The sequence below is a fragment of the Streptomyces sp. LaPpAH-108 genome, from assembly GCF_000373625.1.
In the GTDB taxonomy this organism is placed as follows: domain Bacteria; phylum Actinomycetota; class Actinomycetes; order Streptomycetales; family Streptomycetaceae; genus Streptomyces.
On the sequence record NZ_KB891995.1, the window covers coordinates 170,871 to 399,760 of the forward strand.

Here is a 228,890-nt window from a genome sequence, read left to right on the forward strand (position 1 = left end):
AGAGTTCCTCGAAGTTCTCGTACAGGAACGACTCCTTGTGGTGCGCCAGGCACCAGGCCGCCATGATCGAGCCGCCGCGCGAGACGATGCCGGTCTTGCGGTTCGCCGTCAGCGGGACGTACGGCAGCCGCACGCCCGCGTGGACCGTCATGTAGTCCACGCCCTGCTCGGCCTGTTCGATCACGGTGTCCTTGTAGATCTCCCAGGTCAGCTCCTCGGCCTTGCCGTCCACCTTCTCCAGCGCCTGATAGAGCGGCACCGTCCCGATGGGCACGGGGGAGTTGCGCAGCACCCACTCGCGCGTGGTGTGGATGTTGCGGCCGGTGGAGAGGTCCATGACGGTGTCGGCGCCCCAGCGGGTCGCCCAGGTCATCTTCTCCACCTCCTCCTCGATGGAGGACGTGACGGCGGAGTTGCCGATGTTGGCGTTGACCTTCACCAGGAACCGCTTGCCGATGATCATCGGCTCGGTCTCGGGGTGGTTGACGTTGGCGGGCAGCACCGCGCGACCGGCGGCGATCTCCTCGCGGACCACCTCCGGAGAAACGTTCTCGCGGAGGGCCACGAACTCCATCTCAGGCGTGATCTCGCCCCGTGCCGCGTACGCGAGCTGGGTGACCGCGCCGCCGTCACGGCTCCGGCGCGGCAGCCGGGGGCGGCCGGGGAAGACCGCGTCCAGGTTGCGCAGGCCCCCACGCGGCGAGGTGTGCTTGATGCCGTCGTCCTCGGGCCGGACGGGGCGCCCGGCGTACTCCGCGGTGTCGCCCCGGGCGACGATCCAGTTCTCGCGCAGCGGGATCAGGCCCCGGCGGACATCGGTGGGGACGGCGGGGTCGGTGTACGGACCCGACGTGTCGTAGAGCGTGACCGACCGTCCGTTGGTCAGGTGCACCTGACGGACCGGCACGTGCACATCGGGGCGCGAGCCCGCGAGGTACGCCTTGTGCCAGCCGTTGGACTTCCCGGCCTCCGCGTCCGGCGACTCGTGCGTCGCGTTCTGCGTGGAGGCAGGCGTGCGTGCGTCCTTGTTGGTCATGAGACCTACTCCCTACGCCGGCATTACCCGGTAACAGGTTCGGCGGTCGACGCAGCGATGTCCGTCCGCAGATGGTCCGGTGAAACGAGGTTCCACGTGAAACATCGCGAAGACGGAGGTCAGCGCCCTCTCAGCCCGGTGCTCCGAGCTCCCGCGTGTGCAAAGGTGCCTCCACGCTAGCGCCCCTTCTGACGGGAAGAACAGTGGGCCTCGGTCGTTCTTGCAATGATCGGACGGTGACCACGACACATCAGCCTCCCTATCCACCGCCCGGCCCGCCCCATCGGCACGGCCCCGGACAGGGCGGTGGCCCCGGCCGAGGGGGCGGACAGGGTTCCGGCGGTGGCCCCGGCGACGCCCACGGACACCACCCCGGCTCCGGCGGCGACAAGGAACCGGACCACGGGCACGGCCCGCACGGTCACAGCAGCCACGGCCACACGCACAGCCATGGCCCCGCGGCCCCGGTGTCGCGGCATCTGCGCAAGCTCATCGCGGCGATCCTCATCCCGTTCACGGCCGCCGTCGTGGTCGGGCTCGTGGTGCTCTGGCCCGGCGGCGCCCCGCCGCACCAGCGCTCCGGGGTGGGCTTCGACCGCCAGACCCAGCAGGCCACGGTCACCCGGGTCGTGCCGGTGAACTGCAAGTCCGTGAACGCCTCGGGAGGTTCGTCCCTCGGTGACAACGCCTCCTCGGGAGCGGGCGCGGCGGCCCAGGAGGAGAAGGGCACCTGCAAGAAGGCGACGGTCCGGGTCGACTCCGGCAAGGACCGGGGCCGGACCTTCACCGAGATCGTCCAGCCCGACCAGACACGGCAGTTGCACCAGGGCGAGCAGGTCGTGGTCGCCTATGAGCCCTCGGCACCCAAGGACCTGCAGTACTCGGTCACCGATGTGAACCGGCAGTTCCCGATGGCGCTGCTCGCCGGGATCTTCGCGGTCGCCGTCGTGGTGGTGGGGCGGCTGCGCGGCGTCATGGCGCTGGTCGCGCTGGCCGTCAGCTTCCTGGTGCTGACCCTGTTCATCTTGCCCGCGATACTCCAGGGTTCGAATCCCCTCCTGGTGGCCGTGGTCGGATCGAGCGCCATCATGCTGATCGCGCTCTACATGTGCCACGGGCTGTCCGCCCGTACGTCGGTCGCGGTGCTCGGCACGCTGGTCTCGCTGATGCTGATCGGCTTCCTCGGCTCGCAGTTCATCGGCTGGGCCGCGCTCACCGGCAACACGGACGACAGCACGGGGCTGATCCACGGCCTCTATCCGTCGATCGACATGAGCGGCCTTCTGCTGGCGGGCGTCATCATCGGTTCGCTCGGTGTGCTGGACGACGTCACGGTGACCCAGACCTCGGCTGTCTGGGAGCTGCACGAGGCCAACCCCACGATGGGCTGGCGGGGTCTGTACCGGGCGGGCATCCGCATCGGCCGCGACCACATCGCCTCCGTGGTCAACACCCTCGTCCTCGCCTACGCGGGCGCCGCGCTCCCCCTGCTGCTGCTCTTCTCGATCGCGCAGAGCAGCGTGAGCACCGTGGCCACCAGCGAGCTGGTGGCGGAGGAGATCGTGCGCACCCTGGTCGGCTCCATCGGTCTGGTCGCCTCGGTGCCGGTCACCACGGCCCTCGCCGCCCTGGTGGTCTCGGCCGACCGGCCCGAGCCGGGCAACCCGGCCCCAGCGGCCGTGGCGGCAGCGGCACGCGGCGGCCGGGGACGACGCCGGAGGCGCTGAGCGGGTGGGACACGGAGTGGGAGCCGGCCGTCGGGACGTGGAGACCACGGAAACGCCAACGGGCCGTACGAGCCCCGCAGAAGCGTTTCTGCAAGGTTCGTACGGCCCGGCCGTACGAACGGCCCCTCGTTTTCCGTCGTTTCAGCCGGCGCTCTGCTCCTCGGCCAGGATGCGGTCCAGCGCCTCGTCGAGGTGGGCGTCGAAATCGGCCAGCGCCCCCTCCTGACCGAGCGGGACCAGCTTGTCCGTACGGTCCAGGAAGGCCACGAGCGGCGGCGCGGAGGAACGGAACAGCGCCTGGTCGCTGCCGACCTGAAGCCGGATCAGCACCTCGCCCAGCACCTCGGAGTCGACGGGCGCGATGTGCACATCGCCCTCACCGCACGGCCGGCCGACCCCGTCGATCATCAGCTCCCGCCCGAAGGCCCAGGTCACCGGGGCATCGCCGGGCAGATGGAAGGTGAGCCGCACCGCATAGGGATCGCTCGTCTCGTAGCGCAACTCCACCGGAATGCGGAAGGAGAGCTCCTCCGAGACGAGAAAGCTCATCATGACCTCTGCCTGTACGGACTCGCGCATCGCCTACCCCGTCGTATGACATCGACTGGCTGGGATTAATCCCCGGACCATGCCCAAATCTAGCTGAAAGTACACAACAGATCACAAGGAGTGAGTTTTCAGATGCTGATAGAAAGCGCGAACGCCCCGAGGTGACGTCCGATCTCGGCCTGCAGCCGCTGTGTCGCGGGCATCAGCCGGTCGGCCTGGTGGGCGGGCAGTGAGATCGCGATCGTAGCCGCCGTGGTACCCATCGTGAGGGGAATCGCCGCGCAAACCGCCCCCAGGGCGTATTCCTGACGCTCCACCACCGGTTCCATGCGTCCGACCCGGGCCAGCCGCCGCAGCAGGGCGCCGTTGTCCCGCACCGTGTACGGCGTGATCGACCGCACCGGGTAGCGGGCCAGGTGGGAGCGGCGGGTCTCCTCGTCCAGCTGCGAGAGCAGGCACTGCCCGATCGCGTGCGCGTGCGCGGTCTCGCGGAAGTCGGCCCACTCCTCGACCGCCGGTGCCTCCCGCGACTCGGCGACGCACTGCACCTCGATCTCGCCGTCCCGGTACATCGCGTAGTAGACCGGCACACCGATGGAATCGCGCCATTGCTCCAGGGTGCCCGCCACGGTGCTGCGACGTTTCTGCTGTGCCGCGCTCGCGCTCAGCCGGTCCGCCGCCTCCCCCAGGAAGAACAGCCCCTTCTCCCGGCGCAGATAGCCCTCGTACACCAGGGTGCGCAGCAGGTGGTACGCCGTGGGCAGGGCGATGCCGGTCTCCCGGGCGAGCTGCTTGGCCGGGGCGCCGTACTCGTGGGCCGCGACCGTCTCCAGCAGCCGCATCGCGCGCTGGACGGACCCGATGAGGGTCGCGGAGTGCTTGTCCCGGGCGACCGGGCCGTTCGGCCGCTGCAGCGGGGGAGCGCAGGAGCGGGGCGACGCGGGCGGTGCGTGGCGCCCTTGCGGGGCGGTGTCGACCATGGCCAAGGGGTGACTCCCGAAGCGCGAGGAGGGGGGCGGCCCGTGCTCGGTGGACACGGGCGAGGAGGCGTGTCACCCGTGGGGTTCGGGGCCCCACGAGAGTTCCGGACTTTAACCGTCCATCACCGCGCGTGGACGGTACGCCGGAAAACTTCCCTCCCCCGAGGGAACCGGTGATCCGTGTTACCGCCCACCGGCTCCCGTGTCCGTCACCAGTCGCTGCGCGACGAGGAGTTGGACATAAACTTCCGCACCACGTAGATCAGTCCGCCGACCAGGGCGACGAAGAGCAGGACCTTGAACAGCAGACCGATCAGGAAGCCGACGACGGTCGCTATCAGGCCGCCGAAGACGACCAGCGCGATGACCGGCACCGCGACCCACTTCACCCACCACGGCAGCCCCGCGAAGATCTCTCGCATTGCCCTCGTCCTTTGCGTTCGCAGTAATCGATGTCCCACCCTCGATGCTAGGGCCGCGAGAGGCCCCGGCGGGGGCCGCGCACCCCTTGTCCTCCCCTGAACCTCCCCCTAGGGAACCCTGAGACCGACCCTCACGCCTCAGGCGGAGAGAACACCACCAGGACCCTCAGATCCTCACTGATGTGGTGGAACTTGTGGGCCACACCGGCCGGTACGTAGATCACGCTGCCCCGCGCGACCTCGGTGGTCTCCAGGCCCACCGTGATCGACGCCCGCCCGCTGACCACGAAGTAGACCTCGTCCTGGCCGTGCGGCTGCTGCGGGTCGTGGGCGCCCGCGTCCAGGCCGTACAGCCCCACCGACATGTTCCGCTCCCGCAGGAACTGGAGGTAGGCGCCGTCGTTCGCGGCGCGCTCCGCCTCCAGGTCGTCCAGCCGGAATGCCTTCATCGCCGCCATCGCCCTTGCCCCGCCCCTCACCATTGACCCCGTCTGCCACGATCAGACACATGAAGAATTTCGTAGTCAAGACGCTCGCCAACGCCGCCGCGCTCGCGGTCGCCGTGTGGCTGCTCGACAAGATCACCCTCACCGGTGACAGCACGGGCAAGAAGATCGGCACCCTGATCGTGGTCGCGCTGATCTTCGGCCTGGTCAACTTCCTGGTGAAGCCGATCGTGAAGGTCCTCACCTTCCCGCTCTTCATCCTGACGCTCGGCCTGATCACCCTGATCGTCAACGCGCTGATGCTGCTGCTCACCTCCTGGGTGTGCGGGCAGCTCGACCTGAGCTTCCACGTGGACGGCTTCTGGACCGCCGTGCTCGGCGGCCTGATCATCTCCGTCGTCTCCTGGGCGCTGAACCTCGTCCTGCCCGACGAGGACTGAGCACGCCATGACCTACCGCGTCTGTTTCGTCTGCACCGGCAACATCTGCCGCTCCCCGATGGCCGCCTCGGTGCTCCGCGCGCGCGTCGCGGAGGCCGGGCTCGGAGACCTGATCGAGGTGGACAGCGCCGGCACCGGCGGCTGGCACGAGGGCGACGACGCCGACCCGCGCGCCGTCTCCGTCCTCGACGAGCACGGCTACGGCACCGTGCACACCGCCCGGCAGTTCCAGCCGTCGTGGTTCGCCCCGCTCGACCTCGTGATCGCCCTCGACACCGGCCATCTCAAAGCCCTGCGCCGCCTCGCACCGACCGAGGAGGACGCGCGCAAGGTACGTCTGCTGCGCTCCTACGACCCGGCGGCGGGCGACGACCTCGATGTGCCCGACCCGTACTACGGGGGCCGGGACGGCTTCGAGGAGTGCCTTGAGATGGTGGAACGGGCGAGCGACGGACTGCTCGCCGCCGTACGCGCACACCTGGAGGAAGGCCCCGCATGAGCGACGCCACCGCACACCCGGACCGCACCGGCGACGGCACGCGCGCGGTACGGGCCGGGCTGCCCGAGCCGGTCAAGCACGAACCCACCCTGCCCGGACCGGTGTTCGCCGCGCACTTCCATCTGCCGGGCGAGGTCACGGGACCGTACGCGTACGGCCGTGACGACAATCCGACCTGGACGCTCCTGGAACGCGCCATCGGTGAGCTGGAGGCGCCCGGCCGGGACGACGTGGAGACGCTGGTCTTCGCCTCCGGCATGGCCGCGATCTCCGCCGTGCTCTTCTCCCAGCTGCGCTCCGGCGACGTGGTCGTGCTGCCCTCCGACGGCTACCAGGTCTTCCCCCTGGTCCGCGAGCAGCTGGAGGCGTACGGCATCGAAGTGCGCACCGCGCCCACCGGCGGGGACGCCCAGCTGGAGGTCCTGGACGGCGCGCGGCTGCTGTGGATCGAGTCGCCGTCCAACCCGGGACTCGACGTCTGCGACATCCGGCGGCTGGTCGACGCCGCCCATGAGCGCGGCGCCCTGGTGGCCGTCGACAACACCCTCGCCACGCCGGTCGGGCAGCGTCCGCTGGAGCTGGGCGCCGACTTCTCGGTGGCCAGCGGCACCAAGCAGCTGACCGGCCATGGGGACGTCCTGCTGGGCTACGTGGCCGGGCGGGACGGCGAGGCGATGGCCGCCGTGCGCCGCTGGCGCAAGATCGTCGGGGCGATCGCGGGGCCCATGGAGGCGTGGCTCGCGCACCGCTCGATCGCCACGCTGGCGCTGCGCGCCGACCGGCAGAACGCCACCGCGCTCCTGCTGGCCGAGGCGCTGCGCAAGCACCCGGACGTCGCCGGTCTGCGGTATCCGGGGCTGCCTGACGACCCGGCGCATCCGATCGCCGCCCGGCAGATGCGCCGCTACGGCTGCGTGGTCTCCTTCACGCTGCCCACGCGTGCGCGGGCCGAGCGGTTCCTCGCGGCGCTCCGCCTGGTCGAGGACGCGACGAGCTTCGGCGGGGTGCGCTCCACCGCGGAGCGGCGCGGGCGCTGGGGCGGCGACGCGGTCCCGGAGGGCTTCGTCCGGATGTCCGTCGGCGCCGAGGACCCGGAGGACCTGGTGGCGGACGTGCTGCGCGCACTGGACGAGTCCGCGGACTGAGAACGGCGCGGTCGCGGTCCGAGCCTGCGCGCGGTCGCGGTCCGAGCCTCCCCCCTCGTGGCTCGGACCGCCTCGGTTCCGCGCGCGAAGAACCGTGCGGACAAGGCTAGTTGACTCTGCGTCAGTGTCCAATCACGGTAACGACAGAGACCTATCGACTTATTTATAGTTGGGTCCTGCCCGGGGGCCGGAGAAGGCAGGGAAGGGAAGGACCCGCCATGGATCTGGCCTTGCTGCGTACCTTCGTCACCGTGCACCGGGCCGGTTCCTTCACCCGGGCCGCCGCACTCCTCGGCCTGTCGCAGCCGGCCGTGACCTCCCAGATCCGCACGCTGGAGCGCCAGCTCGGCCGCCCGCTCTTCCTGCGGCAGGCGCGCGGGGTGACGCCCACGACCATCGGCGACGAACTCGCGCACAAGGCGGCACCGCACCTCGACGCCCTGGTGGAGATCACCGAGAGCGGCCTGGACGAGGAGTCCGCGCTGCGCACTCTGCATCTGGCCGGGCCTCCGGAGTTCACCGCCGAGCGCGCGCTGCCCGCCCTCACCGAACTCGCGGCCCGTGACGGCCAGGGCTTCGCGCTCCGCGCCTCCTTCGGCACGGCGGAGGACACCCTGGAGGGCCTGGCCGCGGGCCACCACGACCTGGCCATCAGCACGGCCCGGCCGCGCGGCGCCCTGCTGACCGCGAGCCCGCTGTGCGACGAGGAACATGTACTGGTCGCCGCACCGCGCTGGGCGGAACGGATCGGGGCGCTGCCGCTCGACGGTGGTGCGCCCGCTCTGGAGAACCTGCCCGTCGTGGAGGTGCACGAGTCGCTGCCCTTCGTCTCGCGCTACTGGGCCTCCGTCTTCGACTCGTGTCCGGCTGTCGCGGGCACGGTGATCGTCCCCGATCTGCGGGCGGTGCTGGCCTGTGCGAGCGCCGGGGCCGGGCTGGCCGTGCTGCCCCGCTATCTGTGCGGCCCGGCGCTGGACCGCGAGGAGATCGTCCTGCTGCACGATCCGCTGGTCCCGCCCCTGCGCATCTACTTCCTGGTGGTGCGCACCGGCTCGCTCGCCCTGCCCCATGTGGCGCGGGCGCACGAGTGGCTTCAGCGGGCGGCCACGCGGTGGTCCTGAGCCTCTGTGCGACAGGGGTCACACCGCGTGCCCCGGGTGTGGCTCCTCGCGATGTTTCACGTGGAACAAGCCGGGCCACATTTCTCCCATGACCGTCCGACCCGTGGTCAAGCGCACCGCCCGAGCCGTTCTCCTGGACGGTGACGACCTGATCCTGATCAAGCGCACCAAACCCGGAGTCGATCCCTACTGGGTCACTCCCGGTGGCGGGGTCGAGCCCGCCGACCCGACCGTCGTGGACGCCCTGCACCGCGAGGTGTACGAGGAACTCGGCGCCAAGATCACCGACGTGGTCCCCTGCTTCGTGGACACCGTGGAGCACATCGGTGAGGACGGCGGCGCGACCGGAGTGAAGGTGCAGCACTTCTTCGTCTGCCGCCTGGAGTCCATGGACACCTCCCTGCGCCACGGCCCCGAAGTCGAGGCACCGGCCGGTGAGTACGAGATCGTCCGCATCCCGTTCACCCGGGTCGGCATCGCCTCCGTGCATCTGGTCCCGTTGTCCCTGCGCCACTACCTGGACGGCAACATCGAGGGCGTACGCGCCATGCACGCGCCCGACCTCGGCTAGCCGCTCAGAAGCCGACGCCGAGCATGTCCTCCACCGGGTCGTGCCGTATGCGGACGTCCGGGACGCCGAGGGCACGGAGGGCGGCGACTGCGCTGCGGATCATGCCGGGCGGTCCCGCGAGGTAGGCGTCATAGCCGTGCCAGGGTCCGCCCGCCCGGACGGCGTCGGGCAGCCGGCGGCGGTCCTGCCAGTCGATGACGGGCCGCACCGAGATCCATGGATGGCTCGCCCGGAGCCGCAGCAGCGTGTCCATGTCGTACAGATCGCGGTCGGCGCGGGCGCCGTAGAACACGTCGACGGGGCGGCGCGCACCGTGTCCGGCGATCTCCTCGACCAGGGCCTTGATGGGAGCGATGCCGGTGCCGCCGCCCAGGCAGAGCAGGCCGCCGTCGCCGGTGTGGTCGACGGTCATCGAGCCGACCGGCGGGCCGAGGCGTACGGCGTCTCCGGGGCGGGCGCGATGCACCAGCGCGTTGGACACCCAGCCCGCCGGGACGGCCCGCACATGGAAGGTGAGCAGGCCGTCGGCGCGGGGCGCGGAGGCGAAGGAGTAGTGCCGCCAGACGCGAGGCCACCAGGGCGTCTCGACGCTCGTGTACTGCCCCGCGCGGAAGGGGTAGGGCTGGTCGGGGCGCAGGGTGAGGACCGCGACGTCCGGGGTCCTCAGATCGTGCGCGACGATCTCGGCTCCCCACCAGGGCGGGGCGTCGAGCGCGTCCTTCGCGGCGGCGGAGATCATCACCTGGGAGAGGGTGGCGTAGACGCGTGACCAGGCCGCCTCGGTCTGCGGGGTCCAGGTCCGGACGGCATACGCGCTCAGGGCGCCGATGAGGCAGGCGCCCACGGCGGGGTAATGGGCGTCCACCGTCCCGTACTTGCGGTGCCCACGGCCCAGGTTGCGCAGATAGCCGACGAGGACGGGTGGGTCGTCGATGTGCTCGGCGGCGGTGAGCAGCGCCCGCAGCAGGCGGTCCCGCTGGGTGTCCATCGCGGGCGGGAACAGCGGGCGCAGCTCGGGATGGCGGACGAAGAGGAGCGCGTAGAAGTACGAGGTGACCTTGTCGGCGACGGGTGCGATCTCGGCCAGCGTGCGGCGGACGAGGAGCGCGTCCGGGGATGCCTCCGGGGCGGGTTCCGCTGGTCGGCGCCCCTGCTCGTCGCCCGGTGTCCCGTTCTCCCCCGACGTGAAGGCCGGAGCGTCCATGGTGTGCCCTCGCCTCGAACATCCACGGTCGGCGGACGCTCTCCCGACAGGGAAGCGTGCCTGTCCCCGGCGGGGCGGACCGACCCACAGCACTCGTTCCGCAGCCTTCCACCGGGCTCGGACACCGCGACGGTGTACCCGAAAAAGCGGTTCTTCGGACTCTTCGTCCGGTTAGGCTGTTCGTTCCTCAAGTGGCGGACAGAGCAATGGATTTGATCCGCTACCGCCCAAGGGTCCGTGTTTCACGTGAAACAGTCATACGCCTCGGTCGCTCGGACGCGTGAGGGCCGACGAGGCTTTCCCTAAACCGGTGGACGCTGCCCGCCTGATCCGACACCCTGACCTGCGTGCCGACGCCTCCTCTCGCCACTCTGCCCATCCGCTGCCTGACCCTGCGCGACCTGACCGCGTGCGCCGACCTCTCCGAGAACCGGCAGTGGCCGCGCGAGGAACACAAGTGGGGCCTGCTGCTGACCGCTGGGCGGGGATACGGCATCGACGACCCCGAGGGCGGTCTCGTGGCCGCCTGTGTCGTCACCGAGTACGGCCCGGAGGGACGCCCGGATCTCGGTGCCCTCGGGATGGTCCTGGTGGCCGAGCGTCATGCCCGCCGAGGCGTGGGGCGGCGCCTGCTGCGGCACGTGGTGGCAGCCGCAGGCGCCACACCGCTGACCCTGCACGCCACGCCCATGGGCCGACCGCTCTACGAGGAGCTGGGCTTCAAGGTCGTGGGGCACGCCGACATGTTCAGGGGCGACTTCGTCCCGTCCGGGGCGCCGGAGCCGGTGCCGACCCGCGCCGCGACCGCCGAGGACCTTCCCGCGATCCTCCGGCTCGACGCGGAGGTGTTCGGCACCGACCGCACCCCGCTCATCGCCCGTCTGCCCGCCTTCGCCGACCAGCTGCGCGTGGCGGAGGAGGCGGGACGGATCACGGGCTACGCCGCCGCCTGGCCCAACATGGACACGCATGTGGTGGGGCCGCTGATCGCCCGCGACACGGAGACGGCGAAGGCCCTCGTCACCTCGCTCGCGGCCCGCACCGAGCGCCCGTTGCGCACCGACATCGACATGCGCCACGAGGAACTGCGCACCTGGCTCATGGCACGGGGTCTGGAGCACGTGGCCGTCAACGCCGTCATGACCTGTGGGATCGCCGATCTGCCGGGGGACTGGACGCGGCGGTTCGCCCCGCTGACGGTGGCGGCGGGCTGAACACACGACGTGTGCGGGCCCCGGCTGTCTCCAGCCGGGGCCCGCACACGTCACGACGTGACGGCTTCGTCAGGCGTCGAGCGCGCGCACGGCCTCGGTCGCGAAGCCGTGGTCCTGGTCGGGGGCACCGCCGCCGACGCCGATGGCGCCGATGAGGCGGCCGTCGCGGTGGACCGGGATGCCACCGGCGATGAACAGCAGGGGGCGGTCGAGCGCGGTGGGCAGCGTGTGGAAGAGGGCGCCGGGCTGCACGGCGTCGACCAGGTCGGCGGTGGCCGCGTTCAGCTGGAGCGCCGTGTAGGCCTTGCGGGTGCTGGTCTCGCCGGAGATCAGCACGGCCCGGTCGTCCCGGCGGAAGGCGAGCAGGTGGCCGCCCGCGTCCAGCACGGTGACGCTGACCGTGACCCCGGCGGCCTCGGCGGCCTTCCGCGCCGCCGCGATGAGCAGTTCGGCGTCCTCGGTGGTGAGCGGGGTGATGGTGGTGGTGCTCATGGTGGGGGTTCTCCTTGGATCTTTCTGAGGTGCTGCCGTGCGGTCCGGAGACGGTGCGATGACTCCAGCTCGGACGGCGGTCAGGGGGTCGGGAAGGGGCGGGCTCAGTGGTGCACGGCCGCCCGCTGCGCGACAGCCGCGTCGGGAGCGGCAACGGTGCCGGTCGTGCCGTCACGGCGCTCCAGGGCGGCCGACAGGAAGGCGAGGACCAGTGCGGCGGCGGCGAGGGCGGCGCCCACCCAGTTCGGGGCGGTGTAGCCGAAGCCGGCCGCGATGACCATGCCGCCGAGCCAGGCGGAGAGCGCGTTGCCCAGGTTGAAGGCGCCGATGTTCACGGCGGAGGCCAGGGTCGGAGCGCCGTGCGCCTGGTCGAGCACGCGCTTCTGCAGGGGCGGGACGGTCGCGAAGCCCAGGGCGCCGATCAGGGCGATGGTCACGGCGGCGGCGATCTTGTTGTGCGCGGTCAGCGTGAACAGCGCGAGGACCACGGCCAGGACGCCCAGCGAGACGTACAGCATCGGCATCAGGGCGCGGTCGGCGAACTTGCCGCCGACCAGGTTGCCGCCGACCATGCCGAGGCCGAACAGGACCAGCAGCCAGGTCACCGAGCCGTCGGCGAAACCGGCGACGTGGGTCATCATCGGGGCGATGTAGGTGACGGCCGCGAAGACTCCGCCGAAGCCGAGGACGGTCATCGCCATGGCGAGCAGGACCTGGGTGTTCTTGAAGGCGGCCAGCTCATGGCGCAGACGCACGCCCTCGGGGCGCGGCATCTCGGGCACCAGCCGGGCGACACCGGCGAGGCCGACCACGCCCAGCGCGGCCACGATGCCGAAGGTCACCCGCCAGCCGGCGTGCTGGCCGACGAGCGTGCCCAGCGGCACCCCGACCACGTTCGCGACGGTGAGGCCGGTGAACATCATCGAGATGGCGCCGGCCTTCTTGTCCGGGGCCACCAGGTCGGCGGCGACGACCGAGCCGATGCCGAAGAAGGCACCGTGGGCGAGGGACGCCACCACGCGCCCGGCGAGCATGAGCCCGAACACCGGGGCCACGGCGGAGAGCAGGTTCCCGGCGATGAACAGGCCCATGAGGATCATCAGCATCCGCTTGCGCGAGACCTTGGTGCCGAGGACGGTCATCAGCGGGGCGCCGATCACCACGCCGAGGGCGTAGCCGGTCACGAGCAGGCCCGCCGTGGGGATGGAGACCCCGAAGTCGCCCGCGACCTGGGGCAGCAAGCCCATGATCACGAACTCGGTCGTCCCGATTCCGAAGGCCCCGATCGCGAGGGCCAGAAGCGCGAGAGGCATGAGGGGGGGTACACCTTCCCAGACGATTGCAGGAGCGCTTTGCGCGCTTCAACAATAATTGCAGGCGCGGGTTAAATGCAATCGCTGGATATTGCGGGTGATGCTCTACCCTGGAACCCGGCCGCTCGGGACGGAGGAGAACGCCCATGACCGCGACGGACCCCGCACTCACCGCCCTGGCTCAGAGCTGGTGCGCGCTGTCGCTGCTGCACGGGAGGATCGAGGCGCACATCGAGCGCGCCCTCCAGGCGCGGCACGAGCTGAGCGTGCGCGAGTACTCCCTGCTCGACGTGCTCAGCCGCCAGCACGACGGCGAGGGCGGCCATCTCCAGATGAAGCAGGTGGCCGACGCGGTCGTGCTCAGCCAGAGCGCCACCACGCGCCTGGTGACCCGCCTGGAGGACCGGGGCCTACTGGAGCGCTATCTGTGCCCCACCGACCGCCGGGGCATCTACACGAACGTCACCGAAGCGGGCCTGGCCCTGCTGGAGCAGGCGCGTCCCACCAACGACGCCGCCCTGCGCGAGGCGCTGGACGCAGCCGCCCTGAAGCCCGAACTGGCGCCCCTGGTCAAGGCGGTGGAGTCCCTGCACGCGCCCGCCTAGGGTCAGGGATCATGGAACAGACGGACATACGGCGGGCCGGACCGGACGACATCCCGGCGATCGTCGCCCTGCTGGCCGACGACCCCCTCGGCGCCCAGCGCGAATCCCCCGACGATCTGACGCCCTACTACGCCGCGTTCGCGCGCCTGGACGGCGACCCGAACCAGCACCTGGTCGTCGCCGTCCTGGACGGACGCGTGATCGGCACCCTGCACCTCACGGTCATCCCCGGGCTCTCCCGCAAGGGCGCGGCACGGGCGCTCATCGAGGCCGTCCGTGTCCACGCGGACCAGCGCGGCAGCGGACTGGGCAGCGAACTCATCCGCTGGGCCGTCGAGCGGGCCCGTGAACTCGACTGCACCCTGGTGCAGCTGACCTCCGACAAGACCCGCACCGACGCGCACCGCTTCTACGAGCGCCTCGGGTTCACGGCCTCGCACGAGGGCTTCAAGCTGAGCCTCTGAGCGCCCGCGTACCGCGGAGTCCTCCTCACACGGCGATTGGGCCCTGTTTCACGTGAAACAGGGCCGAATCCCTCAACTGCCGTCGCGTCTAAGCCTGCTCGCTCCCCCGCCAGCCGCGCGAATCCACACCACCCGGCACCGGCGCCTCCGGGTCGTACGGCTGCCGGGTGAACACGAACGAGCCCACGTCGAGATGGCTCGGCGTCCCGTCCGGACGCCGTACGGCGCGCAGCACCTCACCGGCGTAGTAGCCCTCCAGGCCGGTCCAGGTACCGTCGCCGTTCGGGCGGAACCGCGCACGGCGGCCGGTCCCCGAGAGCGGGCCGAGCACGAGTCCGTCGGCGGACACCCGCAGGCCGAAGGCATGTGTCCCCCAGTACCACTGCCCGGCCAACTCAAGGACTTCCGGATCGACTTCGGGCAGCGGGCGCCAGGGCTCCGGGATGCGCGGTTCGGCCTCGGCGACGATGCGGACGAGATCGGCGCCCACCGCACCGACCAGCGGGCCGCTCGTGGCGTTGGCCAGCACGACCGCCGCGACGTCGTCGTCCACGCTGATGACGAGGTTCGCCACGAAGCCCGGGAGCGAGCCGGAGTGGCCGACGAGGAGCCTGCCGTCCCGGTGCTGGAGCTGCATCCCGAGGCCGTAGGCGGAGCCGTCCGCCAGCTCCGCGGGCTCGGCGGGTGCGGCGGGCGTCCGCATCTCCCGGACCGACTCCGCGCTCAGCACCCGGTCGTCCCCCTCGGCCAGGAAGACGGCGAACCGGGCGAGGTCGCCGGTGGTCGACCAGAGCTGTCCGGCCGGTGCCATCCGGCCCAGGTCCTCCAGCGGCTCGGGCAGCAGCGCGTCCGCCCAGGGATGCACCGCCCAGCCGCCCGCGTGCGGGGCTTGGGGCTGGACGGTGGTGCGGTGCAGGCCGAGCGGTTCGAGGATCTCCTCGCGCAGCACCTGCTCCCAGGGGGCGCCGCGCAACTCCTCCACCAGCGCGCCGAGCAGGGTGTAGCCGGGGTTGGAGTAGTGGAAGCGCCGGCCGACCGGGTGCGGCGAGGGGTGCTCGCCGAGCACGTCGCTCAGCTCGGGACGCAGCGAGCCCGGCGTCCGCTCCCACCAGGGCCCGGGTGACTCGGCCGCCAACCCCGCGGTGTGGGCGAGTAGTTCGGCGACGGTGGCCTCCCCGGCGCCGGTGCCCGGCAGATGCTTCTCCAGCGGGTCGCCGAGGTCCAGCAGCCCCTCGTCCCGCAGCCGCATCACCAGGACGGCGGTGAACGTCTTGGTGAGGGAGCCGATCCGGTACTGCACGTCCCCGTCCGGCTCGTGCCCCTCCACCGAGGACCGCGCCCCCTGCCACACGACCCGGCCGCCCCGCACCACCGCGGCCACCAGCGACGGCGCCCGCCCCTCGGTCTGCGCGACGGCGATCCGGTGCAACAGCGCCCGTCGCGTTCCCGGCAGCAGTTCTTCATGAGATGTCGTCATGCGCCCAGTCCATCCGCTGAAGGGCGGCACGTCGAGTTCTTTGATCCGGTCCCGCTCGGCGGGCCGCGCGTCATCTGGAGACGCGGGCCTCGATGCCGTCGAGCAGGAAGTCGAGGCCGAGCCGGAAGGTGGCGTCGGCGTCCAGGTGGGCGGCATCGCGCACCACCGTGGCCAGGGCGGGGAACCGGCCGGTGGCGAAGGTCCGGCGCAGATAGGGCCCGAGCGCGGCCTGCCAGTGCTTCTCGTCCATGCCGCTGGCCCGCTCGGCCCGCCGCTCGGCGATCTCACGGCGCACGGCGCCGATGACGTACGCGTTAACCGAGGCGACCACCGGCATGGCGGCGTCCACGCCGAGGTCGCCCAGCGCGGCCACCACGGTCTCCCCGTTGGCCAGCGCGTGCGGCCCGAGCTGCGGTCGTCCGCCGAGCAGATCGGCGAGCCATTCGTGCTCGTGAGCGGTCTGCCGGGTGGTTTCGGCGAGGGAGCGCAGCATGGCCCGCCAGTCGTCTCCGACCGGACGGATCTCGGCGTACATCGCGTCGACCATCAGGTCGAGCAGCTCCTCCTTGCTGTCGATGTAGCCGTACAGCCGCATCGGGCCGACGCCCAGTACGGCGGCGACCTTGCGCAGCGACACCGCCTCCAGGCCGTCCGCGTCGGCCAGCTGGATCGCCGCCCGCACGATCCGTTCCCGGCTCAGCGGGGTCGGAACGGGTCGATTCGGCGGCTCCGGCCGCTCCCACACCAACATGCCGCCAACATTACAACGCATCGAGCGATACAGTGTATCGATCAGTACGGTGTATCGAAGGGGAGGCAACCATGACCATCGCCATCGTCGGAGCCGGGCTCGGCGGCCTGGCGCTCGCCCGTGTGCTGCACGTGAACGGCATGGAATCCGTAGTGTACGAACGGGAAGCGTCACGCGCCGCGCGCGGTCAGGGCGGCATGCTCGACATCCACTCGGGCCAGCGGGCGCTGCGCGAGGCCGGTCTGATCGACGGGTTCCACGCGATCGCCCGTGGCGAGGGCCAGGACATGCGGCTCCTCGAACCGGACGGCACCCTGCTGCTCCAGGAGGACACGCCCGACGACGCCCCGCTCGACCGTCCCGAGGTCGACCGCGCCGATCTGCGCGACCTGCTGCTGGATTCCCTCCCCGAGGGCATGGTGCGCTGGGGGCACGCGGTCACCTCCGCCGACGACGGCCTGCTGCGCTTCGCCGACGGCGGCAGCGCGCCGTACGACCTGCTGGTCGGCGCGGACGGTGCGCGGTCCCGGGTCCGTCCGCTGCTCACCGACACCCGCCCGGTGCACATCGGCCAGAACGTCGTCGAGATCGGCATCCCCGACATCGACCGCACCCACCCCGACCTCGCGGCGATGGTGGGACGCGGCAACTACTGGGTGCTCGGCGACGGGGTGTCCCTGGCCGCACAGCGCAACGGCGACGGCCGGGTCCGCATCGGCATCAGCTTCTACCACACCGGCGAGGACTGGTTCGCCACCAGCGGCATCCCGTTCGACGACCCGGCCGCCGCCCGGGCGCGGCTGATCGACCTGCTCCCCGGCTGGGACGCACGGTTCACCGCGCTGATCGCGGCCTGCGACGACATGGTCGTGCCGCGGTCGATCACCATGCTCCCGGTGGGCCTTACCTGGCCGTCGGCACCGGACGTCACCCTGATCGGCGACGCCGCGCACCTGATGCCACCGACCGGAGAAGGCGCCAACATGGCCCTGCTCGACGGCGCCCTGCTCGCTCTCGCCCTCGCCGCACACCCGGACGACTACCCCGCCGCAGTCAAGGAGTACGAACACGAGATGTTCGACCGCACCGGCGCCATCGCCCGACAGTGCGCACGCATCCACGCCATGCTGATGTCGCCCGACGCGGCTCAACAGATGCTGGCGTTCTTCCAACCGAGCTGACGGAACCACCGCCGTGACCAGCGCGGGGAACCAGCCTGTGTAGGTTCTCGCTTTCGATGTCATGTGCCGACGCTGTGACCTTGACATCCCTCTTCAGTCTCAGGCGATGTCGGCCGACGGCTGTCTCAGATCGGTGTCATTTCCTCAGATTGTCCAGCAGACTGCACCGCCTGTCCGCATACCCGGCCTGGGTGCACCACCACGTACGGAGATACGTGCACCAGCGGCTCATGCCACGGTTCGGTCCTCGTGCATGGTGATCTGCTGGCCGGGCTGGACGTGCGTCCAGTGGGAGGGAGTGAGGGGCACAAGGCGAACCGTGGCTCGCCCACCAGGCTCCAGCATGGGCATGTTCTCAACCCAGAGCCCAGCGATGCTGACCGCACGTCCGCCGGTGGGTGAGAGGCGTCCGATGTCCCACATGGGCCGCAGAACACCGCCGCCGGAGATTGGCGTCGTGCGTCGCGCCTCGGCAGCAGGGCGGAGCGTCAGATCCGCCCGGATCACACCGTTGCGGATCTCGGAGCATCGCCAATGGCACCACGTCGCGCTCCGCTCCAGCTGGAGCTCCTCAGCCGCTTCGGCGAGTTGCTCCCAGAACGCCAGAGGGAGCGAGCGAGCGTCCCCGAGCTCCTCCAGCAGGACCAGGGCGATCTCCCACTCGTCGTGGACGAGGTAGTCCCAGATGTCTCGCACCGTGATGTCGTTCTCGGTGGCGGCCTCTTCCGGAACCAGCAGGGAAGCTGCTTCGAGCAACTCAAGGACGTCCATGCGCTCATTGTCGACCACATGAAAGTGCTGCCCGGTCTGAATTGTCAGACCCTGCGCTTAGAGTGCGGCGAGAAGGGGCCGGTCCCGAGGCCGCCAGCACCGGAAAACGGCAGCCTCCCTGGTCTGCTCGGGGGTGGTTTCGACCCAACCGGCGTCCAGGCATCGTTAAGAGCCACGAGTGCAGCCTGTCAGCCCGGCCCCTTTGAGTACCTAATCGGAGTCAGTATCGAGCGACCCGGTGCATCGCACCCGCCCCGGGTACATTCACCGCGATCGGAGAGCATCGTGAAGAACAGCCCGTTGTGGCGAGTGGTTGACAACCAGAGTGGTACCCAGTCCATCGTCAGCACGCCCTCCGAGGCGGTCGCGTTCGTCAACAGCCGGTTCGACACCGATGACGACGACGAGCCGTTCAGCATCACCGAGGTCGGCCCTCTCCTTCCGAAGCCGCTCGGGATCATCACCGCATGGGCCGCCAAGAAGGACGGCGAGCGAACCGACGGGCGTACTGCCCCGATCACCATCAGGCCGGTTGTGACGGACAACGCCAGCGAGTGCGATGACGTCGTGCTCTGGGGCGACGTGTACGTCTCCTGGGACCACGACATGTACACCGTCGAGGAGCCGGACGGCTCCGAGTACAGCGAGGCTTACAGCGCAGCCGAGTTGAGCGCGATCCTCGACGAGTACGCCGACGACTACGAGTACGCGCCTGAAGGGCCCGACAGCCACAGGTGGCCGAAACCGGAAGAGTTGATCACCTACGGCGCCCAGGAGTGTGCCAAGCGGTTCGGGCACCTCGACGACGACGCCCTGCTGTGGCTCGCTGCCACCCGCATCACGCTCGCCGTGTGGCGCAACACACCCGTCGAGAACTGGCATGCCGGTATGAGTCCGCTCCACGACGGCACGATGATGCGGATCAACGTGGCAACCACCCGACTCGTGCGCTCGATGCTGTCGTTCGACCATGTCGACTGGATCGCTGTCGGTCTCGCGATCGTCAACCCGTCTCGGGTTCTACCGACAGGGCAGTCCGTGCTCGAGCTCGGGCTGTCCTGCCACAACGCTGACGACCCGGCGCATGAGGTTGATCCGCGAGAAGAACTCGCGGAGATGGCACAGGTCGCGATCTCATGGGGGCGAAGCTACTGCCTTCGCGAGAAGGAGTTCGGCCTGCGAACCCTGATCGAATCCTTCTGCGCGTTCGACAACGGCTGGTTCGGAGCTCCGAGTTGGGGGCGCGTCGTCGATCGGTTCCTTACGGCTGTCGACGACCGGGAGAATGCGCACTGGCACATACACCGGGACAAGCCTTGGTTCGACGAGTGGTTCACCAACCGGCCGGCCGACATTGCGGACACCACGGAATTTCGTCGGCTGCTCCTTGCCGGGCCCGACCTGCTGTCCGAGGAGGCCGCCGAATGGTGCGTGGATGGTGCCATCGGCTACGTCTGCCAGGACGACCACGCGAACGACTGCTGGCGGTGCGGTATCCCACTGGCAACGGAGTCCCCCAACGAGTGAACGTGGGCACCAGCATAGAAAAGCATCAATCCACTGACCGCGCTCTTTCCCGCCTACTCGGCGGCCTCCCCTGCTTGGGGAGCCAGTCGCGGCTCCACTGACTGGAGATGTGCGGGTGCTTCTGACGGATCTGTGGCAGCAACGCTGGCCCGGCTGGCCGGTCGGTCACAAGCTCCGTGAGCCCTACAGGAATGTCTGGGTCCGCTTCCACAGTCCGTCGGGTCTTTGTCATCAGCATCACCGGCCTGCCGGTTTCTTGATAACCACGGCTTCCACGACACGGAGGTCGAGCAGGTCGCCGGATCTCCGGGATCATGACGCCATGCAACTCCGATACTTCAATCAGACCGGATGGACCGCCATCTTCAATGGCACTGAGACCGAGATCGGTCGCATGGTGCGTGTGGAGGGATGGGATCCCGCAACCGGGGCAGCCTTGGTGGTCGACCCGCAGCGAGGGGCATTGCGCCAGGTCACGGACTACGTGGACTTCTCCCACTTGGAGCGGGCCGATCAGGTCGTTGCCGCGATACCCGGTGGGGGATGGCGGGCACACTGGACGGATGAAGGGCCGGGTGGATCACCTCTCACGGAGCAGGTGCTGGCCTGGTTGATCACTTCGCAGGGCCGGGCGACTGCCATCACGGTCGATGCTCAGGGGCATGTGGAGGACGCCGACAGCGCCGACGCCTTCATACCGCCGGGTGAGGAGCTTCAGTGACGGCGTCGATGCCGCAACAGGCGGGCCCGGCGTCTGAGGGTCGGGCTTCTGATGCCGCCTGGGAGGCTCCCTACTACCGGGTTCGGGCCGCCGGCTTCCAGGGGCTCTTCCTCGTGGAACCGGACGAGGCGATCGAGGAGGTCTGCAACGTCGATGCCGAGGTTCATCTTGCCGACGTCGCGCTGGAGTTCCACGATCTTCGCTCTCGCCGAGGTGGATCGGCTCATGCGGAGCTGGGAGGCGAGCGGAGAGGCGGTCTCCGGGCAGTGCTTCTTCTGCGCGGACGGGCTGATCGTGCGGAATCCCGGCATCGGCAGCATGGTGCGCGTGATTGCCGGGCTGGTGGCATCAGGCGAGTTCGACGGGGTGGTTCGGCGCATTGCCGACCCTGAATGATCATGCTGTGTCTCAGGGCATCGTGTTGTCCTGCATCTTTCGAATGGCCTTGAGCACCTTCTTCCCCAGGGGAGTGAGCGTCATGGGCCTTCTGCGTTCCGCCCGGATCAGGAGTGGTCCACCGAGTTCTCGTTCGATCCGGTTGATCTGTGCGACGAGGGTGAAGGTGTTGAGACCGAGGGCTGCTGCCGCCGCGCTGAGGCTGGGGTGGGCGGACGCGGCGGCGAATCGGCTCAGGCGTTCGTCGGTGCCTCGGCCGGTGAGCGCGGGCCGGAGGATGCGCGATGCTCGGTCGGCCTCGTCGGCGGCTCGGAGTGCCTGGTTGTGGCTGGCGCTTCCGCGTGGTCGCAGGGGGATGCTGTGGGTCTTGGCCCAGCGCGCCATGTTCGAAGTGCTCATGCCCTTCTCGCGTGCGAGGTCGGGGAGTGTGCGATGGCAGCCATCGTCGGATGGTGCGATCGGTGACTCCGAGTTCCGCAGCCTTCGCCGCATAGCGTGCCTCCAGCGTCAGCGTCGGCGTGTACGGATCCTGCGGTTCGCCTTCACTCGCGACTTCAGCAGTGCCGGACCGATATCCGGTGAGAAGCTCCCGAACGTGCTCGGCCCGCTCCAGGAGCTGCCGCCTGTCGTCCTCGTCCAACTGCCCCAGCAGCACCTAGGCGATTTCCTCGGCATCGTCCGAGGACGGTCCAGATCCCTCGGGATAAGGGTGGCTCGGTCGGAGAACAACAGTTCCCGCAAAGACAGCCGCAGGATCCTGCCGTGGTGGTCCTTGAGGACGACCTCGTTGCCAGCCGTGGTGGCGGCCATCTCGACCACCTCGACGGTCTCCCGTCGTAGCGGAAGTGTGTACCGACGCCAACCCGCGCCCCTGCCCTGCTCACGCCGCCCTCCTCAGCATGTGCGCCGGGCTGAACGGTCGGTCGAGATCAATCGTGAACTCTTGTGTCCACAGCAAGTGATAGATCGCGGCCTGGACTTGCTCCTCCGGATATTCGGGAAAGCTGCCCGCAGCACGACGCAAGGAGACTCCGTCGAGCTGAGCGCTTCGGAGCTCGTCGACGAGCTCACGACCGAACAGCCAGTCCCTGGGGTAGCCCGACAGGAACCGGACGTCCTCCAGCTCAACCGAAGGTGGATCGCTCCAGACCTCGTACCTCCAACCACGAACCTCCACAGCCTCACGGGTCCAGTCGAATGTGAAAGCCACCTCCGACTTGGACAACCGATGCAGTGGCTTCACATCCACGACCACGGGCCCGTCGTCGGTAACCAGGAGGTAGTCCGGGATGTGCTTGCGGACAACGCCGTCCACCTCGGCCTTGAGCAGAAAGGGCTGGGTCACGATGGAACGGACGGACGGCTCGAAATCAGCGAAGAGGAGCCGCGCCAGTTCAGGCGCGACTCGTAGATGATGTGGTCGCACGTCGTGGCGGACCAGTAAGTACCCGAATAGTGCCGCTGACCCCCATACCAGCGGAAGGTCCGCCAGGGTGCCGCTGCCGCAAGCCCGTCGACCGATGACGCGGTCTACTCCCGGTTCTCGACCAGGCCGCCGTTCGCGTTCCGCAGGCTCACGGTGATCGATGCCGCGCTCAGCCCTGCCACCATGAGTCATCCCCGGATCGTCGGCAGCCTCCTCTGCGAACGCTACGTTCGCATCCGCGCGAGGCGTCCACGCCGGACCTGAAGCAAGGCCACCCGAACGAGTGATGGGATTGGCCGCGATTCTCAATCCCGTGTCAGATCGGTCAGTCACATGACATAGCGACTGAGAAAATGACACGGGATTTGAGAACCTACAACCTGACCGGTCAGGTCTGGGCCATGTCCACGAAGCGGGAGTAGTGGCCCTGGAAGGCGACCGTGATCGTGGCGGTGGGGCCGTTTCGGTGCTTGGCGACGATCAGGTCGGCCTCGCCCGCGCGGGGGGACTCCTTCTCGTAGGCGTCCTCGCGGTGGAGCAGGATGACCATGTCCGCGTCCTGCTCGATGGAGCCCGACTCACGCAGGTCGGAGACCATCGGCTTCTTGTCGGTGCGCTGCTCGGGGCCACGGTTCAGCTGGGACAGCGCGATCACCGGGATCTCCAGCTCCTTCGCGAGGAGCTTGAGGTTACGGGACATGTCCGAGACCTCCTGCTGACGGCTCTCGGCGCGCTTGGAGCCGCCGGACTGCATCAGCTGGAGATAGTCGATGACGACCAGCTTCAGGTCGTTGCGCTGCTTCAGACGGCGGCACTTGGCGCGGATCTCCATCATCGACAGGTTCGGGGAGTCGTCGATGTAGAGCGGGGCGGCCGAGACGTCCGGCATCCGGCGGGCCAGCCGGGTCCAGTCCTCGTCGGTCATCGTGCCGGAGCGCATGTGGTGCAGGGCGACGCGCGCCTCGGCGGACAGCAGACGCATCGCGATCTCGTTGCGGCCCATTTCGAGCGAGAAGACCACGCTCGGCAGGTTGTGCTTGATCGAGGCGGCCCGTGCGAAGTCCAGCGCCAGGGTGGACTTACCCATGGCGGGACGCGCGGCGATGACGATCATCTGACCCGGGTGCAGGCCGTTGGTCAGGGAGTCGAAGTCCGTGAACCCGGTGGGCACACCGGTCATCTCGCCGCTGCGCGAGCCGATCGCCTCGATCTCGTCGAGGGCGCCCTCCATGATGTCGCCGAGCGGCAGATAGTCCTCGCTGGTGCGCTGCTCGGTGACGGCGTAGATCTCGGCCTGGGCGCTGTTGACGATCTCGTCCACGTCGCCGTCGGCCGCGTATCCCATCTGCGTGATGCGCGTACCCGCCTCCACCAGGCGGCGCAGCACCGCGCGCTCGTGGACGATCTCGGCGTAGTACTCGGCGTTCGCCGCCGTCGGCACGGTCTGGACGAGGGTGTGCAGATACGCCGCACCGCCGACCTTGTTGATCTCGCCGCGCTTGGTGAGTTCGGCCGCGATCGTGATCGGGTCGGCCGGCTCGCCCTTCGCGTAGATGTCGAGGATCGCCTGGTAGATCGTCTCGTGCGCGGGCTTGTAGAAGTCGTGGCCCTTGAGGATCTCGACCACGTCGGCGATGGCTTCCTTGGACAGCAGCATGCCGCCGAGGACGGACTGCTCGGCGTCCAGGTCCTGGGGCGGCACCCGCTCGAAGGAGGAACCTCCACCGTCCCAGTCACCGCTGTCCCGGCCGCGGTCGTGCTGCTCACCGCGGCCCCGGCCGGTCTCGCCACGACGGCGGGAGGCGGGCAGACGATCGCTGGGTCCGCTGTCGGCCCACGGATCGTCCAAGGGCTCGGAAATGCTCAACCGAGCCACCTCCTCCCGTCCGCACAGCGGACCTCGCCACGCCTCTTTTGTACGGCACGGCACTGACAAAATGAGAGGCCCGGCTCCGGGTCCGGCGCGTCGGTGCACGACGTTTTCCAGGGCCGGGGCAGGGAGCGGGCGCCGGACCACGGTAGGCCCCTCGGCACCTTCAGCCAATCTGGTTATCCACAGGCCATGTGGACGACGGCCCAGATGCTGTGGAGAACTCCCCGAAACCTGTGCACGACCCGGTGGACAGCCCTGTGAACAAGACCTCGATTCCCCGAGCAGGACCATCCTGACCTGCATCTTTGTCGTCCACTGGCTGTGCAGAAGAAAAAACTCCCCAGCCGGACCAAGATCACCTCGAACAACGCGCGAACGTACGCGATCCAAGACCGAGAGTAAGGGTCGCAAGGCAATTGCATCGCTTACCTGTGGACGGATACATTGACGCCCATGACACAGGCTCCAGCGATCCCCCCGACCACGCGCCGACGGCACGACCGAGAGATCATCGCCCTCGCGGTCCCGGCCTTCGGCGCGCTCGTCGCCGAGCCTCTGTTCGTCATGGCCGACAGCGCGATCGTCGGCCACCTCGGCACGGCCCAGCTCGCCGGTCTCGGCGTCGCGACCGCGCTCCTCACCACCGCCGTGAGCGTCTTCGTCTTCCTCGCCTACGCCACCACGGCCGCCGTCTCCCGCCGTGTCGGCGCCGGTGATCTCCCGGCGGCCCTGCGCCAGGGCATGGACGGCATCTGGCTGGCCCTGCTCATCGGCGTGGCGGTCATCGCGGTGGTCCTGCCCCTGGCGCCGGACATCGTGCGCCTCTTCGGCGCCTCCGCGACGGCGGCGCCGTACGCCACCACCTATCTGCGCATCTCCACCCTGGGCATCCCGGCCATGCTCACGGTGCTGGCCGCCACCGGTGTGCTGCGCGGTCTGCAGAACACCAGGACCCCGCTGTACGTCGCCGTCGGCGGCTTCGTCGCCAACGCCGTGCTCAACGCGCTGCTCGTCTACCCGGCCGGGCTCGGGATCGCGGGCTCGGCCTGGGGCACGGTCATCGCCCAGTGGGGCATGGCCGCCGTCTATCTCCTCGTCGTCGTGCGCGGGGCACGGCGGCACAAGGCGTCGCTGCGGCCCGACCTCGCCGGTATCAGGGCATCGGCCCAGGCGGGCGTTCCGCTGCTGGTCCGCACACTGTCCCTGCGGGCGATCCTCATGATCGTCACGGCGATGGCGGCCCGCCTCGGCGACGCGGACATCGCCGCCCACCAGATCGTCCTGTCCCTGTGGAGCCTGCTGGCCTTCGCGCTGGACGCGATCGCGATCGCCGGGCAGGCGATCATCGGCCGGTACCTCGGTGCCGCCGACGCCCCGGGCGCACGTGAGGCCTGTCGCCGCATGGTGCAGTGGGGCATCGCGGCCGGAGTCGTCCTCGGGGTGCTCGTCGTGGCCGCCCGACCGCTGTTCCTGCCGCTGTTCACCGGTGATTCCGTGGTGCGGGACGTGGCGCTGCCCGCCCTTCTGGTGGTGGCGCTCTCCCAGCCGATCTGCGGGATCGTCTTCGTTCTGGACGGCGTCCTGATGGGCGCGGGCGACGGACCCTATCTGGCCTGGGCGATGGTGATCACCCTGGCCGTGTTCACGCCGGTGGCGCTCCTCGTCCCGGTGCTGGGCGGCGGGCTCACCGCGCTGTGGGCGGCCATGACCCTGATGATGACGGTCCGCCTGCTCACCCTGTGGCTGCGGGCCCGCTCGGGCAAGTGGATCGTGACGGGCGCGAGCCGCTGACGCGGTGCCCGGCTCCGGTACCCGGCTCCGGTACCCAGCGCCGAGGCGTCGGGCCGCCGTTGTCCCGGTTTCACGTGAAACATGCCGCACCGACACCCGACCCATAGGCCACCGACGCTCCATCGCGTCCGGCGCCGCACGCGAAGAGGGGCCGCCCAGTGGGACGGCCCCTCTCTCAGCTGTTCAGCTGCGCACGGCGTCAGGCCGCGACAACCTCGACGCTGACCGTGGCGGAAACCTCGGGGTGCAGACGCACCGAGGTCTCGTGGGAGCCCAGGGTCTTGATCGGGGCGGACAGCTCGACACGGCGCTTGTCGACCTCGGGGCCACCGGAAGCCTTGATCGCGGAAGCGACGTCGGCCGGGGTGACGGAACCGAAGAGACGACCGGCGTCGCCGGAGCGAACGGCCAGACGGACCTTCACACCCTCGAGCTGGGCCTTGATCTGGTTGGCCTGCTCGATGGTCTGGATCTCGTGGATCTTGCGGGCGCGGCGGATCTGCGCCACGTCCTGCTCGCCGCCCTTGGTCCAGCGGATAGCGAACTTCCGCGGGATCAGGTAGTTGCGGGCGTAACCGTCCTTGACGTCGACGACATCGCCGGCGGCACCGAGGCCAGAGACCTCGTGGGTGAGGATGATCTTCATGTGTCGGTCACCCTTCCCTTATCGCGCGGTGGACGTGTAGGGCAGCAGCGCCATCTCACGGCTGTTCTTCACGGCCGTGGCGACGTCACGCTGGTGCTGCGTGCAGTTGCCGGTCACGCGGCGGGCACGGATCTTGCCGCGGTCGGAAATGAACTTCCGCAGCATGTTCGTGTCCTTGTAGTCCACGTACGTGACCTTGTCCTTGCAGAAAGCGCAGACCTTCTTCTTAGGCTTGCGCACAGGCGGCTTCGCCATGGTGTTTCTCCTGTGTGATCAAGAAGTGGGGATGCGAGCCCTTAGAAGGGGGGCTCGTCCGAGTAGCCGCCACCGCCGCCGGAGCCACCGGAGCCGCCGCCCCAGCCGCCGCCACCCTGGTTGCCACCGGCGGGAGCGCCGGAAGCCCACGGGTCGTCGGCAGGAGCGCCGCCCTGGTTGCCGCCGGAGCCACCGCCCCAGCCGCCGCCACCGCCGCCGCTGTATCCGCCCTGGCCGCCGCGTGCGCCGCCGCCACCGCCGCCGGAGGTCTTGGTGACCTTCGCCGTCGCGTTGCGCAGGCTCGGGCCGACCTCCTCGACGTCCAGCTCGTAGACCGTGCGCTTGACGCCCTCACGGTCCTCGTAGGACCGCTGCTTCAGCCGGCCCTGCACGATGACGCGCATGCCGCGCTGGAGCGACTCCGCGACGTTCTCCGCCGCCTGACGCCAGACCGAGCAGGTCAGGAACAGGCTCTCGCCGTCCTTCCACTCATTGGTCTGCCGGTCGAAGGTGCGGGGAGTGGACGCGACGCGGAACTTCGCGACCGCCGCACCGGACTGGGTGAAGCGCAGCTCGGGGTCGTCGACAAGATTGCCGACGACCGTGATGACGGTCTCGCCTGCCATGGGGGAACCTCTCGGCGGGATTGCTTCTCTGGCTGCTTGGTTGCTACTCGAATCCCGAGATCAGCTGAGCCGAGGGCTCAGTGCATCTCGGGGCGGAGGACCTTGGTCCGGAGGACCGACTCGTTCAGGTTCATCTGGCGGTCGAGCTCCTTGACGACCGCAGGCTCGGCCTGCAGGTCGATGACCGAGTAGATGCCCTCGGGCTTCTTCTTGATCTCGTACGACAGACGACGACGGCCCCAGGTGTCGACCTTCTCCACCTTGCCGCCGCCATCGCGGACGACAGAGAGGAAGTTCTCGATCAGCGGGGAGACCGAACGCTCCTCGAGATCGGGGTCGAGGATGACCATCACCTCGTAGTGACGCATGTGGAACCCACCTCCTTTGGACTCAGCGGCCACGGTCGTTCCGTGGCAGGAGGGTCGTGATGCGTGCGCAACGGTATCGGCCGCCACTGACAGTCGGAGGCTTCCAAGGAAGTTCCGCGCAGTGACCTGGAAAGGTGCGGGCAGACACCGGTGCAGACGTTACAGAGTACCCGCACACCGGCTTCCGGTTGAAATCAGGCCGTGGGGGCAGCCAATCTGTACACATCGGGTGTGTAAGGCGCTACAGTGCGCCGCCGCTATCCGCAGGAGGTGCCCCCATGGCACAGGCATCGTTCCCGAACATCGCCGGCTCCCTCTTCGCCACCGACGGCAAGCCCCATCCGGTTCAGGACACCCTGACCGTGGCGACGCTGGTCCTCGGACTGCTCTCCTTCATCACGTCCTTCTTCCCCGGCCTCCACCTGCTCGCCTCCTGGGCCGGCCTGGTCGGGCTCGTCGGCGGCGCGTACGGGCAGTGGATCTCGGTGACCACGCGCGAGCGTTTCGGCCTGGTCCTGGGCCTCGGTGCCTCCGGCATCGGCTTCCTGATCGGCATGGCCAACGGCGGCCTGTTCGGCGGTGTGATCGGCGGCTGACCCACCCGTCACCCCGCGCACAGCACTCCTTCACCTCATCCACGAAGACACCCGGGGGCACCTTCCCGGCCACCGGCCGGGAAGAAGGTGCCGTACGCCCCAGTCGGGGCGCTCGCACCGGGCAGTAGGCTTCGCGCGAGAGCCGGAGCCCCTGTACCCATGGGGACACACCAGCCCGAGGAGCGCCCCGACATGAGCCTGACCCTGAGGACCATCAGCCGCGAGCAGCATCTGGCGTATATCCAGAGCCTGCCGGCGGCGAGCCACATGCAGGTCCCGGCATGGGCAGATGTGAAGGCCGAGTGGCGTTCGGAGAGCCTGGGCTGGTTCGACGAGCGCACCGGCGAGATGGTCGGCGCCGGGCTGATCCTCTACCGCCAGCTGCCCAAGATCAAGCGCTACCTCGCCTACCTCCCCGAGGGTCCGGTCATCAACTGGTTCGCGCCGAACCTGGAGGACTGGCTCCAGCCGATGCTGGCCCACCTCAAGCACCAGGGCGCGTTCTCCGTGAAGATGGGCCCGCCGGTGATCATCCGCCGCTGGAACGCGGAGACCATCAAGAAGGGCATCCAGAGCCCGGACGTGAAGCGCCTGCGCGACATGGAGGCCGACTTCATCGAGCCGCGCGCCTTCGAGGTGTCCGACAAGCTGCGCCGCATGGGCTGGCAGCAGGGCGAGGACGGCGGCGCCGGCTTCGGCGACGTGCAGCCCCGCTACGTCTTCCAGGTGCCGCTGGCCAACCGCTCCCTGGAAGAGGTCCACAAGAACTTCAACCAGCTGTGGCGCCGCAACATCAAGAAGGCCGAGAAGGCTGGTGTCGAGGTCGTCCAGGGCGGCTACCAGGACCTGGCGGAGTGGCAGCGGCTGTACGAGATCACCGCCGTGCGCGACCACTTCCGGCCGCGCCCGCTGTCGTACTTCCAGCGCATGTGGACGGCCCTCAACACCGAGGACCCCAACCGCATGCGGCTGTACTTCGCCCGCCACAACGGCGTTAACCTGTCGGCGGCGACCATGCTGATCGTCGGCGGCCACGTCTGGTACTCCTACGGCGCCTCCGACAACATCGGCCGCGAGGTCCGCCCCTCCAACGCCATGCAGTGGCGCATGCTGCGCGACGCCTACGCGCTCGGCGGCACCGTCTACGACCTGCGCGGCATCTCCGACTCCCTGGACGAGACGGACCACCTGTTCGGCCTGATCCAGTTCAAGGTCGGCACGGGCGGTCAGGCCGCCGAGTACCTGGGCGAGTGGGACTTCCCGCTGAACAAGCTGCTCCACAAGGCGCTCGACATCTACATGTCGCGCCGCTGAGCAGCGAACCTTTGATTCCATAGGCCTCGGGCGGCCCGCACCGGCCGCCCGGCTCCACCCCTTGATCCACCCCAGCCACGAGAAAGGTTCCGGTCCGGCCATGGCGCTCACGCTCTACGTCGACACCGCGCGCTGGCGGGCGCACCACAAGCACGTGCAGGAGCAGTTCCCGGGGCTCGTCCCGGTCTGCAAGGGCAACGGCTACGGCTTCGGGCACGAACGGCTGGCGGAGGAGGCCACCCGGCTGGGCTCCGACATGCTGGCCGTCGGCACCACGTACGAGGCCGCGCGCATCAAGGACTGGTTCAGCGGCGACCTGCTCGTGCTGACGCCGTACCGGCGCGGCGAGGAGCCGGTGCCGCTGCCGGACCGCGTGGTGCGCTCGGTGTCGTCGGTCGACGGGGTGTACGGCCTCGTGGGCGCCCGTGTCGTCATCGAGGTGATGTCCTCGATGAAGCGGCACGGCATCAGCGAGCAGGACCTGCCGCAGCTGCACCAGGCCATAGAGAACGTCCGCCTGGAGGGCTTCGCCATCCACCTCCCGCTGGACCGCACCGACGGCACGGACGCGGTCGACGAGGTCATCGGCTGGCTGGACCGGCTGCGCGCGGCCCGGCTGCCGCTGCACACCATGTTCGTCAGCCACCTCAAGGCCGACGAACTCGCCCGGCTCCAGCAGCGGTTCCCGCAGACCCGGTTCCGCGCGCGCATCGGCACCCGGCTGTGGCTGGGGGACCACGACGCCACGGAGTACCGCGGTGCCGTCCTGGACGTCACGCGCGTGGCCAAGGGCGACCGCTTCGGCTACCGGCAGCAGAAGGCGGCCTCCGACGGCTATCTGGTGGTCGTGGCGGGCGGCACGTCGCACGGAGTGGGACTGGAGGCCCCGAAGGCGCTGCACGGCGTCATGCCGCGCGCCAAGGGCGTCGCACGGGCCGGTCTCGCCACGGTGAACCGGAACCTGGCCCCGTTCGTCTGGAGCGGCAAGCAGCGGTGGTTCGCCGAGCCGCCGCACATGCAGGTGTCGATCCTGTTCGTGCCGTCGGACGCCCCCGAGCCGAAGGTCGGCGACGAACTGGTGGCCCATCTGCGGCACACCACCACGCAGTTCGACCGGATCCTCGACCGCTAGAGGCGCGAGACGGAAACGGAAAGGCCGTGTACGAGCAGCTCGTACACGGCCTTTCTCCTGCCCGGAGTCCCGCTCGGGGCCTGGGCGCGCCCGGCTCAGGACGTGGGCTCGCCCCGCACTCCCCACTCCATCCGAAGCATCTCGGCGGGTTCGGCGGGCCTCCGGTCGTGGGCCGCGCCGCCCAGGACGAACACGTCCGGCGCGCCGTCGAGGACCCCGCCCGAGGGGTCGTCGTCCCCGGCCCGGCGCACCACGTCCCGCTCCGGCAGCAGGATGTCCCGGACGATCACGGCGCACAGGTACAGCGTGCCCAGCAGATGCAGGGCGATCGCCCACTGGTAGCCGTGCGTGGGCAGGCCCTTGTGGGCGTCTCCGCTGGTCGTGTACGCGAGGTACATCCAGATGCCGAGGAAGTACGCCACCTCGCCCGCCTGCCAGATCAGGAAGTCCCGCCACTTGGGCCGGGCCAGCACGGCCAGCGGCACCAGCCAGAGGACGTACTGCGGGGAGTAGACCTTGTTGGTGAGGATGAAGGCGGCCACCATCAGGAAGGCCAGCTGGGCGAAGCGCGGGCGGCGCGGGGCGAGGAACGCCAGCGCCGCGATCCCGAGGAAGGCGAGCACGACCAGCGCGCTGGCCGCCGTGTTCACGAAGTCGATGCTGGGCGGGCTGCTGGAGTTCTGCGCCCAGATCAGCCAGAACGAGCCGAAGTCGACGCCCCGGTCGTGGCTGAACGTGTAGAACTTCGACCAGCCCGGGAAGGCGAACAGCATCACCGGCAGGTTCACCACGAGCCACGCGACCACGGCCCCGGCCACCGCCTGGAAGAACGGCCGCCACTTGCCCGCCCGCCAGCACAGCACGAGCAGCGGCCCGAGCAGGAAGACCGGGTAGAGCTTGGCGGCCGTGGCGAGCCCGAGGAGCACACCGAAGGCGACGGGGCGGCTCCGCGACCACATCAGCATCGCGGCGGCCGTCAGGGCCACCGCCAGCAGGTCCCAGTTGATGGTGGCGGTCAGGGCGAAGGCGGGCGCCAGGGCGACCAGCAGACCGTCCCAGGGGCGTCGGCGGTGCGTACGGGTCACGCACACGGCGATGACCGCGGCGCAGACCATCAGCATCCCGGCGTTGGCGAACCAGTACCACTGCTCCTGCTGCTGGATGCCGCCGCTGCCCGGCGTGAGCCAGGCGGCGACCTCCATGAACACACCGGTCAGGACCGGGTATTCGAGGTACTCCATGTCGCCCGGGAGCCTGTCGAAGTACGGCACGAGCCCATCGGCGAAGCCGCGCCCCTGATAGAGGTGCGGGATGTCCGAATAGCAGGCGTGCGTGTACTGCGAGCTGGCCCCGAAGAACCAGGCACCGTCGTAACAGGGCGCCTTCTGGACGAGGCCGAGGGCGAACATGCCGATCGCCACCAGGGCGATGACCCGGACCGGTGTCCACCAGGACGTTCCGAGCAGGGCGCGCCGCCCGACCGGGCCACCGATCAGCTCACTGCCGACCGCGGCGATCTCGTCCTCCCGGGTCGGTCGTACCGTCTCCGGCTCGGCCACGCGCACGGGCGTCGTTTCAGCACTGGGCATGGGGCACATCCTGCCGTATGCGTATGCGGCGGGGCCGCCCCCACACAGGATGCCGTCCGGAGCGGACGTGCCCGCACATTCCCGCCGCGAGGAGTGGAGCCGTGAGGACGGGAAACGTGAGGGTACGGCTGCGCTCGTGAACGGCTCGTGAACGACCGACCTGCCCGGTAAAACCGGAAATCCTGGCGGGATTACGCCAGGGATTTCACTCCCTTTAGCCTATACGTGCAAATTATTAATCTTGCAGGCCCGTTAATTCGACCCTTAAGTTTGGGCCCGCCACAACGGGAGTGGGGGCGGCAGACCGGCCGAGGGGGAGGACATGCACAATCGGGTGTACGCCGATGAAATGGACCTGAAAATCCTCCGTCTGATGCGGCAGGGCCTGTCGGACCAGGCGATTGCCCAGCATGTGGCACTGGGCCACCGAACCGTCCAGCGCCGCGTGAACAGGCTCATGGAGCAGCTGGACGCCCGCGGTCGATTCACCCTCGGAATTCGCGTCAGCGAACTGGGATTGCTGGACGAAGCCGCCTGACACTCTCACCGTCCACACCCCGGCCGCCTCCTTCGGGTGCGCTTTCAGGGTGAGGCGGATTTCTCAGATGCGACCACTACGGAGGAAATATGAAAAAGAGTCTTCCCGCTAAGGTGTCCATACTTGTCGGCGCTGCTCTGACCGCCGTTCTGATCCCGATGGCGGGCAGCTCCTACGCCGCCTCGTCGTGTTCCGGCACGGGATGTGACTACAAGGGCCCCGTGACCTACGGCTGTGACGGCGACGGCGTCACGAAGAAGACGGTCTCCGACGGCATCATGAAGGCGGAGCTGCGCTGGTCCGCGAAGTGCTCGGCGGGATGGGTCCGCGGCAGCGACCCGTACCCGAACGACAACTACTGGAGCCACTACGCGGTGATCGAGAAGCACAGCTCGGAGAGCGGTCAGCCGCTGATCAGCTCGCAGACCGTGACCATCCCCGACGGTGGCTCGGACTGGTCCAACATGCTCGGCGGATCGAACTACTACTACCGCGTCTGCCTCCGTGACGGCGGCACGGGTGAAGTCGTGTGCAGCGGCTACTGGTAGAAAAACCCTCGGTACGCGAACGGGCCCCCGGAGATCTCTCCGGGGGCCCGTTCTTTTTCTCACCGATCCGTTGCCGCCGTCATCGAAACGGCGTCCCTTCTCGGGTCAGCCGTTCTGGTCACCACCGCCGAAGAAGCCTCCGTTGCCATTTCCTCTGGTGGTACCCGTCGTTTCCGAGAGAGTCGGACTCGGATCGGTTCCTCCGGGTCCGCCGTCGGTGCCTCCGTTGTCGGTGCCACCGCCGTTGCCGTTACCGCCGTTCTCGTTGCCACCGTCGCGGCAGCCGAAGAAGCCACAGGTGATGGTGGCCGACGGCGACGGCTCCAGCTCGGACTCGGTCGGCGACGGGCTCGGCGACGGGCTCTCGGTCGGGGTCTGTGTGACCGAGGGAGTGGGCGTGGGGCTCGGCTCGGCGTTGAGCGCCTTGCCGATCGGGACCGGGGTCGGGAACTTCTCGGCCGGCTGGCCCTTCAGCGCCTCGATCATGTAGTCGTGCCAGATCTCGGCGGGGAACGAGGCGCCGTGGATCTTCGCCTGGCCGCCGGTCCCGTACATCTTCAGGAACTTGCGGTCCTTGGGCTTCGCCTGGTCGTCCATCCGGAACATGCTGATCGCGGTGGACAGCTGGGGGGTGTACCCGACGAACCAGGCCGACTTGTTGAAGTCGGTGGTACCGGTCTTGCCGGCCACCTCGCGGCCCGGGAGCTGAGCGGCGGTACCGGTGCCCTTGTCGACGACGGTCTTCAGGACGTCGGTGACGTTGTCGGCCACCTCGGGGTCGAAAGCGTCCTTGGACTTGCCCTTGTGCTTGTAGAGGACCCCGTCCTTGCCGCTGACCTGAGACACCGAGTACGGGTCGCGCTGGGTGCCGCTGGCCGCGAAGGTCGCGTAGGCGCCGGCCATACGAATCGCGCTGGGGTCGGAGGTTCCGATGGAGAAGGACGGGAAGCTGGAGCTGGCCAGGCTGTTCTCAAGGACGCCCGCGTCCAGGGCGCTTTCCTTCACCTTGTCCAGACCGACGTCCATGCCCAGCTGGACGAAGGCGGAGTTCACGGAGAACTGCATGGCGTAGCGCAGGTCGATCTTGTAGTCGGGGGGGTTCCCCTCCGACTTGTCGCCGTCGTTGGTCTGGAGCCACTCCTTGCCCTTCCTGTCCGTCCAGACCTGCCCGCGGTAGTCGCGGATCTTGAGCTTGTTCTGTCCGCTGTACAGGCTCTTCGTCGAGGCGACGGTGCGTGCGTCCTGCGGTTGATTCTCAGGACCGTCCGGGTTCCGCACACCCCACTTCATCGCCGCCGCCAGCACGAACGGCTTGAACGTCGAGCCCACCTGGGCACCGGTGGCGTCCGCGTTGTTGGTGAAGTGCTTGGTCCAGTCCTCGCCGCCGTAAATGGCCCTGATAGCACCGGTCTTGGGCTCCACCGACGCCCCACCGAACTGGACGTACTTGTCGGTGGCCGGACGCTCCTTGGGCTTGATGTTCTCCTTGCGGACATCCGCGACGGCCTTCTCGAGCTGCTTGACCTTGTTCTTGTCGAAGGTCGTCCGGATCGTGTAGCCGCCCTTTTGAAGGTCGTCCGCGGTGATGTGCGTCTCGGCCTTGTGGGAGATCAGGTAGCCCTTGGCCAGGTCGACCAGATAGCCGATCTGCCCGCTCAGCTGACCGTTCGCGTGCGGGCTCTGGACCTTGGGGAGCTTCGTGTACTTGCTCCGCTCGGCCGCGCTCAGATGGTGGTACTCGACCATCTTGTCGAGCGTGTCCTGCATCTGCCGCGTGGCCCTGATGGTGTTGGCGGCCGAGGTGGCGGACGGGTCGATCGAGACCGCGCCCGCGGGGTCGTAGTACGTGGCGCCCTTGAGCATCGCCGCGAGGAACGCGCACTCGCCCGGATCGAGCTTGCTGGCGTCCTTGTTGAAGTACGCCCGGGAGGCGGCCTGGATTCCGTAGGCTCCGCGACCGAAGTACGCGGAGTTCAGGTAACCGGCCATGACCTCCGGCTTGGGGACCTTGGCGCCCACCTTGACGGCGACCAGGATCTCCTTGAACTTGCGGGAGATCGTCTGCGACTGGTCGTCCAGCATGGCGTTCTTGACGTACTGCTGGGTGATGGTGGAGCCACCCTGCGTCTGACCGCCCCGGGCCATGTTGAGGAAGGCGCGCGCGATGCCCTTGGGGTCGACACCGCTGTCGGTCTCGAAGGTCTTGTTCTCCTGGGAGATCACGGCATACCGCATCTCCTCGGGGATCTGGGCGTAGTTGAGGTTCTGCCGGTTGATCTCGCCACCGGTCGCGACCATCACGGAGCCGTCGGCCCACTCGAAGACGTTGTTCTGCGCCTTGGCGGTCTTCGCGATGTCCGGGATACCGACCATCGCGTAACCGATGCCCGCCACAGCCACCATGCTGCCGAAGCCGACCACGCAGGCGGTCGCGACGACCTTCCACGACGGCAGCCAGCGCTGCCAGCCGTCCTTGCCCGCGCGCGGGTAGTCGATGAATTTCGGGGAGGCGGGGGCGGCGGCACGGCCGCGGCCGCGCCCCGAACCCGCGTTGTCGGGACCTCGGCGGCGGCCTCCGCCGCCTCTCTGGGCCGCGCGGCGCGCCTCGGCACGGCTGCCGTAGGCAGGCTCGTCACCGTAGGAGTCGGCGGAGGGCCCGGCGGCGTCTCTCGGGGCCGCTCGGCGGCCGGAGGACGGGCCGGGCTGGCCGCGTCGGGCCGCGGCACGTCCGCCTCCCTGCGGCGGCGGTTTGCGACGGTGCTCGCTCATCGAACGATTACTCCTCGGGCAGGCGCACCCGTGCGCGCCTGGAAACAGCGGCTGGTTTCCGGTCCCCCCGAAGTACGGATGCGGTCGTTGCTGCATTCACCCGTACTGCACCGGGGACCACGACGCCCCACAAACGCCCCTTGGTTCCCGGTGGTGTGCATGGCGCACAGACTACGCACCGCCAAAACCTTCCGAGCCCTGAAGTTCACCCCAAATCAGGCAACTTGCCGCGTACGAATCAGTGATGTGATCCCGTTCACCATCTGCCCTCTTGTCCCATACCGGAGGCCGTTCTATCGTCGGGATGTATCGAGTCGATACATCAGCGCGAGATAAACACGCTGTGTGCCGAGAGGAGGCGCTCATGAGCCGGCGTTCCGGCATCCTTGAGTTCGCCGTACTCGGGCTGTTGCGCGAGTCTCCGATGCACGGCTACGAACTGCGCAAACGACTCAATACGTCCCTGGGCGTGTTCCGTGCCTTCAGCTACGGAACGCTGTACCCCTGCCTCAAGACGCTGGTCACGAACGGCTGGTTGATCGAGGAACCGGGCAACACCCGCGAAGACGCTCTGGCGGCTCCCCTCACCGGGCGCCGCGCGAAGATCGTCTACCGGCTGACGGCCGAAGGTAAGGAGCACTTCGAGGAGTTGCTCTCGCAGACCGGGCCGGACGCGTACGAGGACGAGCACTTCGCCGCGCGGTTCGCCTTCTTCGGGCAGACCTCGCGCGATGTGCGGATGCGCGTGCTGGAGGGCCGGCGCAGCCGCCTGGAGGAGCGTCTGGAGAAGATGCGCGCCTCCCTGGCACGCACGCGGGAGCGGCTCGACGACTACACGCTTGAGCTCCAGCGCCACGGAATGGAGTCCGTGGAGCGCGAGGTGCGCTGGCTGAACGAGCTCATCGAAAGCGAGCGGGCCGGGCGCGACCTGAAGAGGTCGGAGTCCGGGGAGTCCGCTCAGCAGGACACCACCACTGGATCGGCGGGCGGCCTGCCCCGTCCCAGGGATCTCCCGGGGACGGATACGCCCGACGACACCGCCACGTGAGGGCCCGCTCGGGGCCTCACTCGTACACACAGGGAGCAACCGGAATGGGTTCGGTTCGCGTAGCCGTCGTCGGTGTGGGCAACTGCGCCGCGTCGCTGGTGCAGGGAGTCGAGTACTACAAGGACGCCGACGCGGCGGCCAAGGTACCCGGCCTGATGCACGTGCAGTTCGGTGACTACCACGTGCGGGACATCGAGTTCGTCGCCGCGTTCGACGTGGACGCCAAGAAGGTCGGCCTCGACCTGTCGGACGCCATCGGCGCCTCCGAGAACAACACCATCAAGATCTGCGACGTGCCCACCACCGGTGTCACCGTCCAGCGCGGCCACACCCTCGACGGCCTCGGCAAGTACTACCGCGAGACCATCGAGGAGTCGGACGCCGAGCCGGTCGACGTCGTCCAGATCCTGAAGGACAAGCAGGTCGACGTCCTGGTCTGCTACCTCCCCGTGGGCTCCGAGGACGCCGCGAAGTTCTACGCCCAGTGCGCCATCGACGCCAAGGTCGCCTTCGTCAACGCCCTCCCCGTCTTCATCGCGGGCACCAAGGAGTGGGCGGACAAGTTCACCGAGGCGGGCGTCCCGATCGTCGGTGACGACATCAAGTCCCAGGTCGGCGCCACCATCACGCACCGCGTCATGGCGAAGCTGTTCGAGGACCGCGGTGTGATCCTGGACCGCACGATGCAGCTGAACGTCGGCGGCAACATGGACTTCAAGAACATGCTCGAGCGCGAGCGCCTGGAGTCCAAGAAGATCTCCAAGACGCAGGCCGTCACCTCCCAGATCCCCGACCGGGACCTCGGCGAGAAGAACGTCCACATCGGCCCGTCCGACTACGTGGCCTGGCTGGACGACCGCAAGTGGGCCTACGTCCGCCTCGAGGGCCGCGCCTTCGGTGACGTCCCACTGAACCTGGAGTACAAGCTCGAGGTCTGGGACTCCCCGAACTCGGCCGGTGTCATCATCGACGCCCTGCGCGCCGCGAAGATCGCCAAGGACCGCGGCATCGGCGGCCCGATCCTCTCCGCGTCCTCCTACTTCATGAAGTCCCCGCCGGTCCAGTACTTCGACGACGAGGCCCGCGAGAACGTCGAGAAGTTCATCCGCGGCGACGTCGAGCGCTAAAGGCGTTCCGCTCGCACGCGAAAGCTCCTGCCAGGGCGAGGAAGGTCCCCGGGGTCGTCTCCCGGGGACCTTCCGCATATGTGAGGCTGTCCCCCATGCCCGTCGCCCACGATCTGCACCGGTTGCTGCGGGTCCGGGACTTCCGGCGCCTGCTCGGTATCCGGCTGCTCTCCCAGGGCGCCGACGGTGTCTACCAGGTCGCCCTCGCCACCTACGTCGTCTTCTCGCCCGAACGGCAGACCTCGGCCGCGGCGATCGCCTCGGCGATGGCGGTGCTGCTGCTCCCGTACTCCCTGGTCGGGCCCTTCGCCGGGGTCCTGCTGGACCGCTGGCGACGCCGCCAGGTGTTCGTGTACGGCAACGCGTTGCGCGCTCTTCTGGCCGCCGCCACCGCCGTGCTGATGGTCACTCAGGCGCCCAGCTGGCTCTTCTACGCCTCGGCGCTGTGCGTCACGGCCGTGAACCGGTTCGTCCTCGCGGGCCTGTCCGCCGCGCTGCCGCGCGTGGTGGACGCCGACCGTCTGGTGCTGGCCAACTCGCTCTCCCCGACCGCCGGGACGCTCGCCGCGACGGCGGGCGGCGGACTCGCCTTCGTCATCCGTCTGGCGGGGCCGGACTCCGACGCCACCGTCGTCCTGACGGGCGCGGTCCTCTATCTCGGCGCGGGACTCACCGCCCTGAGCCTGGCGCCCGACCGGCTCGGCCCCGACCGGGCGCCGGTCCACCCCCGGCTGCGCGCGGCGCTCGCGGACACCGTGCGCGACCTGTTCGCGGCCGTCCGGTACCTCTCCGCTCCAGCCCGCCGGGACGCGGCCTGGGCGCTCACGTCGATGACCCTGATGCGCTTCTGCTACGGCGCGCTGCTCGTCCTGCTGCTCATGCTGTGCCGGTACGGCCTCGGCGCGACCCCACGGGAGGGCCTCGGCCTGCTCGGACTGGCGCTGGCGCTGTCGGGCGCGGGTTTCTTCGCGGCGGCCGTGATCACTCCCTGGGCGGCGGGACGGCTCGGCCCGGGACGCTGGATCGCGGTGTGCGCGGGCGGCGCCGCGGTGCTGGAGCCGTCGCTCGGTCTCCCTTTCGCCGCCGTCCCGCTGATGATCGCGGCCTTCGTGCTGGGCCTGACCACCCAGGGCGCCAAGATCGCCACGGACACGATCGTGCAGGCGTCCATCGAGGACGGCTTCCGGGGCCGGGTCTTCTCGGTCTACGACGTCCTCTTCAACATCGCCTTCGTCGGAGCCGCCGCGGTCGCGGCCCTGATCCTCCCAGCGGACGGACGCTCCCCGGCACTCGTGGTCATCGTCGCCTGCCTCTACGGCGCGGTCGCCGTGACGATGTACCGCGCCCCCTGGGGTCTGGACAGCGCGAAGGGCGGTGTTTCACGTGAAACACCGCCCCTGCGTTGAGCCTTGGAACCGCGTTTCACGTGAAACACGGCGCCGTGGCCCGCCTCAGTTCTGTCCGGCCCACCACTCCTTGAGGGACGCCACCGCCGCCTCGTGCTCCATCGGACCGTTCTCCAGCCGCAGCTCCAACAGGAACTTGTACGCCTGGCCGATGACGGGGCCCGGTCCGACGCCCAGGATCTCCATGATCTGGTTGCCGTCGAGGTCCGGGCGGATCGCGTCCAGCTCCTCCTGCTCCTGGAGCTGGGCGATGCGCTCCTCCAGGCCGTCGTAGGCCCGGGACAGCGCGGCGGCCCTGCGCTTGTTCCGCGTGGTGCAGTCGGAGCGGGTCAGCTTGTGCAGGCGTTCCAGCAGCGGGCCCGCGTCACGGACGTAGCGGCGCACGGCCGAGTCCGTCCATTCGCCGGTGCCGTAGCCATGGAAGCGCAGGTGCAGCTCGACGAGCTGGGAGACGTCCTTGATCAGCTCGTTCGAGTACTTCAGGGCCGTCATGCGCTTCTTGGTCATCTTCGCGCCGACCACCTCGTGGTGGTGGAAGGAGACCCGGCCGTCCTTCTCGAAGCGGCGCGTGCGCGGCTTGCCGATGTCGTGCAGCAGGGCGGCCAGCCGCAGCGTGAGGTCGGGGCCGTTCTCCTCCAGCGCGATCGCCTGCTCCAGCACGATCAGCGTGTGGTCGTAGACGTCCTTGTGGCGGTGGTGCTCGTCACGCTCCAGGCGCAGCGCCGGAAGCTCGGGCAGGACGTACTCGGCGAGGCCCGTGTCGACCAGGAGGGTCAGGCCCTTGCGCGGGTGGGCCGAGAGGATCAGCTTGTTCAGCTCGTCCCGGACCCGCTCGGCCGAGACGATCTCGATGCGTCCGGCCATCTCCGTCATCGCGGTGATCACACCGGGGTCCACCTCGAAGTCCAGCTGCGCGGCGAACCTGGCCGCCCGCATCATGCGCAGCGGGTCGTCCGAGAACGACTCCTCGGGCATGCCGGGGGTACGCAGCACGCGGGCCGCGAGGTCCTCCAGGCCGCCGTGCGGGTCGATGAACTCCTTCTCCGGCAGCGCGACGGCCATCGCGTTCACCGTGAAGTCGCGGCGGACGAGGTCCTCCTCGATGGAGTCGCCGTACGACACCTCGGGCTTGCGCGAGGTGCGGTCGTACGCCTCCGACCGGTAGGTGGTGATCTCGATCTGGAAGCGCCGGTCGGTGTCGCCGACCCGGGCGTCCTTCTGCGCGCCGACCGTGCCGAACGCGATCCCGACCTCCCATACGGCGTCCGCCCAGGGCCGGACGATCCGCAGGACGTCCTCGGGGCGCGCGTCGGTGGTGAAGTCCAGGTCGTTCCCGAGCCGGCCGAGCAGCGCGTCACGGACCGAGCCGCCCACCAGGGCGAGCGAGTACCCGGCCTCCTTGAAACGGCGGGCCAGGTCGTCGGCGACGGGAGCCACCCGCAGCAGCTCGCTCACCGCGCGCTGCTGCACCTGGCTCAGGGCAGCGGGAGTGTCTTCGTTGGGGTTCGGCACAACAGAAAAGGGTACGTGGCCCGGCCGACCGGCCGCGCCTCCTTAACCGGCGCCGACGCCGTCCGGCATACCCGCACAAGGAGCGGTTCTTGCGGCGTACGCCACTGCTGCCCTCGATAGTGGATATAGGGGACAGGCCGTCGCCGTACCCGATCTTGGGGAGCGGTCCGCGGCACTTCCCCTCAGCGGGCATCGTTACCATGCGGGGACGCACATTCCGACGACCACTGACGACGAGAGACGGGTTAGCGCGTGGCCGAGGCGGCAGACTTCCAGGGGACCAGTGCCTCACCTGCCCGCCGGTGGCTCCGGCGCACCGGGGCACTGCTCGTCGGCGCGCCGCTGGTGGCCGGGCTGCTCCAGCTCTCCGCCGCGTCGCCCGCGCAGGCCGCGCCGTCGGACTCGGTCTCCGTCGCACTGGACTCGCTCAGCCCCAGCGCGCCGACGGACGGCGACACGGTGACCGTGTCCGGCACCGTCACCAACAACGGCAAGCAGACCGTGACCGGCGCCCATGTCGGCGTGCGGGTGGGTCCGCTGCTGAACACGCGCTCGGCGGTCGACGCGATCGCCCGGAATCCGCACTCCCTGCAGGGCGGCACCGGGACCGAGGTCGGCGGCAAGTACACGGAGAAGTTCCCCAAGCTCATCCCGGGGATCGCCGAGCACTTCAGCATCTCCGTCCCGGTGGACAAGCTCGACCTCGGGGGCGACGGCGTCTACACGTTCGGGGTGGCCGTGTCCGGCCAGACCCCGGCACGCCCCTGGGACCAGGTGCTCGGCGTCGAGCGGACCTTCCTGCCCTGGCAGCCGTCGGAAGCCGAGACCACGACCAGGACCACGTTCCTGTGGCCGCTGATCTCCTCCGTCCGCATGACCGCGCGGACCGGTGCGGGCGAGTCGCAGACGCCGGTCTTCCGCGAAGACGAGCTGGCCAAGGAGATCGCGCCGGGCGGCCGTCTCGCGCAGATGGTGGAGCTGGGCAAGGACCTCGACATCACCTGGGTGATCGACCCCGACCTGCTGGCCTCCGTGGAGGCCATGGCGAAGGGCTACCGGATCGACGCGCCCGGGGACACGACCGCACCCGGTCCCCGCGAGCACCGGGAGATCGCCCGGCAGTGGCTGGCCGACCTCCAGAAGGCCGTCACCGGCGAGGAGGTCGTCGCGCTGCCCTTCGGCGACCCGGACCTGGCCTCGCTCGCCCACACCGGCACCAGCGTCACCGGCTCGCTCAGCCACCTCAAGGACGCGACCGACGTCGCCGCGACGACGGTGAAGACCGTGCTCCATGTCACGCCGAGCACCGACTTCGCCTGGCCCGTCGAGGGCGCCGTGGACCCGTCGATCATGAAGGTCGCCACCTCCGCGGGCGCGGACCGGGTGATCGCCCGCAGCGACAGCCTCCGGGAGAGCTCGGGCCTGTCCTACACGCCGTCGGCCGCCCGGCCGGTCGGCGGCGGCACCACGGCGGTGGTGGCCGACGCCCGGCTGTCCACCGTCTTCGAGGGCGATCTGACCCGGGCGGACACCTCCACGCTCGCCGTGCAGGAGTTCCTGGCCCAGAGCCTCGAGGTGAACGCGCAGACGGACAAGCAGCGCAGCATCGTGATCGCTCCGCAGCGGATGCCGACCGCGAGCCAGGCCCAGGCCATGGCCACGGCGCTGACGGCGCTCCAGAGCGGCACCTGGTCCGAGGCACAGGGACTGAGCGCGGCGGCCAAGGCCAAGCCCGACCCGAACGCCACCACGCGCATCCCGTCCACCTCCGCCTACCCCTCCTCGCTGCGCAAGCAGGAGCTGCCGAAGTCGGCCTTCGAGCAGATCGCGCGCACGCAGGACAAGCTGGACAACTTCCAGGTGATCCTCACGGACCAGTCCCGGGTGGTCACGCCGTTCGGGCGGGCCATAAACCGCGGGATGTCCACGTCGTGGCGGGGCCACCGCGCCGACGGGGACGACTTCCGGGGCGGTGTGGAGGGCTGGCTCGACGACCTCGCGGAGCAGGTCAAGCTGATCGACAAGTCGGAGACCAAGCTCTCCGGGCGCAGCGCGACCATCCCGGTCACCGTGCAGAACAACCTCGTGCAGCCCGTCGGCCACCTGTATCTGCGGCTCACCTCGACCATGCCGACCCGTCTGAAGATCGGCGGCAAGGCGTACTACGAGCAGCCCGTCGACGTCTCCGGCGGCCACAGCCAGTCCGTCAAGTTCACCACCTCCGCCAACGCCAACGGCCGCGTCGGCGTGCTCGCGCAGCTCTACACCGAGGACGGCCAGGAGTACGGCGACCCCGTCACCTTCGACGTGAAGGTCACCGAGGTCACGCCCACCGTGATGCTCGTCATCGGCGGCGGCGTGCTCCTGCTGGTGCTGGCCGGGTTCCGGATGTACACCCAGCGCAAGCGCGCGGCGGCCCGCCGCGCCGAGCAGGAGGCCGCGGCCGAGGAGAGCACCGACGGCGAGCCGGAGCAGCCCGGCACCCCCGAGGACCGGCCCACGGCGGAGTCCGATTCCCCCTCCGAGGCGGACACGCCGGACCAGCCGAGTGACCCTGCACCGGACACCGCACCGGAAAGCGCCGACCCGTCCGGCACGGGTGAGAGAGTGGACCGTTGAGCGATGTCGTGGCCGGTGTGGCCCGGGACGATGAGGTGGGGTAACCATGAACGCGCCGTACGACGGTGACCGTGGCCAGGGCGCCGCCGGCTCGGGCCACCCCGAGACCTCGCCCGAGCCGGGCCAGGTGCCGCCGCAGCCCGCGGCGGACATGTACCTCCAGGACGCCTACGACCAGGCCCCCTACCGGGAGCGCGAGCTGTCCGCCCAGGACCCGGTCGCCGAGGCGCTCTACGACCGCGCCGCGCACCCGCCGCCCCCGCCGGGCAGCCACGAGCGGCAGCAGCCGCTGTACGCCCAGCCCTCGCAGTCGCCGTACGCGCCCGACCCCCGTGTCTGGGCCAACACCCCGGCGCCCGAGCCGGACGGCGACGCCACCCAGCATCTGCCGTACGGCGACAACCCGCGCACGACCCAGTTCGTGGGGGTGGACGACCTGGTCTCGCACTCGGGCGAGGAGTACCACGAGCCGGACGCCTTCGCACATCTGCTGAAGGACCAGCAGCACGGCGGCGCGGCCACGGGCGCACGGACCGCCTCCGGGCCGTCGACGCCGGGCCAGGCCGGTCCGGGCGCCCCGCAGCCTCCCGTACCCGGGAACCGCACGCAGCCGCCCGCCCCGGTGCCCGGGCCCTCGGGGCCCGCCGAGACTCCCGCGGCCCCCGCCCCGGCCCCGGCCAAGAAGGGCGGCCTGCTCAGCTCCAGCGCCGTCATGGCGGCCGGCACGATGGTCTCCCGCCTCACCGGCTTCGTCCGCTCCGCGCTGATCGTCTCCGCGCTGGGTCTGGGCTTCCTCGGCGACTCCTTCCAGGTCGCCTACCAGCTGCCCACGATGATCTACATCCTCACCGTCGGCGGCGGCCTGAACTCCGTCTTCGTGCCCCAGCTGGTGCGGGCCATGAAGGAGGACGAGGACGGCGGCGAGGCCTTCGCCAACCGGCTGCTGACCCTCGTGATGGTGGCACTCGCCGTGCTCACAGGCGCCGCGCTGTTCGCCGCCCCGCTCCTGGTGCGCCTGCTGTCGGACTCGGTCGCGACCAACCCGGCGGCCAACGACGTGGCGGTCACCTTCACCCGCTACTTCCTGCCCTCGATCTTCTTCATGGGCATCCACGTGGTGATGGGTCAGATCCTCAACGCGCGCGGAAAGTTCGGCGCGATGATGTGGACCCCGGTGCTGAACAACATCGTCATCATCGTGACGCTCGGCACGTTCATCTGGGTCTACGGCACCTCGGCCAACTCCCACATGACCGTCTCCAACATCCCGCCGGAGGGCCAGCGGCTGCTCGGCATCGGTGTGCTGCTCGGTCTCGTGGTGCAGGCGCTGGCGATGATCCCCTACCTGCGGGAGACGGGCTTCCGTATCCGCCCGCGCTTCGACTGGAAGGGCCACGGCCTGGGCAAGGCCGCGATGCTCGCCAAGTGGACGGTCCTCTTCGTGCTCGCCAACCAGGCGGGCGCGATGATCGTCACGCAGCTCTCCACGGCCGCGGGCGAGGACTCGGACGCCAAGGGCACCGGCTTCGCCGCCTACGCCAACGCGCAGCTGATCTGGGGCCTGCCGCAGGCCATCATCACGGTGTCCCTGATGGCCGCGCTGCTGCCGCGCCTCTCGCGCTCGGCCGTCGAGGGCGACGCCGGCGCGGTCCGCGACGACATCTCGCAGGGCCTGCGGACGACGGCCGTGGCCATCGTGCCCATCGCCTTCGGCTTCCTGGCGCTCGGCATCCCGATGTGCACGCTGATCTTCGGCTCCTCGGGCACCGGCGCGGCCACCAACATGGGCTACATGCTGATGGCCTTCGGCCTCGGCCTGATCCCGTACTCGGTGCAGTACGTGGTCCTGCGCGCCTTCTACGCGTACGAGGACACCCGTACGCCCTTCTACAACACCGTCATCGTCGCGGTGGTCAACGCGGGCGCCTCGGCCCTCTGCTTCGTCCTGCTGCCGTCCCGCTGGGCGGTCGCGGGCATGGCCGCCGCGTACGGCCTCGCCTACGCCATCGGTGTCGGTGTCGCCTGGCGGCGGCTGCGCAAGCGCCTGGGCGGCGATCTGGACGGCTCCCGGGTGCTGCGGACCTACGCGCGGCTCGGCATCGCCTCGGTGCCGGCGGCCCTCCTCAGCGGTGCGGCCTGCTACGGCATCGGGCACACTCTGGGCCAGGGCGTGTTCGGTTCCTTCGTGGCGCTCGTGGTGGGTGGTGCGGTATTGCTTGGGATCTTCTTCGTCGCCGCGAGGAGGATGCGGATCGAGGAACTCAACTCGCTCGTGGGGATGGTCCGCGGGCGTCTGGGACGCTGAGGCGGGGTAGGCGCACAACCATCGTCCGCCGCCGCGTGTCGTGCATAGCGGCGGACTGTGGGCACAATTGGTTTCGGCGTCGGACAGCGTGCAACGGATGGGGAGGCAGGGACGACGGTGGCGGAACGGAGCACAGCTGCCGTCGACGTGGCAGACAACAGCGGCGAGCAGCCGCTGACCGCGAAGGCGGGCCAGTCCACGTCCGACGGGGCGGCCAAGAACCCGGAGCTGGACACGGACAGCGACGAGGCACAGGGGACCAGCGGAACGGAGGCCACCGGAACGGAGTCCGCACCCCCGGAACTGCACAGCGGTCACAAACTCGCCAGACGCTACCGTCTCGAGGAGTGCGTCACCCGTCTGGACGGATTCAGCAGCTGGCGTGCGGTCGACGAGAAACTTCGTCGCGCCGTCGGCGTGCACATCCTCCCGGCCGGGCACCCTCGCGCCCGTGCCGTCCTGGCCGCCGCGCGGGCGGCGGCACTGCTGGGCGATCCCCGGTTCGTCCAGGTCCTCGACGCGGTCGAGGAGAACGACCTCGTCTACGTCGTGCACGAGTGGCTGCCCGACGCCACCGAACTGACCGCGCTGCTCGCCACGGGACCGCTGGAGCCGCACGACGCCTACCAGATGGTCAGTCAGATCGCGTCCGCCATGGCCGCCGCGCACCGTGACGGCCTCGCCCATCTGCGGCTGAACCCCAACGCCGTGCTGCGCACCTCCACCGGGCAGTGGCGCATCCGCGGGCTGGCCGTGAACGCCGCGCTGCGCGGCATCACCTCCGACACCCCGCAGCGCACGGACACCGAGGCGATCGGCGCCCTGCTGTACGCGGCGCTGACGCAGCGCTGGCCGTACGAGAGCGACGCCTACGGCCTCACCGGGCTGCCCAAGGCCGTGGGCCTCGTCGCACCCGACCAGGTGCGTGCGGGAGTCCACCGGGGGCTGTCCGAGCTGGCGATGCGCGCGCTCGTCAACGACGGGGCCACCGCCTCCCGGCACGAGTCCGCGTGCACCACGCCGGAGGAACTGGTCAAGGCGATCGGCGAGATGCCCCGCATCCGCCCGCCGGAGCCCGCTTTCACGGCCCCGCCGGAGTATCAGCGCACCACGTACCAGCAGGGCACGTACGGGCGTCCTGCGGCCGGTCCCGGCGTCACCCAGCCGATCGCGCCGCCGCCCCCTCCGCTGCAGAGCCGTACCGGCAAGGCACTGAAGTGGGCGGTCTCCGCCCTCCTCATCGCCGCGCTCGGTCTCGGCAGCTGGCAGCTGGCGGACGCGTTGATGGGCCAGGGTGACAAGCCGAAGGACACCAACAACACCCAGACGCAGGACAGCGGCGACAAGAACGCGGCCAAGGCGGTGCCGAAGCCGATAAAGATCCAGGGAGCGCAGGAGTTCGTCGCCAAGGGCGACGCCCAGCACCCCGGTGACGTCAGCAAGACCTACGACGGCGACACGTCGACGTTCTGGCGGACCAAGTCCTTCAACGAAGGTCCCACGATCGCTCCCTACAAGCCCGGCGTCGGCATCATGTACGACCTCGGGTCGGACCAGAAGCTCGACGCGGCCAGCGTCGGGCTCCGCTACGGCGGCGACCACACCACGGTCGAGCTGTACGCGGCCGACTCCATGACCCCGCCGTCGCTGGACTCGATGAAGCGGATCGGCGACGTCACCACCTCGGGCACGACCGCCACGGTCAAGCCCGGCAAGTCGGTGAAGACGCGTTACGTCCTCGTGTGGCTGACCGCCGTGCCGATGTCCGGCTACGACGCGGCCTCGTACTCGAACGCGGGCTACAAGCAGGCCATCACCGAAGTCCGTTTCACGGGCTGACGTCTCGTCCGAGCCGGAGGGGGCAGATGGCGCAGGGCGCCGGATACGAGGAAGTGGGCGACCAGGACCTGATCGCCCGGCACGTGGACGGCGACCCCGATGCCTTCGGTGAACTCGTCCGGAGGCATCGGGACCGGCTCTGGGCCGTCGCCCTGCGGACGCTGGGGGACCGGGAGGAGGCCGCCGACGCGGTCCAGGACGCCCTGGTCTCGGCCTACCGGGCCGCGCACACCTTCCGGGGGCAGTCGGCCGTCACGACCTGGCTGCACCGCATCACGGTGAACGCCTGCCTGGACCGCGCCCGCAAGACCGCCTCGCGGAAGACGGCCCCCGTGGACGACACCGAGCGGCTGGAACAGCTGCTGGAGCCGCACGAGTCCGCCTCTGCCCCGGCCGAGCGGAACGACCTGCACCGGCAGCTCATCCAAGCGCTCGGAACGCTCCCGAAGGACCAGCGCGCCGCACTGGTCCTGGTGGACATGCAGGGCTATCCGGTGGCCGAGGCCGCACGCATCCTCGACGTGCCCACCGGGACGGTGAAGAGCCGCTGCGCCCGGGGCCGCGCCAGACTTCTTCCGCTGCTCACCCATCTGCGTCCCGATGCCCCGGGCGAGGGGAAAGAACCCGCGCCAGGACGGAACCGGGTGCACGGGGCATCCGTCCCACCTGCGACAGATTCTCCGGGGGACGGCTCACAGGACACAGGACCGAGCGATTCGGCCGTCGTGAAGGGCGGAGGTGGACGGGCATGACGTCCTCGACAGACACGGCCGGGCATCCGGACGTCACCGAGCTCGCCGACCTCACCGAGGGCATCCTGCCGCCGACCCGCAGCACGGACCTCCGTCGGCATCTGGAGAGCTGCGAGCTGTGTGCCGATGTCCAGGCGTCCCTGGAGGAGATCCGGGCGCTGCTGGGCAGCGTGCCGGAGCCTTCTCCGATGCCACAGGACGTGGCGGACCGTATCGACGCCGCCCTGGCCGTCGAAGCGGGAGGCTCGCAGCATGTTTCACGTGAAACCGAGAAGCTGGTTTCACGTGAAACATCGGTGCCGGACCGTCCCGCCGGGCGTTCGTCCGCCGCGACCGGCCCCGGCCGCAAGGAGCGTGGCCGCAGCCGCCGCAGGACCGTCGCGCTCGGCGCCGTCCTCACCGCCGCCGTGGTGGGAGCCGGTTCGCTGCTTCTTCAGTCACTCGGCAGCGACTCCCCCGACACCACGGCCCGCACCAAGCCCGCTCCGGCCGTCACCACGTTCTCCGGGGCCAGTGTGCAGAGCCAGGTGAAAGGTCTCCTCACCACGCAGAAGGGGCTTCAGCGGGGCACCCAGCGGCCTCGCGAGGAGAGCGCGGCGGTTTCCCCGAGCGGGCCGACCCAGAGCGCGAACACCCTGATCCAGACCGCCGTCCCCGTGCCCTACTGCGTCCGGCAAGCGGTGGACTCACGCAACGATGTCCTCGCCGCCAAGACGGGTACCTACGCCGGGAAGAAGGCCTATCTGGTCGTGCTCCCCGACACCGCGGACAGCACGCGCGTCCTGGCCTACGTCGTGGATGCCTCCTGCATCGTGCACCGGCCCGCCTCCTCCGGCGACGTGCTGCTGAAGCAGTCCCTCGCACGCAACTGAGCCGCGACGGGCGTCATTCGCTCCCCTGCGGTCATCCGGAGAGTAGCTGCCATCCCGTGCCGCCTCCGTGTGCCCAGACAACGGGGGAATGCGCGGCCCTTAGGATCGGTTGGGTGGGGTGAGAGCCCCGAAAGGGACTTTCACCGGTCGACTGACACAGACCAGAGACGAGGAATCAAGCCGTGAGCGACGTCCGTAACGTGATCATCATCGGCTCCGGGCCCGCAGGCTACACGGCGGCGCTCTACACCGCGCGCGCGTCCCTGAAGCCTCTGGTGTTCGAAGGCGCCGTCACCGCCGGTGGCGCGCTGATGAACACCACCGAGGTGGAGAACTACCCGGGCTTCCCCAGCGGCATCATGGGCCCCGACCTGATGGACAACATGCGGGCGCAGGCCGAGCGGTTCGGCGCCGAGCTGATCCCGGACGACATCGTGTCCGTCGACCTGACCGGTGAGATCAAGACCGTCACCGACACCTCGGGCACCGTCCACCGCGCGAAGGCGGTCATCGTCGCCACCGGCTCCCAGCACCGCAAGCTCGCGCTGCCCAACGAGGACGCGCTCTCCGGCCGTGGCGTCTCCTGGTGTGCCACCTGTGACGGCTTCTTCTTCCGGGACCAGGACATCGCCGTGATTGGCGGCGGCGACACCGCGATGGAGGAGGCCACCTTCCTCTCGCGGTTCGCCAAGTCCGTGACGATCGTCCACCGCCGTGACACCCTGCGCGCCTCCAAGGCGATGCAGGAGCGCGCCTTCAACGACCCGAAGATCAAGTTCGCCTGGGACAGCGAGGTCGTGGAGATCCTCGGCGAGCAGAAGCTCACCGGCCTCAAGCTCCGCAACCTCAAGACGGGCGAGATCTCGGAGCTGCCCGTGACGGGTCTGTTCATCGCCATCGGCCACGACCCGCGTACCGAGCTGTTCAAGGGCCAGCTGGACCTGGACGCCGAGGGCTATCTGAAGGTCGCCGCTCCCTCCACCCGGACCAACGTGCCCGGCGTCTTCGCCGCGGGCGACGTGGTCGACCACACCTACCGTCAGGCGATCACCGCGGCCGGCACCGGCTGTGCCTCCGCGCTCGACGCCGAGCGCTACCTGGCCGCGCTGCTCGACACCGACCAGGCCGAGCCCGAGAAGACCGCGGCCGTCTGACCGCCCCGCCCCCACCGTAAGAACAGAAATAAGGAGCCCGCTGTGGCCGGCAACCTGAAGAGCGTGACCGACGACAACTTCGAGCAGGACGTGCTCAAGAGCGACAAGCCCGTCCTGGTGGACTTCTGGGCCGAGTGGTGCGGCCCGTGCCGCCAGATCGCTCCGTCCCTCGAGGCCATCGCCGCCGAGTACGGCGACAAGATCGAGGTCGTCAAGCTCAACATCGACCAGAACCCGAACACGGCCGCCAAGTACGGCGTCATGTCCATCCCGACCCTGAACGTCTACCAGGGTGGCGATGTCGTCAAGACGATCGTCGGTGCCAAGCCGAAGGCCATGCTCGTGCGCGACCTCGAAGAGTTCATCGCCGAGTGACGTTTCACGTGAAACACGAAGGGGCCGACCCTGATGAGGGCCGGCCCCTTCGGCATTCCGCTACAGCGGCCGGAGCGCGGGTTCCTTCTGTACGGCCCCCAGCAGCCGGTCGATGGCCATCTCCACGTCTTCCTTCCAGGACAGTGTCGAGCGCAGCTCCAGCCGCAGCCGAGGGTGCTGCGGGTGCTGCCGTACCGTCTTGAAGCCGACCGCGAGGAGATGGTCCACGGGGAGCAGGCAGGCCGGTTCCTTCCAGCGGGTGTCACCGAACGCCTCGATCGCCTTGAAGCCGCGCCTCAGCAGATCCTTGGCGACCGCCTGGACCAGCGTCCGGCCCAGCCCCTGCCCCTGATAGCCGGGCAGCACGAACGCGGTGATGAGCTGTACGGCGTCCGGCGAGACCGGGCTGGTGGGGAACGCCGCCGAGCGCGGCACATAGGCGGGCGGTGCGTAGAGCACGAAGCCCACCGGCACATCGTCCACGTAGACCGTTCGACCGCACGAGCCCCAGTCGAGGAGAACGGCGGAGATCCAGGACTCCTTCTCCCGGGCGGCCGTGCCCGCCTTCACCGCGGCCTCTCCGCTCACGGGGTCCAGCTCCCAGAACACGCAGGAGCGACAGCGCTGGGGAAGATCCTTGAGGTTGTCCAGCGTGAGCGGTACGAGCCGACGCCCCATGAAGGCTGTTCCTCGCTTCCTACGGACGTGCATCGCGAGCGGCTGTCAGAGCGCTCCGTCTCCCGAGCAGCCCATCGGCGAATCCACCGACCGCTGCGCCCTACCCGTTCGCATCGTATCCACGATGCGATTCCCTCGATACCGGCTCAAAGCAAAGAGCGGACCGTGTTCCGGTACACACCGGACACGATCCGCTCCAGCAGCGCAGTCGGTCGGACCGCCGCGGGTCAGGCGTCCTGGCCCTCGTCGTCGCCGTCCTCGTCCTGGAGTCCCGTGGACAGCAGGGGCCCCTCGCCCGGGGCGAGCGTGCCGAGGATCCGCTCCAGGTCCTCGACCGAGGCGAACTCGACGGTGATCTTCCCCTTCTTCTGCCCGAGGTCCACCTTCACCCGGGTCTCGAAGCGGTCCGACAGCCGGGTGGCCAGATCACTCAGCGCGGGGGACACCAGGGCCCCGGCACGCGGCCCCTTGGAGCGCGCGGCCTTCTGCGGCCGCGAGCCCATCAGGGTCACGATCTCTTCCACCGCACGCACCGACAGCCCCTCGGCCACGATCCGGTGCGCCAGCCGGTCCTGCTCCTCGGAGTCCTCGACGGACAGCAGCGCCCGGGCGTGACCGGCCGAGAGCACCCCGGCCGCCACCCGCTTCTGCACGGTCGGCGACAGACGCAGCAGACGGAGCGTGTTGGAGATCTGCGGGCGGGAGCGCCCGATCCGGTCGGCCAGCTGGTCATGGGTGCAGTTGAAGTCCTTGAGCAGCTGATCGTAGGCGTGCGCCTCTTCGATCGGGTTGAGCTGCGCACGGTGCAGGTTCTCCAGCAGGGCGTCCAGGAGGAGCTTCTCGTCCTCCGTGGCGCGGACGATCGCCGGGATCGCCTCCAGGCCCGCCTTGCGGCTGGCCCGCCAGCGGCGCTCGCCCATGATCAGCTCATAGCGGTCCGCGCCCAGCTCGCGCACGACGACGGGCTGGAGGAGGCCGACCTCCTGAATGGAGGTCACCAGCTCGCGCAGCGCGTCCTCGTCGAAGATCTCACGGGGCTGGCGCGGGTTGGGCGTGATGGAGTCGAGCGGGATCTCCGCGAAGTAGGCGCCCATGGGCGGCGCGGGCAGCTCCGCCACCGGGCTCGCCGGAGAGTCCTCCTGCTCCTGGGCCGGTGCCGGGACGGTGGGCGCCTCGGCGCCGGTTCCCCGACCGGCCGTCAGCAACGGCGCGGCTGCGGATGATGCGGACGTCCCGCTGCCCAGCGCGCTGGACGCCAGGGTCTTCTCGGTCGGGGCAGCGGGGATCAGTGCGGCGAGACCGCGACCCAGCCCCCTCCGTCGTTCGTTCACTGCGTCCCCTCCACCATGTTCCGGTCGTTCTGGGTGCCGACGTGGGCGTGGGTCGGGTCGTAGCCGACTCCCGCACCCCTCAGCGCGATTTCCCGGGCCGCCTCGAGGTAGGAGAGCGCCCCGCTCGACCCTGGATCGTAGGTCAGTACCGTCTGCCCATAGCTGGGAGCCTCGGAGATACGGACCGAGCGCGGGATGCTCGTCCGCAGCACCTCGTCACCGAAGTGGGTGCGGACCTCTTCCGCGACCTGAGAGGCGAGACGCGTCCGGCCGTCGTACATCGTCAGCAGGATGGTCGACACATGCAGCGTCGGGTTGAGGTGACCCCGCACCAGATCGACGTTGCGCAGCAGCTGGCCCAGGCCCTCCAGCGCGTAGTACTCGCACTGGATGGGGATGAGGACTTCCTGGCCGGCGACGAGCGCATTGACCGTCAGCAGGCCGAGCGACGGCGGGCAGTCGATGAGGATGTAGTCCAACGGCTGTTCGTACGCCTGGATCGCCCGCTGGAGTCGGCTCTCCCGCGCCACCAGGGACACCAACTCGATCTCGGCACCGGCGAGATCGATGGTGGCCGGGGCGCAGAACAGACCCTCGACGTCCGGAACGGGCTGGACGACCTCGGAGAGCGGCCTGCTCTCCACCAAGACGTCGTAGATGGACGGCACTTCCGCGTGGTGGTCGATCCCCAGTGCTGTGGACGCGTTGCCCTGCGGGTCGAGGTCGACCACCAGGACCCGGCCACCATGCAGTGCCAGGGAAGCGGCAAGGTTGACGGTGGTCGTCGTCTTGCCCACGCCTCCCTTCTGGTTGGCCACCACGATGACGCGGGTCTGCTCGGGCCTCGGCAGGCCCTCTACAGCGCGGCTGATGGCCTCCGCAGCTAGTTGGGCAGCGCGACCGATGGGAGTGTCGTCCATCGGGGGCGGTGTTTCACGTGAAACATCTGCCCCCATCGACTCGGTTCGGGGACCGGGGACCGGATCGGTCATCGGTCCCGCGATATTGGCGTCGGACCGCACGGATTCACTCTCCTCGACTTCAGGCTCGCAATGAACAGAGCCTCCCATGCCTTCGGTACCGCGAACCAGTGAGCCCTGGCCTTCTGTGGAGAAATCCACCTCTGTGGACACCTGCGGCACCGCTCCGGGTGAACCGAGCGGCTTCCGGTCCCGGGGTTCGGCCGCAGCATGACTCCGGCCGATGATGCCGTGCAGCAGTGAGCGACGTTTCACGTGAAACACGATGCTCCGCCACGGCGACCGGGTCCTCGCGACACTCCGACCCACCCGGCTTTGGCAGCTTGTGTGGAGCAGCCCGAACACGACAGATGGGGTGTGCCCCGGGACCGAACCCGGGGCACACCCCATCCACCACATCCTGGCTCAGCGGCGCCTGCGCGCCCGGCCCGTCCGTGCCGCCTTGGCCCGCTTGGCCGCGAACCGTACGCCGCCCGGGCTCTCGCCGACCTCCACCCGCACGACGGTGGACAGCGGGTCCACTACGCCCTCGCCCACGTGGAGGACCGAGGTGGAGACCGCACCGAGCTTGGCGAGCGCGGTGGACGCCGCCTTCAGCTCCTCCTCGGCGGTGTCCCCCTTCAGCGCCAGCATCTCGCCGTACGGCCGCAGCAGCGGGATGCCCCAGGCGGCCAGGCGGTCCAGCGGGGCCACGGCACGCGCCGTCACCACATGCACCGGCGGCACCTTGCCCAGCATCTCCTCGGCTCGTCCGCGCACCACGGTCACATGGTCGAGGCCCAGCAGCTCCACGACCTCGGTGAGGAAGGTGGTGCGCCGCAGCAGCGGCTCAAGGAGAGTGATGTTGAGATCGTCCCGCACCAGGGCCAGCGGGATGCCCGGCAGACCCGCGCCCGAGCCGACGTCGCAGACCGTCACCCCCTCGGGAACGGCCTCGGAGAGCACCGCGCAGTTCAGCAAATGGCGCTCCCACAGCCGGGGCACTTCCCGGGGACCGATCAGACCGCGCTGTACACCTGCCTCGGCCAGCAGCTCCGCATAGCGCACCGCGTCGTCGAAGCGATCACCAAATACTTCCCGCGCCTGTTCGGGCGCGGGGGGAAGCTCCGCTGCCTCCGTCACGGGGACCGTCCTTCCGTACAGCGCCGGCGCATCCCGCACCGGCCACCAGAACTACAGGCTGACAAAGTTCGGCCCCGTCTGCGCCTCAGACGCAACAGACGGGGCCGGTGGAACAGGGGCCGATCAGGCGGGCAGTACGACGACGAACCGCTGCGGTTCCTCGCCCTCCGACTCGCTGCGCAGTCCCGCACCCTTGATCGCGTCGTGCACGACCTTGCGCTCGAAGGGGGTCATCGGCTTGAGCTTGACGGGCTCGCCCGAGCTCTTGACCTCGGCAGCCGCCTTGGCGCCCAGCTCGGCCAGCTCGGCGCGCTTCTTGGCCCGGTAGCCCGCGATGTCGAGCATCAGCCGGCTGCGGTCACCGGTCTCCCGGTGCACGGCCAGGCGCGTCAGCTCCTGCAGCGCCTCCAGCACCTCGCCGTCCCGGCCGACCAGCTTCTGGAGGTCGCGGCCACCGGCGTCGCTGATGATCGAAACGGAGGCACGGTCGGCCTCGACGTCCATGTCGATGTCGCCGTCGAGGTCGGCGATGTCGAGCAGACCCTCCAGGTAGTCCGCGGCGATCTCACCCTCCTGCTCCAGGCGGGTCAGGGTGTCTGCACCCTCGGCAGCGGCGGAGGTAGTGGTGCCTTCCGTCACGGGATGAGCTCCTTCTTACTTCTTGGACGGGGACTTGGGCCGCTGCTGGCCACCCTTGCTCTGCCCGGACTGGGCCTTGCTGCGGGTGCCGGAACCGGACTTCTGGGGCTGCTTGGCAGCGGCGGGCTTGGCGTCCTGAGGCTCGTCGGACTCGGACTTCTCCAGCGAGGTGGTCGCGGTGGCGCCGTCCGGCTGCTTGGTGCCGGACTGGTGACGCTGGGCCTTGCTCTGCCGCTTAGGCTGCTGGCGCCGGGCGGGGGCGGTGGCCGCCGTACCGTCCTCGGTCTGGGCCACGGCCTGGGCCTCGCTCTTGATCACGGAGCCATCGGCCTGAGCGGCCAGACCAGCCTTGCTCAGCGCGTTGATGAACTTCCGCTCGGCCTCGTTGCGGTCGCGGCCCTTGGCGACGATCGCCTTGACGATCGTGCGCTCGCTGCGGCGGCGGATCTTGCCGTGGTGCGTGACGTGCTTGGTCAGACGCTCCAGGTACGCGGCCTGAGCCTTGGAGCCCGGGTTCGGATTGTTGCGGATGACGTACATCTGCTGGCCCATGGTCCACACGTTGGTGGTCAGCCAGTAGACGAGGACACCGACCGGGAAGTTGATGCCAAAGACGGCGAACATGATCGGGAAGACGTACATCAGCATCTTCTGCTGCTGCATGAACGGCGTCTTGACCGTGGTGTCGACGTTCTTGGTCATCAGCTGGCGCTGCGTGTAGAACTGCGACGCCGACATCAGGACGATCATGATCGCGGTGATGACCCGCACATCGGTGACCGAGGCGTGCATCGCCGCGATGGTGTCGGCGCTGTCCTTGAACTTCGCCGCGAGCGGGGCACCGAAGATGTGCGCCTTACGGGCGCTCTCCAGCAGCGACGTGTTGATGACGCCGATGGTCTTGCCCGACGCGATGCCGTTGAGCACGTGGTAGAGGGCAAAGAAGAAGGGAGACTGCGCCAGGATGGGAAGGCACGAGGAGAGCGGGTTGGTACCCGACTCCTTGTACAGCTTCATCATCTCTTCGGACTGACGCTGCTTGTCGTTCTTGTAGCGCTCCTGGATCTTCTTCATCTCAGGCTGGAGCGTCTGCATCGCGCGCGTCGCCTTGATCTGCTTCACGAAGAGCGGGATCAGGCAGATGCGGATGAGAATCACCAGGGACACGATGGACAGGCCCCAGGCCCAGCCCGTGTCAGGACCGAAGATCGCCCCGTACACCGTGTGGAACTGGACGATGACCCAGGAGACGGGTGTCGTGATGAAGCTGAAGAAGCTGGCAATCGTGTCCACTAATCATGCTCCTTGGGCATGGGACGAGGTCTCTGCGGCCGGGCTCGAAGGAGGCTCGGAAAGCTTCGCCTCGGTGGCCGGTTCGGCGGCGGAGGTTCCGCCCCTGCGTGCGCGCCAGGCGCCGCGCAGCATTTCGTGCCACCGCGGACGCTTGCGCGGGGGGACATGGTCCACACCGCCCAGCGACCACGGATTGCACCGGAGGATGCGCCAGGCGGTCAGGGCCGTTCCCTTGATCGCACCATGCCGGTCGATGGCCGTGTAGCCGTAATGAGAGCACGACGGGTAGTACTTGCATACCGGCCCCAGCAGCGGACTGATCGTCCACTGGTACAACTTGATCAGGGCCAGCAGTGGGTACTTCATCGCGCGCCCCCTCCCAGTAGCCGCGCAAGGGCGGCATCCAGGTCTCGGGCCAGCTGTGCGTGTTCCACGTCGCCCGATCCGGGCAGCGCTCGTACGACTACCAGGCTACCGGGGGGAAACAGGGCAACCCGGTCACGCATCAGGTGACGCAGTCTGCGCTTGACTTTGTTGCGCACGACCGCGCCACCCACAGCCTTGCTCACGACGAAACCCGCACGCGTCGGGGGAGCGCTCTCCCCAGGCGCGTGCGGGTCCGTGGCACCGCTACGAAAGTGGACGACGAGGGTCGGGCGGCCTGCCCGGCGCCCTCGTCGTACCGCGGTCGCGAAGTCCTCGCGCCGCCTCAGCCGGTGGTCGGTGGGCAGCACGACGTCACGACCTGGTCAGGATCAGGCGGACAGGGCGGCGCGACCCTTGCTGCGGCGGTTCGCGAGAATCGCGCGGCCGGCACGGGTGCGCATCCGCAGGCGGAAGCCGTGGGTCTTCGCGCGACGACGGTTGTTCGGCTGGAAGGTGCGCTTGCTCACTCGGGGGCTCCAGAAAGAATCGGTAGGTGGCGGGGTGCCGTCCTGGCTGTCACCGTGCGCCCACGAGTAGCTCGCGTCACGCCCGAGTGCACCGCTTCCCGATCACCTGTAGCGATCTGTGCCCATCGGAGGCAGGCGGCAGCAGCCATCGACAACTCGACCTGGTTACGGTACGCGCGGCTACGCCATCCGGTCAAACCGACGCCCACCGAGGGACACTGTCCACAGGCTGGGGACAACAACTTGAACCCTACCCGCCACGCTGACTACCGTGGCTGGACTCCGATTCGTTCCCTTATCCCCGCCCGAGCGGGAATGCCCGGCCCATCCACCCGATTTTCATCCCGACCCATCCCACAACCACACGTTCGTGGGATCTGCGAGAGAGCGTGCCCTGTGGCTGACGTACCTGCCGATCTTGCCGCAGTGTGGCCACGCGTACTGGAGCAGCTCCTCGGCGAGGGTCCGGGACACCGTGTGGACGCCAAGGACGAGCACTGGCTCCGGCGCTGCCAGCCCCTCGCCCTGGTCGCGGACACCGCCCTGCTCGCCGTGCCGAACGAATTCGCCAAGCGCGCCTTCGAGGACCGCCTCGCCCCTGTCGTCAGCGAGACCCTCAGCCGGGAGTGCGGCCGGCCCATCCGGACCGCGATCACCGTGGACGACTCCGCGAGCAGCCGTCCCGCGCCCGCCGCGCCCAAGCCGCAGCCCCCGCACGAGAGCGCGGAGCGGCCCCGGTACGAGGAGCCGGAGCTGCCCTCCGCGCCGTACGAGGGCTACGGCCGCCACCGCGCCGACGACCAGCAGCTCCCCGACGACGGCCCGGCCTCCCACGCCGAGCGCCCGGCCGCCGACCAGCTGCCCACGGTCCGCCCCGCCTACCCGGCCGAGTACCAGCGCCCGCAGCCGGGCGCCTGGCCGCGCTCCGGACAGGACGACTACGGCTGGCAGCAGCCCCGCCTCGGCTTCCCCGAGCGCGACCCGTACGCCTCGCCGTCCTCGCAGGACTCCTACGGCGGCTCCGGGCGGGACACCTACGGCACGTCGCCCGAGTACCGCGCGGGTCGCGAGCGCCCCGGTTACGAGCAGCGCTCCGACTACGAGACGTCCCGCACCGAGTACGACCAGCGCGACCCGGTCCGCCGCGAGCTGCCCGAGCCTCCGTCAGGCGGCGGCGCGCACCGGCCCGGACCCACGCTGCCCGCCGCCGGAACCGGCCGCGGCGGCTCGTCCGGCACCTCGTCGACGCCGTCGGCGGGCGGGCCCGGTGAGCCGACCGCGCGGCTCAACCCCAAGTACCTCTTCGACACGTTCGTCATCGGCGCCTCCAACCGCTTCGCGCACGCGGCCGCGGTGGCCGTCGCCGAGGCACCGGCCAAGGCCTACAACCCCCTCTTCATCTATGGGGAGTCGGGCCTGGGCAAGACGCACCTGCTGCACGCGATCGGGCACTACGCGCGCAGCCTCTACCCGGGCACGCGCGTGCGCTACGTCAGCTCGGAGGAGTTCACCAACGAGTTCATCAACTCCATCCGCGACGGCAAGGGCGACAGCTTCCGCAAGCGCTACCGCGAGATGGACATCCTGCTCGTGGACGACATCCAGTTCCTCGCGGACAAGGAGTCGACGCAGGAGGAGTTCTTCCACACCTTCAACACGCTGCACAACGCCAACAAGCAGATCGTGCTGTCCTCCGACCGGCCGCCCAAGCAGCTGGTCACGCTGGAGGACCGGCTGCGCAACCGCTTCGAGTGGGGCCTGATCACCGACGTCCAGCCGCCCGAGCTGGAGACCCGCATCGCGATCCTGCGCAAGAAGGCGGTCCAGGAGCAGCTCAACGCCCCGCCGGAGGTACTGGAGTTCATCGCCTCCCGCATCTCGCGGAACATCCGGGAGCTGGAGGGCGCGCTGATCCGGGTGACGGCGTTCGCCTCCCTCAACCGGCAGCCGGTCGACCTCGGGCTCACCGAGATCGTCCTCAAGGACCTGATTCCCGGCGGCGAGGACACCGCGCCCGAGATCACGGCCACGGACATCATGGCGGCCACCGCCGACTACTTCGGGCTGACCGTGGACGACCTGTGCGGCACCTCGCGCGGCCGTGCGCTGGTCACCGCCCGGCAGATCGCCATGTATCTGTGCCGCGAGCTGACCGACCTCTCCCTGCCGAAGATCGGCGCGCAGTTCGGCGGCCGTGACCACACGACGGTCATGCACGCCGACCGCAAGATCCGCGCGCTGATGGCCGAGCGGCGCTCGATCTACAACCAGGTGACCGAGCTGACGAACCGCATCAAGAACGGCTGAGGGCCGACCCCGCCCGCTCGGGCGCGGACCGGCCGCACGAGCGCCCCTGGGGGATTCCCGGGGGCGTTTTCGTGTCCCACGGGCGGCCTTCTTGCTTGTACGGAGGGGACCGAGCCACCGCACGAGCGCCCACGGCCGCGCCCAGGAGGACCGTCCCCGTGATGCCCAGCGCCGCCTCCGCCGCGCCGCCCACAGCCCTGTGGAGCGCCCTCGCGCGAGCCCGGAGCAAGCGATCCGAGGCGTCCGGAGCCGCTTCCGACCCCCGAATCGGCCCCTCGCAGCCCCTCGAGACCCCTCCGGCCCCACCCCGCCCCGACGCCTCACCGTCCCCCGGTGTTCGATTGGCCCCCGGGTTACGGCCTTCCTCCACAGATTCGGCGACTTTTTTCCTTCCACACCCTGGGGACTGGGAAGTTGTCCCAAGCTGTGTCCACAGGGCGGCGAGGGAAGGAGCATCCGTGCAGCTCAGGGGCCTGTGGATTCGTGGACGAAGGTTCTCCACAGGGTGTGGAAAACGCCTCGGCTCCCAGGGTGTGGAAAAGGTTGTCCACCGAGAACCCACAGGCTGGGGGCGGTTTTCCCCAGCGATCGGCCCCTTCTCCACATGGCTGTCCACTGTTCGGCAACCTCATGGCCCGGATCGCCGCATCGAGTGAAAGCCGTCACACGAAGCTGCCGGGTTGGGCTGTGGGAAACGTGGGTAAACCTGGGGACGCAGCTGGGGAGAACTCGGCCCTCCCTGGGGACGGTGTGTGCAGAACTTTCTGTTCTCCACAGAACCCCCGAGTTATCCACGGGCTCCATGCACAGGGTCGGTGGATAAAATTGTGGCTCTGAGCTGGGCAAACGAGGTTATCCACGGTATCCACAGGCCCTACTACTACTCCCAACTAGAGAGAGCCTGGAAACCGTTTTGAAGCGGGGGCTGTGCACAACTCGCCCTCGATGGCCCGACCGCCCCTCGGTCCGACTTGACCCCGACCGGCACCTGATGTCAGCGCGGTACGTCAGACTGGTCCCCGGCGTCCTTCCCCTCGTGATGGGCGGCGACGCCGAGTCGGAGGACTCAGAAGCAACAGCAGGAGGCGGCTTACGGTGAAGATCCGGGTGGAACGCGACGTACTCGCGGAGGCAGTGGCGTGGGCGGCACGCAGCCTCCCGGCCCGTCCGCCGGCGCCTGTCCTCGCCGGCCTGCTGCTCAAGGCCGAGGACGGCCAGCTGAGCCTGTCGAGCTTCGACTACGAGGTCTCCGCCCGGGTCGGTGTCGAGGCCGAGGTCGACGAAGAGGGCACCGTCCTGGTCTCCGGCCGCCTGCTGGCCGACATCTGCCGCGCGCTGCCCAACCGCCCGGTGGAGATCTCCACCGACGGGGTGCGGGCCACCGTGGTCTGCGGCTCCTCCCGCTTCACCCTCCACACGCTGCCCGTGGAGGAGTACCCGGCGCTGCCGCAGATGCCGACCGCCACCGGCACCGTCCCCGGTGAGGTCTTCGCGGCCGCCGCGTCCCAGGTCGCCATCGCCGCCGGGCGTGACGACACGCTGCCCGTCCTCACCGGTGTGCGCATCGAGATCGAGGGCGACACCGTGACCCTCGCCTCCACCGACCGCTACCGCTTCGCCGTCCGCGAGTTCCTGTGGAAGCCGGAGAACCCGGACGCCTCCGCGGTCGCCCTGGTGCCCGCCAAGACGCTGCTGGACACCGCCAAGTCCCTCGGCGCCGGTGACAGCGTCACGCTGGCGCTGTCGGGCTCCGGCGCGGGCGAGGGGCTGATCGGCTTCGAGGGCGCCGGTCGTCGTACGACCACGCGTCTGCTGGAGGGCGACCTGCCGAAGTACCGGACGCTCTTCCCGACCGAGTTCAACTCCGTCGCCGTGATCGAGACAGCGCCGTTCGTCGAGGCCGTCAAGCGTGTGGCGCTGGTGGCCGAGCGGAACACCCCGGTGCGGCTGAGCTTCGAGCAGGGTGTGCTGACGCTCGAGGCGGGGTCCAGCGACGACGCACAGGCTGTGGAGCGGGTCGAGGCGGCGCTGGAGGGTGACGACATCTCGATCGCCTTCAACCCGACGTTCCTGCTGGACGGGTTGAGCGCGATCGACTCGCCGGTGGCTCAGCTGTCGTTCACGACGTCCACCAAGCCCGCGCTGCTGAGTGGGAAGCCCGCCGTGGATGCCGAGGCTGATGGGGCGTACAAGTACCTCATCATGCCGGTGCGGTTGAGCGGCTGACGTTCTCCACAGGTGTGGACAGTGCCGGGTGCCTTCTGTGGGTGCCCGGCACTGTTGCTCGGCGGGGGCGGGAAGCGCTCACCGGCGCTGGCCGGGTGCCGCTGCGCCCACCCGTGCCGCCCCAGCGGCACGACTGCCCGCAGCGGCGCGGCGGGTGGGAACGTTTGAGCGGGTATGCCCACAGCTGTGCAGGTCAAAGCGGGGCTAGGCTCAGGGGTCGGGCACGTCGGTGTCCCCTCTGCCACACAGCGAATTAAGGAACCAACTGATGGAGCTCGGTCTCGTCGGTCTCGGCAAGATGGGCGGCAACATGCGCGAGCGCATCCGCCGCGCCGGTCACACCGTCGTCGGATACGACCGCAACGCCGACATCGCGGATGTCCACAGCCTCGAAGAGCTGGTGGGCAAGCTCAGCGGGCCGCGCGTCGTGTGGGTGATGGTCCCGGCGGGCGAGGCCACCCAGAGCACGGTCGACGAGCTGGCCGAGCTGCTGGAGCCCGGCGACGTCGTCGTGGACGGCGGCAACTCGCGCTGGACGGACGACGAGAAGCACGCGGAGCAGCTGGCCGCCAAGGGCATAGGTTTCGTCGACTGCGGCGTCTCCGGCGGCGTCCACGGCCTGGCGAACGGCTACGCGCTCATGTACGGCGGCGACGCCGAGAACGTGGCCAAGGTGCAGCCGGTCTTCGACGCGCTCAAGCCCGAGGGCGACCTCGGCTCCGTGCACGCGGGCAAGGTCGGCGCGGGCCACTTCGCGAAGATGGTCCACAACGGCATCGAGTACGCCATGATGCAGGCGTACGCCGAGGGCTGGGAGCTGCTGGAGAAGGTCGACTCCGTGGAGAACGTCCGCGAGATCTTCCGTTCCTGGCAGGAGGGCACGGTCATCCGTTCCTGGCTGCTCGACCTCGCGGTCAACGCCCTGGACGACGACGAGCACCTGGACGAGCTGCGCGGCTACGCCCAGGACTCCGGTGAGGGACGCTGGACGGTGGAGGCCGCGATCGACAACGCGGTGCCGCTGCCCGCGATCACCGCCTCGCTGTTCGCGCGGTTCGCGTCCCGCCAGGACGACTCGCCGCAGATGAAGATGATCGCCGCGCTGCGCAACCAGTTCGGCGGCCACGCCGTAGAGAAGAAGTAGTCCGCAGGACACCGGGCGCGGGGACGCGTCCGCGCTCCACACCTTGAGGGAGGTCGGCGAACGACCATGCACGTCACGCATCTTTCGCTGGCCGACTTCCGCTCGTACGCCCGGGCCGAGGTTCCCCTCGACCCGGGCGTCACCGCCTTCGTCGGCCCCAACGGCCAGGGCAAGACCAATCTGGTCGAGGCGGTCGGCTATCTGGCCACCCTGGGCAGCCACCGCGTCTCCTCCGACGCGCCGCTGGTCCGCATGGGCGCCGACCGGGCGGTCGTCCGGGCTCAGGTGCGGCAGGGTGACCGGCAGCAGCTGGTCGAGCTGGAGCTGAACCCGGGCCGCGCCAACCGGGCCCGCATCAACCGGTCCTCGCAGGTCAGACCGAGGGACGTGCTCGGGATCGTGCGGACCGTGCTGTTCGCGCCCGAGGATCTGGCGCTGATCAAGGGTGATCCCGGCGAGCGGCGCCGCTTCCTGGACGAGCTGATCACCGCGCGCTCGCCGCGCATGGCGGGGGTGCGCTCGGACTACGAGCGGGTGCTCAAGCAGCGCAACACCCTGCTGAAGACGGCCGCGCTGGCACGGCGGCACGGCGGTCGCTCCATGGATCTGTCCACGCTCGACGTGTGGGACCAGCACCTCGCGCGCGCGGGTGCCGAGCTGCTGGCCCAGCGCCTGGACCTGATCGGCGCGCTCCAGCCGCTCGCCGACAAGGCGTACGAGCAGCTGGCCCCCGGCGGCGGCCCGCTCGCGCTGGAGTACAAGCCGTCGGCGCCGGGCGAGGCGCACACGCGCGAGGAGCTGTACGAACAGCTGACGACCGCGCTCGGCGAGGCCCGCAAGCAGGAGATCGAGCGCGGGGTGACCCTGGTCGGCCCGCACCGCGACGACCTGGTGCTCAAGCTCGGCCGCCTGCCCGCCAAGGGGTACGCCTCGCACGGCGAGTCCTGGTCGTACGCCCTGGCCCTGCGCCTGGCCTCGTACGACCTGCTGCGCTCGGAGGGCAACGAGCCGGTGCTCGTCCTGGACGACGTCTTCGCGGAGCTGGACGCGCGCCGCCGCGAGCGGCTGGCAGAGCTGGTCGCGCCGGGCGAGCAGGTGCTGGTGACCGCGGCCGTGGACGACGACGTGCCGCACGTCCTGGCCGGCGCGCGCTACGCGGTCTCCGGTGGGACGGTGGAGCGCGTATGAGCACGGAGCGCGGATGAGTACGGAACAGCCCGCCGGGGACGGCGGGAAGCGGGCCCCCGAGCCGACCGGTGTCGACCTCGCGCGCGTGGCGTTGCGCGCGGCGAAGGAGCAGGCACGCGCGCGGGGTGACGAGGCGCGGCAGAAGAAGCAGGCGCGGCGCGGTGGTCTGCGCTCCGGCGCGCGCTCGGACGGGCGCGACCCGATGGCGCTGGGCGCGGCGATCAACCGGCTGATCAACGAGCGAGGCTGGGAGGCCCCGGCGGCGGTGGGCGGTGTGATGAACCGCTGGCCGCAGATCGTCGGGGAGGCGATCGCCCTGCACTGCAAGCCGGAGAAGTTTGACGAGGAGACGCACGAGCTCACGGTCCGCTGTGACTCGACCGTCTGGGCCACGGAGATCCGGATGCGCGCTTCTCAGCTCGTCGCGCGGATCAACGAGGACCTCGGACACGGCTCTATCCGCATGATCAAGGTGCACGGTCCGAGCGGTCCCGCACGCCGTTACGGCCCGCTGAGGGCCCCTGGAAGCCGGGGTCCGGGCGACACCTACGGGTGACGTACCTCACGTCGCGTGGCCTGTGCGGAGCGTGTTCACACCGCTGCGCACCTGCGCTGATCCGGCGCGTACCCCCCTCCGGACAAGGGCTGACGCCCGAAAGCTCTGAGCGCCGCTGTGAGCCCCTTGGGGCCCCCTTCCGTATATCGGGATGCCATCGAGGCCGGTTCAGGGCGGCACATGGGGACTCAGGTGCCCGCAAACCCCCATCACTGTCGGCGCTACCGGTAGACTGGAAGGCGAATCCCGCCCCACTCGTGGGGACCGTCCGGGAAAAGCTGAGCAACGCTGATCCAGGCTTACCAAACGCAACATGCCGCAGCCGCTCCGGCAAGCCTCCCCCAGAGGGGGTTCCCCCGGGAGCCCGGCTCGTGCTGTGCCAGAAAGGGCGCTTCGTGGCCGATTCCGGCAACCCCAACGAGAACATCCCGTCCACCGACGCCGGCGTCAACGGCGAGGCTCCCGCCGCCTCCACCTCGTACGACGCCAGCGCCATCACCGTGCTCGAAGGGCTGGACGCGGTCCGCAAGCGCCCCGGCATGTACATCGGCTCGACCGGTGAGCGCGGTCTGCACCACCTGGTGCAGGAGGTCGTCGACAACTCGGTCGACGAGGCGCTGGCCGGTTACGCGGACACCATCGACGTGACGATCCTGCCCGACGGCGGGGTCCGTGTGGTGGACAACGGCCGAGGCATCCCGGTCGGCATTGTGCCCTCCGAGGGCAAGCCGGCCGTCGAGGTCGTGCTGACCGTGCTGCACGCGGGCGGCAAGTTCGGCGGCGGCGGCTACGCCGTCTCCGGTGGTCTGCACGGCGTGGGCGTGTCCGTCGTGAACGCGCTGTCCACGAAGGTCGCCGTCGAGGTGAAGACGGACGGTTACCGCTGGACGCAGGACTACAAGATGGGCGTCCCCACGGCCCCGCTGCAGCGGAACGAGGCGGTGGAGGAGACCGGCACGTCGGTCACCTTCTGGGCGGACCCGGAGATCTTCGAGACCACGGAGTACTCCTTCGAGACGCTGTCGCGGCGTTTCCAGGAGATGGCGTTCCTCAACAAGGGCCTGACGATCAGGCTCACCGACGAGCGCGCGGTGGCCAAGGCGACCAGCGGTGCCGACGAGGCGGGTGCGGACGAGAAGGACGAGGTCAAGTCCGTCACGTACCACTACGAGGGCGGCATCGTCGACTACGTGAAGTACCTCAACTCCCGCAAGGGAGAGGTGGTGCACCCCACGATCATCGACCTGGAGGCCGAGGACAAGGACAAGAGCCTGTCCCTCGAGGTCGCCATGCAGTGGAACAGCGGTTACAGCGAGGGCGTCTACTCCTTCGCGAACATCATCCACACGCATGAGGGCGGTACGCACGAGGAGGGCTTCCGCGCCGCGCTGACGTCCCTGATCAACAAGTACGCGCGCGACAAGAAGCTCCTTCGCGAGAAGGACGACAACCTCACCGGTGACGACATCCGCGAGGGCCTGACCGCGATCATCTCGGTCAAGCTGAGCGAGCCGCAGTTCGAGGGCCAGACGAAGACCAAGCTGGGCAACACGGAGGCCAAGACCTTCGTGCAGAAGGCGGTCTACGAGCACCTGAACGACTGGCTGGACCGCAACCCGGTCGAGGCCGCGGACATCATCCGCAAGGGCATCCAGGCGGCCACCGCGCGTGTCGCGGCCCGCAAGGCGCGTGACCTCACCCGGCGCAAGGGCCTGCTGGAGTCGGCGTCCCTGCCGGGCAAGCTGTCGGACTGCCAGTCTAACGACCCGGCCAAGTGCGAGATCTTCATCGTCGAGGGTGACTCCGCCGGTGGTTCGGCCAAGTCCGGCCGCAACCCGGAGTTCCAGGCGATCCTGCCGATCCGCGGCAAGATCCTCAACGTCGAGAAGGCCAGGATCGACAAGATCCTGCAGAACCAGGAGATCCAGGCGCTGATCTCCGCCTTCGGCACCGGTGTGCACGAGGACTTCGACATCGACAAGCTCCGCTATCACAAGATCATCCTGATGGCGGACGCCGACGTCGACGGCCAGCACATCAACACCCTGCTGCTGACCTTCCTGTTCCGCTTCATGCGGCCGCTGGTCGAGGCCGGGTTCGTGTACCTGTCGCGTCCCCCGCTGTACAAGATCAAGTGGGGCCGGGACGACATCGAGTACGCGTACTCCGACCGTGAGCGCGACGCGCTGATCGAGATGGGCCGCCAGCGGGGCAAGCGCATCCGCGAGGACTCCATCCAGCGCTTCAAGGGTCTCGGCGAGATGAACGCCGAGGAGCTGCGCGTGACCACCATGGACCCCGAGCACCGCGTCCTCGGCCAGGTCACCCTCGACGACGCCGCCCAGGCCGACGACCTGTTCTCGGTGCTGATGGGCGAGGACGTCGAGGCCCGGCGCCAGTTCATCCAGCGCAATGCCAAGGACGTCCGCTTCCTCGACATCTGAGTCGGTCTCCGCTGACCGCACCAGGAAGGATCTTCACCAGCAATGGCCGACGAGACCCCGAACTTCACCCCTGAGCCAGTGACGCCCGAGACCGAGGCCACTCCGGCGACGATGCGCATCGAGCCGGTCGGACTCGACGCGGAGATGCAGCGCTCGTACCTGGACTACGCGATGTCCGTCATCGTGTCCCGGGCGCTGCCCGACGTCCGGGACGGCCTCAAGCCGGTCCACCGCCGCGTGCTCTACGCCATGTACGACGGCGGCTACCGCCCCGAGCGCGGCTTCTACAAGTGCGCCCGCGTCGTCGGCGACGTCATGGGTAACTACCACCCCCACGGCGACAGCTCGATCTACGACGCCCTGGTCCGGCTCGCCCAGCCCTGGGCGATGCGGATGCCGCTCGTGGACTCCAACGGCAACTTCGGCTCCCCGGGCAACGACCCGGCCGCCGCCATGCGCTACACCGAGTGCAAGCTGGCGCCGCTGTCCATGGAGATGGTCCGCGACATCGACGAGGACACCGTCGACTTCACGGACAACTACGACGGCCGCTCCCAGGAGCCGACCGTCCTGCCCGCCCGCTTCCCGAACCTGCTGATCAACGGCTCGGCCGGTATCGCGGTCGGCATGGCGACCAACATCCCGCCGCACAACCTGCGCGAGGTCGCCGCCGGTGCCCAGTGGCACCTGGAGAACCCGGACGCCTCGCAGGAGGAGCTGCTCGACGCCCTGATCGAGCGGATCAAGGGGCCGGACTTCCCGACCGGCGCGCTGGTCGTGGGCCGCAAGGGCATCGAGGAGGCGTACCGCACCGGTCGCGGCTCCATCACGATGCGCGCGGTGGTCGAGGTCGAGGAGATCCAGGGCCGCCAGTGCCTGGTCGTCACCGAGCTGCCGTACCAGGTGAACCCGGACAACCTCGCGCAGAAGATCGCCGACCTGGTGAAGGACGGCAAGATCGGCGGCATCGCCGACGTGCGCGACGAGACCTCCTCGCGCACCGGTCAGCGCCTGGTGATCGTCCTCAAGCGGGACGCGGTCGCCAAGGTCGTGCTGAACAACCTGTACAAGCACACCGACCTGCAGACCAACTTCGGCGCCAACATGCTGGCGCTGGTCGACGGGGTGCCGCGCACGCTGTCCCTGGACGCGTTCATCCGCCACTGGGTGACGCACCAGATCGAGGTCATCGTCCGCCGGACGCGGTTCCGGCTGCGCAAGGCCGAGGAGCGCGCGCACATCCTGCGCGGTCTGCTGAAGGCCCTGGACGCCATCGACGAGGTCATCGCGCTCATCCGGGCCAGCGACACCGTCGAGATCGCCCGCCACGGCCTGATGGAGCTCCTGGAGATCGACGAGATCCAGGCCAACGCCATCCTCGAGATGCAGCTGCGCCGTCTGGCCGCCCTGGAGCGCCAGAAGATCGTCCAGGAGCACGAGGAGCTCCAGGTGAAGATCAACGAGTACAACGCGATCCTCGCCTCCGAGTCCCTCCAGCGCCGGATCATCCACGACGAGCTGGCCGCGATCGTCGACAAGTTCGGTGACGACCGCCGCAGCACGCTGATCCCCTACGACGGCGACATGTCCATCGAGGACCTGATCGCCGAAGAGGACATCGTCGTCACGGTCACGCGTGGTGGTTACATCAAGCGGACCAAGACCGACGACTACCGGGCGCAGAAGCGCGGCGGCAAGGGCGTGCGGGGCGCGAAGCTCAAGGAAGACGACATCGTCGACCACTTCTTCGTCTCCACCACGCACCACTGGCTGCTGTTCTTCACCAACAAGGGCCGGGTCTACCGCGCGAAGGCGTACGAGCTGCCGGACGCCGGCCGGGACGCGCGTGGTCAGCACGTGGCGAACCTGCTGGCCTTCCAGCCGGACGAGGCGATCGCCGAGATCCTGGCGATCCGCGACTACGAGGCGGCGCCGTACCTGGTCCTGGCCACCAAGGCGGGCCTCGTGAAGAAGACCCCGCTGAAGGACTACGACTCGCCGCGCTCCGGCGGTGTCATCGCCATCAACCTGCGCGCGCAGGAGAACGGCGCGGACGACGAGCTGATCGGCGCCGAGCTGGTCTCGGCGGACGACGACCTGCTCCTCGTCAGCCGGAAGGCGCAGTCCATCAGGTTCACCGCGTCGGACGAGACACTGCGTCCGATGGGCCGTGCCACCTCGGGTGTGAAGGGCATGAGCTTCCGCGAGGGCGACGAACTGCTCTCGATGAATGTCGTGCGAACCGGTACGTTCGTGTTCACCGCGACGGACGGTGGATATGCCAAGCGCACGGCCGTCGACGAGTACCGCGTCCAGGGACGTGGCGGTCTGGGCATCAAGGCTGCCAAGATCGTCGAGGACCGTGGATCGCTCGTCGGCGCGCTGATCGTCGAGGAGACCGACGAGATCCTTGCCATCACCCTGTCCGGCGGTGTGATTCGCACGCGAGTCAGCGGAGTCAGGGAGACGGGCCGTGACACCATGGGCGTCCAACTGATCAACCTGGGCAAGCGCGATGCCGTGGTCGGCATCGCACGTAACGCCGAGGCGGGTCGCGAGGCGGAGGAGGTCGACGGCGAGGATGTCGTCGTCGACGAGACCGAGACCGTGGTCGTGATCGAAGCCGAGGAGACGGACGAGGGTGAGGCGCCCTCGGCCGAGTAGCGCGAGGAGTGAGACGTGAGCGGAGCCACGGGCGCCGGATCGGCCGGTACCTCCACGGGTACGGAGACGGACGGCGGCGGCCGTGGCTCCGCCGCGAACGCCGGGAACACCGCGGGTCGGACCGCGGGCAAGAAGGGGAAGACGGGTTCGGGGAGCGCTCCGGCCGACCCGCCCACGACGAACCTCAAGCCGGTCCCGGCGTCCGAGGCGGACGACGCCGCATCCCAGGGGGACACTGTGACGGACACGCGCGGTGGGCAGTCCAAGCCCGAGGCCACGGCCGGTGCTTCCACGGGCGGTGCTTCCGAGGCCAGGTCCGCGGGCTCGCCGCTCCCCGGTGAGCGCGGCCCCGAGCGGCCCGCCGGGCCCTACCACCCGCCGCAGGCCTACCCCGCGCAGCCCCCCGCCGACGCGATGCGCGTCGCCCGCACGGGTGCGCGTACGGCGCCCCGCACCCGCAAGGCGCGGCTGCGGGTGGCCAAGGCCGACCCGTGGTCGGTGATGAAGGTCAGCTTCCTGCTCTCCATCGCGCTGGGCATCTGCACGATCGTCGCCTCGGCGGTGCTGTGGATGGTCATGGACGCGATGGGCGTGTTCTCCACGGTGGGCGGCACGATCTCCGAGGCGACCGGGTCCAGCGAGGCGAATGGTTTCGACCTGCAGTCGTACCTCTCGCTGCCGCACGTCCTGATGTTCGCGACGATCATCTCGGTGATCGACGTCGTCCTCGCGACGGCGCTCGCCACCCTCGCCGCCTTCATCTACAACCTCTCCGCGGGCTTCGTGGGCGGCGTCGAGCTGACCCTCGCCGAGGACGAGTGACCGTCCCCCGACAACCGATTTTGGGACTGCCCCGGTCGTGCGCTAATCTTCAGGAGTCAGCGCGCGGGACATACACCGCAGGCGCGGCGGGGCTATAGCTCAGTTGGTTAGAGCGCATCCCTGATAAGGATGAGGCCACAGGTTCAAATCCTGTTAGCCCCACATCTGCGAAGACCCCCGGTCCATTTGGGCCGGGGGTCTTCGGCGTTCCACCGGAAGATCGTCACTATGATCCGGGCAGATGGCCCACCGGGGCCTTCGGGGGAGGTCGTGGTGCTGGGCAGTGGTGACCGGCGTCGGTGGGTGGCGGCGTGGCATGTGCCGTTGAATGTCGCGGCCATGCATGTGAGCGGCGTGCTGCTGTTGATCGGGATGCATCTGCTGCCGGTCGTGTCGACGCAGACCTACGGCCAGGAGATCGCGCTGATGATCTGGGTGCTGATGCTTCATGTGGGCGTCCAGATTCCCGCCGGGCTTCTCGCCTCCCGCTGGGCGGCTCAAGGGCAGGTGCTCGGGGCGGGGCTGGCCGCGTGGGGAGGGGCCACGGGGGCGCTCGGGGCGTGGTGGCTGGTCCTCGGGCGGGGTGCGTCGGCGTGGGGCTTCTGGTGGCAGAGCTGGGGGTGCCTCTGCGTCTCCCTGAGCGTCTATGTCTGGCTCTGCACCCTGCGCCGTTCCACGTTCAGGCGGTTCACCGGCTGGGTCGTGTGGCATGTCGAAACCGTCGTCATCTGGGCCCTGTTGCGTCCATCGCGGCGTGGTCCGCGGTGACTGGTGGTGGCGGTCAGGAGTTCGCCGAGAGAGTCGGGCCAACTCCCGTCGGTCGGGGCGGAAGTCGTGTAGCGCGGAGGCGCCGGAACGGCCCTGGCCGTACTGGAGAGGGCTAGGAAGGCGCGCAGCGCGGTCGGCAGAGTAAGAGCGTCGCGTCCCAGCGTCGGGGTCATCACCGCGTTGGCGGCGCCCGTGACGCACGCCGCAGGGCCGCCCGCGCGGTGTCGGCCGGGCTCGTGGCGACCAGGAGGCGACCCCGGTCTGGGGCAGGTCTGCCGCCCAGGTTGCCGGTGAGGATGACGCCACGGCGGGAGAACCGGTCCGCGACGACGCCTCCGGTCAGCAGTTGGCCGGTGGGATGACCCGGCTCGCGCAGGGTTCAACGGCCGGGCCGGTCGAGCTGCTTCGGTGGGACGCAAAGACCCGACCGCTGACGACGGGGGATGCGTCAGCGGTCGGGCTATGGCCAAGGGTACAAGGTCGGAGAGGGTGGAGCGAGCCAGGGGGGCGAACAACACGCTTGAAGATGGGGGGAGTTGGCTGATCCTGGGGGGTCAGTCCCGGCACGGCGGGTCGTAGGAGAGGCGGGGAAGGTACTCGTGCCACTTGGCCGGGGTGAGGACGCCCTCGGTGAGGGCGCAGATGTGCCGGATCGCGGCGTCGGCGTCCAGGCTCCACAGCCGGACCGTGTCGGCGCCGCTGGACACCCCGAGGATGTGGCGGCCGGGGCTGAAGGACAGGAAGTTGCCCGTCTTGGCGTACGGGCTCATGGACTGGCCGATGGGCGCCGCTGCGGCCGGGTCGGTGACGTCCCACAGCCGGACCGTGTTGTCGTCTCCCCCGCTGGCCAGGGTCTGCCCGTCCGCGCTGAAGGTGAGGGAGGTGACCGCCTCGGTGTGACCGGTGAGGGTCCGGCCGATGGGCGCCGCCGAGGCCGGGTCGGTGACGTTCCAGAGCCGGACCGTGTCGTCGTCGCCGCCCGAGGCGAGCGTGTGCCCGTCGGGGCTGTACGCCAGGGCGTTGACCGGGCCCGCGTGGCCCGTGAGGGGGCGGCCGAGAAGCGTCGGACGGGCCGGACGGGTCACGTTCCACAGCCGGATCGTGCCGTCCGCGCTGCCGCTGGCCAGGGTGTGCCCGTGCGGGGCGAACTCCAGGCCGTTGATGTACCCCCGGTGGCCGGAGAGCGGCTTGCCGAGCGGGGCCGGGTGCGCCGGGTCGGCCACGTCCCACAGGCGCAGCCGGTGCTCGTCGTAGGCCGTGGCCAGGACGCGGCTGTTGGGGCTGAAGGCCAGCGCGTCCGAGCCCATGAACCGGGTCCGCAGCCGCAGCGGGCGCCCGGCGGCGACCGGGTGAGCCGGGTCGGCGACGTTCCACAACCGCACCGAGCCGGTGCCGGTCAGCACGGCGAGGGTGCGGCCGTCGGGGGAGTACGTCAGCGAGCGCTCGCCCCCGTCGGCGGGCATGAACGGCGCGGACAGCGGCACCGGCCGTCCGGGCGCCGTCACCTTCCACAGCCGGATGCGGCCGTCCCGCGCGGCCGTGGCGAGCACCTTGCCGTCCGGCCGGAACGCCCCCACCCGGCCGATCATGTCCGAGACCGGGACCGACCACAGCCGGACCTTGCCGTCGCCGCTGCCGGTGGCGAGCGTACGGCCATCGGGGCTGAACCCGAGGGCGTACATCTCGCCGCTGCCGCCCGCCAGCGGCTCCCCCACCTGGGAGGGCGCCGCCGGATTGCCGACGTTCCACAGGCTGGCGGTGCTGTCCGCGCTGGCGGCGGCGAGCCGGCCACCGTCCGGGCTGAAGGCCACCGACCAGATCGGCCCGGTGTGGCCGGTCAGCGGGCCGCCCAGCGAGGTGGGACGTTCCGGGTCGGTGACGTTCCACAGCCGGATCGTGTCGTCCGCACTGCCGCTGGCCAGCGTGTGCCCGTCGGGGCTGAAGGCGACCGAGTGCACCAGGTCCGTGTGCCCGCTGAGCACCCGGCGCATCGCCCGGGGCCGCCGGGGATCGGCCACGTCCCACAGGCGGACCTTGTCGTCGTCGCCGCCCGAGGCGAGCGTGTGGCCGTCGGGACTGAACGCGATGGAGCGGACGGCCGCGGTGGAGCCGCGCAGCGCACCGAGCGCCTTCGGGCGGTGCGGGTCGGCCACGTTCCACAGCCGTACGGTGCGGTCCTCGCCCGCGCTGGCCAGGGTGCGACCGTCGGGGCTGAACGCGACCAGATAGATCGTGCCCTTGTGGCCGGTGAGGGGAGCGCCGAGCGAGGTCGGATGCTTCCGGTCGCTCATGTCCCACAGCCGGACCGTGCCGTCGTCGCCCGCGCTCGCGAGGGTGCGCCCGTCCGGGCTGAACACCGCGCTGCTCACCCAGCCGGTGTGGCCGGTCAGCGGCTTGCCCAGCGGTGCCGGATGCTTCCGGTCGCTGACGTCCCACAGGCGGACGGTGCGGTCGTAGCTCGCGGTGGCCAGGGTGTGGCCGTCCGGGCTGAAGGTGGTGAGGTAGACGGCGCCGGTGTGGCCGGACAGCGGGGTGGCGAGCGGGGCGTTCACGATGGAGATCAGCCTGCTGTAGGCGCCGTCGTCGTCCGGGCGGAGCCGGTGCGCCACCAGGTCCAGGCGCGCGGCCAGCGAGGGGTCGGTGTGCTGCACCCGGTCCGCCTCGGCCAGCACCTGCTCGAACACCGCGTCGTCCCGCTGCCGCGAGGCGATCACCGCCGAGCCCGCCGCGACCACGGCCAGCGCCACCAGCGCGGCCACCGCGGCCCGGCTGATCAGCACCGTGCGCCTGCGCAGCCGTACCGAGGCGGCCAGGAACTCCTTCGCACCGCGCGTCAGATACGTGTCCCCCGCCGACTCGGCCCAGTCGCGGGCCTGCTCCAGCCGGGAACCCCGGTACAGCAGCGAGCTGTCCCGGTTCGAGGACTCCCAGGACCGGCCGTCCTCCTCCAGCCGCTGGCGCAGCAGATGCTCGGTGCGGTTGTTGTCGATCCAGTGCCGCAGCCGGGGCCAGGCGTGCAGCAGCGCCTCGTGGGTGATCTCGACGGTGTCCGCGTCCAGGGTGACCAGCCGGGCGCGCACCAGCGCCTCCAGCGACTCCTCGGTCTTGCCCGGGTCGGTGGACTCCTCGGCCAGCTGGCGCCGGGTGCCGCGCCTGCGCGTGGCGTGGGTGTCCTCGCCCAGCCGGACCAGGCGCAGCAGGAGCAGCCGGGCGGCGCTGCGGGCGGCCGGGTCGAGACCGGACCAGGCACGCTCGGCGGTGGCCGCGACCGCGCCCTGGATGCCACCGGCCGCGCGGTATCCGGCGAGGGTCAGCCGGCCGCCCTTGCGGCGCTGCCAGGTGGCCAGCAGGGCGTGCGACAGCAGGGGCAGCACGCCCGCGTCGTGAGCCCCGCGCGGACCGTCGGAGGTCACCTCACGCACGATCAGCTCGGTCAGCCCTGCCTCCAGTTCCAGCCCCACCGCCCGGGCGGGACCGGTCACCGCCTCGCGCAGCTCGGCGGTGGTCAGCGGGCCGAGCACCATGTGCCGGTGCTGGAGGGCGTCGGCCAGTTCCGGATAGCCGAGGCACTCCTCGTAGAAATCGGCGCGTATGCCGAGGACGGCCAGGACCGGGGCGCTCGCGCCGGGCGAGTCCGGGTCGGGGGTGCAGGCGGCGTGCAGGAAGCGCAGGAAGACGCGACGCTCGGCCTCGTCCGGGCAGAGGGTGAAGATCTCCTCGAACTGGTCGACGATCAGGACGGGACGGGGGTGCCGCTCGGCGCGTGGGGCAGGGAGGGGGACGGTTGTTTCACGTGAAACACCACCTGGGGTTTCACGTGAAACAGCGGAGGCACCGGTGTCACGTGAAGCGGCGGAGGTGCCGCTCCCGGTTTCACGTGAAACCGGGGAAGCACCGGCCTCCGTTTCACGTGAAACAACGGGTCCGCTGTCCGTCGCACCCCGCGCCCATGCCCCCACGGCCTCCCGCACCGCCCGCGCCAGCCGAGGTGTGTCCGCGCCGGGTGCCGACGGATCGCGTGCCGCCTTCCGCTCGGCCGCACACGCTTCGGCGGTCAGCGGTCCGAGGGTCGGTATGAGACGGGCCAGTTCGCCGAGCGGATCGGCGCCGGGGACCAGTTGGAGCACCGGATCGCCGCCGTCGCCCAGGGCGCCGTCCCGTACGGCCGGTACGAGACCGGCGTTGAGCAGGGAGGACTTTCCGGCACCCGAGGCGCCGACCAGCATGACCAGGCCGCCCGACCGCTCGGTGGCGCGGAGCTGGCCGACCAGGGCGTCCGTGCCGCGCTCGCGGCCGAAGAACCACTGCGCGTCCTCCCGCCGGTAGGGCGCGAGCCCCCGGTACGGACAGACACTGCCGGGCACGGGCGGCGCCTGGGACGGCGGCTGCCCGTTCTCCTCCCCCGCCCGCGGCTGCGGCTTCTCGCCCACCGGATCGGCCAGCGCGGTCTCCCACAGCCGCTGCCACTGGGCCACGTCGTACAACCCGCCGGAGACCGGAGTGGGCCGCGCGCGCCGGGCCTCGGGGATCAGGATCTGCAGGACGGCGGCGAGAGCGGTGAACTGGGCCGGGACGTTCCTGGCCCGCCGCCAGTCGCTGATCCGCTGCGCGGAGACCCGCACCGGGCGCCCGCGTTCGTCCACGCGCTGGAGCCGTACGACGGCCTCGGACACGCTCTTGAGGGGCGGATTCCCTGCTTCCCGGTAGAGCAGAGCGAGGCGCTCGGCGAAGGCTGTGCGTGCCCCTGAGTCGGAACCCAAGGTCCCACCCCTTACTTCCCCCGCTTCTGGACATCCGGACCGGAAAACTCACCCTATACGGCTGACCTGCGCGAAAGCCCGGCTCCGGGGGGACGGGATCTCCTCTGCGGGGACGCCGGATGGCAGGATCACGACGTGGTAGCGGAGCTGTCACGCACCGTTTGGACAGGCCAAGGGCCCGGCCGCCGGGACAGCCGCCCAGGGCGTCGAAAGTTCTCGGTCAACTTCGCCGGGACGCGCCGATAGGCCCGCGTCGCCCGGCTCAGGCTCAGGGCGGCGTCCGTCTCCGCTCCGTACGACCTCGTGCCGGGCACACCGATGCGGCGCGGGGCTCCCGGACCCCGCTCGGTTCGGTACCGGTCCCCACGAGGGGAGGGACCGGTGCCGGACGAGCGGTGGCGTGCGGTCGTCCGCGTTCGCCCCGTCTCCGGTTCAGGCGGGCGCCGAGGGGGCAGGGTCGTGCTGGGCGCGGGGGCAGCCCGCGCGGGAGCCGGTTCCCGTGACCCGGGCCCGCCGCCCGAGAAGGGGAGGACACATGAAGGTCTCCGTGGACCGGGACGCGTGCTACGGCTCGTCCGACTGCGCGTTCCGGGTGCCGGCGGTGTTCGACTTCGTGGACGGGTACGGCGTGGTCCGGCCCGGCCGGGAGGACGCCGGGGACGATCCCGCGGTGCGGGAGGCGGCCGAGAAATGTCCGTCCCGGGCTGTGGTGATAGAGGAGTAGCCGTCGGAAGGCCGACGGTGATGCAGCGCTGACCCCCGGCCGGGTCGGCCAGGGGTTCGCATCGACGGTCGCGTACGCAAGTCGCCGGGTGTCGAGACGTCAGCGGGTCTGTGTGCCGGGAGGACTCCTCAGCAGTCGAGCTGCTGGGTGTGCCGGTCGCTGCTTTCCGTCTGCTCCGGGGCGTACAGCCGGTGCGGGATCTTCGTGGCGGTGTCGAGGGCGGTGCGGGAGCGGTTCCGGGAGTGGGGGGACTTCCCGTGGGCCTCGGCCCGGATGCGCTGTTTCATCGTGGGGGGCAGGGACCTCGCGTGGGGCCAGATCCTGTGCTGTGCCGCCGTGGTGGCCGCTGGAGCCGTGTGGTGCTCGGTGCTCCGGCTCGGGCTCTCGGTCGGGCTGCCGGTCCGGGCGGCGGCCGTCGGGGCGGTCGCGGTGACGAGGCCGAGCGCGGTGCACAGCGCCAGGAAGGCGGTGACGAAGGCGGTCCACAGCTTCATGACCTTGGTGCGGGCCATGTTCCCCTCACTTTCGGGTTGGGCGATTTGCGTACTTTCCTCATGATGTGTATGAGCGTCCCGATGTGGTGGACCTCGCGCCGTGGCGCGGCGATGTTCAGATGAACACCACCCGGATGGCTGCAAGAGCCCGGAAAACCCCGCAAAACCAGGTGATGAGGATGAAGTGGGAGAAAACTGACCGTGCGCGTGGGTGCGAGCACCCTCGTGATCACCCTCCGGACGAGGCCCCTTCCGCTCGGCTATCGCGGGCGGAGAAGCGGGAGTTGAGGCGGACGGCAGGCCCCGACGCAGGTCACCGATCGATATCGGCCGGTGTGTATAGTCGGGCGCCAGAGGTCCCCAACGCCAACGAAAGACGAGGTCGCGCGGTGAAGAAGCTGCTCCTGGTCGCACTGGCCGCCATCGGCGGTCTCCTCGTGTACCGCCAGATCCAGGCGGATCGCGCCGAGCAGGATCTGTGGACGGAGGCAACCGACTCCGTGCCCACGGGTTCCTGACCCCGGCACCATGATCTGAACCGAACCCCGGCCGCCCCGAGCGACCGGGGTTCCGCGTTGTCCGGGCCCGTTCCGGCCCCGGTTCCGGTTGCCGGGCTCCGCGGGCTGGTGTACGCCGGGGGTACGTGCAGGGGGACGGCCCGGACCTTTCGGACGGCCGCGCGGAATGCGCGGATGGAGCAAGGGCCCCCGGTGCAGGATGGGCCCCAGGCGTGGTGCGGACGATGGGGGAGGGACCGGGGGTGTCCATGCGGGGGCGAGGACGCGCGGAGCGGGGACGACTGAGGCCCGTCACCGCACGAGGACGACGGCCGTACGCCGCACCGGACCCCAGAACCCGGCGCCACCGCCTCCACCGCACCGCCGCCCTCGTCGCGGCGAGCCTCCTGTGCGCCCTGTCGGCCACCCGGGCCGGGACCGCCGAAGCCGCACCGGCCGCACCCCAGCCCTACGCCTTCGCCCCCGGCGCCGAATCCGTGTCCGGCGAACCGGGCACCTCCACCGCGCGCCCGCTCAAGGCAGGCCACGTCTACCGCAGCGCCCTCCCCGCCCACGGCAAGCTCTACTACCGCCTCGACCTCGCCGCGAAGGACACGGCCTACGTCCCCGTCACCGCCGTACCCCCGACAGGCACCCCCGTCGCCTCCACCGACGGCATCCGCGTCTCGCTCCGCGACCTCGACGGCAACGCCTGCTCCTACGCCTCCGCCACCATCGGCGGCGCCCTGAGCCCGCGGCCCGTGACCGCGCTCGCCCAGCGCGACAGCGGCCGGACGCTGTGCGGGGGCGCGGGGGCGTACTACCTGCTCGTCGAGCGCGTGGACGGCGGGGACTCCGGGTCCGGCCGGACCTGGGACCTGGAGATCGCGCCCGTCACGGAGGCCCGCCGGGCCACGACAGGCCCCACCACCCCACCCGCCACCTGGGACTCCGCCACACCCCGGCCGCCGGTCGGCACCGCGCGCACCCGGGCCGGGGGTGCCGGATTCGCCACCGCTCGCCTGCTGGGCGAGGGCATCTGGCGCACCCGTGCCGCCCCCGGCGCGACCCTCTTCTACGCGGTGCCCGTCGACTGGGGCCAGCAGCTGCACGCCACCGCCGAACTGGGCGCCGCCCCGAACGGCAACGGCTATGTCGGCGGTGCCCTGGACCTCACCCTGCACAACCCCGCGCGCGGTCGCGTGGAGAACACCTCCCTCGGCTTCACCGGCACCCCGCACACGGCCGTCCTGCCGCCGGTGCCCCCGGTGGAGTACGCCAACCGTTACGCGGTCCCCGACGACGAGAACACCGTGCGCTTCGCCGGCCGGTACTACCTGGTCGTCCACGTCAGCTCGCGCCTGGCGGACAGCTTCGGCTCAGGTTCCTTCGAGGTGACGCTGACCGTGCGCCTCGACGGGCATCCGCACGACGGACCCCGGTACGCCGGGAAGTCCGTGCCGGACGACCTCTTCACCGTCAGCTCCCAGGACCGGCAGGACGCGGTCACCGGCGAGAGCGGCGACGACGGCACCACGATGCGAGTCCTCGCGGCCGGGGGCATCGGCACGGGCACCGCGCTGCTGCTCGGCCTGGGCGCCTGGACCCTGGTGGCCCGGCGCGCTCAGACCCGTACCAGCGCCCAGAAGCCGACGGCGTAGCAGGCCAGGGCGAGCAGTACGACGGGAACGGCCACTCGAGCCGGGGGGCCCGGACGGCGCCGCTGGTGGCGCGACGGAGCGCGGTGACCCTGTGCGGTGTACGGGGCGGTCGGGGGTTCAGCGGGCGGAGCGGCGGTCGGCGCCTCGGCAAGGGGAGCGGGGGGTTCGGACGCCGTCCGAGGCGCGGGGGTGCCGGATGCTTCCCGGGGCGCGGGGGGAGGCAGGTGGAAGCTTCCGGTGTCGGACATGGCGGGGTGGGCGGCGCGGGGGTCGGGCACCGGGGCCAGGGGCGTGTCGGGACGTACGGCGTCGGTGCGTACGGCATGAGCGCGTACGGCGTCCGGGGGCGCAGCGTCGGGCCGTATCCCGGACGCCCGCTTCGCCGGGCCCTCCGGTCCGAACCCGTCCGGCAGTGGCCCGAGTTGGTCGAAGACCTCGACCGGTTCGTCGTCGGGACCGGGCGCGGGCAGGAGTTCCACGGCCGAGGCGAGCGCCTTGCGCACCCCCGTCGCCGAACGGAACCTGGCCCCCGGATCCGGCTGGAGCAGACCCGCGATGACCTGCCACAACGGCTCGGGGATGCGCGCGGGCGCGCTCGGCGTGCCGTGCTCCATGAAGTACCGCACGATCGCCTTGGCGTCCGGCTTGGCCCCCTCCAGCAGGTAGAGGGCGACGAGCCCCACCGCGAACAGGTCGGCCGGGAAGTCCGGGTCGCCGCCCAGCATCTGCTCGGGCGCCAGATAGCCGGGGGTGCCCACCACGAGGTCGGTCTCCGTCAGCCGGGGTTCGCCCAGGCGCATCGCGATGCCGAAGTCGGAGAGGCGCAGCCGGGGGCGCCCGGTGCCGGTGGCCTCCAGCAGGATGTTGGCGGGCTTCACATCCCGGTGCACCACGCCCTCGGCGTGGACGGCGGCGAGGCCGGACAGGAGCTGGTCGAGCAGCTCGCAGACGAAGCGGGGCGGCAGCGGGCCATAGTCGTTGACCAGGTGCACCAGTGAGCCCCCGGCGACGAGGTCCATGGTGAACAGCACCTGGTCGTCGTCGGCGGCCCAGCTCGCCGGGGCCAGGACGTGCGGGTGATCGATGCGCAGAGCCTGCTCGCGGACGAAGCGCAGCAGGGCGTGGGCGTCGCGCTGCTGGAGCACCTTCGCGGCCACCCAACGCCGCCGCCGGTGGTCCCACGCGCGCCATACGGCGCCCACACCGCCGCGCCCGATCGGGTCGGCCAGCTCGTACCGGCCGCCGAAGACCTCACCCATGCGTGCGGCTCCTCCCCCTGCTCCGGTGCTCCCTGTGCCGGTGTGCCGTGCGGTCCGCGTCCCGCCCCCACCGGGACGCGCGCCGTACGGCGGTCAGCTCTGGTGGGACTGGTAGTGCGCGACCGCCTCGGAGGTGCGGCCCGCGCCGTAGACCCGGAGGAACTCTGCCAGCTCGGGGTGGGCCGGCGCGATGCTTTCGGCGGCCTCGATGATGTCGCCCGCGGCGGCCACGGAGCGCAGCAGCGACTGGATCTCGCGGACGACGCGCTTGACGGTCGGCGCGCCCGAACTGTTCGTCGACTGCGCGGTGTTGCTGAGCACGGAGCCGCCCTGGGACTTCTTGATCTCGTCCATCCGCTCGGTCGCCTCGGCCGCGCTGACGCTGCCGTCCGCCACCTGTGCGGCCAGTTCCTGCAGGAGCTGCACCCGCTGGACCACCGCGGGATTGCCGATCTTCGCGCGCTGGCCGCTCATGAGCTGCGACAGCATCGGAGCGGACAGGCCCAGAACCGCCGCCAGCCGGGCCTGGTTGAGCCCCAGATCCTCGATGAGCTTACGGAAGAGCGCCCCCAGTGGCTCCCCGTACCAGTTCCGCTGCAGCTCCCGCGCTCTCGCGGTCGCTTCCTGCTGTGCGGCGTCCATTGCGTCTCCCCATCGCTTCCCCATTGAACCGCGGTTCGCTCACGCGAACCTCGTCGAGCATCCTACGGAGCGTGGTCAGACGCGGGGAGCCCCAAAGTTTTTGCCGGATACCGGGGGTGACCCGGTACTCTGGTCTGCGGCGCCCGCCGGGAGACCCTTCTCCGGCCGGACGCTGCCGTACGGGGCCTTAGCTCAGTTGGTAGAGCGCCGTCTTTGCATGGCGGATGTCAGGGGTTCGACTCCCCTAGGCTCCACGTAAACCCCTCTGACCTGCGGAAACGTGGGTCAGAGGGGTTGTTTTCCGTTCTTCGGCGGGTCTGTCTGGGCGGTCCCTGGCCGTGAAGCGCCGGCGACCGGCCGACCCCGGATGATGACGTGCTGGTGACCACTGCGTACCAGCACTTTGATCACCGCATTCCTTGCTGAGCGCGTTCTCGCCGATCGCTCGAGTCCGGCTGGAGTGAATTGGTCATCTCCGACTCCATGAATGTGGCACTGGGTGACACGCTCAAGCCGTGCGATCGTCGATACCGGTACCACCACGATCGCCAGTCCACAGCACGCTGGACAGCTCTGGGGGAGTGTCATGGATGTCGGGATTCTGGGACCGTTGCAAGTTCGTCTGAACGGTCAGTCGATCGTTCCCAGTGCGGGTAAGCCGCGCCAGCTTCTTGCCTTGCTGGCCATACGGGCGGAACGCGTCGTGACCGTACCGACGCTGATGGAAGAGATCTGGGGGGAAGCGATTCCCAAAAGCGCGGCCACCACGCTGCAGACGTACATCCTCCATCTGCGGCGGCAGATGACGACCGCGCTACGGGCCGGACACACCGGTACGGCGCAGGCGCCGGGGCTGAACGCGAAGGACGTGCTCACCACCTGCTTCGGTGGTTACCGTCTGGCGGTCCGCCCGGAGAACAACGACTTGAGGGAGTTCCAGTCGTTCGCGGCGCGTGGCTCGGCCGCCTTGGAGACGGGCGACGCGCAGGCGGCGTCCCTGCTGCTGGAGCGAGCGCTCGGGCTGTGGAGGGGGACGGCGCTGGTGGATGTACCGGTGGGTCGTGTCCTTGCGGTGGAGGTGCTGGGGATGGAGGAACAGCGCACCAGGGCCCTGGAACAGCGCATCGAGGCCGATTTGCTGCTGGGCCGACACGCCTCGCTGCTGGCCGAGCTGCGCATGCTGGTCGCCCGTCACCCGATGAACGAGAACCTGGCTGCCCAGCTGATGACCGCGCTCTACCGTTCCGGCGGCGCATGGCGAGCCCTGGAGGCGTATCAGGAGCTGCGCGGAACGCTCATCGAGGAACTGGGGGTCGAGCCCTCGCCCCGGCTTCAGCGGTTGCACAGGGCCATTCTCGCCGGCGAACCGGAGCTCGAGCTGACCGCTGAACCGGGGCAGGCGGGCCGGCAGTTGCTGAGGATAGGAGGCTGAGACATGAGAGTCTCAGATCAGCCAGCCTGATTCGTGGGCTATGCGAACCGCGTCAACCCGATTTCGGGCGTTGAGTTTGGTCACGATCGATGTCAGGTAGTTCCGGACGGTGCCGGAGGACAGATGGAGCTCGGCGGCGATCTCGGGAGCTTCGTCGCCCTGTGCCGTGAGTCTCAGCACTTCCATCTCCCGTTCGGTGAGGGGGCTCTCGGCACTGTCCCAGGCGGCGAGCGCGAGCTGAGGATCGATGGCGCGATGGCCGGCGGCGATACGGCGCACCGCCTCGGCCAGGTCCTGCGGCGAAGAATCCTTGGGCAGGAAGCCTGCGACCTTCGCGTCCAGGGCCCGCCGCAGTACACCGGGCCGGGAGAGGCTGGTGAGCATGAGTGTCCGGCAGTCGGGCAGTTCCTCGGAGAGGAGCGCCGCGGCTTTGATGCCGTCGATTCCGGGAAGGCCGATATCGATGATGGCCACATCGGGCCGGGTCCGTCGAGCAGCGGACAGGATCTGGTCGCCGCGCTCCACTTCGGCCACGACTGTCAGGTCGTCCTCGAGTCCGAGCAGCGCCACCAATGCTCCTCTGACCATTTCCATGTCTTCAGCCAGCAATATGCGAATCACTGTGTGAGCCCCCGTACTTGACTGTTTGCACAGTATTTTCATCGTGCTCGGTTCAGTTTCTGCTGTGGAACCTCCGTAATCGATTCCAGCGACGAACGGGCACCCGGTGGGCGGACCGGCTCAGAGACTGATGGCCTTTCGAGGACGCTGAAGAAGCGGGACGCGGGCGGTCACCCGGAACCAGTCATCTGCTCCCTTCTCTATGGTGAGGCTGCCGCCGATCCGGGTCAGCCGGTGGGTCAGATTGCCGAGACCACTGCCCCCGGGTTCGCTCAGGGCACCTTGGTGACGATCCGTGCTCGGTCCCGGTTCCGATGTCGGAGCGGGGACGCGCTCCTCGCCGGTGACGCCGTCATTGCCCAGGGTCAGCGTGACGACGCCGTCCTGCTCACGGCACCGAATGGTGCAGTGGTGGACCTGACTGTGCCGAAGTGCGTTGGTGATGCCTTCGCGCACGACAATGGCCAGCACCGCGTCGACGTCTTCGGGGAGCATGTCTGCCTCGATGGTGGTTTCCACCTTCACGCCTGCCGCCTCCAGCATCGATCGCGTGACCGCCACCTCCTGATGCAGTGACATGTTCCGGTAGCCGGTGGCCACCTGACGCACGTCGGCCAGGGACTGGCGGGACAGGGTGAGAATGGAATCGGTCTCGTTGCGGGCGTGGGCAGGCATGTCGGGGACCAGGCGGCGGACGAGTTCGGTCTTGAGTGTGATCGCCGACAGGTTGTACCCCAGTAAATCGTGCAGATCCTGGGCAAATCGAAGGCGCTCGTTGGCCACGGCCAGGCGGGCCAGTTCCTCGCGTTGGGCATGCAGTCGGCTCACCAGTGCGGCGAGGCTGGTGAGGCCGAAGACGACCAATCCGGTGATGAGCGTGGCCTCCAGCGTGTACACACTGTCCAGGAGCGTGTGGCCGGTCACCACCGTGTAGGTGAAGAGTGCGATGCCGATCGCGCCGTAGAGGGGCCATGCCACGCGTGTCGGCAGTAACAGCAGCACGGATCCGGCCAGAAAACCGCTCATGGCCCCCCATGCCGCGTGGAACAGGGTGAGCGGTACGAAACAGAAGAGCGCCTGGATGCCGAGCGTGATGACGCGGTCACGATAGGAGCGCTGTCTGGCGCTCGGCCGTGAGTGCGCCAACTGGAGGCAGGACACCACCAGTAGGGACGTGAATCCCACGAGTGCCTCGGTCGGTGTCCGATCGGCGCTGAGGATGTTCACGGCGGTGACCAGCGAGTAGCCGATCAACGCTGTCAGCAGGACGGTGCGTGCGAGGCGGGGGGCGAGTACGTTCGAGTCCTCGCGACGGAGCAGCCGGGTGGTGTCGTCCAACTCGTCGAACCTCTGCTCACGTGAGTTCATCAAGCGCGCGCCGACTTCTCTGCGTAGGACTGAGAACATACCGGAAGGTATCGCAGCGTTGTTCGGATTAACGGAGACGCGATGCCGGGCCGACCTCGTGGGATCGGACCGGGCAGCCTCGGTTCCGGGACATGACGGCAGGGGCGAACTTTCCGCCGGTGTGGAGTCCGCCGCAGGTAGCGAGCCCGCCGGTTCCACCGGCGCCGCAGGGATGCCGTACGGGTCAGACGAACAGCGGCGTGGGGTTGAGGAGTTCGTACGGTGTGGGTTCGTCGAGCCGGCCGAGTTCGACCGGCACGTCGAAGAGGCGCCCTGGCGCGAAACGTGGCCAGAAATGACGCATCCCGGGTATGACGACTTTGACGACCGGGAGGTCCACGTCAGGTCGTGTCTGGTCGAGCACGAGTACGTTCAGTCCCCGAGCACGGGCGGCTTCCGTCAGCGCGGTGACGTCCTCGCGGAGATCCGCGCGCGGCTCGTACGCCCAGTGGTCCGGTCCGCTCCGTGGCAGGCCAGGATCAGGCAGCAGATGAGGGTTCCTGCCGACGGTGGCTCTGCGCCACCAGGAGACGGCGCATCGGTCATCGACTCGGTAACCCGTGCCGTCCGGCCGGGCGTCGATGACCGCAGGCAGCAGTTGCCCCATCTCTGTGAGTGCGCGACGCACCGCCACAGCCGGGTCGAGGTGGGCGCCGAAGCCGAACAGAATGTCCTCGGCCTGCCCGGAAGCCCGGGCGGTGGTTCGGCGGGACAGCGCGGCGATCACCGGAATGCCGAAGTCGGAGGTGAGGTCGAGCGCCCAGACCTCCCGGCCCAGTGACCGGTACCCGTTGCGCAGCGATTCGATCCAGGCACTGCCCGAGTTGATGAAGGCGTCCAGGTCACAGGCCGGAGCACGGGTGCGGTTGTACCACCAGAGGGCGACGGCGTCACGTTCCACCAGCTCCAGGAACCCCTGGACGAAGGCGTCTTCACGGCTGGAGCCCGCGGCGTTTCCATTGGAGTCGGCGCGCAGCGGTGAGCCGGGGTCCATGTCGAAGAAGAGGAGCGAGGTGGGCAGGAGCCGCTGGGCGCCGTCCGTCATGGACCACACCGGTGTCCAGTCCAGGGGTGCCTCTTCGTCGAAGGGACGCCCGACGTACTGGAAGGGAGACCCTGACGAGTTCCAGGTGTCCCGATCACGCAGCTGGCGTGGGTCGTAGAGCCGTACCGTGTCCGGGTGCACGGCGATGGAACCGAGAGCTCGAAAACTGTCGTGGACCACGGGCTCGTCGCCGTGTCGGGTGCCGCAATGACGCTCGACCGCCTCGCACAGCGCGCCGACCCTGGCCTCTTGCTCGGTCAGCCCCTTGCCGCCGCTGAGGGTGCGCAGGCCCGCGCTGTGGCCGTTCCTCGCCGGGGCACGCATCGCCAGATTCTGTCCCGAGAGGCAGGACTGGATGAACGAGGGTGCTCGCGGATCGCGTCGTACCTCGCGTACGACACCGGTGAGAGGACTCACCAGGTGGCGGTAGCGCTCCCACACCTCCTCCGGTGCCATCGCCCGATGTCCGTCCCCGGCTCCGGCGGCCTTCGGGCGGGACCGGGGCAGGAAGGGAGCGGACATCCGGGCGGTGACGAGTCCGGGGTCACCGCAGGAAGGGCACTGAGGCAGTCGGGATACCTGGTTCCAGGAGGCATCGAGCGTGACCATGTCGAGCACGTGCACGGCGTCCAGAGCGGAACATGGCGCACCCGCGAGGAACTTGGCCAGCTCCAGGACAGCGGTGTGCAGGCCGATCGCCCGCCCGGCGGCCAGCGAGGCGTCGGGTCGGGCGACCGGGCCGACATCGCCCAGAATCCGATGAAGCACGTCTTCCGAGCTGTCGTGTATGCGCAAGCGGGCCGCGAGGCAGTGCCAGCAGGGTCCTCCTTCGGAAGGCCGTAGCAGGGGGCCGGTCCAGGAGGAAGGACCGCCGGGCCTGGCCAGGAGCCAGGGCTGCCCGGTCGCGCGCTGACGGGCATCGATCGCGGCGATACGCGAGTCGAGGTGATCGGCGCAGAGAACGAGCAGGACAGCAGCGTCGTCCAAGGCAGGACGTGGAACGGCAGTGTCCGTCGGGTCGACGAGGGCGTCCAGACCGGACGCGGCACACGCCGCTCGCGCCTCCTCGGCGGACACCGGACCGCTCAGGACCGTGATCCGTACCTTCGGCCGTGGCGGTGAGGCCGTGCCGAGCATGTCCCAGAACGCTTCGGCCGACGGGTCACGGCATTCTTCGTCCGGTGGGACGAACGCGCGGAGCAGTCCGGCCGACCACAGCTCCGACAACGCGCCACGCAGTTCGTCCGCGGACGGGTGGGCGGGCTCGGGGGAGGCCGCAGGAACGGTCCTCGTGTCATGAGGCCGCCCCGGGACGACGGTCGTGCCGGAGGCCCCCGTGCTCGCCATCGCCGCGAGCAGTACCTCCGTCGGCGTGCGGGTGCCGTCGAGCAGAGGGGCGAGAGTCTCGGCGGCGGTGCCACGTACGACGCGCAGGCCCTGACCCGAGGCCAAGTACACCGCCTCACCCGACGCGACGAAGCAGCGCAGGTGACTGCGCCACCCGATTCGAGGTGTCTCTTCTTCGCCCACTGCTCCCCCTCTGCGTATGCCGACGCGGTCAGGCTGTGGCGGGATCACCCGGTTCAGGGGTCAGAACGCAGAGGGTGAACAGCGCGGTCGTGTCGAGGTCCGGGGCATCCAGGTCCTCGATCGTCAGTGTGCTCGAACCCGGCGCGGGCTCGGTGAGGACGAAGGACCAGTCGGGGCTTGTGGCGAGGGTCTGGTTCATGGGGCTCCTTCCAAGAATTCCAGCAGTTCCACGGTCGACGTTCGTACGGATGTGGGTTCGGATGCCGTGACGCGCTCTCTCGGCTGGATTGTGTGAACATCCCTTGATCAGAGAACAGTGACCTCGTCACCAATCCGGCATGACAGATTCACGGTCCCTCGGACTGTGAAGTCACCCTCCGGCATGAGTGCGCACCAGATCCTCGATCTTCAGCGTCACCTCATGGGGTGCGGGAAGAGCGGCGATCTCCAGCCTCAGCTCATCGGTCCTGGCCCGGTACGACGGATCTTCCAGCAGTTCCCGGCACGCCTTGACCACGTTGTCGGGCGAGTCGTCCTTGCCCGAGGTCAGCATGATCGCGGCACCGTACTCCGCGAGCCGCTCGGACATCCCCACCTGCTTGGGCATCGCGGGGATCACCAGCTGCGGTACCCCGCACACGATCGCGTGCAGCATCGTGTTGCCTCCGGCCCGGTGGACGAGCAGGTCGCAGGTGCGCAGCACGACGTCGAGCGGCAGCCAGCCCGCCCGTACGTTGTCCGGCAGCTCACCCAAGGCGTCCGCCATCGCCTGGGGCGCGGCGATGAGCAGTTCCACGTCCAGTCCCGCGACCTTGTCCACGAGTGCCGACAAGGCATCCGCCTCGTAATCGGCGGTGACCCGGCTGCCCGCCGAGACCAGTACGCGTGGACGGTCGCCCTTCGAGTACATCCAGGGTTCCAGCTCCCGCTGGGTGTTGAAGGGCACGTACCGCATGAACTGGGCGGGTCCGGCGTCCGGGCGCCGGGCTCCGGGCGGACAGATCTCGATGTACATGTCCGGATCCGGAATGCCGGACAGGCCCCTCTCCTCCAGCTCGGGAGCCAGCTCCGCGGCGGCGGAGAGGTCGATGATGGACGGCTCCCCCATGTTGAGCGCGTGCCGTACCCAGGGCAGGCCGAACTGATGGGCCACCAGGGGGGCCGCGTACGACAGCGCGCCCGCGACCAGTACGTCCGGCCGCCACCTCTCGACGAGCGGGACGAGGCCCTCCAGACTGCCCAGTGCCAGGCGGGCCATGCCGCGGCCGTTGAAGAGGTTGCGCTCGTGCGGGTCCTTGGGGATTTCCAGCGGGTTGCCGTGCCGATCGCGCTGCATGAAGTCGAACATGGTCCGCGGTGTGATCGCGGCACCCGGCAGACCGGTCGCGGCAACCAGCGGCATCACGTTCTCCGTGGCCCCGACGATCACTTCGTGGCCGGCGTTGCGCGCGGCCAGCGCCAGCGGGGTGATGGGGAACACGGCTCCCGCGCTTCCTCCGGACACAAACAGGAATCTCATGGCCGCGCACGCTACGGAGCGCGGGTCGAGCCTGCCTCGAGCGCGCTGGAGGTGATCACCCGGGCGGGCCGGCGCGGGCTCGCCCGAGAGGGAATTGAGAGAAGTCCTAGTGGAGTCCCGCACCATCCCTCTTGACCTCTAGTGCACTAGAGGTTTCATCCTGGGCCGGCGCCGCCGACTCCTCTCTCGATGTCCCGACAGCCCCGTCGAACCCGAAGGAAGAAACTCCCGATGACAGAGACAGCGAAGCCGGGCTCTCCCCCGCCCGATTCGAGTGCCACAGCGTTGGACCGGCGCAGAATCAGGTGGATCATGGCCGGCCTTCTGCTCGGCCTGTTCATGTCGGCTCTTGATCAGACGATCATCTCCGCCGCGCTGCGCACGATCGCGGACGACCTCAACGGGCTGTCCGAGCAGGCATGGGCGAACACGTCTTACATGATCACTTCGGTGATCACGACAGCTCTCTACGGCAAGCTGTCCGACATATACGGTCGTCGGCCGGTCTACTGCTCCGCGGTCGCCATCTTCGTGCTCGGCTCAGTGCTGTCGGGTCTCGCCCAGTCGATGACCACTCTCGCGGTCTTCCGGGGCATCCAGGGCCTGGGCGCAGGCGGTCTGATGAGTCTGGCGTTCGCGATCCTCACCGACCTGGTGCCGCTCACCGAACGCAGCCGCTATCAGGCGTGGTTCGGCGCGGTCTTCGGCGTGGCCGCGGTCGTCGGCCCGGTGGCGGGTGGCTTCTTCGCCGGGCTCGACAGCTTCCTGGGTGCGACCGGCTGGCGCTGGGCCTTCTTCATCAACGTACCGATCGGCGTGGCGGCTGCCCTGATCATCGTTTCGCTGGTCCGGGCGCAGCCGAACCGTGTCCAGCACAAATTCGACATCGCGGGGCTTCTCGCACTGATCGCGTGCCTCCTGCCGCTGCTCTTCGCCGTTGAGCAGGGGCCTGTGTGGGGCTGGACCGATTCGGGAACGCTCACGCTCTTCGGCGTCGGAGCCCTCGGTCTGGTGCTGTTCCTGCTGGCGCAGAGGCGGGCGGGAGACGCTGCGCTACTGCCCACCCCGATGTTCCGGAACCCGCTCTTCTCCCTGTACAACGGCGTGAACATCCTGGTGGGAGCGGCGGTCTTCGGAGCGCTTTCCGTACTGCCGCTCTACCTCCAGATGGTCAAGGGTCTGTCCCCGACCCAGGCGGGGCTGATGATGCTTCCGCAGACGCTCGGCATCGTCGCCGCCGGCCGGATCTCGGGGCCTTACGTCACCAAGGCGGGCCGGTACAAGACCGTTCTCCTCGGCGGTCTCGTGCTGATGGTCATCGCGACATTCGGCTTCGGCACCCTCGATGTGGGTACGCCTCTATGGCAGACCGGCATCGCCGCTGGGGTGATGGGCTTCGGAATCGGTCTGTGCTGGCAGGTCATGCTCATCGCCATTCAGACCGGTGTGGCCCCGCAGTACATGGGCGCGGGTATGGGCTCGTTCACGTTCTTCCGGCAGATCGGTGGTACTGCCGGTATCGCGGTGTTCCTGTCGCTGTTCTTCGGGGCGGTCAGCGAGAGGGTCACGGCCGCCTACCGGGATGCCGCCACCGATCCCGCCTATACGGCGGCGCTCCGCGATCCGTCGGTGACCGGTCAGGCCGCCAACCAGGTTCTGCTGAAGGCCCGTGACGGGTCCGTGCCGCTCGACAACAGTTCCTTCCTGGAACAGGCTGACCCAAGGCTCGCGCGGCCGTTCCTGGAGGGTATGGCCGAGGCCATGCAGACGGTCTTCGTGGTCAGCGGGGTCATGTTGCTGATCGCCTTCTTCCTTGCCGTCGTGCCGAAGGAGAAGCGTCGGGACACCCCTGGAGCCGCAGCGCCGGGTGATGCGAAGGAGACGGGGAAGCAACCCGCCGGAAAGGGCTGAGTCCGCGGCATCCGCCCGAGCGGGCGCGTGGCGCCCGCCCTGGTACCGGACGTGTACTACTTCCCCCGCGTGCACGTCCTGGAAGGGGCCGACCCATGGTCGGCCCCTTTCGCCGTGCCCGGGCTCCCGGCGGTTCACCCCCACGTCCAGGTCCGGAGTCCAGCTGGATTGGACACGCCCTCTAGGTGGACCGCACAGAATCGAGCGCGTGGCCAAGGCCCGTGACCACGCGGCCAGGGGCGAAGGTAGGAGTGAAGGGTTGCCATGAAGGCGCTGATTCTGTCCGGAGGGATGGGGACCAGGTTGCGTCCCTTCACCTATTCCATGCCGAAGCAGTTGGTGCCCGTTGCCAACAAGCCGATCCTGGTGCACTGCCTGGAGAACATCCGCGCCATCGGCGTCAAGGAGGTGGCCGTCGTCGTGGGTGACCGCGCCGACGCGATCCGGGCGGTGGTCGGTGATGGCTCCGCCTTCGGTCTGCGTGTCACCTATCTTCCGCAGGCGGCTCCGCTGGGGCTCGCCCACTGTGTCTCGCTCGCGGAGGAATTCCTCGGTGACGACGACTTCGTGATGTACCTGGGCGACAACATCCTCGCCGAGGGCATAGCCGACTCCGCACGGGCCTTCCGCGCCGACCCGTCCGCCGCCCGGCTGCTGCTCACCAAGGTGGGTGACCCACGCGCGTACGGTGTGGCCGAGGTCGATTCCGGCGGGCGGGTTCGCGCCCTGGTGGAGAAGCCCGCGCAGCCGCGCAGCGACCTCGCGGTGATCGGGGTCTACTTCTTCACTCCCGCCGTCCATGAAGCGGTCCGGGCCATAGAACCCAGCGCGCGCGGTGAACTGGAGATCACCGACGCCATCCAGTACCTGGTGGACCGGGGCGACCGAGTCGTCGCGGACGAATACCTCGGATACTGGAAGGACACCGGCAGCCCCGACGATCTGCTGGACTGCAACCGGGTGCTTCTCGACCGGCTGCGTCCGGCGATGCGCGGTGGGATGGATACCGTCAGCACGGTCGAGGGCCCGGTGGTCGTCGAGGACGGCGCGGTCGTGGAGCGTTCACGGCTCGTCGGGCCGCTCGTGGTCGGTGCGGGAAGCGTGGTCCGGGACAGCGACCTGGGTCCGTACACCGCCCTTGGCAGGGACTGCGTCCTGGACGACGCCGGCATCCGCGACTCGATCGTCCTCGACGGGGTCACCATCCAGGGAGTCCGCAGACTGTCCGGCTCGCTCATCGGGCGTTCGGCCGCGGTACGCCCGGGCGATCCGACCAGCCGCCGTCTCATCATCGGAGACCACACACAGGCGGAGGTGGCGGCATGAGGGTCCTGGTCACCGGTGGTGCGGGGTTCATCGGCTCGCACTACGTGCGGAAGATCCTCGCCGGCGGCTACCCGGAGTCCGAAGACGTCACCGTCACGGTCATCGACCGCCTGACCTACGCGGGGCGGCGTGACAACTTGCCCGCCGCGCACCCCCGTCTCACGTTCATCAAGGGCGACATCTGCGACCGTGAGGTGCTCGACCGGACCGTACCGGGGCACGACGCCATCGTGCACTTCGCGGCGGAGTCCCACGTCGACCGTTCCCTCACCGAGGCCGGCGGGTTCATCCGGACGAACGTCATGGGTACCCAGCAGCTCCTCGACACCGCGCTCCGGCACGGAGTGGCCACCGTCCTTCATGTCTCCACGGACGAGGTGTACGGCTCGGCCGAGTCCGGAAGCTGGGACGAGGAAAGCCCACTGCTCCCCAACTCCCCCTACGCGGCCTCCAAAGCCTCGAGCGACCTGATCGCCCGCGCCTACCACCGCACTCACGGCCTGGACGTACGTGTCACACGCTGCTCCAACAACTACGGCCCGCGCCAGCACCCCGAGAAGCTCATCCCGAATTTCGTCACGCGGCTCCTGACCGGCCGTAAGGTCCCGCTGTACGGGGACGGGCGGAACGTGCGGGAGTGGCTGCACGTGGACGACCACTGCCGGGCCCTGCATCTGGTACTCACCAAGGGGCGGGCCGGTGAGATCTACAACGTCGGCGGCGGCAACGCGATGAGCAATCGCGAGATGACCGTGCGCATCCTGCGGCTCCTGGGGGCGGACTGGGACATGGTGAGCCAGGTGGAAGACCGGCTCGGCCATGACTTCCGCTATGCGATCGATGACTCCAAGATCCGGGAAGAGCTCGGTTACGCACCCCGCTGGCCGATCGAGAGCGGGCTGCGCGCGGTGGTCGACTGGTATCGCGAGCATCCCGGGTTCTGGCGGACCGCGGAAGTCTGAGGCCATGCCTCGGAACAGTTCTTGACCCGGTCGGCGGATGAGGCCGCATCGCTTCTCGGACCTCGGGTCATACCGGTCGGCCGCCTTCTCCCGACCGGTCCGCGGTGGCGGCGACATCGCGCCGTGCCGCATGCAGGTATCAGCCATCAAATCCTTCAGTGGAAACGGAACTGTCATGTTTGTCATGCGCACTCGCACCGCAGCTCTCGCCGTCCCGCTGGCTCTGAGCGCTCTGATAGTGACTACCTCCGGTGCTCAGGCGGCGCCGGTGAAGACCTACTTCGACTGCCGTGTCGGCACCACCACCGGTCTGGCCTACAGCGAGTACGTGGACGCGGTCGCCCCGGCCACCGTCCGCCCCGGTGCCCTCTTCGACGTCACCCTCGATCCCGCTCCCATCACCCCGAACCCCGCCTACAACAAGGAAGTCAGCAACGTCGCGCTCCAGTTCAAGCTGCCCGCGGGGGCACAGGTCGTTTCCTCCGAGGTCGCCGACGGTGGCACCGCTGGTACTCCGTCGCTCGAGGTCGACGGGACGAAGGCCGTGCTGCGTGCCGCCGGACCGTTTGCGGCCAACGTCCCCTTCGACCTGCCCAAGGTGACCTTCACGCTGAAGGCCCCGGCGAAGAAGACCACTCTGAACACCGCTTTCGGCGGCACCTCTCACGACGACCCGGGGTTCAGCTGGACGTTCATCTCCTCGAACTGGGACGGCGAGGCCCACCTCGACTGCTGGCCGGACCAGCCGATCGCCCTGACGAAGACACGCGTCAAGTAAGCCGGACATGGCAGGTGCGCATACACCGTCATGACGGCGCCGGCCGGCCCTCGAAGGGTCGGCCGGCGCCGTCATGACGGGTCCGGTGGTCGGACGGAGCCCAGTGGGAAGCGAGGAGCCCTGACGTGCCCGGCTTGACCTCCAGTGCGGTCGAGGTTGCAGTCTGAAGAGGAACGATCACGGCGTAGGGCTAACAGGAGCGGCAAGTGGGGAGAGCGCAGTGAAGGTCGAGATCTGGTCGGACATCATGTGCCCGTGGTGCTACATCGGCAAGGCGCGGCTCGACAAGGCGATCGAGAGTCTGGACGGCCGGGACGGCTTCAGCCGTGATGACGTCGAGATCGTGTGGCGTAGCTTCGAACTTCGGCCGGACCAGCCCCGAACCCCCGGTGCTACGCTCGGAGAGATGATGCGGGCGAACCTCGGTCTCCAACCCGGTGAGACGGTCGAGCTGTTCGAGAAGATCCGTGTCCTCGGTGAGGCCGAGGGCCTGGACATCCGGCTGGTCGGTGTACGCCCTGTGAACTCCTTCGATGCCCAGCGCCTCGTCCATCTCGCCGCCGAGCACGGCAGCGCCGACAGGATGAAGAGCGAGCTCTTCCGCGCCTACCTGACCGAGCAGCGTAATGTCGCGGATCACGAGGTGCTGGTCGAGGTGGCGAGCGCCGCGGGGCTGGACCCCGAAGCCGTACGCGAGGTGCTCGCGGGTGACGCCTATGCGGAGGACGTGCGTGAGGACGAGCGAGCGGCTGCTCGCAGGGGAGTGACGGGGGTGCCGACCGTCTTCGTGGACGGTGTGCGCGTCTCCACCGGGGTACCGAGCGTGGAGCAGTTCCGACAGGCTTTGGCGGACGGCGCTTGACATGACCGTCGGTCGCCCGGCCCACCACGTCACCGAACTCACGGTCGGACAGCTCTCGGCACGCAGCGGTGTCGCGGTGACGGCACTCCACTTCTACGAGTCCAAGGGCCTCATCAAAAGCCGTCGCACACCCGGAAATCAGCGTCGCTACACCCGGGACACGCTTCGTCGCATCTCGGTGATCCGGGTGGCGCAGCGCATGGGTATTCCGCTGAGCACGGTGCGGGAGGCGCTTGCGGAGCTGCCGGAAGAACGCACTCCCACCAGGGAGGACTGGGCCCGGCTCTCCAGGCGCTGGCGAGCGGACCTCAATGAGCGGATCGAGCAATTGCTCGCTCTGCGCGACGGGTTGGAGGACTGCATCGGCTGCGGCTGCCTCTCCGTCCGCGACTGTCCGCTCACCAACCCGTATGACCAGCTCGGCGAGGAGGGCCCAGGGCCGCGCAGGCTGGTTCAGGACAGGACGGGCGCGGCCGGGCGACGGCGTGCCCCGACCGCGCCCGTCACGGACCCGTGCGGTGGTGCCGGCGAGTCCTGCGGCGGTGGCGATGACGCTGTGGAGACCGGTCTGGCAGGCTGAACCAGCCAGGCTCAGACAGTGCGGAAGTGCGGTATGTCAGCGCGCGTGCGGGTGGTGGACCTCACGGGCGTACGCCTCGGCAGCCGCTCCGAATCCCAGGACCACATGACCGGCGGCGGAGTGCGCGTCCCGCCAGTGGCGCTGCAGGGGGGCGGACGCCTGATGGGCACGTGTGCCGGCTGAGGCGAAAAGGCGGTCCACCGCGGCGGTGGACAGCTCGGCGGCGAAGGCGCAGTCCCGGCTGCTGCGGGCGATGTCCAGGGCGGTCACGTCGCCCGTGTCGGCCGTCCGAGCCGTCTTCATCAGAAGCAAGGACGCGGCATCCACCTCGCACGAGGCCCGCCCCAAGGCGCTTGCGGCCGGGCTGTCCAGGCCGCCTGAGCCCGATGTGTGGCGGGGGGCGGTTCCCTCGAGCCATGCCGTCAGCGCCGCGCGTGCCGTGCCGAGCACCGGTGCGGCGAAGCAGAGCCCGTTCACGGCCTTGAGCGGCACTCGGTGGCAGGCGGCGCGGGCATCCTCCGCCACCCCTGTGGCCACCGCGTCCCGCGTGAACGTCAGCGCGTCGGGCACGAACACGTCCTCGATGTGCAACGTGTTGCTGCCCGTACCTCGCATGCCCACCGATGACCAGGTGTTCGATGTGCTGCAACGGTGCCGGGGGATCGCGAAGAACCGTGCCACCGGGTGGTCCTCGATGGTCATCGAGCAGACCAATGCCCAGTCCGCGTAGTCCACGACGCTGACATAGGGCCATGTTCCGTTGATTCGCCACCCGCCTTCTTCGCGTCGGGCCCGGCCGAGCGGCATCAGCGCACCCACGATCAGGGTGTCCGGGCCCTCCGCCCAGATCTCCCGTCGGCCCGCCTCGGGCAGATAAGCCGCCATCCTGCCGAGCGAAGCCGTCAGGGAAGCCGCCCAGGCGGCCGAAGCACAGCCCTCGCCGACCAGAGCGACAGCCCGTACGATCTCCTCGAACGTTCCCGCGTCACCACCATGATGTCGCGGCACGAAATGGCGGGCGAATCCGGCGTCCAGCATCGCTTGGACAACCTCCGGAGCGAGCCGGTGGTCCCGCTCGGCGGCCTGGGCGTGTTCCGCCGCGATCTTCTTGACATCGGTTGCCGCGACTGTCACTCGTGCGGTTGTTTCGATGTGGTGCGTCTGCCGTGTCGGCATCCTGGTCAGTCCTTCCGGAGGTGCCTGTGACCGGTCTGCGTGCCAGCCTCACGCGCCGTGCTCGAGCGGGACCACGAGGTCGGCTGGAATTCCGCGAGGTCGTCCGGTTGCGCTCGACATGTCTCGTTCGTCAGGTGGCTGCGATGTCGGCGCGGTCGCGCACCGCGTCGACCAGGTCGGCTTGACGGAGAACGTCCGCGGCCGCCGCGTCGTCCGGTGCGCACTGCCGCGCGGCACGACGCACCGCGTCGGCGAAGGAGGCGACAGCGGCCGTCGTCTGATCATGAGCGGGTAGCGCACGCTCCTCGACGACCCCTGCCCGTTCGATGCGCAGCACCGGTTGATGGTCGGCGGGCGGTGTGTACGCGCGGTCCAGCGCGATGGTTCCCGCGCTGCCCAGCAGCTGCCAGCAGGCCGTGTAGGCGTGTGCCATGCCGAAGAGCAACTGGGCGCTTGTTCCCGTGCGGGGATCACCGAGGAGGACACCGCCGCCCACATCGACCCCGGTGGGCCGATCGTGATGGAGAACCGAGCCATGAACGTCCAGGCGGGCGCCGAGCAGGAGCGATGCCAGCCGGAGGGGGTAGACGCCGATGTCGAGGAGAGCCCCGCCGTCCAGGTCGGCTCGGTAACGGATGTCGTCCGCCGGCCGCGGTGGCACGGTGAACGAGGCGGTCAGAGCGCGGACTTCGCCGATCACGCCGGAGTCCACCAGCTCACGGACCGTCGAGTAGGCCGGGTGATGAAGAAAGAGGTAGTTCTCGGCGAGGACGAGGCCACGCTCACGGGCCAGGGCGAGCAGCCGCGTGGTGTCGGCGGCCCGCGAGGTCAGTGGCTTCTCGGCGAGAACATGCTTGCCGGCGTGCAGCGCCCGCTCGGCCCACGGGGCATGCAGCGCGATCGGAAGGGGCACGTACACGGCGTCCACATCAGGTCGTGCAAGGAGCGCGTCATACCCTTCTACGGGTGCACAGCCGAAAGCCCCTGCCGCTGCGCGGGCCTTGGCCGCGTCGCGGCTCGCCAGCGCCGTCACCGTGGTGTGGGGCGACGCGGCGAACGCCGGAAGCATTTTTCGCAGGGCGATGTCGGCACACCCCATGACGCCGATCCGCACGGGGGCCCTCATCGTGGGGTTCCGTGTCCGGGTAGCGTCCGGACACTGGTCAACAGCGTGCGGGCTTCCACATTGACGAGGTTGCCCAAGCGGCCCGCTCGCATCAGCTGGTGCAGCGTCATCCAGGTGTAGTCCGGTGACGTGTCGACGGGGAGGTCGTTCCCGTCCATGACGAGATAGCGGTTCTCCGCGTGGTAGAACCGGCCTCCCTCCTCCGAGTGGACCACGTCCAGGAGGAGTTGTCGGGGCCGAGCGCCCAGCATGGCGTCGAGGTAGGGAGGCCGAGGGGATCCGTTGGGGAGGTTTCCGGGATTGCACTGCACGGTCGGCGCCAGTTCGACGATGTCGAACGTGCCTGCTTCGGCGCGTGCCTGTACCAGGAGATGACGTTCGCCGCCTATTTCCTTGCTCACGAATCCGATGACCCCGCGACCTACCGGAGCGAGCATCGGCTGGGACCATGAGGAAACCTCACGGCTTTCGGCTTCGACGTCGACTCCGATGATCCGGAAGTATCGTCCGTCCTCGTGGAATATCTCGCCCCGCTCGCTGTCGCGGTGCCAGCCGGTCACCTGGCTCAAAGGTATTCTCGTCCGCTGGGAACGGTGCCGGACCTTCGCCTCGGTGAACCAGTGGAGCAGGTCGGTGGTGTCGTTCAGCGGCTTACTCGCCGTATGCCGGTGAGCGCCGGGTTCCTCGCTCGCTGCCTGGTCCGCGGGCAGTCCCGCCAAGACGGTCCGTGCGTCCATGTTCACGAGGTTGTCCACCCGCAACAGATCCGCCATGGCCGGCCGGGGGATCCAGCAGAAGTCCTCGTGCACCGGCACGTCATCGGTCGTCTCGACGACGATGTTGCGGTTGCGCTTGCCCAGGAACCAGGAGCCCTGCTCGCTCTGGAGTGCGTCGTAGTGGACCCGGTCGCCGGCGCCGGGAGCCAGGAAATGGTCGATATACCGTACGGCGTCCCCGCGATGCACCCTCGTGTAGTTGCTGAACGTGGCCTGTACGGTCGGAGACAATTGAACCGTATTCACGTTACCGGGTTCCATTTTCGCCTGCATCAGCAGGTGTGGAATTCCGTCGAAACGCTTCATGAGAATGCCCAGTACGCCATTTTCCGGCTGCCGGATGATCGGCTGTGTCCATGCGGCTCCCTCAGGGATTTCTCGCGTGAAGCGCAGTCCCTCGATCGAGAAGAAGCGACCGCTGCGATGCCTGATGTCGCCGGTTCGGGAATCCGTGTACCAGCCGTCGAGTTCGTGCAACGGTGCGAGTGCGGTGCGGTAGCGGTGGGCGGCGCGGCGCTCGGCGAACCAAGAATGGAATTCCGTGATGTCGTCGACCCGCATCAGTACGCCGTCACTTCCGCGGTCGTGGACGAACGGACGACGGACAGGGGGCCGACACCGAAACGGATCCCCTGGCCGTGCGGGGTTTCCGCGATCAGCGCCATTCCCGGGACCAGGAAGCTGGACCGCACGAGTTCCAGCGCCCCCGGTGTCGATGAGTCGGGCCGTGCCGGAGCGGGAAGAGGCTCTCCGAGTCGTTCCACGGCGAACACCTCTGTCCCGTCGAGTATCCATCGGGCGTGCCCGGTTCCCGAGTCGACCACGAGAGCGCAGTCGTGGCGGTCCGTGGAGGAACGGCCGGCGATCGGAACGGAGTAGGAGAAGCCGCCCCGCCCGTTCGCCCCGCCGGGTACGCGGCCGTAGAGCGCCCACAGCCGACGTCCCGTCAAGGCGAAGTCCAGGACCAGGCCCGCTTCCCGGTCCAGCGCTATCAGCGCGCCCGAACCCTCACCGACCTCATCGGCCTTCTCTCCCCATGTCTCGGCCGAGAGCATCGCGGAGAAGGTCAACGTGGCTCCCGCGGTCTCCAAGGAGGGACCGAACGCGGACCAGCGCAAATGGTCGACAGGCTCTCCTGGCGGGGACACCGCGAACCTGGGCTGCCCCGTGACCGGATCGCGATCGGCGGGTTCGATCACCAGACCGCCGCCGTTCGCGGCCGGTCGTGCCACGCCGTCCCCGGCGGTCAGTCGCCCTGCGGGCCGCAGGGACCAGGGGCCTGCTGCGGCCCGGCCGTTCGGGGCGCGTACCCGCAGCCCGTGGCTGAAGCTGTCATGGAACAAGAGCGTCATGGTGTTCTCCGAGCTGGCGGTGAGGGCGTACGAGGCGGCAGGGCTCAGTCAGTCGGAATGCCGGAGCGTTCGAACGCGAGAGCGGCCGCTTCGACCAGGGACAGTCGGCCGCGCAGATCGGTCGCGGCGGCGGAGACCATGACGCCGAGGGTCGTCACGCCCGCGTCGGCATAGGCGCGCATCCGGTCCGCGATTCGGTCGACGGGGCCGATCAGCGCCGTCCGGTCGATGAAGGCAAGGGGGAGTGCCGCCCCCGCGCCCGCGCGGTCTCCGGCTTCCAGCCGCGCCAGGAAGGCACTCACCGCTGTCGAATAGCCCATGGCACGGGCCATTTCGCAGTAGAAGTTCTTGTCGGGGTCTCCGATGCCCATCAAGTAGACGTACTGACCACGGAGCAGATCGGCTGCCTCTTCCACGGTGCGGGCGATGGCGGTGGGCAGGCTGGGCAGGACCTCGAAGCCGTCCATGCCGACGGCGCCCCGGCCTTTCCTGATTTCGGCCACACCTTCCATCACCGCTTCGGGTGAGGTGAAGACGCCGAGCCAGCCGTCCGCGATTTCGCCCGCCAGCCGCAGATTGCGCGGTCCCACCGCGGCGAGCAGGACGGGTATCCGTCTCGGCTCTCGGTCGGTCAGCACATGGAGGGGGGCCGCTCCGCCGACTTCAAAGTACGGTCCCCGGTGGACGACCGGCTCGCCGTCCAGGGCTCGCCGGACGATCGCGACGTACTCGCGGGTGCGCTCCAGAGGCCGCGCGAACGGCACGCCGTACCAGCCGACCGACACGTCAGGGTTGGAAACCCCCAGCCCCAGCCGGAAGCGGCCATTGCTCAGCGAGTCGAGAGTGGCCGCGGTCAGGGCGGCCATCGCCGGGGGACGTCCCGGAATCTGCATGGCGCCCGAGATCAGGGCGACGTGTTCGGTGACGCCCGCCGCGAGGCCGAGGACGCTGGCCGCGTCCGAGCGGTAGCCTTCAGGGGCGAGAACCGCGGCGTAGCCGAGGCGTTCCGCGGCACGGGCGAGTTCGCCCGCGCCTTGATGGACGAGATTCACAGCGAGCCGCACTCTTGGACTCCTCGGATCGTGGACGGGCTTGCCGCTTCCGGTTCACAGGAGATGAGCGCCGCCATCCACCAGCAGGACCTGACCCGTGGCGTATGTGGCGTGGATCAGGCCCGTCACGGCGGCTGCCACGTCTTCTGGACGGCCGGTCCGGCGCAGCGGTGTCGTGGTCCGGACGTGTTCGGCGATAGGGGCGAAGAACTCGCTGTTCCGCGTCCATGGCGTCTCGATCAGGCCGGGAGCGACCGCGTTGACGCGTACATGTGGCCCGACGGTATTGGCGAGCAACCGGGTCATGTGCTCGATCGCCGCCTTGCTGACCGCATAGGGAATCGAGCTTCCGGCCGGGCGGCTGCCGGCGATCGACGACACATTGATCACGCACCCGGACCCCGAGGCCGCCAGATGCGGCATCGCGGCGACGGTGGTCTGCCATGTGCCGATCACGTTGAGGCCGAGAATCTCCCGCCATACGCCGGGTGTGGCGCTCGTCAGGTCGGCATGCGGGATCGCGCGGGTCCGACCGGCGTTGTTGACCAGGACGTCCAGCCGGCCGTAGTGAGTCACCGCCGTGTCCACCAGGCGCCGGGACTCCTCTTCGTCGGAGACGTCGGCGCGTACGTAGAGAGCGTCGGGCAGTTCGGCCGCCGTCTTCTCACCTTCCTTCACCGAGCGGGCCGAATTGACGACGACGCGATATCCCTCGGTGGCCAGTTCCTGGGCGATGGTCTGCCCGATGCCCGAGGAGGAACCCGTGACCAGGGCCACGGGCGCGCCGGTCCGTGAACCCGGTGCGGGGGCGGAGGCGGCCATCAGTAGTTGCCCAGTCCGCCGCAGACGTTCATCGCCTGCGCGGTGACGGCCGCCGCGTCGTCCGTGACCAGGTACTCCACCATGGCGGCCACCTCGCGCGTCTCCACGTACCGGCCCAGCGGAACCCGGTTGGTGATCCGTTCGAACGTCTCCTGCTCGGACACCTCCCAGATGTTCGCGTAGTGCTCGCGCACCCGCTCGGCCATGGGTGTCTCCACGAATCCCGGGCAGACGGCGTTGACGGTGATGCCGGTCCGCGCGAGCTCGAGGCCCAGTGCCTTCGTCAGACCCACGACACCGTGCTTGGAGGCCGAGTACGGAACGGCGTGCACCACGCCTTGCTTGCCGCCCGTCGAGGCGATGTTGATGATGCGGCCGCGCTTCTTGGCCAGCATGCCCCCCGCGTTGAGCACTTCCTTCGTCATCAGGAACACACTCGTCAGGTTGGTGTTGATGACGTCGAGCCAGAGCTCGTCGGGGATTTCGGCGGTGGCGCCCCCACCGCTGCGGCCGGCGTTGTTGACCAGAATGTCCACCGGGCCGTACCGCTGCACCGCCGCCGCCACATAGGCGCGGATCTGCGCCGGGTCCGCGACATCGCACACCGATCCGTCCACGTCGAAGCCTTCGTCCTGGAGTTCCTTCAGCGTCCCGGCGAGACGGGCCTCGTCCCGGGCGCACAGGTAGACACGTGCGCCGAGGGCGGCCAGGCGCTTCACGATCTCCAGACCGATACCACTGGTCGCACCGGTCACCAGGACTACTGGCCTGGCCGGCCTCTTTGAGGTGTGCGGGGCCGGTCCGGTCTCCGTGGCCGTCGCTGTCGCCATCGCTGCTCGTCTCCCTTGCTGACGGGGCGTCTGTGTCCTGTCCGTGCCACCGGAGAGCGTGACCGCCACACCTTGAGCGCGGCTGGAAGTCGGCTCGTGGGCACGGCGCGACGCCGGCACTCACCTCTGCGGCTCGGGGCGTCCCATCGGTTCGCGAGCCGCGTTCGAGCACGCCGATGGAACGTCTTCGGCGTGTCCACGAGGTACGGCGGGCGAAAGGAGCCCCACGCGATGCCCAGCACAGGAGGAGAACGACGGTGACCCGACGCGTAGTGATCACCGGGATCGGCGTACGCGCCCCTGGCGGCGTGGGGACCAAGGAGTTCTGGGACCTGCTCACCGCCGGCCGTACGGCCACCCGGACCATCAGCTTCTTCGACGCCTCGCCTTTTCGGTCCCGGATCGCGGGGGAAGTCGATTTCGACGCCGCGGCGGAAGGGCTCTCCCCGCGGGAGATCCGTCGCATGGACCGCGCCACTCAGTTCGCCGTGGCCTGCACCCGTGACGCCCTGGCCGACAGCGGTCTCGAGACCGAGGCGCTGGACCCTTCCCGTGTCGGGGTGGCACTGGGGAGCGCCGTGGCGTCCGCGACGAGCCTGGAGAACGAATACCTGGTGATGTCGGACGCAGGCCGTGAATGGGTGATGGATCCGGCTCATCTGTCGCCCTACATGTTCGATTACCTCAGCCCGGGCGCGATGGCCGCCGAGGTGGCCTGGTCCGTCGGAGCGGAAGGCCCGGTCACCGTCGTCTCCGACGGCTGCACCTCGGGACTGGACTCGGTCGGATACGCCGTCCAGCTGATCCGGGAGGGCGGTGCCGATGTGATCGTCGCCGGTGCCGCTGATACGCCGATCTCCCCGATCGTCGTCTCCTGCTTCGACGCGATCAAGGCGACCACACCGCGGAACGACGATCCGGAGCATGCCTCGCGTCCCTTCGACGGCACCCGCAACGGCTTCGTCCTCGCCGAAGGCGCCGCCATGTTCGTGCTGGAGGAGTACGAGGCCGCCGAACGGCGCGGCGCTCACATCTACGCCGAGGTCGGCGGCTATGCCACGCGTTGCAACGCGTACCACATGACCGGCCTGAAGAAGGACGGCCGCGAGATGGCCGAGGCCATCCGGGCAGCCCTCGACGAGGCACGGCTCGACCGCACGGCCGTGGACTATGTCAACGCTCATGGGTCCGGCACCAAGCAGAACGACCGCCATGAGACGGCCGCCTTCAAGCGCGGTCTCGGCGAGCACGCGTACGCGGTGCCCGTCAGCTCGATCAAGTCCATGGTCGGCCACTCGCTCGGCGCGATCGGCTCCATCGAGATCGCCGCTTCGCTCCTGGCCATCGAGCACGGCGTCGTGCCGCCCACGGCGAACCTGCACACCAGCGACCCCGAGTGCGACCTGGATTACGTACCGCTGGTCGCGCGTGAGCAGCGGGTCGACACCGTCCTCACGGTGGGCAGCGGCTTCGGCGGTTTCCAGAGCGCCATGATCCTGCACCGCCCGGAGGTGGCCGCGTGAACACCGAAGCGCCCGGTCGTGCCGTCGTCACCGGTCTCAGTGTCGTGGCCCCTGGTGGTCTCGGCGCCGAACGCTACTGGAAAGCCCTGCTGAACGGGGAGAACAGCATCAGTGAGGTGTCCCGCTTCGACGCCTCGCGCTATCCGTCCCGGCTCGCGGGGCAGATCGACGACTTCGACGCGGCCGAGCATCTGCCCAGCCGGCTGCTGCCCCAGACGGATGTGTCCACTCGCTACGCGCTGGCCGCTGCGGACTGGGCACTCGTGGACGCCGGCGTCGGGCCGGACGCCGGTTTCGAGGACTACGACCTGGGCGTCGTCACCTCCACCGCGCAGGGAGGCTTCGAGTTCACTCACCGTGAGTTCCACAAGCTGTGGAGTCAAGGGCCCGAGTACGTCAGCGTGTACGAGTCGTTCGCCTGGTTCTATGCCGTCAACACCGGTCAGATCTCCATCCGCAACGCGATGCGCGGTCCCAGCGCCGCCCTCGTCGCGGAGCAGGCCGGAGGGCTGGACGCGATCGGACACGCTCGTCGTACGGTCCGTCGTGGCACCCGTGTGGTGCTCAGCGGAGGCGTCGACTCGGCTCTGGACCCGTGGGGCTACGCCTCTCAGCTCGCCGGGGGACTGGTCACCACCGTGGCGGACCCCGCGCGGGCCTACCTCCCCTTCGACGCCGACGCCTCCGGGTACGTTCCGGGCGAGGGCGGCGCCATCCTGATCGTCGAGGACGCGGAGTCGGCACGGGCACGTGGGGCAGAGAGGATCTACGGCGAGATCGCCGGATACGCGGCGACCTTCGACCCGGCGCCCGGCTCGGGCCGCCCGTCCGCCTTCGGCCGCGCCATCGAGCTGGCCCTCGCTCAAGCCGGGCTGACGCCCGCCGACATCTCCGTGGTGTTCGCCGACGGTGCCGGCGTGCCGGAGCTCGACCAGGCCGAGGCCGAGGCGCTGGCCCGGATATTCGGTCCGCGTGGAGTTCCTGTCACAGCGCCCAAGGCGCTCATCGGCCGTCTCTGCGCCGGAGGCGGTCCGGCCGACCTCGCGGCGGCACTCCTCGCTCTGCGCGACCAGGTGGTGCCGGCGACCGGCGGCACGGTACGGGTACCCGATGCCTATGCCCTCGACCTGGTGACCGATCAGCCTCGTGAGATCGCGCTCAGCGCCGCTCTCGTCCTGGCACGCGGGCGCCGGGGCTTCAACTCGGCTGTGGTTCTCACCGGTTTCCGCCCCTGACGGCTTCCGCGCCGGTCAGTTCTCCCCGCCATGGCACGGCAACCTCCGCCTTCACTCAAGGAGCCCAGATATGTCTCGCCTGACCATTGACGCCCTGCGCACCATTCTCGTCGCCTGCGCGGGAGCGGACGACGATGTCGAGTTCTCCGACGAGGCGCTCGACGTCACCTTCGAGGAACTCGGTTACGACTCCCTGGCCCTCATGGAGAGCGCGGCCCGCATCGAGCGCGAGTACGGCATCGAGCTGAGCGATGACGAGATCGACGAAGGGCTCACTCCGCGCCGTCTGCTCGCCATCGTCAACGAGAACCTCTCGCAGGCCGCCTGAGACCCGCCCGGTCCGTCGTCCGACCGCAGTCGGCCAGTCGATCTCGCCCGCGCCCACCGCAAGGAGTACACAATGGCCCACCGCACGCCCACACCACCTCCCGTGTCCGAGCGCACATGGCACCGCCGGGAGCACACCCTGGTGGTGGAGGCACCTGCCGCGGACCTGTACGGGCTGGTCGCCGATGTGTCGCGGTGGCCGGCCATATTCGAGCCGACGTTGCATGTGCGGCATCTGGACCGGGGAGAACGGAGCGAGCGGTTCGAGATCTGGGCGGAAGTGAACGGCGCCATCACGCACTGGAGTTCGCGGCGTCTGCTGGATCCGCGCAGGCTCTACATCTCGTTCCACCAGGAACACAGCCGCCCGCCCGTCACGTCCATGTCCGGGGGCTGGTTCTTCCGGCCGCTGGGCGATCACCGTACCCAGATCGTTCTTCGCCATCGCTTCGCCGTCGAGGACGACTCCCCGGACTCCGTGGCCCGCGTCGACGAGGCCCTGGATCGCAACAGCGCCCGCGAGCTGGGAGCGCTCGCCGCCCTTGCCGAGACCGGGTACCCCGTGGACGAGCTTGTCTTCTCGTTCACGGACACCATCCCGATCGAGGGGGGCGTGCACGACGCGTACGGCTTTGTCGAGCGAGCTGAGCGCTGGGCCGACCTGCTCCCGCACGTCTCCCGTGTCGACCTGACCGAGCCCGAAGCGGGCTTGCAGTGGCTGGAGATGGACACGGTGACGGCCGATGGGGCCGTCCACACCACGCGGTCCGCTCGGATCTGCCGAGCTTCGGAGTGGATCGCGTACAAGCAGCAGCGCACGCCCAGGCTGCTGTCCGGACACAGCGGGGAGTGGGTTTTCACCGAGGCGGCGGACGGGCCGGTGGCGGTCGCTCGTCACACCGTCGCGATCGATCCCTCCGGCATCACGGAGGTCCTGGGGCCGGACGCCACTCTCGCCGATGCACGGGCCCATCTGCGAGACGTGCTCGGGCGCAACAGCGTCGCGACGCTTCGTCATGCCGCCGAGGCATTCCGGCGGGCGTAGCGGCGGCGGCCGGCGGAGAGCGAGGGCGAAACGTCAACGGGCGCTGGTGGACATGTCCTCGGCCGTCAGGGCTGTCCGCCGGGCCCGAAGCCGTACGCCTTGGCCGCGGGCGGACGTGGCGATCAGCCCGAGACCCAGCGCGAGCCTGTCCGGGGCGACCTGTTCCTGTGGACCGGGTGTGGAGCATTCCAGCCGAGAGCCGTAGCTCCTGGCGTCGAGCCGTAGGCCCGTCCGTTCCACGGCGAAGACCTCCTTTCCGGCGAGCGACCAGCGGGCCCTTCCGGCCGAGGGGTCGACTTCGATCTCGCAGTCGTGCCACTCCTCCGGAGTACGGTCCGCGACAGGCACGGCATAGGAGAATGTGCCGTGTGCGGAGCCCGGCCTCGGCAGCCGCTCGTACAGCGCCCACACGAACCTGTTCGTCAGGGCTATGTCGAAAACCATGCCTGAGGTGCGATCCACACAGATCAATGTGGCCATGGCGCAGCGAGGCCCGTCCCCGTCCGGGTGCCGGTACGGAGCCAGGACCCGGGCCGAGATCTCCCCCCTCGCTCGGAACGGTCCGGCGCCGCGTGCCTCGGCCCGTGCGAAGGCGGCCCAGCGGAGATGGGACGCCTCCTCCCAGCCCGATGGCGCACAGGTGAAGGCGGGCGGCTGTGCCGCCTCCAGGCCGTATCCGGACTCGACGCACAGCCCGTCTCCGTCGCCGGGAACCGAAGCCCGTCCGTCACCCGGCGGCAGCCACGGAAGCGGCCGTATCTGCCAGCGTGCGGCGTGCCCCGACGCTTGCCATCCCTCGCGGAAATCTTCTTCGAACAACATGTCCGCCTCCCGAATCCCGACGTGGCGGGGTGGTCTCCGAGCTTGTGCCATCGGGCTCAAGCCGCAGTGGAGGGGCCCTCTAGCCCGCCGGGCGACGGTGAGGTCATCGACCGTCTCACAGCAGGAGATTCCAGTGACCGTCACCGCAGTCGGCACCGAGGTTTACGCGCGCGTCCAGCACTTCTACGCCCACCAGATGCAGGCTCTCGACGGAGGGCGATTCGCCGACTACGCGGCAACCTTCACGGCGGACGGGACCTTCCAGCATTCCCCCTCCGCGGCCCCCGCCGTGGGGCATGCGGGGATCGTTTCCGAACTGGTCGAGTTCAACAAGCGCTTCGACGGCGATCCGGTGCAGCGGCGGCATTGGTTCAACCACATCGCCTTGGAGCCGCAGGACGACGGCTCGTTGCGTTCCACCGTGTACGCGCTGGTCGTCACCACCCGGCCGGGCGGAAAGCCGGAGATCGCTCCCAGTTGTGTCGTCCACGACGTACTCGAGATCACCGAGTCGGGGGTCCGTACCCGCTCCCGGCTGGTCACGCACGATCAGCTTGTCTGACTCATCCCTCGCCCTGTCCCCGCTTCCGGCCGGCCTCTCGCTCAGGGAGCCGCTGCTGGTGCACGGGACGGTCGAGGCATGGGCACGGGCCGCGGAGAGCCGACCCGGTCCCCACCCTGAGGACGAGGCGCGTCTGAGGAGCCTGCACGGTGCCGGGACGCGCCGCCGTTTTGTCGCTTCCCGGCTCCTGTTGCGTGTGCTGTTGGGCACGCTCGTCGGCGGCCGTCCCGAGGGTGTACGGCTGAGCCGCACCGTGTGGGGACGGCCGTACGCACCTGATCTGCCGGGCCTGGATTTCAGCCTGAGTCACACCGGCTCGTTCCTCGTGGCCGCCGTGGTGCGAGACGGCCGTATCGGTGTGGACGCGGAGCGCTCCGGACGCGTCATGTCCGTACTGGAGCACCGAATCTGTACCCCCTATGAGCGAGCTGCCTTCGCCACCCGCGTGCTGAGCGGGGCCGGGCGCGATCGGGAGCTGCTACGCCTGTGGACTCTGAAAGAGGCATACACCAAGGCTCTCGGTACTGGATTGCGGCAGGCTCCGCGCAGCTTCGGCCTGGATGACGACGACCCGGTCGGCCGCCCCGTTCTGCGCGACTCCGACGGCACCGCTCTGACCGGGGGCCTGACCACCGTCACTCACACGATGCCATGGGGGCCGGGGGCCGGTGTGCTGGTCAGTGTCGTGGCCGGTCACCGGAGCTCTCCGACGCCGGGCCCGAGCCGTGAACCGGTTCGGTTCGAGCCGGTCTCCAGCCGCTGAGCCGACGATGCGCCAGACCTACGATCTCCAGAAGGAGTCCCTCATGTCCCACCCGGTCCCTTCCGCTGTTCCCCGTTCCATTCCCGCTCCCGTACGCCGGGGCGATCCCGGCTTCCTCGGCAGGCCGGAGATGGCCGAGGTCGCCGACGGAGTGTTCGCCTACGTCCAACCGGATGGCGGCTGGTGCCTGAACAACGCAGGGCTGATCGTTTCGGGCCATCGTGCCGCGCTCGTGGACACGGCGGCCACAGAGGCACGTGCCCGCGCGCTGCGCACGGCCGTGCTGTCCCTCACGCCGACGGTCCCCCAGGTGCTGATCAACAGCCACTCCCATGGGGACCACACCTTCGGCAACTTCGTCTTCCCCGAAGCCCTCGTCGTCGGACACGAACGAACCCGTGCCGAAGTGACCGCGACAGGTCTCCACTTGACCGGTCTCTGGCCGGACGTCGAGTGGGGAGCACTTGAAATCGTTCCGCCCGCTTTGACGTTCCGGGACCGACTCACCTTGCACATAGGCGACAAGGTCGCCGAAATCATGCATCTCGGCATCGCCCACACGACCAACGACAGTGTGATCTGGCTGCCGGAAGAGCGAGTTCTGTTCACCGGCGACGTGGTGATGAACGGCGTGACACCGTTCTGCCCGATGGGTTCGGTGGCCGGTTCCCTGGACGCTCTGGCCGCCATGCGCGCCCTCCGGCCCGAAATCGTCGTTCCCGGACACGGCCCCGTGGGGAGGGCGGATCTGTTCGATGAGACGGAGGGCTACCTCAGGCTGCTGCGGAGTCTCGCCCGGCAGGGCGTCGCCGAGGGGATCGACCCGGTCAGCCTCGCCCGGCAGACGGATCTGGGGCCTTACGGCCGGTGGCTGGACGCGGAGCGGCTCGTCCCCAACCTCTTCCGGGCGTATGCCGAGGAACAAGGCGAGGCCCGCGGTTCTCACGTGGACATGGGCGAAATGTTCCGGCGCATGGTCGAATACCACGGCGGAGTGCCGACCTGCCACGCCTGATGGATGGCCCCCGGTGTCCGCGCCGCTCATGCTCGCGCGGCCATGGCGGACGTCGCGGCCTCGATGTCCCAGGCGACGAACTGGCCCTGTTGGTACAGCAATGGGTGAGCGTCCTCGCCGGTGCCGCCCCGGGGCCGGGTCCAGACTCGTTCCATCCGCCCGATCAGCAGTCGGTGGTCGCCTGCGGGCACCGACTGCTCCAGCGCGCACTCGGTGTAAGCCAGCACCCCGTCGAGCAGCACCGGGCAGTCCGGAATGGAATTGCCCCCCTGCCATGATGCTCCGGCGAACTTCTGGTCCGATCGCCCGGCGAAGACGCGCGCTAGCGATTCGCCGCCGTTGTCGGCCAGCAAATGGAGCGCGAAGACCTTGGAGTCGAGTAGGGCCGGGAGCGTACGGGAGCGTTCGTCCACGCACACTAGCAAGAGCGCCGGGTCGAGCGAGACCGCACTGAACGCATTGCAGGTGAAGCCGGTCGGTCTGCCGTCGGAGCCCGTCGTGGTCACCACCGCGACGGCTGTGGGCACCGCCCCGAAGAAGTCGCGGAATGCCTCAGGCCGTACCGCCATGCCTTTCACCGCCGTCACCTCGTATGCCTGCTGGGCGTCGTGAGCGCCCTGGGGAAGATCCGGTGAGCCCATCCGCGGGAACCCGGACCAAGCCACCCTCTCCAGGGTGTCTGGAGGTCTCCTGGACTTCGGCTGGAGCTGCTTTCCGGCGGGTGTCGAGGTCGTCGGTGAATGTCGTGGTGCGTACGCGCAACGGCGTTTCACGTGAAACATCCCGTGGTCCGAGCGATCTCAAGATCGCTCGGACCACAGGATGGGGGGCGCGAGGGAACGCTACGCGTCACCTGTTCTCGTCGCCGTTGGACGAGTCCTCCTCGTTCTGCTTCGCGCGGACCTCGGGGTCCAGGGGGGAGCCGGTGCCGTCCACCGAGTGGAGGCGGGCGGCGTCGGGCATCTCCGTGGCGGCCGGGGGCTCGACCAGCCAGTCCGGGTTGGCCTGCTTGTCCCACCACTTCCACACGGCGAGGGCCGTACCGGCGACGATGCTGGCCAGGGCCGCGTACTTCAGGGCGCGGCGGGCCGTGCAGCGGCGCTCGTTGCGGCGGGCCAGCTTCTCGATCTGCCGGGCGGAGACATTGCCGCGCAGTGCGACCAGCGCGGCGGCACCCCGCGTCGCGGCCTCGTCGTAGACAGGACCGGCGGCGGCCACGGCCTGCTCGATCCGCGGGCGCGAGTACTCGGCCGCCTGCTTGGCGGCCTTGCGGGTGCGCTCCGCGGCCTCCTGAGCGGCCTGGTCCACCTTCGGCGGGACATGGGAACGGGCCTGCTCAAGACGCGGGGCGAGCAGCGCGTCGTACTGCACTCGGGCCTGGTCGGCGGCCTGGGACACCACGGGCGCGAGCCGTACGCGTGCCTCCTGCGCGAAATACGCGGCACGCTCCTTGGCCGTGTCGGCGTAGGGCGCCACCACGTCCGCGGCGTGCAGCACGCTGTCCTTCGCCGAGCCGGTCGCGGCGCGCACGCTCTCGATGCGGGTCACGGGAACCTCCTCCTCGGTGGCGGTACGGTATGTCGACTGTCCACCCTGTTACGGATCATGCCTGTCCGGGGCCCGCACGGCATGTGCGAGCGGGCATACGGGTGCCGATCGCTTCGTAAGTACGGAATTCCGGGCAACGGCCCCATCGTCGACCCTGCCACGAATCCCCGCCGCGCGCCGCTCTCCGCGGCGAACCGGTGGCAGTACGGCGCGGAACTCGTGGCCGTCCGGGGTTCGCACGCCCCGGGCGTGCGACGATCGAAGCCTTTCCGGGAATGACGACGGAAACGAATGACGGAAACAACAGGGAAGGCACCCCGTGGCCGAGCAGCTCTACGCCACTCTCAGGACCGATCGCGGCGACATCAGGATCCGGCTGTTCCCGAACCACGCCCCGGCCACCGTCAGAAACTTCGTCGAACTCGCCCGGGGCGAGCGTGCCTGGAAGAACCCCGAGACCGGCGCGGAGAGCACGGAGCCGCTCTACGACGGAACGGTCTTCCACCGGGTGATCAGCGGATTCATGATCCAGGGCGGTGATCCGCTCGGCACCGGCATCGGCGGACCCGGCTACCAGTTCCCCGACGAGTTCCACCCCGACCTGTCCTTCAACCGGCCCTATCTGCTCGCCATGGCCAACGCCGGGCCGGGCACCAACGGCTCGCAGTTCTTCATCACGGTCTCGCCGACGGTGTGGCTCAACCGCAAGCACACGATCTTCGGCGAGGTCGACGGGGAGGAGAGCCGGAAGGTGGTCGACGCCATCGCGGCCGTGCCCACCGGGCGGGATCACCGTCCGGTGCAGGACGTGGTGATCGAGACCGTCCTCGTGGAGCGGACCGGGCAGGAGCGGGGAACTGGAGCGGGACAGGGAACGGGCCCGGGGCAGGGAGCCGGGCCCGGACGCGGAACGGACCAGCCGGGGAAGAACATGGAGACCGCCGGGTAGTCCACAGGAGACGGGGCACCGCACACGCGAGGGACGGAAGACCCGCAGGGGAACCAAATGCCCCGCTCGTCCGTAAGGATGAGCAGGGCGGGGTATCGCCCGGCGATGTCCCGCGACGGACAAGGGGATCTCATGGACCAGGCCGCAGCCGGCGCCCGGGACGCCCGGAGCCTGCCCGCGTGCTACCGGCACCCGGACCGCGAGACCGGCGTGCGCTGCACCCGCTGCGACCGCCCGATCTGCCCGGAGTGCATGGTCGACGCCTCGGTCGGCTTCCAGTGCCCCGACTGTGTGCGCGGCACCGCGCACACCCCCGCACCCGGCGGCCACGCCCCGGCACCGGCCCCGGGCGCCGCAGCGCCCCGCACGCTGGCGGGAGGCAGGCACACCGCCGATCCCCGGCTCGTCACCAAGGTGCTCATCGGGCTGAACGTCGTCTTCTTCGCGATCCAGCAGATCGTCGGGGACGCCTTCACCAACCGCTTCGAACTGCTCGGCTACGCCCTCGTCCCGCAGCTCGGCGTGCAGGGTGTGGCGGACGGTCAGTACTACCGGCTGCTGACCGCGATGTTCCTGCACGGCGGCTTTCTGCACATCGCGTTCAACATGCTCAGCCTGTGGTGGATCGGCGGACCGCTCGAAGCCGCCCTCGGCCGCGCCCGCTATCTGTCCCTCTACCTGGTCTCCGGACTCGCGGGCAGCGCGCTCAGCTATCTGATCGCCGCGCCCAACGCGCCCTCCCTGGGCGCCTCCGGTGCGATCTTCGGCCTGTTCGGCGCCACCGTCGTCCTGGTGCGGCGGCTCAATTACGACATGCGGCCGGTCATCGCCCTGCTGGTGATCAACCTGATCATCACGTTCCAGGTCCCCGGCATCGCCTGGCAGGCCCACATCGGTGGCCTGGTCGCCGGTATCGGCGTCGGCTACGCGATGATCCACGCCCCGCGCGAGCGACGGCAGCTGATCCAGTACGGCGCCTGTGCACTGGTGCTCGTCGTGGTGGCGATTCTCACCCTGGTGAGAACGGCCCAGCTGACCTGACCCGAACCGTTGTCCACAGCGTGTGCGCGATCTTGTGCACAGCGTGCGGGAACAGCCGTGCCCCCCGTCGCTCGGATGAGTTCCCGCAGGTCAGACAGGGGGCAGTGGCCGTTCCGCAGCCGGTAGGGCAGTCACACCGGCGTCAACGATCGATGAGTTATCCACAGATCGTAGTTTCTTTTCCCCAGGCACATGTGGAAACTCTGCCCAAGGCTGTGGATAACTCAGTGAAGGGCCGTGGGCAGAGGTGCCCGGGCCCCGTCGTGCGGCCCGGCTACTTCCACTGCGTGGAGACGCCGAACCCGGCCGCGATGAAGCCGAAGCCCACCACGATGTTCCAGTTGTCCAGGCTGTCGATCGGCAGCGAGCCGTCGGTCACGTAGAAGACCACGATCCACGCCAGGCCGATGAGGAACATGGCCAGCATCACGGGCGCGACCCAGGCGCTGTTGCCGAGCTTGACGGCCTGCGCCTGCTTCACGGGCGGCGGCGTGTAGTCGGCCTTCTTGCGGATACGTGACTTCGGCACGAGGGTCTCTCCTGTCGATGCGCTGCGTGGCCGCGCAGAGTACGGGTCGGGCTCGGGGCAGCGTACAAGGGGACAGTAAGGGCACACTGAGCGCTCCCCCGGGCGTCCGTTAGCGTAGTGCTTCTACGGCGCCGAAGGAGATAAGGGTACGTTGAGCAATTCTGCCGACTCCCCCGGTACGGGATCAACGGGTCCGACCCGTCCCCGCGCGCGCCTGAAGCCGGTGCGGATCCTCACGGCGGGCGTGTTCGCCCTGGCCGGGCTGATCTTCTTCACCAGTTTCGACACCGCCAAGGGCACGGACATCCGCACCGACACCTCGCTGCTGAAGCTGTCCGACCTGATCCAGGAGCGCAGCCGCAAGAACAAGGGCCTCGACGAGTCCAACGCGACCCTGCGCGAGCGGGTGGAGTCGCTGGCCGAGAGCGACGACGGCGGCAGCCGCTCCAAGAACGGTGAACTCGGCGGTCTGGAGCGCAGCGCGGGCACGCACGAGCTGACCGGCAAGGCGATCACCGTCACCCTGAACGACGCCCCGCCGAACGCCACCGCCAAGCTCCCCGGCTACCCCGAGCCGCAGCCCGACTATCTGGTGATCCACCAGCAGGACCTCCAGGCCGTGGTCAACGCCCTGTGGCACGGCGGCGCCCGCGGCATCAAGGTCATGGACCAGCGGCTGATCTCCACCAGCGCGGTGCGCTGCGTCGGCAACACCCTGATCCTCCAGGGCCGCGTCTACTCGCCCCCGTACAAGATCACGGCGGTCGGCGACCCCGACCGGCTCAAGCAGGCCCTCGCCGACAGCAAGGCGATCCAGACGTACATGGTGTACGTCAACGTCTACGGCCTCGGCTGGCAGGTCGCCGACGACGGCGACGTGACCCTGCCCGGCTACACCGGCACCGTGGACCTGCACTACGCGCGGCCGGTCGCGTAGGACCTTCCCGGGGCCTCATGAGGCACTTCGTGAGAACCGGCGAAGGGCGCCGCGAAACCCGCCGTGTCGCACGTTGAGGTGATCGGGGCCGGGACACGTAAGTCCGGGTGTCGACCCGGCCTGTGGACAACGGCCGGGAGGCCGTCCGGCGCCGTTAGTCTGGTGCGGTACGGCGTGAGTCTGTGCCGTGAGGAACGGAAGGGACGGCATGTACGGCTTGATCTGGCGGCTTCTGCCGGGCAACACGTGGGTGAAGGCCCTGCTCTCACTCGTGCTGGTCCTGGCCGTGGTCTATGTCCTGTTCCAGTACGTGTTCCCGTGGGCCGAACCACTGCTGCCCTTCAACGATGTGACGGTGGACCACCAGTGAGCGGCGCGCGGATTCTCGTTGTCGACAACTACGACAGCTTCGTCTTCAACCTCGTCCAGTACCTCTACCAGCTGGGCGCCGAGTGCGAGGTCGTGCGCAACGACGAGGTGACCACCGCCCACGCCCATGGGGGCACCTCCCGCTCGAGCGCAGCCGAGAGTGGGGGAGGCTTCGACGGCGTCCTGCTCTCGCCGGGTCCTGGCACGCCCGAGGAGGCGGGGGTGTGCGTGGACATGGTCCGGCACTGCGCCGCGACCGGCGTGCCGGTGTTCGGGGTCTGCCTGGGGATGCAGTCGATGCAGGTGGCGTACGGCGGCGTGGTCGACCGCGCGCCCGAGCTGCTGCACGGCAAGACCTCCCCGGTGCTCCACGGCGGCACGGGCGTCTTCGCCGGGCTGCCCTCGCCCTTCATCGCGACCCGCTACCACTCGCTGGCCGCCGAGCCGGCCACCGTCCCGGCCGAGCTGGAGGTCACCGCCCGCACCGAGGACGGGATCGTCATGGGGCTGCGCCACCGCGAACTCCCGGTGGAGGGCGTGCAGTTCCACCCCGAGTCGGTGCTGACCGAGCACGGGCACCGGATGCTGGCCAACTGGCTGGCGGAGTGCGGCGACCAGGGTGCCGTGGCGAGGTCGGCGGGGCTCGCCCCGGTGGTGGGCAGGTCCACGGCGTGACCGCGCTGCGCCCCGAGCGCGAGGACGTGTACGGCGAGGCGCCGTACGGGTCCTACGGCCCGGTGTTCACGGGCGCGGGCGACCCGCCGACGGCACGGATGCCGGCCGTGGACGGGCACGGGGGCGTGCCGGGCGGCGCACCGGAGCCGCCCTCCAACGAGCAGACGATGGCGCTGCGGCTCCCCGAGCCGCCACCGGGTGCCGGGAACGGCTCTGGAGGCGCCTCTGCGGGCGCTTCGGGCCGGACGGGTGCCGCGGGTGCTCCGGGCGGCCGAGCGGCCCGCAGGAAGGCCGCCAAGCGCGGCGGCGGCCGGGGCGGCGGACGGCACGGCGGGGCCAAGGACACGGCGGGCGCGGCGAGTTCGGCGGAAGCGGACTCCGGACGGCCGCTGTCCCGGGTGGAGGCGCGGCGCCAGGCGCGGGCGCGCAAGCCCGGCGCGGCCGTCGTGGTGAGCCGGGCGATCGGCGAGGTCTTCATCACCACCGGCGTCCTGATGCTGCTGTTCGTCACCTATCAGCTGTGGTGGACGAACGTGCGCGCGCACGCGCAGGCGGGCAGCGAGACCCACCAGCTCCAGGACGACTGGGCGAGCGGCAAGCGGGCGCCGGGCGTCTTCGAGCCCGGCCAGGGCTTCGCGATCCTGCACATACCCAAGCTGGACGTGGTGGTGCCGATCGCCGAGGGCGTCAGCAACAAGCGGGTGCTCGACAAGGGCATGGTCGGGCACTACGGCGAGGCGCCGCTGAAGACCGCGATGCCCTACGACAAGTCGGGCAACTTCGGCCTGGCCGCGCACCGCAACACGCACGGTGAGCCGTTCCGGTACATCAACAAGCTCGTCTCGGGCGACCCGGTCGTCGTCGAGACACAGGACAAGTACTTCGTGTACAAGGTCACTTCGATGCTTCCGGTGACGCCGCCGTCCAACACCAGCGTGCTGGACGCGGTCCCCAAGGGGTCGGGTTTCACGGCGCCGGGCCGGTACATCACCCTCACCACGTGCACTCCGGAGTTCACCAGCAAGTACCGGCTGATCGTCTGGGGCAAGATGGTCGAGGAACGCCCGCGCAGCAAGGGCAAGCCGGACGCGCTCATCGAGTAGGCGAGCCGAGTCGAACAGGGGCACAGGACGAGTGGCAGCGACCGCCGACGACACCGCAGAACACACGGACGCGTCCGGCGCGGGCAGCGCCCCGCGCCGACCTCGGCCCGGCCCCGTCGCCCTGATGGTGAGCTTCCTCGGTGAAGTCCTCATGACGGTGGGCGTGATCCTCGGGCTGTTCGTCGTCTACTCCCTGTGGTGGACGAACGTCGTCGCGGACCGGCACGCCGACCGGCAGGCCGACAAGGTCCGCGACCACTGGGCCCGTTCGGCCGACACCGGCCCCGGCAAGCTCGACACCAAGGACGGCATCGGCTTCCTGCACGTCCCCTCGATGCACAACGGCGCGGTCCTGGTGGAGAAGGGCACCTCCACCGACGTCCTCGACGAGGGCGTGGCGGGCTACTACACCGACCCCGACAAGGCCGTGCTGCCCACCTCGGGCAAGAAGGGCAACTTCACGCTCGCCGCCCACCGCGACGGCCACGGCGCCAAGTTCCACAACATCGACAAGGTGCGCGAGGGCGACCCGGTCGTCTTCGAGACCAAGGACAACTGGTACGTCTACAAGGTCTACTCGATCCTCCCCGAGACCTCGAAGTACAACGTCGACGTCATCGACCAGGTCCCCGAGGAGTCCGGCAAGAAGAAGCCGGGCCACTACATCACCCTGACGACCTGTACCCCCGTCTACACGAGCCGCTACCGCTACGTGGTCTGGGGCGAACTCGAACGCGTCCAGAAGGTCGACAGCAAGCGCACCCCGCCCAAGGAACTCCGCTGACCCTCACCAGCTCCCCTGGAGCCGCCGCAGCCGCGCCGAGTGCAGCCTGAGGCGGTTCTCGGCCCGCCGCACGTCACCGTGCAGCGCGGTCAGCCGGCGGTGGTGCTCGCCCGAGGTCTCGATCAGGGCGTTGAACATCGGGACGACGGTCCGGCCGAGGACGTGGTTGATGCGTTGGTCGATGCGGGCGTCCAGGGCGGCCAGGGAGAGGATCTCGGGGGTGGCGGGCTCGGCGGGCTCGGCCGGATGGCCGGCGGATTCGTTCATGAGTCCGGTGCGGGCCAGGTGCTCCATGTCGAGGAGATAGGTGCGCACCTGCCGGGCGACCTCGCTGTCGCGGAGCAGCATGGCGATGTTGAGGACGGCTCGGCGGGAGTAGACGGTGAGGCTGGATCGGGGCTGTGGATAACTTCCGGAATAGCGTGACAAGATGTCACGCTTAAATTCCTGCAGGTCACGGCCCTGAAGCGTCACCATCCCGTTCTCGGACAGCTCTTCACGGTGCCGCGCCTTGACCTGTCGGATGGCCTCGACACTCACCCCGAAGTACGCCGCCACCATCGCCGTCGTCACATGCAGCCCGTCCGGCAGCAGCGCGAGTGTCTTCACCCGGTCCAGTACATCCGTGCGATCCAGTACGGAGCTGCGGAGCGCCCGGGACTCCAGGAGTGCGGTCTGATCAATCATGTCCTGTCAACGACCGACGCGCGGGCGAGGGCACGAGTCCGGAAAACGAGGCCGGAAACCCGGAAAACACGGTCCCCCGGCACCGTGCGGTGCCGGGGGACCGAAGGGGGCGGGGCGGGTCAGCCGTTCGTGCCGCCGAAGATGTTCGGGAAGCCGCCGTTGTTGCCGTTGCCCTGCTTCACGGCCTGGAGGGTGATGGTGTCGCCCTTCTTGACCGTGGCGCCCGGACCCGGGTTGGAGTTGACCACCGTGGCGTCGTCCTCCCCGCTGTTCGGGGTCGCGACGTTGAGGCCCAGACCCTGGAGCGTTTCGCGGGCTTCCTTGAGCTGGTGGCCGCGGAGGTCGGGCAGCTGGATCTGCTGGTCGTCCTGCGCCTTGCCGATCGTGATCGCCACCGGGGTGTTCTTCTTGACCTGCTGGCCCGCCTGCGGGTTGGTGCCCGTCACCTTGCCGACCAGGTTCGGGTCGTCGGTCGGGGCCTCGGTGCAGTTGCCGTTCGGGGCCAGCCCCGCCTGCTGGATGGCCGCCTTCGCCTCGTCACAGGTCTTGCCACCGACGTCGGGGACCGCGACCTTCTCCTCGGCCCGGGCCACGATCAGCGTGATCGTGGAGCCCTTCTGGACGCGCTTGCCGTCCACCGGGTTCTGGTCGAGCACCTTGTCGGGGGTGTCGCTGCTGACCCGGGTCTCCTTCTTGACCGTGAACTTGTAGTCGTCGCCCTCCAGCTTGTCCCGGGCGTCGTCGAAGGAGAGGCCGATCACGCTGGGGACGGTGACCTTGGGGGCACCGGTGGAGACCACCAGCTTGACGGTGTCGCCCTTCTTGACGTCCGTGCCCGCCTTCGGGGTCTGCGAGCAGACGTTGTTCTTGGGCTGGTCCTCGCAGGGCTTGCGTTCGGTGCTGAGCTCCAGGCCGACGTTGCCCGCCTGTTGCTTGGCGTCCTCGAGTTTGATGCCGACGAGGTTCGGGGCCTCGAAGCCCTTGTCACCGGGCTTGTCGCCGAACGCGTACATGCCGAGCAGGATCGCTCCGGCCAGCACCAGCACACCGGCGACCACGAGCAGGATCGTCGAGGTGTTGTTGCTCTTCTTCGGCTGGCGCCGCCGGTCCGGGCGGTCGTCGTAGCCGTAGCCGCCGTCGTCCGGGGACATCGGCGGGATCATGGTCGTCGCCCCGGCGGGCTCGGCGCGCATCGCCGTGGTGGCCTGGGAGTCGAGGTAGCCGCCGTAGCCGACCGCGCCCATGGCGGCGGTGGCGGCGACGGGCTGGCCGTCGAGGCACGCCTCGATGTCCTGGCGCATCTCGTCGGCGGACTGGTAGCGGTAGTTCGGGTCCTTGACCAGCGCCTTGAGGACGATCGCGTCCATCTCGGGGGTGATCTCGGGGTCGAACACGCTGGGCGGCTGCGGCTCCTCGCGGACGTGCTGGTAGGCCACGGCCACGGGCGAGTCGCCGACGAACGGAGGACGGACGGTCAGCAGTTCGTAGAGCAGACAGCCGGTGGAGTAGAGGTCCGAGCGGGCGTCGACCTGCTCGCCCTTGGCCTGCTCCGGCGAGAGGTACTGCGCGGTGCCGATGACGGCCGAGGTCTGGGTCATCGTCATACCGGAGTCGCCCATGGCGCGCGCGATGCCGAAGTCCATGACCTTGACCTGGCCGTTGCGCGTCAGCATGACGTTGGCCGGCTTGATGTCTCGGTGGACGATGCCGCTGCGGTGGGCGTACTCCAGGCCCTGGAGGATGCCGACCGTCATCTCCATGGAGCGCTCCGGCAGCAGTTTGCGGCCGGAGTGCAGCAGCTCACGGAGCGTGGAGCCGTCGACGTACTCCATCACGATGTACGGGATCGAGACCCCGTCGATGTAGTCCTCGCCCGTGTCGTAGACCGCGACGATCGCGGGATGGTTGAGCGAGGCGGCCGACTGGGCCTCCCGGCGGAACCGGGCCTGGAAGGACGGGTCGCGCGCGAGATCCGCGCGGAGCGTCTTCACTGCCACCGTGCGGCCGAGGCGGGTGTCGTGCGCGAGGTAGACCTCGGCCATGCCACCGCGGCCAAGCACATGGCCCAGCTCGTACCGGCCGCCGAGGCGACGCGGCTCTTCCATAGCTACCTACCAGCCCTCTCCGTCGGTCCCGGCCTGCACGTGTGTGCGGCCGGAGGCTGCCGTCCGGGCCCTACCGTACCCGTCCCGCTCTGTGTGACCTGGCCAAGCCGGTAACCCGATACCGGACCGGTATCGCAACGTGCACCGTTGTGAAGGCGACGTGATCGGGCTCACTTCTTGGAGTTGATGACCGCCTGCATGACACTCTTCGCGATCGGGGCGGCCAGGCCACCGCCGGAGATGTCGTCACGGACGGCCTTGTCGTCCTCGATGACCACCGCGACCGCGACCGGGGAGCTGTTGTCGGGGAGCTTGGCGTAGGAGATGAACCACGCGTACGGGTTCTCGCTGTTCTCCACACCGTGCTGCGCGGTACCGGTCTTGCCGCCCACCGTCACCCCGGGGATCAGCGCCTTGGTACCCGTGCCCGACTTGACCACGGTCTCCATCATCGACTGGAGGATCTGCGCGTTCTGCGCCGTCAGCGGACGGCTCAGCTCCTTCGGCTCGGTCTTCTCGATCGGGTCGAGGTTGGAGGACTGCAGCTCGTCGACCATGTACGGCTTCATCAGCTTGCCGTCGTTGGCCACCGCCGAGGCGACCATGGCCATCTGCAGCGGAGTGGCCGCGGTGTTGTACTGGCCGATGGAGGACAGCGCGGTCTGCGAGTCGTTCATCTTGTCCGAGAACACCGAGGCGTTGGAGCGGACCGGGACGAACTGCTCGGAGTCGAAGCCGAACTTCTTGGCCTCGGCGAGCATCTTGTCGTTGCCGAGGTCGGCGCCGATCTTGCCGAAGACGCTGTTGCAGGAGACGCGCAGCGCCTCGCGCATGGTCGCGTTCTCGCAGGGCAGGTTGCCCTCGTTCTTCAGCTCGGTCTGCGTGCCCGGCATGACCCAGGGCAGCGGCGAGTCGGTCTTCTGGTCGGCGGAGGAGTACAGACCGTTCTGCAGCGCCGCCGCCGCGGTGACCACCTTGAAGGTGGAGCCCGGCGGGTAGGTCTCGCGCAGCGCCCGGTTGAGCATCGGGTCCGAGGAGTCGTTCTTCTTCTGCAGCTTCTGCCAGGCCGCCGAGTCGCTGTCGCGGTCGCCCGAGAAGGAGGACGGGTCGTACGACGGGTAGGAGGCCAGCGCCAGGATCTTGCCGGTGGAGGGGTCGAGCGCGACCACGGCGCCCTTGCCGCCCTGGGCCTTCAGACCGTTGTACGCGGCCTTCTGCGCCGCCGCGTTGAGGGTGGTGACGACGTTGCCGCCCTGCTTGGGCTTGCCCGTGATCATGTCGAGGGTGTTGCGGAAGAAGAGCCGGTCGTCGTTGCCGGTGAGGATGCCGTCGTCCAGCTTCTCCAGCTGGCTGCCGTCGAAGGCCTGCGAGGAGTAGCCCGTGACGGGCGCCCACATGGGCCCGTCCTTGTACGTGCGCTTGTACTTGAAGTCGCCCGCCTTGGTGACGACCGAGCCCGTTATGGGGTTGCCGTCGACGACGATGTCGCCGCGCGGGGAGGCGTAGCGCTCGATGGCGACGCGGCGGTTGGCGGGGTCGGTGCGCAGCTTGTCGGCCTGGGCGTACTGGAGCCAGTTGTCACGGATCAGCAGTGCCAGGACGAGGAGTCCGCAGAAGATCGCGATTCGGCGCAGGGGCTTGTTCACGTCCGGCCTTTCCACAAGCTAACAGGGGCGCCTGTTGCTTCAGTCTGTCGGTGTTGCTGGCGCTCGTCCTCGGCCGCCCACAGTCTAGGGGCACGAGCTGTGTGCCCGGACGGTCCCGCGGCAGCCGTACGGCGGCACAGCGGGCCCTGCGGGGCCGCCGTACCGCCGTGGCCGGGGGAACTCACGCTTCGGCGACGGGTCCGTTGCCACCGGGCCGGACGATCTGGGTCATCTCGGCGTCCGGGCTGGCGGCGGGCGCGGGCGCGGGGCGCCGGGCCGTGTCGCTGATGCGGATGAGGATGCCGATGAGGGCCCAGTTGGCGATGACGGACGAACCGCCGTAGGCGAGGAACGGCATCGTCATACCGGTCAGCGGGATGAGGCCCATCACACCACCGGCCACGACGAAGACCTGGAGGGCGAAGGCGCCGGACAGGCCGACCGCGAGCATCTTGCCGAAGGGGTCGCGGGCGGCGAGGGCGGTGCGCACACCGCGCTCGACGATCAGGCCGTAGATCAGCAGGATCGCCATGATGCCCGCCAGGCCCAGCTCCTCGCCGAAGGTGGCGAGGATGAAGTCGGAGTTGGCGGCGAAGCGGATCAGCTCGGAGTGGCCCTGGCCCCAGCCGGTGCCGAGGGTGCCGCCGGAGCCGAACGCCCACAGGGCCTGCTGGAGCTGGTCGGAGTGACCGGCCTGACCCTGGCGGGAGAGCTGGTACTCCTTCATCGGGTCGAGCCACGCCTGGACACGCTGCTGGACGTGGGGCTCGAAGCTCGCGACGCCGACCGCGCCCGCCGCCGACATCAGCAGACCGAACACGATCCAGCTGGTCCGCTCGGTGGCGACGTACAGCATGATCACGAACATGCCGAAGAAGAGCAGCGAGGTGCCGAGGTCGGTCTCGAAGACCAGGATCAGGATCGAGATGAACCAGACGACCAGGATCGGGCCGAGGTCGCGGCCACGCGGCAGGTAGAGCCCCATGAAGCGGCGGCTGGCGAGCGCGAGCGCGTCCCGCTTGACCATCAGGTATCCGGCGAAGAAGACCGCGAGCACGATCTTGGCGAACTCACCGGGCTGGATGGTGAAGCTGCCGACCTTGATCCAGATCTTGGCGCCGTAGGTCAGGTCGGCGCCGAGGCCCGGGACCAGGGGGAGCAGCAGCAGGACCAGCGCGGCCACCATGGAGATGTACGTGTACCGCTGCAGCGTGCGGTGTTCCTTGAGGAAGATCAGCACGACGGCGAACAGGACGATGCCCAGCGCGGTGTAGACGAGCTGGTTGGTGGCCTTGCCGCCCGACTGGCCGATGGACTGCAGCAGCTTCGACTGGTCCAGGCGCCAGATGCACACCAGCCCGAGCCCGTTGAGCAGGGTGGCCAGCGGCAGCAGCAGCGGGTCGGCGTACGGCGCGAACTTCCGTACGACGAGATGGGCGACGCCGGCCAGCAGGCCGAGGCCCACGCCGTAGCCGAGCAGGCCCGCGGGGACCTCGTCGTTGAGGGCCAGGCCCACGTTGGCGTAGGCGAACACCGGGATGACCACGGCGAAGATCAGCAGGGCCAGCTCGGTGTTGCGGCGGCTCGGGGCGCCGATGGAGCCGATCGTGGACGTCTGGTGCGTCGGCGTGTTGGTAGTACTGCTCATCGTGTGACGGGGCCTCTCACGGCTTGCCTACTGCTTGCCGCACTGATCGACGACCTTCTGCTCATCCTTGGAGAGGCTGGGGCCGGGCCGGGGCGTGGCGGTTGCGGTCGGGGACTTCGAGGGCGACGTGGTGGACGGCTGACCCGATCCCGACGGGTTCGGGGTCGGGGACTCCGTGGCCGTGAAGGAGGTGCGGGTGGCGGTGGTGGTGCCGCCGGTCGCCGTGCTCCGGCCCGTCTTGTCGCTCTCGCTCCCGGCGGTCGCGCGTTCGGCCTGCTTGCGGCAGGCGGACGCCTGGAGCGCGAGTGCGTCGATCTTGGTGCGGGCCTGCTCGAGGCCGCCCGCCGCGATCGTGTTCTTGACCTGCTTCTGCTGATAGGTCGGCAGGTACTTGAGTTCGATCTCGGGGTGGTCCTTCTCGATCTTCGAGAGGGAGACCCAGGCCAGGTTCTGGCTGATGCCCCGGTAGAGCGCGACGTGCTTGCCGTTGATGCCGACGTAGTACTGCGTCTGGGTCCAGCGGTAGCCGCCGTAGACGCCGCCGCCGATCACCGCGAGGGCGAGCGCGCTGTAGAACGTGCGCTTGAGCCACCTGCGGCCCTTGCGGGGCTTGACGAAGTCGTCGTCGGTGTAGCCGTCGCCGTCGTAGTCCGCGCCGGAGCCGGGGCCGCCGTACTCGCCCCCGCCGCCCTGGCCGCGGCCCTGGCGGCCGAGGTGGGAGGCGCGCCCGGCCGGGGTCTGCATGATGCCGTTGTCGTGCTGGTGGAGCTGGTTCTCGGCGACGGCGCCGACCACCACGGGGGTGTCGGACAGCTGCCCGGCGAGGGTGTCCCCGGTGTCCAGGTCGAGGACGTCGGCGACGATGACGGTGATGTTGTCGGGGCCGCCGCCGCGCAGCGCGAGCTGGATCAGCTCCTGCACGGTCTCCTGCGGGCCCTGGTAGCTGGCGAGGGTCTCCTCCATCGTCTGGTGGGAGACGACGCCGGAGAGGCCGTCGGAGCAGATCAGATAGCGGTCACCGGCGCGGACCTCGCGGACCGAGAGGTCGGGTTCCACGTGGTCGCCGCTGCCCAGCGCGCGCATCAGCAGGGAGCGCTGCGGGTGGGTGGTGGCCTCTTCCTCGGTGATCCGGCCCTCGTCGACCAGGCGCTGCACCCAGGTGTGGTCCTGGGTGATCTGGGTCAGCATGCCGTCGCGCAGCAGGTACGCGCGCGAGTCGCCGACGTGCACGAGGCCGAGGCGCTGGCCGGTCCACAGCAGGGCGGTCAGGGTGGTCCCCATGCCTTCCAGCTGGGGGTCCTCCTCGACCATGCCGCGCAGTTGGTCGTTGGCGTACTGGACGGCCTGGCCGAGGGTGGTGAGCAGGTCGGAGCCGGGCACGTCGTCGTCGAGCGTGACCAGGGTGGAGATGACCTCGGAGGAGGCGACCTCACCGGCCGCCTGGCCGCCCATGCCGTCGGCGATGGCGAGCAGGCGCGGACCGGCGTAACCGGAGTCCTCGTTGCCTTCCCGGATCATGCCCTTGTGCGATCCGGCGGCGAAGCGCAGTGACAGACTCATGCGCACCTCGCCCGTCGGCTCCGGGTACAGCCGGTCGTGTCGAGCCACACTGCCCACCCTCCGGTCGGGAGCGCGCCGGGGACCGGGGTGAGGTCCGCCGTTGCGTGCTCGCTCCGCTCGCTCATTGTCGTACTACTTCCGCAGCTCGATGACGGTCTTGCCGATGCGGATCGGCGCTCCCAGCGAGATCGGCGTGGGCGTCGTCAGCCGGGACCGGTCCAGGTAGGTGCCGTTGGTGGAGCCGAGGTCCTCGACGATCCACTGACCGTCGCGGTCCGGGTAGATCCTGGCATGCCGGCTGGAGGCGTAGTCGTCGTCCAGCACGATCGTGGAGTCGTGGGCGCGGCCCAGGGTGATCGTCTGGCCCTGGAGGGCGACGGTGGTGCCGGTGAGTGTGCCCTCGGTCACGACGAGCTTGCTGGGGGCGTTGCGCCGCTGGCGACCGCCGCCCTGCTGGGCCCGGCGGCCCTGCTGGGCGCGCTGCTGCGGGGGCGCGGCCTGCTGCCGGGCGGCCTGCTGCGGACGGGCCGCTTCCCGGCGCGCGCCGCGCTGTGTGACGCGCGTACCGAACAGATCGCTGCGGATGACCTGCACGGCCACGATCACGAACAGCCACAGTACGGCCAGGAAACCCAGCCGCATGACCGTGAGGGTCAGCTCTGACATTGCCCCCGCTTCACCCTTCGGCTTGCCTATAGATAACGGTGGTGCTGCCCACGACGATCCGCGAGCCGTCGCGGAGCGTAGCGCGGGTGGTGTGCTGCCCGTCCACCACGATGCCGTTGGTGGAGCCGAGATCCTGGATCGTCGAGGGCGTTCCGGTCCGGATCTCGCAGTGCCGGCGGGAGACGCCGGGGTCGTCGATCCGCACGTCGGCCTCGGTGCTGCGGCCGAGCACGAGGGTCGCGCGGGAGATCTGGTGGCGGGTGCCGTTGATCTCGATCCAGTAGCGGGTCTGGCCGCCGCCCATGGGGGCTGCGGCGGGCCGCTGGGTGGCGGGCTGCGGGTAACCGTAGCCGCCGGGCCGGGCGCCGGGGGGCGGCGCGGACGGCATGGGCGGGGCGGCGGCGGGCGGGTAGCCGTAGCCGCCCTGGGGCCCTGCCGGGGCCGGGCCGCCGGGCTGCGGGCCCGCGGGCCCCTGCTGGTCGCTGGAGGAGGCGAGGGTGCGGCTGCGCACCCGGTACAGACCGGTGTCGAGGTCTTCGGCCTTCTCCAGGTTGACCTTGATCGGCCCCATGAAGGTGTAGCGCTGCTGCTTGGCGTAGTCGCGCACCATGCCGGCCAGCTCGTCGCCGAGCTGCCCGGAGTAGGGGCTGAGCCGCTCGAAGTCGGGCGTGCTCAGTTCCACGATGAAGTCGTTGGGCACGACCGTGCGGTCGCGGTTCCAGATCGTGGCGTTGTTGTCGCACTCGCGCTGGAGCGCACCGGCGATCTCCACCGGCTGGACCTCGGACTTGAACACCTTGGCGAAGGTGCCGTTGACCAGACCTTCGAGACGCTGCTCGAACTTCTTCAGGACTCCCACGGGGCACCTCCTCCGTCGCTGCCGTACTGCTTGCCGTGCTCGGTACCGCCGCGTGGGCCGTACCGCTTACTGATCGTATCTACGCGCCCGGCAATCAGCCGGTTCCCCCAGCCGCCCCCTTCCGAACTCCTTGAGGCAAGGATCGTAGAGGCGGCTCAGCTCCAGTGTCCCGCACCCGGCGACGAGCCCGGTCCCTCTGTGGAGGAGACAGGCCCGACCGGTACGAGGTTGATACCTGAACAAGGCGTCTTCGCGCGCGGAGGCCGCGCCGGGCGAGGCGCGGTGCCGGTGAAGGTGCGCGGGAGGCGGCGCGTCCGCTCGCGCCGGGCGGGGCGACGGCGAACGCCTGTGCCCCTTTGAGGGACAGGTGTGCTGGTGAGGGTGGTGGAGGGGGCCGAAAGAAGGGATGTGAATCCACCCCGGACGGCGTGCTAATGTTCTCGATGTCGGAAGGGGCCAGCCCGAACGGGCCGGAAACGGAAGACACACCCAATGCGCGGGTGGCGGAATAGGCAGACGCGCTGGATTCAGGTTCCAGTGCCCGAAAGGGCGTGGGGGTTCAACTCCCCCCTCGCGCACCATCCAATGGGCGGCATCGTGAAAGCGATGCCGCCCATTGTCGTGTCCGGACCCGGTGGTGACGCCGTCTCGGACGGCGCCCGCGGGCCGCCGCCGGACCGGCCCGCTGTGAGTAACGTCTCAGGAGAGCGGGCGCCTTCCCCGGTTCGTCCTCAGGGGAGTTTCTTCTCCAGTTCGCGGAGTGTTTCCTCCAGCCATGTCCGTTCCGCCTGCTGGGCGGCGCGGGCCATGATCAGCATGCCCTTGCGGTACGGGTCGTGTTCGTCCTTGATCCGGACGGGGCGGCCGGAGTGGGTGAAGAACCCGGCGGGTGCGGTCAGGAAGGCGAGGCGGCGGCGCAGTACGGCGGCGCGGTGGGCGGGGTCCGGGACCTGGCTGAGGAAGGCGAGCAGGGTGAAGAAGGCGCCGCCGTCCGTGATCTCGGTCTCCTTCGGCTCGGTCAGCCTGCGCAGCAGCTCGGCCCGGCCGGACGCGGTGATGCTCAGCATCTGCCGGGTGGGCGCGCTCTCGCCCGGCTCGGCCCGGCGTTCGACGTGCCCGGCCTGGCGGAGGCGGTTGACGGCCGGGTAGAGCGCGCCGTCGCTGATCGGGTGGTTGTGGCCGATCAGGTCGGAGATGCGGCGGCGCAACTCGTAGGCGTGCAGGGGGCGTTCCGCCAGGAAGCCGAGGATCGAGAGGGTCAGCACGGGGGTCCTTCGCGGGTTGTTCGGGCGCCTTCAGTGTGGGCTACCTCTATTCGAGTGTCACTAATCGAGGTAGTCTCCGGGGCGGCCCGGGGTCAACTGGGCTTTCGTTTGGTCGGGTTGGGGGAGTTCTGGTGCGGTTCGGGGGATCGGGGCCGGTCGTCGCGCGCGGTGGCGACGGCGATACGGCGGTGGAGTCCGGCGGAACGTCCGTGCTCGGTCCGGCCGAGGCCCGGCGGGCGCTGCTCGGGCTGGGGCTGCCGGTCTACTGCGAGTTGCTGTCCGGCGTGGTCGTGGGGGTCGTGGACACCCTGTGGGTGGCGCGCCTCGGCCGGGCGGCGGTCGGTGCGGTGGCCGCCGCCGGGACGCTGGAGAACCTGCTGCTCGGGGTCGTCCTCATGGCCGGTACCGGCGTCACCATGGTGCTCGCGGACGCGCTCGGGGCGCGAAGATTGGCCGAAATTCCACCCGCGATCAAGGCGGTCGGCGTGCTGTGGCTGGTCATCACGGGCGTGGTCGCCGGGGGCGGGTTCGTGTTCCGGCACGAGGTGGCGCGGCTCCTGGTGGGCGGTGGCACGGGTGAAGTGCACCGCCTGGTGGCCGAGTTCCTCGCCGTCTCCTTCCCGGGGCTGACCGTCTTCTTCGCGCAGAACGTCGTGGACGGGATCTTCAAGGGGCTCGGGGACACCAGGACGCCGATGCGGGCCGCGCTCGTCGCCAACGGGTGCGTGCTGCTCCTGGACCCGCTGCTCATCTACGGGGTGGGGGTGCTGCCCGCCCTGGGGGTGCGGGGGGCCGCGCTCGGGACGGTGCTGGGGAGGGCGGTCGCGCTCGGTGTGAGCCTGGTGCTGCTGTGGCGCAGGCGGGGCGTGTTGCTGGGGCCTTCGGGGGCCGGCGCGGGGTCGGACCTGTTCGCGGCGCTGCGGCGCGTGCTGGGCGTCGGGCTGCCCGCGTCCGCGGACTTCGTGCTGCGCATGGGCATCGGTGCGGCCCTGCTGGGCATGGTCGCGCGGTTCGGCGAGGACCCGCTCGCCGCCTACGGCATCGGCACCAAGGTGATCCTCTTCGTCACCATGGCGTTCTACGCGCTGCGTCAGGCGGGCGGCATCCTCACGGCGCGGACGCGGGGCGCGGGGCAGCGGGCCGAGCGGGTGATCGGGGTGCAGAGCGGGCTGCTCGCGGTGCTGGTGGGGGCGGGTGCGGGGCTGGTGCTCGCGGGGTGCGGGCGGGTGGTGATGGGGTGTTTCACGAGTGCCGACGGAGTCATTGATTCCGGTTCCGTTCTGCTCTGGTTCCTGCTGCCGTACCTGGTGGCGCTCGGCGGGGTCGTCGGGCCGGGCGGGGTGTTCATGGGCGGCGGGCGTGCGCGTGGACCGCTGGGGGTGACGGCGCTCGGTGCGTGCGTGCAGCTGCCGCTGGCCCACTGGCTGAGTTCGGTGGGCGGGCTGGGCGTTCAGGGGGTGTGGCTGTCGATGAGCCTCGGTACGGGGGTGCAGTGGGGGCTGACGGCGGTGATGTTCCGGAGGCTGGTGCGGTCCGGGGGCGGGCCCGACGGGGGCGACCGGGTGTGACCGGGTGGGTGACGGGTGGCGTGACGGGACGGCGTGACGGGGCGGCGTGACGCGAAGTCCGTTGGTGGGTCGGCGGGTTCGTTCCGGTCGGGGCCGGTCCGTGTCCACAACCGGTGAGTTGTCCACAGGGTCTGACGCGATCCCGTCGCCGCATGTACGGTCTGCACGAGTTGATGTTCGAAGCGCTCGTGCGGGGCGCGGTGGATCGGTGTGCGGGGGAGGCGGTCGGGGTGACCGGAGCGGGTGCGGACGTGGTGTCCGAAGCGGGTGCGGACATGGTGTCCCGGCCGGAGGGCGAGGAGACCGTGGCCCGGTTGCCCCGGATACGCGGGTTCGCCCAGTGGCCGTCGCGCGGTTCGGCCAAGGCCGACGGCAAGGTGCTGCGGGAGCGGGTGCCGCGTGAGTCCCACCGCACGCTGGAGGCGGACGCGGCGCGTCCGGACGCCGTCGACGCGGTGGCCGAGTCCAACACCGGCCGGATTCCCGGGCTGACGCCGATCCGGGTGGGCCGGATGGCCGCCACACCGTTCGCCTTCCTGCGCGGCTCGGCCGGGCTCATGGCGTACGACCTGGCGCGCACCCCCGTGACCGGGATCGGCGCGCAGATATGCGGCGACGCCCACGCGGCCAACTTCGGTCTGTACGGCGACGCCAGGGGCGGCCTGGTCATCGATCTCAACGACTTCGACGAGACGGTGCACGGCCCCTGGGAGTGGGACCTGAAGCGGCTCGCCACCTCGCTGGTGCTGGCCGGGCGCGAGGCCGGTGCGGACGAGGACACCTGCCGTGCCGCCGCCCGGGACGCCGTGGGCGCCTACCGGCGCACCATGCGCCTGCTGGCCAGGCTGCCCGCGCTGGACGCCTGGAACGCCATCGCGGACGAGGAGCTGGTCTCCCACACCGACGCCCACGACCTGCTCGGCACCCTGGAGCGGGTCGCGGAGAAGGCGCGGGCCAACACCAGTGGCCGGTTCGCCGCCAAGTCGACCGAGCGGACGCCGGAGGGCGGGCGCCGCTTCGTGGACGCTCCCCCGGTGCTGCGCCGCGTCCCGGACGCCGAGGCCGCCGCCGTGGCCGGTTCCCTGGAGCCCTATCTGGCGACGCTCTCCGAGGACCGGCTCCCGCTGCTGGCCCGGCACGCCGTGCACGACGTGGCCTTCCGCGTGGTCGGCACGGGCAGCGTGGGCACCCGCTCCTATGTCGTCCTCCTCCTCGACCACCGCGGCGAACCGCTCGTCCTCCAGGTCAAGGAGGCCCGCCCCTCCGCGCTGCTCCCGCATCTGCCCGCGGCCGGGTTCCCGGTGGCGGCGGTGGAGCACGAGGGACGGCGCGTGGTGCTCGGCCAGAAACGGATGCAGGTCGTCAGCGACATCCTGCTGGGCTGGACGGCGGTCGACGGACGCCCCTTCCAGGTACGGCAGTTCCGCAACCGCAAGGGCAGCGTCGACCCGGCCGCGCTCGCCGCCGACCAGCTCGACGACTACGGCCGCATGACCGGCGCCCTGCTGGCCCGCGCCCACTCCCACAGCGCCGACCCGCGCGTGATCGCCGGTTACTGCGGCAAGAACGAGGAACTGGACGAGGCCGTCGCCGCCTTCTCCGTCGCCTACGCCGACCTCACCGAGGCCGACCACGCGCGGCTGCTGGCCGGGGTGCGGTCCGGGCGGATCGCGGCCGAAGCGGGAGTGTGATCGTCGATGCCGGGCAGCCGGGGGCCGGGGTGGTGACGTGAAGTACGTCGAACTGAGCGGTGGCGCGGGCGAGGAGCCGGTGTCCGCCGACCCGCGGCCCTATCTGGCCAGGCTGCCGGGCATCGCGGCCGGACTGCCGCCCGGCGCCCGCGCGTTCGCGACCGACCCCGCGCACTACGACCCGGGGGACCGGCGCTGTGTGAGCGACCTCCTGCCCGCCCGGGTGCGCCGCACCGGCGACGGCGACGTGGAGATCCGCTTCCGGCACAACTGCTTCCGCCACGACGAGGACCTGGTCGTCCGCTACAAGGGCGTCTCCCGCTTCCAGTCGGACGTCCTCGGCGTCTGCGACCCGGCCTCCCTCGGCGATGTGATCCTCGACGAGATCCTGCCGCGCCCCGGCGGCTGCACCCATGAACTGGCCTGCCGCCCCGGCACCCTCGTGGTCGCCTGCCAGGACCTGGAGGCCGAGTGGGTGCCCGCGGCCTGCCCGGAGGGCTGATCCGGAGAGCGGAGGGGCGGGTGCGCGCGGGCGGCCGGTGCGGACGGCCGGGTGCGGGCATCGGGGGTGTGCCGAACCGGCCGTGGCCTAGGCTGGTCGGGTGACGACCCCGGAAGCTGAGCAGTCCAAGGCATCGCGGCCCGAGGAACGGCTGGAAAAGGCCGTGCGCGCCGCCGAACAGGCGTTGATCGAGTACGAGATCGCCGTGGAGACCTTCCGCGTCGAGGTCGAGAACTTCGCCCGGCTGCACGAGCAGCGGCTCGGTCCCCTCTATGCCCGCATCGAGGAGCTGGACGCCCGCATCGCCGAGGCGCGCGCCGCCCAGACCCAGGACCCCGAGGACATCCGCCGCGCCGAGGAGGCCCGCGCCGCCCTCCAGGGAATTCCGGGCGTCGAGGAGCTGCTGCACGGCTGGATGGACGGTCACGGCCTCTTCCCCGAGGCGGCGGCGATGCTCACCGACCAGGCCGTCCGGCCGCCCGAGCGGGTGCGCCCCAGCGACGAGGCCCGCAAGCTCTACCGCGAGCTGGCCCGCAAGGCCCACCCGGACCTCGCGCAGGAGGAGAACGAGCGCAAGCGGCGCGAGGAGTTCATCACCCGCGTCAACGCCGCCTACGCCCGTGGCGACGAGAAGCTGCTCCAGGAGCTGGCCGAGGAGTGGGCCGCGGGCCCGGTGCCGCCCGAGCGGCAGCCCAGCCCCGCCGATGAGCTGTACGCCCGCCTGGAGTGGCTGAGCCAGCGCAAGGAGCTGCTCACCCTGGTCGCCCGTGAACTGGAGGACGGCGCGATCGCCGGCATGCTGCGCCTGGCCCCCGACGACCCGGACAGCCTCCTGGAGGAGATCGCCGAGCGCCTCAGGAGCGACGTCCAGCAGCGCGAGAACGACCTCGCGGCCCTGCTGACCCAGGAGTAGCAGCCCGTCTTTCGCGCGGGGGTGCGCCCGCCTCCGGCGCGGGAGTGCTCCGGAGCACGCTTCGGGTAGCGTCGGGGACATGAATTTCGGAGCTGGTGTGCCCACCGTCGCGGTCGCTGACCTCAAGGACGGCGACTTCCTGCTGGACGTCCGCGAGGACGACGAGTGGCGTGCGGGCCACGCCGAGGGCGCCCTGCACATCCCGATGAGCGACTTCGTGGCCCGCTACGGCGAGCTGACCGAGGCCGCCCCGCAGGACGGCCGCGTCCACGTCGTCTGCCGCTCCGGCGGTCGCTCGGCCCAGGTCACCATGTACCTGGTCCAGCAGGGCATCGACGCCGTGAACGTCGACGGCGGCATGCAGGTCTGGCAGGCCTCCGGGCGCCCCGTGGTGACCGACGACGGTAAGGACGGGTTCGTCGTCTAGCCGCCGCGGTTCTCGCCCGGTCGGCCGGAGTCCTTGCTGGCCGGGGTCTCCGCTGGCTGGAGTCCCTGCCGGTCGAATCCCTAGCGGTCGAAGTCCAGTTCCACCTTCTCCGTCAGCGGGTGGGACTGGCAGGCCAGCACATAGCCCGCCTCGGTCTCCTCCGGTTCCAGGGCGAAGTTGCGGTCCATGCGGACCTCGCCGGTCACCAGGAGGGCCCGGCAGGTGCCGCAGACGCCGCCCTTGCAGGCGTACGGCGCGTCGGAGCGGTTGCGCAGGACCGTGTCCAGCAGGGACTCCCCCTCCGCGACCGGCCAGGTCCCGGCGCGGCCGTCGAGACGGGCGGTGACGGTGCTGTGCGCGGGCGCCGGGACGACCGCCGCCGGGGCGGGTCCGTCGTCCACGTGGAAGATCTCCTGGTGGATGCGGGAGCGGTCCACGCCCAGCCCGCGCAGAGCCCGCTCGGCGCCCTCCACCAGGCCGTACGGTCCACACAGGAACCAGCCCGCCACCCGGTCCACCGGCAGCAGCGCGGGAAGCAGCTCCGCGAGCCGGGTCCGGTCGAGACGGCCGGACGGCAGCCCCGCCTGCTGCTCCTCCCGGGAGAGCACGGTGACCAGCTGGAACCGCTCCGGGTACCGGTCCTTCAGGTCCGCGACCTCGTCCAGGAACATCGTCGAGGCGGCCGTGCGGTCGCTGCGTATCAGACAGAAGCGGGCCGACGGCTCGCGCGCCAGCAGGGTGGCGGCGATGGACAGCACCGGTGTGATGCCGCTGCCGCCGACCACCGCCGCGAACAGACCCGGCGCCGGTTCCAGCGTGAAGCGCCCGGCCGGGGTCATCACCTCCAGCACGTCCCCGGTGTTGATCTCCTTCAGCGCGTACGTCGAGAACGCCCCGCCGTCGACCAGGCGCACCCCCACCCGCAGCGTGCTCGGCCCGTCACCCGCGGGGTCGGGCGCCGGGGAGCAGATCGAGTAGGTGCGGCGGACGTCCACACCGTCGGCGCGGCGGCGCAGCGTGAGGTGCTGGCCCGCCGTGTGCCGGTACTCCTCGCGCAGCTCGGGCGGCACCGCGAAGGTCAGGGAGACCGAGTCGTCGGTCAGCCGCTCGACCTCGGCCACCGGGAGCGGGTGGAAGCGCGCCATCACAACTCCTTGAAGTGGTCGAAGGGTTCACGGCAGGACAGACACCGGCGCAGCGCCTTGCAGGCGGTGGAGGAGAACCTGCTCAGCAGCTCCGTCTCCGTGGAGTGGCAGTGCGGGCAGCGCACCGGGTCGGCGGCACCGGCCGCGTCCGTGCCGTGGCCGCCGGTGCGGGTGGGGCCCAGGGACAGGGCGACCGGACCGGGGGCGCGCTGCGGGCGCGGGGGAGCTATGCCGGAGCTTTCCAGCTTGCGGCGGCCCTCGGCGGTGATGTCGTCGGTCGACCAGGCCGGGCTGAGGACCGTGCGGACCCGGACCTCGTGGACGCCGTGCTCGTGCAGCAGCCGCTCGATGTCGGCGCTCATCGCCTCGACGGCCGGGCAGCCGGTGTAGGTGGGGGTCAGGTCGACCTCGACCGAGCCGGAGTCGCCCACGCGCACCGCGCGCACCACACCCAGCTCGTGCAGCGTGAGCACCGGCAGTTCGGGGTCGGGCACCGAACCCGCCAGCTCCAGCAGCTCCGCCTCCAAGGCGGTGGCCGTCACCATGTCGCCCCCGGGTGGCTGCGGTGCAGATGCTGCATCTCCGCGAGCATCCGCCCGAACGGCTCGGTGTGCAGCCCCTGGCGTCCCGCGCCCGCCGACCAGGCGCCGGTGCGCGGGCCCTCGGGCACGGACAGACCGGCCCGGCCGAGCACGTCCGTCACCGACTCCAGCCAGCGGCGGTCGAGTCCGGACCAGTCGATGTCCAGGCCCTCGACCGGCTGGAACATCTCCCCGGTGAACCGCCACAGCGCCTCCACGGCCTGCCGCATCCGCTCCCGGCTGACCTCGGTGCCGTCGCCGAGGCGCAGGGTCCACAGCTCGGCGTGGTCGCGGTGGTAGTCGGTCTCCTTGACCGCCTTGGCGGCCAGCGAGGCGAACGGGCCGTCTCCGGTGGAGAGTTCGGCGTAGAGCAGGTGCTGGTAGGTGGAGAAGTACAGCTGGCGGGCGATGGTGTGGGCGAAGTTGCCGTTGGGTTGCTCGGTCAACTGGAGGTTGCGGAAGGCGCGTTCCTCGCGGAGGTAGGCCAACTCGTCCTCGTCGCCCGCCATCGAGAGCAGGACGCGGGCCTGGCCGAGGAGGTCCAGGGCGATGTTGGCGAGCGCGACCTCCTCCTCCAGCACGGGGGCGTGTCCCGCCCACTCGCCGAGACGGTGGGAGAGCACCAGGGCGTCGTCGCCGAGGGCGAGCGCGGCGGTCACGGGCACGGTGACGGTCACAGGTGCCGCACCCCCTCCGGGATCTCGTAGAACGTCGGGTGGCGGTAGGGCTTGTCGGCGGAGGGCTCGAAGAACGGGTCCTTCTCGTCCGGGGAGGACGCGGTGATCGCGGTCGCCGGGACGACCCAGATCGAGACGCCCTCGCCGCGCCGGGTGTACAGATCACGGGCGTTGCGCAGGGCCAGCTCCGCGTCCGGCGCGTGCAGGCTGCCGGCGTGGGTGTGGGAGAGACCGCGGCGGGAGCGCACGAAGACCTCCCACAGGGGCCATTCGGTGGTCGTCATGCCTGCGTCGCTCCTGTCCCACCGGCGGTCCCGGTGTGCTTGGCCGCGTAGGCGGCGGCGGCCTCCCGCACCCAGGCGCCCTCGTCGTGGGCGCGCCTGCGCTGGGTGATCCGCTGTTCGTTGCACGGGCCGTTGCCCTTGAGGACCTGCTGGAACTCCGTCCAGTCGATCACTCCGAAGTCGTAGTGCCCCCGCTCCTCGTTCCACCGCAGGTCGGGGTCGGGGAGGGTGAGGCCGAGGGATTCGGCCTGGGGGACGCAGATGTCCACGAAGCGCTGGCGCAGTTCGTCGTTCGAGTGGCGCTTGATCTTCCAGGCCATGGACTGCGCCGAGTGCGGTGAGTCGGCGTCGGGCGGGCCGAACATCATCAGCGAGGGCCACCACCAGCGGTCCACGGCGTCCTGGGCCATGGCGTGCTGCCCGTCGGTGCCCTTGCTCAGGGCGAGCAGGAGTTCGTACCCCTGGCGCTGGTGGAAGGACTCCTCCTTGCAGACGCGGACCATCGCGCGGGCGTACGGGCCGTAGGAGCAGCGGCACAGGGGGACCTGGTTGGTGATCGCGGCGCCGTCCACCAGCCAGCCGATCGCGCCCACGTCGGCCCAGGTCAGCGTCGGGTAGTTGAAGATCGATGAGTACTTCTGGCGGCCGGTGTGCAGCTTGTCGAGCAGTTCGTCGCGGCTGGTGCCGAGGGTTTCGGCCGCGCTGTACAAGTAGAGGCCGTGGCCCGCCTCGTCCTGCACCTTGGCCATGAGGATCGCCTTGCGGCGCAGGCTGGGGGCGCGGGTGATCCAGTTGGCCTCGGGCTGCATGCCGATGATCTCGGAGTGGGCGTGCTGGGCGATCTGCCGGACCAGCGTGGCGCGGTAGGCGTCCGGCATCCAGTCGCGCGGCTCGATGCGTTCGTCCGCCGCCACGGCCGCGTCGAAGGCGCGCTGCCGGTCCGCCGTGTCGTCGGCGGCGCCGGGTGCGCCGTGCACCGGTGGGCCGGGCGTGCGGTGCTCGGCTGCTGTGGCCATGCGGTCCCCCTGACCTCGGGCTCTGCCTGGAAGTGACCTCGGGTTCCGCCGGGAGATGTCCCGACCGATCGTTCGGTCCGTGCGCATCAATGGTGGGCCGGGCCCTCGTCGGGTGTCAACCGCTGTGGAAAACCTGCGGGGGGTCTCTGTGGACAACGGCTCCGGCGGGGTGCGGGCGGGGCTCTGAGCTTGGGGAAGAGGAGGTGGGGGCGGTGGTGGCGGCCGTGGGGGCGGTCCCCGGCCGGGCCGGGTGCGGGCGGTCGTGGGCCAAGAGCCGGGGGTGCGGGCCGTACCCGGGGCTGCGCCCGGCGGGCGGGGCTGAGTACCGTTCCGTGCGGGCGTCGGGACGGGGCGCCCGTTGACCATGGGGCGCCCGGGCCGGGTGCTCCGACGAAGCGGCGAAGCGGGGGACGGGGCGCAATGGACGCGTACGACGAGGACTCGGGAGCCCCACGCGGGCCGGACGGGCCGACCGGGGCGCGTCGCGCGGGGGCTCCGGCGCCGGACGGCGGGACAGCCGACGGGGCGGCTGGAGCGCGGGGGGACGGTCGGGAGGACGGCGGGCGTCCGAGCCGTGGCGATGAGACGGGGGCCGACGAGGCCGTCGGTTCCGTCAGCGCCGGTTCCGAGGGCCCCGGGCCCCGGGTCGCGGGCGGCGGGGACGCCGTTTCCGGCGGCGCGCGTGGCGGGACGGCCCACACCGACTACGCCGACCTCGACGCCACCCACCTCAACCCCTCGAGCCTCAACCCCTCAAGCCGCCCCTACGCACCCCCCACCGCCCCGCCCTCCGGCGTGGCCGCCCTCTCCCCCGCCTACCGCATCGCCGCCGCCGTGGCGCTCGGTGTCGTCGCGGTCGTCGTCTGTGTGCACCTCGGGATGGTGTTCCTGAGCCTCGCGCCCGCGAACACCGTGAGCAAGCGGCACGGGAAGGCCGTCGAGGCGTGGGTGTATCCGGAGTTCGAGCAGAACTGGAAGCTGTTCGCGCCCAACCCGTTGCAGCAGAACATCGCCGTGCAGGCGCGCGCGGAGCTGCGGACGAAGGACGGCGGGGTGCGCACCACCGGCTGGGTCGACCTGTCGGCCGAGGACGGCGCGGCGATCGACCACAACCCGGTGCCGAGCCACACCGAGCAGAACGAGCTGCGCCGGGCCTGGGACTTCCTCGTCTCCACGCACAACGCGGAGAGCCGCCCGGTGGGCACGCGCGGCGCGCTCTCCGAGGAGTACGTGCGCCGCATCGTGGTGATGCGGCTGGGCCGGGAGCCCGACATCAGGAGCCAGGGCGTCGTCCAGCGCGTCCAGGTCCGCTCGGAGACCGTCAACGTGCCGCCGCCCTCCTGGAGCGGTGAGCGGATCTCCACCCGGCCCGCCTACCGGGTGCTGCCCTGGTGGACCGTGACCGCCGACGAGGCCGCCGGAGGTGTGCGGTGAACCGGCTCTCCCTGCTGCTCTCGCGTGCTGTCGCCCAGGTCACCGGCGCGGCCCTGGGGCCGTACCAGAGCGCCGTGATCCGGATCGGGTTCGCGGCGACCTGGCTGCTGTTCCTGCTGCGCGAGTTCCCGCACCGCCGGGAGCTGTACGGCCCCGACGGGCCCTGGAGCTGGGAACTCGCCCATCGGCTGATCGGCGAGAACCACGCCTTCACCGCGCTGATGTGGTCCGACAGCGCTGCCTGGTTCGAGATCCTTTACGCGCTCGCGGTGCTGGCCAGTGCCGCGCTGCTGCTCGGCTGGCGCACCCGCACCGCGTCCGTGCTCTTCATGGTCGGCGTGCTGTCCCTGCAGAACCGCAGCGTCTTTGTGGGCGACGGCGGCGACAACGTGCTGCACCTGATGTCGATCTACCTGGTGTTCACGCGCTGCGGCCAGGTCTGGTCGCTCGACGCGCGGCGGGCCGCCCGGACGGAGGCGGCACGCGCGCGGGGCGGGCGTGTTCCCGTCGACCGGGTGGGTCCGGTGCTGTGGGCGGTGTCGGGCGTGGCGCTCGTCGTCGTGGCGCTGACCGGCGGGTTCGGGTCCGCCTGGCCGGTGCCGACGCTGCTGTGGACGACCTGGGCGTGTCTCGGCCTGTGGTGGGCGGCGGGACGCTGGGCGCGGTCGCCGCAGCCCCGGATGCTGCTCGACGTGATCGCGAACGTGCTGCACAACGGCGCGCTGCTCGTGATCATGGCGGAGGCGTGCCTGATCTACGCCACGGCCGGCTGGTACAAGATCCAGGGCTCCCGCTGGCAGGACGGCACCGCCGTCTACTACCCGCTCCACCTGGACTACTTCTCGCCCTGGCCCGGACTCGCCGCACTGATGTCCGCGAGCGGCACGCTCATGATGCTCGTCGCCTACGGCACCGTCATGATGCAGGTCGCCTTCCCCTTCACCTTGTTCAACCGGCGGGTGAAGAACGTGCTCCTGGTGCTGATGATCGCGGAGCACGCCGCGATCGCCGTCGTCCTCGGACTGCCGTTCTTCTCGCTGGCGATGATCACGGCCGACGCGGTCTTCCTGCCCACCACCTTCCTGCTCCTGGTCGGCGGGGGCGTGGCACGCGCGCGTGCCCGGCTGCTCGGGCGCGGCGCCCGTCCCACGGTGCCCGGACCCCGCGCCCCGGAGGAGGACGCGGCGGGCCGCGTAGGGTTCACGGCATGACCGACCCCCTGATCCGCTGGCGCGAGCGCGCCGGGGACGCCGTGCTGCTCGACGGCTTCCACGCGCTCAAGCACGCGCTGCGCTTCGGCGCCGAGGTGCCGGTCGCGGTCACCACCGACCGCAAGGCGGCGCTCGCCCTCGCCGACGAGCTGGCCGGTGACCTCGCGGACCCGCTGGACGTGCTCCTCGTGGAGGTGCCCGCGACGGTGTACGCCACGCTGGTGCCGCGCCCGCACCCGACCGGGGTGGCCGCGCTCGCCGTACGGCCCTCCCGTGAGGCTCAGCTGCGGGCGCTGGCCCGCGTGCCCAGGACCGCCCCCGTGGTGGTCCTGGACGAGCCGCGCAACCTCGGCAACGCCGGTGCCGTGATCCGGGTGGCCGCCGGTTTCGGGGCGACCGGTGTGGTCACCACGGGCACGCTGGACCCGTGGCATCCCACCGTGGTGCGCGGCGGTGCCGGGCTGCACTTCGCGACCGCCGTCGAACGGCTCGGCGTCGACGAGCTGCCCGCCGGGCCGCTGTTCGCCCTCGATCCCGAGGGCGAGGACATCCGCGGCACGGTGCTGCCCGACGACGCCGTGCTGGCCTTCGGCTCGGAGCGCAGCGGGCTGTCGGCGGCACTGCGCGCGCGGGCCGACCACCTGCTGGCGCTCCCGATGCGCCCCCAGGTCTCCAGCTACAACCTCGCCACCAGCGTGGCCATGACGCTGTACCACTGGAGCGCCTTCGGGGGCGCCGCGCCTGCGGAAGCCTGAGCCTCCCCGGCAGCCGACAGCCGGGAGGGCTCACGCCTGCCTGCGGACCTCCACCACCCGGAAGCGGTTCGCCACATAGGCGCCGTCCGTGAGGGCCGCGTTCGCCGCCGGGTTGCCGCCCGAGCCGTGGAAGTCGGAGAAGGCGGCGGTCTGGTTCACGTACACCCCGCCGGTGAGGTTGAGGGACAGCTGGGCGGCCTCCTCCAGGCAGGCCTCCTCGATCGCCCGCGCCACCTCCGGGTCGGTGGTGTACGCGCCGACCGTCATCGCGCCGTGCTCGCGGATCGTGCGCCGCAGCAGCTCCACCGCGTCGGCGGCCGAGTCGACGGCGACGGCGAAGGAGACCGGGCCGAAGCACTCGCTCGTGTACGCGGCCTCGTCGTCCGGCTTGGCGGCGTCGAGCTTGACGATCACCGGGGTGCGCACGACCGCGTCCGGGAACTCCGGGTTGGCGATCTCGCGGGAGGCGAGGGCCACCTCGCCCAGCCCGGCCGCCGCCTCCAGACGGGCCTTCACGTCCGGGTTGACGATCGCGCCGAGCAGGGCGTTCGCGCGCGCGTCGTCGCCGAGCAGGCCGTCGACCGCGCGGGCGAGGTCGGCGGTCACCTCGTCGTAGGACTTGTGGCCCTGGTCGGTGCCGATGCCCTCGCGCGGGATCAGCAGGTTCTGCGGGGTGGTGCACATCTGGCCGCTGTACAGGGACAGCGAGAAGGCGAGGTTGGCGAGCATCCCCTGGTAGTCGTCGGTGGACTCGACGAACACCGTGTTGACGCCGGCCTTCTCCGTGTAGACCTGCGCCTGGCGGGCGTTGGTCTCCAGCCAGTCGCCGAAGGCGGTCGAGCCGGTGTAGTCGACGATGCGGATCTCGGGGCGGGTCGCGAGGGTCTTGGCGATGCCCTCGCCGGGGCGCTCGGCGGCCAGCGCGACCAGATTGGGGTCGAACCCGGCCTCGGCCAGCACCTCGCGGGCCACCTGGACGGTGAGCGCGAGCGGCAGCACCGCGCGCGGGTGCGGCTTGACCAGGACCGCGTTGCCGGTCGCCAGGGAGGCGAACAGGCCCGGGTAGCCGTTCCACGTCGGGAAGGTGTTGCAGCCGATGACCAGGCCGATGCCGCGCGGGACGGCCGTGAACGTCTTGGTCAGGTTCAGCGGGTCGCGCTTGCCCTGCGGCTTGGACCACTCGGCCGCTTCGGGGGTGCGGGTCTGCTCCGTGTACGCGTACGCCACCGCCTCCAGGCCGCGGTCCTGCGCGTGCGGGCCGCCCGCCTGGAAGGCCATCATGAACGCCTGTCCGCTGGTGTGCATGACGGCGTGCGCGAACTCGTGGGTGCGGTCGCTGATCCGCTGGACGATCTCCAGACAGACCGCCGCGCGCGCCTCGGGGCCCGCGTCCCGCCAGGCGGCCTGACCGGCCTTCATGGCGGGCAGCAGCACATCGAGGTCCGCGTGCGGGTAGGTGACGCCCAGCTCGATGCCGTACGGCGAGATCTCGCCGCCCACCCAGTCGTCCGTGCCCGGCTGGTCCAGGTCCAGGCGGGTGCCCAGGACGGCGTCGAAGGCGGCCTTGCCCGCGGCGGCGTCCAGGCTGCCGTGCTCGCCGTAGGCCTTGGGGTGCTCGGGGTGCGGGGACCAGTACGCGCGCGTGCGGATCGCTTCCAGGGCCTGGTCGAGTGTGGGCCGGTGCTTCGCGATCAGCTCGTGGGCGGTCAGTGGGGCGGCCATGCGGGACCAACTCCTCGTCTCGGGAACTCGTCGTCGAGCTCCGACCTGGGCGGAAACGGAGAAAGCGGCTGCGGGTGGGGTCGGGCCCGGTGCGCGCCCGTCGAAGGCGGTGGTGGGCCACGGGTGGTCAGAGCTAGAGTAACCGAACGATCGGTCGGGACAAGGGGGTCCGGCGCATCTGTGGACAACCCCGTGCGGGAGGATCGCGCACATGACAGCACTGGACCTCAGCAGCCCCGTGGCCGTGGTCGGCACCGGCACCATGGGCCAGGGCATCGCCCAGGTCGCGCTGGTCGCCGGCCACCCCGTGCGGCTCTACGACGCCGTTCCCGGGCGCGCCCACGAGGCCGCCGGGGCGATCCGTGCCCGGCTCGACCGGCTGGTGGCCAAGGACCGGCTCGCCGCCGCCGACCGGGACGCGGCGAGCGCCCGCCTCACCGCCACCGGGCCCATCGGGGACCTGGCCGGGAGCGCGCTGGTCGTGGAAGCCGTCGTGGAGCGCCTTGACGTCAAGCAGCGGCTCTTCGCCGAGCTGGAGGAGATCGTCGGCGACGACTGTCTGCTCGCCACCAACACCTCCTCCCTGTCGGTGACCGCCATCGGCGGCGCGCTGCGCAACCCCGGGCGCCTGGTGGGCCTGCACTTCTTCAACCCCGCGCCGCTGCTGCCTCTGGTCGAGGTCGTCTCCGGCTTCGCCACGGACGTCACGTCGGCCACGCGCGCGTACGAGACCGCCCGCGCCTGGGGGAAGACCCCGGTGGCCTGCGCGGACACCCCCGGTTTCATCGTCAACCGGATCGCCCGCCCCTTCTACGCCGAGGCGTTCGCGGTCTACGAGGCGCAGGGCGCCGACCCGGCCACCATCGACGCGGTGCTGCGCGAGAGCGGCGGCTTCCGGATGGGCGCCTTCGAGCTGACCGACCTCATCGGCCAGGACGTCAACGAGTCCGTCACCCACTCGGTGTGGCAGTCCTTCTTCCAGGACGTGCGCTTCACGCCCTCGCTCGCCCAGCGCAGGCTGGTCGAGTCCGGCAGGCTCGGCCGCAAGAGCGGCCACGGCTGGTACGACCACGCGGACGGCGCCGAGCGTCCCGAGCCGCACACCGCCGAGAAGGAGCAGCCGCCCGCCCATGTCACCGTCGAGGGCGACCTCGGCCCGGCGGCCTCCCTGCTCGCGCTGATCCGCGAGGCGGGCATCCCGGTCCACGAGCAGGAGGAGGAGAACGGCTCCCTGCTCGTGCTGCCGAGCGGCGGCCAGCTGATCCTCGCCGACGGCCAGACCTCCGTGGAGTTCCGCGACGTCGTCCACTTCGACCTCGCCCTCGACTACCGCGCGGCCACCCGCATCGCCCTGTCCGCCTCCCAGGACACCTCGCCGCGCACCCTCACCGAGGCTGTCGGTCTCTTCCAGGCGCTCGGCAAGGACGTGAGCGTCATCGGGGACGTGCCCGGCATGATCGTCGCCCGCACGGTGGCCCGGATCGTCGACCTCGCGCACGACGCCGTCGCCAAGGGCGTCGCCACCGAGGAGGACATCGACACCGCCATGAAGCTCGGCGTCAACTACCCGCTCGGCCCCTTCGAGTGGAGCCGCGCCCTCGGCCGGGGCTGGGCCTACGACCTGCTGGACCAGCTGCACGCGTGCGACCCCTCCGGGCGGTACGCGCCGTCCCTCGCCCTCTACCGGCACGCCTACGCCACCGACAAGCGAGAGGGCACCTCATGACCACCGCCAAGCGCGACACGTACACCCCCGAGACGCTGCTCTCGGTGGCCGTGGGCGTCTTCAATGAGCGCGGCTACGACGGCACGTCCATGGAGCACCTTTCCCGGGCGGCCGGCATCTCCAAGTCCTCGATCTACCACCACGTCAGCGGCAAGGAGGAGCTGCTGCGCCGGGCGGTCTCCCGGGCGCTGGACGGCCTCTTCGCCATCCTGGACGAGGAGCACGCGCGCGCGGGACGCGCCGTCGACCGCCTGGAGTACGTCGTACGGCGCATGGTCGAAGTGCTCATATCCGAGCTGCCCTATGTGACGCTGCTGCTGCGGGTGCGCGGCAACACCGAGGCCGAGCGGTGGGCGCTGGAGCGGCGCCGCGAGTTCGACCACCGGGTGGCGGACCTGCTGCGGGCCGCCGCCGAGGAGGGGGACGTGCGCGCGGACATCGAGGTGCGGCTCGCGACCCGGCTCGTCTTCGGCATGATCAACTCCATCGTGGAGTGGTACCGGCCCGAGGCGCGCGGGGCGAACGGGCGCGAGGTGGCCGACGCGGTGGTCCTGCTGGTCTTCGCGGGGCTGCGGGGGGACTGAGACGGGTTGCGCCGGGGCCCCGGCTCCGGCCAGACATACGACCGACCAGGCACGCGACGGGCCAGGCACGCGACCGGCCGGGCACCGCGCCCGCCCGGCACCACCCACCCCCCCCCTCACGCCTCCGGCCCCACGTCCTCCTCCTCGAACACCAGCAGCGTCCGTGTGCTCAGCACCTCCGGGATCGCCTGGAGCCGGGTGAGGACCAGTTCGCGCAGGGCCCGGTTGTCGGGGGTGTGCACCAGCAGGAGGACGTCGAAGTCGCCGCCGACCAGGGCGATGTGCGAGGCGCCGGGCAGCCGCCGCAGTTCCTCGCGGACCGTGCGCCAGGTGTTCTGGACGATGTTCAGCGTGATGTACGCCGACGTGCCGTGCCCGGCGCGCTCGTGGTCCACGCGGGCGCCGAAGCCCCGGATCACCCCGTCCTCGACCAGGCGGTTGATCCGTGCGTAGGCGTTGGCGCGGGAGACGTGGACGCGGTCGGCGACGGCGCGTATCGAGGCGCGGCCGTCCGCCTGGAGGATTCTCAGGATGTCCTGATCTATGGCGTCCAGCGGACGGGGTGGGGGCAAGGCCGTTCCCGTGTCCGGTCCCTGGGCCATTTGTTCAGGTGTCATGTCCCCCCGCTTCATCGCCGTGGACGTCCTGCGTTCATTCCAGGCTGTGGAGAACCGTTTGTCCACAGCCTGGAGGGGCCAGTAGCCAAAATGCATCGGCGACCGAACAATCGGTAGGTGAGACGAGTCACAGCCGACCCGTCTCCCGTAGCCACTCCCACGAGGAGGTGCCGTCATGACGGTCATGGAGCAGCGGGGCGCTTACCGGCCATCGCCGCCGCCCGCCTGGCAGCCCCGTATGGACCCCGCGCCGCTGCTGCCCGACGCCGAGCCCTACCGCGTCCTCGGCACCGAGGCCGCCGCCAAGGCCGACCCGGACCTGCTGCTCCGGCTCTACGCCCAGCTGGTGTGCGGCCGCCGCTACAACACGCAGGCGACCGCGCTGACCAAGCAGGGCCGCCTGGCCGTCTACCCCTCCAGCACCGGTCAGGAGGCGTGCGAGGTCGCCGCCGCCCTGGCCCTGGAGGACCGCGACTGGCTCTTCCCCAGCTACCGCGACACCCTCGCCGTCGTCGCCCGGGGCGTCGACCCGGTGGAGACCCTGACCCTGCTGCGCGGCGACTGGCACAGCGGCTACGACCCGCACGCCCACCGCGTGGCCCCGCTCAGCACCCCGCTCGCCACCCAGCTCCCGCACGCGGTCGGCCTCGCGCACGCCGCCCGGCTCAAGGGGGACGACGTGGTCGCGCTCGCCATGGTCGGCGACGGCGGCACCAGCGAGGGCGACTTCCACGAGGCGCTGAACTTCGCCGCCGTCTGGCAGGCCCCGGTCGTCTTCCTCGTGCAGAACAACGGCTTCGCCATCTCCGTCCCGCTCGCCAAGCAGACCGCCGCCCCTTCCCTGGCCCACAAGGCCATCGGGTACGGAATGCCGGGCCGCCTGGTGGACGGCAACGACGCGGCGGCCGTGCACGAGGTGCTGAGCGACGCCGTACGGCACGCCCGCGCGGGCGGCGGACCCACCCTGGTGGAGGCGGTGACCTACCGCGTCGACGCCCACACCAACGCCGACGACGCCACCCGCTACCGGGGCGAGGCCGAGGTGGAGGCATGGCGCGCCCACGACCCCGTCCGGCTCCTCGAGCGCGAACTGACCGCGCGCGGGCTGCTGGACGAGCCCGCCATCGAGGCCGTACGCCAGGACGCCGAGGCGATGGCCGCCGACCTGCGGGAACGCATGAACCAGGACGCCCCGCTCGACCCCATGGAACTCTTCGACCACGTGTACGCCGAACCCACCCCGCAACTGCGCGAGCAGCGCGCGCTGCTGCGCGCCGAGCTGGAGGCCGAGCAGGACGGCCCGCAGGGTCCGGGCGCGGAAGGCGGCCGTCGATGACCACCGTGGCCGTCAAGCCCGCCACCATGGCGCAGGCCCTCACGCGCGCGATGCGCGACGCGATGGCCGCCGACCCGAACGTACACGTCATGGGCGAGGACGTGGGCACCCTCGGCGGTGTCTTCCGGGTCACCGACGGGCTCGCCAAGGAGTTCGGCGAGGACCGCTGCACCGACACCCCGCTCGCCGAGGCGGGCATCCTCGGCACCGCCGTCGGCATGGCCATGTACGGCCTCAGGCCGGTGGTGGAGATGCAGTTCGACGCGTTCGCCTACCCGGCGTTCGAGCAGCTGGTCAGCCATGTCTCCCGGATGCGCAACCGCACCCGGGGCCGGATGCCCCTGCCGATCACCGTGCGCATTCCGTACGGCGGCGGCATCGGCGGCGTCGAGCACCACAGCGACTCCTCCGAGGCGTACTACATGGCCACCCCCGGCCTGCACGTCCTCACCCCGGCCACCGTCGCCGACGCCTACGGCATGCTGCGCGAGGCCATCGCCTCCGACGACCCGGTGGTCTTCCTGGAGCCCAAGCGGCTGTACTGGTCGAAGGACACCTGGAACCCCGAGCAGCCGGAGGAGGTCGCGCCCATCGGCCGCGCGGTGGTCCGCCGCACCGGCCGCAGCGCCACCCTCGTCACCTACGGCCCCTCCCTGCCGGTCTGCATGGAGGCCGCCGAAGCCGCCGAGGCCGAGGGCTGGGACCTGGAGGTCGTCGACCTGCGCTCGCTGGTGCCCTTCGACGACGAGACGGTGTGCGCCTCCGTGCGCCGCACCGGACGCGCGGTCGTCGTGCACGAGTCGACCGGGTTCGGCGGCCCTGGCGGGGAGATCGCCGCCCGGATCACCGAGCGCTGTTTCCACCACTTGGAGGCGCCGGTGCTGCGGGTCGCCGGGTTCGATCTCCCCTATCCGCCGCCGATGCTGGAGCGGCACCATCTGCCCGGCGTCGACCGTGTGCTGGACGCCGTGGCCCGGCTGCAGTGGGAGGCCGAGGGCTGATGGCACAGGTACTGGAGTTCAAGCTGCCCGACCTCGGCGAGGGACTGACCGAGGCGGAGATCGTGCGCTGGCTGGTGGACGTGGGCGACGTGGTCGCCGTGGACCAGCCGGTGGTCGAGGTCGAGACGGCCAAGGCCATGGTGGAGGTGCCCTGCCCGTACGGCGGCGTGGTCACCGCGCGCTTCGGCGAGGAGGGCACCGAACTGCCCGTCGGCGCGCCCCTGATCACGGTCGCCGTCGGCTCGGAGGAGCCGGGGGCCGAGCCCGCCCGGCCCACCGAGGCCGCGGGCGAGGAGTCGGGCAACGTCCTGGTCGGCTACGGCACCCGCGCGTCCTCGGGGCGCCGCCGCAGGGTGCGGACGGGGATCGGCGTGACCCCCGTGAGCACCCCCGCCGTGGACGGCTCCCCGGACACCCGGCCTCCGTCCGGGCCCCGCGCGGACGCCTCCCGCCCGCGCACCCCAGCGCCCACCCCGGCCCGCGCGGACGCGCCCCCCGCGCCCGTGGACGGCCCGGTCGCCGTCATCTCCCCCCTCGTCCGCCGCATCGCCCGCGACAACGGCGTCGACCTGCGCACCCTGCACGGCTCCGGCCCGGACGGGCTGATCCTGCGCGCGGACGTGGAGCACGCGCTGCGGGCCAAGGCGGCGGCACCGGAGCACCCGGCGGCGGCTCGGGCCACCCCCGCACGCACCACCCCCGCACCGGTCACCCCGGCCGCGAGCCCCGCAGGGCACCGCATCCCGCTCAAGGGCGTGCGCGGTGCCGTCGCGGACAAGCTCGCGCGCAGCCGCCGGGAGATCCCCGACGCGACCTGCTGGGTGGACGCCGACGCCACCGAGCTGATGCGCGCGCGGACCGTCATGAACGCGGCCGGGGCACCCAAGATCTCCCTGCTCGCGCTGCTCGCCCGCATCTGCACGGCCGCGCTCGCCCGCCACCCCGAGCTGAACGCGTACGTGGACACCGAGGCGCGCGAGATCGTCCAGCTCGGCCAGGTGCACCTCGGGTTCGCCGCGCAGACCCCGCGCGGACTGGTCGTGCCGGTCGTCCGGGACGCCCACGCGCGGGACGCCGAGGGGCTGACCGGCGAGTTCGCCCGGCTCACCGAGCTGGCCCGCGCGGGCACGCTCACCCCGGCCGACCTCACCGGCGGCACCTTCACGCTGAACAACTACGGCGTCTTCGGGGTCGACGGCTCCACCCCGATCGTCAACCACCCCGAGGCGGCCATGCTCGGCGTCGGCCGGATCGTCCCCAAGCCGTGGGTGCACGAGGGCGAGCTGGCCGTGCGCCAGGTCGTGCAGCTCTCGCTCACCTTCGACCACCGGGTGTGCGACGGCGGCACGGCGGGCGGCTTCCTGCGGTACGTCGCGGACTGCGTCGAACAGCCGGCGGTGCTCCTGCGCACCCTCTGAGCCACGGGAGCGGGGCCTCGTCCACCCCACCGGACGTACGAGGCCACCCGTACAGGACATACTCGGAGGGTGACCGACAACGCCCCCGCCGACCCGACTCCCGCCACGTCCCCCGCCTCCTCGGCCCCCGGGACCGGCACGCCGTACGACGCCGTCGTGCTGGCCGGGGGTGCCGCGCGGCGGCTCGGCGGGGCCGACAAGCCGGGCGTCCAGGTCGGCGGCCGTCCGCTGCTCGACCGGGTGCTCGCGGCCTGCGCCGGGGCGGCCGGGACCGTCGTCGTGGCCGACCCGCGCCCCACCGCGCGGCCGGTGCGCTGGATGCGTGAGGAGCCGCCCGGCGCCGGACCGGTGGCGGCGCTGGACGCCGGACTGCGGCTCACGAACGCCGAGTTCGCGGTCGTCCTCTCCGCGGATCTGCCGTTCCTCGACGAGGCCACCGTGCTGCGGCTGCTGGCCGCGCTGCGGGAGAGCGGCGCCGACGCCGCGCTGCTCACCGACGCCGACGGCCGTGACCAGCCGCTCGTGGCCGCCTACCGCACCGGCGCGCTGCGCGCGGCGCTGGACGCGCTCGCCGCCGAGCACGACGGCCTCACCGGGCTCCCGCTGCGCCGGCTGACCGCCGCGCTGCGGCTGACCCGTGTCCCGGACGCGCTCGCGTCCTTCGACTGCGACACCTGGGACGACATCTCCCGCGCCAGGGCGCGCATCAGGGAGCATGGGCACGTGCTGAACGAATGGATCACCGCGGTCAAGAACGAACTCGGTATCGACCTGGACGTGGACACCCGGGTCCTGCTCGACGTGGCCCGCGACGTCGCGCACGGCGTGGCCCGTCCCGCCGCCCCGCTCACCACCTTCCTCGTCGGCTACGCCGCAGCCCAGGGCAAGGGCGACGCCGAGGCCATCGCCGAGGCCGCCGGGAAGGTCGCCTCCCTGGCCCTGCGCTGGGAGGCCGAGCACAGCGGGAGCGCCACCGCTCCGGACGCCGGATGAGCGCCCCCGGCACCCGCGCCGGGGCGTCCGCCGGGGACGAACTCGACGACCTGGACGTGGAGGAGGCCCTGGCCCTCGTACGGCCCGCGCCGACCGCCCCCGCGCACGCGTCCGCCTCCGCGCACCAGTCCGCCCCGGCCACTCCCTCCGCTCCCGAGGCCGGACACCGGTCCCACGGCGGTCACGCCGCCGCCACCTCCTGGCCCCGCGCCCGCGAGATCGCCGCCCGGGCCGCCGCCCGCCGCGAGCCGGTCTCGGTGTCCCTCGCCGACGCCCTCGGCAAGGTCCTGGCCGCCCCGCTGGACGCGCTCAGCGACCTGCCCTCCTTCGACACCTCGGCCATGGACGGCTGGGCGGTCGCCGGACCCGGACCCTGGCAGGTGCGGGAGTCCGGCGTGCTCGCCGGGCACGCCCCGCACGACGTGCTCACCGACGGCGAGGCCGTGTCCATCGCGACCGGCGCCCGTATCCTGGCCGGGGTCACCGCCGTCCTGCGCAGCGAGCACGGCCGCACGGACACCCAGGGCCGACTGCACGCCACCCGGGACATGAGTCACGGTCAGGACATCCGGCCGCGCGGTCAGGAGTGTCGCAGCGGCGACCAGTTGCTGCCGACCGGCACCCTGGTCACCCCGGCCGTGCTCGGTCTCGCGGCGGCGGCCGGGTACGACACCCTCGCCGTCGTCCCACGCCCCCGCGTCGAGATCCTGGTCCTCGGCGACGAACTGCTCACCGAGGGCCTGCCGCACGACGGCCTGATCCGCGACGCGCTCGGCCCGATGCTCGCGCCCTGGCTGCGCGCCCTCGGCGCCGAGGTGACCGCCGTACGACGGCTGGGCGACGATGCCAAGGCGCTGCGCAAGGCGATCACCGCCGCGCGCGCCGAACTGATCGTCACCACCGGCGGCACCGCCGGGGGCCCGGTCGACCAGGTGCACCCCACCCTCGCGGCCCTGGACGCCGAACTCCTCGTGGACGGGGTCGCGGTACGCCCCGGCCACCCCATGCTGCTGGCCCGGATCAAGGACGGGCGGCATCTCGTCGGGCTGCCCGGCAATCCCCTCGCGGCGGTCTCCGGGCTGCTCACGCTCGCCGAGCCCCTGCTGCGCACCCTGGCGGGCCGCCCGGACCCGGAGTCGTACGCGCTGCCGCTGCGCGAGCCGGTGCCGGGGCATCCGCACGACACGAAGCTGGTCCCCGTGACACTGCGCGGCGACCAGGCCGTACCGCTGCACTACAACGGCCCGGCCATGCTGCGCGGGATCGCCGCCGCCGACGCGCTGGCCGTCGTACCGCCGGGCGGCTCCCCGCAGGGCGCGGGGGCGGAACTGCTCGACCTGCCGTGGGCGGCGGGCGGAATCGGGGTGTGTTTCACGTGAAACTTCCGGGCCATGACGCCATAGCCCGCCAGACCGGCGATCATCTGGTGACCCATCGGATCAAGCTCCCCAGAAAAGCGGTGGAGCGGCCGATCCGCCAGGTGGCCAGACGGCTGGTCATGGCACTGCTGGTACTGGTCGCGACCGCCTTCGTCGTCTACGCCGACCGCGCGGGCTACCACGACAACTCCGACGGCCCGGTGGACCTGCTCGACGCGTTCTACTACGCCACGGTCACCCTCTCCACCACCGGCTACGGCGACATCACGCCGGTCAGCGACAGCGCCCGGCTCACCAACATCCTCGTCATCACCCCCCTGCGCGTGCTGTTCCTGATCATCCTGGTCGGCACCACGCTGGAAGTCCTCACCGAACGCACCCGTGAGGAATGGCGTCTGAACCGCTGGAGGTCCACCTTGCGCGACCACACCGTCGTCATCGGCTTCGGCACGAAGGGCCGTTCGGCGATCCAGACCGTGTGCGCGACCGGGCTGAAGAGCGAGCAGGTCGTCGTGGTCGACCCCAGCTCCAAGGCCATCGACGCCGCCACCGCCGAGGGCTACGCGGGTGTGGTCGGCGACGCCACCCGCAGCGACGTCCTGCGCCGCGCCGAGGTGCACAAGGCGCGGCAGATCATCATCGCTCCGCAGCGCGACGACACCTCCGTCCTGGTCACCCTGACGGCCCGGCAGCTCAACCGGGGCGCCAAGATCGTGGCCGCCGTGCGTGAGGAGGAGAACGCCCCGCTGCTCAAGCAGTCCGGCGCCGACGCCGTGATCACCAGCTCCGCCGCCGCCGGACGCCTGCTCGGCCTCTCGGTGCTCAGCCCCGCCGCCGGCATGGTGATGGAGGACCTGATCCAGCAGGGCAGCGGCATGGACATCGTGGAACGCCCCGTGGTCCGCGCCGAGGCGGGCAAGACCCCGCGCGAGGCCGACGACCTGGTGGTGAGCGTCCTGCGCGGACACCGGGTGCTCGGTTACGACGATCCGGCCGTCGGCACCCTCCAGCTGACGGACCGCCTGATCACCATCGCCCGCGCGACCCCCACGACCCAGGTCGCCCCGCACCCGCGCCCGCTGCCCAGCGACTGAGCGGGTCCGGTGCCGCAGCGCCGGACCGGGGAGTAGCGTCGCAGGCATGTATGCGATCACCATTCCCGAACCCGGCGGCCCCGAGAAGCTGGTGTGGGAGGAGGTGCCCGATCCCGCGCCCGGCGAGGGCGAGGTGCTGGTCGACGTGGTGGCCACCGCCGTCAACCGCGCCGACATCATGCAGCGGCAGGGCTTCTACGACCCGCCGCCCGGCGCGTCCCCCTACCCGGGCCTGGAGTGCTCCGGCCGGATCGCGGCCCTCGGCCCCGGTGTCTCCGGCTGGGCCGTCGGCGACGAGGTGTGCGCGCTGCTCTCGGGCGGCGGCTACGCCCAGAAGGCCGTCGTCCCGGCGGGCCAGCTGCTGCCCGTGCCCACGGGGATCGACCTCGAGCAGGCGGCTGCGCTGCCCGAGGTGGTGTGCACCGTCTGGTCCAACGTCTTCATGATCGCCCACCTGCGCCCGGGTGAGCTGCTGCTCGTGCACGGCGGCTCCAGCGGCATCGGCACCATGGCGATCCAGCTGGCCAAGGCCGTCGGCGCCCGGGTGGCGGTGACGGCCGGGTCCAAGGAGAAGCTGGACTTCTGCGCCGAGCTGGGCGCGGACATCCTGATCAACTACCGCGAGCAGGACTTCGTCACCGAGATCGAGCGGGCCACCGACGGCGCGGGCGCCGACGTGATCCTCGACAACATGGGCGCGAAGTACCTGGACCGCAACGTCCGGGCGCTGGCCGTCAACGGACGCCTCGTCATCATCGGGATGCAGGGCGGCGTCAAGGCCGAGCTGAACATCGGCGCGCTGCTCATGAAGCGGGGCGCGATCAGCGCGACCTCGCTGCGGGCCCGGCCGCTGAGCGAGAAGGCCGCCATCGTGGCCGCCGTACGCGAACACGTGTGGCCGCTGTTCGCCTCGGGGGTCGTCCGCCCGGTGGTGGACCGCGAGCTGCCGCTGGCGGATGCGGCCGAGGCGCACCGGGTGGTGGAGGGCAGCGGCCATATCGGCAAGGTGCTGCTGGTCGCGCCGTAAGAGGCCGTGAGGCCGTGAGGCCGTGAGCGCGGGGCGGCTCCCGTTCAGTCCCGCCGCACCCGCAGCCCCACGAACGCCAGCGCCAGCCCCAGGCCGACCAGCATCAGCCCGCTGCCCAGCGGCAGGATGTCCGCCGGTCCGGCCGGGCTCTGGCCCTGGTTCACGGCCGCGGGCGCGGAGACGGGGGCGCTCTCCGAGGCGGAGGCGGACGGGGTGGTGGCCGGGATGTCGGCGGTTTCCGGTTCCTCCGGATAGGCGATGCGGGTCGTGGCCGCCGCCGGGGCGCTCGCCGTGTCGGTGCCCTCCTCCTCGGCCGCAGGGCCGTCCGTCCGTCCCGGCCGCGGCCGTCCCTCACCGGCCAGGCTTCCGGCCCGCGACGGACCGGGGCGGCTGGCGGTGGGCGAGGGCGAGCCGGACGCGAGGGTCCGCGCGGCGGGCGACACGGTGACGGCGCCCGGGTCGGACGGTGCGGTGGCGGCGCCGGGCGGCGCGGCGGGCGCGGGGGAGCCCGGCGGGGCGGATGCGGCGCCGTACGCCACCGTCGTACCGCCCACGGGGACGGCCGCTGCCGTCAGGACGAGCAGCAGCCGCACGAGGCGGAGCAGAAGTCGCAGCCTTGGAGTCACGTCGGTGACCTCCCGGAACCAGTGCCGTGTCCGGCGGCGTGCCCGATGCCGTGACCGGCGGAAAACCGACGGAATCAAGCCTCACATCCGGCGCCACCCAGGGCATTTCGGGATGGGCCGTCAGGTCTACGGCCGCGCTGCCGCCGCGCCGTACGGCGCGTCGTACGGCGGGTCCTGTGACGCGTCGTCCGGCGCGCCGGATCGGAAGATCGCCGGCATGAGGGGGCGCGGCGGTGATGGGGTGGGGCCGTGCGAGACAATGACGGCATGGAGATGCCGAGGAACGAACGGTCGCCGGAAAATCCCCAGATCCTCGTCGTGGGCCAGGACGGCACGGCGCTCGGAGGCGGCGGGGACGAGGGCTCCCGCGAGATTCCCGTGACGGAGCAGGTCGAGCAGCCCGCGAAGGTCATGCGGATCGGCAGCATGATCAAGCAGCTCCTGGAGGAGGTGCGCGCGGCTCCCCTCGACGAGGCCAGCCGGGTGCGGCTCAAGGAGATCCACGCCAGCTCGGTCAAGGAGCTGGAGGACGGCCTCGCGCCGGAGCTGGTCGAGGAGCTGGAGCGGCTTTCGCTGCCCTTCACGGACGAGGTCGTGCCGAGCGACGCGGAGCTGCGGATCGCGCAGGCCCAGCTGGTGGGCTGGCTGGAGGGCCTGTTCCACGGCATCCAGACCACGCTGTTCGCCCAGCAGATGGCCGCGCGGGCCCAGCTGGAGCAGATGCGCCGCGCGCTGCCGCCGGGCATGGCCCCGGAGGGCGACGACGAGCACACCGCCGGCCGCTCGGGCGGGCCGTACCTGTAGGCCCGCGGCACCTGTAGGCCCGCGGCGGCACCCACGAAGACGGCGGACAGAGAAGACGGCAGACAGAAGGGCCCGGCGGAGATTCCGCCGGGCCCTTCTCAGCGCGGTGCGGTCACGGGTTGCCCGTGGACACGTTGATCTGGATCTCCACGTCCTTGGGGTCGACGTCGGTGTCGGGCTTGGGGAACTGGTCGGTGACGGCCCCCTCGCCGTAGGTGTTCTCGTCGACGTGGACCACCTTCACCCGCCAGCCCGCCGCCCGCGCGCACTCCTTCACGGACTTGTCGTACTTGTAGCGGAAGTCCGGGAGCCGGACCTTGTCCGGGTCGTTGTACGACTCGTCCGGCTCGGTGCACTCGGTCTTGTCGATCGTCTTGCTGGTGTCGGGCCCCCGGTAGCCCGCCGCGTGCCCGGTGGTGGCCGAGGCGGAGGCGCTGCTCCCGCCCTTTCCGCGCACCTTGTCGCCGCCGTCCCGCAGCGTCAGCGCGACGAGCAGCCCGGCGACCGCGACGAGGGCCACGGCGACCGAGGCGATCACCACGGTCCGGTTGTTCTTCCCGGCGGCCGGGGGAGCCGAGGGGCCCGTCCCGTACCCGGACTGCCCGTACCCGACCGGCGTGGTCGGATAGCCGCCCTGCTGCGGATACCCGTAGGAAGCATGGCCGTACGGGTTCTGCGGCGAGACCGGCGTGGCCGGTGCCACCGGCTGGTACGGCTGCTGGACCGGCCCCGGCGGCGGGGCCGGGCTCGTCTGGTCCACCGGCGGGAACACGGTCGAGCCGACACCCGCGCCGCTCTGCACCGGACCGGCGCCCGGCACGATGCTCGGCGCCGCCTGCTGGAGCGAGGCCGCCACGCGCAGGCACTCGTCGCGCATGGCCTCGGCGGTGGGGAAGCGTTCGTTGGGGTTCTTCTTCAGCGCGCGGGCGACCAGCGCGTCCACCGCCGGGGGCAGCGCGCGGTTGATGGAGGAGGGCGCGACCGGCTCCTCCTGCACATGCGCGTACGCGATGGCCAGCGGGGAGTCCGCGTCGAACGGCAGGCGCCCGGTGACCAGCTGGAAGAGCATGATGCCGACCGAGTAGAGGTCGGAGCGGGCGTCCACGCCCCGGCCGAGGGCCTGCTCGGGGGAGAGGTACTGGGGAGTGCCGACGACCATGCCGGTCTGGGTCATCGAGGTGACCCCGGACTGCATGGCCCGCGCGATGCCGAAGTCCATCACCTTGACCACGCCGCGCTTGGTCACCATCACGTTGCCCGGCTTGATGTCGCGGTGGACCAGGCCCTTCTCGTGACTGATCTCCAGCGCCGCGAGCACATCCGCGGTGATCTTCAGGGCCTTGTCGGCGGGCATCGCGCCCAACTGCCGTACGTCCTCGGTCAGGACGGAGCCGAGGGGACGGCCCTCGACGTATTCCATGACGATGTACGGCATACCGTCCGCTTCGTCCTCGCCGGTGTCGAAGACGGAGACGATATTGGTGTGCGTGAGCTTGGCCACGGCCTGGGCCTCGCGGCGGAACCGCTCGCGGAAGGCCTGCTCGCGGCCGAGTTCGGTGTGCAGGGTCTTGACCGCGACCTGGCGGTCGAGCACCGCGTCGTAGGCCAGGTGCACGGAGGCCATGCCGCCCTCGCCGAGCAGGTCACGCAGTTGGTAGCGGCCATGGGCCAGCGCCCGCCCCGAGTACCGGCCCTGTGCGCCGTCCTGGCTCATCTCTCCGTGTCCCCCACTGGCCTGCACGGGCCGCCGCAGAGCGAACGCGCCGCGCGCGAACCTGCCTTGATCGAATGTGTCATTCCCGGCCAAGTCTGCCCCAGGGCAGTGACACGTCAAGCTCGGTGCCCGTTCCGTGACCGTACGCGAAGGAAGCGTCGCGGAAGCGTTACAGCAGGTGTACGGAGGTCGCACGGAATTTGCACGAGGGTGCGGGGTACCGGTTTCATGGCCGGTCCGTCTCGGGTCGGCCCCGGTCCCGGATCGGGACCGGCGGCCACCGCGAAGGCTGTAGCGTGGCCGACGGAGACCGTAACAACACCGCGCGAAATGCGGGCAGAAACGACGGCGAGGACCGATGGCACAGACGCACGGCGCCCAGGGCCCGTCCGACGACCCCGAGGTGGTCCCGGGCGGCATGTCGGACGCGCCGGAGGCGTGGGGCAACGCGGGACTCGTCGGCGACGGCCGCTACCGGCTGACGCACCGGCTGGGCCGGGGCGGCATGGCCGAGGTGTTCGCGGCCGAGGACATCCGGCTGGGCCGCACCGTCGCCGTCAAGCTGCTGCGGGCCGACCTCGCCGAGGACCCGGTGTCCAAGGCGCGTTTCACGCGCGAGGCCCAGTCGGTCGCCGGACTCAACCACCACTCGATCGTCGCCGTGTACGACTCCGGCGAGGACGAGGTGAACGGCCAGGCCGTGCCGTACATCGTGATGGAGCTGGTCGAGGGCCGCACCATCCGCGATCTGCTGATCGACGCCGAGGCGCCGGGCCCCGAGCAGGCCCTGATCATCGTCTCCGGGGTGCTCGACGCGCTCGCCTACTCGCACCAGCACGGCATCGTGCACCGTGACATCAAGCCGGCCAACGTCATCATCACCGACAACGGCGCGGTCAAGGTGATGGACTTCGGCATCGCGCGCGCCCTGCACGGCGCGCAGTCGACGATGACCCAGACCGGCATGGTCATGGGCACCCCGCAGTACCTCTCCCCGGAGCAGGCGCTCGGCAAGGCCGTCGACCACCGCTCCGACCTGTACGCGACCGGCTGCCTGCTCTACGAACTCCTCGCGCTGCGGCCCCCGTTCACCGGCGAGACCCCGCTCTCGGTGGTCTACCAGCACGTCCAGGACATGCCGGTGCCGCCCTCGCAGGTCGCCGACGGCGCCCCGCCGGAGCTGGACGGCCTGGTCATGCGCTCGCTCGCCAAGGAGCCGGACGACCGGTTCCAGACGGCCGAGGAGATGCGCGGCCTGATCCAGTACGGCCTGCAGATGCTGTACGACCAGGGCAGCCACACCGGCACCTGGAACACCGGCCCGGTGGACGCGCCCGAGGCCCGGCACACCCCGCCCGGCGGCTTCGCGGGCACCACCGTGATGCCCCAGGCGGGCGGCTACGGCGGCGGCACCACCCAGATTCCGCAGCCGATCCTGCCCGGCGGCTACGGCCGCGGCGACGACGGCGGCTTCGAGGGCGGCGGCAACCGGGGCAGCGGCCGGGGCAAGCTGTGGCTGCTGGCCGCGCTCGCGGTGGTCGCGGTGGTGGCCGGTGTCGCGCTCGCGCTCAACAATTCGGGCGGCGACGACACCCCGACGAACAAGCCGTCGCCGAGCCACTCCAAGACCCACCACAAGGACGACAAGGCCACCGAGACCCCCGACGACGGCACCACCGACGCGCCCGAGCAGAACACGGGCTCGCAGGGCGGCGGCTCGGGCGGCTACACCGGCGGCTACCGCACCCCGTCGTACTCCCAGACCGCGCCCACCACCTCGGGCCCGACGGACGACCCCTCGGACACCACGGACGGCGGCTCCGACCAGGGCACGACCGGCGGGGACGACGAGGGCACGACCACCGGCAGCGGCGGCGCGAGCCAGGGCACCTCGAACACCGGGGGGCACCAGCCAGGGCACGTCGAACACGGGTGGCGCCAACCAGGGCGGTACGACCGGCACCACCGACCAGGGCGCGACCACGGCCGGGGGCGCGGCCCAGGGCGCCACGACCGAGGGCAGCGCGGGCGGCGACGGGACTTGAAGCCCACCGGCCCCGCCCCTCACGGCAGCACCGTGACGGGGCCGGGTCACCGGGGCGGGGCGGCCGGTCCATGACGGCCGCCCGGTTCGCGCTCGGCTCGTGAAGGCGTCGGGCGCCGCTCAGCTCGTGAACGCGTCGCAGACCGCCTCGTACTCGCGGGTCCACCACACCACGAGGGCCGAGGCGGCCGGGAACTGGCAGTCGGCGCGGGTGTCGTCGCGCTCGTAGTGCCAGCGCAGCATCCAGAAGTCGTTCAGGCGCTCCCACCACACCCGGTGCACGGCCGCCGCCAGCTCCGAGGGCGTGGCGCGGGCCGCGCGCCGGTACGTGCGGGCGTACGCCCTGACCTTCGGCAGGTCCAGGGTGCCCGCGGGGCGCAGGAAGAAGATCGCGGCGGCGCGGACCGCCTCCTCGGCGCGCGGCTGCACCCCGAGCCGGTCCCAGTCGACGATGGCGGCCGGGGCGTCGTCGACGTAGAGCAGGTTGAACGGGTGGAAGTCGCCGTGCACCCAGCCCACCGGACCGCCGCGCGGCGGACGCCGTCCCGCGTGCTGTTCCAGCAGGTCACGACGTTCCAGCAGGCGTCGGCGGGCCAGTTCGTCGAAGGCGTCGGCGGGGCGGTGGCGGCTGACGCGGCCGAGCAGGTCGTCGATGAGCGCGTAGGTGTCGGCGGGGTCGGCGCTCTCCACCGGGTGCGGGCCGGCCGCCGGGCGGGTGCGCCCCTTGGGCGGCATCACGCGCTCCAGACAGGCGTGCACGGCGCCGAGCAGTGCGCCCAGGCGTGCGCTCTGGGCGCGGGTGAGCTGGCCGCCGTGCCGGTGGCCGCCGTCGATCCAGGGGTGCAGGGCGTAGGCGTGGCCGCCGATCACGGCGACCGTACGGCCCTCGCGGTGGGTCAGCGGCTGGGCGACCGGCACGCCGACCGCGGCCAGGCGCCCGGTGGCGCGGTGGCGGCGCTCGATGGCGGCGGGGTCGGCGGTGTCCGGGTCGAAGTGGTGCTTGAGGAAGTAGTGGCCCCGGGTGGTGCGCACCCGGTACCCCCGGTTGAGCAGCCCCTGGTCGACCGGTTCGCAGGCGAGGGCCGTACCGGCTCCGTAGAGGCGTAACAAGGCGCCAAGTGGGGGCGCGTGGGGCACGAGGGGTGGTACACAAAGGCGCTGCACGCGGCAGATGCTAGGGCACGAAAAGCGGCCGTGAGCTGGGCCTTGTCACAGGCAGTCGCCGCCGATCGCATTCGGTCACACGATGGACCGCCGTGAACTCCGGGGCGGTTTTCCGAGGGCTTCCGGGACATCGCGGAAAAGGGATGCGGCACCCGGTGCCTGAGCCCGCGTGAACCCCGCACCGAACCCCGCTCCGGACCCCGCGCCACGCCCGTGCGCACTCGTGCGCGGAGTCTTCCCGTGACCTGGGTGGGCGGGATAACGTGCCGTTGCTCCGGCCTCCTGCAAGGCTGTGACCAGGGAACTTCCGGACTCTGTCGATTTACTTGGATATCCAAGCAAAATCGCAGGTCAGGCGGGGTTTCACAGAAATGTGGAGCACTGGGTAACGTAAATGTCGCAGGGCGCTCGCCGGGGCACCTGTCACGCCTGTTCCCGGCCGAGTGGCACCCACCCCGTGCCCGGTGGACGTGAACAGGTGGCCGCTCCCCCCGGCTCCGACCGAGCAAGGGGGACCTCAGGCTCACCGGCAACCCCGGGAGCCGGAACGACGGAGGAGCACACGTGACCGTGGACAGCAGTGCCGCGCGCAAGCCGCGACGCGGCGCCGCAGGCAAGACCGGGAAGACCGGCGGCAGCACCGGCACCACCGGCACCAGGCGCACCACCCGCAGCACCGCGAAGAAGAACACCGAGCCCGAGCTGGTGCAGCTGCTGACGCCCGAGGGCGAGCGCGTGGCGAACGCCGAGTTCGACGCGTACGTCGACGGCATCACCCCCGAGGAGCTGCGCGGTCTCTACCGCGACATGGTGCTCACCCGCCGCTTCGACGCCGAGGCCACCGCCCTGCAGCGCCAGGGCGAGCTGGGCCTGTGGGCCTCGCTGCTCGGCCAGGAGGCCGCCCAGATCGGCTCGGGGCGCGCCACCCGCGAGGACGACTACGTCTTCCCGACCTACCGCGAGCACGGCGTCGCCTGGTGCCGCGGGGTCGACCCCACCAACCTGCTCGGCATGTTCCGCGGGGTGAACAACGGCGGCTGGGATCCCAACAGCAACAACTTCCACCTGTACACGATCGTCATCGGCTCCCAGACGCTGCACGCCACCGGCTACGCCATGGGCGTGGCCAAGGACGGCGCCGACTCGGCCGTCATCGCCTACTTCGGCGACGGCGCCTCCAGCCAGGGCGACGTGGCGGAGTCCTTCACTTTCTCCGCGGTCTACAACGCCCCCGTCGTGTTCTTCTGCCAGAACAACCAGTGGGCGATCTCCGAGCCCACCGAGAAGCAGACCCGGGTGCCGCTCTACCAGCGCGCGCAGGGCTACGGCTTCCCCGGCGTGCGCGTGGACGGCAACGACGTGCTGGCCTGCCTCGCCGTGACCCGCTGGGCGCTGGAGCGCGCCCGCGACGGCGAGGGCCCCACCCTGGTCGAGGCGTTCACCTACCGGATGGGCGCCCACACCACCTCCGACGACCCCACCCGCTACCGGGGCGACGAGGAGCGCCAGGCCTGGGAGGCGAAGGACCCGATCCTGCGCCTGCGCCGCTACCTGGAGGCCGCAAACCACACGGACGAGGGATTCTTCGCGGAACTGGAGGCCGAGTCCGAGGCGTTGGGCAAACGAGTGCGCGAAGCGGTCCGCGCCATGCCCGACCCGGACCGGTTCGCCATTTTCGAGCACGTGTACGCGGACGGGCACGCGCTCGTCGACGAGGAGCGCGCCCAGTTCGCCGCCTACCAGGCGTCGTTCGCGGACGTGGAAGGGGGCAACTGAGATGGCCGAGAAGATGGCTCTGGCCAAGGCGATCAACGAGTCGCTGCGGCGCGCCCTGGACACGGACCCCAAGGTCCTGGTGATGGGCGAGGACGTCGGCAAGCTCGGCGGCGTGTTCCGGGTGACCGACGGTCTCCAGAAGGACTTCGGCGAGAGCCGGGTCATCGACACCCCGCTGGCCGAGTCCGGCATCGTCGGCACCGCGATCGGTCTGGCCCTGCGCGGCTACCGCCCGGTGGTGGAGATCCAGTTCGACGGCTTCGTCTTCCCGGCGTACGACCAGATCGTCACCCAGCTGGCGAAGATGCACGCGCGCTCGCTGGGCAAGGTCAAGATGCCCGTCGTCGTGCGCATCCCCTACGGCGGCGGCATCGGCGCGGTCGAGCACCACTCGGAGTCCCCCGAGGCGCTGTTCGCGCACGTGTCCGGCCTGAAGATCGTCAGCCCGTCCAACGCGTCGGACGCCTACTGGATGATGCAGCAGGCCATCCAGAGCGACGACCCGGTGATCTACTTCGAGCCCAAGCGGCGCTACTGGGACAAGGGCGAGGTCGACGTCGAGGCGATCCCGGCCCCGCTGCACAAGGCCCGCGTGGTCCGCGAGGGCACCGACCTGACGCTGGCCGCCTACGGCCCCATGGTCAAGCTCTGCCAGGAGGCGGCCGACGCGGCTGCCGAGGAGGGCAAGTCCCTGGAGGTCCTGGACCTGCGCTCGGTCTCCCCGCTGGACTTCGACGCGATCCAGACCTCGGTGGAGAAGACCCGCCGTCTGGTGGTCGTCCACGAGGCGCCGGTGTTCTTCGGCTCCGGCGCGGAGATCGCCGCGCGCATCACCGAGCGCTGCTTCTACCACCTGGAGGCCCCGGTGCTCCGGGTCGGCGGCTATCACGCCCCGTACCCCCCGGCCCGCCTGGAGGAGGAGTACCTGCCGAGCCTGGACCGGGTGCTCGACGCCGTCGACCGCGCCCTGGCGTACTGAGGAAGGTTTCGTGACGACGATGACGGAAGCTTCCGTGCGCGAGTTCAAGATGCCCGACGTGGGCGAGGGGCTCACCGAGGCCGAGATCCTCAAGTGGTACGTCCAGGTGGGCGACAAGGTCACCGACGGCCAGGTGGTGTGCGAGGTCGAGACCGCCAAGGCGGCCGTCGAACTCCCCATCCCCTACGACGGGGTGGTGCGCGAGCTGCGCTTCCCCGAGGGGACGACGGTGGACGTGGGCACGTCGATCATCGCGGTGGACGTGTCGGGCGGGGAGGTGCCGGCGGTCGCGGAGTCCGAGGTCGCCGCCGCTGCCGCTCCCGTTCCCGCCGCCGTCGAGGAGGAGGCCGAGCCGCAGGGCCGTCAGCCGGTCCTCGTCGGGTACGGCGTGGCGACGTCCTCCACCAAGCGGCGCCCGCGCAAGGGCCCCGAGGTGACGGTGCCGGCCGCCGCGCAGGCGGTCCAGGCCGAGCTGAACGGCCATGGCGCGGCGCCGTCCGCGCCCGCGCCCGTGAAGGAGCGCCCGCTGGCGAAGCCGCCGGTGCGCAAGCTGGCCAAGGACCTGGGCGTCGACCTCACCACGGTGACGCCGTCCGGCCCGGACGGGATCATCACCCGCGAGGACGTGCACGCGGCGGTGGCCCCGGCGGAGCCGGTGACCGAGGCGCCGACGACGCCCACCCCGGCCGCGGTGCCGGTGCCGACGTACGACACGGCCCGTGAGACCCGTATCCCGGTCAAGGGGGTCCGCAAGGCGACCGCGCAGGCGATGGTCGGCTCGGCGTTCACGGCGCCGCACGTCACGGAGTTCGTGACGGTGGACGTGACGCGGACGATGAAGCTGGTCGACGAACTCAAGCAGGACAAGGAGTTCGCGGGGCTGCGCGTCAACCCGCTGCTGCTGATCGCCAAGGCGATCCTGGTGGCGATCCGGCGCAACCCGGACATCAACGCGTCCTGGGACGAGGCCGCTCAGGAGATCGTGCTCAAGCACTACGTCAACCTGGGCATCGCCGCGGCCACGCCGCGCGGTCTGATCGTGCCGAACATCAAGGACGCCCACACCAAGACGCTCCCGCAGCTCTCCGAGGCGCTGGGCGACCTGGTGACGACGGCCCGCGAGGGCAAGACCTCCCCGGCGGCCATGCAGGGCGGCACGATCACCATCACCAACGTCGGCGTCTTCGGCGTCGACACCGGCACGCCCATCCTCAACCCGGGCGAGTCCGCGATCCTCGCGGTCGGCGCCATCAAGCTCCAGCCCTGGGTCCACAAGGGCAAGATCAAGCCCCGTCAGGTCACCACGCTGGCGCTGAGCTTCGACCACCGGCTGGTCGACGGTGAACTCGGCTCCAAGTTCCTGGCGGACGTGGCGGCGATTCTGGAGCAGCCGAAGCGGTTGCTGACCTGGGCATAGTGTGTCCTTTTGACCTGCGGAAATGCCGAGAGAGTGACCTCCAGTCACTCTCTCGGCCTTTTCTCGGCACCAGTCAGCTCTGACTGAGTACGTACACCGGCGCCCCGTTCTCCGCTCCTCCACGAGAGCGGATGCAGGCGTGTTTGTGGAGCATGCGAAGGCACTCATTGACCCGACGGACCGTCAATCCGGTGCGGGCCGCGAGGGATTCGAGGGGCTCGCGGAGTTCTCCTTTTTCGACGAGGACCGGGGCGATGACAACTGCCACGGTCCAGACGTCTTCCGTCACGGACAACCGCTCGCGCCATTCCGCCAGGACGATGGCGGTGGTGGCGTGCCGGGTGGGCGCCGTGACGCGGGTGAGCGTCAGGCCGTCGAGCCGGTCCGCGATCCGTCCCATCGCATTCGCGATGACCGCCTGCGTGGCCAGCATCTCCCTTTGCAGCGCCAGTGATGCACGCTGTGCGCTCGCCAACTCCGCGTCCAGCTGGAGGTTGTGCGCCTCCAGCTGGACGATCGCTTCCGCGACCTGGTCCGGCATCGCGTAGGCGATGGGGGAGCCGGGAGTGGTCGGCTGTACCTCGGCTTCTTCGAGAGAGTACGAACCCTCTCGCTGCACGGTCTCGATCACTTCCGCGACCCACTCCTTGAAAGGGGCGCAGGCGGGTTTGGTGCAGGCGTTCACCAAGAGGATCAGACCTTGGAGGTCGATCAGATTCATGTCTCGGCGCCACTCTCTACCTGCGGGAATGCTGAGAGCGTAACCTCCAGTTACGCTCTCGATCGTCTCTCGATGAGCCTCGGGGACATGGTCCGAGAGAGCTTTGCGGGCGTTCGTGTGACCCAGTTGCCGGCACACATCCACCGCCGGAAACCAGTGACTCCCGTCCGGCATCGCGTAGGCGATGGGTCTCGGTGCCACTCTCTACCTGCGGGAACGCTGAGACCGTAAGCTCCACTTACGGTCTCAAGCATCTCTCGGTGGCCGTCTGGAACATGGTCCACGAGAGTCTGCCGAGAGCGGCATGGTCAGCCTTCGTGCGCGATGAACGTGGCCGCATATGCCAGGGGCCCGCCGCGGCCGAGTCGGCTGCGGCGGGCCCCTCCCCCCGGTCGGTGGGCTCTACTTGGCGAAGCCGTAGTTCAGGAGCTTCTTCGCGTCCGACTCGCGCTGGGCGACCGACGACGAGGCGAGCACCGTGCCGATGACCGTCTTGCCGTTGCGGGTGGCGGCGAAGACCAGGCAGTACTTGGCCTCGGGGCCGGAGCCGGTCTTCACGCCGATGGTGCCGCTGTAGTTGCTGAGCAGCGTGTTGGTGTTGGTCCACGCCTTCATCGTGCGCGTGCTGCCGGTCTTGGTGACCGTCTTGGCCGTGTACGACTTGGTCTTGACGATCGTGCGGAACGTGGAACTCTTCATCGCGCTGCTGGCGATCTTCGTCAGGTCGCGCGGCGTCGAGTAGTTGGAGCCCTTGCCGATGCCGTCGAACGAGTCGAAGTGGGTGTTCGTCAGCTTCAGGCTCTTCGCGGCGGCGTTCATCTTGCCGAGGAAGGAGTTGACGCGGGCGGTGTGGGTGCTGCCCGAGCCGAACTTGTCCGCGAGGACGTAGGCCGCGTCGCAGCCGGACGGCAGCATCAGCCCGTAGAGCAGCTGACGGACGGTGACCTTGTCACCGACGATCAGACCGGCCGAGGAGGCGTTGTTGGCGACGATGTAGTCGCTCGCGCCCTTCGGGATCGTGACCTTGGTGTCCAGGTTGAGGTTCGGCTGCGCCAGTACGACCTTCGCGGTCATGATCTTGGTGGTGGAACCGGTGGAACGCCGGGTGTCCGCGGCCTTGGTGAACAGCGACGTGCCCGTCGCGTTGTTCATCACGAAGCCGCCCTTGGCCACGATCGAGGGCTTGGTGACGGCCTGCGCGGGGGCGGCGGTGAGGGCACCGGTGGTGAGCAGGGCGCCGGACGTCACGGCGACGGCGGCGGCCTTGCGGAGGCGGGAGCCCTTGATGCCGGTAATCAAAGCGAAATACCTCGATTGTCTTGAATGCCCTATAAAAAGCGGCCTGGTTGAGGTGGCATGAAAGTGGGGCCGCACGTGTGTGACACCCGGGAGCCGTGGATGGTTGCGGGATGCGGGGAGTTTTTTTCTCCGGCTTTCCCGGGCCCCGCGACCCGGTCCGCATGGTGGACGGCGCTGCCCGGCGCGCAGCTGTTGTATCTATCCTGTGGACATGCAAACGGCCACCAGGCAGCCACCCGCCGCCGAACGCGTCTACGCCCACGTCAAGCAAGGTGTCCTCGACCGCAGCTACGAGGGCGGCACCCTTCTCACCGAGGGTGAACTGGCCGAGGCGGTGGGTGTTTCGCGCACCCCCGTCCGCGAGGCCCTGCTGCGCCTGGAGGCGGAGGGGCTGCTGCGGCTGTACCCGAAGAAGGGCGCCCTGGTGCTGCCCGTCTCCGCGCAGGAGATCGCGGACGTGGTGGAGACCCGGCTGCTCGTCGAGGAGCACTCCGCCCGCAAGGCCGTACCCGCCCCGCCCGCGCTGGTGGAGCGGCTGACCGAGCTGCTGGAGCGGCAGCGGGAGCAGGCCGCCGCGGGTGACTTCGCCGCAGCCGCCGTCACCGACCGCCGCTTCCACGCCGAGATCGTCCGCAGCGGGGGGAACGAGATCCTTTCCCGCCTCTACGACCAGTTGCGCGACCGGCAGTTGAGGATGGGCGTCGCCGTCATGCACTCCCACCCGGACCGCATCGCCAAGACGCTCGCCGAGCACGCGGAGATCCTGGACGCGCTGCGCTCCGGCGACGCGGACGCGGCGGTCGGGATCGTGCACCGGCACGTGGGCTGGTTCTCCCACCTGGCGCGCGGGGAGGTGCGATGAGCGCGCGGACGGATGGGGTGGGCCGGGTGCTGCCGGGTGACCCGCCGGGCGGCGGGCGCGCGGTCGCGGTGTGGTGCATAGGCGTCGCGGTCTACTTCGTCGCCGTCATCTTCCGCACCTCGCTGGGTGTCGCGGGCCTGGACGCGGCCGACCGCTTCCATGTCGGCGCCTCCGAGCTGTCGACGTTCTCGATCCTCCAGCTGCTGGTGTACGCGGGGATGCAGATACCCGTCGGCCTGCTGGTCGACCGGCTCGGCACCAAGAAGGTGCTGTGCATCGGCGCGGTCCTTTTCACCGCCGGTCAGCTCGGCTTCGCCTTCTCCCCTTCCTACGGCACCGCTCTCGCCTCCCGCGCGCTGCTCGGCTGCGGTGACGCGATGACCTTCATCAGCGTGCTGCGGCTCGGCACGCGGTGGTTCCCGGCGCGGCGCGGCCCGATGATCGCCCAGCTCGCGGCCCTGGCCGGAATGGCGGGCAACCTCGTCTCCACCCTGGTCCTCGCGCGGCTGCTGCACGGGCTCGGCTGGACCCCGGCGTTCGCGGGCAGCGCGGTCGCGGGGGTGGTCGTACTGGTCCTGACGCTGCTGTTCCTCCGGGACCACCCCGAGGGGCACGAACCCGAACCGGCCTCGCACCACGGCGCCGCCTACGTCCGCCGTCAGATCGCCGAGTCCTGGCGGGAGCCCGGCACCCGGCTCGGCATGTGGGTGCACTTCACCACCCAGTTCCCGGCGATGGTGTTCCTGCTGCTGTGGGGCCTGCCGTTCCTGGTCGAGGCGCAGGGGCTCAGCCGGGCGGTGGCCGGTGAACTCCTCACGCTGGTCGTCCTGTCCAACATGGTCGTCGGCCTCGTCTACGGCCAGATCGTCGCCCGGCACCACGCGGCCCGGCTGCCGCTGGCCCTCGGCACGGTCGCCGCGACCGCCCTGCTCTGGGCGCTCACCCTCGCCTGGCCCGGCGACCACGCCCCCATGCCGCTGCTCCTCGTCCTCTGCGTCGTCCTCGGCGCCTGCGGCCCCGCCTCGATGCTCGGCTTCGACTTCGCCCGCCCGGCCAACCCGCCCGAGCGCCAGGGCACGGCCTCCGGCATCACCAACATGGGCGGCTTCATCGCCTCCATGACGACCCTCTTCGCCGTCGGCGTGCTCCTGGACGCCACCGGCGACAACTACGCGATCGCCTTCTCCACGGTCTTCGTCCTCCAGGCCCTCGGCCTCGTCCAGATCCTCCGCCTGCGAGGCCGCGCGTCCCGCCGCGAACGGGAACGCCTGGTGGCGAGCCGGGTGGAAACGGTGCATGTGCCTGCGGCGTGAGAGGCGGGGTCGACCTCCGGTGGTGTGACGGGCACGGGCTACGGGGCGATTCGGCGGCTCGGTGAGGGGAGCCGGTCCCGTGCACGGGTGACGTGATGGGGTGGATCCGGCCGTACGCGGGGGCGGCCACCGGTACGGGGGCACGTGCATCGGCCCCGGTAGCTGGCCCCCGGGGTTTTCGCCTGGCGGGCGAGCACCCGTCGCACCGGTCTGCGGCGCCGGGGCGACCGTCCGGGGGCGTCCCACCCACGGCAGCGACCGCCCCGTCGGCCCGCACCGCGTGATCACCGCACCGTCGAGGCAGCTCCACCGCACCACCTCGACGACGCCCCCGCCGAACCGCCGGAGGCTACGGCGTGATCGTGAAGTTTCGCAGGATCGCCGACACCAGGGCCGGGTCGCCCTCCGTCTTCACGCGGTCCGCGACCGACTCCGGGGTCACCCGGCCGCACGCGAGCCGGAAGTAGGTCTCCCAGTCGAGGGAGAAGGCGGCGGCGGGGCCGAGGGCGGGGGAGGTTTCGAGGGTGCCCCGGCCCTGGATGTCCACGCGGATGGTGCGGAGGAATTCGACCGGGCCGTGGACGTCGAAGACGATGGCCGAACTGCGGGGCGCCTCCGCGTACTTGGCGACGACCTTGGGGAGGGCGAGGAGGAGCAGGTCACGGGTGACGAGGGCGCCCGGGGAGTCGAGGTTGCCGGGGCGGCCCAGGGCGGTGCGCAGGTCCTGTTCGTGGATCCAGACGTCGAACGCCCGCCGCCGCATGGCCTCTTCGAGGGTGATCTCCTGGCCGAACGGCCCGCGCACCAGTGTGTCCGGCTCACGGGACTCGTTGCGCAGCTGGCGGTTGCGCCGGATGATCGTGTACTCCAGCTCGGCCGTCATCTCCGGCGCCGTGTGATGGCGGCGGACGTCGACCTGCATCTCCATGTACCGCTGCTGCTCGTTGGTGACGTGGAAGAGGTCGCGGGGCAGCGCGTGGATCGGCCGGGGGTCGCCGAGCATCTCGCAGTCCAGGCCGATGACGTGCGAGACCACGTCTCGCACCGACCAGCCGGGGCAGGGCGTGCGCCGGTTCCACTCCCCCTCGACCAGCGGGTTGACCAGCTCGGATATCGCGTCGACGGAGTGGGTCCAGGCATCGGCGTAGGGCTGGAGGGTGGGATGCAGACTCACGGAACGGAAACCCCTCGGCGGTCGGTACACGGGCAGAATCGAACGGCTTTGCCAGCGGGCGGCGGCTGCACTCGGCGGTGTCTGGAGACTCCTCCGCCCTCGGCTACGCGTGAGCGGGGGAGACCCCCAAGTTACGCTGCTCGGAGGCCCCCAGGCAGTGCTTTCGTGTGACGATCGTAGGCCCGTGGGAACGACTCGAATGCCAGGACGGTGGTAGTGTGCGCGCCTCGCTGATCCAGATCGCCGTGGACGAGCGCGAATCAGTGGCTGACCGGCGGCAACGCGCGGTCGCACTGGTGCGCGAGCAGGCCGGTGCGGACCTCGTGGTCCTGCCCGAGCTGTGGACCACCGGCGCCTTCGCCTACGACGACTTCGGGCCCGAGGCCGAGCCCCTTGAGGGCCCCACCTACGAGGCGATGGCCAAGGCCGCCGCCGACGCGGGCGTATGGCTGCACGCCGGGTCGATCCCGGAGCGCGACCCCGAGGGCCCCCTCTACAACACCTCGCTCGTCTTCTCCCCCTCCGGCGACCTGGCCGCCGCCTACCGCAAGATCCACCGCTTCGGCTTCGACAAGGGCGAGGCCGTGCTGATGGGCGCGGGCGGCGACCTCGTCACGGTCCGGCTGCCGGACACCACCCTCGGCCTCGGCACCTGCTACGACCTCCGTTTCCCCGAACTCTTCCGCTCCCTGACCGCCGCCGGTGCCGAGATCCTGGTGCTCCCGGCGGGCTGGCCCGAGCGGCGGCGCGCGCACTGGACGCTCCTGGCCCGGGCGCGGGCGGTCGAGAACCAGGCGTTCGTGCTCGCCTGTGGAACGGCCGGGACGCACGCCGGAGTTCCGCAGGCGGGTCACTCGATCGTGGTCGATCCCTGGGGCGAGGTGCTGGCCGAGGCGGGCGCGGGCGAGGAGGTCCTGACGGTCGAGTTCGACCCCGCGAAGGTCGCCGAGACCCGCGAGCAGTTCCCCGCCCTCAAGGACCGGATGCTCGGCCTGGAGCCCCCGCGCCGCTGAGCCACACCGGCTCCGCGCTGAGCCGCACCCAGCCCGCGCCGCTGAACCCCGGCCCCGGCGAAACTCCCGACAGGGCCTAGTCCTCCTCCCGCTCCTTCTCCGCCAGGTGGATCACACACACCGCCACCGCGATCAGCAGCGCCGGGTCCGCGTCGTCGCGTACGACGTCCACGCCGTAGGTCTCCCGCACCGTCAGCAGACGGCGGGAGATCACGGCGAGGAGTTCGCCGTCGTACTCGATCGCGAACTCGCGGTCCAGGATCTTGCCGCTGACGTCGAGTTCGGTGCCGTCGGTCAGCCGGACGCGGTAGTGGTTGCGCAGCAGGGAGAGGTGCTTGCGCTTGACGGTGGCCAGGTTCTCCCCGTCCCGTTCGATGACCATGGTGTCGCGCAGGGCGAACATCTTCTTGTGGATGTCGATCAGGACCCGGCCCTCGGCGTCCTTCAGCTCGAAGGTGTCGCGCAGCCGGAGGGCCTTGCCGTCGACGAGGTAGACCTTGCGGCCCTGGTCGTCCTCGATCCAGTAGTCGTCACCGATGCCGAAGACGCGGTCGCGTACGAGGAATCTCATGAGGGACCGGTTCCCCGGCGGGCCCCGTTCCTCACCGCCCCGTCCGCACCGCCCCGCCCGGCGGCCCGAAGCGTCTGCGGTACTCCGACGGGCTCAGCCCCGTCTCCCGCCGCAGCCGGGCCCGCAGATTGGCCGCCGTGCCCAGCCCGCTGCGCGCCGCCACCACGTCCAGGCGCAGCTCGCCCCGCTCGATCAGGCGGCAGGCCAGCGCCACCCGCTCGCCGGTGAGCCAGGCCAGCGGGGTCGTCCCCAGCTGGGTACGGAAGCGGCGGTGCAGGGTGGCCGGGGAGAGGGCCGCGCGGGCGGCGAGGTCCGCCACCGTCAGCGGCTCGCCGAGCCGTTCCTGCGCCCAGGCCAGCAGCGGGCCGAGCGAGCCGTCGGGGATCTCGGGCAGCGGGCGCTCCACGAACTGCCGTTGCCCGCCGTCGCGGTGGGCGGCGAAGACCAGCCGGCGCGAGACGGCGTTGGCCAGCTCCGCGCCGTGGTCGGTGCGCCAGATGTGCAGACCGAGGTCGAGCGCGGCGGCGCTGCCCGACGCGGTGAGTATGTCGCCGTCGTCCACGTAGAGCACGTCCGGCTCCAGCAGGACCTTCGGATGCAGGTCGCGGAAGGCGTCGGCCCAGCGCCAGTGGGTGGAGGCGCGGCGGCCGTCCAGCAGGCCCGCCTCCGCGAGGGCGAAGGTGCCGGTGCAGAAGCTGACGAGGCGGGTGCCGCGCGCGTGCGCGTCGCGGATGGCGTCCAGGACGGCGGGGCGGCGCGGGACCACGTTGTCCGGGCGGCCCGGCACGATCAGGGTGTCCGCCTCCAGCGCCGCGTCCAGGCCGGGCACCCCGGTCAGCGTGAAGAAGCCGTGGTTCATCCGCACCTCGGGGCCGGGCGTGCACAGCGTGACCTCGTACAGCGGCCCCGGCAGGCCCAGCTCGGGGCGGGGCAGCCCGAACAGCTCGGTGGCGACGCCGACCTCGAAGGGGTTGGTGCCCTCGTCCACGAGCACGGCGACCTGGTGCGGGCGCACCGGCTGACAGGATTCTTGCGCCATGTGCGATTTCTAGCACTCGTGCGCCCCGGGCGCGCGCCCGCAGCATGGAGCCATGGCAACCAGTGAACCCCTGTCCCTGGAGACGGTCCTCGCCTCCTTCTCCGACCAATGGAGCCCGCGCATCGTCACGTCGGTCAACGACTACGACGTCCGGGTCGCCAAGGTGGAGGGCGAACACCTCTGGCATGCGCACGACGACACCGACGAGTTCTTCCTTGTGCTCTCCGGCGAGCTGCGCATCGCCCTGCGCGAGCCCGCGGGCGAGCGCACGGTGACCCTGCCGAAGGGCTCCGTCTTCACCGTCCCGCGCGGTACCGAGCACAAGCCGTACGCCCCCGTCCCCACCGAGATCCTGCTCCTCGAACCCACCGGCACGCTCAGCGTGGGCGACCGGCACGAGGAGATCCCGGACCACGTGGACGCGACGACGGGCCACGCGCTGACCTGATCCGGTCCCGTACGGTCGGCTGTATGACAGCGGAGTCGAAGGCACCGGCGCCCCGGGTACAGCTCGTCATCGGCATCGTCCGCCGGGGCGAGGAGATCCTGCTCGTCCGGGAGAGCCTGGGCGCCCACGGCGAGCCGCTGTGGTCGCTGCCCGGCGGCGGGGTCGAGGACGGCGAGCTGATGCACGAGGCGCTGCGGCGCGAGCTGCGCGAGGAGACCGGGCTGCTGGTGGGCGATCCGGTACGCACCGCGTTCCTCCTGCACATCGACTCCGAGAGCCACCCCTCCGCGCTGGCCGTCGCCTTCGAGATCGCCGACTGGGAGGGTGAGGTCGCGCCGGAGGACAGCGACATCGAGCACGCGGCCTTCTTCCCCGTCGCCGAGGCGCTGCGGCTGCTCGGCGCCCTGGACAGCGCCGTGCAGCGGGAGCCGATCGTCGGTTACCTGAGCGGGAAGGTCCCGCCGGGCACCACCTGGATGTACCGCTACCGGGGCGGCGAGGAGACCCTGCTGGCCCGCTGGTGACCCGGCGCGCACCCATACCGCGTGCCCGCCGGTGACCGCCCCCGCGCCGAGCGTGACGACGTACGGCGGTTACGGGGTGTTCGCACGCGAGTGGCACCCTTGACACATGACCGACTCCGCACCTCGTCGTACCCGCGTCCGCGCCCCCGAGCTGATCGGCAAGGGTGGCTGGCTGAACACGGGCGACCAGCAGTACACCCTCGCCGACCTGCGTGGACGCATCGTCGTCCTGGACTTCTGGACCTTCTGCTGCATCAACTGCCTGCACGTCCTGGACGAGCTGCGCGAGCTGGAGGAGCGGCACCGGGACACCGTGGTGATCATCGGCGTGCACTCGCCGAAGTTCGTGCACGAGGCCGAGCACCAGGCCGTGGTGGACGCGGTGGAGCGGTACGGCGTGGAGCACCCGGTCCTGGACGACCCGGAGCTGGCCACCTGGAAGCAGTACGCGGTGCGCGCCTGGCCGACGCTCGTGGTGATCGACCCCGAGGGGTACGTCGTCGCGCAGCACGCCGGTGAGGGGCACGCGCACGCGATCGAGAAGCTGGTGGAGGAGCTGGAGGCCGAGCACGAGGCCAAGGGCACCCTGCGCCGGGGCGACGGCCCGTACGTGGCGCCCGAGCCCGAGCCGACCGTGCTCCGCTTCCCCGGCAAGGCGCTGCTGCTGCCCTCGGGGAACTTCCTGGTCAGCGACACCACCCGGCACCAGCTGGTCGAGCTGGAGCAGGACGGCGAGAGCGTCGTGCGCCGCATCGGCTCCGGCGACCGGGGCCTGGTGGACGGCTCCGCCGAGCGGGCGTCCTTCAACGAGCCGCAGGGCCTCGCGCTGCTCGACGAGGGCGCCGTGGTCGTCGCCGACACCGTGAACCACGCCCTGCGCCGACTCGACCTGGCCACCGGCGAGGTGTCCACCCTGGCGGGCACCGGCAAGCAGTGGATGCAGGGCAACCCGACCTCGGGCCCGGCCCGCGCGACCGCGCTGTCCTCCCCGTGGGACGTCGCCGTCTTCGGCGGCAAGGTGTGGATCGCGATGGCGGGCGTCCACCAGCTGTGGACGTACGACCCGCAGGCGGGCACCGTCGAGGTCGCGGCCGGAACCACCAACGAGGGGCTGGTCGACGGCCCCGGCACCGAGGCGTGGTTCGCCCAGCCCTCCGGGCTCGCCGCCACCGAGGACCGGCTCTGGCTCGCGGACTCCGAGACCTCCGCGCTGCGCTGGGTGGACCTCGAAGGCCACGTCCACACGGCCGTCGGCACCGGCCTCTTCGACTTCGGGCACCGCGACGGCGCCGCCGAACAGGCCCTGTTCCAGCACCCGTTGGGCGTCACCGCGCTGCCGGACGGCTCGGTCGCGGTCGCGGACACCTACAACCACGCCCTGCGCCGCTTCGACCCGGCGACCGGCGAGGTCACCACGCTGGCGACCGATCTGCGCGAGCCGAGCGACGCCGTGCTGGTCGGTGAGGACATCGTGGTCGTGGAGTCGGCCCGGCACCGGCTGACCCGGCTGCGGCTGCCCGAGGAGGCGGTCCGGGTGGAGGCGGTCGCCCACCGCACCCGGCGCGCCGCGACCGAGGTGGCCCCCGGACGGCTGCTCCTGGACGTGATCTTCCAGGCCCCCGCGGGCCAGAAGCTGGACCTGCGCTACGGCCCCTCGACCCGGCTGCTGGTTTCCGCCACCCCGCCCGAGCTGCTGCTCAAGGGCGAGGGCGCGGACACGGACCTGAGCCGCGAGCTGGAGCTGAACCCGGCCGTCACCGAGGGCGTCCTGCACGTCTCGGCGATGGCCGCGTCCTGCGACGACGACCCGGCCAACGAGTACCCGGCCTGCCATGTCCACCAGCAGGACTGGGGTGTTCCGGTCCGCCTCACCGAAGCGGGCGCGGACCGGCTGCCGTTGGTCCTTGCCGGGATGGACGAGCGCTAGAACGCGTCGAGTTGGGGCCGGGACCTCTCACGTCCCGGCCGCTCAGGCGCCGTAGCCGTCGCTGTACCCGTCGCGGCGCGCGTGGTGGTGCGGTTCCTCCTCGACGACCGGGGTCGCCGGGGGCATCACCACGCGCCGGCGGCGGGCGATCCCGCTGAACGTGGCCAGACCGATCAGGCCGACGGCCATGAAGATGACGCCGACCAGGTCGAGGTTGACCCCGCTCATGTGCCAGTCGGTGGCGAACGTGAGGATCGCGCCGACGGCGATCAGGATGATGCAGCCTCCGAGGCCCATGAGGACTCGCCTCCCCTTCACGGTTCCGGAATCTCCGGTCCCGCTCGGGTACCCGGCATCATGCCAACTAGCCCTCCAGGAAGGCCGCGAGGGCGTTCGCGAGGAGGAACGGGTCGTCGGCGCCGCACAGTTCGCGCACGCTGTGCATGGACAGGATGGCCACACCGATGTCGACCGTGGTGATGCCGTGCCGGGCCGCGGTGATCGGTCCGATGGTGGTGCCGCAGGGCATCGAGTTGTGCGAGACGAAGGTCTGGTACGGCACTCCGGCCCGCTCGCAGGCGGCGGCGAACAGGGCGCGGCCCGAACCGTCCGTGGCGTAGCGGTTGTTGACGTTCACCTTGAGGATCGGGCCGCCGTTCAGGCGCGGGTGGTGCGTCGGGTCGTGCCGCTCCGCGTAGTTGGGGTGCACGGCGTGGCCGGTGTCGGAGGAGAGACAGACGGTTCCGGCGAAGGCGCGGGCGCGGTCCTCGAAGGTGCCGCCCCGGGCGAGCACGGAACGCTCCAGGACGGTGCCGAGCAGCGGGCCGTCGGCGCCGGTGTCGGACTGCGAGCCGGTCTCCTCGTGGTCGAAGGCGGCCAGCACCGGGATGTGCGGGAGCGGGGCGCCCGAGGTCGCGGCGGCGATCAGGGCGGCCGTACCGGCGTGCACGGAGAGCAGGTTGTCCATGCGGGGCCCGGCGACCAGCTCGCGGTCCCGGCCGAGGTAGGCGGGCGGCTCGACGGGGTACGCCATCAGGTCCCAGCCGGTGACCGAACCCGCGGGCAGCCCGGCCTCCTCCTCCAGGAAGGCGATCAGGTCGCCCTCGCGGACGTCGTCCCCGAGGCCCCACACGGGCTGGAGGTGGCGCTGTTTGTCGAGCTTGAGGCCGTCGGTGCTGACCGTGCGGTCCAGGTGGATGGCGAGCTGGGGCACGCGCAGCAGCGGCCGGTCCACGTTCACCAGGGCCGTCGAACCGTCGCGCAGGCTGAGGCGCCCGGCGATGCCGAGGTCGCGGTCGAGCCAGGAATTCATCAGCGGGCCGCCGTAGATCTCCACCGCGACCTGTCTGAAGCCGTGCGCGCCGCTGTCCGGCTGCGGCTTGATCCTGAGGCTCGGGGAGTCGGTGTGCGCCCCGACGATCCGGAACGGGGTGTGCGGCTCGGCGCCCTCGGGGACGTACCAGGCGATGATCGCGCCGCCGCGCAGCACGTACCGGCCACCGGTGCCGGTGCCCGCCGGGGTGTCCCAGGCGTCGGTCTCGGCGACCTGACGGAAGCCCGCCTTCTCCAGTCGCGCGGCGGCGTTCGCCACCGCGTGGTACGGCGTGGGGCTCGCCGCGAGGAAGGTCATCAGGTCGTCGGTGTGGCCGCGGTCGAAGCGGGACGGTGCGCTCATGGCGTTTACCTTAACGACGTGCGCGGGCCCGCTCCCGGCCAGAGGGGAGCGGGCCCGCGGCAGTTGGCGGTGCCGGAGTGCGGAGCTTAGAACGCGGCCTCGTCCAGCTCCATCAGGTCCAGGTCGACGGAGCCCGCGACCTTGCGCGCCAGGGTCACGCCGGGCAGGACGTTGGCCGCGAAGAACTTCGCCGCCGCGATCTTGCCGGTGTAGAACGCCTTGTCTTTCGCGGAGGCGGTCTCCAGCTTCTCGGCGGCGATGGCGGCACCCTTGAGCAGCAGGTAGCCGACGATCACGTCACCGGAGGCGAGCAGCAGGCGGGTGGTGTTGAGGCCCACCTTGTAGATGTTCTTGACGTCCTGCTCGGTGGCCGCGAGGTCGGTCAGCATCAGCCCGACGATGGCCTCCAGCTCCACGGCCGCCTTGGCCAGGTGCTCGCGGGCGCCCGCCAGCTCCTCGCCGCCGGTGCCGAGCGCCAGGAACTTCTTGATGTCCTCGGCGATGCCGTTGAGCGCGGCGCCCTGGTTGCGGACGATCTTCCGGAAGAAGAAGTCCTGGCCCTGGATCGCCGTGGTGCCCTCGTAGAGGGTGTCGATCTTGGCGTCGCGGATGTACTGCTCGATCGGGTACTCCTGGAGGAACCCGGAGCCGCCGAAGGTCTGGAGCGACTGGGCGAGCTGCTCGTAGCCCTTCTCGGAGCCGTAGCCCTTGACGATCGGCAGGAGCAGGTCGTTCAGCGCGTGCTCGGCCGAGGCGTCCTCGCCGCTCGCCTCCTTGACCGCGATCGCGTCCTGGATCGAGGCGGTGTAGAGGACGAGGGCGCGCATGCCCTCCGCGTACGCCTTCTGCGTGATCAGCGAGCGGCGCACGTCGGGGTGGTGCGTGATGGTGACCTTGGGCGCGGTCTTGTCCATGAAGTTCGCCAGGTCCGGGCCCTGGACGCGCTCCTTGGCGTACTCGAGGGCGTTGAGGTAGCCCGTCGACAGCGTGGAGATCGCCTTCGTGCCGACCATCATGCGGGCGAACTCGATGATGCGGAACATCTGGCGGATGCCGTCGTGCTTGTCGCCGATCAGCCAGCCCTTGGCGGGGTGGCGGTCGCCGAAGGTCATCTCGCAGGTGTTGGACGCCTTGAGGCCCATCTTGTGCTCGACGTTGGTCGCGTAGACGCCGTTGCGCTCGCCCAGCTCGCCGCTCTCGCCGTCGAAGAGGAACTTCGGGACGAGGAAGAGGGACAGGCCCTTGGTGCCGGGTCCGGCGCCCTCGGGACGCGCCAGCACGTAGTGGAGGATGTTCTCCTCCATGTCGTGCTCACCGGAGGTGATGAAGCGCTTGACGCCCTCGATGTGCCAGGAGCCGTCCTCCTGCTGGACGGCCTTGGTGCGGCCCGCGCCCACGTCCGAACCGGCGTCCGGCTCGGTGAGGACCATGGTGGAGCCCCAGGTCTTCTCGACCGCGATCTTCGCCCACTGCTTCTGCTCCTCGGTGCCCTCCTCGAAGAGGATGCGCGCGAACGCCGGGCCGGAGGAGTACATCCAGATGGCCGGGTTGGCGCCGAGCACCAGCTCCGCGTACGCCCAGATCAGGGACGGCGGGGTGTTGGTGCCGCCGATCTCCTCGGGCAGGCCGAGCCGCCAGTACTCGGAGTCCATGAAGGCCCTGTAGCTCTTCTTGAACGTCTCCGGGACCGGCGCGGTGTTCGTCTCGGGGTCGAAGACCGGCGGGTTGCGGTCGGCGTCGGAGAAGGACTCCGCCAGCTCGTTCTCCGAGAGCCGGGTCAGCTCCGCCAGGACGGATTTGGCGGTGTCGGTGTCCATCTCCTCGAACGGGCCGGTGCCGTAGAGCTTGTCGCGGCCGAGGACTTCGAAGAGGTTGAACTCGATGTCGCGGAGATTCGACTTGTAGTGCCCCATGGTGACTCCGTCAGGTCTCGGCGAGGCACTGACTCCTCGCATCTGGTTCACGTACCAACTAGTAGCTCCGATGATGCTACCCGTCGGTAATAAGAAGCAACCCCGCCGCCCCCCGTGCTCTGTTCCGTGCCCCACCGTGCGCCCGCCCGGCCGGGTGAATGTGCCTCCCCTCGGCAAGCACTCCAAGTGATCTTGCGGATACGGTCCGTGGCGATCTCTTCTCTCTCTGTCCTCGGAGGCACACGTGCGACGTTTTCTGACCCGGTTCGGCGGCCTCGCGGCGGCGGCGATGCTGACCGTCGGACTGGCCCATCCCTCGCAGGCGGCGGACCCGGCGTACTTCGAATTCACGGACGCGGGCCGGCAGACGGCGGTCGTCCGGATCGACAACCCGGCCGCGATCGCGCACGCGCGGCAGTTGCTCAGCGGCGAGACGACCGAGCGCCCCCACCTCTACGGGCGCATCGTCAAGCGCCCTGCCTCGTACAACCCGAAGTGGAATTTCCACTACAACCCCGAGACGGTCAGCTTCTTCGACTATGCCATCGAGGTCTGCGACGCCACCCTCCCCTACGTCGAGGACCACCTCGACGAGGCGGGCGGCGCCTTCCTGCCGGGGCTCCACTGGTGCCCCTGGACTTCGCGCCTGACGCGAGAGGTTCCGGCTCCGTAGGCCACACGGGCGAGGTGGCTCGGTAGGGTGGCGCGCATGTACGGCTACGACCAGAACGTGGGCGCTCAGCAGCAGTACGTCCCACCGCAGCAGCAGATGCCCGGCGGTGTCGGCGGATACGGCCAGCAGCCGCCGCTCTACCCCGAGCCGTCCCCGCCCTCCCTCGCGGACGCGGTGCGCGCGTTCACCACGGGCTCGATGTCCGCCGAGGACTTCCAGCAGGTGTTCGCCACGTCCAAGGTGTACTGCCCGCGCGGCGACACCCCGGGCTTCCTCGCCCTGCACAACACGCAGCAGCCGGTGATCCCGATGTTCACCTCGCTCAAGGAGCTGCGGCGGTACGCGGGCAAGGAGTCCAAGTACTTCGTGATCACCGGCGCCGAGGTGATCGACCTCCTGCCGACCGGCTACGGCTTCGTGGTCGACATGGAGGGTGAGCACCGGATGGTGTTCGACGCGAAGGCCGTGGAGCAGATGGTCGAGTTCGCGATGCGCCGCATGTACGGCGGCTGACGCGTGAGTCGTCCCCCAGCGGGCCCGGAGGGAATTTCCTCCGGGCCCGCTCTGTTGTGGGTGGCAGAAAGTTCAACGCTCAACTAAAGTGGTCCCACAAGGAGGTACCGACCATGCCCGCAGTGACCGTCGAGAACCCGTTGACGCTGCCCCGTGTGACCGCTCCCGCCGACGCCGTGTCGCGTCCGGTGCTGACCGTCACGACCGCTCCGAGCGGTTTCGAGGGCGAGGGATTCCCGGTGCGCCGGGCGTTCGCGGGGATCAACTACCGCCACCTCGACCCGTTCATCATGATGGACCAGATGGGTGAGGTGGAGTACGCGCCGGGCGAGCCCAAAGGCACCCCCTGGCACCCCCACCGCGGCTTCGAGACCGTGACCTACATCATCGACGGCGTCTTCGACCACCAGGACTCCAACGGCGGTGGCGGCACCATCACCAACGGCGACACCCAGTGGATGACGGCGGGCTCCGGTCTCCTGCACATCGAGGCGCCGCCGGAGCAGCTGGTCGTCTCGGGCGGTCTCTTCCACGGGCTCCAGCTGTGGGTGAACCTCCCGGCCAAGGACAAGATGATGGCCCCGCGCTACCAGGACATCCGCGCGGGCAGCGTGCAGCTCCTCACCTCCCCGGACGGCGGCGCGCTGCTGCGGGTCATCGCCGGTGAGCTGGACGGCCACGAGGGCCCGGGCATCACGCACACCCCGATCACCATGGTCCACGCGACCCTGGCGCCGGGCGCCGAGATCACCCTGCCCTGGCGCGAGGACTTCAACGGCCTGGCGTACGTCCTCGCCGGGCGCGGCGCGGTCGGCACCGAGCGCCGTCCGGTCCGCACCGGCCAGACCGCCGTCTTCGGCACCGGCTCCTCGCTGACGGTCCGCGCCGACGAGAAGCAGGACGCCCACACCCCCGACCTCGAGGTCGTCCTCCTTGGCGGACAGCCCATCCGTGAGCCCATGGCCCACTACGGCCCGTTCGTCATGAACACCAAGGAACAGCTCATGCAGGCTTTCGAGGACTTCCAGAAGGGCCGCCTCGGCACGGTCCCCGCGGTCCACGGCATGACGGAGGCGGGCCCGGAGGCGTGAGTCTCCCCCCTGTGAACCCCGCCGCCCGGCAGACAACGGCGTCTGCCGGGCGACGGCGTGTACGACGACTTTTCGACTTACCGAGTCGGGTGGTGGGTGGGCATAGGCCGGGGGTCCAGGGGGCGGGAGCCCCCTGGTACGGCGAGCCGAGGGACGGCGCCTCACCCACCCGGCCCGCCGCAGCAGGACAGCCGAGCCCAGCTCATGATCCGCTGAACATGTGCCGCTGCTGCCCGACCCCGTCCGCCGCTTCGCGGCCTGGTGCGTCGTACTGCTGCTCATCGCCGGCGTCGGCTGGGTCGGCATCCGCCTCTGCGGCGAGCTGAGAACAGCCGTCGTCCCCGTACTCCTCGCCCTCCTCGGCACCGCCCTCCTGGGCCCCCTGTACCGCTGGATGATCCGGGCCAAGCTGAACGCCAGCCTCGCGGCGGCCCTGACCTGCGTAGCCGTGGTCGCGGTGGTCGGCGGCGCCGTCTACATCGTCGTAGCGGCCCTCGTGGACACCGGCGACCAGATCATCGCCTCGCTGCGGGACGCCGCCAAGGCGGTCGCCCGGCACTTCGGCGCCGCAGGCACCGGACTCGACGACCTCGCCGCCAACTCCCGCAAGCTGCTGGAGAAGTTCGGCGGCACGGCGGTGTCCAACGTCATCAGCGGCGTCAGCATCGTCGGCGAGTCCATCGCCATCGCCGTCCTCGCCCTGCTCCTCGTCTTCTTCTTCCTGCGCGACTCCCACCGCGCCCTCACCGCGCTGCGCTCCCTCGCCCCCGGCGACACCGCCGACCTGCTGGAGGCCATGGCCCGCCGCGCCTTCGAGGCGGTCGAGGGCTTCATGCGCGGGACGACGCTCATCGCGCTCATCGACGCCGTCTGCATCACCATCGGCCTGCTGATCCTGCGCGTGCCCGGCGCGGTGGGACTCGGCGCGCTCGTCTTCGTCAGCGCCTACATCCCCTACCTCGGCGCCTTCCTCTCCGGCGCCGTCGCCGTCCTGGTCGCGCTCGCGGACCGGGGCTTCGTCATCGCCCTGTGGGCGCTCGGGGTCGTCCTCGCCGTCCAGGTCCTGGAGGGGCACGTCCTCCAGCCGGCCATCCAGAGCCGTACCGTCCAGATGCACCCGGCCGTGGTGATGCTGACGATCACCGCGGGGGCCTCGGTCGCGGGCATCCTCGGCATGCTGCTCGCCGTACCCCTCACGGCGGCGTTCTTCGGCGTCGTGGGCGAACTGCGCACCCGGTACGGCGACCCGTCCTAGAGCGGGTCCGCCAGGCCCCAGGCCACGACGGCCTCGTCCCCGTCCGCCCCGCCTTCCCCGGCCTTCTCGTACAGCTCGAACCAGATGCTCTTGCCCTTGCCCTGCGGCTCGACCCCCCAGGCATCGGCCAGCAGCTCGATCAGCATCAGGCCACGGCCCGAGGAGGCCAGCTCGCCCGGGCGGCGCTTGTGCGGCAGATCGTCGCCGGTGTCGGTGACCTGCACCCGCAGCCGCCGCGCCCCGCTCTGCCCGAAGACCTCGGCCAGCAGCAGCGCGTCCGCGTCGGTGTGCACCAGCACATTGGTGACCAGCTCGGAGACCAGCAGCACCGCGGAGTCCACCTGGTCCGGGGAGTTCCAGTCGTGCAGCAGCTCGCGCAGATACTGGCGGGTCTCCGCGATCCGCTCGGGCTCGTCCTGCGCGACCGACAGCAGCGTGCTGCGCACCCGGGTGCGCGCCGTCGCCGCCTCCTCCCGCTCGGGCTCCCCGCCCCGGTACAGCAGCAGGACCGCGATGTCGTCCTCGCGGCGGTCGGTCAACGGGCCCGTCGTGTGATGGGAGGACGGCCCGTGCACCCCCTGCACCAGCGCGTCCGCCAGCTCCTCGAGACCCTGCTCGCGGTCCGTGTCCGGGACGGCGTGCTCCTCCAGGATGGTGCGCACGCGCCGCCAGCCGCTCTCCATGTCGTGGCCGCCGGTCTCGATCAGCCCGTCGGTGCACAGCATCATCGTCTCGCCCGGCTCCAGCGTGAACCGGGTCGTCGGATAGTCGGCGTCCGGATCGACCCCCAGCGGCGGCCCGCCCGCCGTCGGCCGCGCCATCACCGTGCCGTCCGCCATCCGGACCACCGGATCGGGGTGCCCGGCCCGGGCGATCTCCAGACGGCCCGTCGCCGCGTCGGCCTCCGCGTACAGACAGGTCGCGAAGCGCAGCTGGGCCAGGTCCTCGTCGTGCGTGATGCCGTGCAGGAAGCGGGAGGCGCGGGAGAGCACCGCGTCCGGGCGGTGCCCCTCGGCGGCGTAGGCGCGCAGGGCGATGCGCAGCTGGCCCATCAGCCCCGCCGCCCGTACGTCGTGCCCCTGTACGTCCCCGATGACCAGCGCGAACCTGCCGCCGTCGGCACCGCTCCCGGTGGCCCCGCCGGGCAGCGGGATCATGTCGTACCAGTCGCCGCCGACCTGGAGGCCGCCGCCGGTCGGTATGTAGCGGGCGGCCACGTTCATGCCGGGTATCCCGGCGATCAGCGAGGGCAGCATGGAGCGCTGCAGGCCCTCGGTCAGCTCCCGCTGGGTCTCGGCGGCGCTCGCCCGCGACAGCGCCTGCGCGAGCATCCGGGCCACCGTGGTGAGCACGGCCCGCTCGTCCGGGGTGAACGCCACCGGATAGCTGAACGCCGCCATCCAGGCGCCCATCGTGTGCCCGCCCGCCGTCAGCGGCAGGAACGCCCACGAGCGGCGCGCGAACCGCTCGGCCAGCGGCCAGGTGGCCGGATAGCGGTCCCGGTAGTCGCCGGGCGAGGAGAGATAGACGGCGCGGCCGGTCCGTACGACCTCCGCCGCCGGATAGTCGGTGCTCAGCGGCATATGGGTGAAGGGGCCGTCGTCCCCGGGCGCGTAGCCGTGGTGGCCGATGATCGTCAGCCGCTCGCCCTCCACCCCGAACACCGCGAGGCCGTCCGGCGAGAACCCGGGCATCGACAGCCCGGCCGCGACCCGCAGCACCTCCTCCGTGGAGCGTGCCTCGGCCAGCGCCCGGCCCGCGTCCAGCAGGAACGCCTCCCGCGAGCGCCGCCAGTCCCCGGTGACCGCGCTGCGCGCCGACGACGTGCCCGGCGCGGGCTCGGTCACCTCCTGGAGGGTGCCGATCAGTTCGTACGCGCGCCGCTCCCGGTCGTACGTCGGCTTGGAGCGGCTGCGCACGACCCGGATGACGTGGCCCCGCTCGTCGATGATCCGGATGCGCACCTCGGCCAGCGTGCCCTCGGCCACCGCGAGCGGCACCACCCCGGTGATCTCGTTCCAGTCCGCGGGGTGCAGCCGGGCGCGGGCCTGGGCCTCGGTGAGGGTGGCGGGGCGCGCGGGGAGCCCGAGCAGCCGCGCCGCCTCCGCGTCCACGGTGACCAGTTCCGTCGCCGTGTCCCAGTGCCACAGTCCGGTCGCGAGGGCGGCGAGGATGTCCCCGGTGGACGGAAGCGGCTCGCCTGTGCGCATTGCCCCACTTTAAGAAGAGGTGACCCGGGGCTGCCACCGTGGATCGGCGAACGGTAATGGTGGGGAGCCGATCTTGGGGTGCCCGGTACCCTTGATGGGTCCGGGCCCCGTGCCCGTACCCAGCCGAGAGAGAGCAATCTCGGTACCCCGAAGCGCAAAGGACGATGAACGACGATGCATCGGTACAGGTCCCACACCTGCGGCCAGCTCCGCGCCTCTGACGTCGGCACCGACGTCCGGCTCAGTGGCTGGCTGCACAATCGTCGCGACCTGGGCGGCATCCTCTTCATCGATCTGCGTGACCACTACGGCATCACGCAGCTGGTCGCCCGCCCCGGCACCCCCGCCTACGAGGCCCTGGACTCCATCTCCAAGGAGTCCACGGTCCGCATCGACGGCCGCGTTGTTTCACGTGGAACCGAGAACGTGAACCCCGAGCTGCCCACCGGCGAGATCGAGGTCGAGGTCGCCGAGGTCGAGCTGCTGGGCGCCGCCGCGCCGCTGCCCTTCACGATCAACGCCGAGGACGGCGTGAACGAGGAGCGGCGCCTGGAGTACCGCTTCCTGGACCTGCGCCGTGAGCGGATGCACCGCAACATCATGCTGCGCACCGCGGTCATCGCCGCCATGCGCCAGAAGATGACGGCGATGGGCTTCAACGAGATGGCGACGCCGATCCTGTCCGCCACCTCCCCCGAGGGTGCCCGCGACTACGTCGTGCCCTCGCGCGTCCACGCGGGCCGCTTCTACGCCCTGCCGCAGGCGCCGCAGCAGTTCAAGCAGCTGCTGATGATCTCCGGCTTCGACCGGTACTTCCAGATCGCGCCCTGCTTCCGCGACGAGGACGCCCGCGCCGACCGCTCGCCGGGCGAGTTCTACCAGCTCGACGTCGAGATGAGCTTCGTCGAGCAGGAGGACGTCTTCCAGCCGATCGAGAAGCTGATGACGGAGCTGTTCGAGGAGTTCGGCGGTGGCCGTCACGTCACCTCGCCGTTCCCGCGCATCCCGTTCCGTGAGGCGATGCTCAAGTACGGCTCCGACAAGCCGGACCTGCGCGCCAAGCTGGAGCTGGTCGACATCACCGACGTCTTTGAGGGCTCGGCGTTCAAGGCGTTCGCGGGCAAGCACGTGCGCGCCCTCGCGGTGCCGGACGTCGCGGGCCAGAGCCGCAAGTTCTTCGACGGGCTCGGCGAGTTCGCCGTGTCCCAGGGCGCGCAGGGCCTGGCCTGGGTCCGCGTCGGCGAGGACGGTTCGCTGACCGGCCCGATCGCCAAGTTCCTCACCGAGGAGAACGTCGCCGAGCTGACCAAGCGTCTGTCGCTGGCCCCCGGCCACGCGGTGTTCTTCGGCGCGGGCGAGTTCGACGAGGTCTCCAAGATCATGGGCGCGGTGCGCGTCGAGGCGGCCAAGCGCGCGGGCCAGTTCGAGGACGGCGTCTTCCGCTTCTGCTGGATCGTCGACTTCCCGATGTACGAGAAGGACGAGGAGACGGGGAAGATCGACTTCTCCCACAACCCGTTCTCGATGCCGCAGGGCGGTCTGGAGGCCCTGGAGACCCAGGACCCGCTGGACATTCTGGGCTGGCAGTACGACATCGTCTGCAACGGCGTCGAGCTGTCCTCCGGCGCGATCCGGAACCACGAGCCGGACATCATGCTCAAGGCCTTCGAGATCGCGGGCTACGACCGGGACACGGTCGAGGACAAGTTCGCGGGCATGCTCCGCGCGTTCCGCTTCGGCGCCCCGCCGCACGGCGGCATCGCCCCCGGCGTCGACCGCATCGTCATGCTCCTCGCGGACGAGCCCAACATCCGCGAGACGATCGCCTTCCCGCTCAACGGCAACGCCCAGGACCTCATGATGGGCGCCCCGACCGAGCTGGACGAGTCCCGGCTGCGGGAGCTGCACCTGAACATCAGGAAGCCGCAGCCGAAGTAGCAGGCGGTGTGTGAGGGACGGTCCGGCTCCTGGTGAGCCGGGCCGTCCCTGTTTCTGCCTACTCCTCGGCCTGATCGGGATCGGACATCTGATCAGGGTCGGCGCCGTCCTCCAGCAGCCGCTCCCCGATGTCGTCGGACCAGTGCTGGGCCCAGGCGCGCAGCGGGGCGACCTCGTGGCGGGGGAGGCCGTAGCGAAGGAACTCCCCGTCGGCGTAGAAGTCCGTGCCGGTCAGGCGGGACTGGAGGGTGGGCAGGTCGAAGGCGTCGTACGCGTGCCGACGGCCCAGCTCCTCCAGTTCCGGCAGCGAGAAGCGCTCGGCGGCGGCCCGTGCGTCGATCAGGTCGACGGCCGCGCCCCGGTCGTACAGCGCCCGGATCTTGGTCCCGACGGCGTCCGCGAGCGAGAGGGCGGGCCCGTACCCGGTCAGCTCGGCCGGCCCCCAGAGGGCTTCCTTGTGCAGCGCGAGGCCGACCTCCTCGCCGGTCGGCGGATCGGTGACGGTCAGCTCCGCGGTGAGCGCGCCGACGGCCCCGCTCCGCACCACCCGCCCCCGCGCCTCCAGCACCCCGGCCAGCTCCCGCGCGATCGCCTCCAGCCCCGTTCCGCTCTCGGTGGCGAAGTCGAGATTCCCATGCGCCCGCGTGACGACCCCATGCGCCTGAAGGGCATACCCACCCGCCAGCACGAGCGCATACGGCACCCCGGCGGTGACGACATCGGCGAGGAGACGGCGGTGCGATGCGGGGAGGCTCACGGTGTCCGTACTCTGCCAGAGCGTGCCCAGGTCAGGGGAGTTCTGGAGTGTCGGGGGTGTCGGCGAAGAGGTCCTCGGCGCGTTCGACGGTCTCGGCGCGGTCGAGCCATTCGCTCACCCGGGCCGGTTCCGTGCAGGCGGTGATGCGCTCTCGGGCCTCGTCGGAGACCGCGATGCCGCGTACCTTGAGGACGCGCAGCACCCCCTTGGCCTCACCCCTGGCTTCGCCCTTGGCCTCGCCTTCCAGGAAGGTGCGCTCCAGCAGGGTGCCTCGACCGGGAAAGAAGTTCACGAACGACACGATGTTCCTCCACTTGTCGCCTGCGGGAGTCGTCCCGAGGGCGCTGTCCAAGAACTGACCGATGTACAGAGCTGCGTGGGCGTTCATCTTCGGGAGCGCTTTGCCGAGTGCGTCCAGTATGGCGTCGCCCACCGGGGTGTTGGCGTGTGTCAGGGCGGAAAAGGCGGCCATCGCGGGCTTCTCGGTGGCTGTCCGCGCGTCGGTGATCGGCGGCAGATTGTCCGGACCGACGACCAGGGGGTACGTGCGCTGGGCGGTCCAGCCGCGTGCCCCGCACTCGAAGGGGCCGGTCGCCCACTTCGCCGTGGGCCGGTCGCGGCAGACGACGAGCAGGAGGACCGGCAGCCGGTACTTGGACTGGAGATAGGCGACGTAGTACGCCCAGCTCGCGCTCTTGTCCTTGTCACGGCGCTCCTGAGCCTCGACGGCGAGCAGGAAGTCGTCGCCGTCGGACGGCTCGATGCGCAGCACGGTGTCCACATGCCGGGCGAGCGGCCGGGTCTCCGTCACGTCGGCGGTGATCGCGTACGTGGCCGCCTTCTCGGGGAAGGCGATGCCCAGCGCTTCGAAAACGGGCGCCAGGATCTCGGGGCGCTCCTCGAAGACCCGGTGCATGCCCTCATGGGCTGATGTGACCATGCGTGCAAGGTAGGGGCAGGAATGCGTGCTCTGTCCGGGTGAACCGTAGGTGTTCACTCGTTCGAGGGGCGAGGGAACGTTCAGTCAGGTAGGGCCGCTGACGTGCGACGGCGCCGACCCGAGAGGGGCCGGCGCCGTCGGAAGGAAAGCGGGATCAGGCGGCCGAGCCGCCGAAGCGCTCCTTGTACGTTTCCAGGTCCTCGTCCGTCAGCTTGGCGAAGAGGACCGGGGGGACGGTGAAGGGGGTGCCGGGGGGGACGGAGGTGAGGGACTTGGCCTCGGACTCGGTGATCCAGGTGGCGGTGTCGGAGGGGAGGGAGAAGGCGGCGCGCATCGCGGCGGAGGAGGCCGGGATGAAGGGTTCCGAGACCACCGAGTAGAGGTGGATCAGGTTCATCGCGGTGCGCAGGGTGAGGGCCGCGCCGTCCTTGTCGGTCTTGATCTCCAGCCAGGGGGCCTTCTCCTCCAGGTAGGAGTTTCCGGCCGACCACAGGGCGCGCAGGGCGGAGGCCGCCTTGCGGAACTGGAGCGCCTCCATCTGGGTCTCGTACTCCGCGAGCAGCCCGGCGATCTCCTCGCCCAGGCGCGCCTCCGCCTCGCCGGGCTCGCCGCCCGCCGGGACCTCGTCGCCGAAGCGCTTGCGGGAGAAGGACAGGACGCGGTTGACGAAGTTGCCCAGCGTGTCCGCCAGGTCCTTGTTCACCGTCGCGGTGAAGTGCTCCCAGGTGAAGGACGAGTCGTCCGACTCGGGGGCGTTGGCGATCAGGAAGTAGCGCCAGTAGTCCGCGGGCAGGATGTCCAGGGCCTGGTCCGTGAAGACGCCCCGCTTCTGCGAGGTGGAGAACTTGCCGCCGTAGTACGTCAGCCAGTTGAACGCCTTGACGTAGTCGACCTTCTTCCACGGCTCGCGCACACCCAGCTCGGTCGCCGGGAACATCACCGTGTGGAACGGGACGTTGTCCTTCGCCATGAACTGCGTGTAGCGGACGGCGTCGTCCGCCTCGTACCACCACGACTTCCAGTCCCGGTTCTCCGGGTCCTGGTCCGCCCACTCCTTCGTCGCGCCGATGTACTCGATCGGGGCGTCGAACCAGACGTAGAAGACCTTGCCCTCGGCCGCCAGCTCCGGCCACGTGTCCGCCGGGACCGGCACGCCCCAGTCCAGGTCACGGGTGATCGCGCGGTCGTGCAGGCCCTCGGTCAGCCACTTGCGGGCGATGGAGGACGCCAGCTGCGGCCAGTCCTGCTCGTGCCGGGCCACCCACTCCTCGACCTCGTGCTGGAGCTTGGACTGCAGCAGGAAGAGGTGCTTGGTCTCGCGGACCTCCAGCTCCGTGGAGCCGGAGATCGCCGAGCGCGGGTTGATCAGGTCCGTCGGGTCCAGCACGCGGGTGCAGTTCTCGCACTGGTCGCCGCGGGCCTTGTCGTAGCCGCAGTGCGGGCAGGTGCCCTCCACGTAGCGGTCCGGCAGGAAGCGGCCGTCGGCCGGGGAGTAGACCTGGCGGATCGCCCGCTCCTCGATGAAGCCGTTCTCGTTCAGCTTCCGGGCGAAGTGCTGGGTGATGTCGCGGTTTTCGGCGGAGGAGCTGCGGCCGAAGTAGTCGAAGGCGAGCGCGAAGCCGTCGTAGACCGCCTTCTGCGCGTCGTGCGCCTGGGCGCAGAACTCGTCCACCGCCAGGCCCCGCTCCTTGGCGGCCAGCTCGGCGGGGGTGCCGTGCTCGTCGGTCGCGCAGATGTACAGGACGTCGTGGCCGCGCTGGCGGAGGTACCGGGAGTACACGTCCGCCGGGAGCATGGACCCCACCATGTTGCCCAGGTGCTTGATCCCGTTGATGTACGGAAGGGCGCTGGTGATGAGGTGTCGAGCCATCGGGGGCTGCTCCCAGGTCGCTACGGGTACGAACCTTGAAATCGTAGCCGACGTGTGTATGCCGCCCGCCTCCCGTTTTACGGGGTGGACGCGGGCGGCATACGGGGATCTCTTCGCTGCGGGGTTCCTTACGGGCGCCAGCCTGCCAGGACGCCCTCGTACAGCTCGGCGTCCGTCAGCTCGCGGGGGGTCGGGCCCGCGTGGAAGAAGGACGTGTTCGGGGTCTTCAGCTTGCGGAGGTAGTCGAAGGCCTTGTTGTCGTGCTCACCGAAGGCGACGAAGGAGAAGAAGACGTTCGGGTGGGTCTTCGCGGCGTTCGTCAGGGCCTGGGTGGCGGGGGTCTTCGCGTCCGGGGCGCCGTCCGTCTGGAAGATCACCAGGGCCTTGTCGGTGGGGGTGTGGTGCTGGTCGTAGTGGGCGAGTACGGCTTCGACGGCGGCGTGGTAGCTGGTACGGCCCATGCGGCCGAGGGTGGCGTGCATGTCGTCGACGGTGTCGGTGGCGCCGGGGGTGAGGTCCGTGGTGCCGTCCACTTCCGTGGAGAAGAAGACGACGTGGACGGCGGGGGTGTCCTTGTCCAGCGCCGCGGCGAGGGCGAGGGTCTGGTCGGCCAGGGCCTGGGCGGAGCCGTCCTTGTAGTACGGGCGCATGCTCGCGGAGCGGTCCAGGACGAGGTACGTCTTTGCGGGGGTGTGGGCGAGGTCGGCTTTTGCGAGGGCGGTGGTGGCGGGGGTGTCGTCGGCGGGGGTCGGCTGAGCCTGGTCCGCCTCGGCGGGGGCGGGGGGCTGAGCCTGGTCCGCCTCGGCTTCGCCCTCGGCGGCGGTCTGGTTCCCACCCGCACCACCCGTGCGGCTTTCGTCGTCGGGTGCGGGTGGCCCCTGCGGGGCTTGCTCGCCGTCGGCGGCCTCGGGTTCGGCGGCGGTCTTGGCCTGCGGCGCTTCGGCGGGCTCGGGCTGCGGCTTCTCGGTGGGTTCCGGCTGCGTCTGCTGGGCGGACTCGGGGCGCGGCTTCTCGGTGGGCTCGGCGCGCGGCTCCTCGGTGGGTTCCGGCTGCGTCTGCTCGGTGGGCTCCGGCTGGGCTTCCTGGGTGGGCTCGGGCTGCGGCTTCGGCTCGGGGGCGGTGGCCTTCGCCTTCGGCGTCACCGGCTTCGTGGGCTCGGGTGCCGCTTCGGCCGACGGCTCCTGCTCCGGCTCGGGGGCCGTGGTGGTCTCCGCCGTCGGCTCCGGATCGGTGGTCTCGGACACCACCGTGATGTCGAGTTCGCTCGCCTCGATCTCCGTGCGCTGCGCGGGCACCTGGGGGGTGACCTCGGGCTCGACCTCGGTGTCCGGCTGCTGGTCAGCGACCTCGGCGTTCTCCGGCTCGCTCGGCTTGGCCGCCGTCGGCTCCAGCTCCTCGGCCGGCGCGTCGGTGACGGGCTCGCTCGGCTCGGCCGGGGCTGCCATCACCTCCGTGAGGTCCGGCTCCGACGCCTCGATCGGCGTCTGCTGCTCAGCGATCTCCGGCTCGGCCGGGGCCGTCGCCTCGGGCTCGGTGGTCTTCGGCGCGCTCTCCTCGGCCGTGACCGTCGCCGCTTCCGCGAAGTCCGGCTCCGGCGCCTCAAGTTCGGCCTGCTGCGCGGTAGCCGCAGCCTCCGTGCCCTCGGCCTCGTTCGACTCCACCGCGACCACCGACGCCTCGGTGCCCTCGGCCTCACTCGGCTCAGCCGTAACGGCCGTCTCCGCGACGTCGGCTTCCTTCGCCTCCGCCGAAACCTCGTCCGCGTCCGTCCCAGCCACAACCGCCGCTTCCGCAGCCGCAGGCTCGTCCGGCTCGGTTACAACTGCCGTCTCCGTGACGTCGGCCTCGTCCGTCTCTGCCGTAGCAGCCGTCTTCGCGACCTCGGTCGCATCCGGCTCCGCCGAGACCGTCGTCTCCGCAGCCGCAGGCTCATCCGGCTCAGTCACGACCGCCGCTTCCGCGGCCTCGGCTTCCTCCGGCTTCGCCGTAACCGCCGCGTCCGTGGCCTCAGCCTTCTCCGGCTCCGCCACGACCGCCGCTTCCGCAGCCGCAGGCTCGTCCGGCTCGGTTACAACTGCCGTCTCCGTGACCTCGGCCTTGTCCGGCTCCGCCGTACCAGCCGTCTTCGCAGCCGCAGGCTCGTCCGGCTCGGCCACGACCGCCGTCTCCGCGACGTCGGCCTTCTCCGGCTCCGCCGTGATCGCCGCCTCGGCCTCACCCGGCTCCGCCGCAGCACGCGCCTCAGCCGCGCCCTGATCAGCCGCAGCACGCGACTCTGCCTCACCCGGGTCGGCCGCGGCACGCGACTCCGCCTCGCCCTGATCAGCCGCCGCACGCGACTCCGCAGGCTGTTGCCTCGGGACCGTTACGTCGTCGAACGCCGCTGCGACCAGGTCGTGTTCGCGCGGTTCCGGGACGGTTGGCGCATTCTCTGTGTCGGCGGGACGCTCTTTGCGGCGGCCGAACGCGTTCCTCAGGAGAGTGAGAATGCCCATGTGCGCAACCCTTCGCGTGAGTTGATGCCGATCGCTGGCCAGGACGGACACGTAAGGTTAGCGGCCCTGAGGCGCGGGTTCCGGCCGCACCCGGGGTGTCGTCAGTGGGGTGTCGCGATCGCGCGGGCGGCGGCGACCTCTTGGCGCAGGGGCTCGAGGACGCTGTCGGAGGGTCCGGTGAGGTCGGTGCGGACGGCGGTGAGGGTGTCGGTCCGCCGTACGGATTCGGCCAGTTCACGGAGTTGGCGGGCCACGTGCTGGACCTCTGCCGGGGAGGGCGGAGGGGCGCCGTGGCGGACGCGGACCCGGGCCCCCGTCGTCGCGTCGACGATGCGTTCCACGGCCACCACCAGCGGCCACCAGGCCGCCGCACGGCGTCCGGTGGGCGGGGGTTCGGTCAGGGCGCGCTGGAACTCCGTCCGGATGGTGGACAGATCGCGGTACAGCCGGCGCCGCATCCGGGTGCGGGCGGCGGGCGCCGTACCGGGGCCGAATGCCGCCTCGACGTACGCCGCCGTGTCGGCCACCGCGTCCGCCAGCCGGTCGCCCACCCGGCTGTGCCAGCTCTCCGGCCACAGCAGATACCCGGCGACGAGCGCGATCCCGCAGCCCATCAGGGAGTCGAGCAGCCGGGGCAGCAGCAGGCCGATGCCCTGGTGGTTGAGGATGTCGGAGAGGAGCAGGATCACCGGGGTGATCGCGGCGGTCTGGTAGCCGTAGCCGCGCGGGGTGAGGGCCGGGACCAGCGGGGCCAGCAGCAGCATCACCGGCACGTCCCACCAGCCGAGCGGTACCTCGGCCAGGACCGCCGCCGCGAGCACCAGCCCCACCACCGTGCCCAGCGCCCGCAGCAGCGCCCGGGAGAACACCGAGCCGAAGTCGGGCTTGAGGACGAAGGTGATGGTCAGGGCGACCCAGTACGAGCGCGGGACCGGCACGAGCGAGACCAGCGCCTGCGCGATGCCGATGCACAGGGCCAGACGCAGGCCGTAGCGCCAGGAGTTGGCGGACTGGACGACGGTGCGCGCGGCCCGCGCGGTGCGGGCGCGCAGCGGTACGGCGTGGTCGTCCACGCCGAGCGGGTCCACGTCGGGCGCCGCGACCACCTCGGCGGTGTGCCGCAGCGCGTGGTCGAGGGCGCGGCCGGTCTCCGTGACCGGTGGGGGCAGTTCGGGCAGGTTCAGCCGGCCGGTGCGGCCCGCCGCCACGTCGTCGGCGAGACGACGTACCGTCTCGGGGATCTCCGGCGGCAGCGGTCTGCCGGTGAGGTCGACGGCGGGCGCCGCCTCGATGACCGGGGTGATCGCGTTCAACTGGGCGATCAGCCGGGTGAGTTCGGGGCTGCGCGCGTGGTGCAGGGCGCGGTGGCCGAGCAGGATGTCGTACGCCTGGTTCAGCGCGCGGGTGACGTCGAAGCGGGCGGCGACGTACCGCTCGGGGGGTCCGCCGCAGGCGGCCAGCAGGTCGGCGACCTTGCGGTAGCCGAGGGCGACGGAGCCGCGTTCGGGCACCCCGGCGCGCAGAGGCCAGGCGAGCAGGGCGAGCGCCAGGACCAGCAGTCCGCCGCCGGTCATCAGCAGCGGCGCCAGCCACCAGGGGCGGGGCAGCGGCAGGCCCGCGCCGACGACGCAGTTGAGCAGGAGCAGCAGGCCCGAGACGGAGGCCACCGTGCCGATGGTCGAGATCATCCCGGAGACCAGTGCGACGGCGGTGACGACCCCGACCGCCGCCCAGCCCTGCCCGAAGACGAGCGTGCCGAGGATGACGCCGACGGCGCCGGTGAGCTGGGGTACGGCGATGGTGATGACGCGCATCCGGTAGGCGTCGGCGGTGTCGCCGATGACGCCGTTGAGCGCGCCCATGGAGGCGAGGGCGCCGTACGCGGGCTGTCCGGCCGCGAGCCCGATCGCGAGCGGGAGGGTCAGGGCGATGGAGGCCCGGGCGACGGCGGCCCAGTTGACCGGCGCGGGTTGCGCGCGGAGGTTCCGTACCAGCCAGTCGGGAGGGGTGAGGCCGATCGGGAACTCTCGGGACATGCGCCCATTATGACCGCTTCGCCCGATGAGCCTCCGGTTGTCGGGCGCCCGAGGGGCCGCCGGGTCACTGCCCGAGGAGCCTCCGCCGTCACTCGCCCGACGAGCCGTGGGTCAGGCCCCGCCTCTCACGCGTCCCCGCCGTCCACCTCCGCCAGAAACGCCCCCAGCACCCGGTTGAACTCCTCCGGGCGCTCCAGGTTCGGCAGATGGGCCGCGCCGGGGACGATGTGCAGCCGGGAGTCCGGCAGGGCCGTGTGCAGCGCCTCCGCGTCCGCGACGGGTGTGTACGTGTCGTCGGCGCCCGTCACCACCAGGGTCGGCGTGGTGAGCCCGGCGAGCAGGGGCCGGTAGTCGGGGCGGGCGGCGCGCCCGCGTAGGGAGGCGGCGGCGCCCTCGGGGTCGGTGCCGGTCATCATCCGGTGCACGTGTGCCTTGACCTCGGGTGCGGCGTACGGCGCGACCATCCGCTCCAGGACCTCGTCGGCGTACCCGGACATGCCCTCCGCGCGCAGCCGGTCGGCCATGGCGTGCCGGGACCGTACGCCCTCGGGGGTCTCCGGCTCGGGGAAGGTGTCCGCGAGGACGAGACCCCGGACGCGGGCGCCGAACCGCCCGGCGCACTCCATGGCGATCTGGCCGCCCATGGAGAGCCCGGCGAGCACGAAGACGCTCGCGCCGAGGTGGTCGAGCAGGCTCTCGAGGTCGCGCGCGTGCCGGGAGAGCGTGACCGTGCCGGGGGTCACCGGGGAGGCGCCGTACCCGCGCAGATCGGGGACGATCACCCGGCGCCCGGCGGAGAACTCCGCGAGCTGCGGGGCCCACATCGTGCGGTCGAAGGGGTGGCCGTGGACGAGCACCAGCGGGAGGCGGCCGTTTTCTGGGCCTTTGTCGTCGTATGCGAGGAAGGGCGGCATGGAGCCGACCCTAGGAGTCGCGTCCGGCTCGGTGCAATGAAATCTTTGCCCTCGGTGCAATGGGGTGCCAGGTGAATGCCTCACCGGACAAGGGGAGTTGTGGACGACTACCGCCGTATCGCCGACCGGATCGCCGCCGACATCGCCCGTGGCCGACTGCGGACCGGTCAACGCCTGCCTCCGCAGCGGGCGTTCGCCCGCCGTCACGGCATCGCCGCGTCCACCGCCGAGCGGGTGTACGGCGAACTCGCCCGCCGGGGGCTGGTGGTGGGCGAGGTCGGCCGGGGCACCTTCGTCCGCGCGACGGCGCCGGACACGCAGCCGGGGCACGCGCTGACGGAGACGTCCTGTGGTCCCACGATGGTGAACCTGGAGCTGAACTACCCTTCCACGAAAGGCCAGTCGGAGCTGCTGGCCCCCGTCCTCGCCGAACTCCTGCGCCCCGAGGCCCTGTCCGAGGCGCTGCGGCTGCCCGCGCCCGCGGCGGGGACGGCGGCGGCGCGGGAGGCCGTCGCCGGACTGCTGGGCTCCCCGGACCCCGACGGCATCGTCCTCACCGGCAACGGCCGCCAGGCCATCGCCGCCACCCTCGCCTCCCTGGTCCGCCCCGGCGACCGGATCGGTGTCGAACCGCTGACGTATCCGCTGGTCAGAGAGGTGGCGGCCCGCCTCGGCGCCACGCTGGTCCCGCTCGCCACGGACGCACGCGGCCCCCTGCCCACGTCCCTCGCCGCCGCACACCGCTCGGCTCCCCTGGCGGCGCTCTACCTCCAGCCGACGCTGCACAACCCGACCTCGCGGACGCTGGACGCGGGGCGCAGATCCGAACTGGCCTATGTGATAACCGACTTGGGGATACCGGTGGTGGAGGACCGCGTCTGGTCCTTCCTCCACGAGGACGACGAGCCCCCGTTCGCGTCTCTCCTCCCCGGCTTGGGCCATATCGTCGACAGCCTGTCCAAGCGGGTCGCCCCGGGCCTCACCGTCGGCTTCGCGGCCGTACCGCCCGCGCGGGCCGGTGAGGTGGCCCGGGCGGTACGGTCCGGCGGCTGGAGCGCGGGCGCGCTGGCCCTGGAGGCGGCGGTCCGGTGGATCACCGACGGCACGGTGGCCCGCCTGACGACCGCCAAGCGCGCGGACGCCCGCCACCGCCAACTCCTCGCCACCAAGGCCCTGTCCCCCCACCCCCTCGCCTCCGCCCCCACCTCCTGCTTCACCTGGTGGCCCCTCCCCACCCCCTGGCGCGCGGACACCTTCACCGCGGCGGCCCGCGCCCGAGGCATCGCCGTGACCCCGGGCCCGGCCTTCGCCACCGCCCCGTCACACACCCCGGACGCGGTACGCCTGGGCCTGGGCTCGGTACCGGAGGGGGAACTGGTGCGGGCGCTGGGGGTGTTGGCGGAGCTCGTGCGCGGAACACCGCTCGACGGTTCGGGAACCGTCAGATCCAGGTGAGGTGTTCACCACCCGGGCCGACGTGCAGGGTCATTCGCTCGGCCGGGGGACGGCCGTCCTTGATCCAGTGCAGCAGCTGCTGGGAAACGGCGTCCCAGAGCCGTTCCGGGCCGCCCTGCCGGACCAGCCACTTTCCGTCGCTCTCGTACAGCGCGGCCCATGAGCCTGCCTCGACGTCCACGAACAGATGCTCCAGGCGCCCGTCGCGTTCGAGGACGAGCCGCTGGGCGCGGGGGGCCACGAAGCGGGCGATGAAGCGTGGGGTCCAGTCGTCCAGGACGTTCGCTCCCACCTCGGTTTCCTCGGCTTCGGCGTCGCGTGTGTCCGGCAGCAGGCCCAGCGGTGGGGCCTGGTGCGGCCGGGCGAGCATGAAGGACACCTGGCCACCGAGGACGGGGCCGGTGGCGGTGCCGTCCTCGGCGACGGTGAGGCGGACGAGTTCGGAGGCGCCCGTCCAGCCGCCGACGGTGGCCAGGATTCCGCCTCCTGGCCTGGTCTGTTCGATCCACTCCCGGGGGATGTGGTGGACGCCGCACGTGGCGATGATCCGGTCGTACGGGGCACCCTCCGCGTGGCCGAGCAGGCCGTCTCCGACCACCAGCTCGGGGTGGAGGCCGACACCGGCCAGCGAGACGCCCGCGCGGACGGAGACGCCGGGATCGACCTCGACGGATGTCACGCTCTCCGGACCGAGTGCGTGGCACATCAGGGCGGTGGAGTAGCCGGTGCCGGTGCCGATCTCCAGTACTCGCACCTCGCTTCCAGGCGAGGCAGCGGACACGCGCAGTTCCTCCAGCATCCGCACCACGAGGCTCGGCAGCGTCGAAGACGACGTGGGAATCTGCCGGATACGCCCCTCGACGTCGCTCGGTACGACTTCGCCGGCCACCTGGGTCACGAGGGTGTCGTCGTCGTAGATGCGCCGGAGATCGGCCTTGCCCCTCGGGAAGCGCGGCCGGTACCAGCCGCCCTCTTCGTACTCGAACCAGCCGTCTTGGAGGAATGCCTCGCGGGGCACACCGAGGACGGCCGCCGTCCACACCTGGCCACGCAGCGCGCCCGTCGCCCTCAGCCGGTGCGCGAGTTCGTCGCGCAGCTTCTCCGAGTCCGGAAACCCAGTACTCATCGTCACTCGCCCTTCTCCAGCAGATCAGCGATGGCCGAGGTGATGGGCAGACCGGTCGCATGCTCCAGCCACGCCCACTGCCCATGGGGGTTGCACTCCAGGAACCACCAGCCGCCATCGGTCGACAGCGCGAAGTCGAAGGCCCCGAAATTGAGGTCGAAGGCGGCGAGAAAGCGGAGGAGTGCCTGCCGGACCGCGCCGGGGCAGTCCACCGTCTCGTACGTCAGGTGCTGGTACTCGGCCCGCCAGTCCACGACTCCTGCCGGGGACGTGATGCGGGCGCAGAACACCTCCCCGCCCACCACCACCGCGCGGGCGTCGGCGGACTTGTCGACGCGCTCCTGGAAGAGGTGCGCGCAGCCCGATACCCGGTCGTCGATCTCCCGACTCTCCACTGCGGCGGCCCAGATGCCCGCGGGCTCCCCGGCCACGCTGTACGAACCCGCGTGCAGCGGCTTGTAGATGGTCGGCCGCTCTGCGGCGAAGGCACGCGCTTCCGCCGGATCGTTGGTGACAAGGGTCCTCGGCACCAATAACCCGAGCCGCTTCGCCTCGGCCAGCTGGGCGGGTTTGTACTCGGCCCGTGCGATGGCCTGCGGATGGCTGAGGTACAGGCAGTTCGACAGGGACGCCAGCACCCCGCCCAGGCCGCGTCGGTTCTCCTGGGCGGCGAACCGCTGCGCCTGGTCCTGGCTGTCGTATCCCTGATAGAGGCTGGGGCGGCGGTGATACAGCGCCCGGACCTCTTCCAGCGTGGTCGTGCGGCCGTGTGCGGTCAGTCGGCCGGACCATCCCCGTTCCTCCGCGTAGGCCGTGAGGCTGATCCCGGCCGGGAAGTCCTGGCCGGGATCGAACCGTAGGACGGGCACGCGGCGGCGGTTCAGCTCGGCTATCACCAGGTCGGCGGTCGCGTCCTCGTACTCGGTCGCCACCAGCACCGCGCGCCCGGAGGTCACGACTGGCCCTCGTCCTGTGTGGCGTCGTGGCCGCTGTCGGCATCCTGCTTGCCGTCCTTGCTGACCTGCGTGGGCGGGTAGGTGTTGACACTCGTACCGTGCTTGCCGAGTTCAGCGGGCACCAGGGTGCCGTCGCCGCCCACCCAGCGCCCCGTCTGCGTCTCGGGGTCGATTCCCTCGTAGCGACAGGTGCTGGGGGCGCCGTTGCGGAGGGGAACCATGCGGGCCAGGCCCCACGGCGGCGGTGCCGGGGTCTCGGCAGTCGTCGTTCCGGGCACGGGGGTCTCCTTTGTGTGACGATCCAGACACACAAAGTTAGGGCTGGGGGTGTCGGCCTGCCAGGCGTGTAGCGATGTACTTTCGGTGACCAAGCTTCAAAACTGCACCGCTGCACTGCAGTTAGAGGAAGAGCCCCAGGTGGGCGCCTACCTCGCGCATCTCGGTGGTCAGAGTGCGCCGCTTCTTGGTGATCTCCTCGAAGGTGGCGGCGGCGGACGCCTGGTGGCGGAACCACTCGGGTGCGGCGTGGTCCACGGCGGCCAGTTCCTCCATCGCGGCGGTCGGGTCGCCGGAGCGTACGTGGGCGCGGGCCAGGTCCAGGCGGTAGCGGTTGCCGTCGTTGGTGCTCGGGCCACCGAGCTTCTTCCAGTTCTTCTCCTGGAGGTTCGGTTCTTCGCCTGCCAGGTCGCGTACTGGTCGTCGGAGGCTCCCATGATCTTGGGCTCCACGGCGTCCATCGTGGCGACGGCGATGTCCTCCGCTTCGTCGAAGCGCTCGGTCCGCACCAGCAGCCAGCACATTCCGCCGACCCCGGACGCGGCGGTGAGGTCGTCCCCGGCGGCCCGGCCGTCCTCGATGGCGCGTAGGGCCGCAACATGAGCGAGGTCGTACTGCCTGATTTGTGTCAGATACCGCCCCACCAGGCTCATGACCCGTGAGCGGGCCACCAGCGCCTCGGCGTGGGCGTCGCCCGAGTCGAACCAGGCCACCGCGTCATCGGCGGCCTTGATGAGCACCGGCAGCTCGGCGGCGATGCTCGCGTAGGTGTCCGCGAAGTACAGGACGGAGCTGTCGTGGGTCATGCGGCGCAGACGACGCAGATCCGGTTCGGCACCGACCGGGGCGGGCGCCCTGCCGAGGCCGAGCGCGGGCGCGAGTGCGATGCGCAGTGCGCGCAGGTTCTGGCTGTTCGGGTCCTCGTGCCCGACCGGCTCCGGAGGCCCGGCCGCCATCAGGTCCGATGTCCGCACTCCGAGGGCCCGTGCCAGGGCGTGCAGGGTCTCCATGCGGACTCCGCTGCGCCCCTGCTCGATCTTTCGTACGGGCCCCACCGAGAGGCCGGCCCGGTGTGCGAGCTGTTCCTGGCTCCAGCCCTTGGCGCGCCGGAGCCGTTTCAGGTTCTCCGCGAGTTCGTCCGACATGCGTCATCACCCCTCTCTGTCAGCGTACGCCGCCGCGATACGCGCCAAGTCGCCTTCTGCGCAAGGGCGGAGAGGGCCAGTGGCCGTGTGTCAGGGAGAGGCGGGTGGCGTGGTGAAGTCCAGCTCGGGCAGCCCCAGGAAGCGGGTGAGCGCGTCCACCAGGCGTTCCTCGTGGTCGAGTTCGTCGGTCTCCGTGAGGGGGTCGGTCAGGTGGGCTTCGGTGAGGGCGGGGAGGAAGTGGTCCGGGGCGGGGCCGGCTGCGTCGGTCGGGGACTCGAAGCTGAAGCAGGTGTGGAGGCGGGTGTCGCGGTAGTACTCGAAGCAGGGGCCGTGGGCTTTTGCCAGGCAAGGTTCGGTGATGAAGACCGCGAGTTCGGCGCCGGGTGGGCACAGGGCGGCGTAGTGGGCGCCCTCGTAGTCGCCGGTGGCCGCGGAGTCCCAGGCGTGCATGTCGTGCATCAGGACGCACCAGTCGTCGCCCTTGGCGTAGGCGCGGGGGCGGCGGTGCTGGGCGAGCAGGCCGCAGGTGAGCGTGTCCAGGGAAGTGCCGCGGAAGAAGACGACGTTGGTCTCCTCGTCGCCCGGGCGGCGGCCGTGTATCCAGCCGAGGGGGCCGTTTATCCAGTGGCTCATGCACCGCACGGTAGGCCCGGGCACTGACATCGCCCGGTGTTCAGACCTGTGCGCGGCCGTCCTCCTGGACCTGGTCCCCGGGCGCGCTCCGGTTCTTGCGTTTCTCCGGCGGCTTGCGGGGTTGCTCGGGGCGGGTCCGGCGGCGGGTGAGCCAGGTCGTCAGGGCCACGGTCACGCCGAGGGTGAGCAGGAGCCAGGAGACCGTGCGGAGGGTCGCGGTGAGGGTGTCGTAGACGGCGGCGGCGACCGGGTGGGGGACGTCGGGCGGGAGGTCGGCCAGGGTGAGGGCGCGGCCGACGGTGAGGGCGAGGGCGAGCAGGGCGCCGCCGAGGGCCGTGCCGAGCGAGGTCGCGACGATCGCGCGGCGGCGGTGCACGGCCAGGGCGATCCCGGCCGAGGCGAACACGACGGCCGCCACCGGCAGCCAGAAACCGGCGACTTCCAGCATGTGGTACCCCTTGCGGAACCGGGTCAGGTCGCCCGCCGGGAGCACCGGGACGACGGTGTGCTGGACCGGGATGCGGGCGGCGAGCGGGACGTGGTCCTGGGTGAGCTGCTGCTTGACCCGGGCGGTGACGGGAGCGAGGTCGACGGTCACGGCGGCGCCCGGCGCCCCGGCGGTCGGGTCCTCGTCGCGCAGGGCGCGCAGCACCGCGTCGTGGGTGATCCGGTTGCCGGTGTCCCAGGCCAGCCGGAAGGCGGGGGTGCGGGTGAAGGAGCGGACCGCGTCGCGCACGAAGGGCCGGACCGAGGCGCGTACCGGGCTCATGTCCATGCGCTGGTCCGCCTCGCGCAGGATGCCGTCCCCGACCGCCTCCGCGATGGCCTCCCGCACGTCCGGGTCGGCGGCGAGCGGCGCCATGGTGGTGACGTAGCGGCTCGTGTCGGTGAGCGTGTACGCCGCCCAGGCCGCCGTCGCGCCGAACGGCACGAGGAGGCAGGCCAGCGCGATCAGCGCGGCCGACACGACGCTCCGGTGACGAGGGGACACCCTTCCAGGCAAGGGGTGGCAGGGGCGGCGCGCGAGCGGGGGCGGGCGTACGGGGGAATCCGGGGGCACTTGGGGGAAGCCGTACGGGCTCGGGGGAAGCGGGGGAACGCGTGGACCCCGGCCGGGCGGGCCGGGGTCCACGGGGCGTACGGGGTCAGTGGATGCGGTGTCCCGCCGCGTCCTCGCGGGTGTAGAAGCGGTAGAAGAACACGATGAACGTCACCACCGCGACCGCGATCGAGTTCCCCACCGAGCGGTAGATCGAGTCGCCGGTCTGGCTGTAGAGGAAGCCGAACGAGCAGCCGATGAACACCGTCCAGGCCGCCGCGTGCAGCTCGCGGGGCAGCCGGGGCGCCACGGTCAGCAGCGCGATGAGCACGACCGCGAACACGAGGGCCGTGAGGAACCCGAAGAGCAGGTTCCAGCCGGTGATGGGGCCGCCGGAACGCCGGTTGGCCGCCGCCCAGTAGCCGTAGATCAGCCCGCACAGGACCGGTACGACGATCCTGAGCATCCGGTGCGTCCGGGCGTCGAACACGTCCGGCGGCAGGCCGGTGCGGGCCCGGCCGCTCTGGCCGCCGTGGCCGCCTCGGCCGTCCTGGCCGGAGGTACGGGCGCCGCCGGTCGGCGTGCCGGATGCGGGTGCCGCGTGAGCCATGAGAGCGCTCCTCTCGCCCGACGTCCCGCAGGCGATGTCGCCCGACATCGCGGGGCGTCACCTGATGCCGCTCCACACTCCAGGGCACACCGGGGGCGGCGGCCCGGCAAGTCGGCCGGGCCGCCGCCTGCGGGCCGGAGCGCCCGGATGCGCGCGCGGTGGGTCCGTGTTTCGCTGAAGGACACGGAGGGCCCGGGCCGCCCTGACGCGGACGGGCTCGTGACGGAGAGGGTCTCGTGGAGCGGATCGACCACCGGGGCCAGGAGCGGGACGGGCTCCGGGTGGGCGGGTGCGGAGTGGCCTGGCTGGTGCCGTTGCTGCTGCTCATAGGCCTCGCGGGGGTGGACCTCACGACCGGGGAGCGGTTCCGGGTGGTCTCCTGGATCGTCCTGGTGCCCAGCGTCGCCGCCGCGCTGTGCGGGGTGGCGACGACCGTGGTGTTCGCGCTGCTGTCGCTGGCCACGTACGTCGCCGTGGACACCGCGTTCCCCGATCCGTACCGGGCCGGGAACGCCGACTTCGTGCTGGTCGCGCTCGGTGGCGCGCTGGCCGTCGTCGCCGCCGAGCTGCGGGCCCGCCGGGAGCGGCGCGAGGGCCACATGCGGGACATCGCGGAGACGACCCGCCGTACGGTGCTGCGCCCGCTGCCCGCCGGGTGGGCGGGCCTTGAGCACGCGGGGGTGTATCTGGCCGCCGACACGGACGCCCGGGTGGGCGGCGACTTCTACGACATCCAGCCCGGCCCGCACGGCACCCGGGTCCTCGTCGGCGACGTGCAGGGCAAGGGGCTCGGCGCGGTGGAGACGGCGGCGGCGCTGCTCGGCACCTTCCGCGAGGCGGCGTACCACGAGCCCGACCTCGCGACCGTCGCGGACCGGCTGGAGATCCGCATGTACCGCCACCGCGGCCACACCGCCGCGCTCGGCCGCTACGACGGTGAGCGCTTCGCCACCGGCGTCCTCCTCGGCTTCTCCGAACAGGACGGCGACACGGTCGAAGTCATCAACTTCGGTCACGAGGCGCCCCTGGCCGTCGGCCCCCACGGCGTACGCCCCCTGCCCGGCACCGAGCGCCTCCCGATCGGCTTCGGCCATCTGACGGGGGACCTGGCCGGTGACGTCGAGGGGCACCTGGCGGAGTCCCCGAAGGAGACCCCCGCTCCCGCACTCCACCCCGACGAGACCCTCCTCGTCGTCACCGACGGGGTCACCGAGGCCCGTGACCGGCGCGGTGAGTTCTACGCGCTCGTGCGGGAGCTGGAGCGGGAGGTCGCCCGGGATCCGGGGCGTCCCGCGCCGGACCGGCTGGTGCGGGCCGTGCGGGACGGGGTGCTGCGGCACACCCGGGGACGGCTCGCCGACGACACCACCGTGTTCGCGGTACGACGGCTGCCGGAGGTGTCCGGGTAGTCCGGGTGGGGCGCTGCCGTCCCCGGTGGAGGGACCTTCCCCGTCCTCGGCGTGCCCCCAGGGCCCCACCGGTTACGGTGCTCGCAGGGTGGTCCGAACAGGGGAGGCGTGATGCCCGGAACCGTGCTGCTGCTGGCGGCCTCACCGTTGGGGCGGGGACGGCAGGTGGATGCGGCCGGGGTGCTGCCGATCCTGGCGGCCGTCGCCCCGGCGGTGCTGTCCGGGACCGAGACCGCGAACGTGGTCGAGCTGGCCGACCCGCTGGACCCGCAGGCCGTGCTGACGCGGCTGCGCGCCGCCGCTGCCGCGCCAGGACCGCTGACCGTGTTCGTCACCGGGCAGCTCCAGCTCGACCGCCGCCAGCACCTGCCCCATCTGGCGCTGGCCCGCACCACGGCGGCCACCGTGCGCTACACCGCGCTGCCCTGGCACTGGATCAGGGAGGAGCTGCGGCTGCGCCCGGCCGGGGCCACCACGCTCGTCGCCGATCTGCACGCGGACGCCGAGACCTGGGACCGTCTGCTCGCGCACCCGCTGGACTCGGGCCGCACCGCCGAGGTGTACGGCCGGATCGCGCCGCCCGCCGCCCGGCGCGGGATCGCCCAGCCGACGTACATGAAGGCCGTCGCCACCCTGCTGCGCAGCGGGCACCGGCCGCCGCTCGCGGAGCTGCACCGGGCGGCGCTCGACCGGATCGCGGACGAGCTGAGCACGAACCTGGTGCTCACCGCGCCGCCCCGCCCGGCGGGCGATCCGCACGCCGAGCTGACCGCCGCCGTGCGCGACGGCCGGCACGCCGAGGCGGACGCGCTGGCCGCCCGCCATCAGCAGGCGGCGGCCCACGCACGCGGCCCGGCGTCCGAGGACGCGCTGCACTGGGCGGAGGTACGGGCCGACCTCGCGATGTTCGCGGGTGATCCGGCGCGCAGCTGCCGGGCCTGGCTGGACGTGGCCGGGGTGCGGCTCGCCGCCGGGCAGGCGCCGGACGCGCCCGCGGTCGAGGCCGCCGCCGATCGCGCCCACCACCAGTGGGGCCGGATCGAGGACCCGGCCCGGGCCCGTGAACTGGGCCCCGCGCTCGCCGACTTGAGGCTGAGGGTGCCGGGGCGGCGGGACGGTGCCCTGGACCACGTCCAGCGGAAGCTACAGAAGCTGACGGACCGTCAGGCCGACGTCACCAGGTGAAGCCCGGCTGGATCTCCATGCACGCGTCCGCCTTCTCGCCGTTCAGCACGGCCGCGCTCTCCGGGACCTTCTTCGGCTTGGTCTTCGGGAAGGTGTCCCCGGTGCGCCAGTCCTCGCCGACGACGAGCGTCACGCCCTGGACCTCGTCCGACTGGCGGGCCCGCTTCAGCGGGATGTGCAGCGCGTCGGCCACCGCCTGGGCGTCGCCCTCCTGGTCGGGCGTGGAGTAGAGCACCTGGGTGTCGGGCTCGGTGGCGGGCGTGGTGTCGGTCGAGGCGCTGGTGAAGCCCTGGGTCTGGAGCACCTGGGCGACGGCGGAGGCGCGCTGGGGCGCCGGGGCCTCCAGGGCGGTGCCGGTGCCGTTGCGCACCCGTACGGCGATGTCGGCGGGCGGCGCGGCCGGGTCGGTGGACGTGGGGTCCGGCTGGGGCTTCTTGCCCGCGAGGCCGGTCAGCGAGTCGTCGTCGCGGACCATGGAGATGAGCTGTTCGGCGTCGCCGGGGGTGGGCACGAGCCGGTTGTGGTCCTGGGCCCACTGCACGGTGGGCAGGGTGGTCATGGTGATGCCCTTGGTGGGCACCTTCTGGAGTTCCATCGAGAGGTCGTAGAGCTTCTTGACCGTGCCGAGCCCGTCGTCCACGGTGAGCGCGTCGGTCGCGGCCTCGGCGAGCTTGCGCATCTCGGTGGGGTTGCCGAGCCGGGCGTTGGCGCGCAGCTGGCGGACCATCGAGTTCATGTACATGTGCTGGGCGTGGGTACGGCCGATGTCGGTGCCGTCCTCGAAGCCGTAGCGGGTGCGCAGCCACTGCAGGGCCTGCTTGCCCTTGACCGGGTGGGTGCCCTTCTCCAGCTTCAGGCCCGAGCCGTGGCCTGAGGCGGTGTGCGACCAGACGTTGTCCTTGACGCAGACCGGGACGCCGCCGATGGCGTCCGCCATGGCGACCACGCCGGAGAAGTCGACCATCATGAAGTGGTCGATGTGCACCCCGGTGAGCTGCTGCCAGGTGGCGACGGTGCAGCCGGGGCCGCCCCGGCCCAGCGACTCGTTCGCCATGGAGAGGGAGAGCGCCGGGTACACCTTCTTGGTGTCGGCGTCCGTGCACTTGGGGATCGGGATCATGGTGTCGCGGGGCAGGCTGATCACCGACATGTTGCTGCGGTCGGCCGACAGGTGCAGCAGCATCTGCACGTCCGCGAGCGGCGGGCGGCCCACGTCGCCCTTGGAGCCGCCGAGCTTGAGGTCACTGGCGGTGTTCCGGCTGTCGGAGCCGATGAGCAGGATGTTCAGCGGGGTCTGGCCCTGGGCGTTCGGGGTGGCCTCCGGCACGGGGGAGTCGCCGAGGTTGAGCCGGGCCTTCTTGATGTTGCCGTTGAGGTGCTCGTAGTAGACGTAGCCCGCGGCGGCGGTGCCGATGACCAGCAGCGCGAGGGTGGCCGCGGACCACTTCAGTATGCGGCGCCCGCGCCGGGGGCGGGCCGCGCCGTCGCCTTTGCCCGCGCCTTCGGTGCCGCGTCCGCCGCCTTTGCCGCCGCGTTCGCCCTCGTCGCCCGACCGGTCCGCGGGTCCTGTCGCGAACTCCTCCGCGCGCAGGCTGTTCGCCGTCATCCCGTGACCTCCCACCCCTGGCCCGGACCCCGGGGCCACCGAAAGAATCGCCCATCGCCGGTCAAGCGGCGCGCGCTCGGCAGCACCGGTCCGGGAGCGCTCACCCTAGCCGCGCGTCCGGCTGTCAACCGTCGGCGGTGAGATATTCCACTCTTGTACAACCGGTGGATTGAACCTGTTTGCTGGGAAAGGCGCGGTTGGCCTTGGCCACAGTTTTACCCGGAGTTCCCCTGGCGGCGCTTGAAAGAGCCCTGCGCGTAAGGGCGTTGGGTCACCGCTGGGCGGAGCGGGCCGGTGGCACGGAGGGGGTGTCCGGGGTGGGCGCCGGACCCGCGTTCGCCGCCGTGACCAGCGCCGCTACCGCCACCACGGCCGCCACGACACCCCGGGTGAGGGAACTGTCGTCCGCGGTCCGGCGCAGCCGGGGGCGGGAGAGCGCGCCGGTGCGTCCAGGAGCGGCCGATGTACGTCCGGGCACGGTGACCTCGCTACGGCGGGTGACGAGTCGGATACACGTGAGCCGCCGATTAACCTAGGGCTGCGCGCCCCCAACGACAAGGGGGCCCAAGGGAGTTGGGGAGGACGCCCGATGCGCGAGCGGAAGGATCCGGCCGCCGTCGCGGAGGAGTTGCGGCGACGCCTGGCGGACGCCCGCCGCACACTGGCCGACGGCGCCCCCGAGGAGGCCGGGGCCCGCTTCGCCGAACTCCTCACGGAGGCGGAGGAGTTCGCGGAACAGGGTCTCGCCGCGGAGCGCGCCGCCGCCCTGCTCGGCCTCGGCGAGAGCGCCCTGGAGACGGGCGAACTGACCGACGCCCTGGGGCACTTCGAGCGTGCGGCGGACCTGCTCGCGGACGAAGCGGCCCCGGTCCGCGCCCCGGTCCTGCGCGGACTCGCCGTCGCGCACTACCTCAGCGGTGAACTCCGGTACGCCGTCCACCTCCTGGAGTCCGGCCTCGCCGAACTCGCCCGCGCCGAACCGCAGGACCCCGACGCCCTGGCGCTGCTGTACGCCACCGCCATCGGGCCGTACATGGACATGGGCGCCCACCATCACGCCGCCCGCGCCGCCGAGTCCGCGCTCGCGCTCGCCCCGCGCGTCTCCGACCCGGCGCTGCTCGCCCGTACCCACCGCTCGGTCGCGCGCACCCTGCTCGCCCAGGGACGGCACGCCGAGGCGGACGCGTCCCTCGCGACGGCCGCCGAGCTGTACGACCGGCTCGGGCTGCGCACCGAACTCGCCCACTGCCACTGGATGCGCGGCTACGTCCGTGCGCAGGCCGGTCAACTCGCGCGTGCCGAGCAGGAGTTGCGGCAGGCACTGCTGATGCTCGGGGAGACCCGCGCCGCGCTCTACCGCAGCCAGGTCGCCGTCGAGCTGGCCGACGTGCTGCACCGGCGCGGCAGTTCGGGCGATGCCGCCGAGCTGCTGGCCGGGGTGCTCGGGGACTTCTCCTCCGAGCGGGGCGCGGTCCACGCCGCCGCCGCGCACCGGCTGCTCGGCATCATCGCGGAGGACGCCCACGACACCGAGGCAGCCGAGGAGCACTACGTCCGCGCGCTCAGCCTCCTGGAGCGGGCCGGGGCGGCGGGAGATCTGGCCGATCTGTGCCGGTTGCTCGGCGATCTGCTGCGCCGTGGCGGCCGTACGGAGGCGGCGCTGGACGCGTACCGGACGGGGCTCGGGCACCGCACCGCGCCGGGGAGTACGACGCTCGGGCCCGCGCAGCTCTGAGCGCGGCCGGGGAGCACCAGGCCCTGTCCTGCCCCGCGCGCGCTCACACCTGGACGCGGCCCTGCTTGCGCACGTCCGCCAGGCGCAGGGCGCCGACCTGGACGGCGGCCTGGGTCGCGTCGTTCGGCACGTCGCCCAGGCCGCCGTTGGTCAGCGCGAAGGCGTCCTGGCCGACCCGGACGGCGGCCACGTCCAGGGTGAGCAGCACGTCCTGGTCGTCCTCGGTCGTGGTGGCGACGGTGACGCGCAGCCCCTGGCGCTCGTCCCCGACCTCGGGCAGCGAGGCGGCGTTCACCCGCACGTCCTCCACCAGCCCGGTCTGTGTCCTGGCGGTGAAGCGGGCGCAGTCGGCGGGCATCGTGCCGAGCCAGGTCAGCGCGGCGTCCACGTCGGCGGGGCGGCGGGCGGCGATCTGGTAGCGCAGCTGGGCGCCGGTGTCGGGGTCGTCCAGGCCGACGGCGACGCGGGCGGGGGCGCCGAGCAGCGTGTCGGCGTAGAGGGCGTCCAGGAGCGGCTGGCACCGGCTCGCGTCGGTGGTGGCCTTCAGCAGGCCGTCCCGCCAGGTGGCCGCGCCCTGCGTCGCGGTCCAGGGGGCGCCGAGATCGGTCTCGGTCAGGAGCGCGGACTGCGCCTGCGCGGTGGTGAGCAGCGCCTTGTCGTTGCCGGGCGCGGCCTGGGAGGAGGCGGGTGGCTTCTCGACGGTCGGCAGCGGCTGGCGGGCGGTCGGGGGGTGCTCCAGGCCCAGGGTGGCGCAGCCGCCGACGCCGAGCAGACAGGAGACGAGCAGGGCACCGCGCACGGATATCGCACCGGTCCGCATCGGCAGGGCACCACGGGCGCGTGCGGTCATCGGGGTGCCTCCTGCTCGTACCGGACGGGCTGTTTCCCCTCACGGCATCACCCCGCGCCCCCTCTCACCAGCGCTCCGGTCCGTCCGGGTGAGCGCGGGGCGGGGGCCGGGCGGCGGGGGTAGGTTCGGTACCCGCGACCGAGAGGAGCCCGCCGTGGCCGAGCGGCCCGCCGTTCCCGTGATCATCGACTGCGACACCGGGGTGGACGACGCGCTGGCGCTGCTGTTCGCCGTCCGGCATCCGGGGCTCGACCTGCGGGCGGTGACCTGTGTGGCCGGGAACACCGACGTGGACGGCGTGGTCCGCAACACGCTGACCGTGCTGGAGCGGGCGGGCGCGGCCGACGTCCCCGTGGCGCGCGGCGCCGAACGGCCTCTCCTGGAGCCCGCCCGGATCGCGCACTGGCACGGCACCGACGGCATGGGCGACCTCGGGCTGCCCGCCCCGGCCCGCGCCCCCGTCCCCATGGACGCCGTCACCCTGCTGCGCCGCGAGATCCTGGCCGCGCCGCGCCCGGTGACCCTGATCCCGACCGCGCCCCTCACGAACATCGCCCTGCTGCTGCGCACCCACCCCGAGGTGACCCGGAACATCGAGCGGATCGTGTTCATGGGCGGCGCGGTCGGCCCCGGAAACGCCACCGCGGTCGCCGAGTTCAACGTCTGGCACGACCCGGAGGCGGCGGCCGTCCTGCTCACCGCCGGGGTGCCGATCACGATGTACGGGCTCGACGTGTTCACCCGGGTCGTCGTGCCCGGCGCGGACGTACGCAGGCTGCGCGCGAGCGCCGAACCGGGCACCCGCCTCGCCGGTGACCTGCTCGCCCACCGGCCCCCGGCCCGGGGCACCGAGCCCCGCGACGCGGCGGCGGGCGGCCTCGGCGACGCGGGCGCGGTCCTGGCGGTCGCCGACCCGGCGGGCCTGACCACCCGCCACGCCCCGGTCGAGATCGCCCTCGCCCCGGGCCCGTCCCGCGGCCAGACACTCGTCGACCTGCGCGGACGCCCGGGGGAGTCGGAGCTGCACCATGGAGAACGGGAACGTCCCTTGGTGGACGTGGGGGTGGACGTGGATGTGGAGCGGTACGTGGAGTTGTATCTGTCGACGGTGGAGCGGGTGTAGCCGGTTCGGCCGGTGGCGGGGCGGGGGTGGTCGTCGGGCCGGGGATGGAGTGGGTGTGGCCGTCGGGCCTGTGGCGGGGTGGCTGCCGCGAGCCGGGCTGGTGGCGGGGTGCCTGTGGTCGTCGGGCCGGTGGCGGAGTGGGCGTGGTCGTCGGGTCCGTGGTGGGGCGGGTGTGGCTGTCCGGCCGGTGGCGGAGTGGCCGCCGCGAGCCGGGCCGGTGGTGGGGTGCCCGTGTTCGTCGGACCGGTAACGGAGTGGCCGTGGTCGTCGGGTCCGTGGTGGGGCGGGTGTGGCTGCGCGGTCGATGGCGGGGTGGCCCGCCGCCAGCCGGGCCGGTGGCGGGGCGGCCGTGGGGCTTGGGACACGGCGGGCGGACGTGGGCGTCCGGGCCGGAGGGGAGCGCGTTCGTGCACGACTGCGCCCCCGGCCGCCGTGAGGCCGCCGGGGGCGGGGGGAGAGGCGGGGGCGCGTCGGGTCCGGGGGTCGGCCCTGACTCCGGCGTCCGGGTGGGTGTCCGGCGCGCTCGCCTCGCGCTGGGGGCGTTGGGGCGCCCCGTGGGGTCAGTGCTGTGTCGCGCGCTTGCGGCGGGAGACGACGACGGCCGCGGCGCCCGCCGCGACCAGGGCCGCCGCGGCACCCGCGATCAGCCCGGAGTTGCTGCCGCCACCGGTCTCGGCGAGGTCGCCGGAGCCGCCGTTGGCGGAGGGGGAAGCGGCAGCGGCGGTGTCCTTGACGCTCGCCGAGGGCGACGCGGAGGAACCGGACTCCGCCTTGGTGCTCGGCGAGGCGGACTCGGCGGCCGACTCGGGCGCCGAGGCCGACGGGGAGACCGAGCCCGAGTCCGACTCCGGGGCGGTGGCCGAGGGCGAGGCCGTCTCGGCGGGCGTCGTCGGGGCGGCCGGGGTCGGCTGCGCCTCGATCGAGCACTCCTTGGTGCCGCCGTTCCAGGCCGCGATCAGCTTGTCCTTGATGACGGCGTGGTCCGGGCCCTTGGGCAGGTCGCCGTGGACCAGGCCGTCCTTCGCGTCCAGGTCGCCGTCGAACTTGACCGCGCCCCGGTACAGGTCGACCTGCGCGAAGCAGCCCGCGTCCGGCACCGCGATGTCGAGCGAGCCGGTCTCGCCCCGCTTGACGCTCACGGTGTCGAAGCCGACCAGCGCCTGCTGCCCGGAGGTGGCCCAGGTGGCGCCGTGGGCGAGGTAGGAGGCGAGCGAGGCGGTGCAGGACGCGGCGTCACCGGCGGTGCGGACCTTGATGTGGACCTTGCCGTCCTCGGTCGGCCTCAGGTTCTGGTCGTCCACCTTGACCGAGGCGAAGAAGCGGGTGCCGTCCAGCGAGAACTCACACGCGTCGGTGCCGGTCACGGTGCCGGCGCCGGTGCCCGGCGTGAGCCGGCCGCCAGCCTTCCAGCCGTCGCCGCCGGGCGCGCCGTGGGCCCAGGCCCCGGAGGCGGCGGCTACGGAGGCGGCGCACAGGGCGAGCGACGCGGCGCCCGTCCCCAGCAGGCGGCGCGCGGTGACACGTCGGGCTATGGACATGGGTATCCCATCGGTTCGGGGAGAGCACGCGCAGGGGCGCGGAGAGATCACAGGAGAGAACCGCGGCCTCCACGGACCCCTCGGTCCCGTGCGCCACAGTGTGGAGACATGGTGATCGTCCTTGTGAAAGCTGTCAACCTGCGCTAACGCGCCGGGTGTTCGGGTTTCCGTCCGCGCCCGGTTTCCGTTTCGGGGTGATGTGGACAGATTCCTGTCGGAGCCCGGCCGCACCCCGGGGCACCCGCCCGGCCACCGGCACCCGGCCCGATCCGGCCGACCCGCCGGACCCCGACCCGCCCGACCCCGGCCCCCGCCCGAACGGAGCCCGCATGGCACACCCGCCCGCCGACCTCTCCTCCCCGCACCCCGACTGGTGGCGCCAGGCCGTCATCTACCAGGTCTACCCCCGCAGCTTCGCGGACGCCGACGGCGACGGGCTCGGTGACCTCGCGGGCGTCACCCGGCACCTGGACCAGCTGGCCGTGCTCGGCGTGGACGCGGTGTGGCTCAGCCCCTTCTACCCCTCCGAACTGGCCGACGGCGGCTACGACATCGCCGACCACCGGGACGTCGACCCCCGCCTGGGCACCCTGGACGACGCCGACGCCCTGATCGCGGAGGCCCACCGGCTCGGCCTCAAGGTGATCGTGGACATCGTCCCCAACCACACCTCGCACCAGCACCCTTGGTTCCAGGAGGCGCTGGCGGCGGGCCCCGGCTCCCCGGCCCGCGCGCGGTACGTCTTCCGCCCCGGCCGGGGCGCGAGCGGTGAACTCCCGCCCACGGACTGGCAGTCGGTGTTCGGCGGCAGCGCCTGGGAGCGACTGCCGGACGGGGACTGGTATCTGCACCTCTTCGCCCGCGAACAGCCCGATCTCGACTGGCGCCACGACGAGGTGCGCGCCGACTTCCTCGCCACCCTGCGCTTCTGGTCCGACCGGGGCGTGGACGGCTTCCGGGTCGACGTGGCCCACGGCCTGGCCAAGGACCTCACCGAGCCGCTGCGGGACGTGGGCGGCGTCGGCGCCACGGGCGAGGACTCCCTGCCCCTGGTCGCGCCCGGCTCCCACCCCTACTGGGACCGCGACGAGGTGCACGCGATCTTCCGCGACTGGCGCCGCCTCCTCGACTCCTACGACCCGCCCCGCACCGCCGTCGCGGAAGCCTGGGTGCCGGACGAGCGCCGCGCGCTCTACGCCCGCCCGGACGAACTCGGCCAGGCGTTCAACTTCGAGTATCTGGAGACGGGTTGGGGCGCCGACGAGCTGCGCGCGGTCATCACCCGCTCCCTCGCCACCGCCCGTTCGGCGGGCGCCTCGGCCACCTGGGTGCTCTCCAACCACGACGTGGTCCGCCACCCCTCGCGCCTGGCGCTCCCGCCCGGCACCGACCTCGACGCCTGGCTGCTCTCCGACGGCACCGCGCCCCCGCTCGACCCCGTGGCCGCCCTGCGCCGGGCCCACGCCGCGACCCTGCTGATGCTGGCGCTGCCCGGCTCGGCCTACCTCTACCAGGGCGAGGAGCTGGGCCTGCCCGAGGTCGCCGACCTGCCCCCCGAGGTGCTGCAGGACCCGGTGTGGCAGCAGTCGGGCCACACCCGCAAGGGCCGCGACGGCTGCCGGGTGCCGCTGCCCTGGACGACGACCGGACCCTCGTACGGCTTCGGACCCGGCGCGGCGTGGCTGCCGCAGCCCCCGTCCTTCGCGGCGTACGCCGTCCAGGCGCAGTCCGGCACCGAGGGCTCGACCCTGGAGCTGTACCGCGCCGCGCTCAAGCTGCGCCGCAAGCTGCTGGAGGGCGAGGAGCTGACCTGGGCGCCCGAAAGCGCCCCGGGCGTCCTGGACTTCCGGCGCACCCCGGGCTGGCGCTGTCTGACCAACACGGGCCAGACGGCCGTACCGCTCCCGCCGGGTGAACTCCTGCTCGCGAGCGAGCCGTTGACGGAGTCCGGCAGTCTCCCGCCGGACACGACCGTCTGGCTGGCCTAGGCCCTCGCGCGCGAGGCCCTAGCCGACCGTGGGCGTCGGCGCGGGCTGCGGCGTCGTGTCCTGGACGCTCGAAGTATCGTCCCGGCGCGTGTCGTTGGGGCCGGTGATGCCGTCGATGTTCAGCGTGGAGGAGGTCGGGTTCGGCGGCGGGGTCAGGACGACCTCCGGCTGGCCCGGCGGCGGCGCGGGCGGCGTCAGGTCGTCCGAGGGCAGCTTGGGCGGGGTGGTCTGCTGGAAGATGGTCGAGTCGAAGTCGACCAGGCCGGTCTTCTCCATCACCGTGATGTGGTCGAGCACCGTGTCGTTGGCCTGGTCGGCCAGCGCCCGCACCAGCGAGTTCTTGGTGGTGGACCGGACCTTCGCGATGGTGTTGAAGATCGAACCGTGCGTCATCCGCAGGATGTTGGCGAAGTCGGTGTCGAACTGCTTGCCGCTCTCGGCCTTCAGCTGGGTCACGAAGCCCTCCTGCTGGGGGCTCGCCACGTTGGGCAGCGTGATGTTCAGCATGGGGGCGATCTTGCGGCAGGAGGCGTCGAGCGCGGCGTGGCCGTCGATCAGATGCTTGCTGGCCGTCTTCACGCCCGCCGTGGTGCCCTTCTCGAGCCCGATCTGCCCGAGCGGGTACTCCCACAAGCCTGCCGCGCGCACCCGGACCACGAAGTCGCGGTCCTGCTCGGTGAGGGGGCCCCACTGCGTGTTGGCGACGACACGCGTCTGCGACGCCGTGACGGTGTTCAGGCCGAGCATGCTGGGGTAGGCGAGCGCCGCGAGTGTCAGCGTCATCGCACCGCCCACGAAGATCGTTCCCGTCGCGTTCCGCGAGATGCGCACCGTGCCTCCTGCCCGGTCGTGGTTCCGCCGACAGGCGGTGGGGACGCACAGCAGTACGGATGCGGGCGCCGTTCGTCTCGATGGTCGGGGTAACAATTTCTGCTCTGCCGGGATTGGTCAAACGTTGACCCTTCTCGACAGAAGTTGACCGTTCCCCGGGAGAAGCGGGAAGGAAAGCGCCCCTAGATTCGCCCCATGCCCCCACAGCCCCCCGCCGGTCGCCCGGCGGCCCTGCCCGTGCTGCCCTATCGCAAGCCCACCCGGGGACGCGACTACTGGGTCATCGACGACGCGCTGCCCGACCCGGACGCGGTGCGCGAGCGGTGTCTGGCCAAGGACGACTGGGCCGAGGGGTACCCGTACACCTCGGAGACCTGGCCGGGACTGCGCGCGATGCCCGGCCTCGAACCCGGTGAACTGGCCCGCATCGAGCGGCTGGTGAAGAAGGCGACCGGGGCGAAGGAGCTGTGGGTGCAGCGGGCGCCTGGCGGCGGCACCCTCAACCACAACTGCGTCCAGGTGGTCGGCGAGGGCGAGAGCGAGCCCCGCCCGCACGCCGACTCGCGCGCGCTGTGCCGGTACGCGGCCGTGCTCTACCTCAACCCGCACGTCCCCAAGTCCTGCGGCACCAGCTTCTACCGCCAGTCCCTGCCCGGCGGCCGGCTCGGCGGCAACGTCGTCCAGGCCCCGCACAACAACCTCGTCGACGCCCTCGGCACCCGCTTCGTCGCCCCGGACGCCTTCGAGGAGGACGTGGACGTGCCCCACCGCTACAACCGCCTCCTCCTCTATCACGCCAACCTCGTGCACAGCGCGACCGGTTACTTCGGACGGACGCTGGAGGAGAAGCGGATGACGGCGGTGTTCTTCTGGATGGCGTGAGGCCGGGACACCCGCGCTGAACAGGGCGTGAGCCCCCTTTCCCGGGCGGCTCACGCCCTGGGTCGTTCACCCGTTCGGCTCAGCCCCCGTGGTCCCCCGCCCGGGTCCGCGTGATCGTCGTAGCAACGACCCTCTCGGGGCCGACGACGGCGGAGGTACGGCCATGACCCAGCAGCAGACGCAACCGGCGACGCCTTCCCACGGGGGGCTGGCCGAGGGCGGTGCGATCTTCGGGGGCGTGCTGATGCTGATGAACGGCATCCTCGCGATCCTCCAGGGCATCTCCGCGATCGCCGCGGACGACGTGTACGCCCGCATAGACGCCTACGTCTACAAGATCAACCTCACCGGCTGGGGCTGGATCCTGCTGGTGCTCGGCGTCATCGCGGTCATCACCGGCGTGGGGATCCTCATGGGCCTGGAGTGGGCGCGGGTGGTCGGCATCCTGCTGGCCTCGCTGAGCATGATCGCCCAGTTCCTGTTCCTGCCGTACTCCCCGATCTGGTCGCTGATCATGATCGGCATCGACTTCTTCGTGATCTGGGCGCTGGCGACGTACCACCCGCAGCGCCGCACCGTCTGACCCGCCTGACCCGCCTGTTCCGCCGTAAAAGCCCCTGGTGCGGGCGAGTTGACCCGGTCAGAATCGCGTGGTGAGCGAACAGACGACGATTCCGGCCGCCCCCGCACCCCCGATGCACGGACTGCGCCCCGTGGCGACGGTGGCCCGGCTGACCGGCCGGGCCCTGCTGCTCGCGGGGCTCGGCCATGTGCTGCGCGCGGTAGGGGAGATACGGCTGTGGACGGCGGGCGAACCCGCCTCGGGACCGCCGGACCAGGGCGAGGGCGTGCACCGGCCGCTGACCGGGCTGGAGAACGCGTACCACCTGGTCACCTCCTTCGTCGGCGTCACCATGGTGATCTGCGCGGTCCTCTTCATCTCCTGGATGTGGCGGGTGCGGGACAACTCCGTCGCCCTGTCCCGTGAGCGGCCGAAGTACCTGGGGTTCTGGGTCTACCTCGGCTGGGTGCTGCCCGTCGCCAATCTGTGGGTGCCGCGCGGTGTGATCGCCGACGCGTACCGCAGGTCCGTGCCCGGCCGGAAGCTGCCCGCCGTCGTCACGGCGTGGTGGGTGCTGTGGCTGCTCGGCATGCTCTCCGGCACCGGCCTGATCTACCGCGACAGCACGGACCAGCTGATCGAGCGCGCCTACGGCGACGTGTGGTCCCTGCTGCTCAGCGAGGCGGCGATGGTGGCCGCGGCGGTCACCGGTTTCCTCATGGTGCGCGCGGTGACGGGGGCTCAGCTGGAGCGCATCGCGTCGCTCACGGAGGCGGGCCGGGCCGAGGGGCGACCCGAAGCGGGGTAACCCGAAGGCAGTAACCCGCTCTGCGGAGCGCGTGACGGTGGGCCACTATGAGGCTGTTTGCCGCATTCGCTCTCTTAGAGGGGGCCTCAATGGCTGTCGAAATTCCCCCGCTCATCAAGCCGTCCCGGCTCCGGCACCGGGGCGGGCTTGCGGGCGAGATGATGGCGGAGTTCCTCGGGACCTTCGTCCTCATCGCGTTCGGCTGCGGTGTGGTCGCCATGGCCGTCGCGGCGCTGCCCGGCTCCGGCCGGGCCGCCACCACCACGACCATCTTCCTGGCGGCGGGCGACTGGCTGCTGGTCGCCTGGGGCTGGGCCCTCGCGGTGACCTTCGGTGTCTACGTGGCCGGTGGCGTCAGCGGCGCCCACATCAACCCGGCCGTCACCCTGGCGATGGCCGTGCGCCGCGGCTTTCCCTGGATCAAGGTGCTGCCCTACTGGTTCGCCCAGGTCGTGGGCGCCTTCGCGGGAGCCGCGCTGGTCTATCTCGTCTACCACAACGCGATCGACACCTTCGACTCCGCGGTCTCGGGCCCCAAGACCAACGGGCACACCCTGGCGTCGTTCTCCATCTTCGCGACCTTCCCCGCACCCTACTTCCACGGGGGCATCTGGGGTCCGCTGATCGACCAGATCGTCGGCGCCGCATTCCTGGTCATGTTCGTCGTCGCCATCCTCGACCTGCGCAACCAGGCCGTGAAGGCGAACCTCGCCCCGCTCATCGTCGGCTTCGCGGTCGCCGCGATCGGCATGTCCTTCGGCGCGAACGCCGGGTACGCGATCAACCCCGCCCGTGACTTCGGGCCCCGCCTGTTCACCTGGGCGGCGGGCTGGGACAGCCTGGCCTTCCCCGGGTCGGTGGCGGGCCAGTTCAGCGGGTACTGGTGGGTGCCGATCGTCGGCCCGCTGATCGGCGGCCTGGTGGGCATCTTCCTCTACGACCTGTTCGTCGGCGACGTGCTCTATCTGCGCCACGAGATGGGTGAACTGCCCGAGCCCGGCCGCAGCCGCCCGACGCGGGTGGACGAGGGCGACGAGTAGCCGGACCGCGCGAGCGGACCGATGGGCGGCGGACGGGCCCGGGCGATGGCCCGGGCCCGGCTGCGTGTCCGGGTGACGGCGACGGTGCGGGTGCGCGGGTTCCGGGTGCGGCTGCGGATACGGCTCCGGGGGCGGGCCGGGGCGCGGTTGCGGCTCTGAGGAGGCCCGGCGCCGGGAGTCCGCGGTGCCCGGGGCTCCGGTTCCGGGCTTCGGTTCCGGGATTTCCGATCGGACGTGTGTGCGGGCGTTCGCCGTGCCGTGTGATCCCCGGCGCCGGTGCGCCACCCGGCGTCGCGGTGGGCGTTGGAGTTGCCGTAGCGGTTCCGCAGGAACGATTTCCCCGTGCGTGCCGCCGGGTGGGGCACGGCGCGAGGGTTTTGGAGTACGGACGAAGTGAGGGCTTACGCCTCGGGCACCGACCGGTCGGCCACGACGGGCCGTCCGGAACCGGGTGTGCTGATCGGCCGCGCGGCGGAGACGGCCGCGCTGCGGGAGGGCCTGGCCCGGGGACGGCTGGTGACGGTGACCGGGCCCGCCGGTGTGGGCAAGAGCAGCCTGGCCACGGCCGTGGCCGCCTGCGGTGCCTGGGGCCCGGTGATCCGCGTCCGCTGCCCCGGCGGCAGCCGCACGGACCCGGGCGCGCTGGCCGAGCGGGTGACCGAGGCGCTGGGCGGCGGCACCCTGGAGGAGCTGGAGCCCGGCCTCGGCGCGCACGGGCGCCCCACGCTGCTCCTGCTCGACGACGCCGACGCCGTCCGCACCGCCTGCGCGGGCCTGGTCCAGCGGCTGCTGATGCGCCTGCCCTCCGTGCGCGTCCTGGTGACCTCCCGCCAGGCCCTCGGCCTCGGGGACGAGCGCGTCGTACGGCTCGCCCCGCTGGAGGAGGCCGACGCCGTCGAGCTGTTCCTCGCGCGGGCGCGGCCCCGGGTCGTGGCGGAGTACGGCGTGGTGGCCCGGATCTGCCGACTGGTGGAGGGCGTGCCGCTCGCCGTGGAGCTGGCCGCCGAGCAGCTGGAGCGGGGCATGACGCTGGCGGAGTTGGCCGACCGGCTGGAGCGGGACCAGTGCTGGCTGTCCGCGCCCTCGCCCGCGCTGCGCAGGCACCGCTCGCTGCGGTCCGCGATCGGCGCGCCGTATCTGCTGTGCGACCGGGCCGAGCGGGCGGTGTGGAGCAGGGCCGCCGTCTTCGCCGGGCCCTTCACCGAGTCGTCCGCCGCGTATCTGTGCTCCGGCGCCGGGGTCGCCCCGCACCAGGTCCCGGCCTGCCTGGCCCGGCTGACCGCCGCCGGGGTGCTGCGGACCCTGGGCGAGCCCGGTGGCGTACGCCCGCCGCGCTATGTGATGACCCGTGCCGCCCGCGACTTCGGCGCCGAACGGCTGCGCGCGGCCGGGGAGTTCAGGGTCGCCGTCACCCGGCATGTGCTGCACCACCGGCGGCTGGCGGAGATCGCCGGGAACCTGTGGAGCGCGGGCGAGCAGCGGCAGGCGGCCCGGCTGGTGCGGGACAACGAGGCCGACCTGTCCGCCCTCGTCGACCACGCGCTCGCGCTGCCGGAGGCGCCCGCAGGGCAGGTGGCGGCGGCGCTGGCCGGGGTGGTGGACCTGTGGTTCTGGTGGGCCGTGCACGACCACGCCGAGGAGGGCCGCCGTCATCTGGCCCGGCTGCTGGCCCGGCATCGCGCCGACGACCACCTCGCCGCCCGCGCCCGCTGGCTGGCCGCCTGGCTCAGCGCCCCCGGGGACGCGGCCACCGCCCGCGAACTGCTCGGCCAGGTCTGGCCCGCCGCCGTGCTCGCCGGTGACGACGCGCTGATCGGCCGGGTCAGCCATGTCGAGGGCGTGCTGGCCTGGGAGCGCGGCGACATGCGCGCCGCCGCCGACTGCTTCCGCCAGGCGGCCGACACCGTCCCGCCGTACGCCCCCGGCGGCCCCGCCCCGTCCGTCAGCCTCGCCGCCCTGGCCGTGCTCCAGGCCCCGCTGGCCCCCGCCTCGGCCCGGCGCGACGCCCGTCGCGCCCTCGCCCAGCCCGGGGTCCGCGAGGACGCCTGGGCCACCGCGCTGGCCCGCTATGCCCGCGCCTACGCCGACCACCACCAGGGCCGCACCGCCCGCGCCTGGCACCGGGCCCGCCGCGCGCTCGCCGGTCTCGACCCGCACCCCGCGCCGCTCGACCCGTCACCCGACATGCCCCAAGTCCGGGCGGCGCTGCGGACGTTGCTGACGGAGATCGAGTCCCCGGCGCCTTCGGGGGTGCGTCCGGCGGTGCCGGGGCCGCGCAAGGGCGGTGCGGACGCGGCGCGTTCGTAGCCTCGGTGTGCCTCACGGTGGGCCTCACGGTGTGCCTCGCGGGGCCGCTCGGTGCGCCTCATGGGCCACTGGTTCACCTTGTGTGATCCAGATCACCTAAGAATTCCGTAAGCACTTGGGCAACTGTTTACCCGCGTAACCGGTCAACTCTGCGAACTCACTGATCACTCACGCATCCGAGGTTCGCATGAAGCTTCGCCGTTCCCTGGCTCTGGCCGCAGCGACGGCTGCCATAGCCCCCGCTGTGCTGCTGGCGGCCCCGGTCGCGTACGCCTCCGACGACGCTCCGGCGGCTTCGGCCTCCGCGTCGGCTCCGGCGGCCGAGGACACGACGCCCGCCGCCGAGGACACCACTCCGGCCGCCGACGACACCACGCCCGCCGCCGAGGACACGACCCCGGCGGCCGAGGACACCACCCCGGCCGCGGACGCCTCGCAGTCCACGACCGCGTCGCCCTCCGCCTCCGACTCGGCCGCCCCGTCGGCGAGCGTGTCGGCCTCGCCGTCCGCGTCGGAGTCCACGTTCCCGACCGAGTGCAACGACGGCTCCCGGCCGAAGTTCGACGACGACCTGCACACCAGCCTCTCCGGCCTGCCGTCGAAGATCGTGGCGGGCAGCGGCTACCACACCTTCAAGCTCAACGTCAGCAACACTGGCGGCCACGCCTACAAGCGCGTCGACCTCGGCGTGTTCGCCGCGAGCGTGGACGAGGACGACTTCTTCTCCGACACCAACCACCTCACGCTCCAGTACAAGGACCCGTCCACCGGCCAGTGGACGGACATCTCCCTGGACGAGAACGACGAGGGCGCGGGCTACCTCGGCTACACCGACGTGCGGGCCAAGGAGTCCTTCTCCATCGACCTGCGCGTGGCCGTCGACGCCAAGGCCCCGGCCGGTTACGGCTTCGCCATCAGCATCGGCATGTACGCCGACGACAAGGGCGACTGCGTCTACTCCAGCGACGACAGCTACTACGAGTTCGACATCCTCAAGGCGGGCGCCGCCCCCGGCAAGCCGGGTGACGCCAAGCCGCAGGGCGGCCACAAGCCGCTCCCGGCCAAGCCGTCCGGCAACACCGAGATCGCCCCGCAGGGCCACCTCGCCGAGACCGGCGCTAGCTCCGTCCTGCCGGCCATCGCGCTGAGCGGTGGCGCCGCCGTCGCCCTGGGCGCGGGCGCCGTCTTCGTCGTCCGCCGCCGCAAGGCCGCGGGCTCCGGCATCGTCGCGTAACGGTCCATTCCCGGCGTCCGGCAGCCGCCGTACGCGCACCCGGGGCCTCGTCCACCCACCGGTGGGCGAGGCCCCGTGCCGTACGACCGGTACTCTTCCCTCCGCCGTCAACCGCGCCTCCGTGCCCCTGGTTCCGGCGTTCATCAGACCTGGCCGGACGTGTTTTCGGGACCGTCGGCAGCGTGGTCGCCGTCGTGTGGCTCGGCGTGCCGCCGGGAGAGGATCAGCGTGGGTTCCAGGAGCGAGAGCGAAGTCGGCGCGGCGGGACGCGGGTCGACCGGAGGCGGGCCCAGGGGAGGCGGGATGGATCCGGCCACCTTGCAGATCCGGCTGGTGGACACGGCGTCCCCGGCCGTCCCGGTGACGGAGGCCGCCCCGGCCCCCGCCCCGGCCAAGAAGTCCGGCGGCAAGGCGGCCGGGCTGCTCAAGTCCAGTGCCGTCATGGCGGCCGGCACCCTGGTCTCCCGGCTGACCGGCTTCCTGCGCACCCTGGTGATGGGTGCCGCGCTCGGCGTCGGCACCCTCAACGACTCCTACCAGGTCGCCAACACCCTGCCGACGATGATCTACGTCCTGGTCGGCGGCGGCGCGCTCAACTCCGTCTTCATCCCGCAGCTCGTGCGCTCCATGAAGGAGGACGACGACGGCGGCGTGGCCTACGCCAACCGGCTGATGACCCTGGTCGTCACGCTCCTCGGCTCCGTCACCGCGATCTGTGTGATCGCCGCGCCCTGGCTGATCCGGCTGATGTCGCCGTCCATGGCCTCCCACCCCGACCAGCTGGAGGTGGCGGTCACCTTCGCGCGCTGGTGCCTGCCGACCATGTTCTTCATGGGCCTGCACGTGGTGATGGGCCAGATCCTCAACGCGCGCGGCCGGTTCGGCGCCATGATGTGGACGCCGGTCCTCAACAACATCCTGATCATCGTGGCGTTCGGCTCGTTCGTCTGGGTCTTCGGCTCGGCCGGGCACTCCGGCATCTCCGCCGCCTCCATCAGCCCCGAGGGCGTCCGGCTGCTCGGCATCGGCACCCTGCTCGGCCTCGCCGTCCAGTCGCTCGCGATGATGCCGTACCTGCGCGACTCCGGCTTCCGCATCCGGCTGCGCTTCGACTGGCGCGGCCAGGGGCTCGGCAAGGCGCTGGGCCTGGCCAAGTGGACGTTCCTGTTCGTGCTGGTCAACCAGGCGGGCATGGTGGTCGTCACCCGGCTCGCCACGGCGGCGGGCGCGGCGGCCGAGAAGACGGGCCACCCCGGCACCGGCATCACCGCCTACAATTACGCCCTGCTGCTCTGGCAGATGCCGCAGGCCATCATCACCGTCTCGATCATGACGGCGATCCTGCCGCGCATCTCCCGCGCCGCCCACGAGGCGGACTTCGCGGGTGTCCGCGACGACCTCTCCCAGGGCCTGCGCTCCTCGGCGGTCTTCATCGTGCCGTGCGCCTTCGCCTTCCTGGCCCTCGGCGTCCCGCTGATCCAGCTGCTGTACGCCGGTGCCGGTGAGGAGGGCGCCCGCAACATCGGCTTCGTGCTGATGGCGTTCGCGCTCGGACTCGTCCCCTACTCCGTGCAGTACGTCGTCCTGCGCGGCTTCTACGCCTTCGAGGACACCCGCACGCCCTTCTACAACACGGTGATCGTCGCGGCCGTCAACGCCGCCGGGTCCGTCGCCTCCTACCTGCTGCTCCCCGCCCGCTGGGCCGTCGCGGGCATGGCCCTCTCCTACGGCCTCGCCTACGCGACCGGTGTCCGCGTCGCCTGGACCCGGCTGCGCAAGCGGCTCGGCGGCGACCTCGACGGCCGCCGCGTCACCCGCACCTACCTCCGCCTGATCGGGGCCTGCCTCCCCGCGACGGTGGCGGCGGGCTTCCTCGTCCGCTGGCTCTCCGGCGTCACGACGAATCCGGTGCTCTCCTCCGCGATCGCGCTGGCCGCTGGAGGAACGGTCCTCCTCGTCCTCTTCGCCGTCCTGGCCCGCCTCTTCCGCGTGGACGAGGTGACCGCCGCCCTCGCGATGGTGAAGGGCCGCCTGGGCCGCTGACTCACCAGCCGGTCAGCAGCAGATGGTTGACCAGCAGTGCCGTGACCGCCTGGGCCCCGAGCCACACCCGGGGCCCGGGCAGATACGCGCAGGCCGGGAGCAGCCACAGCGCGAACGGCAGCCAGATGCGCTCGGTCTCGGCCTTGCTCATGCCGGACACGTCCGCGACGAGCAGCGCCAGCAGGGCCGCGCCGGTCAGGAGCGCGAGCCGGACGCCCGCCGGGTCGGTACGGCGCCGCAGGGCCGAACCCGCGCGGCCGAGCCCCGCCGCCGTCGCCGGGCCCGTGATGATCGCCGCACAGGCGAGGTTGGCCCAGACCCAGTAGCCGTAGGGGCGGATGCCGCCGACGCCCTGGTAGTAGCGGGTCACCAACAGGTGATAAGCCGTCCACCAGTTGAAGCCGAGCAGCGTGAACACCACGGGGACGACGGCGAGTCCGGCCACCAGCGCGACGAGCAGCACCGGCCGGGCCCGCACCCCCGCGCGGCCGAGCCACAGCACCGCGAGGGCGACGAGCGCGATCAGCGTCAGGCCGTAGGACAGATAGCAGGTCAGGCCGAACAGCAGGCCCGAGGCGCCCGCCCACAGCGGTGAGCGCCGGGTGACCGCGAGGGCGAGACAGGCCAGTGCCCAGGCGGCGACCGCCGCGAAGTAGGCGTCCGCCGAGGCGCCCAGCCAGACCGCGGCGGGCGCGCACACCAGGAAGGGCGCCGCGCGGCGCGCCGTCGGCTCGTCCACCAGGGCCCGCAGCGCGACCAGGACGGCCGCGCCCGCCGACGCGCCGAGCACCACGCACCAGGTACCCGCCCACGCCCCGCCGCCGAGCCCAACCCGGTCCAGGAGCACGAAGGTGACCGTGGCGGCAGGCGGGTGCCCGGCGACATGCGCGGGCCAGTTGCCGGGCACGCCGCTGACGATGTGCTGGTCGAAGTCGCGCAGGGTGGCCGGGATGTCGTGGAAGCGGTCGATGACCCGCAGGTACTCGTTGCGGGTGGTCAGCCGCGTAGCGATCCCGGTGTGCCAGCCGTCGATCAGCGCGAGCGAGAAGATCCACCCGGCCGACGCCGCCCAGGCCGCCCACGGCAGCACGCGCCAGGACAGCCGCGCCGCGAGCGCGGGGCCGTACGCCACCGCGCCCGCCGCGAGCAGCAGCGCGGCCGGGGTGCCGGGGCCCACGTGCGGCTCCCACTCGGCGAACAGCGGCGGCCAGTGCACGAACAGGGTGTGCCGGGTGTCCTGGATATGACGGCCGACCAGCACGGCGGCCGTCACGAGCAAGGCGGCGGCGAGGGCGGCGAGGAGATCGCGGCGGGCCACGCGGGGCGAGCGGCGTGCGGAGTCGGTCTGCGGGGAGCGGTCGATCACACCGGCACGCTAGGCCGCTCGCGTGCGCGGAGGCCGCCGTACGGGCCCGACGTCAGCGTTTCGTCATGGGTCGCGCACCCGTTCCGGCGGGTTCCCCGGCCTACGGTCGGCTCATGCGTGACCGTCCCCGGCTCCCCTCCTCCCCCGCCTTCTGGCGCAGCCCGCTGCGCGGCACCCGCTTCACCGCCGTGCTCGGGCTGGTGCTGCTCGGCGGCATCACCGTGCTGTTCGTGACGGGCCTGGTGTCGTACGCCGCCTACAGCCCGGACCTGTCGCCGGTGAACGACACGACACCGGGCAAGGGGCTGCTGGGCTTCTACCTGTTCGACTGGCCGGCCGGGCCGTCCTGGCTCTACCGGCTCACTCAGGGCGTCCACGTCACGCTCGGCGTCACCCTGGTCCCGGTCCTCCTCGCCAAGCTGTGGTCGGTGGTGCCGAAGCTGTTCGCGCTGCCCCCGGCCCGCTCCCTCGCGCACGCCCTGGAGCGGATCTCGCTGCTGCTCCTGGTCGGCGGCGGGCTCTTCGAGTTCACCACCGGCCTGCTCAACATCCAGCTGGAGTACGTCTTCCCGGGCTCCTTCTACCCGCTGCACTTCTACGGCGCCTGGGTGTTCATGTCCGCGTTCGTCGTCCACGCGGCGCTGAAGACACCGGTGGCGGTGCGGGCGGTGCGGTCGATGCGGGCGGAGGGACCGGGGCGGGCGGTGTCCTCGTCGGGGCAGGCGGTGGGCGGGCGCTCCGCGGTCGCCGACGAGGCGGGCCTGGCCTCCGCGCGCCCGGCCGAACCCACCGTCTCGCGCCGGGGCGCGCTGCGGCTGGTCGGCGCGGGCGCGCTGCTGCTGTTCCTGACCACGGTCGGGCAGAGCCTGGGCGGTCCCCTGCGCCGTACCGCGCTGCTCGCGCCGCACGGCGGAGCCGATCCGGGCGGCGGTCCGAACGGCTTCCAGATCAACAAGACGGCCGCCTACGCCGGGATCACCGAGGCCGAGACGAGCGCGGACGCCTGGCGGCTGGTCGTCACCGGACCGGCCGGGACGGTACGGCTCGGCCGCGCCGATCTCCTCAGGATGCCGCAGCACAGCGCCTCGCTGCCCATCGCCTGCGTGGAGGGCTGGTCCACCGCCGACCAGTGGTGGCGCGGGGTCCGGCTGCGCGACCTCGCCGCGCTCGCCGGGTACGACGGAGGGGCGGCGGATCTGCTCGTGGAGTCGCTGCAACGGCACGGCGCCTTCCGCCGCGCGGCACTGAGCGCCGCGCAGGTGTCCGACCCGCGCTCCCTGCTCGCCCTGGACGTCAACGGCGAGCCGCTGTCCCCCGACCACGGCTACCCGGCGCGGATCATCGTGCCCGCGCTGCCCGGCGTGCACAACACCAAGTGGGTGGCCCGGCTGACCTTCGGAGACCTGCGATGACCCGGTTGCGGCGGCCTGTGATGCCCCGGTCGCGGAGACCTGTGATGTCCCGGTGGCGCCTCCCGGTCGGCAGCCCGCTGCACCTGCTGCTGCTCACCTGCTCGTTCGCGCTCGCCGCCTACGCGGGAATCCGGCTGCTCGCCGGTGACTGGCTCGGCGTCGTCCTGTGGATCGTCGGCGCCGCCCTGCTGCACGACCTGGTGCTGCTGCCGCTGTACTCGGCCCTGGACCGCGCGCTGGTGGCCGGGTGCGGCGCGGCCGGGCACCGCTCGTGGGCGCTGTACGTCCGGGTGCCCGCCCTGCTGTCGGGTGTACTGCTGCTGGTGTGGGCCCCGCTGATCCTCGGCCTGTCCGCCGACCGCTACCGCTCGGCCACCGGGCTCGACCCGGACGGTTTCCTCACCCGCTGGCTGCTGATCACCGCCGTCCTCTTCGGCGGCTCGGCGCTGCTGTTCGTCCTCCGGCTGCGCAGGGCGACGAAACACCGCTCGCCCGCCGCCCACTGAGCCTCCGGCCGCCACCCGGCGCCCCGCGCGAGCCGCAGCAGCGCCGGGGCGCCGATCCGCGCCCAGGGGAACGGCTCGCCCACCGGTGACCGGCTGTGCGTCAGGTCCACCACCCGCACCAGGGCGCGCTCGTCGACCTCGGCGGGACCGGTCTCGGCGATCAGCAGACCTGACGGCCGCAGCAGTTCACGGGCCCGCCGCAGCAGGGCGGGGACATCGCCGCCGATGCCGATGTTGCCGTCCATCAGCAGGACGGTGCCCCAGCCGCCCTCGCCGGGCAGCGGCTCGAACACCGAGCCGCGCAGGGCGGGGCCGCCGAGCCGGTGGGTGCGGGCGACGGCTTCCGCGCTCACGTCGACGCCGAGCACGCTGTGGCCGCGCGCGGCGAGTTCCGCGACCAGCCTGCCCGGGCCGCAGCCGATGTCGAGCACCGGGCCCGCGCAGCGGTCCAGTACGGCCCGGTCCACCGCGTCGGCGCCCGCGCACCAGCGCTCCACCTCCAGCGGCAGCAGCCAGCCGTCGTCCCGGCGCAGGAACAGCGGGCCCCGGCCGGTGCGCAGCGCGGTGGCGTACGGGTCGGAGGCGGCCCAGGCGGGCGGCGCGGTCGTGGCGCTCATGACGCACCGCCGTCCGTACAGTCCGCGAGCCGCGCCGAGAAGGCGCCGTGCGGGACGAGGGCGGCGACCGCGCGGGCGTCGGCGGCGGTGTCCACGTCCCGCAGCCGGGGCAGATCCCGTACCCGCAGCCCGGCGGCGGCCAGCCGCTCGCGCTGCACGGCCCCGGTCTCGGGCACCGACATCGGCACGCCCCGCAGCAGCGCGGGGTCGGGGCGGGCGAGTCCGAGGGCCCAGAAGCCGCCGTCCTCGGCCGGGCCGAACAGCGCGTCGCAGTCCGCGAAGTCCGCCGTCAGCAGCTCCGGGGTGACCTGCGGGGTGTCCATCCCGATCAGCAGCGCCGGTCCCGCGCACCGGGCGAAGGCGTCCGCCAGCCGCTCGTCCAGACCGCCCGCGCACTGCGGCACCACCTCGAAGCCGT

The 228,890-nt window shown here is 70.9% G+C and carries 205 protein-coding genes, 3 tRNA genes, 3 pseudogenes and 1 riboswitch (2 of these 212 cut by a window edge); of the genes and pseudogenes, 113 read left to right on the forward strand and 98 right to left on the reverse strand.

The features are described from left to right. A protein-coding gene (gene thiC / locus B079_RS0119795) for a phosphomethylpyrimidine synthase ThiC (protein WP_018547574.1) crosses the window boundary here: on the reverse strand, positions 1–1,036 show its 5' portion. Its footprint begins 761 nt before the window's first position; the window shows 1,036 of its 1,797 coding nt (coding positions 1–1,036); the start codon lies at positions 1,034–1,036; the stop codon falls past the left edge of the window. Beyond that, positions 1,029–1,201, reverse strand: a riboswitch (TPP riboswitch). (Overlaps the previous gene by 8 nt.) A 71-nt stretch (positions 1,202–1,272) precedes the next feature. On the opposite strand from thiC, the gene B079_RS0119800 reads away from it, so the two are divergent. Then, the gene (locus tag B079_RS0119800; RefSeq protein ID WP_026248866.1) at positions 1,273–2,763 is read left to right on the forward strand and encodes a YibE/F family protein; all 1,491 of its coding nucleotides are present in this window, start codon (positions 1,273–1,275) and stop codon (positions 2,761–2,763) included. Between the two features lie 141 nt (positions 2,764–2,904). Here the strand turns inward: B079_RS0119800 and B079_RS0119805 are convergent, their stop codons facing one another. The 4 genes from B079_RS0119805 to B079_RS0119820 all read right to left on the reverse strand — a co-directional run bounded on the left by B079_RS0119805 (position 2,905) and on the right by B079_RS0119820 (position 5,163). Continuing rightward, positions 2,905–3,342 (reverse strand): SsgA family sporulation/cell division regulator, encoded by a 438-nt coding sequence (locus B079_RS0119805; protein WP_018547576.1) that lies wholly within the window; start codon positions 3,340–3,342, stop codon positions 2,905–2,907. 98 nt (positions 3,343–3,440) lie between these two features. Beyond that, a complete protein-coding gene (locus B079_RS0119810; RefSeq protein ID WP_018547577.1) occupies positions 3,441–4,292 on the reverse strand; it encodes an IclR family transcriptional regulator in 852 nt (283 codons plus the stop codon). Between the two features lie 209 nt (positions 4,293–4,501). Continuing rightward, the gene (locus B079_RS0119815; RefSeq protein WP_018547578.1) at positions 4,502–4,714 is read right to left on the reverse strand and encodes a DUF5326 family protein; all 213 of its coding nucleotides are present in this window, start codon (positions 4,712–4,714) and stop codon (positions 4,502–4,504) included. Between the two features lie 131 nt (positions 4,715–4,845). Next, positions 4,846–5,163, reverse strand: a complete 318-nt coding sequence (locus B079_RS0119820; RefSeq protein WP_026248868.1) for a cupin domain-containing protein — start codon at positions 5,161–5,163, stop codon at positions 4,846–4,848. Between the two features lie 59 nt (positions 5,164–5,222). On the opposite strand from B079_RS0119820, the gene B079_RS0119825 reads away from it, so the two are divergent. From B079_RS0119825 to B079_RS0119845, 5 genes are all read left to right on the forward strand, one after another. Beyond that, complete coding sequence (locus tag B079_RS0119825) at positions 5,223–5,600, forward strand: phage holin family protein (protein WP_018547580.1); 378 nt, start codon at positions 5,223–5,225, stop codon at positions 5,598–5,600. Positions 5,601–5,607: 7 nt separating this feature from the next. Then, a complete protein-coding gene (locus B079_RS0119830; RefSeq protein WP_018547581.1) occupies positions 5,608–6,099 on the forward strand; it encodes a low molecular weight protein-tyrosine-phosphatase in 492 nt (163 codons plus the stop codon). After that, on the forward strand, positions 6,096–7,244 hold the full coding sequence (locus B079_RS0119835; RefSeq protein WP_018547582.1) for a cystathionine gamma-lyase: 1,149 nt from the start codon (positions 6,096–6,098) through the stop codon (positions 7,242–7,244). The genes B079_RS0119830 and B079_RS0119835 overlap by 4 nt, the downstream gene beginning before the upstream one ends. A gap of 218 nt (positions 7,245–7,462) precedes the next feature. Further along, the gene (locus B079_RS0119840) at positions 7,463–8,365 is read left to right on the forward strand and encodes a LysR family transcriptional regulator (RefSeq protein ID WP_018547583.1); all 903 of its coding nucleotides are present in this window, start codon (positions 7,463–7,465) and stop codon (positions 8,363–8,365) included. An 88-nt stretch (positions 8,366–8,453) separates the two neighbouring features. After that, a complete protein-coding gene (locus B079_RS0119845; protein WP_018547584.1) occupies positions 8,454–8,936 on the forward strand; it encodes an NUDIX domain-containing protein in 483 nt (160 codons plus the stop codon). Positions 8,937–8,940: 4 nt separating this feature from the next. Here the strand turns inward: B079_RS0119845 and B079_RS0119850 are convergent, their stop codons facing one another. Then, a complete protein-coding gene (locus B079_RS0119850; RefSeq protein ID WP_018547585.1) occupies positions 8,941–10,140 on the reverse strand; it encodes a globin domain-containing protein in 1,200 nt (399 codons plus the stop codon). Positions 10,141–10,487: 347 nt separating this feature from the next. Here B079_RS0119850 and B079_RS0119855 point away from each other — a divergent pair, with 347 nt between their 5' ends. Beyond that, complete coding sequence (locus B079_RS0119855; protein ID WP_018547586.1) at positions 10,488–11,354, forward strand: GNAT family N-acetyltransferase; 867 nt, start codon at positions 10,488–10,490, stop codon at positions 11,352–11,354. A gap of 69 nt (positions 11,355–11,423) precedes the next feature. On the opposite strand, the gene B079_RS0119860 is transcribed toward B079_RS0119855, so the two are convergent. Next, complete coding sequence (locus tag B079_RS0119860; protein ID WP_018547587.1) at positions 11,424–11,846, reverse strand: GlcG/HbpS family heme-binding protein; 423 nt, start codon at positions 11,844–11,846, stop codon at positions 11,424–11,426. A gap of 104 nt (positions 11,847–11,950) precedes the next feature. Continuing rightward, positions 11,951–13,159, reverse strand: coding sequence for an MFS transporter (locus B079_RS0119865; RefSeq protein WP_018547588.1), 1,209 nt, complete (start codon positions 13,157–13,159; stop codon positions 11,951–11,953). Positions 13,160–13,305: 146 nt separating this feature from the next. Here B079_RS0119865 and B079_RS0119870 point away from each other — a divergent pair, with 146 nt between their 5' ends. Together B079_RS0119870 and B079_RS0119875 are read left to right on the forward strand one after the other, a co-directional pair. Next, positions 13,306–13,764, forward strand: coding sequence for a MarR family winged helix-turn-helix transcriptional regulator (locus B079_RS0119870; RefSeq protein ID WP_018547589.1), 459 nt, complete (start codon positions 13,306–13,308; stop codon positions 13,762–13,764). Between the two features lie 11 nt (positions 13,765–13,775). Then, entirely contained in the window at positions 13,776–14,228 is a 453-nt protein-coding gene (locus tag B079_RS0119875) for a GNAT family N-acetyltransferase (RefSeq protein ID WP_018547590.1), read from the forward strand. A gap of 88 nt (positions 14,229–14,316) precedes the next feature. Here the strand turns inward: B079_RS0119875 and B079_RS0119880 are convergent, their stop codons facing one another. Beyond that, positions 14,317–15,705 (reverse strand): serine hydrolase domain-containing protein, encoded by a 1,389-nt coding sequence (locus tag B079_RS0119880; protein ID WP_026248869.1) that lies wholly within the window; start codon positions 15,703–15,705, stop codon positions 14,317–14,319. 70 nt (positions 15,706–15,775) lie between these two features. Next, positions 15,776–16,456 (reverse strand): TetR/AcrR family transcriptional regulator, encoded by a 681-nt coding sequence (locus tag B079_RS0119885; protein ID WP_026248870.1) that lies wholly within the window; start codon positions 16,454–16,456, stop codon positions 15,776–15,778. Between the two features lie 71 nt (positions 16,457–16,527). Here B079_RS0119885 and B079_RS0119890 point away from each other — a divergent pair, with 71 nt between their 5' ends. Then, a complete protein-coding gene (locus tag B079_RS0119890) occupies positions 16,528–17,637 on the forward strand; it encodes an FAD-dependent oxidoreductase (RefSeq protein WP_018547593.1) in 1,110 nt (369 codons plus the stop codon). Between the two features lie 228 nt (positions 17,638–17,865). Here the strand turns inward: B079_RS0119890 and B079_RS0119895 are convergent, their stop codons facing one another. Next, on the reverse strand, positions 17,866–18,408 hold the full coding sequence (locus B079_RS0119895; RefSeq protein ID WP_018547594.1) for a hypothetical protein: 543 nt from the start codon (positions 18,406–18,408) through the stop codon (positions 17,866–17,868). A gap of 285 nt (positions 18,409–18,693) precedes the next feature. Between B079_RS0119895 and B079_RS0119900 the strand changes: the two genes are divergently transcribed. The 3 genes from B079_RS0119900 to B079_RS36455 all read left to right on the forward strand — a co-directional run bounded on the left by B079_RS0119900 (position 18,694) and on the right by B079_RS36455 (position 21,052). Further along, positions 18,694–19,935 (forward strand): hypothetical protein, encoded by a 1,242-nt coding sequence (locus B079_RS0119900; protein WP_234016823.1) that lies wholly within the window; start codon positions 18,694–18,696, stop codon positions 19,933–19,935. Between the two features lie 322 nt (positions 19,936–20,257). Then, a complete protein-coding gene (locus B079_RS0119905) occupies positions 20,258–20,656 on the forward strand; it encodes a hypothetical protein (RefSeq protein WP_018547596.1) in 399 nt (132 codons plus the stop codon). Between the two features lie 153 nt (positions 20,657–20,809). Continuing rightward, on the forward strand, positions 20,810–21,052 hold the full coding sequence (locus B079_RS36455; RefSeq protein ID WP_018547597.1) for a hypothetical protein: 243 nt from the start codon (positions 20,810–20,812) through the stop codon (positions 21,050–21,052). A gap of 12 nt (positions 21,053–21,064) precedes the next feature. Here the strand turns inward: B079_RS36455 and B079_RS0119915 are convergent, their stop codons facing one another. The 3 genes from B079_RS0119915 to dnaB all read right to left on the reverse strand — a co-directional run bounded on the left by B079_RS0119915 (position 21,065) and on the right by dnaB (position 24,345). Further along, complete coding sequence (locus tag B079_RS0119915) at positions 21,065–21,451, reverse strand: LysR family transcriptional regulator (protein WP_234016824.1); 387 nt, start codon at positions 21,449–21,451, stop codon at positions 21,065–21,067. A gap of 481 nt (positions 21,452–21,932) precedes the next feature. Then, positions 21,933–22,397 (reverse strand): TnsA-like heteromeric transposase endonuclease subunit, encoded by a 465-nt coding sequence (locus B079_RS0119920; protein ID WP_018547599.1) that lies wholly within the window; start codon positions 22,395–22,397, stop codon positions 21,933–21,935. 469 nt (positions 22,398–22,866) lie between these two features. Beyond that, positions 22,867–24,345, reverse strand: a complete 1,479-nt coding sequence (dnaB, locus tag B079_RS0119930) for a replicative DNA helicase (RefSeq protein ID WP_026248871.1) — start codon at positions 24,343–24,345, stop codon at positions 22,867–22,869. 459 nt (positions 24,346–24,804) lie between these two features. Here dnaB and B079_RS0119935 point away from each other — a divergent pair, with 459 nt between their 5' ends. Beyond that, entirely contained in the window at positions 24,805–26,142 is a 1,338-nt protein-coding gene (locus B079_RS0119935; protein WP_018547601.1) for an MATE family efflux transporter, read from the forward strand. A 199-nt stretch (positions 26,143–26,341) separates the two neighbouring features. Here B079_RS0119935 and rplI read toward each other — a convergent pair whose 3' ends face one another. The 4 genes from rplI to rpsF all read right to left on the reverse strand — a co-directional run bounded on the left by rplI (position 26,342) and on the right by rpsF (position 28,037). Next, positions 26,342–26,788 carry a 50S ribosomal protein L9 gene (rplI, locus tag B079_RS0119940; protein WP_018547602.1) on the reverse strand — a complete coding sequence of 149 codons (447 nt, stop codon included), beginning with the start codon at positions 26,786–26,788 and terminating at the stop codon, positions 26,342–26,344. A gap of 18 nt (positions 26,789–26,806) precedes the next feature. Beyond that, positions 26,807–27,043: a 30S ribosomal protein S18 gene (rpsR, locus tag B079_RS0119945; protein ID WP_003949403.1), complete on the reverse strand. Its 237-nt coding sequence runs from the start codon at positions 27,041–27,043 to the stop codon at positions 26,807–26,809. Positions 27,044–27,084: 41 nt separating this feature from the next. Beyond that, positions 27,085–27,669: a single-stranded DNA-binding protein gene (locus tag B079_RS0119950; protein ID WP_018547603.1), complete on the reverse strand. Its 585-nt coding sequence runs from the start codon at positions 27,667–27,669 to the stop codon at positions 27,085–27,087. Positions 27,670–27,746: 77 nt separating this feature from the next. Continuing rightward, complete coding sequence (gene rpsF, locus B079_RS0119955; RefSeq protein WP_003975025.1) at positions 27,747–28,037, reverse strand: 30S ribosomal protein S6; 291 nt, start codon at positions 28,035–28,037, stop codon at positions 27,747–27,749. Between the two features lie 278 nt (positions 28,038–28,315). Here rpsF and B079_RS0119960 point away from each other — a divergent pair, with 278 nt between their 5' ends. The 3 genes from B079_RS0119960 (at position 28,316) to B079_RS0119970 (ending at position 31,079) form a co-directional block, all read left to right on the forward strand. Further along, positions 28,316–28,633 (forward strand): hypothetical protein, encoded by a 318-nt coding sequence (locus tag B079_RS0119960; RefSeq protein WP_018547604.1) that lies wholly within the window; start codon positions 28,316–28,318, stop codon positions 28,631–28,633. 192 nt (positions 28,634–28,825) lie between these two features. After that, complete coding sequence (locus tag B079_RS0119965; protein ID WP_018547605.1) at positions 28,826–29,947, forward strand: lipid II:glycine glycyltransferase FemX; 1,122 nt, start codon at positions 28,826–28,828, stop codon at positions 29,945–29,947. Positions 29,948–30,047: 100 nt separating this feature from the next. Beyond that, positions 30,048–31,079 carry an alanine racemase gene (locus B079_RS0119970; protein ID WP_018547606.1) on the forward strand — a complete coding sequence of 344 codons (1,032 nt, stop codon included), beginning with the start codon at positions 30,048–30,050 and terminating at the stop codon, positions 31,077–31,079. Between the two features lie 95 nt (positions 31,080–31,174). On the opposite strand, the gene B079_RS0119975 is transcribed toward B079_RS0119970, so the two are convergent. Further along, positions 31,175–32,668, reverse strand: a complete 1,494-nt coding sequence (locus B079_RS0119975; RefSeq protein WP_026248872.1) for a glycosyltransferase family 87 protein — start codon at positions 32,666–32,668, stop codon at positions 31,175–31,177. A 322-nt stretch (positions 32,669–32,990) separates the two neighbouring features. Here B079_RS0119975 and B079_RS0119980 point away from each other — a divergent pair, with 322 nt between their 5' ends. Both B079_RS0119980 and B079_RS0119985 read left to right on the forward strand, forming a co-directional pair. Next, on the forward strand, positions 32,991–33,206 hold the full coding sequence (locus tag B079_RS0119980; RefSeq protein WP_018547608.1) for a helix-turn-helix domain-containing protein: 216 nt from the start codon (positions 32,991–32,993) through the stop codon (positions 33,204–33,206). A gap of 113 nt (positions 33,207–33,319) precedes the next feature. Next, positions 33,320–33,754, forward strand: coding sequence for a DUF2690 domain-containing protein (locus tag B079_RS0119985; RefSeq protein WP_018547609.1), 435 nt, complete (start codon positions 33,320–33,322; stop codon positions 33,752–33,754). 105 nt (positions 33,755–33,859) lie between these two features. Here the strand turns inward: B079_RS0119985 and B079_RS0119990 are convergent, their stop codons facing one another. Further along, on the reverse strand, positions 33,860–36,523 hold the full coding sequence (locus B079_RS0119990) for a transglycosylase domain-containing protein (protein WP_018547610.1): 2,664 nt from the start codon (positions 36,521–36,523) through the stop codon (positions 33,860–33,862). Between the two features lie 364 nt (positions 36,524–36,887). Between B079_RS0119990 and B079_RS0119995 the strand changes: the two genes are divergently transcribed. The 3 genes from B079_RS0119995 to B079_RS0120005 all read left to right on the forward strand — a co-directional run bounded on the left by B079_RS0119995 (position 36,888) and on the right by B079_RS0120005 (position 40,104). Beyond that, positions 36,888–37,571, forward strand: coding sequence for a PadR family transcriptional regulator (locus tag B079_RS0119995; protein ID WP_018547611.1), 684 nt, complete (start codon positions 36,888–36,890; stop codon positions 37,569–37,571). A 44-nt stretch (positions 37,572–37,615) separates the two neighbouring features. After that, positions 37,616–38,698 (forward strand): inositol-3-phosphate synthase, encoded by a 1,083-nt coding sequence (locus B079_RS0120000; protein ID WP_018547612.1) that lies wholly within the window; start codon positions 37,616–37,618, stop codon positions 38,696–38,698. A 95-nt stretch (positions 38,699–38,793) separates the two neighbouring features. After that, positions 38,794–40,104 (forward strand): MFS transporter, encoded by a 1,311-nt coding sequence (locus tag B079_RS0120005; RefSeq protein WP_018547613.1) that lies wholly within the window; start codon positions 38,794–38,796, stop codon positions 40,102–40,104. Positions 40,105–40,149: 45 nt separating this feature from the next. On the opposite strand, the gene B079_RS0120010 is transcribed toward B079_RS0120005, so the two are convergent. Then, entirely contained in the window at positions 40,150–41,616 is a 1,467-nt protein-coding gene (locus B079_RS0120010; RefSeq protein WP_037801714.1) for a CCA tRNA nucleotidyltransferase, read from the reverse strand. Positions 41,617–41,868: 252 nt separating this feature from the next. On the opposite strand from B079_RS0120010, the gene B079_RS0120015 reads away from it, so the two are divergent. The 7 genes from B079_RS0120015 (at position 41,869) to trxA (ending at position 51,532) form a co-directional block, all read left to right on the forward strand. Next, the gene (locus B079_RS0120015; protein WP_018547615.1) at positions 41,869–44,235 is read left to right on the forward strand and encodes a DUF6049 family protein; all 2,367 of its coding nucleotides are present in this window, start codon (positions 41,869–41,871) and stop codon (positions 44,233–44,235) included. Positions 44,236–44,281: 46 nt separating this feature from the next. After that, positions 44,282–46,540 (forward strand): murein biosynthesis integral membrane protein MurJ, encoded by a 2,259-nt coding sequence (gene murJ, locus B079_RS0120020; protein WP_018547616.1) that lies wholly within the window; start codon positions 44,282–44,284, stop codon positions 46,538–46,540. Positions 46,541–46,657: 117 nt separating this feature from the next. Continuing rightward, positions 46,658–48,379 carry a protein kinase family protein gene (locus B079_RS0120025; protein ID WP_026248874.1) on the forward strand — a complete coding sequence of 574 codons (1,722 nt, stop codon included), beginning with the start codon at positions 46,658–46,660 and terminating at the stop codon, positions 48,377–48,379. A 26-nt stretch (positions 48,380–48,405) separates the two neighbouring features. Next, a complete protein-coding gene (sigM, locus tag B079_RS0120030; RefSeq protein WP_018547618.1) occupies positions 48,406–49,131 on the forward strand; it encodes an RNA polymerase sigma factor SigM in 726 nt (241 codons plus the stop codon). Next, positions 49,128–50,003 carry an anti-sigma factor family protein gene (locus B079_RS0120035; protein ID WP_018547619.1) on the forward strand — a complete coding sequence of 292 codons (876 nt, stop codon included), beginning with the start codon at positions 49,128–49,130 and terminating at the stop codon, positions 50,001–50,003. The genes sigM and B079_RS0120035 overlap by 4 nt, the downstream gene beginning before the upstream one ends. A gap of 182 nt (positions 50,004–50,185) precedes the next feature. After that, positions 50,186–51,157, forward strand: a complete 972-nt coding sequence (gene trxB / locus B079_RS0120040) for a thioredoxin-disulfide reductase (protein WP_018547620.1) — start codon at positions 50,186–50,188, stop codon at positions 51,155–51,157. A 42-nt stretch (positions 51,158–51,199) separates the two neighbouring features. Further along, complete coding sequence (trxA, locus tag B079_RS0120045) at positions 51,200–51,532, forward strand: thioredoxin (protein ID WP_018547621.1); 333 nt, start codon at positions 51,200–51,202, stop codon at positions 51,530–51,532. A gap of 60 nt (positions 51,533–51,592) precedes the next feature. On the opposite strand, the gene B079_RS0120050 is transcribed toward trxA, so the two are convergent. The 9 genes from B079_RS0120050 to rpmH form a co-directional block, all read right to left on the reverse strand. Then, entirely contained in the window at positions 51,593–52,210 is a 618-nt protein-coding gene (locus tag B079_RS0120050) for a GNAT family N-acetyltransferase (RefSeq protein ID WP_018547622.1), read from the reverse strand. 227 nt (positions 52,211–52,437) lie between these two features. Further along, complete coding sequence (locus B079_RS0120055; RefSeq protein WP_026248875.1) at positions 52,438–53,541, reverse strand: ParB/RepB/Spo0J family partition protein; 1,104 nt, start codon at positions 53,539–53,541, stop codon at positions 52,438–52,440. Continuing rightward, positions 53,538–54,611 carry a ParA family protein gene (locus B079_RS0120060; RefSeq protein WP_078496016.1) on the reverse strand — a complete coding sequence of 358 codons (1,074 nt, stop codon included), beginning with the start codon at positions 54,609–54,611 and terminating at the stop codon, positions 53,538–53,540. The genes B079_RS0120055 and B079_RS0120060 overlap by 4 nt, the downstream gene beginning before the upstream one ends. 315 nt (positions 54,612–54,926) lie before the next feature. After that, complete coding sequence (gene rsmG / locus B079_RS0120065) at positions 54,927–55,643, reverse strand: 16S rRNA (guanine(527)-N(7))-methyltransferase RsmG (RefSeq protein WP_026248876.1); 717 nt, start codon at positions 55,641–55,643, stop codon at positions 54,927–54,929. A 123-nt stretch (positions 55,644–55,766) separates the two neighbouring features. Then, complete coding sequence (locus B079_RS0120070; RefSeq protein ID WP_018547626.1) at positions 55,767–56,282, reverse strand: protein jag; 516 nt, start codon at positions 56,280–56,282, stop codon at positions 55,767–55,769. A 15-nt stretch (positions 56,283–56,297) separates the two neighbouring features. Next, complete coding sequence (gene yidC, locus B079_RS0120075) at positions 56,298–57,575, reverse strand: membrane protein insertase YidC (RefSeq protein WP_018547627.1); 1,278 nt, start codon at positions 57,573–57,575, stop codon at positions 56,298–56,300. 3 nt (positions 57,576–57,578) lie between these two features. Then, entirely contained in the window at positions 57,579–57,941 is a 363-nt protein-coding gene (gene yidD / locus B079_RS34090; protein ID WP_078496017.1) for a membrane protein insertion efficiency factor YidD, read from the reverse strand. Then, positions 57,938–58,309 (reverse strand): ribonuclease P protein component, encoded by a 372-nt coding sequence (gene rnpA / locus B079_RS34095; protein WP_078496018.1) that lies wholly within the window; start codon positions 58,307–58,309, stop codon positions 57,938–57,940. The genes yidD and rnpA overlap by 4 nt, the downstream gene beginning before the upstream one ends. Before the next feature lie 21 nt (positions 58,310–58,330). Next, positions 58,331–58,468, reverse strand: coding sequence for a 50S ribosomal protein L34 (gene rpmH / locus B079_RS0120080; RefSeq protein WP_018547628.1), 138 nt, complete (start codon positions 58,466–58,468; stop codon positions 58,331–58,333). Positions 58,469–58,864: 396 nt separating this feature from the next. On the opposite strand from rpmH, the gene dnaA reads away from it, so the two are divergent. The 10 genes from dnaA (at position 58,865) to B079_RS0120130 (ending at position 72,587) form a co-directional block, all read left to right on the forward strand. Further along, positions 58,865–60,775 carry a chromosomal replication initiator protein DnaA gene (dnaA, locus tag B079_RS0120085; RefSeq protein ID WP_086022398.1) on the forward strand — a complete coding sequence of 637 codons (1,911 nt, stop codon included), beginning with the start codon at positions 58,865–58,867 and terminating at the stop codon, positions 60,773–60,775. Positions 60,776–61,870: 1,095 nt separating this feature from the next. Next, on the forward strand, positions 61,871–63,001 hold the full coding sequence (dnaN, locus tag B079_RS0120090) for a DNA polymerase III subunit beta (RefSeq protein ID WP_018547630.1): 1,131 nt from the start codon (positions 61,871–61,873) through the stop codon (positions 62,999–63,001). A gap of 268 nt (positions 63,002–63,269) precedes the next feature. After that, the gene (gene gnd / locus B079_RS0120095) at positions 63,270–64,145 is read left to right on the forward strand and encodes a phosphogluconate dehydrogenase (NAD(+)-dependent, decarboxylating) (RefSeq protein WP_018547631.1); all 876 of its coding nucleotides are present in this window, start codon (positions 63,270–63,272) and stop codon (positions 64,143–64,145) included. A 66-nt stretch (positions 64,146–64,211) separates the two neighbouring features. Beyond that, a complete protein-coding gene (recF, locus tag B079_RS0120100) occupies positions 64,212–65,333 on the forward strand; it encodes a DNA replication/repair protein RecF (protein ID WP_018547632.1) in 1,122 nt (373 codons plus the stop codon). 13 nt (positions 65,334–65,346) lie between these two features. Further along, positions 65,347–65,889: a DUF721 domain-containing protein gene (locus B079_RS0120105; protein ID WP_018547633.1), complete on the forward strand. Its 543-nt coding sequence runs from the start codon at positions 65,347–65,349 to the stop codon at positions 65,887–65,889. 371 nt (positions 65,890–66,260) lie between these two features. After that, a complete protein-coding gene (gene gyrB, locus B079_RS0120110) occupies positions 66,261–68,333 on the forward strand; it encodes a DNA topoisomerase (ATP-hydrolyzing) subunit B (protein ID WP_018547634.1) in 2,073 nt (690 codons plus the stop codon). Positions 68,334–68,375: 42 nt separating this feature from the next. Beyond that, positions 68,376–70,997, forward strand: a complete 2,622-nt coding sequence (gyrA, locus tag B079_RS0120115) for a DNA gyrase subunit A (RefSeq protein WP_018547635.1) — start codon at positions 68,376–68,378, stop codon at positions 70,995–70,997. Positions 70,998–71,012: 15 nt separating this feature from the next. Next, a complete protein-coding gene (locus B079_RS0120120; RefSeq protein ID WP_018547636.1) occupies positions 71,013–71,819 on the forward strand; it encodes a DUF3566 domain-containing protein in 807 nt (268 codons plus the stop codon). An 88-nt stretch (positions 71,820–71,907) separates the two neighbouring features. Beyond that, positions 71,908–71,981 (forward strand) — tRNA-Ile (locus B079_RS0120125). A 108-nt stretch (positions 71,982–72,089) separates the two neighbouring features. Next, positions 72,090–72,587 carry a hypothetical protein gene (locus B079_RS0120130; protein WP_158685023.1) on the forward strand — a complete coding sequence of 166 codons (498 nt, stop codon included), beginning with the start codon at positions 72,090–72,092 and terminating at the stop codon, positions 72,585–72,587. 554 nt (positions 72,588–73,141) lie between these two features. Here B079_RS0120130 and B079_RS0120135 read toward each other — a convergent pair. Further along, the gene (locus tag B079_RS0120135; RefSeq protein WP_026248877.1) at positions 73,142–77,347 is read right to left on the reverse strand and encodes a hypothetical protein; all 4,206 of its coding nucleotides are present in this window, start codon (positions 77,345–77,347) and stop codon (positions 73,142–73,144) included. A 535-nt stretch (positions 77,348–77,882) separates the two neighbouring features. On the opposite strand from B079_RS0120135, the gene B079_RS0120140 reads away from it, so the two are divergent. Continuing rightward, positions 77,883–78,071: a ferredoxin gene (locus B079_RS0120140; RefSeq protein ID WP_018547639.1), complete on the forward strand. Its 189-nt coding sequence runs from the start codon at positions 77,883–77,885 to the stop codon at positions 78,069–78,071. A 128-nt stretch (positions 78,072–78,199) separates the two neighbouring features. Here the strand turns inward: B079_RS0120140 and B079_RS0120145 are convergent, their stop codons facing one another. Beyond that, on the reverse strand, positions 78,200–78,583 hold the full coding sequence (locus tag B079_RS0120145; protein ID WP_018547640.1) for a DUF6344 domain-containing protein: 384 nt from the start codon (positions 78,581–78,583) through the stop codon (positions 78,200–78,202). Between the two features lie 371 nt (positions 78,584–78,954). Here B079_RS0120145 and B079_RS35940 point away from each other — a divergent pair, with 371 nt between their 5' ends. Together B079_RS35940 and B079_RS0120155 are read left to right on the forward strand one after the other, a co-directional pair. Beyond that, the gene (locus tag B079_RS35940; RefSeq protein ID WP_003999697.1) at positions 78,955–79,083 is read left to right on the forward strand and encodes a DLW-39 family protein; all 129 of its coding nucleotides are present in this window, start codon (positions 78,955–78,957) and stop codon (positions 79,081–79,083) included. 248 nt (positions 79,084–79,331) lie between these two features. Continuing rightward, complete coding sequence (locus B079_RS0120155) at positions 79,332–80,723, forward strand: hypothetical protein (protein ID WP_158685025.1); 1,392 nt, start codon at positions 79,332–79,334, stop codon at positions 80,721–80,723. Here the strand turns inward: B079_RS0120155 and B079_RS0120160 are convergent. Both B079_RS0120160 and B079_RS0120165 read right to left on the reverse strand, forming a co-directional pair. Then, a complete protein-coding gene (locus B079_RS0120160) occupies positions 80,687–81,982 on the reverse strand; it encodes a serine/threonine-protein kinase (protein ID WP_018547642.1) in 1,296 nt (431 codons plus the stop codon). The genes B079_RS0120155 and B079_RS0120160 overlap by 37 nt on opposite strands. A 93-nt stretch (positions 81,983–82,075) precedes the next feature. After that, positions 82,076–82,624: a helix-turn-helix domain-containing protein gene (locus B079_RS0120165; RefSeq protein ID WP_018547643.1), complete on the reverse strand. Its 549-nt coding sequence runs from the start codon at positions 82,622–82,624 to the stop codon at positions 82,076–82,078. 181 nt (positions 82,625–82,805) lie between these two features. Here B079_RS0120165 and B079_RS0120170 point away from each other — a divergent pair. Both B079_RS0120170 and B079_RS0120175 read left to right on the forward strand, forming a co-directional pair. Next, positions 82,806–82,878, forward strand: a tRNA-Ala gene (locus tag B079_RS0120170). A gap of 332 nt (positions 82,879–83,210) precedes the next feature. Then, positions 83,211–84,056, forward strand: a complete 846-nt coding sequence (locus B079_RS0120175) for an AfsR/SARP family transcriptional regulator (protein WP_018547644.1) — start codon at positions 83,211–83,213, stop codon at positions 84,054–84,056. 12 nt (positions 84,057–84,068) lie between these two features. On the opposite strand, the gene B079_RS0120180 is transcribed toward B079_RS0120175, so the two are convergent. From B079_RS0120180 to B079_RS0120200, 5 genes are all read right to left on the reverse strand, one after another. After that, positions 84,069–84,719, reverse strand: a complete 651-nt coding sequence (locus tag B079_RS0120180; protein ID WP_051095211.1) for a response regulator — start codon at positions 84,717–84,719, stop codon at positions 84,069–84,071. Positions 84,720–84,797: 78 nt separating this feature from the next. Then, positions 84,798–86,015 (reverse strand): sensor histidine kinase, encoded by a 1,218-nt coding sequence (locus B079_RS32385; RefSeq protein ID WP_158685027.1) that lies wholly within the window; start codon positions 86,013–86,015, stop codon positions 84,798–84,800. 253 nt (positions 86,016–86,268) lie between these two features. Further along, complete coding sequence (locus B079_RS0120190) at positions 86,269–88,587, reverse strand: TOMM precursor leader peptide-binding protein (protein ID WP_018547647.1); 2,319 nt, start codon at positions 88,585–88,587, stop codon at positions 86,269–86,271. Positions 88,588–88,687: 100 nt separating this feature from the next. After that, positions 88,688–88,858 carry a hypothetical protein gene (locus B079_RS35260; RefSeq protein ID WP_018547648.1) on the reverse strand — a complete coding sequence of 57 codons (171 nt, stop codon included), beginning with the start codon at positions 88,856–88,858 and terminating at the stop codon, positions 88,688–88,690. A gap of 171 nt (positions 88,859–89,029) precedes the next feature. Next, positions 89,030–90,178 carry a glycosyltransferase gene (locus B079_RS0120200; RefSeq protein WP_026248879.1) on the reverse strand — a complete coding sequence of 383 codons (1,149 nt, stop codon included), beginning with the start codon at positions 90,176–90,178 and terminating at the stop codon, positions 89,030–89,032. Positions 90,179–90,490: 312 nt separating this feature from the next. Here B079_RS0120200 and B079_RS0120205 point away from each other — a divergent pair, with 312 nt between their 5' ends. The 6 genes from B079_RS0120205 (at position 90,491) to soxR (ending at position 96,597) form a co-directional block, all read left to right on the forward strand. Further along, positions 90,491–92,089, forward strand: a complete 1,599-nt coding sequence (locus B079_RS0120205) for an MDR family MFS transporter (RefSeq protein ID WP_199779942.1) — start codon at positions 90,491–90,493, stop codon at positions 92,087–92,089. 264 nt (positions 92,090–92,353) lie between these two features. After that, on the forward strand, positions 92,354–93,415 hold the full coding sequence (locus B079_RS0120210) for a glucose-1-phosphate thymidylyltransferase (RefSeq protein WP_018547651.1): 1,062 nt from the start codon (positions 92,354–92,356) through the stop codon (positions 93,413–93,415). Continuing rightward, positions 93,412–94,377 carry a dTDP-glucose 4,6-dehydratase gene (gene rfbB / locus B079_RS0120215; protein ID WP_018547652.1) on the forward strand — a complete coding sequence of 322 codons (966 nt, stop codon included), beginning with the start codon at positions 93,412–93,414 and terminating at the stop codon, positions 94,375–94,377. The genes B079_RS0120210 and rfbB overlap by 4 nt, the downstream gene beginning before the upstream one ends. A 184-nt stretch (positions 94,378–94,561) precedes the next feature. Beyond that, positions 94,562–95,155: a hypothetical protein gene (locus B079_RS32390; RefSeq protein ID WP_158685029.1), complete on the forward strand. Its 594-nt coding sequence runs from the start codon at positions 94,562–94,564 to the stop codon at positions 95,153–95,155. A gap of 220 nt (positions 95,156–95,375) precedes the next feature. Next, a complete protein-coding gene (locus B079_RS0120225) occupies positions 95,376–96,017 on the forward strand; it encodes a DsbA family oxidoreductase (RefSeq protein WP_018547654.1) in 642 nt (213 codons plus the stop codon). Position 96,018: 1 nt separating this feature from the next. Beyond that, on the forward strand, positions 96,019–96,597 hold the full coding sequence (gene soxR / locus B079_RS32395) for a redox-sensitive transcriptional activator SoxR (protein WP_018547655.1): 579 nt from the start codon (positions 96,019–96,021) through the stop codon (positions 96,595–96,597). Between the two features lie 36 nt (positions 96,598–96,633). Here soxR and B079_RS0120235 read toward each other — a convergent pair whose 3' ends face one another. The 7 genes from B079_RS0120235 to B079_RS0120265 all read right to left on the reverse strand — a co-directional run bounded on the left by B079_RS0120235 (position 96,634) and on the right by B079_RS0120265 (position 103,656). Beyond that, entirely contained in the window at positions 96,634–97,773 is a 1,140-nt protein-coding gene (locus B079_RS0120235; protein WP_018547656.1) for an acyl-CoA dehydrogenase family protein, read from the reverse strand. A gap of 130 nt (positions 97,774–97,903) precedes the next feature. Beyond that, the gene (locus B079_RS0120240; protein ID WP_234016825.1) at positions 97,904–98,887 is read right to left on the reverse strand and encodes a Gfo/Idh/MocA family protein; all 984 of its coding nucleotides are present in this window, start codon (positions 98,885–98,887) and stop codon (positions 97,904–97,906) included. Positions 98,888–98,895: 8 nt separating this feature from the next. Beyond that, a complete protein-coding gene (locus tag B079_RS0120245; protein WP_018547658.1) occupies positions 98,896–100,236 on the reverse strand; it encodes an NDP-hexose 2,3-dehydratase family protein in 1,341 nt (446 codons plus the stop codon). Beyond that, positions 100,236–101,027, reverse strand: coding sequence for a DUF6081 family protein (locus B079_RS0120250; protein ID WP_158685031.1), 792 nt, complete (start codon positions 101,025–101,027; stop codon positions 100,236–100,238). The genes B079_RS0120245 and B079_RS0120250 overlap by 1 nt, the downstream gene beginning before the upstream one ends. A gap of 44 nt (positions 101,028–101,071) precedes the next feature. Beyond that, a complete protein-coding gene (locus B079_RS0120255; RefSeq protein ID WP_018547660.1) occupies positions 101,072–102,091 on the reverse strand; it encodes an LLM class flavin-dependent oxidoreductase in 1,020 nt (339 codons plus the stop codon). A gap of 42 nt (positions 102,092–102,133) precedes the next feature. Beyond that, a complete protein-coding gene (locus B079_RS0120260; RefSeq protein WP_018547661.1) occupies positions 102,134–102,901 on the reverse strand; it encodes an SDR family oxidoreductase in 768 nt (255 codons plus the stop codon). Further along, complete coding sequence (locus B079_RS0120265) at positions 102,901–103,656, reverse strand: SDR family NAD(P)-dependent oxidoreductase (RefSeq protein WP_018547662.1); 756 nt, start codon at positions 103,654–103,656, stop codon at positions 102,901–102,903. The genes B079_RS0120260 and B079_RS0120265 overlap by 1 nt, the downstream gene beginning before the upstream one ends. A 251-nt stretch (positions 103,657–103,907) precedes the next feature. Between B079_RS0120265 and B079_RS0120270 the strand changes: the two genes are divergently transcribed. The 4 genes from B079_RS0120270 to B079_RS0120285 all read left to right on the forward strand — a co-directional run bounded on the left by B079_RS0120270 (position 103,908) and on the right by B079_RS0120285 (position 107,861). Continuing rightward, positions 103,908–105,254, forward strand: coding sequence for a beta-ketoacyl-[acyl-carrier-protein] synthase family protein (locus B079_RS0120270; RefSeq protein ID WP_078496022.1), 1,347 nt, complete (start codon positions 103,908–103,910; stop codon positions 105,252–105,254). Then, positions 105,251–106,489: a ketosynthase chain-length factor gene (locus B079_RS0120275; protein WP_018547664.1), complete on the forward strand. Its 1,239-nt coding sequence runs from the start codon at positions 105,251–105,253 to the stop codon at positions 106,487–106,489. The genes B079_RS0120270 and B079_RS0120275 overlap by 4 nt, the downstream gene beginning before the upstream one ends. A gap of 70 nt (positions 106,490–106,559) precedes the next feature. Continuing rightward, entirely contained in the window at positions 106,560–106,817 is a 258-nt protein-coding gene (locus B079_RS0120280) for an acyl carrier protein (RefSeq protein ID WP_018547665.1), read from the forward strand. Positions 106,818–106,919: 102 nt separating this feature from the next. Beyond that, positions 106,920–107,861 (forward strand): aromatase/cyclase, encoded by a 942-nt coding sequence (locus B079_RS0120285; protein ID WP_037801744.1) that lies wholly within the window; start codon positions 106,920–106,922, stop codon positions 107,859–107,861. 33 nt (positions 107,862–107,894) lie between these two features. Here B079_RS0120285 and B079_RS35945 read toward each other — a convergent pair whose 3' ends face one another. Then, positions 107,895–108,734, reverse strand: a complete 840-nt coding sequence (locus B079_RS35945) for a DUF6081 family protein (protein WP_324604071.1) — start codon at positions 108,732–108,734, stop codon at positions 107,895–107,897. 82 nt (positions 108,735–108,816) lie between these two features. On the opposite strand from B079_RS35945, the gene B079_RS0120295 reads away from it, so the two are divergent. The 3 genes from B079_RS0120295 to B079_RS0120305 are packed head-to-tail and all read left to right on the forward strand — an operon-like array spanning position 108,817 to position 111,023. Beyond that, positions 108,817–109,245, forward strand: coding sequence for a nuclear transport factor 2 family protein (locus B079_RS0120295; RefSeq protein ID WP_018547668.1), 429 nt, complete (start codon positions 108,817–108,819; stop codon positions 109,243–109,245). A 58-nt stretch (positions 109,246–109,303) separates the two neighbouring features. Further along, positions 109,304–110,008: a 4'-phosphopantetheinyl transferase superfamily protein gene (locus B079_RS32400; RefSeq protein WP_018547669.1), complete on the forward strand. Its 705-nt coding sequence runs from the start codon at positions 109,304–109,306 to the stop codon at positions 110,006–110,008. A gap of 43 nt (positions 110,009–110,051) precedes the next feature. Continuing rightward, positions 110,052–111,023 (forward strand): MBL fold metallo-hydrolase, encoded by a 972-nt coding sequence (locus B079_RS0120305; protein WP_324604067.1) that lies wholly within the window; start codon positions 110,052–110,054, stop codon positions 111,021–111,023. 26 nt (positions 111,024–111,049) lie between these two features. Here B079_RS0120305 and B079_RS0120310 read toward each other — a convergent pair whose 3' ends face one another. Together B079_RS0120310 and B079_RS0120315 are read right to left on the reverse strand one after the other, a co-directional pair. Beyond that, positions 111,050–111,664 (reverse strand): flavin reductase family protein, encoded by a 615-nt coding sequence (locus B079_RS0120310; protein ID WP_234016827.1) that lies wholly within the window; start codon positions 111,662–111,664, stop codon positions 111,050–111,052. 208 nt (positions 111,665–111,872) lie between these two features. Continuing rightward, positions 111,873–112,571, reverse strand: a complete 699-nt coding sequence (locus B079_RS0120315) for a DUF5324 family protein (protein WP_018547672.1) — start codon at positions 112,569–112,571, stop codon at positions 111,873–111,875. 319 nt (positions 112,572–112,890) lie between these two features. Here B079_RS0120315 and B079_RS32405 point away from each other — a divergent pair. Both B079_RS32405 and B079_RS0120325 read left to right on the forward strand, forming a co-directional pair. Then, positions 112,891–113,406, forward strand: a pseudogene (locus tag B079_RS32405) (peptidylprolyl isomerase); the annotation flags it as partial. A 246-nt stretch (positions 113,407–113,652) separates the two neighbouring features. Next, positions 113,653–114,561, forward strand: a complete 909-nt coding sequence (locus B079_RS0120325; RefSeq protein WP_018547674.1) for a rhomboid family intramembrane serine protease — start codon at positions 113,653–113,655, stop codon at positions 114,559–114,561. Between the two features lie 274 nt (positions 114,562–114,835). Here B079_RS0120325 and crgA read toward each other — a convergent pair whose 3' ends face one another. Further along, complete coding sequence (crgA, locus tag B079_RS0120330; protein ID WP_018547675.1) at positions 114,836–115,090, reverse strand: cell division protein CrgA; 255 nt, start codon at positions 115,088–115,090, stop codon at positions 114,836–114,838. A 151-nt stretch (positions 115,091–115,241) separates the two neighbouring features. On the opposite strand from crgA, the gene B079_RS0120335 reads away from it, so the two are divergent. The 5 genes from B079_RS0120335 (at position 115,242) to B079_RS0120355 (ending at position 118,958) form a co-directional block, all read left to right on the forward strand. Next, a complete protein-coding gene (locus B079_RS0120335; RefSeq protein WP_026248886.1) occupies positions 115,242–116,027 on the forward strand; it encodes a DUF881 domain-containing protein in 786 nt (261 codons plus the stop codon). Between the two features lie 208 nt (positions 116,028–116,235). After that, positions 116,236–116,397 (forward strand): hypothetical protein, encoded by a 162-nt coding sequence (locus B079_RS34655; RefSeq protein WP_018547677.1) that lies wholly within the window; start codon positions 116,236–116,238, stop codon positions 116,395–116,397. Further along, positions 116,394–117,071 carry an aminodeoxychorismate/anthranilate synthase component II gene (locus B079_RS0120345; RefSeq protein ID WP_018547678.1) on the forward strand — a complete coding sequence of 226 codons (678 nt, stop codon included), beginning with the start codon at positions 116,394–116,396 and terminating at the stop codon, positions 117,069–117,071. Before B079_RS34655 ends, B079_RS0120345 begins: the two co-directional genes overlap by 4 nt. Beyond that, on the forward strand, positions 117,068–118,174 hold the full coding sequence (locus B079_RS0120350) for a class E sortase (RefSeq protein ID WP_018547679.1): 1,107 nt from the start codon (positions 117,068–117,070) through the stop codon (positions 118,172–118,174). Before B079_RS0120345 ends, B079_RS0120350 begins: the two co-directional genes overlap by 4 nt. A gap of 31 nt (positions 118,175–118,205) precedes the next feature. Further along, a complete protein-coding gene (locus B079_RS0120355; protein ID WP_018547680.1) occupies positions 118,206–118,958 on the forward strand; it encodes a class E sortase in 753 nt (250 codons plus the stop codon). Positions 118,959–118,961: 3 nt separating this feature from the next. On the opposite strand, the gene B079_RS0120360 is transcribed toward B079_RS0120355, so the two are convergent. From B079_RS0120360 to B079_RS0120390, 7 genes are all read right to left on the reverse strand, one after another. Continuing rightward, the gene (locus tag B079_RS0120360) at positions 118,962–119,645 is read right to left on the reverse strand and encodes a hypothetical protein (protein ID WP_018547681.1); all 684 of its coding nucleotides are present in this window, start codon (positions 119,643–119,645) and stop codon (positions 118,962–118,964) included. A gap of 119 nt (positions 119,646–119,764) precedes the next feature. Continuing rightward, positions 119,765–121,750, reverse strand: coding sequence for a Stk1 family PASTA domain-containing Ser/Thr kinase (pknB, locus tag B079_RS0120365; protein ID WP_018547682.1), 1,986 nt, complete (start codon positions 121,748–121,750; stop codon positions 119,765–119,767). 170 nt (positions 121,751–121,920) lie between these two features. Then, positions 121,921–123,396 (reverse strand): peptidoglycan D,D-transpeptidase FtsI family protein, encoded by a 1,476-nt coding sequence (locus B079_RS0120370; protein ID WP_018547683.1) that lies wholly within the window; start codon positions 123,394–123,396, stop codon positions 121,921–121,923. A gap of 181 nt (positions 123,397–123,577) precedes the next feature. Continuing rightward, entirely contained in the window at positions 123,578–125,044 is a 1,467-nt protein-coding gene (locus B079_RS0120375; protein WP_018547684.1) for an FtsW/RodA/SpoVE family cell cycle protein, read from the reverse strand. A gap of 27 nt (positions 125,045–125,071) precedes the next feature. Beyond that, positions 125,072–126,604 carry a Stp1/IreP family PP2C-type Ser/Thr phosphatase gene (locus tag B079_RS0120380; RefSeq protein WP_199779951.1) on the reverse strand — a complete coding sequence of 511 codons (1,533 nt, stop codon included), beginning with the start codon at positions 126,602–126,604 and terminating at the stop codon, positions 125,072–125,074. A gap of 132 nt (positions 126,605–126,736) precedes the next feature. After that, a complete protein-coding gene (locus B079_RS0120385; protein WP_018547686.1) occupies positions 126,737–127,270 on the reverse strand; it encodes an FHA domain-containing protein FhaB/FipA in 534 nt (177 codons plus the stop codon). Between the two features lie 10 nt (positions 127,271–127,280). Continuing rightward, a complete protein-coding gene (locus B079_RS0120390) occupies positions 127,281–128,129 on the reverse strand; it encodes an FhaA domain-containing protein (protein WP_018547687.1) in 849 nt (282 codons plus the stop codon). A gap of 494 nt (positions 128,130–128,623) precedes the next feature. Between B079_RS0120390 and B079_RS0120395 the strand changes: the two genes are divergently transcribed. After that, a tRNA-Leu gene (locus tag B079_RS0120395) sits at positions 128,624–128,710 on the forward strand. Positions 128,711–128,860: 150 nt separating this feature from the next. Here the strand turns inward: B079_RS0120395 and B079_RS0120400 are convergent. Further along, on the reverse strand, positions 128,861–129,394 hold the full coding sequence (locus tag B079_RS0120400) for a PadR family transcriptional regulator (RefSeq protein ID WP_018547688.1): 534 nt from the start codon (positions 129,392–129,394) through the stop codon (positions 128,861–128,863). 131 nt (positions 129,395–129,525) lie between these two features. On the opposite strand from B079_RS0120400, the gene B079_RS0120405 reads away from it, so the two are divergent. The 5 genes from B079_RS0120405 to B079_RS0120425 all read left to right on the forward strand — a co-directional run bounded on the left by B079_RS0120405 (position 129,526) and on the right by B079_RS0120425 (position 134,495). Then, positions 129,526–130,962, forward strand: a complete 1,437-nt coding sequence (locus tag B079_RS0120405; RefSeq protein WP_018547689.1) for an MATE family efflux transporter — start codon at positions 129,526–129,528, stop codon at positions 130,960–130,962. A gap of 275 nt (positions 130,963–131,237) precedes the next feature. Continuing rightward, entirely contained in the window at positions 131,238–132,653 is a 1,416-nt protein-coding gene (locus B079_RS0120410) for a DUF2252 domain-containing protein (protein ID WP_051095234.1), read from the forward strand. A gap of 37 nt (positions 132,654–132,690) precedes the next feature. Further along, entirely contained in the window at positions 132,691–133,155 is a 465-nt protein-coding gene (locus tag B079_RS0120415) for a hypothetical protein (RefSeq protein ID WP_018547691.1), read from the forward strand. 100 nt (positions 133,156–133,255) lie between these two features. Beyond that, positions 133,256–134,068, forward strand: coding sequence for a hypothetical protein (locus tag B079_RS0120420; protein ID WP_026248887.1), 813 nt, complete (start codon positions 133,256–133,258; stop codon positions 134,066–134,068). Positions 134,069–134,165: 97 nt separating this feature from the next. Beyond that, entirely contained in the window at positions 134,166–134,495 is a 330-nt protein-coding gene (locus B079_RS0120425) for a rhodanese-like domain-containing protein (protein ID WP_018547693.1), read from the forward strand. 80 nt (positions 134,496–134,575) lie between these two features. Here B079_RS0120425 and paaE read toward each other — a convergent pair whose 3' ends face one another. From paaE to paaA, 5 genes are read right to left on the reverse strand one after another with little or no spacing between them, the layout of a single operon-like run. Beyond that, positions 134,576–135,640, reverse strand: coding sequence for a 1,2-phenylacetyl-CoA epoxidase subunit PaaE (gene paaE, locus B079_RS0120430; RefSeq protein ID WP_018547694.1), 1,065 nt, complete (start codon positions 135,638–135,640; stop codon positions 134,576–134,578). Next, entirely contained in the window at positions 135,640–136,185 is a 546-nt protein-coding gene (gene paaD / locus B079_RS0120435; protein WP_018547695.1) for a 1,2-phenylacetyl-CoA epoxidase subunit PaaD, read from the reverse strand. Before paaD ends, paaE begins: the two co-directional genes overlap by 1 nt. Then, positions 136,179–136,898, reverse strand: a complete 720-nt coding sequence (gene paaC, locus B079_RS0120440) for a 1,2-phenylacetyl-CoA epoxidase subunit PaaC (protein WP_018547696.1) — start codon at positions 136,896–136,898, stop codon at positions 136,179–136,181. Before paaC ends, paaD begins: the two co-directional genes overlap by 7 nt. Next, positions 136,895–137,182 carry a 1,2-phenylacetyl-CoA epoxidase subunit PaaB gene (paaB, locus tag B079_RS0120445; RefSeq protein ID WP_018547697.1) on the reverse strand — a complete coding sequence of 96 codons (288 nt, stop codon included), beginning with the start codon at positions 137,180–137,182 and terminating at the stop codon, positions 136,895–136,897. Before paaB ends, paaC begins: the two co-directional genes overlap by 4 nt. Continuing rightward, positions 137,179–138,198, reverse strand: a complete 1,020-nt coding sequence (gene paaA, locus B079_RS0120450; RefSeq protein WP_018547698.1) for a 1,2-phenylacetyl-CoA epoxidase subunit PaaA — start codon at positions 138,196–138,198, stop codon at positions 137,179–137,181. Before paaA ends, paaB begins: the two co-directional genes overlap by 4 nt. A 795-nt stretch (positions 138,199–138,993) precedes the next feature. Between paaA and B079_RS36460 the strand changes: the two genes are divergently transcribed. The 3 genes from B079_RS36460 to B079_RS0120465 are packed head-to-tail and all read left to right on the forward strand — an operon-like array spanning position 138,994 to position 141,598. After that, complete coding sequence (locus B079_RS36460; RefSeq protein WP_324604068.1) at positions 138,994–139,632, forward strand: DUF5819 family protein; 639 nt, start codon at positions 138,994–138,996, stop codon at positions 139,630–139,632. Continuing rightward, the gene (locus B079_RS0120460) at positions 139,629–140,843 is read left to right on the forward strand and encodes an HTTM domain-containing protein (protein ID WP_018547700.1); all 1,215 of its coding nucleotides are present in this window, start codon (positions 139,629–139,631) and stop codon (positions 140,841–140,843) included. The genes B079_RS36460 and B079_RS0120460 overlap by 4 nt, the downstream gene beginning before the upstream one ends. Then, complete coding sequence (locus tag B079_RS0120465) at positions 140,840–141,598, forward strand: TrmH family RNA methyltransferase (protein ID WP_018547701.1); 759 nt, start codon at positions 140,840–140,842, stop codon at positions 141,596–141,598. Before B079_RS0120460 ends, B079_RS0120465 begins: the two co-directional genes overlap by 4 nt. A gap of 30 nt (positions 141,599–141,628) precedes the next feature. On the opposite strand, the gene paaN is transcribed toward B079_RS0120465, so the two are convergent. Next, entirely contained in the window at positions 141,629–143,320 is a 1,692-nt protein-coding gene (gene paaN, locus B079_RS0120470; RefSeq protein WP_018547702.1) for a phenylacetic acid degradation protein PaaN, read from the reverse strand. Positions 143,321–143,531: 211 nt separating this feature from the next. Here paaN and B079_RS0120475 point away from each other — a divergent pair, with 211 nt between their 5' ends. Next, positions 143,532–145,046, forward strand: coding sequence for a 3-hydroxyacyl-CoA dehydrogenase (locus tag B079_RS0120475; RefSeq protein WP_018547703.1), 1,515 nt, complete (start codon positions 143,532–143,534; stop codon positions 145,044–145,046). Beyond that, positions 145,043–145,630: a TetR/AcrR family transcriptional regulator gene (locus B079_RS0120480; protein WP_018547704.1), complete on the forward strand. Its 588-nt coding sequence runs from the start codon at positions 145,043–145,045 to the stop codon at positions 145,628–145,630. The genes B079_RS0120475 and B079_RS0120480 overlap by 4 nt, the downstream gene beginning before the upstream one ends. Before the next feature lie 116 nt (positions 145,631–145,746). On the opposite strand, the gene B079_RS0120485 is transcribed toward B079_RS0120480, so the two are convergent. Continuing rightward, complete coding sequence (locus B079_RS0120485) at positions 145,747–146,232, reverse strand: Lrp/AsnC family transcriptional regulator (RefSeq protein WP_018547705.1); 486 nt, start codon at positions 146,230–146,232, stop codon at positions 145,747–145,749. Positions 146,233–146,422: 190 nt separating this feature from the next. Between B079_RS0120485 and pdhA (B079_RS0120490) the strand changes: the two genes are divergently transcribed. The 7 genes from pdhA (B079_RS0120490) to B079_RS0120520 all read left to right on the forward strand — a co-directional run bounded on the left by pdhA (B079_RS0120490) (position 146,423) and on the right by B079_RS0120520 (position 154,495). Further along, complete coding sequence (gene pdhA, locus B079_RS0120490; RefSeq protein ID WP_018547706.1) at positions 146,423–147,583, forward strand: pyruvate dehydrogenase (acetyl-transferring) E1 component subunit alpha; 1,161 nt, start codon at positions 146,423–146,425, stop codon at positions 147,581–147,583. Then, positions 147,580–148,584: an alpha-ketoacid dehydrogenase subunit beta gene (locus B079_RS0120495; RefSeq protein WP_018547707.1), complete on the forward strand. Its 1,005-nt coding sequence runs from the start codon at positions 147,580–147,582 to the stop codon at positions 148,582–148,584. Before pdhA (B079_RS0120490) ends, B079_RS0120495 begins: the two co-directional genes overlap by 4 nt. Further along, positions 148,584–150,002 carry a dihydrolipoamide acetyltransferase family protein gene (locus B079_RS0120500; protein WP_018547708.1) on the forward strand — a complete coding sequence of 473 codons (1,419 nt, stop codon included), beginning with the start codon at positions 148,584–148,586 and terminating at the stop codon, positions 150,000–150,002. Before B079_RS0120495 ends, B079_RS0120500 begins: the two co-directional genes overlap by 1 nt. A gap of 69 nt (positions 150,003–150,071) precedes the next feature. Continuing rightward, positions 150,072–150,995: an NTP transferase domain-containing protein gene (locus tag B079_RS0120505; RefSeq protein ID WP_018547709.1), complete on the forward strand. Its 924-nt coding sequence runs from the start codon at positions 150,072–150,074 to the stop codon at positions 150,993–150,995. Next, entirely contained in the window at positions 150,992–152,374 is a 1,383-nt protein-coding gene (locus B079_RS0120510; protein ID WP_018547710.1) for a molybdopterin molybdotransferase MoeA, read from the forward strand. The genes B079_RS0120505 and B079_RS0120510 overlap by 4 nt, the downstream gene beginning before the upstream one ends. Continuing rightward, on the forward strand, positions 152,371–153,468 hold the full coding sequence (locus B079_RS0120515; protein ID WP_026248889.1) for a potassium channel family protein: 1,098 nt from the start codon (positions 152,371–152,373) through the stop codon (positions 153,466–153,468). Before B079_RS0120510 ends, B079_RS0120515 begins: the two co-directional genes overlap by 4 nt. A 46-nt stretch (positions 153,469–153,514) precedes the next feature. Next, positions 153,515–154,495: an NAD(P)H-quinone oxidoreductase gene (locus B079_RS0120520; RefSeq protein WP_018547712.1), complete on the forward strand. Its 981-nt coding sequence runs from the start codon at positions 153,515–153,517 to the stop codon at positions 154,493–154,495. Between the two features lie 44 nt (positions 154,496–154,539). Here B079_RS0120520 and B079_RS32410 read toward each other — a convergent pair whose 3' ends face one another. Then, the gene (locus B079_RS32410) at positions 154,540–155,121 is read right to left on the reverse strand and encodes a hypothetical protein (RefSeq protein ID WP_078496023.1); all 582 of its coding nucleotides are present in this window, start codon (positions 155,119–155,121) and stop codon (positions 154,540–154,542) included. Positions 155,122–155,388: 267 nt separating this feature from the next. On the opposite strand from B079_RS32410, the gene B079_RS0120530 reads away from it, so the two are divergent. Continuing rightward, positions 155,389–155,925, forward strand: coding sequence for a bacterial proteasome activator family protein (locus B079_RS0120530; protein ID WP_018547713.1), 537 nt, complete (start codon positions 155,389–155,391; stop codon positions 155,923–155,925). Between the two features lie 112 nt (positions 155,926–156,037). On the opposite strand, the gene B079_RS0120535 is transcribed toward B079_RS0120530, so the two are convergent. Further along, the gene (locus B079_RS0120535; RefSeq protein WP_018547714.1) at positions 156,038–157,639 is read right to left on the reverse strand and encodes a protein kinase domain-containing protein; all 1,602 of its coding nucleotides are present in this window, start codon (positions 157,637–157,639) and stop codon (positions 156,038–156,040) included. A gap of 358 nt (positions 157,640–157,997) precedes the next feature. On the opposite strand from B079_RS0120535, the gene B079_RS32415 reads away from it, so the two are divergent. Further along, positions 157,998–159,758, forward strand: a complete 1,761-nt coding sequence (locus B079_RS32415; RefSeq protein ID WP_234016828.1) for a protein kinase domain-containing protein — start codon at positions 157,998–158,000, stop codon at positions 159,756–159,758. Positions 159,759–159,803: 45 nt separating this feature from the next. Here the strand turns inward: B079_RS32415 and B079_RS0120545 are convergent, their stop codons facing one another. After that, complete coding sequence (locus tag B079_RS0120545) at positions 159,804–160,820, reverse strand: phosphotransferase (protein ID WP_026248890.1); 1,017 nt, start codon at positions 160,818–160,820, stop codon at positions 159,804–159,806. 591 nt (positions 160,821–161,411) lie between these two features. Here B079_RS0120545 and pdhA (B079_RS0120550) point away from each other — a divergent pair. Genes pdhA (B079_RS0120550) through B079_RS0120560 form a run of 3 tightly spaced genes read left to right on the forward strand, consistent with a single transcriptional unit; the run spans position 161,412 to position 165,019 of the window. Then, positions 161,412–162,623, forward strand: a complete 1,212-nt coding sequence (gene pdhA, locus B079_RS0120550) for a pyruvate dehydrogenase (acetyl-transferring) E1 component subunit alpha (protein WP_018547716.1) — start codon at positions 161,412–161,414, stop codon at positions 162,621–162,623. A gap of 1 nt (position 162,624) precedes the next feature. Beyond that, entirely contained in the window at positions 162,625–163,602 is a 978-nt protein-coding gene (locus B079_RS0120555; protein ID WP_018547717.1) for an alpha-ketoacid dehydrogenase subunit beta, read from the forward strand. Positions 163,603–163,612: 10 nt separating this feature from the next. Then, entirely contained in the window at positions 163,613–165,019 is a 1,407-nt protein-coding gene (locus tag B079_RS0120560) for a dihydrolipoamide acetyltransferase family protein (protein ID WP_018547718.1), read from the forward strand. A 73-nt stretch (positions 165,020–165,092) separates the two neighbouring features. Here the strand turns inward: B079_RS0120560 and B079_RS0120565 are convergent. Continuing rightward, positions 165,093–165,978, reverse strand: a pseudogene (locus tag B079_RS0120565) (Bro-N domain-containing protein). 164 nt (positions 165,979–166,142) lie between these two features. Further along, positions 166,143–167,039, reverse strand: a complete 897-nt coding sequence (locus B079_RS0120570; protein WP_018547720.1) for a D-alanyl-D-alanine carboxypeptidase family protein — start codon at positions 167,037–167,039, stop codon at positions 166,143–166,145. Between the two features lie 211 nt (positions 167,040–167,250). Here B079_RS0120570 and B079_RS0120575 point away from each other — a divergent pair, with 211 nt between their 5' ends. Both B079_RS0120575 and B079_RS0120580 read left to right on the forward strand, forming a co-directional pair. Continuing rightward, entirely contained in the window at positions 167,251–167,901 is a 651-nt protein-coding gene (locus B079_RS0120575; RefSeq protein ID WP_026248891.1) for a GntR family transcriptional regulator, read from the forward strand. Further along, complete coding sequence (locus B079_RS0120580; protein ID WP_026248892.1) at positions 167,898–169,214, forward strand: MFS transporter; 1,317 nt, start codon at positions 167,898–167,900, stop codon at positions 169,212–169,214. The genes B079_RS0120575 and B079_RS0120580 overlap by 4 nt, the downstream gene beginning before the upstream one ends. Before the next feature lie 349 nt (positions 169,215–169,563). Here the strand turns inward: B079_RS0120580 and B079_RS0120585 are convergent, their stop codons facing one another. Continuing rightward, positions 169,564–170,388 carry a maleylpyruvate isomerase family mycothiol-dependent enzyme gene (locus tag B079_RS0120585; RefSeq protein ID WP_018547723.1) on the reverse strand — a complete coding sequence of 275 codons (825 nt, stop codon included), beginning with the start codon at positions 170,386–170,388 and terminating at the stop codon, positions 169,564–169,566. A 218-nt stretch (positions 170,389–170,606) separates the two neighbouring features. Between B079_RS0120585 and B079_RS0120590 the strand changes: the two genes are divergently transcribed. After that, positions 170,607–171,401 (forward strand): carbon-nitrogen family hydrolase, encoded by a 795-nt coding sequence (locus B079_RS0120590; RefSeq protein WP_018547724.1) that lies wholly within the window; start codon positions 170,607–170,609, stop codon positions 171,399–171,401. Between the two features lie 76 nt (positions 171,402–171,477). Here the strand turns inward: B079_RS0120590 and B079_RS0120595 are convergent, their stop codons facing one another. Both B079_RS0120595 and B079_RS0120600 read right to left on the reverse strand, forming a co-directional pair. Further along, complete coding sequence (locus B079_RS0120595) at positions 171,478–171,972, reverse strand: LURP-one-related/scramblase family protein (protein WP_018547725.1); 495 nt, start codon at positions 171,970–171,972, stop codon at positions 171,478–171,480. A 31-nt stretch (positions 171,973–172,003) separates the two neighbouring features. Further along, positions 172,004–173,011: a GlxA family transcriptional regulator gene (locus B079_RS0120600; protein ID WP_026248893.1), complete on the reverse strand. Its 1,008-nt coding sequence runs from the start codon at positions 173,009–173,011 to the stop codon at positions 172,004–172,006. Positions 173,012–173,063: 52 nt separating this feature from the next. Here B079_RS0120600 and B079_RS0120605 point away from each other — a divergent pair, with 52 nt between their 5' ends. From B079_RS0120605 to B079_RS0120615, 3 genes are all read left to right on the forward strand, one after another. Continuing rightward, on the forward strand, positions 173,064–173,459 hold the full coding sequence (locus B079_RS0120605) for a cupin domain-containing protein (protein ID WP_018547727.1): 396 nt from the start codon (positions 173,064–173,066) through the stop codon (positions 173,457–173,459). A 23-nt stretch (positions 173,460–173,482) separates the two neighbouring features. Next, positions 173,483–173,983, forward strand: a complete 501-nt coding sequence (locus tag B079_RS0120610; protein ID WP_018547728.1) for an NUDIX hydrolase — start codon at positions 173,483–173,485, stop codon at positions 173,981–173,983. Between the two features lie 106 nt (positions 173,984–174,089). Beyond that, a complete protein-coding gene (locus tag B079_RS0120615) occupies positions 174,090–175,910 on the forward strand; it encodes a thioredoxin-like domain-containing protein (RefSeq protein ID WP_018547729.1) in 1,821 nt (606 codons plus the stop codon). A 42-nt stretch (positions 175,911–175,952) separates the two neighbouring features. Here B079_RS0120615 and B079_RS0120620 read toward each other — a convergent pair whose 3' ends face one another. The 3 genes from B079_RS0120620 to B079_RS0120630 form a co-directional block, all read right to left on the reverse strand. Continuing rightward, a complete protein-coding gene (locus B079_RS0120620; protein WP_018547730.1) occupies positions 175,953–176,207 on the reverse strand; it encodes a DUF6458 family protein in 255 nt (84 codons plus the stop codon). A 67-nt stretch (positions 176,208–176,274) separates the two neighbouring features. Continuing rightward, a complete protein-coding gene (locus B079_RS0120625) occupies positions 176,275–177,585 on the reverse strand; it encodes a M18 family aminopeptidase (RefSeq protein WP_018547731.1) in 1,311 nt (436 codons plus the stop codon). An 86-nt stretch (positions 177,586–177,671) separates the two neighbouring features. After that, a complete protein-coding gene (locus tag B079_RS0120630; protein WP_018547732.1) occupies positions 177,672–179,498 on the reverse strand; it encodes an acyl-CoA dehydrogenase in 1,827 nt (608 codons plus the stop codon). 244 nt (positions 179,499–179,742) lie between these two features. Between B079_RS0120630 and B079_RS0120635 the strand changes: the two genes are divergently transcribed. The 4 genes from B079_RS0120635 (at position 179,743) to B079_RS0120650 (ending at position 183,030) form a co-directional block, all read left to right on the forward strand. Further along, entirely contained in the window at positions 179,743–180,171 is a 429-nt protein-coding gene (locus B079_RS0120635; RefSeq protein ID WP_018547733.1) for a calmodulin-binding protein, read from the forward strand. Between the two features lie 36 nt (positions 180,172–180,207). Continuing rightward, the gene (locus B079_RS0120640; protein ID WP_018547734.1) at positions 180,208–180,684 is read left to right on the forward strand and encodes an SseB family protein; all 477 of its coding nucleotides are present in this window, start codon (positions 180,208–180,210) and stop codon (positions 180,682–180,684) included. A 113-nt stretch (positions 180,685–180,797) separates the two neighbouring features. Next, on the forward strand, positions 180,798–181,775 hold the full coding sequence (locus B079_RS0120645) for a pirin family protein (RefSeq protein ID WP_026248894.1): 978 nt from the start codon (positions 180,798–180,800) through the stop codon (positions 181,773–181,775). A 220-nt stretch (positions 181,776–181,995) separates the two neighbouring features. Continuing rightward, positions 181,996–183,030 carry an AI-2E family transporter gene (locus B079_RS0120650; RefSeq protein ID WP_018547736.1) on the forward strand — a complete coding sequence of 345 codons (1,035 nt, stop codon included), beginning with the start codon at positions 181,996–181,998 and terminating at the stop codon, positions 183,028–183,030. Here the strand turns inward: B079_RS0120650 and B079_RS0120655 are convergent. Next, positions 183,027–185,240 carry an ATP-binding SpoIIE family protein phosphatase gene (locus tag B079_RS0120655; RefSeq protein WP_018547737.1) on the reverse strand — a complete coding sequence of 738 codons (2,214 nt, stop codon included), beginning with the start codon at positions 185,238–185,240 and terminating at the stop codon, positions 183,027–183,029. The genes B079_RS0120650 and B079_RS0120655 overlap by 4 nt on opposite strands. A 174-nt stretch (positions 185,241–185,414) precedes the next feature. On the opposite strand from B079_RS0120655, the gene aspS reads away from it, so the two are divergent. Continuing rightward, the gene (aspS, locus tag B079_RS0120660; RefSeq protein WP_018547738.1) at positions 185,415–187,178 is read left to right on the forward strand and encodes an aspartate--tRNA ligase; all 1,764 of its coding nucleotides are present in this window, start codon (positions 185,415–185,417) and stop codon (positions 187,176–187,178) included. A gap of 58 nt (positions 187,179–187,236) precedes the next feature. Here the strand turns inward: aspS and B079_RS0120665 are convergent, their stop codons facing one another. From B079_RS0120665 to B079_RS0120690, 6 genes are all read right to left on the reverse strand, one after another. Then, the gene (locus B079_RS0120665) at positions 187,237–187,935 is read right to left on the reverse strand and encodes a hypothetical protein (RefSeq protein WP_018547739.1); all 699 of its coding nucleotides are present in this window, start codon (positions 187,933–187,935) and stop codon (positions 187,237–187,239) included. Between the two features lie 31 nt (positions 187,936–187,966). After that, a complete protein-coding gene (locus B079_RS0120670) occupies positions 187,967–188,875 on the reverse strand; it encodes a hypothetical protein (protein WP_026248895.1) in 909 nt (302 codons plus the stop codon). A gap of 154 nt (positions 188,876–189,029) precedes the next feature. Further along, a complete protein-coding gene (gene metG, locus B079_RS0120675; RefSeq protein ID WP_018547741.1) occupies positions 189,030–190,745 on the reverse strand; it encodes a methionine--tRNA ligase in 1,716 nt (571 codons plus the stop codon). 128 nt (positions 190,746–190,873) lie between these two features. Further along, a complete protein-coding gene (locus B079_RS35955; protein ID WP_018547742.1) occupies positions 190,874–192,523 on the reverse strand; it encodes a VWA domain-containing protein in 1,650 nt (549 codons plus the stop codon). Between the two features lie 818 nt (positions 192,524–193,341). Beyond that, on the reverse strand, positions 193,342–195,276 hold the full coding sequence (locus tag B079_RS0120685; protein ID WP_018547743.1) for an FUSC family protein: 1,935 nt from the start codon (positions 195,274–195,276) through the stop codon (positions 193,342–193,344). Between the two features lie 125 nt (positions 195,277–195,401). Further along, on the reverse strand, positions 195,402–196,190 hold the full coding sequence (locus tag B079_RS0120690) for an alpha/beta fold hydrolase (protein ID WP_018547744.1): 789 nt from the start codon (positions 196,188–196,190) through the stop codon (positions 195,402–195,404). A gap of 99 nt (positions 196,191–196,289) precedes the next feature. Between B079_RS0120690 and B079_RS32420 the strand changes: the two genes are divergently transcribed. After that, positions 196,290–197,645: a PLP-dependent aminotransferase family protein gene (locus B079_RS32420; RefSeq protein WP_018547745.1), complete on the forward strand. Its 1,356-nt coding sequence runs from the start codon at positions 196,290–196,292 to the stop codon at positions 197,643–197,645. Here the strand turns inward: B079_RS32420 and tgmC are convergent. From tgmC to B079_RS0120740, 7 genes are all read right to left on the reverse strand, one after another. After that, the gene (gene tgmC, locus B079_RS0120700) at positions 197,632–198,771 is read right to left on the reverse strand and encodes an ATP-grasp peptide maturase system methyltransferase (RefSeq protein ID WP_026248896.1); all 1,140 of its coding nucleotides are present in this window, start codon (positions 198,769–198,771) and stop codon (positions 197,632–197,634) included. The genes B079_RS32420 and tgmC overlap by 14 nt on opposite strands. 2 nt (positions 198,772–198,773) lie before the next feature. Beyond that, the gene (tgmB, locus tag B079_RS0120705) at positions 198,774–199,727 is read right to left on the reverse strand and encodes an ATP-grasp ribosomal peptide maturase (RefSeq protein WP_018547747.1); all 954 of its coding nucleotides are present in this window, start codon (positions 199,725–199,727) and stop codon (positions 198,774–198,776) included. Then, the gene (gene tgmA / locus B079_RS0120710; RefSeq protein ID WP_018547748.1) at positions 199,724–200,005 is read right to left on the reverse strand and encodes a putative ATP-grasp-modified RiPP; all 282 of its coding nucleotides are present in this window, start codon (positions 200,003–200,005) and stop codon (positions 199,724–199,726) included. Before tgmA ends, tgmB begins: the two co-directional genes overlap by 4 nt. A gap of 168 nt (positions 200,006–200,173) precedes the next feature. Further along, the gene (locus B079_RS34115; protein WP_234016830.1) at positions 200,174–201,148 is read right to left on the reverse strand and encodes a helix-turn-helix domain-containing protein; all 975 of its coding nucleotides are present in this window, start codon (positions 201,146–201,148) and stop codon (positions 200,174–200,176) included. 90 nt (positions 201,149–201,238) lie between these two features. Continuing rightward, entirely contained in the window at positions 201,239–201,781 is a 543-nt protein-coding gene (locus B079_RS0120730; protein ID WP_018547752.1) for a hypothetical protein, read from the reverse strand. Between the two features lie 40 nt (positions 201,782–201,821). After that, positions 201,822–202,772: a hypothetical protein gene (locus B079_RS0120735; RefSeq protein ID WP_078496026.1), complete on the reverse strand. Its 951-nt coding sequence runs from the start codon at positions 202,770–202,772 to the stop codon at positions 201,822–201,824. Between the two features lie 154 nt (positions 202,773–202,926). Continuing rightward, entirely contained in the window at positions 202,927–203,430 is a 504-nt protein-coding gene (locus tag B079_RS0120740; RefSeq protein WP_018547754.1) for a hypothetical protein, read from the reverse strand. 236 nt (positions 203,431–203,666) lie between these two features. On the opposite strand from B079_RS0120740, the gene B079_RS0120745 reads away from it, so the two are divergent. After that, entirely contained in the window at positions 203,667–204,839 is a 1,173-nt protein-coding gene (locus B079_RS0120745; RefSeq protein ID WP_018547755.1) for a PP2C family protein-serine/threonine phosphatase, read from the forward strand. A 111-nt stretch (positions 204,840–204,950) separates the two neighbouring features. Next, complete coding sequence (locus B079_RS0120750; RefSeq protein WP_018547756.1) at positions 204,951–206,024, forward strand: hypothetical protein; 1,074 nt, start codon at positions 204,951–204,953, stop codon at positions 206,022–206,024. Here the strand turns inward: B079_RS0120750 and B079_RS0120755 are convergent. Continuing rightward, positions 206,014–207,630, reverse strand: coding sequence for an LCP family protein (locus tag B079_RS0120755; RefSeq protein ID WP_018547757.1), 1,617 nt, complete (start codon positions 207,628–207,630; stop codon positions 206,014–206,016). The genes B079_RS0120750 and B079_RS0120755 overlap by 11 nt on opposite strands. 271 nt (positions 207,631–207,901) lie before the next feature. Next, entirely contained in the window at positions 207,902–208,108 is a 207-nt protein-coding gene (locus tag B079_RS32430; protein WP_037801716.1) for a hypothetical protein, read from the reverse strand. Between the two features lie 111 nt (positions 208,109–208,219). Here B079_RS32430 and B079_RS0120765 point away from each other — a divergent pair, with 111 nt between their 5' ends. Continuing rightward, positions 208,220–209,365 (forward strand): hypothetical protein, encoded by a 1,146-nt coding sequence (locus tag B079_RS0120765; protein WP_018547758.1) that lies wholly within the window; start codon positions 208,220–208,222, stop codon positions 209,363–209,365. 43 nt (positions 209,366–209,408) lie between these two features. On the opposite strand, the gene B079_RS0120770 is transcribed toward B079_RS0120765, so the two are convergent. Continuing rightward, positions 209,409–210,215 (reverse strand): hypothetical protein, encoded by an 807-nt coding sequence (locus tag B079_RS0120770; protein WP_018547759.1) that lies wholly within the window; start codon positions 210,213–210,215, stop codon positions 209,409–209,411. 154 nt (positions 210,216–210,369) lie between these two features. Here B079_RS0120770 and B079_RS0120775 point away from each other — a divergent pair, with 154 nt between their 5' ends. Next, positions 210,370–211,338: a nucleoside hydrolase gene (locus B079_RS0120775; protein ID WP_018547760.1), complete on the forward strand. Its 969-nt coding sequence runs from the start codon at positions 210,370–210,372 to the stop codon at positions 211,336–211,338. A 560-nt stretch (positions 211,339–211,898) separates the two neighbouring features. On the opposite strand, the gene B079_RS0120780 is transcribed toward B079_RS0120775, so the two are convergent. Continuing rightward, positions 211,899–212,876, reverse strand: coding sequence for an LAETG motif-containing sortase-dependent surface protein (locus tag B079_RS0120780; protein ID WP_018547761.1), 978 nt, complete (start codon positions 212,874–212,876; stop codon positions 211,899–211,901). A gap of 329 nt (positions 212,877–213,205) precedes the next feature. Here B079_RS0120780 and B079_RS0120785 point away from each other — a divergent pair, with 329 nt between their 5' ends. Then, complete coding sequence (locus tag B079_RS0120785) at positions 213,206–214,864, forward strand: glycoside hydrolase family 13 protein (protein ID WP_018547762.1); 1,659 nt, start codon at positions 213,206–213,208, stop codon at positions 214,862–214,864. An 18-nt stretch (positions 214,865–214,882) separates the two neighbouring features. On the opposite strand, the gene B079_RS0120790 is transcribed toward B079_RS0120785, so the two are convergent. Continuing rightward, entirely contained in the window at positions 214,883–215,659 is a 777-nt protein-coding gene (locus tag B079_RS0120790; protein WP_078496051.1) for a DUF4142 domain-containing protein, read from the reverse strand. Positions 215,660–215,890: 231 nt separating this feature from the next. Here B079_RS0120790 and B079_RS0120795 point away from each other — a divergent pair, with 231 nt between their 5' ends. The 7 genes from B079_RS0120795 to murJ (B079_RS32445) all read left to right on the forward strand — a co-directional run bounded on the left by B079_RS0120795 (position 215,891) and on the right by murJ (B079_RS32445) (position 224,571). Continuing rightward, complete coding sequence (locus tag B079_RS0120795; RefSeq protein WP_018547764.1) at positions 215,891–216,577, forward strand: DUF6445 family protein; 687 nt, start codon at positions 215,891–215,893, stop codon at positions 216,575–216,577. A 163-nt stretch (positions 216,578–216,740) separates the two neighbouring features. Continuing rightward, complete coding sequence (locus B079_RS0120800; RefSeq protein ID WP_018547765.1) at positions 216,741–217,160, forward strand: DUF7144 family membrane protein; 420 nt, start codon at positions 216,741–216,743, stop codon at positions 217,158–217,160. Between the two features lie 70 nt (positions 217,161–217,230). Further along, on the forward strand, positions 217,231–217,947 hold the full coding sequence (locus tag B079_RS32435) for a DUF4328 domain-containing protein (RefSeq protein WP_234016831.1): 717 nt from the start codon (positions 217,231–217,233) through the stop codon (positions 217,945–217,947). Between the two features lie 89 nt (positions 217,948–218,036). After that, a complete protein-coding gene (locus tag B079_RS0120810) occupies positions 218,037–218,987 on the forward strand; it encodes an MIP/aquaporin family protein (protein ID WP_026248900.1) in 951 nt (316 codons plus the stop codon). A 393-nt stretch (positions 218,988–219,380) separates the two neighbouring features. Beyond that, positions 219,381–221,294: an ATP-binding protein gene (locus B079_RS32440; RefSeq protein WP_158685033.1), complete on the forward strand. Its 1,914-nt coding sequence runs from the start codon at positions 219,381–219,383 to the stop codon at positions 221,292–221,294. A gap of 187 nt (positions 221,295–221,481) precedes the next feature. After that, on the forward strand, positions 221,482–222,528 hold the full coding sequence (locus B079_RS35960; RefSeq protein WP_234016832.1) for an LAETG motif-containing sortase-dependent surface protein: 1,047 nt from the start codon (positions 221,482–221,484) through the stop codon (positions 222,526–222,528). 303 nt (positions 222,529–222,831) lie between these two features. Next, positions 222,832–224,571, forward strand: a complete 1,740-nt coding sequence (murJ, locus tag B079_RS32445) for a murein biosynthesis integral membrane protein MurJ (protein WP_018547770.1) — start codon at positions 222,832–222,834, stop codon at positions 224,569–224,571. Between the two features lies 1 nt (position 224,572). Here the strand turns inward: murJ (B079_RS32445) and B079_RS0120830 are convergent, their stop codons facing one another. Further along, on the reverse strand, positions 224,573–225,937 hold the full coding sequence (locus B079_RS0120830; RefSeq protein WP_018547771.1) for a hypothetical protein: 1,365 nt from the start codon (positions 225,935–225,937) through the stop codon (positions 224,573–224,575). 113 nt (positions 225,938–226,050) lie between these two features. Here B079_RS0120830 and B079_RS0120835 point away from each other — a divergent pair, with 113 nt between their 5' ends. Together B079_RS0120835 and B079_RS36595 are read left to right on the forward strand one after the other, a co-directional pair. After that, positions 226,051–227,349 (forward strand): molybdopterin-dependent oxidoreductase, encoded by a 1,299-nt coding sequence (locus B079_RS0120835; protein ID WP_018547772.1) that lies wholly within the window; start codon positions 226,051–226,053, stop codon positions 227,347–227,349. A 44-nt stretch (positions 227,350–227,393) separates the two neighbouring features. After that, a complete protein-coding gene (locus B079_RS36595; protein ID WP_018547773.1) occupies positions 227,394–227,855 on the forward strand; it encodes a hypothetical protein in 462 nt (153 codons plus the stop codon). Between the two features lie 185 nt (positions 227,856–228,040). On the opposite strand, the pseudogene B079_RS36600 reads toward B079_RS36595, so the two are convergent. Both B079_RS36600 and B079_RS0120850 read right to left on the reverse strand, forming a co-directional pair. Then, positions 228,041–228,472 (reverse strand): annotated as a pseudogene (locus tag B079_RS36600) (class I SAM-dependent methyltransferase); the annotation flags it as partial. After that, positions 228,469–228,890, reverse strand: the 3' portion of a protein-coding gene (locus B079_RS0120850) for a TIGR04282 family arsenosugar biosynthesis glycosyltransferase (RefSeq protein WP_018547775.1). The gene runs 196 nt beyond the window's last position; the window shows 422 of its 618 coding nt (coding positions 197–618); the start codon falls outside the window, past its right edge; the stop codon is at positions 228,469–228,471. The gene B079_RS0120850 and the pseudogene B079_RS36600, both read right to left, overlap by 4 nt.

What these genes read in the sequence shown, in the direction of transcription:
- B079_RS0120035 (WP_018547619.1), top strand. Translation starts at nt 49,128, where the DNA reads ATGACGTCCTCGACAGACACGGCCGGGCATCCGGACGTCACCGAGCTC.
- B079_RS0119825 (WP_018547580.1), top strand. Translation starts at nt 5,223, where the DNA reads ATGAAGAATTTCGTAGTCAAGACGCTCGCCAACGCCGCCGCGCTCGCG.
- B079_RS0120495 (WP_018547707.1), top strand. Translation starts at nt 147,580, where the DNA reads ATGACCACCGTGGCCGTCAAGCCCGCCACCATGGCGCAGGCCCTCACG.
- paaN (WP_018547702.1), bottom strand. Translation starts at nt 143,320, where the DNA reads ATGGCCGCCCCACTGACCGCCCACGAGCTGATCGCGAAGCACCGGCCC.
- B079_RS0120765 (WP_018547758.1), top strand. Translation starts at nt 208,220, where the DNA reads ATGCGCGAGCGGAAGGATCCGGCCGCCGTCGCGGAGGAGTTGCGGCGA.
- soxR (WP_018547655.1), top strand. Translation starts at nt 96,019, where the DNA reads ATGACCGTCGGTCGCCCGGCCCACCACGTCACCGAACTCACGGTCGGA.
- B079_RS0120535 (WP_018547714.1), bottom strand. Translation starts at nt 157,639, where the DNA reads ATGAGCCAGGACGGCGCACAGGGCCGGTACTCGGGGCGGGCGCTGGCC.
- B079_RS0120690 (WP_018547744.1), bottom strand. Translation starts at nt 196,190, where the DNA reads ATGCCGCCCTTCCTCGCATACGACGACAAAGGCCCAGAAAACGGCCGC.
- B079_RS0120780 (WP_018547761.1), bottom strand. Translation starts at nt 212,876, where the DNA reads ATGTCCATAGCCCGACGTGTCACCGCGCGCCGCCTGCTGGGGACGGGC.
- B079_RS0120050 (WP_018547622.1), bottom strand. Translation starts at nt 52,210, where the DNA reads ATGGGGCGTCGGCTCGTACCGCTCACGCTGGACAACCTCAAGGATCTT.
- B079_RS0120625 (WP_018547731.1), bottom strand. Translation starts at nt 177,585, where the DNA reads ATGAGCGCACCGTCCCGCTTCGACCGCGGCCACACCGACGACCTGATG.
- sigM (WP_018547618.1), top strand. Translation starts at nt 48,406, where the DNA reads ATGGCGCAGGGCGCCGGATACGAGGAAGTGGGCGACCAGGACCTGATC.
- gnd (WP_018547631.1), top strand. Translation starts at nt 63,270, where the DNA reads ATGGAGCTCGGTCTCGTCGGTCTCGGCAAGATGGGCGGCAACATGCGC.
- B079_RS0120645 (WP_026248894.1), top strand. Translation starts at nt 180,798, where the DNA reads ATGCCCGCAGTGACCGTCGAGAACCCGTTGACGCTGCCCCGTGTGACC.
- B079_RS0120360 (WP_018547681.1), bottom strand. Translation starts at nt 119,645, where the DNA reads ATGATTGATCAGACCGCACTCCTGGAGTCCCGGGCGCTCCGCAGCTCC.
- paaE (WP_018547694.1), bottom strand. Translation starts at nt 135,640, where the DNA reads ATGGCGCGCTTCCACCCGCTCCCGGTGGCCGAGGTCGAGCGGCTGACC.
- B079_RS0120380 (WP_199779951.1), bottom strand. Translation starts at nt 126,604, where the DNA reads ATGAGTCTGTCACTGCGCTTCGCCGCCGGATCGCACAAGGGCATGATC.
- B079_RS0119935 (WP_018547601.1), top strand. Translation starts at nt 24,805, where the DNA reads ATGACACAGGCTCCAGCGATCCCCCCGACCACGCGCCGACGGCACGAC.
- B079_RS0120105 (WP_018547633.1), top strand. Translation starts at nt 65,347, where the DNA reads ATGAGTACGGAACAGCCCGCCGGGGACGGCGGGAAGCGGGCCCCCGAG.
- B079_RS0120630 (WP_018547732.1), bottom strand. Translation starts at nt 179,498, where the DNA reads ATGGGGCACTACAAGTCGAATCTCCGCGACATCGAGTTCAACCTCTTC.
- B079_RS0119860 (WP_018547587.1), bottom strand. Translation starts at nt 11,846, where the DNA reads ATGAGCACCACCACCATCACCCCGCTCACCACCGAGGACGCCGAACTG.
- B079_RS0120755 (WP_018547757.1), bottom strand. Translation starts at nt 207,630, where the DNA reads ATGACGGCGAACAGCCTGCGCGCGGAGGAGTTCGCGACAGGACCCGCG.
- B079_RS35260 (WP_018547648.1), bottom strand. Translation starts at nt 88,858, where the DNA reads ATGAACCAGACCCTCGCCACAAGCCCCGACTGGTCCTTCGTCCTCACC.
- B079_RS0120750 (WP_018547756.1), top strand. Translation starts at nt 204,951, where the DNA reads ATGCCCGGAACCGTGCTGCTGCTGGCGGCCTCACCGTTGGGGCGGGGA.
- B079_RS0120165 (WP_018547643.1), bottom strand. Translation starts at nt 82,624, where the DNA reads ATGGACGCCGCACAGCAGGAAGCGACCGCGAGAGCGCGGGAGCTGCAG.
- B079_RS0119950 (WP_018547603.1), bottom strand. Translation starts at nt 27,669, where the DNA reads ATGGCAGGCGAGACCGTCATCACGGTCGTCGGCAATCTTGTCGACGAC.
- B079_RS0119960 (WP_018547604.1), top strand. Translation starts at nt 28,316, where the DNA reads ATGGCACAGGCATCGTTCCCGAACATCGCCGGCTCCCTCTTCGCCACC.
- B079_RS0120610 (WP_018547728.1), top strand. Translation starts at nt 173,483, where the DNA reads ATGACAGCGGAGTCGAAGGCACCGGCGCCCCGGGTACAGCTCGTCATC.
- B079_RS0119965 (WP_018547605.1), top strand. Translation starts at nt 28,826, where the DNA reads ATGAGCCTGACCCTGAGGACCATCAGCCGCGAGCAGCATCTGGCGTAT.
- B079_RS0120520 (WP_018547712.1), top strand. Translation starts at nt 153,515, where the DNA reads ATGTATGCGATCACCATTCCCGAACCCGGCGGCCCCGAGAAGCTGGTG.
- B079_RS0120310 (WP_234016827.1), bottom strand. Translation starts at nt 111,664, where the DNA reads ATGGGCTCACCGGATCTTCCCCAGGGCGCTCACGACGCCCAGCAGGCA.
- pdhA (WP_018547706.1), top strand. Translation starts at nt 146,423, where the DNA reads ATGACGGTCATGGAGCAGCGGGGCGCTTACCGGCCATCGCCGCCGCCC.
- rpsF (WP_003975025.1), bottom strand. Translation starts at nt 28,037, where the DNA reads ATGCGTCACTACGAGGTGATGGTCATCCTCGACCCCGATCTCGAGGAG.
- B079_RS0120005 (WP_018547613.1), top strand. Translation starts at nt 38,794, where the DNA reads ATGCCCGTCGCCCACGATCTGCACCGGTTGCTGCGGGTCCGGGACTTC.
- B079_RS0120325 (WP_018547674.1), top strand. Translation starts at nt 113,653, where the DNA reads ATGGACCAGGCCGCAGCCGGCGCCCGGGACGCCCGGAGCCTGCCCGCG.
- B079_RS0120600 (WP_026248893.1), bottom strand. Translation starts at nt 173,011, where the DNA reads ATGGCGCAAGAATCCTGTCAGCCGGTGCGCCCGCACCAGGTCGCCGTG.
- B079_RS0120835 (WP_018547772.1), top strand. Translation starts at nt 226,051, where the DNA reads ATGCGTGACCGTCCCCGGCTCCCCTCCTCCCCCGCCTTCTGGCGCAGC.
- B079_RS0120245 (WP_018547658.1), bottom strand. Translation starts at nt 100,236, where the DNA reads ATGCGGGTCGACGACATCACGGAATTCCATTCTTGGTTCGCCGAGCGC.
- B079_RS0120670 (WP_026248895.1), bottom strand. Translation starts at nt 188,875, where the DNA reads ATGGTCACATCAGCCCATGAGGGCATGCACCGGGTCTTCGAGGAGCGC.
- B079_RS0120235 (WP_018547656.1), bottom strand. Translation starts at nt 97,773, where the DNA reads ATGCCGACACGGCAGACGCACCACATCGAAACAACCGCACGAGTGACA.
- B079_RS34115 (WP_234016830.1), bottom strand. Translation starts at nt 201,148, where the DNA reads ATGTCGGACGAACTCGCGGAGAACCTGAAACGGCTCCGGCGCGCCAAG.
- B079_RS0120385 (WP_018547686.1), bottom strand. Translation starts at nt 127,270, where the DNA reads ATGTCAGAGCTGACCCTCACGGTCATGCGGCTGGGTTTCCTGGCCGTA.
- B079_RS0119850 (WP_018547585.1), bottom strand. Translation starts at nt 10,140, where the DNA reads ATGGACGCTCCGGCCTTCACGTCGGGGGAGAACGGGACACCGGGCGAC.
- B079_RS0120180 (WP_051095211.1), bottom strand. Translation starts at nt 84,719, where the DNA reads ATGAAAATACTGTGCAAACAGTCAAGTACGGGGGCTCACACAGTGATT.
- B079_RS0120730 (WP_018547752.1), bottom strand. Translation starts at nt 201,781, where the DNA reads ATGAGCCACTGGATAAACGGCCCCCTCGGCTGGATACACGGCCGCCGC.
- B079_RS0120260 (WP_018547661.1), bottom strand. Translation starts at nt 102,901, where the DNA reads ATGGCCGCCTCCGCCCCCGCACCGGGTTCACGGACCGGCGCGCCCGTG.
- B079_RS35960 (WP_234016832.1), top strand. Translation starts at nt 221,482, where the DNA reads ATGAAGCTTCGCCGTTCCCTGGCTCTGGCCGCAGCGACGGCTGCCATA.
- B079_RS0120800 (WP_018547765.1), top strand. Translation starts at nt 216,741, where the DNA reads ATGACCCAGCAGCAGACGCAACCGGCGACGCCTTCCCACGGGGGGCTG.
- B079_RS0119870 (WP_018547589.1), top strand. Translation starts at nt 13,306, where the DNA reads ATGACCGCGACGGACCCCGCACTCACCGCCCTGGCTCAGAGCTGGTGC.
- B079_RS0120210 (WP_018547651.1), top strand. Translation starts at nt 92,354, where the DNA reads ATGAAGGCGCTGATTCTGTCCGGAGGGATGGGGACCAGGTTGCGTCCC.
- recF (WP_018547632.1), top strand. Translation starts at nt 64,212, where the DNA reads ATGCACGTCACGCATCTTTCGCTGGCCGACTTCCGCTCGTACGCCCGG.
- B079_RS0119820 (WP_026248868.1), bottom strand. Translation starts at nt 5,163, where the DNA reads ATGAAGGCATTCCGGCTGGACGACCTGGAGGCGGAGCGCGCCGCGAAC.
- gyrA (WP_018547635.1), top strand. Translation starts at nt 68,376, where the DNA reads ATGGCCGACGAGACCCCGAACTTCACCCCTGAGCCAGTGACGCCCGAG.
- B079_RS0120200 (WP_026248879.1), bottom strand. Translation starts at nt 90,178, where the DNA reads ATGAGATTCCTGTTTGTGTCCGGAGGAAGCGCGGGAGCCGTGTTCCCC.
- B079_RS32390 (WP_158685029.1), top strand. Translation starts at nt 94,562, where the DNA reads ATGCGCACTCGCACCGCAGCTCTCGCCGTCCCGCTGGCTCTGAGCGCT.
- B079_RS0120655 (WP_018547737.1), bottom strand. Translation starts at nt 185,240, where the DNA reads ATGCGCACAGGCGAGCCGCTTCCGTCCACCGGGGACATCCTCGCCGCC.
- B079_RS0119970 (WP_018547606.1), top strand. Translation starts at nt 30,048, where the DNA reads ATGGCGCTCACGCTCTACGTCGACACCGCGCGCTGGCGGGCGCACCAC.
- B079_RS0119915 (WP_234016824.1), bottom strand. Translation starts at nt 21,451, where the DNA reads ATGAGCACTTCGAACATGGCGCGCTGGGCCAAGACCCACAGCATCCCC.
- B079_RS36595 (WP_018547773.1), top strand. Translation starts at nt 227,394, where the DNA reads ATGTCCCGGTGGCGCCTCCCGGTCGGCAGCCCGCTGCACCTGCTGCTG.
- B079_RS0120175 (WP_018547644.1), top strand. Translation starts at nt 83,211, where the DNA reads ATGGATGTCGGGATTCTGGGACCGTTGCAAGTTCGTCTGAACGGTCAG.
- rfbB (WP_018547652.1), top strand. Translation starts at nt 93,412, where the DNA reads ATGAGGGTCCTGGTCACCGGTGGTGCGGGGTTCATCGGCTCGCACTAC.
- aspS (WP_018547738.1), top strand. Translation starts at nt 185,415, where the DNA reads ATGCATCGGTACAGGTCCCACACCTGCGGCCAGCTCCGCGCCTCTGAC.
- B079_RS0120530 (WP_018547713.1), top strand. Translation starts at nt 155,389, where the DNA reads ATGGAGATGCCGAGGAACGAACGGTCGCCGGAAAATCCCCAGATCCTC.
- B079_RS0120685 (WP_018547743.1), bottom strand. Translation starts at nt 195,276, where the DNA reads ATGTCCCGAGAGTTCCCGATCGGCCTCACCCCTCCCGACTGGCTGGTA.
- paaA (WP_018547698.1), bottom strand. Translation starts at nt 138,198, where the DNA reads ATGGCCACAGCAGCCGAGCACCGCACGCCCGGCCCACCGGTGCACGGC.
- paaB (WP_018547697.1), bottom strand. Translation starts at nt 137,182, where the DNA reads ATGACGACCACCGAATGGCCCCTGTGGGAGGTCTTCGTGCGCTCCCGC.
- B079_RS0120475 (WP_018547703.1), top strand. Translation starts at nt 143,532, where the DNA reads ATGACAGCACTGGACCTCAGCAGCCCCGTGGCCGTGGTCGGCACCGGC.
- B079_RS0120580 (WP_026248892.1), top strand. Translation starts at nt 167,898, where the DNA reads ATGAGCGCGCGGACGGATGGGGTGGGCCGGGTGCTGCCGGGTGACCCG.
- B079_RS0120575 (WP_026248891.1), top strand. Translation starts at nt 167,251, where the DNA reads ATGCAAACGGCCACCAGGCAGCCACCCGCCGCCGAACGCGTCTACGCC.
- B079_RS0119810 (WP_018547577.1), bottom strand. Translation starts at nt 4,292, where the DNA reads ATGGTCGACACCGCCCCGCAAGGGCGCCACGCACCGCCCGCGTCGCCC.
- B079_RS0120145 (WP_018547640.1), bottom strand. Translation starts at nt 78,583, where the DNA reads ATGGCCCGCACCAAGGTCATGAAGCTGTGGACCGCCTTCGTCACCGCC.
- B079_RS0119885 (WP_026248870.1), bottom strand. Translation starts at nt 16,456, where the DNA reads ATGTTGGTGTGGGAGCGGCCGGAGCCGCCGAATCGACCCGTTCCGACC.
- B079_RS0120555 (WP_018547717.1), top strand. Translation starts at nt 162,625, where the DNA reads ATGGCCGAGAAGATGGCTCTGGCCAAGGCGATCAACGAGTCGCTGCGG.
- B079_RS0120465 (WP_018547701.1), top strand. Translation starts at nt 140,840, where the DNA reads ATGACCGACCCCCTGATCCGCTGGCGCGAGCGCGCCGGGGACGCCGTG.
- rplI (WP_018547602.1), bottom strand. Translation starts at nt 26,788, where the DNA reads ATGAAGATCATCCTCACCCACGAGGTCTCTGGCCTCGGTGCCGCCGGC.
- B079_RS0120785 (WP_018547762.1), top strand. Translation starts at nt 213,206, where the DNA reads ATGGCACACCCGCCCGCCGACCTCTCCTCCCCGCACCCCGACTGGTGG.
- B079_RS0119880 (WP_026248869.1), bottom strand. Translation starts at nt 15,705, where the DNA reads ATGACGACATCTCATGAAGAACTGCTGCCGGGAACGCGACGGGCGCTG.
- yidD (WP_078496017.1), bottom strand. Translation starts at nt 57,941, where the DNA reads ATGAAGTACCCACTGCTGGCCCTGATCAAGTTGTACCAGTGGACGATC.
- B079_RS0119805 (WP_018547576.1), bottom strand. Translation starts at nt 3,342, where the DNA reads ATGCGCGAGTCCGTACAGGCAGAGGTCATGATGAGCTTTCTCGTCTCG.
- B079_RS0119905 (WP_018547596.1), top strand. Translation starts at nt 20,258, where the DNA reads ATGCAACTCCGATACTTCAATCAGACCGGATGGACCGCCATCTTCAAT.
- B079_RS0119975 (WP_026248872.1), bottom strand. Translation starts at nt 32,668, where the DNA reads ATGCCCAGTGCTGAAACGACGCCCGTGCGCGTGGCCGAGCCGGAGACG.
- B079_RS0119835 (WP_018547582.1), top strand. Translation starts at nt 6,096, where the DNA reads ATGAGCGACGCCACCGCACACCCGGACCGCACCGGCGACGGCACGCGC.
- B079_RS0120740 (WP_018547754.1), bottom strand. Translation starts at nt 203,430, where the DNA reads ATGGCTCACGCGGCACCCGCATCCGGCACGCCGACCGGCGGCGCCCGT.
- B079_RS0120605 (WP_018547727.1), top strand. Translation starts at nt 173,064, where the DNA reads ATGGCAACCAGTGAACCCCTGTCCCTGGAGACGGTCCTCGCCTCCTTC.
- B079_RS0120770 (WP_018547759.1), bottom strand. Translation starts at nt 210,215, where the DNA reads ATGACCGCACGCGCCCGTGGTGCCCTGCCGATGCGGACCGGTGCGATA.
- murJ (WP_018547616.1), top strand. Translation starts at nt 44,282, where the DNA reads ATGAACGCGCCGTACGACGGTGACCGTGGCCAGGGCGCCGCCGGCTCG.
- tgmC (WP_026248896.1), bottom strand. Translation starts at nt 198,771, where the DNA reads ATGAGTACTGGGTTTCCGGACTCGGAGAAGCTGCGCGACGAACTCGCG.
- B079_RS0120485 (WP_018547705.1), bottom strand. Translation starts at nt 146,232, where the DNA reads ATGGCCCAGGGACCGGACACGGGAACGGCCTTGCCCCCACCCCGTCCG.
- B079_RS0119995 (WP_018547611.1), top strand. Translation starts at nt 36,888, where the DNA reads ATGAGCCGGCGTTCCGGCATCCTTGAGTTCGCCGTACTCGGGCTGTTG.
- B079_RS0119980 (WP_018547608.1), top strand. Translation starts at nt 32,991, where the DNA reads ATGCACAATCGGGTGTACGCCGATGAAATGGACCTGAAAATCCTCCGT.
- B079_RS0119875 (WP_018547590.1), top strand. Translation starts at nt 13,776, where the DNA reads ATGGAACAGACGGACATACGGCGGGCCGGACCGGACGACATCCCGGCG.
- B079_RS35945 (WP_324604071.1), bottom strand. Translation starts at nt 108,734, where the DNA reads ATGGCACAAGCTCGGAGACCACCCCGCCACGTCGGGATTCGGGAGGCG.
- paaD (WP_018547695.1), bottom strand. Translation starts at nt 136,185, where the DNA reads ATGGTGACGGCCACCGCCTTGGAGGCGGAGCTGCTGGAGCTGGCGGGT.
- B079_RS0120160 (WP_018547642.1), bottom strand. Translation starts at nt 81,982, where the DNA reads ATGGGTGAGGTCTTCGGCGGCCGGTACGAGCTGGCCGACCCGATCGGG.
- B079_RS0119830 (WP_018547581.1), top strand. Translation starts at nt 5,608, where the DNA reads ATGACCTACCGCGTCTGTTTCGTCTGCACCGGCAACATCTGCCGCTCC.
- B079_RS0119890 (WP_018547593.1), top strand. Translation starts at nt 16,528, where the DNA reads ATGACCATCGCCATCGTCGGAGCCGGGCTCGGCGGCCTGGCGCTCGCC.
- B079_RS0120795 (WP_018547764.1), top strand. Translation starts at nt 215,891, where the DNA reads ATGCCCCCACAGCCCCCCGCCGGTCGCCCGGCGGCCCTGCCCGTGCTG.
- B079_RS0120500 (WP_018547708.1), top strand. Translation starts at nt 148,584, where the DNA reads ATGGCACAGGTACTGGAGTTCAAGCTGCCCGACCTCGGCGAGGGACTG.
- B079_RS0120620 (WP_018547730.1), bottom strand. Translation starts at nt 176,207, where the DNA reads ATGGGCCTCGGAGGCTGCATCATCCTGATCGCCGTCGGCGCGATCCTC.
- B079_RS0119990 (WP_018547610.1), bottom strand. Translation starts at nt 36,523, where the DNA reads ATGAGCGAGCACCGTCGCAAACCGCCGCCGCAGGGAGGCGGACGTGCC.
- rpsR (WP_003949403.1), bottom strand. Translation starts at nt 27,043, where the DNA reads ATGGCGAAGCCGCCTGTGCGCAAGCCTAAGAAGAAGGTCTGCGCTTTC.
- B079_RS0119895 (WP_018547594.1), bottom strand. Translation starts at nt 18,408, where the DNA reads ATGGACGTCCTTGAGTTGCTCGAAGCAGCTTCCCTGCTGGTTCCGGAA.
- B079_RS0119865 (WP_018547588.1), bottom strand. Translation starts at nt 13,159, where the DNA reads ATGCCTCTCGCGCTTCTGGCCCTCGCGATCGGGGCCTTCGGAATCGGG.
- B079_RS0120375 (WP_018547684.1), bottom strand. Translation starts at nt 125,044, where the DNA reads ATGAGCAGTACTACCAACACGCCGACGCACCAGACGTCCACGATCGGC.
- B079_RS0120410 (WP_051095234.1), top strand. Translation starts at nt 131,238, where the DNA reads ATGGTGTCCCGGCCGGAGGGCGAGGAGACCGTGGCCCGGTTGCCCCGG.
- B079_RS36455 (WP_018547597.1), top strand. Translation starts at nt 20,810, where the DNA reads ATGCCGAGGTTCATCTTGCCGACGTCGCGCTGGAGTTCCACGATCTTC.
- B079_RS32415 (WP_234016828.1), top strand. Translation starts at nt 157,998, where the DNA reads ATGGCACAGACGCACGGCGCCCAGGGCCCGTCCGACGACCCCGAGGTG.
- B079_RS0120280 (WP_018547665.1), top strand. Translation starts at nt 106,560, where the DNA reads ATGTCTCGCCTGACCATTGACGCCCTGCGCACCATTCTCGTCGCCTGC.
- B079_RS0119815 (WP_018547578.1), bottom strand. Translation starts at nt 4,714, where the DNA reads ATGCGAGAGATCTTCGCGGGGCTGCCGTGGTGGGTGAAGTGGGTCGCG.
- B079_RS0120140 (WP_018547639.1), top strand. Translation starts at nt 77,883, where the DNA reads ATGAAGGTCTCCGTGGACCGGGACGCGTGCTACGGCTCGTCCGACTGC.
- pknB (WP_018547682.1), bottom strand. Translation starts at nt 121,750, where the DNA reads ATGGAAGAGCCGCGTCGCCTCGGCGGCCGGTACGAGCTGGGCCATGTG.
- B079_RS0119845 (WP_018547584.1), top strand. Translation starts at nt 8,454, where the DNA reads ATGACCGTCCGACCCGTGGTCAAGCGCACCGCCCGAGCCGTTCTCCTG.
- B079_RS0120810 (WP_026248900.1), top strand. Translation starts at nt 218,037, where the DNA reads ATGGCTGTCGAAATTCCCCCGCTCATCAAGCCGTCCCGGCTCCGGCAC.
- B079_RS0119840 (WP_018547583.1), top strand. Translation starts at nt 7,463, where the DNA reads ATGGATCTGGCCTTGCTGCGTACCTTCGTCACCGTGCACCGGGCCGGT.
- B079_RS0120250 (WP_158685031.1), bottom strand. Translation starts at nt 101,027, where the DNA reads ATGACGCTCTTGTTCCATGACAGCTTCAGCCACGGGCTGCGGGTACGC.
- metG (WP_018547741.1), bottom strand. Translation starts at nt 190,745, where the DNA reads ATGGCTCGACACCTCATCACCAGCGCCCTTCCGTACATCAACGGGATC.
- B079_RS0120305 (WP_324604067.1), top strand. Translation starts at nt 110,052, where the DNA reads ATGTCCCACCCGGTCCCTTCCGCTGTTCCCCGTTCCATTCCCGCTCCC.
- B079_RS0120205 (WP_199779942.1), top strand. Translation starts at nt 90,491, where the DNA reads ATGGCCGGCCTTCTGCTCGGCCTGTTCATGTCGGCTCTTGATCAGACG.
- B079_RS0120640 (WP_018547734.1), top strand. Translation starts at nt 180,208, where the DNA reads ATGTACGGCTACGACCAGAACGTGGGCGCTCAGCAGCAGTACGTCCCA.
- B079_RS0120595 (WP_018547725.1), bottom strand. Translation starts at nt 171,972, where the DNA reads ATGAGATTCCTCGTACGCGACCGCGTCTTCGGCATCGGTGACGACTAC.
- B079_RS0120000 (WP_018547612.1), top strand. Translation starts at nt 37,616, where the DNA reads ATGGGTTCGGTTCGCGTAGCCGTCGTCGGTGTGGGCAACTGCGCCGCG.
- B079_RS0120510 (WP_018547710.1), top strand. Translation starts at nt 150,992, where the DNA reads ATGAGCGCCCCCGGCACCCGCGCCGGGGCGTCCGCCGGGGACGAACTC.
- murJ (WP_018547770.1), top strand. Translation starts at nt 222,832, where the DNA reads ATGGATCCGGCCACCTTGCAGATCCGGCTGGTGGACACGGCGTCCCCG.
- B079_RS34655 (WP_018547677.1), top strand. Translation starts at nt 116,236, where the DNA reads ATGTACGGCTTGATCTGGCGGCTTCTGCCGGGCAACACGTGGGTGAAG.
- B079_RS0120480 (WP_018547704.1), top strand. Translation starts at nt 145,043, where the DNA reads ATGACCACCGCCAAGCGCGACACGTACACCCCCGAGACGCTGCTCTCG.
- B079_RS0120615 (WP_018547729.1), top strand. Translation starts at nt 174,090, where the DNA reads ATGACCGACTCCGCACCTCGTCGTACCCGCGTCCGCGCCCCCGAGCTG.
- B079_RS0120270 (WP_078496022.1), top strand. Translation starts at nt 103,908, where the DNA reads ATGGAACGTCTTCGGCGTGTCCACGAGGTACGGCGGGCGAAAGGAGCC.
- B079_RS0120155 (WP_158685025.1), top strand. Translation starts at nt 79,332, where the DNA reads ATGCGGGGGCGAGGACGCGCGGAGCGGGGACGACTGAGGCCCGTCACC.
- B079_RS0120060 (WP_078496016.1), bottom strand. Translation starts at nt 54,611, where the DNA reads ATGGGAGGCTCTGTTCATTGCGAGCCTGAAGTCGAGGAGAGTGAATCC.